206 protein-coding genes and 3 pseudogenes (1 of these 209 cut by a window edge) are annotated in these 230,686 nt (G+C 44.0%); 130 read left to right on the top strand and 79 right to left on the bottom strand.

Annotated elements, in window-relative coordinates; all coding sequences use genetic code 11:
• The 8 genes from FN831_RS23415 to FN831_RS23380 form a co-directional block, all read left to right on the top strand.
• Nucleotides 1-43 carry the 3' portion of a Rossmann-fold NAD(P)-binding domain-containing protein gene (locus tag FN831_RS23415; RefSeq protein WP_142530630.1) on the top strand. Its footprint begins 206 nt before the window's first position, so only the last 43 of its 249 coding nucleotides appear in the window; the start codon falls outside the window, past its left edge; its stop codon occupies nt 41-43.
• A 388-nt stretch (nt 44-431) separates the two neighbouring features.
• Nucleotides 432-842: a hypothetical protein gene (locus FN831_RS23410; RefSeq protein ID WP_142530629.1), complete on the top strand. Its 411-nt coding sequence runs from the start codon at nt 432-434 to the stop codon at nt 840-842.
• Between the two features lie 175 nt (nt 843-1,017).
• Nucleotides 1,018-1,305 (top strand): hypothetical protein, encoded by a 288-nt coding sequence (locus tag FN831_RS23405; protein WP_142530628.1) that lies wholly within the window; start codon nt 1,018-1,020, stop codon nt 1,303-1,305.
• A gap of 166 nt (nt 1,306-1,471) precedes the next feature.
• The gene (locus FN831_RS28500; RefSeq protein WP_142530627.1) at nt 1,472-1,747 is read left to right on the top strand and encodes a helix-turn-helix domain-containing protein; all 276 of its coding nucleotides are present in this window, start codon (nt 1,472-1,474) and stop codon (nt 1,745-1,747) included.
• A 90-nt stretch (nt 1,748-1,837) separates the two neighbouring features.
• Nucleotides 1,838-2,128: a hypothetical protein gene (locus tag FN831_RS23395; protein WP_142530626.1), complete on the top strand. Its 291-nt coding sequence runs from the start codon at nt 1,838-1,840 to the stop codon at nt 2,126-2,128.
• Nucleotides 2,129-2,334: 206 nt separating this feature from the next.
• Nucleotides 2,335-2,616: a hypothetical protein gene (locus FN831_RS23390; protein WP_142530625.1), complete on the top strand. Its 282-nt coding sequence runs from the start codon at nt 2,335-2,337 to the stop codon at nt 2,614-2,616.
• Nucleotides 2,617-2,769: 153 nt separating this feature from the next.
• A complete protein-coding gene (locus FN831_RS23385; RefSeq protein ID WP_142530624.1) occupies nt 2,770-3,336 on the top strand; it encodes an RNA polymerase sigma factor in 567 nt (188 codons plus the stop codon).
• Nucleotides 3,337-3,387: 51 nt separating this feature from the next.
• Nucleotides 3,388-3,594, top strand: coding sequence for a hypothetical protein (locus tag FN831_RS23380; protein ID WP_142530623.1), 207 nt, complete (start codon nt 3,388-3,390; stop codon nt 3,592-3,594).
• Between the two features lie 1,275 nt (nt 3,595-4,869).
• On the opposite strand, the gene FN831_RS23370 is transcribed toward FN831_RS23380, so the two are convergent.
• Complete coding sequence (locus FN831_RS23370; RefSeq protein WP_142530622.1) at nt 4,870-5,244, bottom strand: winged helix-turn-helix transcriptional regulator; 375 nt, start codon at nt 5,242-5,244, stop codon at nt 4,870-4,872.
• An 86-nt stretch (nt 5,245-5,330) separates the two neighbouring features.
• On the opposite strand from FN831_RS23370, the gene FN831_RS23365 reads away from it, so the two are divergent.
• From FN831_RS23365 to FN831_RS23355, 3 genes are all read left to right on the top strand, one after another.
• Complete coding sequence (locus FN831_RS23365) at nt 5,331-5,903, top strand: NAD(P)H-dependent oxidoreductase (RefSeq protein WP_142530621.1); 573 nt, start codon at nt 5,331-5,333, stop codon at nt 5,901-5,903.
• A gap of 148 nt (nt 5,904-6,051) precedes the next feature.
• Nucleotides 6,052-6,270 carry a hypothetical protein gene (locus tag FN831_RS23360; protein WP_142530620.1) on the top strand — a complete coding sequence of 73 codons (219 nt, stop codon included), beginning with the start codon at nt 6,052-6,054 and terminating at the stop codon, nt 6,268-6,270.
• 694 nt (nt 6,271-6,964) lie between these two features.
• Complete coding sequence (locus FN831_RS23355; protein ID WP_262711900.1) at nt 6,965-7,867, top strand: Brp/Blh family beta-carotene 15,15'-dioxygenase; 903 nt, start codon at nt 6,965-6,967, stop codon at nt 7,865-7,867.
• On the opposite strand, the gene FN831_RS23350 is transcribed toward FN831_RS23355, so the two are convergent.
• The 6 genes from FN831_RS23350 to FN831_RS23325 all read right to left on the bottom strand — a co-directional run bounded on the left by FN831_RS23350 (nt 7,849) and on the right by FN831_RS23325 (nt 11,574).
• Entirely contained in the window at nt 7,849-8,073 is a 225-nt protein-coding gene (locus FN831_RS23350) for a hypothetical protein (RefSeq protein WP_142530618.1), read from the bottom strand. The genes FN831_RS23355 and FN831_RS23350 overlap by 19 nt on opposite strands.
• A gap of 212 nt (nt 8,074-8,285) precedes the next feature.
• Nucleotides 8,286-8,816, bottom strand: a complete 531-nt coding sequence (locus FN831_RS23345; RefSeq protein ID WP_142530617.1) for a DUF892 family protein — start codon at nt 8,814-8,816, stop codon at nt 8,286-8,288.
• Nucleotides 8,817-8,892: 76 nt separating this feature from the next.
• Nucleotides 8,893-9,267, bottom strand: coding sequence for a response regulator (locus tag FN831_RS23340; protein WP_142530616.1), 375 nt, complete (start codon nt 9,265-9,267; stop codon nt 8,893-8,895).
• A gap of 5 nt (nt 9,268-9,272) precedes the next feature.
• The gene (locus tag FN831_RS23335; protein WP_142530615.1) at nt 9,273-9,635 is read right to left on the bottom strand and encodes a response regulator; all 363 of its coding nucleotides are present in this window, start codon (nt 9,633-9,635) and stop codon (nt 9,273-9,275) included.
• A 16-nt stretch (nt 9,636-9,651) separates the two neighbouring features.
• The gene (locus tag FN831_RS23330) at nt 9,652-11,178 is read right to left on the bottom strand and encodes a PAS domain-containing protein (RefSeq protein ID WP_246101717.1); all 1,527 of its coding nucleotides are present in this window, start codon (nt 11,176-11,178) and stop codon (nt 9,652-9,654) included.
• A gap of 33 nt (nt 11,179-11,211) precedes the next feature.
• Nucleotides 11,212-11,574 carry a response regulator transcription factor gene (locus tag FN831_RS23325; RefSeq protein ID WP_142530614.1) on the bottom strand — a complete coding sequence of 121 codons (363 nt, stop codon included), beginning with the start codon at nt 11,572-11,574 and terminating at the stop codon, nt 11,212-11,214.
• A gap of 705 nt (nt 11,575-12,279) precedes the next feature.
• Here FN831_RS23325 and FN831_RS23320 point away from each other — a divergent pair.
• Together FN831_RS23320 and FN831_RS23315 are read left to right on the top strand one after the other, a co-directional pair.
• Nucleotides 12,280-13,113 (top strand): carbonic anhydrase family protein, encoded by an 834-nt coding sequence (locus FN831_RS23320; protein WP_142530613.1) that lies wholly within the window; start codon nt 12,280-12,282, stop codon nt 13,111-13,113.
• A gap of 314 nt (nt 13,114-13,427) precedes the next feature.
• On the top strand, nt 13,428-13,649 hold the full coding sequence (locus FN831_RS23315) for a protein kinase family protein (protein ID WP_142530612.1): 222 nt from the start codon (nt 13,428-13,430) through the stop codon (nt 13,647-13,649).
• An 80-nt stretch (nt 13,650-13,729) separates the two neighbouring features.
• Here FN831_RS23315 and FN831_RS23310 read toward each other — a convergent pair whose 3' ends face one another.
• On the bottom strand, nt 13,730-14,575 hold the full coding sequence (locus FN831_RS23310) for a hypothetical protein (RefSeq protein WP_142530611.1): 846 nt from the start codon (nt 14,573-14,575) through the stop codon (nt 13,730-13,732).
• Nucleotides 14,576-14,709: 134 nt separating this feature from the next.
• On the opposite strand from FN831_RS23310, the gene FN831_RS23305 reads away from it, so the two are divergent.
• The 6 genes from FN831_RS23305 (at nt 14,710) to FN831_RS23280 (ending at nt 20,736) form a co-directional block, all read left to right on the top strand.
• Nucleotides 14,710-17,181 carry a mechanosensitive ion channel family protein gene (locus FN831_RS23305; RefSeq protein ID WP_142530610.1) on the top strand — a complete coding sequence of 824 codons (2,472 nt, stop codon included), beginning with the start codon at nt 14,710-14,712 and terminating at the stop codon, nt 17,179-17,181.
• 24 nt (nt 17,182-17,205) lie between these two features.
• A complete protein-coding gene (locus FN831_RS23300; RefSeq protein ID WP_142530609.1) occupies nt 17,206-17,844 on the top strand; it encodes a hypothetical protein in 639 nt (212 codons plus the stop codon).
• Between the two features lie 28 nt (nt 17,845-17,872).
• Entirely contained in the window at nt 17,873-18,916 is a 1,044-nt protein-coding gene (locus tag FN831_RS23295) for a DUF4421 family protein (RefSeq protein WP_142530608.1), read from the top strand.
• A gap of 35 nt (nt 18,917-18,951) precedes the next feature.
• Entirely contained in the window at nt 18,952-19,620 is a 669-nt protein-coding gene (locus tag FN831_RS23290) for a DUF3943 domain-containing protein (protein ID WP_185960584.1), read from the top strand.
• Between the two features lie 134 nt (nt 19,621-19,754).
• A complete protein-coding gene (locus tag FN831_RS23285; protein ID WP_142530606.1) occupies nt 19,755-20,264 on the top strand; it encodes a hypothetical protein in 510 nt (169 codons plus the stop codon).
• A 46-nt stretch (nt 20,265-20,310) separates the two neighbouring features.
• Entirely contained in the window at nt 20,311-20,736 is a 426-nt protein-coding gene (locus FN831_RS23280) for a hypothetical protein (protein WP_142530605.1), read from the top strand.
• Between the two features lie 133 nt (nt 20,737-20,869).
• On the opposite strand, the gene FN831_RS23275 is transcribed toward FN831_RS23280, so the two are convergent.
• Nucleotides 20,870-21,916: an aldo/keto reductase gene (locus FN831_RS23275; RefSeq protein WP_142530604.1), complete on the bottom strand. Its 1,047-nt coding sequence runs from the start codon at nt 21,914-21,916 to the stop codon at nt 20,870-20,872.
• A gap of 26 nt (nt 21,917-21,942) precedes the next feature.
• Nucleotides 21,943-23,058 (bottom strand): L-dopachrome tautomerase-related protein, encoded by a 1,116-nt coding sequence (locus FN831_RS23270; RefSeq protein ID WP_142530603.1) that lies wholly within the window; start codon nt 23,056-23,058, stop codon nt 21,943-21,945.
• 84 nt (nt 23,059-23,142) lie between these two features.
• On the opposite strand from FN831_RS23270, the gene FN831_RS23265 reads away from it, so the two are divergent.
• On the top strand, nt 23,143-23,991 hold the full coding sequence (locus FN831_RS23265) for a helix-turn-helix domain-containing protein (RefSeq protein WP_142530602.1): 849 nt from the start codon (nt 23,143-23,145) through the stop codon (nt 23,989-23,991).
• 18 nt (nt 23,992-24,009) lie between these two features.
• Here the strand turns inward: FN831_RS23265 and FN831_RS23260 are convergent, their stop codons facing one another.
• The 3 genes from FN831_RS23260 to FN831_RS23250 all read right to left on the bottom strand — a co-directional run bounded on the left by FN831_RS23260 (nt 24,010) and on the right by FN831_RS23250 (nt 25,769).
• The gene (locus FN831_RS23260) at nt 24,010-24,978 is read right to left on the bottom strand and encodes a zinc-binding alcohol dehydrogenase family protein (RefSeq protein ID WP_142530601.1); all 969 of its coding nucleotides are present in this window, start codon (nt 24,976-24,978) and stop codon (nt 24,010-24,012) included.
• Nucleotides 24,979-25,124: 146 nt separating this feature from the next.
• Nucleotides 25,125-25,517, bottom strand: coding sequence for a Cif family virulence factor (locus tag FN831_RS23255; RefSeq protein ID WP_142530600.1), 393 nt, complete (start codon nt 25,515-25,517; stop codon nt 25,125-25,127).
• A gap of 30 nt (nt 25,518-25,547) precedes the next feature.
• Nucleotides 25,548-25,769 (bottom strand): tautomerase family protein, encoded by a 222-nt coding sequence (locus FN831_RS23250; protein WP_142530599.1) that lies wholly within the window; start codon nt 25,767-25,769, stop codon nt 25,548-25,550.
• A 164-nt stretch (nt 25,770-25,933) separates the two neighbouring features.
• Between FN831_RS23250 and ygiD the strand changes: the two genes are divergently transcribed.
• Genes ygiD through FN831_RS23235 form a run of 3 tightly spaced genes read left to right on the top strand, consistent with a single transcriptional unit; the run spans nt 25,934 to nt 27,872 of the window.
• Complete coding sequence (gene ygiD / locus FN831_RS23245) at nt 25,934-26,758, top strand: 4,5-DOPA-extradiol-dioxygenase (protein WP_142530598.1); 825 nt, start codon at nt 25,934-25,936, stop codon at nt 26,756-26,758.
• Between the two features lie 12 nt (nt 26,759-26,770).
• A complete protein-coding gene (locus tag FN831_RS23240) occupies nt 26,771-27,454 on the top strand; it encodes an alpha/beta hydrolase (RefSeq protein WP_142530597.1) in 684 nt (227 codons plus the stop codon).
• A 13-nt stretch (nt 27,455-27,467) separates the two neighbouring features.
• Nucleotides 27,468-27,872 carry a Crp/Fnr family transcriptional regulator gene (locus tag FN831_RS23235; protein WP_142530596.1) on the top strand — a complete coding sequence of 135 codons (405 nt, stop codon included), beginning with the start codon at nt 27,468-27,470 and terminating at the stop codon, nt 27,870-27,872.
• A 193-nt stretch (nt 27,873-28,065) separates the two neighbouring features.
• On the opposite strand, the gene FN831_RS23230 is transcribed toward FN831_RS23235, so the two are convergent.
• Both FN831_RS23230 and FN831_RS23225 read right to left on the bottom strand, forming a co-directional pair.
• Complete coding sequence (locus FN831_RS23230; RefSeq protein ID WP_142530595.1) at nt 28,066-28,665, bottom strand: Crp/Fnr family transcriptional regulator; 600 nt, start codon at nt 28,663-28,665, stop codon at nt 28,066-28,068.
• A 159-nt stretch (nt 28,666-28,824) separates the two neighbouring features.
• Complete coding sequence (locus tag FN831_RS23225) at nt 28,825-29,742, bottom strand: alpha/beta fold hydrolase (protein ID WP_142530594.1); 918 nt, start codon at nt 29,740-29,742, stop codon at nt 28,825-28,827.
• A gap of 163 nt (nt 29,743-29,905) precedes the next feature.
• On the opposite strand from FN831_RS23225, the gene FN831_RS23220 reads away from it, so the two are divergent.
• Entirely contained in the window at nt 29,906-30,463 is a 558-nt protein-coding gene (locus FN831_RS23220) for an ester cyclase (protein WP_142530593.1), read from the top strand.
• A 99-nt stretch (nt 30,464-30,562) separates the two neighbouring features.
• On the top strand, nt 30,563-31,450 hold the full coding sequence (locus FN831_RS23215) for a helix-turn-helix domain-containing protein (protein WP_221931392.1): 888 nt from the start codon (nt 30,563-30,565) through the stop codon (nt 31,448-31,450).
• Nucleotides 31,451-31,485: 35 nt separating this feature from the next.
• Here the strand turns inward: FN831_RS23215 and panB are convergent, their stop codons facing one another.
• Nucleotides 31,486-32,301 carry a 3-methyl-2-oxobutanoate hydroxymethyltransferase gene (gene panB / locus FN831_RS23210; RefSeq protein ID WP_142530592.1) on the bottom strand — a complete coding sequence of 272 codons (816 nt, stop codon included), beginning with the start codon at nt 32,299-32,301 and terminating at the stop codon, nt 31,486-31,488.
• Nucleotides 32,302-32,578: 277 nt separating this feature from the next.
• On the opposite strand from panB, the gene FN831_RS23205 reads away from it, so the two are divergent.
• From FN831_RS23205 to FN831_RS23165, 9 genes and pseudogenes are all read left to right on the top strand, one after another.
• Nucleotides 32,579-33,145 (top strand): PPC domain-containing DNA-binding protein, encoded by a 567-nt coding sequence (locus tag FN831_RS23205; protein ID WP_142530591.1) that lies wholly within the window; start codon nt 32,579-32,581, stop codon nt 33,143-33,145.
• Nucleotides 33,146-33,330: 185 nt separating this feature from the next.
• Nucleotides 33,331-33,969, top strand: coding sequence for a TetR/AcrR family transcriptional regulator (locus tag FN831_RS23200; protein ID WP_142530590.1), 639 nt, complete (start codon nt 33,331-33,333; stop codon nt 33,967-33,969).
• Nucleotides 33,969-34,612 (top strand): annotated as a pseudogene (locus FN831_RS23195) (TolC family protein); the annotation flags it as partial. The gene FN831_RS23200 and the pseudogene FN831_RS23195, both read left to right, overlap by 1 nt.
• Complete coding sequence (locus FN831_RS23190) at nt 34,592-35,317, top strand: TolC family protein (protein ID WP_317132112.1); 726 nt, start codon at nt 34,592-34,594, stop codon at nt 35,315-35,317. The pseudogene FN831_RS23195 and the gene FN831_RS23190, both read left to right, overlap by 21 nt.
• A gap of 9 nt (nt 35,318-35,326) precedes the next feature.
• Entirely contained in the window at nt 35,327-36,379 is a 1,053-nt protein-coding gene (locus FN831_RS23185; protein ID WP_142530587.1) for an HlyD family secretion protein, read from the top strand.
• Nucleotides 36,376-37,980 carry an MFS transporter gene (locus FN831_RS23180; protein ID WP_142530586.1) on the top strand — a complete coding sequence of 535 codons (1,605 nt, stop codon included), beginning with the start codon at nt 36,376-36,378 and terminating at the stop codon, nt 37,978-37,980. Before FN831_RS23185 ends, FN831_RS23180 begins: the two co-directional genes overlap by 4 nt.
• A 117-nt stretch (nt 37,981-38,097) precedes the next feature.
• On the top strand, nt 38,098-38,646 hold the full coding sequence (locus FN831_RS23175) for a hypothetical protein (protein WP_142530585.1): 549 nt from the start codon (nt 38,098-38,100) through the stop codon (nt 38,644-38,646).
• 94 nt (nt 38,647-38,740) lie between these two features.
• On the top strand, nt 38,741-39,298 hold the full coding sequence (locus FN831_RS23170) for an NADPH-dependent FMN reductase (RefSeq protein WP_142530584.1): 558 nt from the start codon (nt 38,741-38,743) through the stop codon (nt 39,296-39,298).
• A gap of 75 nt (nt 39,299-39,373) precedes the next feature.
• Entirely contained in the window at nt 39,374-40,486 is a 1,113-nt protein-coding gene (locus tag FN831_RS23165; protein ID WP_142530583.1) for an NAD(P)-dependent alcohol dehydrogenase, read from the top strand.
• 205 nt (nt 40,487-40,691) lie between these two features.
• On the opposite strand, the gene FN831_RS23160 is transcribed toward FN831_RS23165, so the two are convergent.
• Nucleotides 40,692-41,381, bottom strand: coding sequence for an IclR family transcriptional regulator (locus FN831_RS23160; protein ID WP_142530582.1), 690 nt, complete (start codon nt 41,379-41,381; stop codon nt 40,692-40,694).
• A 75-nt stretch (nt 41,382-41,456) separates the two neighbouring features.
• Here FN831_RS23160 and FN831_RS23155 point away from each other — a divergent pair, with 75 nt between their 5' ends.
• The 3 genes from FN831_RS23155 to FN831_RS23145 all read left to right on the top strand — a co-directional run bounded on the left by FN831_RS23155 (nt 41,457) and on the right by FN831_RS23145 (nt 44,313).
• Entirely contained in the window at nt 41,457-42,170 is a 714-nt protein-coding gene (locus tag FN831_RS23155; RefSeq protein WP_142530581.1) for an SDR family NAD(P)-dependent oxidoreductase, read from the top strand.
• A gap of 127 nt (nt 42,171-42,297) precedes the next feature.
• Entirely contained in the window at nt 42,298-43,332 is a 1,035-nt protein-coding gene (locus FN831_RS23150; RefSeq protein WP_142530580.1) for an SDR family NAD(P)-dependent oxidoreductase, read from the top strand.
• Nucleotides 43,333-43,476: 144 nt separating this feature from the next.
• On the top strand, nt 43,477-44,313 hold the full coding sequence (locus FN831_RS23145) for a helix-turn-helix domain-containing protein (protein WP_142530579.1): 837 nt from the start codon (nt 43,477-43,479) through the stop codon (nt 44,311-44,313).
• A 71-nt stretch (nt 44,314-44,384) separates the two neighbouring features.
• On the opposite strand, the gene FN831_RS23140 is transcribed toward FN831_RS23145, so the two are convergent.
• The 3 genes from FN831_RS23140 to FN831_RS23130 form a co-directional block, all read right to left on the bottom strand.
• Nucleotides 44,385-44,720, bottom strand: a complete 336-nt coding sequence (locus tag FN831_RS23140) for an EthD family reductase (protein ID WP_142530578.1) — start codon at nt 44,718-44,720, stop codon at nt 44,385-44,387.
• A 92-nt stretch (nt 44,721-44,812) separates the two neighbouring features.
• Nucleotides 44,813-45,445, bottom strand: a complete 633-nt coding sequence (locus tag FN831_RS23135; protein ID WP_142530577.1) for an NAD(P)H-dependent oxidoreductase — start codon at nt 45,443-45,445, stop codon at nt 44,813-44,815.
• 97 nt (nt 45,446-45,542) lie between these two features.
• A complete protein-coding gene (locus tag FN831_RS23130) occupies nt 45,543-46,487 on the bottom strand; it encodes an AraC family transcriptional regulator (protein ID WP_142530576.1) in 945 nt (314 codons plus the stop codon).
• A gap of 190 nt (nt 46,488-46,677) precedes the next feature.
• On the opposite strand from FN831_RS23130, the gene FN831_RS23125 reads away from it, so the two are divergent.
• Nucleotides 46,678-48,738, top strand: coding sequence for a S9 family peptidase (locus tag FN831_RS23125; protein ID WP_142530575.1), 2,061 nt, complete (start codon nt 46,678-46,680; stop codon nt 48,736-48,738).
• 5 nt (nt 48,739-48,743) lie between these two features.
• Here FN831_RS23125 and FN831_RS23120 read toward each other — a convergent pair whose 3' ends face one another.
• Nucleotides 48,744-50,009 (bottom strand): hypothetical protein, encoded by a 1,266-nt coding sequence (locus FN831_RS23120; protein WP_142530574.1) that lies wholly within the window; start codon nt 50,007-50,009, stop codon nt 48,744-48,746.
• A 155-nt stretch (nt 50,010-50,164) separates the two neighbouring features.
• On the opposite strand from FN831_RS23120, the gene FN831_RS23115 reads away from it, so the two are divergent.
• From FN831_RS23115 to FN831_RS23100, 4 genes are all read left to right on the top strand, one after another.
• Nucleotides 50,165-51,253 (top strand): hypothetical protein, encoded by a 1,089-nt coding sequence (locus FN831_RS23115; RefSeq protein WP_142530573.1) that lies wholly within the window; start codon nt 50,165-50,167, stop codon nt 51,251-51,253.
• Nucleotides 51,254-51,458: 205 nt separating this feature from the next.
• Nucleotides 51,459-52,040 (top strand): TetR/AcrR family transcriptional regulator, encoded by a 582-nt coding sequence (locus FN831_RS23110; protein WP_142530572.1) that lies wholly within the window; start codon nt 51,459-51,461, stop codon nt 52,038-52,040.
• A gap of 6 nt (nt 52,041-52,046) precedes the next feature.
• Nucleotides 52,047-52,841, top strand: coding sequence for an SDR family NAD(P)-dependent oxidoreductase (locus FN831_RS23105; RefSeq protein WP_142530571.1), 795 nt, complete (start codon nt 52,047-52,049; stop codon nt 52,839-52,841).
• A 72-nt stretch (nt 52,842-52,913) separates the two neighbouring features.
• Nucleotides 52,914-53,516 carry a Crp/Fnr family transcriptional regulator gene (locus FN831_RS23100; protein ID WP_142530570.1) on the top strand — a complete coding sequence of 201 codons (603 nt, stop codon included), beginning with the start codon at nt 52,914-52,916 and terminating at the stop codon, nt 53,514-53,516.
• A gap of 200 nt (nt 53,517-53,716) precedes the next feature.
• On the opposite strand, the gene FN831_RS23095 is transcribed toward FN831_RS23100, so the two are convergent.
• The 7 genes from FN831_RS23095 to FN831_RS23065 all read right to left on the bottom strand — a co-directional run bounded on the left by FN831_RS23095 (nt 53,717) and on the right by FN831_RS23065 (nt 66,230).
• Nucleotides 53,717-54,472 (bottom strand): alpha/beta hydrolase, encoded by a 756-nt coding sequence (locus tag FN831_RS23095; RefSeq protein ID WP_142530569.1) that lies wholly within the window; start codon nt 54,470-54,472, stop codon nt 53,717-53,719.
• Nucleotides 54,456-54,692, bottom strand: coding sequence for a hypothetical protein (locus FN831_RS23090; protein WP_142530568.1), 237 nt, complete (start codon nt 54,690-54,692; stop codon nt 54,456-54,458). The genes FN831_RS23095 and FN831_RS23090 overlap by 17 nt, the downstream gene beginning before the upstream one ends.
• Before the next feature lie 199 nt (nt 54,693-54,891).
• Entirely contained in the window at nt 54,892-55,779 is an 888-nt protein-coding gene (locus FN831_RS23085; protein WP_142530567.1) for an NmrA family NAD(P)-binding protein, read from the bottom strand.
• Between the two features lie 52 nt (nt 55,780-55,831).
• Nucleotides 55,832-57,451 carry a glycoside hydrolase family 76 protein gene (locus FN831_RS23080; protein ID WP_142530566.1) on the bottom strand — a complete coding sequence of 540 codons (1,620 nt, stop codon included), beginning with the start codon at nt 57,449-57,451 and terminating at the stop codon, nt 55,832-55,834.
• Nucleotides 57,452-57,814: 363 nt separating this feature from the next.
• Entirely contained in the window at nt 57,815-61,030 is a 3,216-nt protein-coding gene (locus FN831_RS23075) for a glycoside hydrolase family 2 TIM barrel-domain containing protein (RefSeq protein WP_221931391.1), read from the bottom strand.
• A gap of 228 nt (nt 61,031-61,258) precedes the next feature.
• Nucleotides 61,259-63,004 (bottom strand): RagB/SusD family nutrient uptake outer membrane protein, encoded by a 1,746-nt coding sequence (locus FN831_RS23070; RefSeq protein ID WP_142530565.1) that lies wholly within the window; start codon nt 63,002-63,004, stop codon nt 61,259-61,261.
• A gap of 10 nt (nt 63,005-63,014) precedes the next feature.
• Complete coding sequence (locus FN831_RS23065) at nt 63,015-66,230, bottom strand: SusC/RagA family TonB-linked outer membrane protein (RefSeq protein ID WP_221931390.1); 3,216 nt, start codon at nt 66,228-66,230, stop codon at nt 63,015-63,017.
• 473 nt (nt 66,231-66,703) lie between these two features.
• On the opposite strand from FN831_RS23065, the gene FN831_RS23060 reads away from it, so the two are divergent.
• Both FN831_RS23060 and FN831_RS23055 read left to right on the top strand, forming a co-directional pair.
• The gene (locus tag FN831_RS23060; protein ID WP_142530564.1) at nt 66,704-70,879 is read left to right on the top strand and encodes a hybrid sensor histidine kinase/response regulator transcription factor; all 4,176 of its coding nucleotides are present in this window, start codon (nt 66,704-66,706) and stop codon (nt 70,877-70,879) included.
• Nucleotides 70,880-71,097: 218 nt separating this feature from the next.
• Complete coding sequence (locus tag FN831_RS23055) at nt 71,098-73,842, top strand: glycoside hydrolase family 2 protein (RefSeq protein WP_142530563.1); 2,745 nt, start codon at nt 71,098-71,100, stop codon at nt 73,840-73,842.
• Between the two features lie 51 nt (nt 73,843-73,893).
• Here FN831_RS23055 and FN831_RS23050 read toward each other — a convergent pair whose 3' ends face one another.
• From FN831_RS23050 to FN831_RS23040, 3 genes are all read right to left on the bottom strand, one after another.
• Complete coding sequence (locus tag FN831_RS23050; RefSeq protein ID WP_142530562.1) at nt 73,894-74,520, bottom strand: alpha-ketoglutarate-dependent dioxygenase AlkB; 627 nt, start codon at nt 74,518-74,520, stop codon at nt 73,894-73,896.
• 114 nt (nt 74,521-74,634) lie between these two features.
• Nucleotides 74,635-74,862 (bottom strand): hypothetical protein, encoded by a 228-nt coding sequence (locus FN831_RS23045; protein WP_142530561.1) that lies wholly within the window; start codon nt 74,860-74,862, stop codon nt 74,635-74,637.
• Nucleotides 74,863-74,988: 126 nt separating this feature from the next.
• Entirely contained in the window at nt 74,989-75,588 is a 600-nt protein-coding gene (locus FN831_RS23040) for a hypothetical protein (RefSeq protein ID WP_142530560.1), read from the bottom strand.
• Between the two features lie 546 nt (nt 75,589-76,134).
• Here FN831_RS23040 and FN831_RS23035 point away from each other — a divergent pair.
• The 8 genes from FN831_RS23035 (at nt 76,135) to FN831_RS23000 (ending at nt 83,935) form a co-directional block, all read left to right on the top strand.
• Nucleotides 76,135-77,199, top strand: a complete 1,065-nt coding sequence (locus FN831_RS23035; protein ID WP_142530559.1) for a DUF748 domain-containing protein — start codon at nt 76,135-76,137, stop codon at nt 77,197-77,199.
• A gap of 391 nt (nt 77,200-77,590) precedes the next feature.
• Nucleotides 77,591-78,469, top strand: coding sequence for an SDR family NAD(P)-dependent oxidoreductase (locus FN831_RS23030; protein ID WP_142530558.1), 879 nt, complete (start codon nt 77,591-77,593; stop codon nt 78,467-78,469).
• A gap of 61 nt (nt 78,470-78,530) precedes the next feature.
• Nucleotides 78,531-79,334 (top strand): helix-turn-helix domain-containing protein, encoded by an 804-nt coding sequence (locus FN831_RS23025; RefSeq protein WP_142530557.1) that lies wholly within the window; start codon nt 78,531-78,533, stop codon nt 79,332-79,334.
• A 104-nt stretch (nt 79,335-79,438) separates the two neighbouring features.
• Nucleotides 79,439-80,017 (top strand): TetR/AcrR family transcriptional regulator, encoded by a 579-nt coding sequence (locus tag FN831_RS23020; protein ID WP_142530556.1) that lies wholly within the window; start codon nt 79,439-79,441, stop codon nt 80,015-80,017.
• 71 nt (nt 80,018-80,088) lie between these two features.
• Entirely contained in the window at nt 80,089-80,829 is a 741-nt protein-coding gene (locus FN831_RS23015; protein ID WP_142530555.1) for an SDR family NAD(P)-dependent oxidoreductase, read from the top strand.
• Nucleotides 80,830-80,915: 86 nt separating this feature from the next.
• Entirely contained in the window at nt 80,916-82,106 is a 1,191-nt protein-coding gene (locus tag FN831_RS23010; protein ID WP_142530554.1) for an MFS transporter, read from the top strand.
• 312 nt (nt 82,107-82,418) lie between these two features.
• Complete coding sequence (locus FN831_RS23005; RefSeq protein WP_142530553.1) at nt 82,419-83,480, top strand: glycoside hydrolase family 130 protein; 1,062 nt, start codon at nt 82,419-82,421, stop codon at nt 83,478-83,480.
• A 35-nt stretch (nt 83,481-83,515) separates the two neighbouring features.
• Nucleotides 83,516-83,935, top strand: coding sequence for a putative quinol monooxygenase (locus FN831_RS23000; protein ID WP_142530552.1), 420 nt, complete (start codon nt 83,516-83,518; stop codon nt 83,933-83,935).
• Nucleotides 83,936-83,991: 56 nt separating this feature from the next.
• Here FN831_RS23000 and FN831_RS27975 read toward each other — a convergent pair whose 3' ends face one another.
• Nucleotides 83,992-84,213, bottom strand: a complete 222-nt coding sequence (locus tag FN831_RS27975; protein ID WP_221931389.1) for a DUF1569 domain-containing protein — start codon at nt 84,211-84,213, stop codon at nt 83,992-83,994.
• A 438-nt stretch (nt 84,214-84,651) separates the two neighbouring features.
• Between FN831_RS27975 and FN831_RS22990 the strand changes: the two genes are divergently transcribed.
• Complete coding sequence (locus FN831_RS22990; protein ID WP_142530551.1) at nt 84,652-84,828, top strand: DUF3606 domain-containing protein; 177 nt, start codon at nt 84,652-84,654, stop codon at nt 84,826-84,828.
• 87 nt (nt 84,829-84,915) lie between these two features.
• Here the strand turns inward: FN831_RS22990 and FN831_RS22985 are convergent, their stop codons facing one another.
• Nucleotides 84,916-85,761, bottom strand: a complete 846-nt coding sequence (locus tag FN831_RS22985) for an SDR family oxidoreductase (protein ID WP_142530550.1) — start codon at nt 85,759-85,761, stop codon at nt 84,916-84,918.
• A 70-nt stretch (nt 85,762-85,831) separates the two neighbouring features.
• Nucleotides 85,832-88,042, bottom strand: coding sequence for a hypothetical protein (locus FN831_RS22980; protein ID WP_142530549.1), 2,211 nt, complete (start codon nt 88,040-88,042; stop codon nt 85,832-85,834).
• A gap of 835 nt (nt 88,043-88,877) precedes the next feature.
• Between FN831_RS22980 and FN831_RS22975 the strand changes: the two genes are divergently transcribed.
• From FN831_RS22975 to FN831_RS22950, 6 genes are all read left to right on the top strand, one after another.
• The gene (locus FN831_RS22975) at nt 88,878-89,372 is read left to right on the top strand and encodes a BLUF domain-containing protein (RefSeq protein WP_142530548.1); all 495 of its coding nucleotides are present in this window, start codon (nt 88,878-88,880) and stop codon (nt 89,370-89,372) included.
• 116 nt (nt 89,373-89,488) lie between these two features.
• Entirely contained in the window at nt 89,489-89,863 is a 375-nt protein-coding gene (locus tag FN831_RS22970) for a cupin domain-containing protein (protein ID WP_142530547.1), read from the top strand.
• A gap of 1 nt (nt 89,864) precedes the next feature.
• Nucleotides 89,865-90,059 carry a cupin domain-containing protein gene (locus tag FN831_RS22965; protein WP_142530546.1) on the top strand — a complete coding sequence of 65 codons (195 nt, stop codon included), beginning with the start codon at nt 89,865-89,867 and terminating at the stop codon, nt 90,057-90,059.
• A gap of 439 nt (nt 90,060-90,498) precedes the next feature.
• Complete coding sequence (locus FN831_RS22960; RefSeq protein ID WP_142530545.1) at nt 90,499-91,002, top strand: GNAT family N-acetyltransferase; 504 nt, start codon at nt 90,499-90,501, stop codon at nt 91,000-91,002.
• A gap of 36 nt (nt 91,003-91,038) precedes the next feature.
• Nucleotides 91,039-92,823 (top strand): DUF885 domain-containing protein, encoded by a 1,785-nt coding sequence (locus FN831_RS22955; protein WP_142530544.1) that lies wholly within the window; start codon nt 91,039-91,041, stop codon nt 92,821-92,823.
• Nucleotides 92,824-92,835: 12 nt separating this feature from the next.
• Entirely contained in the window at nt 92,836-93,573 is a 738-nt protein-coding gene (locus FN831_RS22950) for an SDR family NAD(P)-dependent oxidoreductase (RefSeq protein WP_142530543.1), read from the top strand.
• Between the two features lie 87 nt (nt 93,574-93,660).
• Here the strand turns inward: FN831_RS22950 and FN831_RS22945 are convergent, their stop codons facing one another.
• Nucleotides 93,661-95,025, bottom strand: coding sequence for an amidase (locus FN831_RS22945; protein ID WP_262711899.1), 1,365 nt, complete (start codon nt 95,023-95,025; stop codon nt 93,661-93,663).
• A gap of 181 nt (nt 95,026-95,206) precedes the next feature.
• Here FN831_RS22945 and FN831_RS28495 point away from each other — a divergent pair, with 181 nt between their 5' ends.
• The 3 genes from FN831_RS28495 to FN831_RS28490 are packed head-to-tail and all read left to right on the top strand — an operon-like array spanning nt 95,207 to nt 96,073.
• On the top strand, nt 95,207-95,482 hold the full coding sequence (locus FN831_RS28495) for an AraC family ligand binding domain-containing protein (protein WP_185960581.1): 276 nt from the start codon (nt 95,207-95,209) through the stop codon (nt 95,480-95,482).
• On the top strand, nt 95,428-95,904 hold the full coding sequence (locus tag FN831_RS22935; RefSeq protein ID WP_142530540.1) for a hypothetical protein: 477 nt from the start codon (nt 95,428-95,430) through the stop codon (nt 95,902-95,904). The genes FN831_RS28495 and FN831_RS22935 overlap by 55 nt, the downstream gene beginning before the upstream one ends.
• Nucleotides 95,864-96,073 carry a helix-turn-helix domain-containing protein gene (locus FN831_RS28490; RefSeq protein ID WP_142530539.1) on the top strand — a complete coding sequence of 70 codons (210 nt, stop codon included), beginning with the start codon at nt 95,864-95,866 and terminating at the stop codon, nt 96,071-96,073. Before FN831_RS22935 ends, FN831_RS28490 begins: the two co-directional genes overlap by 41 nt.
• 12 nt (nt 96,074-96,085) lie before the next feature.
• Here FN831_RS28490 and FN831_RS22925 read toward each other — a convergent pair whose 3' ends face one another.
• A complete protein-coding gene (locus FN831_RS22925; RefSeq protein ID WP_142530538.1) occupies nt 96,086-96,649 on the bottom strand; it encodes a Crp/Fnr family transcriptional regulator in 564 nt (187 codons plus the stop codon).
• A 110-nt stretch (nt 96,650-96,759) separates the two neighbouring features.
• Here FN831_RS22925 and FN831_RS22920 point away from each other — a divergent pair, with 110 nt between their 5' ends.
• The 3 genes from FN831_RS22920 to FN831_RS22910 all read left to right on the top strand — a co-directional run bounded on the left by FN831_RS22920 (nt 96,760) and on the right by FN831_RS22910 (nt 99,555).
• On the top strand, nt 96,760-97,731 hold the full coding sequence (locus tag FN831_RS22920) for a zinc-binding dehydrogenase (RefSeq protein ID WP_142530537.1): 972 nt from the start codon (nt 96,760-96,762) through the stop codon (nt 97,729-97,731).
• Nucleotides 97,732-97,802: 71 nt separating this feature from the next.
• Nucleotides 97,803-98,663: an AraC family transcriptional regulator gene (locus FN831_RS22915; protein WP_142530536.1), complete on the top strand. Its 861-nt coding sequence runs from the start codon at nt 97,803-97,805 to the stop codon at nt 98,661-98,663.
• A gap of 106 nt (nt 98,664-98,769) precedes the next feature.
• Nucleotides 98,770-99,555, top strand: coding sequence for an alpha/beta hydrolase (locus FN831_RS22910; protein WP_246101714.1), 786 nt, complete (start codon nt 98,770-98,772; stop codon nt 99,553-99,555).
• 67 nt (nt 99,556-99,622) lie between these two features.
• Here the strand turns inward: FN831_RS22910 and FN831_RS22905 are convergent, their stop codons facing one another.
• The 4 genes from FN831_RS22905 to FN831_RS22890 form a co-directional block, all read right to left on the bottom strand.
• Complete coding sequence (locus FN831_RS22905) at nt 99,623-99,790, bottom strand: hypothetical protein (protein ID WP_185960579.1); 168 nt, start codon at nt 99,788-99,790, stop codon at nt 99,623-99,625.
• Between the two features lie 49 nt (nt 99,791-99,839).
• Nucleotides 99,840-100,349 (bottom strand): hypothetical protein, encoded by a 510-nt coding sequence (locus FN831_RS22900; protein WP_142530533.1) that lies wholly within the window; start codon nt 100,347-100,349, stop codon nt 99,840-99,842.
• Between the two features lie 50 nt (nt 100,350-100,399).
• Nucleotides 100,400-101,314, bottom strand: a complete 915-nt coding sequence (locus FN831_RS22895) for a helix-turn-helix domain-containing protein (protein WP_142530532.1) — start codon at nt 101,312-101,314, stop codon at nt 100,400-100,402.
• A gap of 72 nt (nt 101,315-101,386) precedes the next feature.
• Nucleotides 101,387-102,157: an SDR family NAD(P)-dependent oxidoreductase gene (locus tag FN831_RS22890; protein WP_142530531.1), complete on the bottom strand. Its 771-nt coding sequence runs from the start codon at nt 102,155-102,157 to the stop codon at nt 101,387-101,389.
• Nucleotides 102,158-102,491: 334 nt separating this feature from the next.
• On the opposite strand from FN831_RS22890, the gene FN831_RS22885 reads away from it, so the two are divergent.
• Both FN831_RS22885 and FN831_RS22880 read left to right on the top strand, forming a co-directional pair.
• Nucleotides 102,492-104,096: a response regulator gene (locus tag FN831_RS22885; RefSeq protein WP_246101712.1), complete on the top strand. Its 1,605-nt coding sequence runs from the start codon at nt 102,492-102,494 to the stop codon at nt 104,094-104,096.
• Nucleotides 104,097-104,244: 148 nt separating this feature from the next.
• Nucleotides 104,245-105,768: a PA14 domain-containing protein gene (locus FN831_RS22880; RefSeq protein WP_185960578.1), complete on the top strand. Its 1,524-nt coding sequence runs from the start codon at nt 104,245-104,247 to the stop codon at nt 105,766-105,768.
• Nucleotides 105,769-105,812: 44 nt separating this feature from the next.
• On the opposite strand, the gene FN831_RS22875 is transcribed toward FN831_RS22880, so the two are convergent.
• The gene (locus tag FN831_RS22875; protein WP_142530528.1) at nt 105,813-106,709 is read right to left on the bottom strand and encodes a beta-1,6-N-acetylglucosaminyltransferase; all 897 of its coding nucleotides are present in this window, start codon (nt 106,707-106,709) and stop codon (nt 105,813-105,815) included.
• Between the two features lie 121 nt (nt 106,710-106,830).
• Here FN831_RS22875 and FN831_RS22870 point away from each other — a divergent pair, with 121 nt between their 5' ends.
• From FN831_RS22870 to FN831_RS22825, 10 genes are all read left to right on the top strand, one after another.
• Nucleotides 106,831-107,943, top strand: a complete 1,113-nt coding sequence (locus tag FN831_RS22870) for an acyltransferase family protein (protein ID WP_142530527.1) — start codon at nt 106,831-106,833, stop codon at nt 107,941-107,943.
• A 375-nt stretch (nt 107,944-108,318) separates the two neighbouring features.
• On the top strand, nt 108,319-109,128 hold the full coding sequence (locus FN831_RS22865; protein ID WP_221931388.1) for a polysaccharide biosynthesis/export family protein: 810 nt from the start codon (nt 108,319-108,321) through the stop codon (nt 109,126-109,128).
• A gap of 15 nt (nt 109,129-109,143) precedes the next feature.
• Complete coding sequence (locus tag FN831_RS22860) at nt 109,144-111,471, top strand: GumC family protein (protein ID WP_142530526.1); 2,328 nt, start codon at nt 109,144-109,146, stop codon at nt 111,469-111,471.
• Nucleotides 111,471-113,015 (top strand): MATE family efflux transporter, encoded by a 1,545-nt coding sequence (locus tag FN831_RS22855; protein WP_142530525.1) that lies wholly within the window; start codon nt 111,471-111,473, stop codon nt 113,013-113,015. The genes FN831_RS22860 and FN831_RS22855 overlap by 1 nt, the downstream gene beginning before the upstream one ends.
• Nucleotides 113,016-113,022: 7 nt before the next feature.
• Nucleotides 113,023-113,784 carry a glycosyltransferase family 2 protein gene (locus FN831_RS22850; protein ID WP_142530524.1) on the top strand — a complete coding sequence of 254 codons (762 nt, stop codon included), beginning with the start codon at nt 113,023-113,025 and terminating at the stop codon, nt 113,782-113,784.
• Nucleotides 113,784-115,163: an O-antigen ligase family protein gene (locus FN831_RS22845; RefSeq protein ID WP_246101710.1), complete on the top strand. Its 1,380-nt coding sequence runs from the start codon at nt 113,784-113,786 to the stop codon at nt 115,161-115,163. Before FN831_RS22850 ends, FN831_RS22845 begins: the two co-directional genes overlap by 1 nt.
• Nucleotides 115,160-116,221, top strand: coding sequence for a hypothetical protein (locus FN831_RS22840; protein ID WP_142530523.1), 1,062 nt, complete (start codon nt 115,160-115,162; stop codon nt 116,219-116,221). The genes FN831_RS22845 and FN831_RS22840 overlap by 4 nt, the downstream gene beginning before the upstream one ends.
• The gene (locus tag FN831_RS22835; protein ID WP_142530522.1) at nt 116,218-117,060 is read left to right on the top strand and encodes a glycosyltransferase family 2 protein; all 843 of its coding nucleotides are present in this window, start codon (nt 116,218-116,220) and stop codon (nt 117,058-117,060) included. Before FN831_RS22840 ends, FN831_RS22835 begins: the two co-directional genes overlap by 4 nt.
• 19 nt (nt 117,061-117,079) lie before the next feature.
• Entirely contained in the window at nt 117,080-118,009 is a 930-nt protein-coding gene (locus FN831_RS22830; RefSeq protein WP_185960577.1) for a glycosyltransferase, read from the top strand.
• On the top strand, nt 118,009-119,163 hold the full coding sequence (locus FN831_RS22825; protein WP_142530520.1) for a glycosyltransferase: 1,155 nt from the start codon (nt 118,009-118,011) through the stop codon (nt 119,161-119,163). Before FN831_RS22830 ends, FN831_RS22825 begins: the two co-directional genes overlap by 1 nt.
• A gap of 19 nt (nt 119,164-119,182) precedes the next feature.
• Here the strand turns inward: FN831_RS22825 and FN831_RS22820 are convergent, their stop codons facing one another.
• The gene (locus FN831_RS22820; protein WP_142530519.1) at nt 119,183-120,571 is read right to left on the bottom strand and encodes an exopolysaccharide biosynthesis polyprenyl glycosylphosphotransferase; all 1,389 of its coding nucleotides are present in this window, start codon (nt 120,569-120,571) and stop codon (nt 119,183-119,185) included.
• Nucleotides 120,568-121,359, bottom strand: coding sequence for a WecB/TagA/CpsF family glycosyltransferase (locus tag FN831_RS22815; RefSeq protein WP_142530518.1), 792 nt, complete (start codon nt 121,357-121,359; stop codon nt 120,568-120,570). The genes FN831_RS22820 and FN831_RS22815 overlap by 4 nt, the downstream gene beginning before the upstream one ends.
• 453 nt (nt 121,360-121,812) lie before the next feature.
• On the opposite strand from FN831_RS22815, the gene FN831_RS22810 reads away from it, so the two are divergent.
• On the top strand, nt 121,813-122,103 hold the full coding sequence (locus tag FN831_RS22810; protein ID WP_142530517.1) for a hypothetical protein: 291 nt from the start codon (nt 121,813-121,815) through the stop codon (nt 122,101-122,103).
• Between the two features lie 12 nt (nt 122,104-122,115).
• Here the strand turns inward: FN831_RS22810 and FN831_RS22805 are convergent, their stop codons facing one another.
• From FN831_RS22805 to FN831_RS22795, 3 genes are all read right to left on the bottom strand, one after another.
• Nucleotides 122,116-123,240 carry an FAD-dependent monooxygenase gene (locus FN831_RS22805; RefSeq protein WP_142530516.1) on the bottom strand — a complete coding sequence of 375 codons (1,125 nt, stop codon included), beginning with the start codon at nt 123,238-123,240 and terminating at the stop codon, nt 122,116-122,118.
• A gap of 75 nt (nt 123,241-123,315) precedes the next feature.
• Nucleotides 123,316-124,173, bottom strand: a complete 858-nt coding sequence (locus FN831_RS22800; protein ID WP_142530515.1) for an AraC family transcriptional regulator — start codon at nt 124,171-124,173, stop codon at nt 123,316-123,318.
• Between the two features lie 27 nt (nt 124,174-124,200).
• The gene (locus tag FN831_RS22795) at nt 124,201-124,800 is read right to left on the bottom strand and encodes a TetR/AcrR family transcriptional regulator (RefSeq protein WP_142530514.1); all 600 of its coding nucleotides are present in this window, start codon (nt 124,798-124,800) and stop codon (nt 124,201-124,203) included.
• 173 nt (nt 124,801-124,973) lie between these two features.
• On the opposite strand from FN831_RS22795, the gene FN831_RS22790 reads away from it, so the two are divergent.
• On the top strand, nt 124,974-125,270 hold the full coding sequence (locus FN831_RS22790; RefSeq protein WP_142530513.1) for a putative quinol monooxygenase: 297 nt from the start codon (nt 124,974-124,976) through the stop codon (nt 125,268-125,270).
• 1 nt (nt 125,271) lies between these two features.
• Here FN831_RS22790 and FN831_RS22785 read toward each other — a convergent pair whose 3' ends face one another.
• Complete coding sequence (locus tag FN831_RS22785; RefSeq protein WP_142530512.1) at nt 125,272-126,180, bottom strand: helix-turn-helix domain-containing protein; 909 nt, start codon at nt 126,178-126,180, stop codon at nt 125,272-125,274.
• A 183-nt stretch (nt 126,181-126,363) separates the two neighbouring features.
• Between FN831_RS22785 and FN831_RS22780 the strand changes: the two genes are divergently transcribed.
• From FN831_RS22780 to FN831_RS22755, 7 genes are all read left to right on the top strand, one after another.
• Nucleotides 126,364-127,737 carry an aldehyde dehydrogenase family protein gene (locus tag FN831_RS22780; RefSeq protein WP_142530511.1) on the top strand — a complete coding sequence of 458 codons (1,374 nt, stop codon included), beginning with the start codon at nt 126,364-126,366 and terminating at the stop codon, nt 127,735-127,737.
• Nucleotides 127,738-127,787: 50 nt separating this feature from the next.
• Nucleotides 127,788-128,636: an SDR family oxidoreductase gene (locus FN831_RS22775; RefSeq protein WP_142530510.1), complete on the top strand. Its 849-nt coding sequence runs from the start codon at nt 127,788-127,790 to the stop codon at nt 128,634-128,636.
• Nucleotides 128,637-128,646: 10 nt separating this feature from the next.
• Nucleotides 128,647-128,781 carry a hypothetical protein gene (locus FN831_RS28300; protein ID WP_262711896.1) on the top strand — a complete coding sequence of 45 codons (135 nt, stop codon included), beginning with the start codon at nt 128,647-128,649 and terminating at the stop codon, nt 128,779-128,781.
• A gap of 47 nt (nt 128,782-128,828) precedes the next feature.
• Nucleotides 128,829-129,728 carry a class A beta-lactamase gene (gene bla / locus FN831_RS22770; RefSeq protein ID WP_185960576.1) on the top strand — a complete coding sequence of 300 codons (900 nt, stop codon included), beginning with the start codon at nt 128,829-128,831 and terminating at the stop codon, nt 129,726-129,728.
• Between the two features lie 15 nt (nt 129,729-129,743).
• The gene (locus FN831_RS22765) at nt 129,744-130,661 is read left to right on the top strand and encodes an AraC family transcriptional regulator (RefSeq protein ID WP_142530508.1); all 918 of its coding nucleotides are present in this window, start codon (nt 129,744-129,746) and stop codon (nt 130,659-130,661) included.
• Nucleotides 130,662-130,733: 72 nt separating this feature from the next.
• Nucleotides 130,734-131,516 carry an SDR family oxidoreductase gene (locus tag FN831_RS22760; protein ID WP_246101708.1) on the top strand — a complete coding sequence of 261 codons (783 nt, stop codon included), beginning with the start codon at nt 130,734-130,736 and terminating at the stop codon, nt 131,514-131,516.
• A 33-nt stretch (nt 131,517-131,549) separates the two neighbouring features.
• On the top strand, nt 131,550-132,305 hold the full coding sequence (locus tag FN831_RS22755) for an SDR family oxidoreductase (protein WP_246101706.1): 756 nt from the start codon (nt 131,550-131,552) through the stop codon (nt 132,303-132,305).
• Nucleotides 132,306-132,339: 34 nt separating this feature from the next.
• Here the strand turns inward: FN831_RS22755 and FN831_RS22750 are convergent, their stop codons facing one another.
• Both FN831_RS22750 and FN831_RS22745 read right to left on the bottom strand, forming a co-directional pair.
• A complete protein-coding gene (locus tag FN831_RS22750) occupies nt 132,340-132,858 on the bottom strand; it encodes a lipocalin-like domain-containing protein (protein WP_142530507.1) in 519 nt (172 codons plus the stop codon).
• A 5-nt stretch (nt 132,859-132,863) separates the two neighbouring features.
• Nucleotides 132,864-133,427: a short chain dehydrogenase gene (locus FN831_RS22745; RefSeq protein WP_142530506.1), complete on the bottom strand. Its 564-nt coding sequence runs from the start codon at nt 133,425-133,427 to the stop codon at nt 132,864-132,866.
• Between the two features lie 87 nt (nt 133,428-133,514).
• On the opposite strand from FN831_RS22745, the gene FN831_RS22740 reads away from it, so the two are divergent.
• On the top strand, nt 133,515-134,354 hold the full coding sequence (locus tag FN831_RS22740; protein ID WP_142530505.1) for an AraC family transcriptional regulator: 840 nt from the start codon (nt 133,515-133,517) through the stop codon (nt 134,352-134,354).
• Nucleotides 134,355-134,374: 20 nt separating this feature from the next.
• On the opposite strand, the gene FN831_RS22735 is transcribed toward FN831_RS22740, so the two are convergent.
• The 5 genes from FN831_RS22735 to kaiC are packed head-to-tail and all read right to left on the bottom strand — an operon-like array spanning nt 134,375 to nt 140,720.
• Nucleotides 134,375-136,594 (bottom strand): ATP-binding protein, encoded by a 2,220-nt coding sequence (locus FN831_RS22735; RefSeq protein ID WP_142530504.1) that lies wholly within the window; start codon nt 136,592-136,594, stop codon nt 134,375-134,377.
• Between the two features lie 40 nt (nt 136,595-136,634).
• Nucleotides 136,635-138,356, bottom strand: a complete 1,722-nt coding sequence (locus FN831_RS22730; protein ID WP_142530503.1) for an ATP-binding protein — start codon at nt 138,354-138,356, stop codon at nt 136,635-136,637.
• A gap of 15 nt (nt 138,357-138,371) precedes the next feature.
• The gene (locus FN831_RS22725) at nt 138,372-138,674 is read right to left on the bottom strand and encodes a circadian clock KaiB family protein (RefSeq protein ID WP_142530502.1); all 303 of its coding nucleotides are present in this window, start codon (nt 138,672-138,674) and stop codon (nt 138,372-138,374) included.
• 12 nt (nt 138,675-138,686) lie between these two features.
• Complete coding sequence (gene kaiB, locus FN831_RS22720) at nt 138,687-138,977, bottom strand: circadian clock protein KaiB (protein WP_142530501.1); 291 nt, start codon at nt 138,975-138,977, stop codon at nt 138,687-138,689.
• Between the two features lie 9 nt (nt 138,978-138,986).
• Nucleotides 138,987-140,720: a circadian clock protein KaiC gene (gene kaiC / locus FN831_RS22715; RefSeq protein WP_142530500.1), complete on the bottom strand. Its 1,734-nt coding sequence runs from the start codon at nt 140,718-140,720 to the stop codon at nt 138,987-138,989.
• Nucleotides 140,721-140,926: 206 nt separating this feature from the next.
• Between kaiC and FN831_RS22710 the strand changes: the two genes are divergently transcribed.
• A complete protein-coding gene (locus FN831_RS22710; RefSeq protein ID WP_142530499.1) occupies nt 140,927-141,823 on the top strand; it encodes an SDR family oxidoreductase in 897 nt (298 codons plus the stop codon).
• Nucleotides 141,824-142,101: 278 nt separating this feature from the next.
• On the opposite strand, the gene FN831_RS22705 is transcribed toward FN831_RS22710, so the two are convergent.
• Nucleotides 142,102-143,208 (bottom strand): acyltransferase family protein, encoded by a 1,107-nt coding sequence (locus FN831_RS22705; protein ID WP_142530498.1) that lies wholly within the window; start codon nt 143,206-143,208, stop codon nt 142,102-142,104.
• Nucleotides 143,209-143,319: 111 nt separating this feature from the next.
• Between FN831_RS22705 and FN831_RS22700 the strand changes: the two genes are divergently transcribed.
• A complete protein-coding gene (locus FN831_RS22700; protein WP_142530497.1) occupies nt 143,320-143,859 on the top strand; it encodes a nuclear transport factor 2 family protein in 540 nt (179 codons plus the stop codon).
• A 24-nt stretch (nt 143,860-143,883) separates the two neighbouring features.
• Here the strand turns inward: FN831_RS22700 and FN831_RS22695 are convergent, their stop codons facing one another.
• Nucleotides 143,884-144,162, bottom strand: a complete 279-nt coding sequence (locus FN831_RS22695; RefSeq protein ID WP_142530496.1) for a hypothetical protein — start codon at nt 144,160-144,162, stop codon at nt 143,884-143,886.
• 255 nt (nt 144,163-144,417) lie between these two features.
• Nucleotides 144,418-144,801 (bottom strand): RNA recognition motif domain-containing protein, encoded by a 384-nt coding sequence (locus FN831_RS22690; protein ID WP_142530495.1) that lies wholly within the window; start codon nt 144,799-144,801, stop codon nt 144,418-144,420.
• Nucleotides 144,802-145,176: 375 nt separating this feature from the next.
• Between FN831_RS22690 and FN831_RS22685 the strand changes: the two genes are divergently transcribed.
• Nucleotides 145,177-145,365, top strand: a complete 189-nt coding sequence (locus FN831_RS22685) for a cold-shock protein (protein ID WP_142530494.1) — start codon at nt 145,177-145,179, stop codon at nt 145,363-145,365.
• Nucleotides 145,366-145,470: 105 nt separating this feature from the next.
• Here the strand turns inward: FN831_RS22685 and FN831_RS22680 are convergent, their stop codons facing one another.
• The 3 genes from FN831_RS22680 to FN831_RS22670 all read right to left on the bottom strand — a co-directional run bounded on the left by FN831_RS22680 (nt 145,471) and on the right by FN831_RS22670 (nt 150,985).
• A complete protein-coding gene (locus tag FN831_RS22680; protein WP_142530493.1) occupies nt 145,471-146,400 on the bottom strand; it encodes a 2-hydroxyacid dehydrogenase in 930 nt (309 codons plus the stop codon).
• A 122-nt stretch (nt 146,401-146,522) separates the two neighbouring features.
• Nucleotides 146,523-147,872: a RagB/SusD family nutrient uptake outer membrane protein gene (locus FN831_RS22675; RefSeq protein WP_142530492.1), complete on the bottom strand. Its 1,350-nt coding sequence runs from the start codon at nt 147,870-147,872 to the stop codon at nt 146,523-146,525.
• An 11-nt stretch (nt 147,873-147,883) separates the two neighbouring features.
• On the bottom strand, nt 147,884-150,985 hold the full coding sequence (locus FN831_RS22670) for a SusC/RagA family TonB-linked outer membrane protein (protein ID WP_142530491.1): 3,102 nt from the start codon (nt 150,983-150,985) through the stop codon (nt 147,884-147,886).
• Nucleotides 150,986-151,649: 664 nt separating this feature from the next.
• Here FN831_RS22670 and FN831_RS22665 point away from each other — a divergent pair.
• From FN831_RS22665 to FN831_RS22640, 6 genes are all read left to right on the top strand, one after another.
• Complete coding sequence (locus tag FN831_RS22665; RefSeq protein ID WP_142530490.1) at nt 151,650-154,250, top strand: PAS domain-containing protein; 2,601 nt, start codon at nt 151,650-151,652, stop codon at nt 154,248-154,250.
• Nucleotides 154,251-154,330: 80 nt separating this feature from the next.
• Complete coding sequence (locus tag FN831_RS22660) at nt 154,331-158,431, top strand: two-component regulator propeller domain-containing protein (protein ID WP_142530489.1); 4,101 nt, start codon at nt 154,331-154,333, stop codon at nt 158,429-158,431.
• Between the two features lie 121 nt (nt 158,432-158,552).
• The gene (locus tag FN831_RS22655; protein ID WP_142530488.1) at nt 158,553-161,417 is read left to right on the top strand and encodes a TIM-barrel domain-containing protein; all 2,865 of its coding nucleotides are present in this window, start codon (nt 158,553-158,555) and stop codon (nt 161,415-161,417) included.
• Between the two features lie 20 nt (nt 161,418-161,437).
• Nucleotides 161,438-164,587 carry a SusC/RagA family TonB-linked outer membrane protein gene (locus FN831_RS22650; protein ID WP_246101704.1) on the top strand — a complete coding sequence of 1,050 codons (3,150 nt, stop codon included), beginning with the start codon at nt 161,438-161,440 and terminating at the stop codon, nt 164,585-164,587.
• Between the two features lie 17 nt (nt 164,588-164,604).
• Nucleotides 164,605-166,197 (top strand): RagB/SusD family nutrient uptake outer membrane protein, encoded by a 1,593-nt coding sequence (locus FN831_RS22645; protein WP_142530487.1) that lies wholly within the window; start codon nt 164,605-164,607, stop codon nt 166,195-166,197.
• Nucleotides 166,198-166,223: 26 nt separating this feature from the next.
• Entirely contained in the window at nt 166,224-167,063 is an 840-nt protein-coding gene (locus FN831_RS22640) for a hypothetical protein (RefSeq protein ID WP_142530486.1), read from the top strand.
• A gap of 125 nt (nt 167,064-167,188) precedes the next feature.
• On the opposite strand, the gene FN831_RS22635 is transcribed toward FN831_RS22640, so the two are convergent.
• From FN831_RS22635 to FN831_RS22625, 3 genes are all read right to left on the bottom strand, one after another.
• Entirely contained in the window at nt 167,189-168,172 is a 984-nt protein-coding gene (locus tag FN831_RS22635) for an SDR family oxidoreductase (protein WP_142530485.1), read from the bottom strand.
• A gap of 4 nt (nt 168,173-168,176) precedes the next feature.
• Entirely contained in the window at nt 168,177-169,454 is a 1,278-nt protein-coding gene (locus tag FN831_RS22630; protein ID WP_142530484.1) for a nucleotide sugar dehydrogenase, read from the bottom strand.
• A gap of 702 nt (nt 169,455-170,156) precedes the next feature.
• Nucleotides 170,157-170,735 carry a YceI family protein gene (locus tag FN831_RS22625; protein ID WP_142530483.1) on the bottom strand — a complete coding sequence of 193 codons (579 nt, stop codon included), beginning with the start codon at nt 170,733-170,735 and terminating at the stop codon, nt 170,157-170,159.
• Between the two features lie 304 nt (nt 170,736-171,039).
• On the opposite strand from FN831_RS22625, the pseudogene FN831_RS28485 reads away from it, so the two are divergent.
• From FN831_RS28485 to FN831_RS22570, 12 genes and pseudogenes are all read left to right on the top strand, one after another.
• Nucleotides 171,040-171,553 (top strand): annotated as a pseudogene (locus FN831_RS28485) (chemotaxis protein CheB); the annotation flags it as partial.
• The gene (locus FN831_RS22620) at nt 171,545-173,944 is read left to right on the top strand and encodes a CheR family methyltransferase (protein ID WP_394348336.1); all 2,400 of its coding nucleotides are present in this window, start codon (nt 171,545-171,547) and stop codon (nt 173,942-173,944) included. The pseudogene FN831_RS28485 and the gene FN831_RS22620, both read left to right, overlap by 9 nt.
• Nucleotides 173,937-175,517, top strand: coding sequence for a PAS domain-containing sensor histidine kinase (locus FN831_RS22615; protein WP_142530482.1), 1,581 nt, complete (start codon nt 173,937-173,939; stop codon nt 175,515-175,517). The genes FN831_RS22620 and FN831_RS22615 overlap by 8 nt, the downstream gene beginning before the upstream one ends.
• A gap of 19 nt (nt 175,518-175,536) precedes the next feature.
• Nucleotides 175,537-176,556 (top strand): chemotaxis protein CheB, encoded by a 1,020-nt coding sequence (locus tag FN831_RS22610; RefSeq protein ID WP_142530481.1) that lies wholly within the window; start codon nt 175,537-175,539, stop codon nt 176,554-176,556.
• Nucleotides 176,557-176,568: 12 nt separating this feature from the next.
• Nucleotides 176,569-177,219 (top strand): response regulator, encoded by a 651-nt coding sequence (locus tag FN831_RS22605; RefSeq protein WP_142530480.1) that lies wholly within the window; start codon nt 176,569-176,571, stop codon nt 177,217-177,219.
• A 475-nt stretch (nt 177,220-177,694) separates the two neighbouring features.
• Nucleotides 177,695-179,809 (top strand): TonB-dependent receptor plug domain-containing protein, encoded by a 2,115-nt coding sequence (locus FN831_RS22600; protein WP_142530479.1) that lies wholly within the window; start codon nt 177,695-177,697, stop codon nt 179,807-179,809.
• Between the two features lie 33 nt (nt 179,810-179,842).
• On the top strand, nt 179,843-180,919 hold the full coding sequence (locus FN831_RS22595; protein ID WP_142530478.1) for an HmuY family protein: 1,077 nt from the start codon (nt 179,843-179,845) through the stop codon (nt 180,917-180,919).
• A gap of 80 nt (nt 180,920-180,999) precedes the next feature.
• Entirely contained in the window at nt 181,000-181,857 is an 858-nt protein-coding gene (locus tag FN831_RS22590) for a heme/hemin ABC transporter substrate-binding protein (RefSeq protein ID WP_246101698.1), read from the top strand.
• Complete coding sequence (locus tag FN831_RS22585; protein WP_246101696.1) at nt 181,854-182,900, top strand: FecCD family ABC transporter permease; 1,047 nt, start codon at nt 181,854-181,856, stop codon at nt 182,898-182,900. Before FN831_RS22590 ends, FN831_RS22585 begins: the two co-directional genes overlap by 4 nt.
• Nucleotides 182,897-183,685, top strand: coding sequence for a heme ABC transporter ATP-binding protein (locus tag FN831_RS22580; protein ID WP_142530477.1), 789 nt, complete (start codon nt 182,897-182,899; stop codon nt 183,683-183,685). Before FN831_RS22585 ends, FN831_RS22580 begins: the two co-directional genes overlap by 4 nt.
• 50 nt (nt 183,686-183,735) lie before the next feature.
• Complete coding sequence (locus tag FN831_RS22575) at nt 183,736-184,764, top strand: hemin-degrading factor (RefSeq protein WP_142530476.1); 1,029 nt, start codon at nt 183,736-183,738, stop codon at nt 184,762-184,764.
• Nucleotides 184,765-185,214: 450 nt separating this feature from the next.
• Nucleotides 185,215-185,709, top strand: coding sequence for a hypothetical protein (locus FN831_RS22570; RefSeq protein ID WP_142530475.1), 495 nt, complete (start codon nt 185,215-185,217; stop codon nt 185,707-185,709).
• A 211-nt stretch (nt 185,710-185,920) separates the two neighbouring features.
• On the opposite strand, the gene FN831_RS22565 is transcribed toward FN831_RS22570, so the two are convergent.
• The 4 genes from FN831_RS22565 to dinB all read right to left on the bottom strand — a co-directional run bounded on the left by FN831_RS22565 (nt 185,921) and on the right by dinB (nt 193,650).
• The gene (locus tag FN831_RS22565; RefSeq protein WP_142530474.1) at nt 185,921-187,114 is read right to left on the bottom strand and encodes a GAF domain-containing sensor histidine kinase; all 1,194 of its coding nucleotides are present in this window, start codon (nt 187,112-187,114) and stop codon (nt 185,921-185,923) included.
• Between the two features lie 54 nt (nt 187,115-187,168).
• On the bottom strand, nt 187,169-189,226 hold the full coding sequence (locus FN831_RS22560; protein ID WP_142530473.1) for a PAS domain S-box protein: 2,058 nt from the start codon (nt 189,224-189,226) through the stop codon (nt 187,169-187,171).
• Between the two features lie 100 nt (nt 189,227-189,326).
• Complete coding sequence (locus tag FN831_RS22555) at nt 189,327-192,491, bottom strand: DNA polymerase III subunit alpha (RefSeq protein ID WP_142530472.1); 3,165 nt, start codon at nt 192,489-192,491, stop codon at nt 189,327-189,329.
• 1 nt (nt 192,492) lies between these two features.
• On the bottom strand, nt 192,493-193,650 hold the full coding sequence (gene dinB, locus FN831_RS22550) for a DNA polymerase IV (RefSeq protein WP_142530471.1): 1,158 nt from the start codon (nt 193,648-193,650) through the stop codon (nt 192,493-192,495).
• Nucleotides 193,651-193,729: 79 nt separating this feature from the next.
• Between dinB and FN831_RS22545 the strand changes: the two genes are divergently transcribed.
• A complete protein-coding gene (locus FN831_RS22545) occupies nt 193,730-194,011 on the top strand; it encodes a helix-turn-helix domain-containing protein (RefSeq protein ID WP_142530470.1) in 282 nt (93 codons plus the stop codon).
• A gap of 74 nt (nt 194,012-194,085) precedes the next feature.
• A complete protein-coding gene (locus tag FN831_RS22540) occupies nt 194,086-194,670 on the top strand; it encodes a porin family protein (protein ID WP_142530469.1) in 585 nt (194 codons plus the stop codon).
• 246 nt (nt 194,671-194,916) lie between these two features.
• On the opposite strand, the gene FN831_RS22535 is transcribed toward FN831_RS22540, so the two are convergent.
• Nucleotides 194,917-195,327: a DoxX family protein gene (locus FN831_RS22535; RefSeq protein WP_142530468.1), complete on the bottom strand. Its 411-nt coding sequence runs from the start codon at nt 195,325-195,327 to the stop codon at nt 194,917-194,919.
• Between the two features lie 368 nt (nt 195,328-195,695).
• Here FN831_RS22535 and FN831_RS22530 point away from each other — a divergent pair, with 368 nt between their 5' ends.
• Nucleotides 195,696-196,382, top strand: a complete 687-nt coding sequence (locus FN831_RS22530) for a YetF domain-containing protein (RefSeq protein WP_221931386.1) — start codon at nt 195,696-195,698, stop codon at nt 196,380-196,382.
• Nucleotides 196,383-196,394: 12 nt separating this feature from the next.
• Here FN831_RS22530 and FN831_RS22525 read toward each other — a convergent pair whose 3' ends face one another.
• Nucleotides 196,395-197,255 carry a hypothetical protein gene (locus FN831_RS22525; protein WP_142530467.1) on the bottom strand — a complete coding sequence of 287 codons (861 nt, stop codon included), beginning with the start codon at nt 197,253-197,255 and terminating at the stop codon, nt 196,395-196,397.
• Between the two features lie 366 nt (nt 197,256-197,621).
• Between FN831_RS22525 and FN831_RS22520 the strand changes: the two genes are divergently transcribed.
• From FN831_RS22520 to FN831_RS22450, 16 genes and pseudogenes are all read left to right on the top strand, one after another.
• The gene (locus FN831_RS22520; protein ID WP_142530466.1) at nt 197,622-199,046 is read left to right on the top strand and encodes an inorganic phosphate transporter; all 1,425 of its coding nucleotides are present in this window, start codon (nt 197,622-197,624) and stop codon (nt 199,044-199,046) included.
• Nucleotides 199,047-199,075: 29 nt separating this feature from the next.
• Nucleotides 199,076-199,897 (top strand): universal stress protein, encoded by an 822-nt coding sequence (locus FN831_RS22515; protein ID WP_142530465.1) that lies wholly within the window; start codon nt 199,076-199,078, stop codon nt 199,895-199,897.
• Nucleotides 199,898-199,922: 25 nt separating this feature from the next.
• Nucleotides 199,923-201,326, top strand: coding sequence for a CehA/McbA family metallohydrolase (locus FN831_RS22510; RefSeq protein WP_142530464.1), 1,404 nt, complete (start codon nt 199,923-199,925; stop codon nt 201,324-201,326).
• Between the two features lie 109 nt (nt 201,327-201,435).
• Nucleotides 201,436-202,632 carry an N-acetylglucosamine-6-phosphate deacetylase gene (nagA, locus tag FN831_RS22505; protein ID WP_142530463.1) on the top strand — a complete coding sequence of 399 codons (1,197 nt, stop codon included), beginning with the start codon at nt 201,436-201,438 and terminating at the stop codon, nt 202,630-202,632.
• Nucleotides 202,632-203,399, top strand: a complete 768-nt coding sequence (locus tag FN831_RS22500) for a glucosamine-6-phosphate deaminase (RefSeq protein ID WP_142530462.1) — start codon at nt 202,632-202,634, stop codon at nt 203,397-203,399. Before nagA ends, FN831_RS22500 begins: the two co-directional genes overlap by 1 nt.
• Before the next feature lie 71 nt (nt 203,400-203,470).
• Nucleotides 203,471-204,538, top strand: coding sequence for a LacI family DNA-binding transcriptional regulator (locus tag FN831_RS22495; protein ID WP_142530461.1), 1,068 nt, complete (start codon nt 203,471-203,473; stop codon nt 204,536-204,538).
• A gap of 102 nt (nt 204,539-204,640) precedes the next feature.
• Nucleotides 204,641-205,933: pseudogene (locus FN831_RS27970) on the top strand (sugar MFS transporter); the annotation flags it as partial.
• A 48-nt stretch (nt 205,934-205,981) separates the two neighbouring features.
• Entirely contained in the window at nt 205,982-206,992 is a 1,011-nt protein-coding gene (locus FN831_RS27965) for an FAD:protein FMN transferase (protein ID WP_246101719.1), read from the top strand.
• Between the two features lie 3 nt (nt 206,993-206,995).
• Complete coding sequence (locus FN831_RS22485; protein ID WP_142530459.1) at nt 206,996-207,682, top strand: carbohydrate-binding family 9-like protein; 687 nt, start codon at nt 206,996-206,998, stop codon at nt 207,680-207,682.
• 155 nt (nt 207,683-207,837) lie between these two features.
• Complete coding sequence (locus tag FN831_RS22480) at nt 207,838-208,629, top strand: glycoside hydrolase family 16 protein (RefSeq protein ID WP_142530458.1); 792 nt, start codon at nt 207,838-207,840, stop codon at nt 208,627-208,629.
• A gap of 109 nt (nt 208,630-208,738) precedes the next feature.
• On the top strand, nt 208,739-211,834 hold the full coding sequence (locus FN831_RS22475; protein ID WP_185960575.1) for a SusC/RagA family TonB-linked outer membrane protein: 3,096 nt from the start codon (nt 208,739-208,741) through the stop codon (nt 211,832-211,834).
• A 4-nt stretch (nt 211,835-211,838) separates the two neighbouring features.
• Nucleotides 211,839-213,296, top strand: coding sequence for a RagB/SusD family nutrient uptake outer membrane protein (locus FN831_RS22470; protein WP_142530456.1), 1,458 nt, complete (start codon nt 211,839-211,841; stop codon nt 213,294-213,296).
• Between the two features lie 11 nt (nt 213,297-213,307).
• Nucleotides 213,308-214,819 (top strand): CBM96 family carbohydrate-binding protein, encoded by a 1,512-nt coding sequence (locus FN831_RS22465; RefSeq protein ID WP_142530455.1) that lies wholly within the window; start codon nt 213,308-213,310, stop codon nt 214,817-214,819.
• Nucleotides 214,820-214,858: 39 nt separating this feature from the next.
• Nucleotides 214,859-216,430, top strand: a complete 1,572-nt coding sequence (locus FN831_RS22460) for a family 20 glycosylhydrolase (RefSeq protein ID WP_246101693.1) — start codon at nt 214,859-214,861, stop codon at nt 216,428-216,430.
• 28 nt (nt 216,431-216,458) lie between these two features.
• Nucleotides 216,459-219,047 (top strand): family 20 glycosylhydrolase, encoded by a 2,589-nt coding sequence (locus FN831_RS22455; RefSeq protein ID WP_185960574.1) that lies wholly within the window; start codon nt 216,459-216,461, stop codon nt 219,045-219,047.
• Between the two features lie 101 nt (nt 219,048-219,148).
• Entirely contained in the window at nt 219,149-220,060 is a 912-nt protein-coding gene (locus FN831_RS22450) for a helix-turn-helix domain-containing protein (protein WP_142530453.1), read from the top strand.
• A gap of 21 nt (nt 220,061-220,081) precedes the next feature.
• Here the strand turns inward: FN831_RS22450 and FN831_RS22445 are convergent, their stop codons facing one another.
• On the bottom strand, nt 220,082-221,917 hold the full coding sequence (locus tag FN831_RS22445) for an alkaline phosphatase (protein WP_142530452.1): 1,836 nt from the start codon (nt 221,915-221,917) through the stop codon (nt 220,082-220,084).
• 303 nt (nt 221,918-222,220) lie between these two features.
• Between FN831_RS22445 and FN831_RS22440 the strand changes: the two genes are divergently transcribed.
• Nucleotides 222,221-222,724 (top strand): hypothetical protein, encoded by a 504-nt coding sequence (locus tag FN831_RS22440; protein ID WP_142530451.1) that lies wholly within the window; start codon nt 222,221-222,223, stop codon nt 222,722-222,724.
• A gap of 14 nt (nt 222,725-222,738) precedes the next feature.
• On the opposite strand, the gene FN831_RS22435 is transcribed toward FN831_RS22440, so the two are convergent.
• Nucleotides 222,739-223,335, bottom strand: a complete 597-nt coding sequence (locus tag FN831_RS22435) for a helix-turn-helix domain-containing protein (protein ID WP_142530450.1) — start codon at nt 223,333-223,335, stop codon at nt 222,739-222,741.
• A gap of 93 nt (nt 223,336-223,428) precedes the next feature.
• Complete coding sequence (locus FN831_RS22430; protein ID WP_142530449.1) at nt 223,429-223,767, bottom strand: hypothetical protein; 339 nt, start codon at nt 223,765-223,767, stop codon at nt 223,429-223,431.
• 192 nt (nt 223,768-223,959) lie between these two features.
• On the opposite strand from FN831_RS22430, the gene FN831_RS22425 reads away from it, so the two are divergent.
• Both FN831_RS22425 and FN831_RS22420 read left to right on the top strand, forming a co-directional pair.
• Nucleotides 223,960-224,979 (top strand): sensor histidine kinase, encoded by a 1,020-nt coding sequence (locus FN831_RS22425; RefSeq protein ID WP_142530448.1) that lies wholly within the window; start codon nt 223,960-223,962, stop codon nt 224,977-224,979.
• A complete protein-coding gene (locus FN831_RS22420) occupies nt 224,976-225,737 on the top strand; it encodes a LytR/AlgR family response regulator transcription factor (protein WP_142530447.1) in 762 nt (253 codons plus the stop codon). Before FN831_RS22425 ends, FN831_RS22420 begins: the two co-directional genes overlap by 4 nt.
• A gap of 17 nt (nt 225,738-225,754) precedes the next feature.
• Here the strand turns inward: FN831_RS22420 and FN831_RS22415 are convergent, their stop codons facing one another.
• From FN831_RS22415 to FN831_RS22385, 7 genes are all read right to left on the bottom strand, one after another.
• A complete protein-coding gene (locus FN831_RS22415; protein WP_262711898.1) occupies nt 225,755-226,276 on the bottom strand; it encodes a DUF6266 family protein in 522 nt (173 codons plus the stop codon).
• Nucleotides 226,277-226,418: 142 nt separating this feature from the next.
• A complete protein-coding gene (locus tag FN831_RS22410) occupies nt 226,419-227,066 on the bottom strand; it encodes a DUF6266 family protein (RefSeq protein ID WP_142530445.1) in 648 nt (215 codons plus the stop codon).
• A gap of 726 nt (nt 227,067-227,792) precedes the next feature.
• Nucleotides 227,793-228,761: an NADP-dependent oxidoreductase gene (locus FN831_RS22405; RefSeq protein ID WP_142530444.1), complete on the bottom strand. Its 969-nt coding sequence runs from the start codon at nt 228,759-228,761 to the stop codon at nt 227,793-227,795.
• A gap of 42 nt (nt 228,762-228,803) precedes the next feature.
• Entirely contained in the window at nt 228,804-229,556 is a 753-nt protein-coding gene (locus FN831_RS22400) for an SDR family oxidoreductase (RefSeq protein WP_142530443.1), read from the bottom strand.
• A 61-nt stretch (nt 229,557-229,617) separates the two neighbouring features.
• Nucleotides 229,618-229,866, bottom strand: coding sequence for a cyclic nucleotide-binding domain-containing protein (locus FN831_RS22395; RefSeq protein WP_142530442.1), 249 nt, complete (start codon nt 229,864-229,866; stop codon nt 229,618-229,620).
• A gap of 60 nt (nt 229,867-229,926) precedes the next feature.
• Entirely contained in the window at nt 229,927-230,217 is a 291-nt protein-coding gene (locus tag FN831_RS22390) for a Crp/Fnr family transcriptional regulator (protein ID WP_142530441.1), read from the bottom strand.
• Nucleotides 230,218-230,334: 117 nt separating this feature from the next.
• Entirely contained in the window at nt 230,335-230,589 is a 255-nt protein-coding gene (locus tag FN831_RS22385) for a winged helix-turn-helix transcriptional regulator (RefSeq protein WP_262711897.1), read from the bottom strand.
• Between the last annotated feature and the right edge of the window lie 97 nt (nt 230,590-230,686).

The raw sequence follows: 230,686 nt of genomic DNA, 5'->3' as shown, positions 1-230,686 counted from the left end.
AGCAGATTTACAAGGGTTGCCGAGATCAGTTTATACAGATTGAATTTATTGGAAAAAGATGCTAAAGTTCGATAGGCACCGTAACCTGCATTGTTTAGCAGAACGTCAACCCTAACGAATTTTTCAATTCCTTCTTTCAAGCTTTTTCAATAGAATCTAAATCTATAACATCCAGTTTCGTATGCAGTAGTTGGTTTGAATTTACTAAGGTATCTCCTTTTCAGGATTAAGCATCGTAACCATTACATTCAAACTGTCTGGATTCCTGGAATCAGAAAGACTTTGCGGCGGGAGGCTTTGAATAAATGTATGTAAAAATAGCCAGTTATAGCTATTGCATAAAGTGACTGTACGAACTAACTTTATGTGACAGCAGAAAAGTATCATTGCTAATCAGCGTATTTAGTATTAAACCTTTAATCTACCTCCCAATGATCAAGACCATTTTACACCAAAAAGCTTTTGCCCTTGTCATAGCAGCCATACTGCTACTTTCTCTCAGCAGTGTTTCCTGGCAGTCGAAGTCTGATGATCAGCTGACAAACACCAAGTGGAAAGGAATAGCTTTTGTTCCGAACCCTCGGGAGGTAGTATTTCATTTTAAAAAAGATACGTTGCTCATTACCATCGACCTGGATATTATTGAAACAGAATACTGCCATGTAAGTGGAGATACGTTGACGATGAAAAAAATTAGTGGTGGAAGCCCCTGTACCGATGAGGTGGGTACCTACAAGTACATAATTAAGAAAGACAGTTTGACAATCACATCTTTGCGGGATGAATGTGGTGCAAGAATGGATTCGTTTTCATCTGAAGGTTATAAACGCGTTAAAAATTAAATTACCATTTGATATCAGGCCTGCCTTGACAACTGCTACTTGATGTTGCTGTTCAAGGGTTGAACAATGGATGTGGTGAATCAGATAAATCGATAAGCGACATCACAGCAAAACTCAAATCCTATTGATCAGAAATAATGGAGCATTATTTGTGATAGCCTACAAAACAATTATTATGAAGTCCCACATTGAGGTCCTGTATGATCCAAGATACTTTAAAGATCGTGAGGAATTTGAAACGATCATTTATGAGATTCAGGAAAGGCACGAAGCCTGGTTTTATGCCCGTATAAATCCGGTATCAGGTTTAGCACCCGATAAGATTTATAATTTTTACCGTTATTTTTATGATGAAAATCATGACATAGCCTTGTTTCTGGATGATGAGTTACACCCCGATATTAGAAAAGAATGTCGGGAAGCATTTGATTCGGTATTCCTTACTGTTGAAAAACATTCATAACTGAGGAAGCATTTACACAATCTCTTTTGCCTGTACCGTAGTCAAAAGGCAAATTGGCAGAGTCTATCTTCTCACTGCCGCATAAGGTATACCGTGTGAGGCTAAATAACAATTTTTTAGTTTTGAACGAGTTGATAATTTCAACTCAATAAAGAGCGGCGGATATATGGACCGTAACATTGAGCTAAAGGTAAAAAATGTAGTCAATAACATCAAAAGGGTACGCAAGTACCGCAATTACACGCAGCAATATGTTGCAGCAAAACTATCTATATCACAAAATACATACAGTAAAATTGAACTTGGTATCACCGGGTTGACATTAGAATGCCTCTTTCAGATTGCTGTCGTTCTAGATGTGAAGGTTGACTGGTTACTAACAATTGAACGCCCTACTGGCAAAGACATGGATTCTCATGCAACATTACATCTAATAATGTAATAATTTCGTTATTAAAAACTTTTCTTATTCAGTTAACGTAGATTGGTCATATTCTATAAAAATTATTAACCAGTTTATCTGCTCTATAAAATGGAAAAGGATCCAAACTTCGAATTTGAGCGCCTGCGTTGCATGATGCTTAAAGCTTACATTGTAAATCATATGACCGCTGAGGTTAAAACAAAGATCTCTGCCCAGGGTTATACGCCCACAGAGGTTGCGACTGCTTATGTATTGAAGACATATAAAAATTTTGATAACATTTCCCTCGTTGAGGACCCCCACCGACAGCTGTTAAATACCGTTCCGCGCTCGATTGCTGAATATCATCAACTCGTTTATAACGAAACAGGAGATCTGATTATTGATATAGTTTTCTGAGGCTCATGAAAATAGTATTATCCTCTGTTCAAAATATATCCAGTACAGGAAGATGTTCTTGCTATCAGGATTGGTTATTAAAAATGACTATGCCGTACAAACACTGTCTGTCAAGATTTATACCCTTTGTTTCAAAAGTGGAAACCAGCGTTTGATTTGGCTGTTTAGCTATTGTAATTACATTATGGAAAAGATAAAACATAGTTATGGAAGAAATTGAAAGACTTGAAGAGGAGGGTTACAAGGTAACTACCGGAGAAGATCAGAATACTAATAACCAAAATCCTGACACGGTTCAGCCACAGGAATCAGGAAACACTGACCTGGACACCCAGGATTCAAATGACCCAGATCCGCTGCCGGACCATGATTCGCTACCTTCCGATGGACCAGTGAGTGAAAGTGAAGGCGATAACAACAGGCCAGATCTGAATAACATTGAAGAGAATACCGATCCAGAACCAGGTGTACCCGAAGATGAAAATTAGAATTAACAGCAACCGCGGTGGGGCTGATGCAGGAGGAAACTTACATCGCCCAAACCAGCGGTATGTGTAACATCAATATGTGACAGCACGGTCATTCTTTTTGTCTAACATTTCTGGAATTGTAGGGTTATTGATGTGATATCTACGTCAAATATGGCCAGTAATATTTACACACACCCGCAGGAATACAATACAGATGAATCCCTATTATTAAAAGGGCTTAAAGAAAACAGTGAACCCGCATTTCGGAACCTGTATTACAACTATAAAAGCGCGCTTTTAGCCATAATTTTAAAAATGATGAAAAACAAAGAAGAGGCTGAGGATATTCTGCAGGAAACCTTTATTAACATATCAAAGAACCTGCATCTGTACGATCCCGATAAGGGAAGACTATTTACATGGATGGCAAGAGTTGCAAGAAACAAAACTCTGGATAACCTGAAAAGCCCTTCCGCAAGGCACAGTATTCATCAATTGGATGTAGAGGAGCTTGATGAAGATATTCTCCGGCCTCTGCAAATTTCATGCTTTAATGTAGAGGCAATCGGTTTAAAAACTCTGACAGATGGTCTGAATGCATCACAAAGAAAAGTGATTGATTTTATTTATTTTAATGGGTACACGCACCTGGAAGTGGCCGAAGCCTTAAATGTGCCTCTTGGGACTGTTAAAACAAGAAACAGAATGGCAATGAACACTTTACGTGCATTCTTTTGAGGCAAAGCGTATTTAGAAAGTCAAGCCTGCTCAATATATATGCCGTATCGAATGACCATAGGGAAGAGGGACCTGGAAATATTAGACGGTGACGACCACGGATACTATAATGTGTTTTGGCAAGATCTGCCGATTGGCTTTGTCTGCCGCTTGGAGCTGGGTATAGATGTGGGCAACACAGTTTGGGCTGGAAGCTCTGCTTTTCTTAACCGTCATGTCCAGGATATTTGTTTGTATATTGAACAATCCAATATTTAACGGCTGATTGAGTTGAATTCTGTTTCGACGCCTTGAAGCATTCTGTTTATATCTTTTTAGAAAAACCAAAACAAAAGTTATGAGAATAAAGTTTTGATTCCATACCTATAACGCTATGAATATAACTTGTAACTCACACAGGAACGAAAGATTGCTTCCATATAATGGCGCAAATATTGAATTTTTAGCAAAAAACATGAGATTGCCCATGAATCGGGTATTCGATGTTTTGAATGTAGTTGATGTCTCCGCAGATGAACTGATAACTTTTCTGATTAAGGAGAGGATCAAGAACCGATCCCGTTCTAGATTGCAGTATACTCATCATTTATATCGTAACTAGTACAACGACAATTATAGTAACCACAAATCAGCTGGAGTAGCTGTTAACTTATGCCGACCGCTTTTACCACAGGCAGTTAATAACCCGTAAAAAGTCAGGGCATTCGGTCCTTTACCGCCTTGAAAACTTACTGGAGGAGTATTTCAACAGTGAGAAACTGACAGGAGATGGAATGCCGACGGTACATCATTTTGTAGTGACTGCTGATACGGTAGAGCTGGCTATGCCAAGAACTGGCTGAGGATGTTTTACAGCAGGCCTGGTGTGCATTCTGATGATCGCAGACGGTGCCTGATCTAAGCGTAAACTTTGCATTAACCGACCTCAAAAAGGTTTGAAGATCTCATAAAAAGCGGACTGACACTCCCAACGAATTTCGGACGGAATTGTCTCGTTTATACAGATCTCAAGGCCATCATTAAAATCTGGAATATAGTCAATGTGACTAAGCAGCAAATTTTGACAACTGCCCACTTTTGGACAGCTTTGTCTGCTGAACCAATAATAATGCTTTTGTTGAATTGCCATTACCCTTTCTTCAAAATGGTGTATTTTATGCCCGTCCTGGCGAACAGATGCAAAGGATGTTAACTTATTCATACGTTTAAAAATTTGGTTTTTTATACATACGTAATTGTAGTTTCACAGTTTCCACTGTAACACCTTTTTTACTACAGACTATATTTTGTTGCTATATTCTTATCTAAAGCGGTAAATTAGCGTTGTTTTTGTTATAATCCCAAGAATTTAAAAGATTGAATTAAGATAGTTCATACGCTCGATTTGAATTTCAGTGGCAATTCTCTTTAAGAAAAAGTGCACTTTCCTGATTAGCATACTGCCACCGGGTTGATGAGTTGTCAATCACTATTTACGTTGCCGGTTTCTTTATTAGATCAAATAATTATGAACGATTTTTAATATACCATGTTCTAAGCCTCTTGCACAAACTCTCCATGTAATTCGGCAGTGTGATTTCCCCAACTTGTTATTGCTTCTAAAAGTGGAAATAGACTTTTACCAAAATCAGTCAGGCTATACACAACTTTTACCGGTGGTTTTTCACCATATACTTTTCGTGAAATTAAACCGTCCTGCTCTAATTGCTTGAGTTGCAAACTTAAAGTCATTTCAGTTATTGCAGGCATTTCCTTCCGGAGTTCATTATATCTTTTTTCATGGTCTTTAAGGTGGTAAAGAATAACCGCTTTCCATTTTCCGCCAATTAAATCCATGGTGAGACTTACCGTACATGGATATTTCTTCCCCTTTAGCTTGATGTAATTACCAAAACATTCAGTTTTCATATTGAAGAATTTCTAACCTATCCTTTTGGATAGTTATTGCAATATAGGATTACCATAGATAGTTTTGCAACTAAAATTATTATAGTATGGCACTTATCATTTTAGCACATCCAAAATTTAAAACTTCTTTGGCTAACAAAACCATTATGGAAGAGGTTCGGAAAAGCAAGCTGCAAATCGAAACCAGGGATATTCATGACCTGTACCCTGATTACAAAATTGACGTAAAAGCAGAGCAGGATGCTTTGCTAAGACATCATACGATTGTTTTTCAATACCCAATTTACTGGTATAATATGCCAGCCATTTTGAAATTATGGTTTGATTCGGTATTTGAATACCAATTCGCCTATGGCTCAAAAGGAGACAAATTAAAGGGCAAAAATTTTTTACCGAGTTTTACTGTTGGTGCCCCTGAAAGCGAATATACCACATTAGGCGATCATCATTTCCGCATACATGAATTTTGTAAAAGTCTTGAGCAAACAGCTTATTATGCACAAATGAAATATGTTGATCCAGTGTATTTTCATGGAACATCTCTGGTAGCCGGATATACAATAAATGATGTGAAGAACAAAGCAAAAGATCAGGCTAAAAGATTACTGAGGCGACTAACTGAACTTGATAATTTTGCAACCCTACATGAAGTACCTTAGTAACTCAGTTAAAAGCGGCTTTACTCAACACTTATTTTAATACTTTAGAAAAGCAACCGCAATGAGGATGATCCCTCCGGCTCCGTAATGTTGTATCAGAACAATTTATTGAAATTATTCGTATGTAGTAATATCAAACATGTTATGTATGCCATATCAATTTACCTTAGGCCAAAGAACCATTGAATTATTGGAATGTGATCCGCAGGGACATTATTATGTTTTCTGGGAAGATCTGCCAGTGGGCTTCGTTTACCGTTTAGACCTGGGTATAGATGTAGGTACCATAGTCTGGGCAGGAAGCTCTCCGTTCCTTAACCGTCATGCCCAGGAGATTGGTATGTACATTCAGAAGCACATTCTCTAACTGCCGTGTTTACTGTCATCTTGAATTGAAAGCATGATCAGAATTGAGATTATATTACTGAGAATAATATATCATGTGGATGATTATTTTTTCCTGGTTACTGGATTCAGATCTGCAAAAATCTCTGCTTTAGGCGATGGTCTCGAAAACGTTTTGCATACCGCTATCCACGGAGGGAGTGACAAGAAATACAAGTTTTGTTCATGTTTTTTCAAAAAAAAATGAATTAAACTACACATATCACTATATTGTTGCTGATTACTCCAAACAAATAATTGTCACGATTACCGAATACAGATGATGCTACATTTAGAGCAATTTATTATAGACAGAATTACACAGTTTAGGCTTCAAATGCGGCTAACCCAAAAGGAACTTGGCAAAATCATCAAAGTGTCGGCTTCCTTTATCAGTAATGTTGAAAATCCGAGGTCTACAGCAAAGTATAATTTGAGGCACATTGCTCTGCTGTCAGAAAACTTTCGCTTAAAGCCGGTATTTTTTTTGCTTACAGCGTCCGAATATGCAAAAATTGATCCTGATTACAACGAATCAGGCATTTTTCCTGTACCTATTTATTAATAGTCTGTAACGCAGGACCGGCAGGGGTATTGCGCAATACCAGAAAAGCCTATCTTTGAAACGTGAATTACAAAATGTTACACCTCTATAAATTTTGTTAAGGTTATTGATTGTGATCTCCGGACTAATTTTATCCGGTTTTAACGCATATATATATCCGGTACCTGAGCAAGCGCAGTTTATTTTCTTTTTATCCGGAGTGATCGTACTTGGAATTCCTCACGGCGGAGCAGATCTGTTGGTGGCCGGTCAGCATTCCAGGAATACGAACCACATCTTTTCAAAAGCAAAGTTCAACCTGCTGTACCTCGGAAATATTTTTTTATTTCTGCTGGTGATGATTTGGTTTCCCTTAACCGGACTGGTTTTATTCTTACTGCTGGCGGCTTACCATTTCGGAGAAACAGATTTGCAGTGTTTGAATATTCAAACACTGCCCGGAGATATTTTCATTTTTGTTTATGGCCTGTTAATCCTCGCAGTAATTCTTCTTCCGGATTTTCATCACGTATGCGAAGGTTTAGCAATGCTTCATCCTGATAGCGGTACCGTGCAGATATTAACCTGGATGACCGATAACAGTACAGCTATTTTGGGGGGAATTTTGGCCATATTTATTTGCAGCGGCACTTTGTTTTTTGCTTACCATCAGCATCTCCTTAAAAGGCATTGGCTTCAGTTGATCCTGCTTGTCATTTTAATTGCCATCGTTTATGAGTTACCCTTAATGTTGAGCTTTAGTTTTTACTTTGTAATTTGGCACTCCCTCATTTCACTGAAGAAAATTACAGTATACCTTTCAGCTGAGGAACCCATCCATCCCATTTTCTTAGTTAAAGAAATCTTTAAAAATAGTATCATCGCCCTGCTGGGAGTTGCAGTTTTGGGTTGGGCAGCTTTCGCCTTTTTAGATCACAACGATTTAGTCCTGTATACAATCCTGGGATTGGCCGTACTTACTGCACCGCATATGAAGGTGATGCACCAAATGTATCGTCAGTTAAACACACCATGAGCATCTATGAAGGTACCGATCTCGTTTACAACAGGTATCAGATCCACAGAATTGGTAAACCACTTCTTTCCCCGCTTTTGAATTGTTCCGACTTCAAATCCATCCCAGTACATGAGATATTCATTAACCGGAGAGCTTTTAGGATAAATTTCGATCTCTTTATATCTGCCCTCTATTTCAGATTTATATAATGTATACTTTTCCATCTCCGGTTGATTAAGGATGCCCATAACCTGGAATACTAGATCTGATCAAATAGTACGAAGCTTGTGAAAATTACGAGATGTGTGCGATCTTACTCAAGTACCAGGATACACTCCCCGTAAGATTTGGAGGTGATCAAATGTTCAATGTTCCTGACGACAGTAAATAAATAAAGAGTGCCATTATATAAATGGCCTGCAGCCGGGGCTCTCGTTTACTTTGCTATCATATATTTTGCTGTAATAAGCAAAAGCAAGGTGCGGTCCGATTTTGCTTCTTTGTAGTTGTCATATATAAGCTGTTTGATCTGGTCGTTTTTCATTTTAACAGCTGCCATCTGCAGGACCTGGAAGGAAGATGCCTCCATACTTTCAATGTTTTGCATATAAAATGCTATAGAAAGGTCTCTGAGCTCAGGATCTGCAGAATAGGTATTGATATCTTCGAAAGCATCATCGACTAAACCAATTAAGCCTGTGCAGCTGCCTGCCGCTATTTCCGAATCCAGGATGCTATAGATGATCTCCATCCTTGCCAGCTGTTTTTCTACATTTTCCAACGTTTCTGTTATCGCTGATCTGAGGTCGGTAAAATATATCTGATTGATCAGGGAAGGTAGGTTTTGTACCAGATGCGCCTTTGCTGCATATATTTTATCAAGGTGAGTTACAAAAAAGATCTTTAATTTATCATGACCCAATTGAATTTTTTTGTCTTTGTTTGAATTTTTGGCGTTATCTTCCATCCGTGCGGTGTAATTATCAAATATATGGAAAGGACGTAAGGCTCAGAAATAATTTTTTAGAAATAGTGAGGCGGAATTAATCAAGAAATCGTTTTACGTGCACCAGCAGCTGGAAAATATCAAAAGGTTTGCTGATAAAAAGATTGGCATCACAGTCTTTTGCCAGTGTTCCCAGATTGGTACCTGAGGATACCAGAATAAGTGGCATATGATTGTGTACATGACGTTTTTTAAGCTTGCTACACATTTCAGTGCCCATCAACGGTAGCTCTGATCGCTGAACATCGAGCAATACAAGGTCAGGGCATAACTTTTCTATTGCTGCAATTGCTCCTGCTTTATTCGTGAAAATTACATCAAAGCCTTCATCCATGAGTGCGATGCGGAGAATTTCCATGACATCCTCATCGTCGTCAATCACGAGTATTCGTTTTGGCGCAGATAGTGTCATGTTGATCAGATTAAAAGACCGGAAACTTTATGCAGGAGGTCTTCCAGGTCAAATGGCTTGGCAATGAAACCATTTGCCCCGTATTTTTCTGCAATAAGTTTACCATCCGTACTGGCAGAATACATCAATACCGGTATATTGGATTTCGTATGATCAGCCCTCAGCTGGCTTAAAATCTGATCGCCTGTGATCACCGGCATCCAGATATCAAGGAGTATCAGATCCGGTGATTCTTCTGCTATTCTATTAAGCGCATTGATACTCTTTGCTTCTACGACCACCTGGTAACCATCTTCTTCCAGGACCATTTCCAGCATTTCCAGAATACCATGATCATCGTCACAAATTAATATTTTTTTTTCTTTCATTGAATACGCCTTTTATTTAACCTTGTATGGGTATCGTAAAATTAAATGTTGATCCCACGTTTCTTTTACTTTCGACCCAGATAGTACCGCCGTGGTTTAAAATGATTTGCTGACAAATGTAAAGGCCAATACCCATACCAGAATAATGCCGCTGAACTTCGGCAACTCGATAAAAACGATCAAAGATTTTAGCATAGTCGGCCTCAGTGATGCCAATACCTTTATCCGTAACTGAAAATTTGATCACATCACTTATTTTTGTAACCTGTACAGTTACGGGAGTATTATCAGGTGAATACTTGATCGCATTTCCAAGCAGGTTTGATACCACCTGGATAATATGTGATTCATCGGCATTACACTGACATTCAACACTACCCTTTAACAGGATTTCCCGCTGTGGAGTGGCAGCCCTGATGCCCTCGATGGTTTCAATCAACATTTTATCAAAGTCGAATGGTTCCTTATGGATCTCAATGTTTCCGGTCTGAATCCTTGATACATCCAGTAAATCTGAAAGCAAATGATTAAGACGGTGCACATATCTCTCAGTCTTATCTGCTATAGACCTGAATTTCTCGCTTGCTTCTGCCGGCATGAGCCTTTTCATTAATTGAAGATAACCTACCACTGTTGTTAGAGGTGTTTTTAGTTCGTGGCTGGCGATTGAAAGAAAATCATCTTTCCGTTGCTGCACTGCTCGACGCTCGGTAATATCTTCTATAGCGAGCAATATCCAGTTTTTATACTGGCCCTCCAATTCAACGCGGTGGGCATTTAACAACATCAGCTTTTTGCCTATATGGGGGAATTCATGTTCTACCTCATAATCAAGTACAGGATTATTGGTAGGCAGGATATCTTCCATCATTCGTTTTAGCTCAGGAATGTTCCATTGTCCGTTACCGAGATCGTACAATAACCTGCCCTTCGTTTCGTTAATACTGACTTTAAAAGTATTGAGGAAGTGGGCATTGGCACTTAAAATAGTAAAGTCATGATCGATAACCAGCAAGCTTTCCCGCAGGGTTTCAACAATACTCGTCATAAAATCCTGACTTTCCTGATACATTTTTGTTCGCTCTATAACGAGTTTTTCGGTTTCAATTTGCACCCTTTCAAGTTCAAGCTGGGACTTCTTTCTGCTGCTGACATCATTCTGAATGCCTATAAAGTGGGTAACAACGCCTTCATCGTTCGTAACGGGAGAGATGTAAAGCTCGTTCCAGAAAAGCTTTCCTTCTTTGGTGTAATTCCTAATTTCAACAACGCAGCTTCGACCATTTGATATTGCTTCGTGCACAATTCCCCGGGCTGCCTGTTTACGGTCTTTTCCTTGCAGAAAGCGACAATTATGGCCTATAATATCAATTCTTTTATAACCAGACATTTGTTCAAATGCAGGATTACAGTATATGATCGGATTGTCTGGGAGCGAGTTATCTGTAATCACTATACCTGTATTTGTAGATTCTACCACTCTGAAAAAGAGTGTCTGATCTATCCCTGTTAAAGCAGCCCTATTGATGATATCTTCTGTCAACGTAAATTCTTATTAGATGAGTTATAAAATCAGTTATTTCCAAAATTTGCCTACTGTTTCAAGTAAGTCATTAATATCAAATGGCTTCCTCATATATGAATTCGAATTGCAGGCCAGGGCTATCTCCGGCAAATTTCTTTCCGCAGATAAGAGCATGACCGGTATCCCATTGGGAGGAATAAAAGCCTTCAATTCTGCGCATATTTCATCTCCTGTCAATTTATATCCTTCAATCCGTACATCCATGACCAGAAGGTCAGGATTTAATTTCATGATCTCATTCACTGACTTTCCGGTTAATGAAGAATCTACAATGTATCCGTCTGATTCAAATATCAGTTCCAGCAATTCCAGTATACCAGGGTCATCTTCAATAATAAGTATGCGCTTCGCCATAAGACTTGGATTAATTGATTCAAACAAATAATGGAAAACGTTAAAAATTGTTTTGAAAATTATATATATCCTGAAGCATTTCAAAACATAACTTCAAATTTCATTTGTACTTACATCGAAACACGAAAACACTGTAAAATCACCCTATGATTTAATACTTTGAGTGATATTATCCCAGGGTGTCGGAAATTCAAATTATAAATGATTGAACCAGGAGAGGAATTCAGAACTTGTGGTGCTGTTAAAATAGTCCGTTTGAATTATAAAAAGGCATTCTCTGCCCCGTTGAAAGCTGATTTAAAATAAGCGCTGTGCGCGCAGATTTCTGGATACAGGCTTAGCTAATTAGTCACTTGGTAAACAGGCAGAAATAATGACTATGCAGGTTTTAGAAAGTGCCTATAGAGAATTGATGCTTCAAATCTTTTATACTGGGCTTTAATCTTAGAGCAAATTTATTCATATACAATAATTCATGATTATGAATGCTTTATTAGATGAGAGGTTACAAATATTACTCCATAAACAATAAAGAAGGACATTGTTCAGATTGTTGAGACATGTAATCATGAATATGAATTATCTCACAAGATAAAGATATTTCAATTGCAAATTTATGCCAGAGTAACTATCTTGTAAGAAGCATGCTATAGCTGTTGCAAAACGGATGCGAAATTCAAGATACCTGATATAAACCTACTGAACATGAAAACACTGACCAACCTTAGCAACCTGATCAGCTTTCCCCGGCGGTCTGGAACCGGCCTGGTGAGGAATTCTTTACTGTCTGCGTTCATTACAATAATTCTCTTTAGCTCCTGCAAACAGGGGGGGGCGACCGTTGAACATACCGCAGATGATCGTGCCGACAGCGTAGAGATTGCAAGAGAGGATATCCTGAACTCTGATATATTAACAAAGGATGAGCAGGCAAGGTTGAAGCCTGCTGATGTGCTTGCAAGGATGAAGAAAGGTAATATCGATTTTATGAAAGATAACCTGACTGTTCGTAATACTACCTCTAGAGTCAGAAAAGCATCCCTGGGACAATATCCTAAAGCGGTTGTTCTGTCCTGTTTGGATTCAAGAGTACCAGTGGAAGATATATTTCATAGTGGGATAGGGAATCTCTTTGTAGTAAGGGTTGCCGGCAATATCATCAATGAAGATATTCTGGGCAGTATGGAATACGCCTGCAAAGTTTCAGGTGCAAAACTTGTGTTCGTGCTAGGGCATGAATACTGTGGTGCAATCAAATCTGCTATTGATGGTTTTCAGCTCGGAAATATCACTGCTCTGCTCCGGAAAATTCAGCCTGCAGTGCTAAGCTCCAAAGCTTCATTCTCTGGTAAAGCCCTTTCATCAAATCCAGCTTTTGTTGAGGAGGTGTGCGATGAAAATGTTAAATTGTCTATCGAGGCGATACGCAGAAGGAGCTCCGTCCTCAAGGAAATGGAATCAAAGGGAGAAATTATGATCGTTGGTGGCGTCTACGATATGAATTCCGGTAAAGTAGAGATTCGTGAATTGGGTCTGTAATGTTCTTGTATCAGCTGGAATATATGCTTAAAAATTTGCGAAATCTGATCCTCACACAACTTTTTATAATCCTGGCAAACATTGGTACATCTGCCCATGAAATATACCATACGGACACACTTCTTACACTTCTGGAAAGCAAATCAGACGATCTGGTCAAACAGAAACAACTAACGAAATTATTTTATAACCGTTTCCTGCTTTCTTCGTGTTATGACTCCCAAATTAAAGACATAGGGAATACACTAAATCAGCATAGGATATCTGGGAGTCAGGAGATTGTCAGGGTGGCTCGAATATATATATTGAGACGCTTGAATAATCTTCCGACAGCCGAAAAGGAGCTGGTTGAAGCTATCGGAGATGCCGAAGTAAGAAAACCACTTGCCAATATCCTGGCTATCTGCGCGCTGCTGAAAGAGAAGGACAATACCGAAGAAGATACAAACAGCTATTATGAGATTCTCGATCAGCAGGTGAGAGAGATGGACCAGAAACTGAAAGAGGTAGAGGTGAAGCTCCATGAATACAATTAGCAGATGATGTAAATCATTAGTTTCCAGCTTTTGTATTTTTAAATGTTATATCATGCTTCGGCCATGTATCCACTGGAAACTTACTTTCTATACAGAGGACACCTTTTGAGCAGGTATTCCAGCGGGCTGCTGTAAGAACCATCAGTATTGGTAAGGAAGGCTTTATGTGTCTGGTTATAGATGCTGGCATTGTTGTCCATGTAAATGTTAAGGGAAACACTAACATCATAGCGTTGTACAGAATTACTGTTGCTGTATTCCGAACCATTTACTTTAACCTTATCCTCACTCTTGCGTTTAACGTCAGTATTCGTATTGCCATATGAACTGCTGGTTGCATATCCTTTATTCTGCGTTATGGTACCGTCAATAATATATTCTGCTCCGAGAATGTCACCAATTTCTTTCATGGTGAAACCCATCATTTTGTCCCTTGTTATACCGGCTTTAATCAGTGCAGCATTTGTTGATCGGACATCAACTATCGTATAGCCTGCGGCATGTTTAGACAAAAATGCATACGTATCTTCCTGTGCCTTAATACCAATTTCTGCAGCCCCGGCCTGCCTGTCCATTAAAAAGGCAAATGGAAGAATGGCAATTTTATTATGATGATCTGCGGGACTCGCTGACATGGCCACCGGATCATTTTTTCGTGTTTCAGCAGGTTGTGCAGCTTGACCAAAGGTTTCTATACGCCCACTGGAGTGTGTAATTTTTAATACGTCAGATTTCTTAATGATGTATTCCGCGGTTTCCCCTGCATAAACGAAATGAATATCAAAATCACTGACCTGGGTAACTTTCCCTCTCATTTCCTCTCCATTGGATTTTAATATTACATCCTGGTTAACCGCTGATTTGGTTTGCGAGTAAGCGTTTAGCATAAACATTACCCCGAAAATAAAAATTAGATGCTTTTTCATGGTTGAGATGGTTTAGTATCAAATATAAGTACATAATTAAAAATTAACAATTCTTTGACAAATTAGTTGCAGACTATTGTTTTAAATAACTATTTCCATTAATTTTATTTCATAACCTGGTTGAGAGTGGAGGCATGGCTATAAAATTATTATTTATCGTTTCAATTTTTACTGGTATTTTGCTTTTCCGCTGCCAGGAACTATGTGCCCAGGGCAAAGTGGATTCGGTTCATGTCAGGAATTCCGCAGACAGTTCATCCGCATTTGTTAAAAAAATGAATGCTTTCGCTCAGCGGATGAAAGACGAAAGTGCCGGGGATTTTGAAAGCGACAGGACCGAGATGGCACAGGACAGGGCACTGGATATCATCAGGAAGTCCCTGCAAAAAGCTACGTTATACCTGAAAGGTGGCATAGATACTCTCGGTTTCGCCCAACAGCTTACAGATCTGGAGAAAGACTTTGGTGTGGCCAGTGATGGCGTGCTTACCCAAAAAGGAACAGCACAAACCAACCGGAATCTTTTTGCAACGGCCAATATCATTAATGAGCTTTTAAATAAAACGCTGGCGATCAGAAATAATCTTGCTATACATCACGAAACCCTAAGTGCCTTTCGTTTTCAACTGGATTCACTCAGTAATAATCCCGTCCTGTTTAAGTTTCCAAAGGATTCTGCCAATACAGTAAAGTACCTGCAGCACCTTGTAGTGATGGCTTATCAGGTGAGTCCCATAGACAGCTCCATTAAAATTGCCGCCGCTAATGTAAGAACCTTGTTAAACAGGACAGATATGATTGCGCTTAAACTGCAGACAGGCCTGGAAGAAGTGCACTTGTATCAAAGAAAAATGGCAATTGGTGTTTTCAACCGGGAATTCGGCAATATATGGGATCCTGCAGGATATGCGAGGCCATTCTCTGAGATATTAACGCAGGCTAAAGCAAAGGGTGAGCTTAACTTAATGTTTTTCGCGGGTAATAACAGCGGTAAACTCATCGCTGTTCTACTATTGATTATCACTTCATATATCTACCTGCGGTCACTAAAAACTATATACATAGAAAAGGGACTGCTCAATGTTAATTTTGACGGACAATTGGTGCTCAGGTACCCGCAGCTTTCAGCGATGATTATTGTCATTAATATTTTTCAGTTTATTTTTATATCACCGCCTTTCATTCTCAGCCTTCTTTTCTGGACAGTGGCGGCTTTTAGTTTAAGTGTTATCTTCCGCAATTACATCAACCGTTACTGGTACCGCGTTTGGATGATCATGTTTGTACTATTTTTGATTTGCGCCTGCGATAACCTGATCCTGCAGGCCTCACGTACCGAACGCTGGCTAATGTTTTTCATATCACTATCAGGATTCTTAGTTGGGGTAACGGTATTATTGAAGGGACGCAGAAGTACACTGCGGGAAAAATGGATGATATATACCATTGGATTGATGACCCTGATTGAGTGTGGAGCTGTGTGGGCAAATGTTTTTGGGCGGTACAACCTGGCTAAAACACTGATGGTCACTGGTTATTTGAATGTGGTGATCGCCATTCTCTTTTTGTGGACTGTAAGGCTGATCAATGAAGGTTTGTATCTCGCCTTTAATGTTTATACCCGGCAGGAAAAAAAATTGTTTTATCTCAATTTTGAAAGGGTGGGTAACCGGGCACCGACCTTTTTTTATGTTGCTCTGGTTATTGGCTGGTTCATTCTGTTCGGGCGCAATTTTGCGGGTTTTAGTTACATTGCCGGCCCTCTGCAGGATTTCTTTACAAGAGAGCATTCTATAGGTGACTATACCTTTACAATCAATAAATTATTATTATTTCTAGTGATTATCGCTATTGCGGTTATGGTTTCCAGGGTAGTATCCTTCTTCGCTTCTGACGGGCATATCGCTACAGATAAAAACAATGTGAACAGCAAGCGTGGGGTGGGCAGCTGGTTGCTGCTCATCAGGATAAGTATTCTGGGAATAGGATCGTTTTTAGCTATTGCAGCAGCAGGCATACCTATGGACCGGCTTACTATTATCCTTGGGGCACTTGGTGTAGGTATTGGCTTTGGCTTGCAGACATTGGTTAATAATCTTGTGAGCGGATTGATCATTGCATTTGAAAAACCGGTGAATGTTGGTGATATAGTAGAAATTGGTGGCCAGGGAGGAACTATGAAATCCATAGGTTTCCGCAGCAGCGTGATTTCTACCTGGGATGGTGCCGATCTGATTATGCCGAATGGTGACCTGCTCAGTTCACATTTAACCAACTGGACACTGGGGGGCAGCCATAAACGGCTTTCTATTCTGATTAGTGTTGCTTATGATTCGGATCTGAACAAAGTCAGGAAGGTCCTGGCAGGGATTTTAGACAAGGAGGAAAGAATCCATCAGCATCCCGCACCAGTAGTGCAATATGAGCAGTTCAGCAACAGTTCCATTGACGTTAGAATATATTTTTGGGCCCGCCAGATGAAGGAGGCAGGCGATACGCGAAGTGACCTCATCATAGCCATCCAGACTGCTTTTGCGGCGCAGGGAATTAATATTCCTATCCCGCAGCAGGATGTTTATGTACATGGACCAAAAGACGAAATTTGACCTTTTCATTTAAAATAACCTCTCATGAAAAAGCTCTATTTATTTCCTGTCATTCTATTCCTCTTTCTGTTCACCAAATGTCAGTCTGGAAGTAATCAGGCAAATGAAACCAACGCTAAAGCACTACCAGTTGAAACTTTGGGCTCTAATAATTCTGCTTATGCTGATGATCAACAACTGAACCAAGATGATGATGATGATGATGATGGGCAGCGCCCGGAAGATGTGATGAAAGTTCAAAAATTTTTGCGCTACTTTTTTAAGAATGACCTGCAAAGAGATCTTATTCAACCAACGAGTCGTCAGTTTAAACTGCAGTGTGCTGATTTAAATGCTGATGGCAAGGATGAAATCTTTGTTGGATTAACAGGGCCATATTTTTGTGGTTCCGGAGGATGTACTTTTCTACTGCTGGATCATACCGGAAAGCTCATTACAAAATTTACAGTATCCAGTTATCCTGTGATTGTGGATTCTACTTTCACTAAAGGCTGGCACGATTTGCTGGTGCAAAGCCAGGGCAAGTTTCACAGGTTGAAATTTACCGGCACTCGTTATCTTTCAAACCCAAGTTTAGCACCAATTACAGATTTCCTGCCCTCGAAAAAACTGTTATCTGTATTCGACAGCTGGGAAGAGAAAAAAGCGTGGCACGTATTCTAAATTCAAGATTCAATTGTAGCCCAGATTTATGCAGTATTTACTCAAAGAAAGTTTCGGTTATTTACTTTTAACGTTGCTCCTGTATATAATAGGTGTTGACAATGCAATTGCGCAAAATAAAGACAGGCCAAAGTACCAACCAGACAGTACGTATATCGAAACCTTTGACGATTGGTTTGTGATTAAACCATCGATTACCAATACAGCTGAAGCGCTTGTAGCGAAAACAGGTGATTACAATATTGTACTGGAACCCAATACCAATGAAGTAGTCAGAACTTACTTCAGTTATCAGTTTATATCTTTCTACTTTGATTACCTGCCTCATTCTGCGATAACCAACAATGACAACGATGAAAAGGGGACGACTAAACTTTTTACGCTCGGAACAACTTTAAATCACAGGCAATGGTTTGGTGACCTTGCCTACAGTAAAACCAAAGGGTATTTTGTGGAGAATACCAGAGCGTTCCGCGAGGATTGGAAAGATGGAGACGCTTATATTCAAATTCCGGATTTACATGTAACCAGTTACAATGCCTCCGTAGGATATAATACAAACAAAAGGCTGTCACTGGCTGCAGCTGTATCGCAAACGGAAAGACAGCTGAAAAGTGCAGGGGCCTTTTTGCCGAAAATATCTTTGAGATACTATATCATCGATGACCGAAGCCCCCAGAGCAACGTCAATGAGAAATCAAACAATTTGCAGGCCCTCCTTGGTGCCGGCTACCAATATACCGCGGTGTTTAACCGGTCCTTATATTTAGTTGGTTCTTTTAGCCCCGCTTTTGGTTTCATTCATACCAGGGTACAACAACGCAGTGAGGGCGATTTAATAAAATTTAGCCAGGAGGGGCCTATCTATCAATGGGAAGGCAAATTCGGATTTGGCTACAACAGTCACCGGTTTTTTGCAGGCAGTTATTTGACCGCTACCTCTGCGAAATATGCCCAGGGATTAACTTCTGCAGAGAACAACAATGCTGATGTATTCCTGCAACTCTTTGTTGGGTTCAGGTTAAAGGCGCCAAAACTTATCAGTAACAGTTATAAAAAGATATTTCGCTAATGGGAAGACAGATTACTCTCACCCTAATCTTACTAATGTTAAGTCTGGGATGTTTTTCACAAGGTTTACGGGATACGCTGTTTGTTCCGAAAAAGAATTTTTTGCGTGCTGCTACAGAACTTTTTGTGGTTCAGTTATTACCCTGGAGTTATGATAAATATATCGCCAAGGGTGAATGGGCAAAGCTGGATATCAACAGTATTCAAAGAAACCTGAATCCGAGGAACTGGGAATGGGACGATAATAGTTTCAAAACCAATCAATTTGGACATCCCTACCACGGAAATTTATATTATAATACGTTCAGAAGCAACGGCTATAGTTTTTGGCAGTCTGTACCTGCCGCCTTTGCCGGCAGCTTTGTCTGGGAGGTAGCTGCCGAGACGAACAAATTCGCACCCAATGATTTTATCAATACAAGTCTGGGCGGTATCGCCTTAGGTGAAATGACTCACAGGATTGCCGGGAAGATTGTGAACAACCGTGCAAGGGGTGCCAAACGTCAGATGCAGGAAGTGTTTGGCTTTCTGGTTAACCCGGTAAATGGCGCAAACCGTTTGATTAGTGGTGAGTGGGGCAGGGTACATGGAAAGGCTGATACAGCGAATCAGTTAAAGGCTGATTTAATATTGGTTCCAGGCATTTTAATGTCAAAACCTATCAGACAAAGCTGCGGGGCAAGGAAGAGCTATATGTACGTTTAGGTCTGCTGTACGGAGATAAGTTTGAGGAATCAAATTCTCCCTTTGACTACTTTTCTGCTGTAATTGAATTAGGAGGCGGAGACTCCACTTACGTCAATAATGTGCAGGTGAGTGGTGCGCTGAAAACATGGCCAATGGAAAACGATGGACATGCTCAGCATATGTATACCATCACTATGAACTATGATTTTATCAAGAACAATGCTTTTCAGTATGGTGGCCAGAGTTTCGCGTTCAAATTAATGTCCAACTGGAATACGGATAGCAAAGTGCAGTTTAGCAGTGAAATTGGCAGTGGTGTTATTGCCCTGGGGGCAGTGCCCGACAAATACCTGTTTTATGGCGAAGGACGAAACTATGATTATTGCGCGGGGATACAAGTAGTAGCAGCAGGGAAGGTCAATTTCAATAAGCGGTTTGAAGCAGCTTTCAACTATCGTGGGAGCAGGTTTCAGACTATAAATGGTAACCCTTCATCCTATATTCTGAATACGCTCTCCGCAGATTTGAGAGGATATCTTAACCAGAAATTTTCGCTGGCTGCTGGTGTTGGTCAGTATTCATTAAATGGCTTTTTCAGGGGATTTGAGTACGTCGCAGAGATTTATCCTTTTGCCCGTTTCTCCCTTGGCTACATATTTTAAAACAATTTTAATCATTTATTTAAATACCTCAAAAAACCGAAAAATTATGAAAACACTTAAATTAATTGCATTATTGGCGTTTGTGTTGACAGGTTCATTTAGCGCCCATTCACAAACAGCTACCGGCAAGGTGTACCTGATCAGATCAACGGGTTATGCTGGGCTTGCCGTCAATTATCATTTTTTTGTTGATGGCAAATTAGTCTGCAAGCAAAAGAACAGGAGTTATTCTATACATGATCTCAATGTTGGAGACCACATGATCAGTATAACTACAGGCGGCTTGCCACCTGCGAAGAAAACGCCTGCAGTGAAGATTACTGTTGTAGAAGGGAAAACAAATTTTATCAGTGTTGTTAGCACAGAGGCCGGTTATTTGAACAAAATCGCCTGTCAGGAAATCACAGAAAATTCTGCCCAGCCACTCCTGGCAAAGGCTAAGGAAAAAACTAACTGCCTGGCTAAAGAGTAACTTTCATTTTGCTTTCAAGCCCAATTCTCTTGCATTCGCTATTTAATGGATGCCTTGAGGATTGGGCTTGTTGAGCGATAGCTATCATTTAAAATAGAAATTCGATGATCTTCTGATAGCTCAATTTCAATTATTATCCGTTGTAGAAATCCGGCGTAGGGTTTAAGGTTTTATTTTGCCACTGGTGCCAATATGGGTATGTTGGCGGGACATTGCTTGCTTCATCCAGCCTCTTCACCTGGTCCACTGTTAAATTCCATCCTACGGCATCCAGATTTTGCTTTAATTGCTCTTCATTGCGTGCACCAATAATGATACTTGACACGGTAGGGCGCTGCAATAACCAATTGAGCGCTACTTGTGCCACGGTTTTGTTTATTTCCGAGGCTATTTCTTCAAGCACATCTACCGTGTTATAGAATACTTCTTCCTTTACTACCATCTCAGGTACCGGGCTGCCACCCTGGGCTACACGCCCTTCTTTTGGTACTGGCTTATTGCGGCCATATTTGCCACCAAGCCTGCCGGCAGATAGGGGCGACCAGATGATAGCACCAACATTTTGATCAAGCCCCAAGGGCATAAGTTCCCATTCGTATTCGCGGTTGGCCAGTGAATAATAAACCTGGTGTGCGATGTACTTGTTCCAGCCATGCGCTTTAGCAACTCCAAGAGATTTCATCAGGTGCCATCCTGAAAAGTTAGATGCAGCGATATAACGAACTTTACCACTTTCAACCAGATCGTCCAGTGTGCGCAGCGTCTCTTCAACAGGCGTTACCCCATCAAATCCATGCATGTGGTAAACATCGATATAATCGGTCCCTAAACGTTGCAGACTGCCTTCAATCTGTTTCAAAATATGGAAGCGTGATGATCCCTGGTTATTTGGTCCCTCGCCAAAAGTAAAAGTGCTCTTCGTTGAAATGAGTAACTTGTCCCTCTGTTTACCGGCTATTGCTTTCCCCAGCACTTCTTCAGCCATTCCATCTGAGTATATATCAGCAGTATCAAAAAAGTTTACTCCTGCCTCAAGGCAAATGTCTATAAGCCTTGTCGCTTCTGCAGCTTCAGTACTTCCCCAGGCTTTAAAAAAATCATTGCCACCACCAAATGTAGCGGTTCCAAAACTAAGTACCGGCACGTGCAGACCTGACGCGCCTAATTGTCTGTATTCCATTTTTCTCTGTTTAAATAGTAAGATTGTTAATTAGTTTTTGTTTTTAACCGCACCACGAGGTACGGCGGTTTTCGTAAGTCCCTGTTGCCATTCAAACTGGGCAGGCGGTTCCATTGCCCCAGGGTCACATAAATATAACCGTTGCGGTATGCGAGGCCATCAGGCCACACAAAGTTTTTTTCATCATGTGCAAGCAGATCAAAATGACCAGCAGCAGATCTCTGAATAATGGACTGCTGTTCAAAAGCTCCAAAAAATATATTTCCATTTTCATCTTCAGCCAGGCCATCACATGCAGGATGTTCGCCCTCATATTTTACTGAGTCCGCCAATTGATGGTTACTGATGCCGGTATCACTCAACAGACGGGTAGGGAGGCTGTACATTTTGCGGCCCGTAATCGCCGTCCAGTACAGGGTTTGGCTGTCCGTGCTAAGTGCGAGCCCGTCAGCTCCACCACTGGGAAAGGTCTGCTTGCTGAAATTATAGACATGGGGCCTACCTTCCAGGAAGCCCATAAATCCAGCTTCGGGCGAAGTGCTATAATGGTTGATCAGTACCTCCCTGGTTTTGCCAGAAGCTATGTCAATGACGATGATGGAGTAGTGCTCGCCAAAGCCGGAATTTGAGATGTAGACAGTTCCCTTTTCACCATGAGTCAAATCGACCCGAAGGTCGTTATAATGTGAGTTGTCAGACAACACAGGTTTTGGGATCTCCAGTGTATGCAGGATCTTTTTGCTCCTGCAATCTATTGCAACAACCTTGGCTGCACCTTCAGGTATCTCTTTTATTCCGGCACGTTTACCGTCGTCAAGAATCCAGAGTACGTCATCTTTATCAATATACAACCCATGAGGCGATACCAGCCAGTCATGATAAGGCTTTTTCGAGGGATATACATACGCTGCTGAAGGAAAGGCAACTGGTTTGCCATTGATCAGTTCTGCGAGCGCAAAGGATTGGTGATTGTCAGCATGTCTTGGAAAGCTCAGGAATATGCGATTGCTGGAGGTAACTGCGATGCCAGACATATCCGGGGCAGGGGCTGCAATACTGGCAATGACCTCAACGTGTTGCTGGGCCCGTACCGGCAGAAATGTGGTGGAGTATAATAGTACAGACGTGAATATGCTTTTCATCTGGCAAAAATCGAGATTGTATAGGTCATGTATCTTGTAATTATATGACGTTTTGTTGTAGATTTACGATATTTAGAAGACCTAATGAAAAGGACACAGTTTGATCAGTTGGTGATACACGATTTTGAGGAAAGCGTTTTTCATTTACCAGCACATAGCCACACCTACTACGAGTTGATTTATATCCGCAAAGGCTCGGGTATGCATCTGTTAAATCATAATAAAATACCCTACAGAACAGGGGATCTGTTTATGATTTGTCAGGACGACCAGCATGATTTCGAGATCGCAAAGAGTACTCATTTCACTTTTATCAAATTTACGGACAGTTATTTCGCCGGACACAAAATGAACCGGCCCGATGCACACATTCTTTGGAGTCCGGAATCTATAATGACCAATAAGCTATTGAAAGAGGTAAAACTAAAAATGGATGAACCCTGTATCAACATCCTTAGAAAAACGGTTGAAAATATTGTCGATTATAGCTGTCGTAATCATATAGAGTCATCGCCGCTGGTATACTATCAGATATTGTCTGTTTTTGGACTGATCCGGGAAGCTGCAGCAAAATTAAGTATCCGTATCGACGATGGTCAGCCAGATAAAGAAGAGCTTATCTCTTATATCCACCAGCATATTTACGAACCGTCACTGATCAGGATTAAAAATATAGCTCCTCATTTTAACATTGCAGCCTCTTACTTTAGCAGTTACTTTAAGAACAAGTTCGGTATCAGTTACCGGAGTTACGTGAATGCATACCGGTTAAAACTGATTGAAAAACGTTTGGAGGATGCTTCGCTCAGTATCAAGCAAATTGCAGATGAGTTTGGATTTACCGACGAAAGTCACTTGTCACATTTCTTTAAAGACATGAAGCAGCTTAACCCTATACAGTTCAGACAGGGGATTCCTAATAGGGAGGCCTGATCGTCTAGTGTCCATTGATTATATTAACACTACAATTTTACCAGCCCCGGTATTATTTTCCATAAAACAATGAGCTTCGCTGATTTCCGCTAGTTTAAAAGTCCGCTTGATGGCAGGGCTGATCATTCCATCTTCGATGTCAAGTAAAAATTGCCTGAAATGTTCATCAGCTACCCTGATCTGCCCGCTGTCATACACTGTGAGATTTACTGCGGCAGGGATATATCCCATAGGATCAAAATTTTCAATAGACCATTTTTCAGAAAGCATTCCGGTCATACATACCCTGCCACCTGCTGCTGCACATTTTAAAGAATCCTTTATAGTCGTTGTACCAATAAGTTCTAGTACATTATCGACTCCAGGTGTATTGTTTGCATTGGCCTGCTCATAAAGTTTACCATTGTCAATCATAACATCATCGGCTCCGTTAGCCAACAGCAAGGTCTTTTTAGCCTCATCCCTTGTAGTAGCAATTACATGTAAACCAGCAGATTTAGCCAGTTGAGCAGCGAGCAGTCCTACAGATGAAGTTCCACCGCGAATGAGGATAGTTTCGCCACGCTGTATTTTTAGGGCGATATGCAGTGAGCCATAGGCTGTCTGGAACATCTCTGGTAAAGCACCAAGTGTTTCCCATGGTAATTTGCTGCTGAACGGGATAAGGATTTCTTTCGGCAACACTGTATACTCGGCATAGCTGCCATCATAATGCCTGCCCATATGCCCCATAAATGCAGCTACTTGCTGGCCATTTTGATATTCACCGGATGGGTCATCCGCAACTTCGCCCACGCATTCTATACCAAGTATACGCGGAAAATGTACATCTGGGGAAAATCCTTTGCGGGTCATGATCTCCGAGCGGTTGAGCCCAAAAGCATGGATCTTTACCAGGACCTGTCCGGGTTCAGCAGCCGGAACAGGCCTGTTCTCTAGTATAAAGTTCCCCGGTCCGCCTGCGGTATACAATACAGCTGCATTCATAAGTTACTACATTGTGTCTTTAAAATAGTGGGGGTAATTGTCTTAAATCATACTAGTGTTATCACCAATACTCATTCAGGACTCATCATATAAACTGCTGATGTTTCTTTGTTTAATTGGTATGCAGTTCAGCTGGTCAGCTTTTATCAGATATTCTTTACCTTATTAAAGAGATACCTGTAAATTTTCCATTGGTCAGCTATCTTCTTGAACACGAAGAAGTCCCGGCTCTGCTTATCAAAAGTTATACCTGTAACAGGATCTTTCTCTGAAGTTTTTGCATCTGCTACAACAAAAGCGAAATGGTTATCGATCACGATATCCTGGATGGAATACTCAATTTTGAAATTATAATCTTTGAGGTAATCTCCACTGGATTTTAACAGTTCGAAACTTCCCAATGTCTTGTATCCCTCGGGCATAAACTTTCCATCACTGGTATAGAAGCCAGGGATAGCTGCTTTATCTGCAGTATTCAGTGTTTTGGCATAGTCCGTAAGTGTATTCCGGATGTCAAGCGTTTGATCGTGGTTGTTCATAGTTGTTTCAGGTTTAGGATCTTAAAGCTGTTAGTATCCAGGTTTTTTGTACAATCGTTCCCGGTTAGGGTTGATTTCCTTATCATAAACCTCTTCCATCCAAAGCTCTTCAGCAACTTCTACTATATCTACAGAAACTGCCATTTCTGGCTTACCAGTAAATTCAGTTACCTGTTGTGTTACTGCCTGGGCCAGTTTCACTTTGTCTTCTTCTGAGGTTCCCGGGTACATTTTAATAACGATGTGTGGCATGTTGAGTATTTAATTTTATACGACAAAGATGCAGCAGTTGCCTGGCTCTTAACAATGAAGAAGTTTAAGAAATACACTTAACATAGTTTAAGCTTAACCTATGTTAAGTGTATTTCTTAACCTGTGGTAGGAAAAGGCCCTCAGCTTTTTAGCAGATTTGTTCTATGGATATGCAGCTTCAGGAATTACATAAAATTGCAGGCCGGTTCAAGTCGCGGGAAACTATTTCACCAGTGTTTTTTATTGGTCATGGAAACCCGATGAATGCAGTGTGGGACAATGATTTTACACGTTCACTTACAGCCTTGGGCAAGAGGATTGACAAACCTAATGCTGTACTGGTGATCTCTGCACACTGGGAGACCGTTGGTACTTATGTTAGCGTTCACCCTCAACCGCGCACAATTCACGATATCGGAGGTTTCCCTGAAGAATTGTACCAGTTCCACTATCCTTCAGCCGGACATCCTGAATTCGCCAGAATGCTCCGGGAAATGGTAACACTTGCTGATGTGAAGGAAGATCATTTGATGGGATTGGATCATGGTGCATGGACGATACTCAAGTATATCTGGCCTGATGCGGATGTCCCGGTTTTTGAAATGAGTATGGATTATACCAGATCACCGCAATATCATTTTCAACTGGCTGCTCAGTTGAAGGAACTGCGCAAAAAAGGCGTTTTGATCTTGTGCAGTGGTAATATTGTGCATAATGTAGCGATGATGGACTGGAAGGCTATCGATGCCAAACCTTATGACTGGACACTTGAATTTGATGCTTTCGTAAAGAAGCAGATTGATGACCGTAACATGGCCGCACTTTTAAACTATTCAAGTACAAGTTCCAGACTTGCCGTACCAACCGACGAACATTATATGCCCCTCGTCTACGCAATGGGCCTGGTGCAGGGTAACGAGGATATACAGCATATTTTTGAAGGCTACCAATATGCCAGCCTGAGTATGCGCTGCTTGCAGATCGGTTAAATAAATAAAATCATGGAAAACAAAATAGAAACTATAAAAGGAGAGGAACTGATGCTGAGTTACAAAAGCTACCAGCCTGCTCAAACAGATACAAAACCAGGATTAATCATACTCCTGCACGGTATAGGAAGCAATGAAGATGATCTATTTCGTTTGAAAGACAACTTTCCTGTGGGGTTCGTGATCGTATCAGCAAGGGCGCCATATACAATTTCCCCGGGAAGATATACCTGGTTTGAACTCGCTCATCAGGGTGGCAAACCTGTGATCAATGAAGAACAGGCAGAAAAAAGCAGGCTGGTGCTGAATACCTTTATCTCACAGCTTACTGAGCGTTACGGCATAGATGACAAGAACATCTATCTTGGTGGATTTAGCCAGGGTGGGATTATGTCTTATAGTGTCGGGCTCACCTTTCCACAAAAACTTAAGGGCATATTTATCCTAAGCAGCCGGCTTTTGCCCGAAGTAAAGCCATTGATCAAAGTGGGTCTGGTGTTGGAGAAATTAAGAGCTTTTATCGCTCATGGTATAGAGGATAACGTGCTGCCTATCCATTATGCAAGGGAAGCGACAAGCTATCTCAGGGATTTGATGCCGCTGATAGAATATCATGAATATGAGATGGAACACCGCACGGGACAGGAAGAAATAGCAGATCTTAATACTTGGATCGAAGCTGGTGTTAGTGAATAAAATTCATTAAATTGTGGCTTTTACAAAAAATATGTATTCGGTCGCACTCTTTAATAACCTGAACAACTATTCCAGTATTTCCGAAGAACAGTTCAGCCTCATCGCTGAAGTATTGAGTAGACGTTTGATCAAAAAAAAGAGGGCGTTAATTGAAGAGGGGGATATCTGCCGTAATCTGTTTTTTGTGGAAAAGGGAGCGCTTCGTTCTTATAGCACGGGTAATGATGGTACTGAACATGTGATGCAACTGGCCATAGAAAACCAAGTTTCATTACCCAGAAGCCCGGCACGCTCACAGTTGAGTCTATTGAGGAGAGTGAAGTTTTGCTTTTGCCTCATTCTCAAATTGACCATCTATGCGCGAGCATACCCCAGCTCGAAACTTATTTCCGCAAGCTGTATCAGCGCGCATATGTAAATATGCAGCTCCGTCATAATCTGGTTCAAAGTAAATCAGCAAAAGAACGGTATGAGATTTTGATCAGGGATAATCCGCAGTTTGCAGCCCGAATACCATTGATACATATTGCTTCATATCTTGGAATTACAGCAGAAAGTCTGAGCCGCATCAGGAAGCAGGTTGTGAGTCTTCCTTAAAAGGAGAGCACTGATTACTTTTTCACCAGCTCCTTTCTGATCTTACTCAGGAACTCCGGAGTGATGCCCAGGTAGGATGCGATCTGCGTATTAGGCAGCCTGCTGGCAAGGCTGGGATGATGTTCAATAAAGTGCCGGTATCTTTCCTCTGCGCTGACACTAATATTCTGTAATGTACGACTTTGCAGCTGGATGTATTTCCTTTCCAGAATGATGCGGAAATTCCGGTCAAATTTATGATATCTGGTATAAAGGGAAAGCAAATCATCATGTTTTACCTGAAGTATTACAGCGGGTTCAATAGCTTCAATATACACATTACTTGGTATCTCCTGGTAAAAGCTCGTTAAGTCTGACACCCAGTCATTTTCTGTAACAAACTGTAAATTATGTTCCTTACCAGCCAGGTCAATAACGTACATTTTCAAACAGCCAGAAACAACAAATGTAAAGTGTTTACAAACATCACCATGCTGCAAAATAAAACCTCTGCGCTTGATTCTGCGTTCATTGAAATGGGTATATACCTCTTGTCTTTCCTCACTGTTTAGAGGAAAAAGATTGTCAAAGAATTTAATTAATTTTTCTTCAGAATCTGTGGTTTCACCTGGCATAAATGTGAAGGTCTGAATTTTTTCTGGCTTATCATTCTACTTTTTTGGAGTGACATGCAGATCTTTGAAAAAACCCTCAGTACCAACATCCATCCATAATCCTACTGCACCGTTAGCATCTGGCCCGAGTTTCAAATCGTCTACGATTAACGCAGGATATTAGTTCGAACTTAAAAATGGAACTATACATGCCCATACCGCCGGGAAATTTACCTGAAAAGCAGGGTGGGGAGCATTGGGAATAATTGCAAGCTGGACGTGCGGCAACATACTGTAGGCGGAGATAACCGTTTTTAGCGTCGCGTTCTGGTCAAGTTCACCCGCCATAAGTAATACCGGGCAATGTACTTTTTCAAATTCAGCTTTTCCAACATTCAGTGTATTGTAGTAAGCACTAACCATAGAAAGCCATGAATTTACCTTTGTAGAATCTGGCATCAGCGCAAGCTGCTGTTTCCAATACAATGGATCCATTCTGGCAATTTCCCCGCTGGTCAACTTGAATGTTCTTGATCCTCGAATCCATTCGCCGGCACCAATCGTTATCAATTTTTTAACCTTTTCGGGATGCATACCGGCAAGATAATAACCCGTATACCCACCATCACTGAAGCCTAAAACTGTGACACTATCTTTTGTGTTTGCATTGATAATTTCATATACATCTTTTGCTTTTCGCGGGTAATCGCTGGTCTTTCCCATTTCCGATTTGCCATGGCCCCTTGTCGATATGGCAATTACCTGAAAGTTTTTTGAGAGACTATCAATCAATCGGGCCATTTCAAATGTTGAGCCCAGAATACCACCATGTAAAACTACAATAGTTTTACCTTTCCCATAAATCTCATAATAAATTTTTGCATCTCCGGTATTTAGATAATGGCCTGCAGCAGCATTGTTGCCGTAGGGTATCTCCTGCATCGAAGCAGGTCCGGATTGCATAAAGCTGCGCAAATGCTTTAAGTCCTGTGCATTCGCAGTTAAGCAAAATAAGATGGAGAGTGTAAGGAGAAAAGCTGTCCTCAATTTATGTTTTACAACACCACTATTCTTTTCGATAATTATTGATGTATTCATTGTTGTCAAAATTTATGTACAAAGATCAGATCATGCAGGCAGCTGACCAATGCACTTTGTTAAGAAAAACCCTTAACATAGTTTAAGGCCTTTTCTTAACCTGTGATAGGAAAAAAGGGATCTTTTGTCCACACATTTGTGTCCATAATAAAAATAATAAAATATGAAAAGTCTATTGAAAATTGCCTCCCTGTTGTTACTCCTAACGATTGGCGGATCTACCCAAGCACAGACTGCAACTGAAGTGGCTGCATTAAAAAGAGAACTTGCAAAGTATAAAGCTGCGGATAAACTGGTACAAGAGCACCTGAAGACATTTGATACCCTTGATTATACCGTATTCAGCAATCAGCAATGGGCACGAATGCATGAAAGTCATGGAAAAGATATTAAAGTCTTCTGGCCGGACGGACATATCACGACTGGTTTGGCTACACATATTGAGGACATGAAAGCACTATTTGTATATGCACCTGACTGCAGGATCAAACATCATCCGATTAGAATGGGCAGCGGCGATTTAACGGCTGTCTCTGGAGTTTTTGAAGGTACATTCACGAAACCTATGCCAATCGGTAACGGAAAGTTTATCCAGCCGACAGGAAAAAAATTCAATTTTCCGATGGCAACTATTGGAGTCTGGAAGGACGGTGTAATGGTTGAAGAGCACCTCTTTTGGGATAACAAGGCTTTTATGGACCAGATTGGACTTGGTAAATAAATTTGACTGGTAAATAAGTAATATTACCGCTGTAGATTCAAACTACAGCGGTATTTTTTATTGTGGTGCACAATCAATTGCTTGTGAAACCGGGTTGTTATGAGTAATTTCACAGTGATGGATAAGATCAAAACTTTTTCTTTAACCGGTCACGGCCATCTTTTTGCAGTCCCGGATACAAGCCGGGATTATCTTTTTGTACAGGCAGTGAATCATCCCTATCTGGAAGAACCTTATCGTGCAGAAAGTTATGCACTTGCTTATGTTAAGGAGGGTAGTATTAATCTTCAGGCAGGACTTTCCCAGTACCTGATCGAAGCTCCTTCGATGATCTCATTGTCACCCTCTATGATCCGGAGTTTTCGGAAATCTGCTGATTTGATGAAGATGGATATCATCTTTTTCAAAGATTCTTTTTTACTGGAAGGAAACAGAAACCTTTTCTTTTTGATGGAATATGATTTCTTTGAAAACAGTGAGTTGACAGTAGTACCCCTGGCTGATGACTTGCATATAAAAGTTAAAGGTATTTTTGAGTTGATGAGAATGAGCCAGGCCTCGCCAGGTTACCATGTTAGCGATATTAGCCGAAGTTATATCATGGTACTCCTTTACGAGATAGATACCTGGCACCGCATCAGTCGATCGAAAAAGAAAATGCTGGATCAGATTTATCCGCTTTTTGCGAAATTCAAAAAGTTGCTGACCAGAAACTATATGAATGAGAGAAAACTGGATTTTTATGCTGACCATCTTCACGTTACACCCAAATACCTTTCAGTAGCAATTAAAAAACATACTGGAAAGTCCGCCGCGCAATGGATTAATGAAAGTGTTACACTGGAAGCTAAAGTGTTGTTACAGGACTTAACGCTTACCGTATCGCAGATCAGTAATCAACTGAATTTTACAGATCAGTCCACCTTTGGGAAGTTTTTTAAAGCCAATACAGGTTTTACTCCTGTAGGATATAGAAAAGGTTTATAAACAGTGTTTACATTTCATTTTCCAATATGTGTTAGCTAGTACTGCTCTTTTTCAGCAGGAAACTTTTGGGCTTTTACATCTGATACGTAAGCCGTAGTAGCGTTGGCAATCTGACTGTACAAATCAAGGTACCTCCTCAAAAACCTCGGTGCAAAGTCTTTTGATATCCCTAACATATCATGCATCACCAATACCTGCCCGTCAACATGTTTCCCAGCACCAATACCGATGATGGGTATATGAAGAGCTTCGGCAACCTTTTTACCCAATACTGCAGGGATTTTTTCAAGCACTATTGAAAAACATCCTGCATCCTGTAAAGCATGCGCATTGCTGATCAGAGCACTTGCTTCCTGCTCTTCTTTCGCACGAACAGTATAACTTCCAAATTTGAAGATAGACTGGGGCGTCAGGCCAAGGTGCCCCATCACTGGTATCCCTGCCTGTATAAGTCTGTATACCGATTCTAAAATTTCTTCACCACCTTCCAGTTTAAGAGCGTGCGCACCCGCTTCTTTCATTAACCTGATCCCCGATGCCAAAGCTTGCTTGCTGTCACCCTGATAAGAGCCAAAGGGAAGATCTGTTACGATCATTGCGCGTTTTACAGCTCTGACAACGCTTTGTGTATGATATATCATGTGGTCTAATGTGATAGGTAGAGTAGTTTCGTAACCAGCCATAACATTTGCAGCAGAATCACCAACCAGCAGCACATCAATACCGGCCTCGTCGAAAATGCGTGCCATTGAAAAATCATATGCGGTTAGCATCGTTATTTTTTCATTGCTGTTTTTCATGTCCTGAAGAACTTTACTTGTGATTTTATGGAATACTGTTTGAGTTGACATCTGAATTTTTGTTAAAGTCCCTTCTGAATATAGTACTGCAATATTACAGCTCCCTCTGCGCAAAATGTTCGTCATAATCGCCCAATTGTTGGTATAAATGGATTACTGCTGTTTCATTCTTAACCTATCTTAAGGGAAGAACTTAAAATAGCTTAAGTGCTCTTGTGACGCGCAAAGCATAACTTTGGCACGTACCCTCAATTGGCAACGGCAGTAAACAAAGTTGAAATGTTAAACGGTTGATCAACCGGGACCAGGATTAATAAAAATCTATATCATGAAAAAAAAGATGAAATTTGTGTTGACTCTGGCTTTATTAGCCTCATTTGGATATCATGCAGAAGCGCAGGAACAGTATTTTTCTGCTGTTAAACCTGTAGAGACAGGGAAAGCACCGGGCATGAAGGTTAAGCTTTTGAGCAGTGCGGGCGAAACCAAAACTTATATGCTCATTTTTAGCAAGGGTGATGAGGTTGTTTCGGGACTAACGGAATTTGCCCAGCAATGTAAAGTGAAAAGTGCGCATTATACGGGTATTGGAGATGTGATGGCAGCTAAAGCAGGCTGGTTCAATTATAGCCGGAAGCAATTCAAGATCATCAACATCGATACCTCCGAAATCGCATCATTGATTGGCGATATTGCCAGCTTTAATGGTAAACTTGTTGCACACACCCATTTCAGTACCGCCACACGTGATGGATTGGTTCATGGTGGTCATATGATTGAATTGGTTAGTGGTCCAACGATAGAGATCATCATGACAACTGAGCCTGTAGCTCTGTATAAAAAATTAGATGAAGAATTTAATGCAGGAATTATTGATCCGGAGTTGAAAAAGTAAAACACAGGATACACAGCAATGAAAAACGGCAATGGGAGGCTCAGCTTCCCATTGCCGTTTTTCATTGCTGGCAGATCATTGTTTAATGCATCATGAATAGGTGATTTCGACGAACATTGTAGCTATTTTTCCTATAATAGCGCTCAGAATTGAGGGAAATTTGCATAAGTAAACACGAACTTAAAATGACATTTCCTGAAGAGGTATTGATAAATGATAAAAAAGCAACGCTGCTGAAAGTTTCTGAGGAACTTTTTGCGACTTATGGTTTTGATGGTACCTCTACCAGAATGATTGCTGAACAATCGGGCATTAACATTGCAATGATCAACTACTACTTTGGTTCTAAAGAGTTACTCTATACCGCCATTTTTGAGAACAGGTTAATATATATCATTGAAGAAATAGACCGCATCGGCCAGCTTGATATTGGGCCGGCCGAAAAGCTGGAGCTTTACCTGAGAGGATATATACGAAGAATCCAAAATAATCAGGGGTTTTACCGAATGGAAAGCAGACAGTTAACTATGGTTGAACAGCCGCCAATTGTGACATTGCTGGAAACCAGCAGAAACAAGGCTTTTCTGTTAATCCATAACATTATTACCAGGGGCATATTGCAAAATGTCTTCCAGCATATTGACATAGAAGTTTTTGCATTGAATATTATCTATTTGCTGCCCACAGTATTTACCAGACCTCCCGCATTATTTGCGCAATTAGGGTTTTCCACGAATGATCATCGGCAAAGTAACTCGCTGGAAAACAGAATTATTCAGTTCCTGATGGCCTCTTTAATTATTAAAAAAATACCTCAATTATAATGTATTCATTTCCACTAAAGGGAATTTGCCTGTCCTTAGCCGTTATACTATTAGTGCTGTATTCTATCTGCGGGGCCAATGCACAGGAAGTTTTAGTAAAATCCTGTCCCATGTCGCTATCAGAAGCTATCAGCATGGCTAAACGCCAGAATAAATGGGTTCAGGTGGCGAGAACTCAGGCCAAGGCCACAAAGGCAGATCTGAAAGATGCATATAGTGCAGCCTTGCCGATGGTAAATGCCAGTACTACTTACCAAAGGTTTAGCGACCTTACCCTTTATACCGATGGCCTTGCCAATTCTACAACAGGGCAGCGCAAACCTACACCGAATGCCGCCAATCTGGGCTTCGATGCTACTTTCAATATTTATTCTGGTGGCAGGCAGAAAGCACTGCAGGAAGAGCAGGAAAGCAGAATGCGCCTGGCAGAAATCAATACAAGTGATCAGTCTGGCTTTTATGGTCTGCAGACGGCTACCCAATATCTCAATCTCGTGCAGCTGGCGGAACTCAGAAAATTCATCCTTGATCAGCTCAAACGTGCAGAAACCAGGTGAAGACTATCAATGCTTTATATAAAAATCAAAAAGTTACCAGAAGTGACGTGTTACGCGCAGAGGTAATGCTATCGAATGTACAGCTTTCATTGGAGCAGGCGGATAATGATATCCGTATTTCCAATCAGCGACTTGCAGTGCTTCTTGATTTGGGAGACAGTGTACAGGTGAAGCCAACTGATTCTGCAGGGATGCCCAAACCTGCTTTGGCAGGGTTATCCTCATTGAAAGGCCAGGCCCAAACATCTTCTTACAGCATACAAAAAGCAAAACAGAATGTTGGTACACTGGAAGCTAGATTAAAGGGTACGAAAAGCGCGTTTATGCCGACATTATCCTTTTATACTGCATATGGCCTTAATTATCCCAATAACCTTTTCTTTCCACCTGTTGATCAGGCCTATTCAATCGGCTTTGTAGGTTTAAAAGCGCAATATAATATCTCCTCCCTGTATCATAATAAACATAAAGTTGAAGCAGGAAAGCTCCATATTTCGGAAGCTGAAATTCAAAGCGAGGCCGTGGCTGACAATGTAAATCAGGAAGTGAAAAGCCTGCTGATCAAATATGGTGAATCGTTAAACAGAATTACTGTCAAAGAAAAAACAATAGATCAATCATTGGTAAATTACCGGATTGTAAGCACCAAATACTTCAACCAGCTGGCACTGCTTACAGATTTACTGGATGCAGATAACCTGCTTACAGCATCCCGTTTTGATTTGATTACTGCCCAAACTGATGCCCTTACGATCTACTACCGTTTGCTTTATGCAACGGGTAAACTATAATTTTCTACCATGAAAACGACTCAATCCTCTACTAAAACACATCCAGGCAATATATTCATTACCGTCGTAGCTATCATAGCCATTATTGCCGGCGCGGTTTATTTTTTCAATTACCTGATGTATTCGCAGTACAATATCGAAACAAATGATGCCCAGGTTGAATCCTATATCAATCCGGTTTCTGCCAGGACTGGTGGTTATATTCAGAAAGTATATTTCAATGAATATCAGGTGGTAGAGGCAGGGGACACGTTATTAATCTTGGATGACAGGGAAAATCAGGCGAAACTGATGGAAGCGCAGGCAGCTGTAGATGATGCCAATGCCCAGCTGGTGTACCTGCAGGCAGGGATTAAAGCCTCGCAAACAGCAACCAGCGTAAATAAAGATCAGATATCCGGTGCCCAGGCCAGATTTGTACAGCAACAGCTTGATATCAAACGCTACCAGAACCTGGTAAAGGAGGAAGCTGCTACAGGATCAGATCTGGAGCGGGCAAGAGCAAAACATGATGTGGCTGAAAGTGATTACAACGCGGCACGAAACAGTTTACAGACAAGTTTATCACGTATTGATGAATTGAAAACCCGTATAGCTATTTTAAAGGCCGACCTGAAAAAGAAGGAGGCCGGTTTAGCTATTGCCAGACTCAACCTTTCTTACACGGTAATAAGGGCACCTTATTCAGGCAGGATGGGCAAGAAAAGTATTCTGGAAGGCCAGCAGATCCAGGCAGGCCAGCCTCTGGTAAACATTGTCAATGAAAGTTCAAAGTGGGTGACCGCCAACTTTAAAGAAACCCAGGTTCAGGGTATGTATATCGGACAGCCGGTTCAAATCAGCGTTGATGCAGCAAGCAACAGAGTCTATAAGGGACGAATTACTGCAATAGCAGGTTCAACAGGTGCCAAGGCATCACTGCTTCCACCTGATAACTCAACGGGTAACTTTGTAAAGATCATTCAGCGCGTGCCGGTAAAAATCAGTCTTGATACTGCAGGGACTAAAGATATCATCGCGGGTATGAACGTTTTAGTAGCTGTGGAGAGGAAAAAATCATGATCTATAGCCCTCAGTATTTTAAACCCTGGATTGCAGGTTGGGAGTGGGGAATAAGGATTGGTCTCTGGTTGGTCCTGCTCTCATCACTTGTGCAGTTCGGTCTGTTTTCACTTACTCAGCCCTATCTCGTGGGGCTGTTCGGCGCCCAACCCGAGGATATTTATTTTGCGATACAGCTAACCTATGTAGGCATACTTTCAATTCTTCCGGTTCAGTTCCGCTTTCTCAGGTACTTTGAAACGAGGAGTTATCTGCTATTCAATATTCTTGCAGGCATAATGCTCAGCATCTTAAGTGTCTGGTGCAACGATATTCATTTGTTCTTTGTCATCAGGTTCCTGCAGGGAGTGCTAGTTGGTAATATAGCGGCATGTATACTTACGCTGATCTTTACAAGATTAAACACTGAGCATATGCAGCTTGTAGGATCCTCGGTTTTTTATGGAACAATATTGAGTAATACAGTTATTATCGGGGTGGTTGCGGGGGTAGTGGTTTTAACCTATGACTGGAAAGTTACCCTTTATTATTTAATCGCCTTCCAGCTCATTAGCCTGCTTATTACTTTATTCATGCTGAACCCTAAGGCGGGTTTCAGGCGTTATCCTTTATATCTTATAGACTGGACAAGCTTTATACTTTTGGCGATTGCGGCGATATCCCTCGCTTATACGATGATTTATGGTTCAAAGTATTATTGGTTTCAGGATTCCCGCATTGTAACAAGTGCTCTGAGCGCAGTTGCAGGTTCAGTTTTATTGCTTCACAGGCAGTTGCTCCTTAAGAGGCCCCTGTTAAACCTGAACGTATTTAAATCAAGAAATTTTGTGACAGGATTGATCCTCCTCGGCATTTATTACGGGATGAAAGACAGCATCACTCTCATTTATGGTTATGCCGGGACCACACTGAAGTGGAGCACAATTCAGGTAATGGATCTTGGCCTGATCAATCTTACTGGATTGGTTGCGCTGCTGATATTTTCAACACAGCTGATGATGCGTTACAGACACTCAACCAGGCTATTTCTAATTTCAGGATTTGGGGTAATGTTGACCTATCACCTTTGGATGTATTTTCTTTTCACACCTGATCTTTCCTTTAATGACTTAATTATTCCGGTTTTTCTGCAGGGCGCTGCATCAGGTTTGCTCTTTGTACCGCTGATGATTTTTGTGTTTTCATCTGCGCCTGCCAATACAGGTACTACAGGATTGGTAATGGCTACGTTTACCCGTTTTATTGCGTTGCTAAACTCATTTTCGGGATTTTATAACCTGCAGCTGTATTTCAACCAGCATTTTAAGGAAAGTTTTTTGTCAGGGATTAGCCTTGATGATTTAGCAACCTCGGCCAGTCTGGCGCGGTATGCGGAGCTTTATCAGTCGAAAGGATTTGCTGCCAATGAGGCTGCGGTTTTAGCCAGTTCTGCGCTGGGTGGCGCGCTTGCGCAGCAAACACAATTGTTAACGTATCGTGCAGTTTTTATGACTATGGTTGTCGTTCTTGCCATTATTATCACACTGGTGATTTGTATTCCTGCCATCAATAAAACCGCTTTACATTGGAATAAAAGGATGTTTACCTGGCTGAGTAAATGAGGCATATCTTAAGATATTTTAAGGGTAAATCTTAATATAGTTCAACAGCAAATACTGGGCGAAGATATAGATTTGTTTGATTGGGTCATTAACTGTTGTCCATTTTTTATGATTTGTATGAAAGAAACGAACTCATATTTATTGCAGGAGGTAAAATCAGAAGTTACAGCGCTTTGTATTGAGTTGAACAAAATCCTTGAGATTGATATCAGGGTAAGTGAAAATATTGAAAAGGCATGTGGATGGTTATTTTTTATGGCAGTGGCTGGCGGCCTGACCGCAATCTTCTCAGAATTCTGGATAGCGATGGTTTCGCTGGCTTTCGCTTTAGCAGCTTGCTTTCTGCTCATCTATAAGTCAAAAACAAAACTGATGAATCGTATAGATGTGAATTTCTGGTTTTTGGAAAGAGCTATGAAATTGTCGGGAAAGTGCGCATCGGTAGAACTAAATGAAGGTATCATTACGGCGACTGATGAAATGTCTGCCGCAGTGATCAACTGCAAACAAGATTTGATTACCCTTAAAGATGATCTTGAAGCAGTACGGAATGATGTATTAACTGCTTCTATAATTAAATTTTACAATGAACAGGAAATGCGCGGAAGGTACACAGCTGCGATTAAGAACAAGTACAACAGACACGGTATAAAAGAGCCTTTGTAATAGCTGTCAGGATAAAGGCGCAGGAACAGCTTTTCTGACTATAGATTAAACCACTTACGTATAAAGTATAAATAACTTCAATATATAACTAACTATGAATAAGATAATAGGAATACTTGCAGGCAGCCTGCGTAAAGAGTCATTTTCAAAAAAAATCGGCAACACATTGATTGCCATGGCACCCCAGGGATTTGAATTTAAGATCATCTCACTAGACGATCTGCCAATTTACAATCAGGACTTTGATGACGATAATCAGGTGCCGGTAACTTACACTACTTTCAGAAAAGAAGTGCAAGCTGTTGATGGAGTGATTTTTATTACACCTGAATATAACAGGTCTGTCCCAGCAGTACTTAAAAATGCATTGGATGTTGGTTCACGGCCATATGGACACAATGTGTGGGATAGTAAGCCAGGGGCTGTTATTAGTAACTCGCCAGGTAATTTATCGGGCTTTGGTGCTAATCACCACTTACGGCAAAGCCTTGTTTTTCTAAATGTGCCGGTTATGCAACAACCTGAAATTTATATCGCCAAATCTAACGAACTCTTCGATGAAAATGGAGAGTTAAAGAGTGAGGGCACAAAAGAATTTCTTCATAAAGCAGTTGATGCTTATATCGCGTGGTTCAATAAAAATGTAAGTTAATCGCCTGTGAATTGCTCTATGGACGGATCCAGAGTAGAATAATCAATTAAAAATTAATATTAAAGTATAAATATTATGGAAATAACAGCAGCAGTTGTAAAGTCAAAAGGTAGTAAATTTGAATTGGAAAAGGTCAACTTAGAAGAACCTGGAACAGAAGAGGTATTAGTAAGAATCGTGGCAACAGGTATTTGTCATACCGATATGGTTGCGCGGGACTTTGTGATGGGTGCACCTGACTTCCCGGTGATTCTTGGTCACGAGGGATCTGGAGTTATTGAAAAAGTTGGGCAGGATGTACATCACCTCAAAGTGGGCGATCATGTGGTTCTTACTTATGGTTTCTGCGGAGAGTGCGAAATCTGCCGTTCTGGGAATCCTGCCTATTGCTACACATTCTTTGAAAGGAATTTCTCGGGTGCAACAGCAGAGGGGCTGCATCACCACCATGACCACGATGGAAAGGCCATCAATGACAATTTCTTCTCGCAGTCTTCATTTGCAACCTATTCAATTGCGCACAAAAACAACGTTATCTCTGTTCCAAAAGATGCCGCGCTGGAAATACTAGGCCCGCTGGGATGCGGAATTCAAACAGGGGCAGGTGCAGTTATAAATACACTTAAAATTAAAGTAGGTAGTTCTATTGTGATATCCGGAACCGGAGCTGTAGGCTTGTCTGCGGTAATGGCAGCTAATGCTTCGTCTGCTACCACAATTATAGCAGTAGATATTAATGACGAACGACTGGAGTTTTCAAAAGAATTAGGAGCAACCCATACGATCAATTCTCTCAGGGAAAATGTACCTCAGCGTATCCGTGAGATTTTACCGAATGGAGTTCAGTATGGAGTAGATACTACTGGTAGAAATGAAGTGATTAATAATACCCTTCAAAGTTTAGCCCCAGTTGGAGAACTGGCTGTTATAGGAGTAGCTACAAAACCTTTGGAACTGCAAACCAATGCGTTCCTCACCAAGGGATACAAAATTAAGTTCGTTAATCAGGGTGATAGTGTATCTGAAGAGTTTATTCCCAAACTTATCAAAATGTACCAAAGGGGACAGTTTCCATTTGATAAGCTTATCAGACAATATGCTTTCGAAGATATCAATCAGGCTGTTGAGGATTCTGAAAAAGGAAAAACTATTAAAGCTGTCTTAATTATTGGGGAATACAGTAAATAATCAAAAGATTATCATTACAGAAGAACTGGCCAGTCACTGGTTTTTCTGTAATGATAGCTTAATGTTACAATTAAGTACCTTACAAACTGGCAGAATACTTTTTTGGCTTCATCCCGGTGTGCTGCTCAGAAGCCGTTTAAGGATTTACTCCATCATCATGGGAACCAAAATCAGCAGAAGCATTGCTTTATCTTCACAGTATGGTCTAAATAATCGTTTTGAAGAGCTGCACCATATGTTGCATTTCTTTTTCCCCAAACCGATGGGCCGGGCCAGACAGCCCGATAACTGATATAATTCTGTTTTTGTAGAAATAGGGGATTGCTACACAATGCAGTTCTTTTTCATATTCTTCTAAATCTAAAGCATAACCTCTCTCAAGTATCTGTTTCATCTCCTTGTTCTGAGCAATGATCTCACTTTCACTGAGGCCCTTAGATACCGTATTTGAAAGATGCGGTGAATATGCCATAAAAACTTTGCCAATCGCCGTATGCCTCATTTCAAATTCTTTACCAAGCTCCAGTGAGATCCGCAGTGACCTGGCAGGTTCACACTTCCACTCGTAACGGAAATAATTGCCCATTTGGATTGCCAGGAAGGACGTTTCGTTGCTTTCCAATGTTAACCGTTCTATAACCGGTTTCAGCTTATTTCGAAGGTCATAATAGGGGATGCCTGAAAAATCGAGCTGATTGATTTTCGCTGTAATCCGGTACCGGGGCGTTACTTCATCCTGTTCCACATAACCTAATTGCTTTAGGCTCACCAGAAAGTTATGAACAGTTGTTTTCTGAAGTCCCAGTGCCTGTGCGATGTCATTTACACGCACGAGATTACCATTGGAGGCAATGTACTCCAGAATATCAAAGGTTCTCTTTAGCGATTGTATCATTTGTTCAACGATGTTGGATTAATTAACATTTTCCGGATATACTTTTTCGGTTCGTTCAAAAATACATCACTTTTGATGTTACAACAAATGGTTTTTCAAATAATTAAAAAAAACATGATGAATAACAGTAAAAAAATATTGGTTACAGGTGCAAGCAATGGAATTGGTTTGGCATTGACAAAAAAATTATTGGTCGAAGGCATGGAGGTTTTTGCAGTAACTAGATCAGGTGAAATTTTAGGTTTAACCGATGCCAGACTTACGGTCATAAAAGGTGATATCAGTAATGAGGCAAGTATAAGAGAGGTTGCCGAAGCTCTCGAAAAACATTCTGTAAAATTGGATTATCTGGTAAATAATGCCGGTGTTGGGGTTGATCTTGGAGATGAAATACCAACAGCAGAGCTGATGAGAATTTCATTTGACACCAACTCTATTGGAACAGTTTTATTCACTGAGGCTATGATACCTCATTTAACTGATGGCTCGCACATTGTATTCCTTTCTACAGCGATGGCTTTACTGCGTAATGTTGGCCCCTCTGCACCAGCCTATCGTATGTCTAAAGCAGCGCTTAATGTCTATGCTGTTATGCTTAGTCACCGTCTTGCAGCTCACAATATCAAGGTTACGCCTCTTCATCCTGGATGGGTACAAACAAGAATGGGCGGAGAAACGGCACCTGTTACTATTGAAGATTCAGTAAACGGGATCTACAAAGCAATTACAGAAAATACTGAAACTGGGAAGTTCTGGAATGTTGATATCGCTGCTACTGAGGAATATTAGTAGGTGTCAGGTAATTATCCCTGTTCTTTAATTAAGTGGCCTTTTGAGTACATAAAAAACGGCCTTTAAAACAAAAGCTGGTATGTAAAGCCTGGTTAACTTTGATTTATTCAAATACTATTATAAAATGAAAGAGAATAATTATCAGGGAGCGCTCCAACAACCGATAGGTTCAGGTTTTAACGCCCAAAGTACTGCAACCGATGTAATAAAAGATATTGACCTTAAAGGGAAAAATGCTATCGTGACCGGCGGCTATGCCGGTATTGGATTGGAAACAGTAAAAGCATTTGTGTCGGCGGGAGCTTCAGTAATTGTGCCTGCGAGAGATGTTGTCAAGGCGAAGGAAAACCTCGCAGGACTGGCCAACGTACAAATCGAACCGATGGATTTAATGGATCCTGCTTCTATTTCAGCATTTGCCGGTAAGTTTCTGGAAGAGGATAAGCCGTTGCATTTGCTCATCAACAATGCGGGAATCATGTGGGTACCGTTACAGCGTGACAGCCGTGGCTATGAGTCGCAACTGTCCACCAATCATTTAGGGCATTTTCAATTGACAGCACTACTTTGGCCCTCGCTGCTTCGCGCAAAAGGGGCAAGGGTTGTAAATGTGTCCTCCTGGGGTCATCATTATTCGCGCTTCAACTTTGATGATCCCAATTTTCAAAACCGCAAATTCGAGACCTTACTTGGTTATGGGCAATCCAAAACGGCAAACATCTTATTCACTGTCGAGCTCGACAAACGTGGACAGGGTTTCGGCGTCCGATCCTACTCTTTACATCCGGGCGCTATTGCAGATACAGATCTCAAGAGACATCTATCTAACCAGGAACTGCAAAAGCTGGGGGTTTATGATGCCGACAATAAGGTGATACATGACGCCTCAAAAGGCTTGAAAACTTTGGCTCAGGGAGCATCCACCACAGTATGGTGCGCTACCAGCCCACAACTGGCTGATCTTGGAGGTGTGTACTGCGAAAATTCGGAGATTGCTTTGAAAGACCCGGCGGATGATGAAAATCATGATTCATTTGGTAAAAGGATGAATGATGCAGTACACTTATCCGGGGTAACTTCTTATGCACTTGACCAGGGAGAGGCCGAAAACCTTTGGCGTCTGACTGAAGAACTAACCGGTACCCCATTCAAAATCTAATTACATACTACAGAACTCAATAGGGTCTAAAAGGCCGTAATTAATTTAGTTGTATAACAGATGGTTGAGTTTAATATTGGATAATAATCATTTACAGAGGTATTCAGCATATCTCTGTAAATGATTTTTTTTAAATTTGAGTCTATGGCAGAGATCCAACAGAATACATTTGCTGAGATAGTTTTGGCTTGCTTTGAAAACGAAACTTTCAGGGGTGAAATCATCTTAGAGAACCACTCCCTGGTACGTATTATCTCCGGAGAGATGAAGGTTGTGCAATCTGATAGTTCATACATTTTTGGTGCGGGTGATACGCTCCTTTTTCCGAGGCATCAACTATCAACGCTGGTCAAATACCCTAAAGATGGGAGGCCGTACAAATCTATCGTAATGACGCTGACAACTTCCCGCCTCAAAGAATTTTATACGCGGAACCAGATGTCGGGCGGAATGGCACACAGCCACAAGATCGTGTCTCTGGAAAGCAATATCTTGCTGGAGAGCCTTTTTGCAGCACTAACGCCCTATCTGGATATGAAGACTGAGCTCCCGGAAAAAATTGCTACTTTGAAAGTGGAAGAGGCCATCGCTGTTCTCCATACAATCAATAAGGATATTGACAGCATTCTATCTGATTTTTCCGAACCCGGTAAGATCGACCTTGCCGAATTCATGGAGAAAAATTACATGTTTAACATGACCATAGATAAATTCGGGTATTTGACCGGTCGGAGCTTAACTACCTTTAAACGGGATTTTAAAAAAGTATTTAAGACTACCCCGCAAAAATGGCTGACCCAAAAAAGGCTTGAGCTGGCACATTATCAGCTGGCCGAGAAAAACAGAAAGCCTGTTGAAGTGTATTATGAAACCGGATTTGAGAATTTATCACATTTCACATTTGCATTCAGAAAGTATTTCGGTTATACACCTAATGAGGTAAGAGGCAACAGGCGGCTAAATTTTCATCCGGAGGTTTAATCGTGTAGCCCGAGGTTTGTTGTTGTTCCGGATTATTCTGGAGTCTTTTCAGCACACAAAACAAAAATAAATCAGCGAAAAAGATCGGTCAGCCCACTGTGTACGGGAATAATATCCGTGTATTTGATGACATCAGCCATTACCTCTTTTCCTTCCGGGGAATCGAAACAAGACCTCACTGCGGCCTCATCTCTAAACGTAGATATTGCGATCGCTCTTGTACCCTGATCATCCCGTTCAGGAAAAAGGGTGACGGTCGACCCCAGCCCGTGGCACTCCCAGGAACGTTTTACCAAAGCGATATGGTCATTTGCAAAATATTCTTTGTTAAAGCGGTCTTTCTCTGAGCCATAATAAATGATAGCCACCTTGATTTCTTTTACCGCTTGCTCATTTTTATTATCCATTAGGATCCTATTAAAATTTACAAATCAATACAAGGGTCAATGCTACGATCCATCATCAATGATATCATAGCATTGACACCTCATACAAAAAATTAATACGCGATGAAGAATTCGTCCGCAGGTCGGCGTACTTTGGCCAGCTGAATATAACCATCATCTTCAGAGCGGTAACCGACCGGTAAGATCACGGTAGCTGTTAGGTTTTTTTCTTTCAGCCCCAAAATCTGATCAAATTCTTCCGGATCGAAACCCTCCATAGGACAAGAATCCAGCCCCAGCTCTGCTGCGACGCTGATCGCTATGCCAAGGCCGATATAAGCTTGTTTTTGTGCCCAGTGAACCAGAACATCACCATTTGAACGTAATTTGATCCCGTCCCCGATCATGTTTTTCCATCCAGCTAAGGTTTCTGTACCGATGTTACGGACCTTAGCGGTCAGTTCGATGTTCGCGTCCACGAATGCAGTATCCAGTTTAGTCTCTGCAGCGAATACCAGTACATGAGATGCTTCCAGCAGCTGAGGCTGGTTCCAGGCAGCGGCGGCTAGTTTTTCCCTAATCGCATGATCGCTGACTACAAGTAAACGGAATTGCTGTAGTCCGTAAGAGCTGGGGGCAAGCCGGATGGCTTCTAATACCTGATTCAGCTGATCTGCAGGGATCTTTTTTGTACTGTCAAATTTTTTGGTGGCGTAGCGCCATTCTAATTTATCTAAGAGTGACATAAATTTTATTAAATGTTTGTCCGACAAAATTCAGAAGAAGCGCAGTGTGGGAAAATAGCTGTATCAAAGGTCTTTATATCAATTTCAAAGACGCCAATCAGTGTATGGCCATGCTGTGGATATTCGCGGAAAAGTTTTTTCGGTAATCACCCGGCGTGGCACCCAGGTTCTTTTTGAAAAACTGGCTGAAGCCCGGCTGTGCTGTAAACCCTAAGGCCAGCGCTATATTTTGCAGTGTCCAGTCCGTCTGGATCAGCAGTACCTTGCTTTCCTCCAGTAAACGTCTTTTGATATGTGTGCTGAGGTTTTCACCGGTATAACGTTTGATAAGGGCGTTAAGATAGTTCGGATGGACAGCAAGCTCATCGGCAAACTCCTGGGCGGTTCTTAACCTGACCGGGCCGTTGTTATTCTTACTAAAACTCCTTTCCAGCGACTGAAAGAAATCATGAACATGGCGGTATTCACTGCTGGCAGGGATGGGCACCAGATCCTGAGCATATTTGGTCGAAGTCAGCATGATGAGTTGCATATAAGCCTGCAAAACATCGCCGGAGCGCGCACTGAAAGCAGCTTCTTCTTCGTGCATTTTCATAAAAAGATCAGCAAGTGCGCCCGTATCCTCATCGCGGATCCGGATCATACTTTTGGTTACATCGGCGAACAGGCCATATTTCTCGGTGACCGTCTTCAGTAAGGGATGTTCTTCAATAAATTGCCTGGTAAATAAACAGATGTGTCCGGCAGAATCGTTTCCGGTATTCTCCCATGAAATGATCTCATTAGGGTGAATAAAAGCTATACTCGGCCCGTTGACCTGGTAGGTATCCAGACCCAGTGTAAATTGTCCGTCACCCTTTTCAAAAAATATGATCTGATAAAACTCGCGCCTGTTCGGTTTTAAGTGTTTGCGACAGGCATTATCTTTCCTGTCGTAGATTTTGATTCCCGTCCTGCCGGGATCCACAACGTTCTTATCGAAAAGATCATTGATCTCCTTAAGATGGTCAAGCTGTCTGGCATATGCTTCTTTCACGAACATAGGGTTGAAGATAAAAATACAAGATGAAATTTTCGTTATCCAAATGTCATACCCGCAACAGACAGCTGTCTCATTGCTAAACCCTTAACCTATGTTAAGAGATGTAAAAATTGTACCGATAATATCATAAAAGGTGATATTTTGCTGTTTTTCCGCACATGTATATAGCGAAGCTTTAAAATTACGTATAATGATAATTAAAAAAAATGTTCTTTTATCTCTTATTTTCTGCGGATCGTGTATCATCGTGCGGGCGCAACGGGCACCTGATCCTAAGGCGAGTGCAATGAACCAGCATGAAATGGAACGGAAATCCCGGATTTTCTCCTGGCAAGACCTTTTCCGCATTCGCCGGACATCTGATCTGCAATTAAGTCCTGATGGAAGGTCCCTGATCTATACACGCCTGCAAACTGACAGTATAACTGACAAGACGATCGCGACCGTTCGTATCATCAATACAGAAACTGGCCTTGATCAGACTTTAATGGGCGGGAAACTATCTTCGCCGCGCTGGTCTCCTGATGGTTCTCAGCTCGCTTTCATCGCAGCATCAAAGGGTATATCCGGGTTGAGAGTTGCAAATGTGAGCAGGCGTGATCAGGACAGTAAACTGTTGGCAGAAGGTGCTGCTGACATCAGCTGGTCTCCGGATGGAAAATATATCGCCTTCACCAGATTTGTCGAAGACGCTCCTGATAAAGCCCTTTCCGTGTTTAAAAGACCAAAAGGAGCGCAATGGGCGGCAATGCCGAAAACTTATGAGCGTAAACATTTTTTCAGTGATGCCGGAGGAGAGACTGTACCGGGCAGTACTCATATTTTCATCGTTTCTGCTGCCGGTGGAGATTCCAGGCAATTAACTTTCGGTCCCTATTCTGAAAGAGGTCAGCAATTATGGAGTAAGGACGGAAAAACGCTCTATTTCATTTCCAGCCGGGATAAAGACAGCGAAACCAGTATCTATAATCAAAGTTTATTTAGCGTAAATATTGAGAACAAGGCTGTCAGGCGAATGATCACGTTTCCTTATCTGATCAGGGATCCGGCCCTTTCGCCAGACGGGCAAACGATCGCCTTCCTCGGTACGCGCGAGCGATCGAAGGATTATGAAAAAAGCGAGCTTTTTTTAATGGGAACCGATGGCAGTAACCTGAGATCAATCAGCGGCGGTTTCGACCGCGAGATTGAGCACCCGCGCTGGTCAGCTGATGGTAAGCATATCACCATCAGGTATGATGACCACGGAATTACCAAACTCAGCAGTATTGATCTGAACGGGCATATTAAAGTGCTTGCAGACCATATCTTTGACCTTTCTGAATTTGCTGCAAACGGGTCGGTCGCTGTCTCAGGAACCGATGGTGCCCAACCTGCAGAAATTATGCTAAGGCTTAAAAATGGGAAAACGAGATCTCTGACCCATCTCAACGACACTTTGTTCAGCTATGTACGGACAGGTAAAGTCCAGGAGCTCAAATTCAAGTCAAAGTTTGAAGGAGTAGAGGCAGGAGCCTGGCTAACCTTGCCCCCGGATTATGTTCCCGGGCGCAAATATCCGCTGATCGTTTCATTGCATGGCGGACCGCATGGAAATGACGGTCCCGTATGGTCAGCAGAGGCCCAGTTGTTTGCCTCAGCAGGATATGTGGTAATGAAAGTCAATTACCGGGGATCAACTTCCTACGGTTTTACATTTGCTGATCAGGCCCATGGCAACTTTACCGGCCCTGCTTATGACGATGTAATCAGTGCAACAGATGCAGTTATCCGTGCCGGCCTTGCTGACAGCAGCAGATTGTATGTGACGGGCGGCTCTGCCGGTGGTATGCTAACTGCCTGGATAGCAGCAAAAAGTGGTCGTTTTAAAGCGGCAGCGGCAGTCAAGCCGCTCATCAGTTACTTGTCGCAAGCATTGGTGAATGACCAATATGTGGTTAATTCAAAATACATCTTCAAAAAAAATATATGGCAGGATCCCCTGGCGTATTGGAAAAACTCTCCGCTTTCGCTTGCCGACCAGATCACAACGCCTACACTCTTAATGGTCGGTGAGAATGACAGGAGGACACCTGTTAGTGAATCGCTTCAGTTTTACCATGCCCTCCAGCTCAGAAATATTCCGGCCAGGCTAGTCATTGTCCCCGGGGCAACGCACAGTTCCTTGAACTCCTCAGCCGGGCAGCTGATCGAAAATACCTATATCATTCTGGACTGGTTCGCAAGGTTCAGTGGCGGCAATCGACCATAAGGCGATCAATACGATGAAAAGACCAGTTTCGGGCCACACCACAAACGGACATTTTTGATCATGCCGCCTCCCTGAAATGTGATCCCTATTCCCAGGATCTTTACTTTCTTTTTTGGCTGTTTTGTCTGGTAGACCAGCTGGTCGTTTATCAGATAATCGATCTTCCCGTTGCTGGTTTTGCAAGATACCCTCGTCCATTTGCCTAACGCTATACCAAATGAGGACAGGTCATTTGATCTGCCTGAAATATCGTCTTCCCCGTTAGAAAGATAGAGGTTCGAGATGCAGCCCGGCATGGACAGCGGTATATTCAAAGGCTGGTTATCCGTGATCAGCTGTACATTAATGACTGCACATTTCGAAGCACCTGCGCTGAATGTATTTTTCAGATCAACAGTAAAGGATAGTGAATTTATGGGGACCGGCACAAAATTCCCGACATTATAAAATTCCGCCACAGGTGCTTCCCACTGGTCCTGCGAAAGTTTTTGCCGAAGAAATTCAGCTGATATCCCTAAATGATCTTGATGTAAAAATTCTTCCTCCCCCAGATATACCGGTGCCGGATCTTTAGCCAGCAGCCCCAGCCATCCTTTGGTAGGTATAAGCAAAGGATGCTCTTTAACGACCTCATTTGCAACGATCAGTTTAGCCTGGTAAAACCCGGGGCGGTAGTAGATAGAAGTAAACTGATGTTTGCCTGCAGGCACACTGTTCCTTCTGGTTTTATCCCATGATTGCTGGATCATGACCGGTCTGGTGCCGGCAGCACGCGCATCATAATTGAAAACCACAGAATTAGGAATGTCGCGGGTGATAGCCTTACTTGTAAAGCTGTAAGCCGAATGGTCTGGCGAAGAGGTGATATTTTGACGGGAGTTGAAGACCTTAAATAAAATCACCAACAGTACAGCCATCAAAATGGTGAAGGCAAAAACATAGCTCTTTTTTCTTTTGCCAGGGAAGGCTGCTTCAGGAATAAAAGGGGGTGCTGACCGGTCGGAGGCTGCCGGCTGACGACAAAATTCCCGCCAGCTTTCGAAACCCGCAAATCGTGACAAAGCATCGAGTGTAGTCAGGCTTGGCTGGTTATTATAATTCACCTTACCCCATATACGCTTGAGTGTACTGGAACTGAGCGATACTTTGGTTCGTTCCAATATCAGGATATTCAATCTTTCGAAGTCTCTGTTATTCCATTCCTTCGCAGGTCCCCAGTTCAATTCTTTTTCGATCGATGCCAGTAACCGCGAAAGCTCATTGTTATTCATTTACATAATTGATATTTAGCGAAGGTACAAGCTTTAAGACAAAAACGATTTGTGGGATGATCTTTTAAAGTATTGCTAAACAGTGTGATATAAAATGATCATAATTGAACCCGCAGTGACTTGGGCTGAAGCCATGCAGGGCCTAATCTTGCGTTATGAAAACAAATAACTTTTTAACATTCGCCAGGTTCTCCTTTCATTCAGCATTGCCCTTGATACTTATGGTCATACTGACCAGCATTAAAGCAAAGGCTCAAACGTACTATGTTGATCCGCTGAGCGGTCAGGAAAATGCCACAGGGTCCAGAGCAAACCCTTTGCTGAGTATTGAAAAAGCCGTCGCTTTAGCGGATCATGCTGAGCGCCGGGACACTATACACATCAGGCTTGCGCCGGGATTATACATACTGAAAAGCAAGCTTGTGATACGAACGGCACAAAAGCCCGACAGGGTACCGTACATCATTGAAGCTGCGGTTATGCCTGACGATCAGGGCTGGGAACCCGGGAAAATGCCGGTAATACAAACGATCGGCGGCGTAAATGATACCATTGGCTTTTCTCACGCTGTCGGGCTATCTGTTGAAAAAGATAATGTGAGCCTGCTCGGCCTGAAATTCCTCGGGAACCCGAATAGCAGCGTAGAAAATTTTTATCCCATCCGGCGTGCCGGCAAGCTGTTAAGCGGCTTGACTGTATCCCAATGTGTCTTTGTTGGCGAAGCCAATTCATCCCCTATACAAAGTGCATTCTGGGTGAGCGGACCTGGCATTCATGTTGATCATTGTATCTTTCATAATTGTAAGATCGCTTTTGTGCTGGGTTCGGAGGTGAATGATTTCTCTCTGACGAACACGATCATTGACGGAGCCTACAATACAGCGATATGGTATGGTTTCGCGGGTAATGTCCCGTCCTTTAATTTTAGCGGCAATGTGATCACTAACAGCAGTTATGTGATGGTCTATCCCCAAGAAAAGGGCCAGCCGAACTTCAGGCTGAAGAATTCTTATCTGGCTGGAAATGATAACCTCTTTGGTGCCTATCCAAAGGAGCAGGACAGATTCTTCTCTGAGAGCAGAACCGCATTGAAGCTGGTTAATACTGATCTGAAAAAAATCATCTCCTTTGTTAAAGTTCAAAATTCGGGAATAACGCATGATAATTTGAACATTTCCAGTCCCTCAGATGCCAGGACAATAAAGGCAGGGTTATTCAAAGCGGATACTAAGAAGGCTTTATGATCAGGGGACAGGATGACCTACATATACCAGGCTGCTAATAAACAGATCCTTAAACTTAAGCAGTATTCCCTTTATGATGCCATGGAATGCTGCTATGATGATCATGTGACAGCAATTTTCTTCCTCTCACTGGCCCGGTTTTGATCCTTAATTATGATATTCTAAAATAATTTCTACTTTTGTAACGATTAACACAAAAATAGAAATGAAGGGTAGGCCACAGAAATTCAATGAAGCTTCGGTTCTCAGCAAAGCTCAGCAGGTATTCTGGAATAAAGGATACGCGGCCACGCCGCTTGATGAGGTACTTGCAGCTATGGACATTGGAAGCGGAAGTTTTTACAATGCTTTTAAGGGCGGTAAGAAAGAACTTTTCCTCGCAGTTATCCGTCAACGGCGCGATGCATTGGAAGAATTCAGGATAATGGTTGAACAGGATGAAAATCCGGTTGAACTGATTAAAAACTATTTCCGGGGTATCGCAGACGCTGACAACAGCATTCACTTGCGAGGCTGCCTGATTGCCAATACGATCACGGAAATGACATTCGGTGATAAAGACATCGAAGCGGAAGCGATGAGTATCGCTATAGATACCGAAGCTTTTTATACGGAAACTTTCAGGAAGGCTCAGCAGAACGGACAATTAAAGAATATGACGGACGCCGGGATTCTTGGCCGTTACCTGATCACCGTCTGGAGCGGATTGAATGTAACGCGCAGAATCTACCCAGACAGGGATAAACTCTCAGAACTTATTGAATTGCAATTAAAATTGATCGAATAAATAACTATGGACCTACAACTGGAAAACAAGACAGCATTTATTACAGGCTCGACCCAGGGGATCGGGTTCGCTATCGCCCGGGCATTATTAAGAGAAGGGGTGCAGGTTATTATCAACGGCCGGACCCAGGAAAAAGTAACTTCAGCTGTTGAACGTCTGCAAAACGGCAACATTAATGCCGCAGTCACCGGTATCGCCGCTGACCTGGCTGATCCGGCTGATACCGAATCACTGGTTGCCCAGTTACCACCAATAGATATTCTGGTGAACAATGTCGGCATATTCGAAATGAAGGAGTTCAGCGAGATCAGCGACAATGACTGGCAGCGTATGTTCGATGTCAATGTGATGAGTGGTGTTCGTTTGTCGAGGGCACTGCTCCCCAAAATGCTGGCCCGTAACTGGGGAAGGATCCTTTTTATCAGCAGTGAATCAGGGATCAATATTCCAGCAAATATGATCCATTATGGTCTGACCAAGACCGCCATGATTTCTCTTAGCCGGGGTCTCGCACAACTAACCAAAAATACCGGGGTCACCGTCAACACCCTGATAATCGGCCCGACCTATTCAGACGGTGTTTCAGAAACTGTAGAAGCTATTGCTGCCGCTCAGACACAGGATTCAGCAGTGCTAAAGCAACATCTGATTGGCAGTGTTTATCCTACATCGATCCTCAACAGGTTCCTGGATCCTGCCGAAGTTGCGGATATCGCTGTATTTCTGACCAGCCCTCTTGCTTTAGCTACCAATGGGGCTGCTGTAAGAGCGGATGGGGGCGTGCTGAATACGATTTTATAAACACTATCAAATTAACGGGAAACGGTCCTTCATGGGCTCGTTCCAAAATGTTCAGATCAATTAATTATTCCAATGGAAAGTTCAGCCGGAAAAGCTTATAAGATAATAGAACAGTTCTTTACAGAGGTGCTGGGATTAAATTCTGCCCACGCAGATACATTCCGCCGCGTTGCCACTTACCGCTCTCTTAAAAGAAAAGAGTTCCTGATCAGAGAAGGTACTGTTTGTGATTTCATAGGCATCGTCATCAATGGAAGCCTTCGTTCTTTTGTAGCGAATGCCGAGGCAGAATTCAACAATGATTTTTATTTTGGGAGCAGCATCGTAAGCGCTTACAGCAGTTATCTCACCGAAGAGAAAACCAATTGCAATATACAGGCCCTGGAGGATGCCGAACTGGTGATGATCACCCGCCGGGATCTGGATGTACTGATCGAAGCGGATCTGTCCTGGCTGAAATTTACCCAGCATGTTTCGGATACTTATTTCAAGCGTAAGTGCCGGCGGGAAACCTCATTCTTAAAATATACGGCAAAAGAGCGTTATGAATGTGTTTTAACAACTTATCCGGGAATTGAGCAATTGGTACCGCAATATCATATTGCTTCTTTTTTAGGTATCAAGCCTGAATCACTGAGCAGGATCAAGCTCCTAGCATACATCAATGGAGGATAAAAAAAGCCTGGACCAAGGCGAATTGCCATGTTCTTTCCCCACCTGCGGCTACCGCCGGTAACATGCGCAATCTTTTTTATTCTGTTCCATCATGCGCTGCTGATGCTATTGATAAAATAGCCTGACTTTTGAAATGCACCGGTGTAGGAGAACTTTAAAAGTCAGGCAGGTAAATTGGGTTATTCAATAATTATATTTAATTAATAATTGCTTGCAGCATCCTCGATCACTCTGGTGACCTCATCGGCCTTTGCGATCATTGCCAGATGGCTTGCAGGAAGCTCGGTAGTTTTTGCCTTGATTTTCTTTGCCAGCAACCGTTCCAGAACAGGGCTCATTGTCCTGTCATTCTGTGCAACGATATACCAGCTCTTTTTAGTTTTCCAGGCGGGTTTTCCGCTTTTGACCATGAAGACACTGGCTGGGGCAGGACCCTGGGTCGCATAGATCAGTTCCTGCTGCGCAGGGCTCAGGTCCTGTGCGAAACCATTCTTTATGCCATCCTTACTAAGCCATAAAAAACCGTCGTATTTAACCAGATATTTATCAAGCTCAGTTGGCGGGGCTTTTTTAAATAGTACATCAATAGATTCTCCGGCATCCGGTGCGGCAGCGGCCACATAAACAAGACCTTTAACTTTAGGGTCATTGCCGGCCTGGGTAATTACGAAACCTCCCCAGGAATGCCCTACGAGAATAACATCACCTTTGGCCTGGCCGATGGCCCGCTTTGTCGCAGCTACGTCGGCAGTGAGGGAGGTCAGCGGATTTTGTACAGAGATCACCGGATAGCCTTTTGTTTGCAATGCAGATAGTTGTGAATTCCAGCAGCTGCCATCAGCAAAAACACCGTGAACAAAAATAATGGTCGGCTTAGGCTTATTTCCCTGGGCCATTGCTGCATGCCCAATGATGAGGGCCGCTAAAACAAGAATTGAATTACAAATTGTTTTCATGAATATATAGATTAAAATGTTGCGATATATACAAGGCATGCAGCTCTGGGGTCGCTGCCGCATTGCCTGACAGGTCTCCAACCGGCTTCCATCCTGAACCGTCAACGCATACGCCCTGCAGCAGGATGATATTTTTTACCGGCTTCTGCTGAGCAAGAACCGACGGTATGCGGACAGGTAAAAAGAAAAGCAGCAACAATGCTGTAACGGTTTTTTTCATAGCCAGACAATTTGAGCATGTAGTCCGGCAAATATCAGCGACAGTAACTAAACTTGTGATTGACCTATGTTAACGGTTCAAAATTAACTCTTAACACAGATCAATTGACCACGCGAATGTCCTGGAATATCTTTTCATTTCAGCCGGCCTGAACATGCCCCGGGTTAACCGCTGCGGTCGGGCGGGGAGCCGAACAGTTTTATGTTTGCTGAAACCGCTCTTTGAACTCCCCGGCAAACTGTTCTATTTTTACCTTCCCGGTAGTTTCCTGACTCGATTCAAAAAAGTCCCGGGTAATTTTTCCGGTCCTGACACCCTGACCCATTTCGACGATCAGACCCACCAGTTCAGGAGGTAAGCCGGCAGCTGTCAGCCCTTGGTGCAAAACATCGTCTGGTATTTGTAACCATTGCAGTTCAGGTCGGCCTATCGCCTGTCCCAGGGTGGAAGCAACCTTACTCCCGGTTAAAATATCGCTGACCACATATTTTACTTCATAACCCTTTCCTTCGCTTTGAAGCTCCTGAACAATGGCGGAGGATATATCTTCAGGATGGGTAAATAATAGCCTGTCATCACTTTTGTAATTATTCCCAAAAGTATTTTGAGATTTGATCAGTGGGATATCCCGAAGAAAATTGGTATAAAAAAAGCCTGAGCGCAAAATTGTAATGTTGGTACCAGTGAGTGCCTTGAACGATTCTTCAATATGGTGGACTCCCTGTATAGGACCGGTTCCTTCAGCCGCGTCTGCACCTACGCTGCTCAGCATAACTACCCGTTCAATATGATCAGTTTGAATGGCTTTAACGTAGGCTTTTCCTGTATCCGCGATATTGCCGATCATGTTTGTTGCTCCCAAAGACGGCGGTACCATCGTGAAAACGGCATCCGCCCCTTTGAACGTTGTCGTTAAAAAAACCGCATCGCTGATTGATCCGACAGCCGCAGTTGCGCCTAATTCTTCGATAGCCGCAGTTCGCTCGGGGCTTGAAGTGATCACAGTGACATCATGCCCCGCGTTGATCAGTTTCTTTACTACTAAATTGGCCACATTGCCTAGTGAGCCGGTTGTTACTATTTTCATGATTTTATGTTTTTATGATTGGTCGAAGTAAAATTATACTGCCCTTTATGTTTTACTGAACCGTCATGGAATATCTCTCGTTATCTCCAAAAGATTCCGGCCATAGGACCAGTTTGGTCAGATTAGCGGGGTTACCTGCGGTCACATTTACGCAGCTGAATGGGGCACATTTTGGCTTAAGCTTATAATATCCATCATAATCATAGATCATTTTGAACATTTGCGCTCCGTTGTTAGCCTGCGTGGTATAGATCTCGATCGGCGTATTGTTGGCGCTGCTGCCCCCGGTCACGTCCACTGAGGTCGCCGTATTGTGTTGCGGGACAAGCCGGTAATACCCGTAACCCAGTGATGTGATGCGAAACTTTTGGTTACCACCATTATTCCAGCCGTAAATCTGTGCCAGGGAACCAGAAGCGGCCCCATTGATATCAATCGCGCTGCCTTCATTGACCTTCGGCGTGAGGCGATAGACCAGGTTGCTGGTAAGACCGGCTGGTTGAGTCACCGGAGTGACTTGCTGCATGACGACACCGCCGAGGCACTCTAAAGCATTAGCTATATTATCTGAGGGCATTGTACTCGCCCAGGTATTCCAGGTCAGGTTCCGGTCTGTGCGCCTGGAATTCCAGGCGGCATCCGCATTTTGTTTCATCCAGGTATAATAGGTGCTCCACAAGTTATTGTCCCGGACAAATTCGCCCAAACCCCGGGAGAACTCTGATTGCCAGGTTCCGTCTCTTTTTGCAACGGTGATGATACCATTGGTAGTTTTGTTGTTTTTCACGTATTCTATGGAACGAATCGCATCATCGTAATACATTGAGTTGCCCGTTAACCGGTGCAAATGATTTGCTGCACCAACAAATGCGCCTACGTTGTAAACATTCGCATCATTAAACAGCACACCATTGGCTGTTATTTTTTCAGAGACTGCACCGGTTGAACCGTTGTAAAGTGTTGACTTAACCCAGGCATAAATAGCAATTGCCTTATTCAAATAAGCGACCTCTTTGGTGGCTTCATAAATATAACAACCGAGCATTACTTCTGGATTATTGCTAAGACCTGACTTTTCGCTACGGACATCATCCCACCAAAGACCGCCTCCGAGGTCTGCAGTCCAGCCACGATCATAAGTGCGGTTGAACGTATATTTAGCCTGATCCAAATACGCAGTATTACCGGTAATCTGATAGCCACGGATAAAAGCAAGACCGGCCCATTGCAGGTCATCGTTAAAATGGTTCCAGTTCCAATCTGTTAGTCCGCCAGTGCCCTGGTTTTGTTGTAAAAAGGTGTTGAGCAGGTTAGTGATGAGTGTTTTATGGGCGGCGCTCTTCGTGCGCAAATAAACATCCTCGGCCATCTGAATATCCAGCGCCTGGCGCCAGAAATAGTCTTTGGTAGCGACGTTTAAAGCTTCTTTGTAGTATTGCGTATTTCCTGAGGTCATCAGGAAACTTGCATTAAAAGCATTGAAAGCCGCATCGGCATTGGTATTTACATCGGCGAGGGCCTTCAGGGCAAGGGTTTTCGTCATTCCTGAAGTCGCCAATGGATCAGTAGAAGCAGGGGCATCAATCTGCTTTTTTTTACAGGCTGCCAGACTCGTAAAGAGTATCACATATAGAAATGGCCTGAATGAGAATTTTGCGTTGATTTTTTTCATTACTGGTTCTTAAAAGGTTTATATTAGGTTAATAGTTCATACTGGTGCTTTGCGAAGGGTCGCAAATTCCGGGTAGAATAAGCGCTAAATAGGGGATGACTAAAATTACAATGGTTGCGGTCCTGCCGTTTGTATTATCGTCCACATTAATGTAAATTATGTCTAAAACCGGATCACCCATCAATTCCTGAACTTTTGAATAACCGGATAACAACCACGCTTTAGCTCATGACTAATTTGACCGGTCAGCACCGGGCTGTGTTTTTCGTCGATCACCATAAATGGATAATAAAAAACCCCGGCCAGGGGCCGGGGTCGAATCAATTATGTGATCCCAGGCGGGATCACAGGGAGGACAAAAGATTAATTCTTTTGCAGTAAATTCATCTTGTAGCTAAAAGAGGTTGGTTTCGCGAACACCTGGAAACGTTCCAGAGGCCGCGGGCCGCAACCATTGGAACCAACTCCAAGAGTTTTATGACTAATGCAGAGCACTGTGCCTTTACTTTTTGGAAGATCGATCTTGTATTCTACCGGATCCATTTCTTCATCACTATAGGGCAATGCGGAAACCTGTAGCACCGAGTCGACCCGTCCGACACGTATGCCGGAAGATTTTGCCGAGCTAAGCGTGGCCCAGCGGACATCCTCATGGTTACCCTGCTCCATAGGTTTTTCGTAGCCGGTCATTTGCTGTAACACACTACTGCTGAATCTGCCCAGATCGAAGCCGCTTTTCCGGTCGGCATAATTTTCCATCGGTCCTCTGCCCAGGTATTCAAACTGATCAAGATCTTTATCAAGCAACATGCGCACCCCAATCCTGGCCAGTACCAGCTTTGGATCACTGAAAACAACGTCATTATCTGCTTTGATCTCACCATTGCCGTCAATTGTGTAAGATGCCTGGTGTTTCACCCAAAAATTTTGCTCGCCTTGTCCGGTCAGCTTCACTTTGATGATAACAAGATCCCCGGCTGTTTGGCTGGCGCTCACTTCGTTAACGGTCCAGCTTAAATTCCTCAAACCATTTTTCACCCACTTTTCATAGGCCCACATGTCATCGATCTGGTGGGGCGCCCTCCATAGGTGCAGGGCGGGCCCGCCATTGTCCCGCAGGATTTCTTTTCCTGCGGTTTCCATTTTGGAGAATGTACCTTTTCCTTTATCAAATACCAGGCTGAAACCTTTGCCCTTAACAGTGATGTACGCTTTGTTTTCGTCAAATGATAGCGCGTTTGTGCTCGCTTTTACAGGAGCAGCAACCGGCATCCCCAATTCAAACTGCTGTGCTGCGATCTCAAACCCTTTGCTTGCCCATAGCGTAGGAGATGGCAGTTGAAAGAATATCCGGATAAAGTATTCTGAACCCGGTTTTGGGTTGATCGCGTAGGGTATGGAAATCGCTTTTTGCTGCCCGGGATTTACGGAGCCTAAATTGATGTTGCCGCTGGAGACCACGGTACCGTCCTCGCTAATTTCCCATTTGCCGGTAAAGCTGCTGAGGTTGGTAAACTGATAACGGTTTTTGATGGTAAAGGCTTTGCTATTCAGGCTATCTTTCTTAACAGTGATCCATTGATAAGCATGTTTGAGCTCCGGAAAATGTGGTTTGGGACTGCGGTCTGAAAAGACCACTCCTTTATGAATAAAATAATGGTCATTTGGAAACTCACCAAATCCCCCGCCATAAGCCGTGATGGGATGCTGCGGGTTCCGGTTATTATAGATCCCCTGATCCTGCCACTCCCAGATCGCTCCGCCCAGGAGTGCCGGATACTTATCGAAAAGCTCATTGTAAATATCAACTGAACCCATGGAATTGAACATGGCGTGGGCATATTCACAAAGATAGAACGGCTTTTTCAATTGGTCATCTTTGGCCGCACTCTCCAGATCAGGTATGCTGGTGTACATCCGGCTGTCAATATCCGCGGGGTTGCGGTCATTTCCCTTGCTATCCCGTCCAGTGCCAAACCCTTCGTAATGGGACGGCCTGTCCGGATCAATTTCTTTGATGGCCCTGAGTGCTGCGCGGAAGTTTGTTCCGCCAGAACCGTTCTCATTGCCCAATGACCAGATCAATACTGATGGGTGGTTCTTAAAATTCTGCACATTGGCAACGTTCCTGTCAATAATTGCCGCTTTGATAGTGGGATCTTCGTTGAACTGGTTCTGTTCAGCATGGCATTCTACATTGGCCTCGGCAACTAAAAAAATACCGTATTCATCGCATAACTCATACCAGCGTGGGTCGTCAGAATAATGACAGGTTCGTACATGGTTGCTGTTCGTTTGTTTGATCAGAACAATATCCCTGATCATCTGGGCTTCGGTGACCGCATGCCCGTCGTCAGGGAAGTTTTCATGGCGGTTCACACCTTTCAATTTAATGGGCACACCGTTGACCAGAAAAACCCGCCCTTTGATCGCAATTTCGCGGAAACCCGTTTTTGAGGAGAGGGTCTCCAAAGTGTTGGATCCTTCATTCAGCGTGATGACAGATGTATAAAGCTTCGGTGTTTCGGCAGTCCATTTTTGAGGCCCGCTCACATGAAAGGCCACATCCACACTTACTTCCTGACCTGGCTTTAGGGCTGGAACTGTCTTTTTGCCCGTCGCGCCGGGTACCGGCACAGTACCATTGTATAGTGTTACGCTTAGCTGACGTTCCGGGGTAGCTGCAGCACCATAGTTTTTAACCTTGGTTGATACGGTTACATCGGCATCTTTATATTTGGCATCCAGATTAGTTTTGATAAAGTAATCGCGGATATGTTCCTGTGGGGCACTCCAAAGGGTAACATTCCGGAATATGCCGCTCAGTCGCCACATATCCTGATTTTCTAAATAACTGCCGGATACAAAGCGGTAAACCTCGACTGCGATCATATTTTTACCAGGTTTCACGTAGCTGGTCAGGTCAAACTCTGCAGCATTGCGGCTGTTTACACTATAACCTACTTTTTTCCCGTTGACCCATAGGAAAAAGCCGGCGTCTACACCTTCAAAATTGATGAATATGCGGCGTCCCTTCCAGTCTTCGGGTACGGTAAAATCCCTGCGGTAGCTTCCTACCGGGTTTCGTTCGGTCACTGTTGTATATTTTTTATTTTTGGGATCGCTCATCACCCTGGGAAAGTCGCTTTGAAAGATCAGCGTAAAGTTGCTGTAATCCGGCGTGCCATAACCCAGTATCTGGAAGTTTGAGGGCACCTTGATATCCTTCCATTGAGATACGTCATAATCCATCTTATAAAAATTGACTGGTCGTTTTTGCGGCCAGTCTACCCAATTAAATTTCCACTGCCCATTCAGACTGCGGCTTAAGGACGATGCGCTTCGTCTGGCAGTGAGTGCCTCTTTTAATGAACCATAAGGCATCAGTGTAGCATGGCTGGCCTCCTTGTTGATGCCTATATTTTCAGGATCTTCAATTTCTTTGGGAACAAAGGCCGTATCGCCTTTTCCGGGCAGGGGAAGCGTTTGCGATTGTGCCGTATTTTGTTGCATTCCGCCTGCAATGGCTGTCAAAATAATAAGTAGTATAAATTTTCTTCTAAGATCGGATCTATTCATTGATGATGTGTTTTGGACTGCATGCTTTAATACCGGACTATACCCCGGTTATACAAAGTAAGTAAATAAACAAAAATGCCGGTTTATACGATTGTATAAAAAACTTGTATTATCATGCGTTTCAGCATTTGTCTTCAGATCCTTCGCTGGTGGTTTTTTGGACATGGCCACTCAAATTCAAACCCCGGAGGCCCCGGGGTTTGGAATTTAGATCTTTAGCACCGGGCGCTAATATCCTGGGTTCTGTTTTAGTTTGGGGTTCTGATTGAGAATGCCCTGCGGTATCGGGAGCCAGTTCATATATTCCGAATAGCGGTTTTGAAAAACTACCACCCGCTCGTAAGTCAGGTTTCCTGAAGCATCGGCTGTGATCTTCATCCCATATTCCGGCGAATTGATCACTGCCGGTCCTTTTACTGTGATGTCCCAGCGCCTGATATCATACCAGCGCTTGTCTTCGAAACTGAATTCCAGGCGCCGTTCCCTGCGAATGAGTGTACGCATATCCGCCTGGCTGGTGTTCGGGGGAACAGGAGGCAATAGTACCCTGGACCGAACCTTATTAACGGCGTCAAATACGCTCTGGTCCGGACCGGCCGCCTCATTCTGTGCTTCTGCATAGCTTAAAAGTACTTCAGCGTAACGATAAAATTGGTAATTCGATGTCCCCGGTGCTGTTCCAAGGCTTGTTTGTCCCAGAATGGACTCATCCAGTGTTTTACGGATACAATAGCCGGTATTCGAAATATCGCTGGTCGATCCAAGGTCAATCTGGTTAGTGCCGCCTATGCGTGATTTGAATACTTCGCCTTGCCAGTATGATCCGTCATAAACGATAGACTGCTCAAAACGCGACTCCCGGTGGAGGTATGGCTGAGCCGGATTATAACCGGACGTTGGATCGGTGATCGCCTTTCCGTTATCCATTTGGTAATCATCGATAAGGCTTTGTGTAGGTGAAGCCCCGCCCCAGGTCTGGGCCCCTCCGCGTACAATAACAGGTCCCATATAACCTTCCCGTTTATGGCCTTTGTTGGGCAAAGCATAAGCCCTGGCGAAGATGGTCTCTGAATTCCAGTTGTTAGCCGCCAGGAACTGGTCGCGGTATGCGGTTGAGGTTGATCCTGATCCGGTTGTAGAAATAATAGGTGTTGACGATGAAGTAGTAAACAAGTTGTAGGTATTGAGTGCGATGATCGATTGGTAGGTCGCCGCCGCTTTGGCCCATTTCGCTGGATCATTACTGGTATTGACCAGCGGGCTGGCAGCGAACAACTGGACATCGCCTTTTAAAGCCAGGGCGGCACCTTTGGTTGCACGACCTAAATTGGCCGTGGTTTGTTTCAAAGGCAGGACACCCGCAGCAGCATCACAGTCAGCTTCTATGAATGCCTGCGTCGCGTCCAGCGAAGCCCTTTCGGTGAAAATGTCAGATCCGTCAGTATTGGTCAGCGGAACAGTCAATACCGGCACACCTCCATAATTTTTGAATAGCAGCATATAGAAGAAAGCCCGTAGAAATTTCACTTCGCCGGCACGTTGTGTATACCAGGCCGCATCGTAAACGGATGAATTTGCAGCAGCATTCTTCAGGAAGGTATTGCATTTACGGATGTTGGTATAAAGTGATGCCCATCCAAAATAGCCGCCGACACCATTCGTGGAGTTACCTGCACTCAGGGCGTTGCTGCGGATCACCGCCTGGCCCTCGTGGTTGGTGGCCCCGGCGTTGCTGTTGTCCGTCCAGGCATCAAGGATGCGGTCAACCTGGTTGCCGTTATTATAATCAGGTAATGCGTTATAAATGTCATTAACAAATAGCTCTGCATTCGATTGTGTGCTGAAGGTCGACGCATCGGTCAATACACCTTTAGGAGGCACGGAAAGAAAGTCATCTTTTTTGCAGGCTCCGATGGTGATCAGCATGAGGGCGAATAACAATGCATTCGCTCTGCCAATATTTTTAAGATTCATAAATCGATTTTTAAAATGTTACGTTTAAACCAAATGAGATCACTCTTTGCTGGTAATAATTCTGATTGCTGCCGCTGTTTTCCGGATCGATAGCCTCTTTCATATGAGGTGTTACAGTAAAGAGGTTCTGTCCGGATGCGAATACCCTGACTGAACTGATGCTTTTTCCCAAAATTCGTCTTGGTATGGTGTAGCCCAGCTCAGCACTCTTTAGCCTGATATAGGAATCATTCCTGATGTACCAGGACGAGGTCTGTGTATTGTTAGCCGATGGGGTTCCAGAGATCCTTGGGTAGGTGGCATTGAGGTTGTCCGGAGTCCAGTGGTCATTGAACACCGCTTCCGTCGCTGAGCCTGATCCCAGGAATGGGAACACATAGTAGTTGTTCAGTTGAATATTGGATCTTGCCGATCCCTGGAATAAAAGATCGAGATCAAAATTTTTGAACGAAATCCGGGGTTCCAGCCCGAATTGGATCTGCGGTGTCTGAGGGTGACCGATGTCGGTAATATCATTAGCATCTACCTTTCCGTCAGGTGTGCCGTCAGGGCTGCTGAGATCTGCATATTTAAGATCACCGACATGCACCTGGCCGAAATTAGGGATGGGTACACCGGGCTTTAAGGTCGGGTTCTGAGCGGTCGGATTGATAAAGTCATCCGGGGTATAATAGCCAAGGGCTTTTAAACCGAACTGCTCGCCCAGCGGGCGGCCTGTCTGACGGCGGTTCGGGTTGTTGAATGTTGCCGGATTTTCATAAACCTGAAGTATCGTGCTCTTCGCATAGGTAAAGGTACCTCTCAGGTCGAGCCGCATACCGTTAGCAAAATTTTTGAAAGAGCTCAATGTGAATTCGACACCCTGGTTCTTCAGAACGCCACCGTTTACCTGGCCTGTACCGACACCATATTCGGCAGGGAGCACGGTGCCTATCGTAACAAGGAAGTTAGAACGTTTTTCATAGAAAAGGTCTGTTTCAAAACTCAGCAAACCGTTAAACAAGGTTCCTTCCAGCGCGATATCTGTCTTTTTCGCACGCTCCCAGGTTATATTGGGATTTCCCTGCAGGTTTTCAGAAATGCTTTGCGTGGCATTGCCACCAATGACAGCGGAATTGTTATTGATTCCAAACTGACTTAGGTATTGGTATTGGCCGCCACTCGGGTAGTTGCCAGACTGTCCATAAGAACCGCGGAGTTTCAGGTTGTCAATCCATTTAATGGATTTCATAAAGCTTTCCTCCGAAATGCGCCAGCCTGCTGAGAAAGAAGGGAAAAACCCAAAACGATTACCAGGCGAAAATATATAGCTGCCGTCATAACGTCCGGCGGTTTCAAATAAATAGCGGTTGTTATAAGCGTAAGTGAAGCGATACACGTAACCCAATTGCTTCTGGCCGCCTGAACTGCCGGATACAATGACGTCTGTTGGAAGCGGACCACCGAAATTCAGCTCATCAATGCTTAAGTTATAATTAATCCTGGAAGCAGTAAAGTTCTGCCAGCGGACTTTGCGGTATTCCGTAACAAGCGTACCGGTCAGCTGACTTTTGCCGAAAGTGTTATTGTAATTCAGCAAGCCCTGCAGGGTCATCATTTTATTCTCATTCGACGTCTGGCTCAGTCTTGGCTGATTGACACCGGCTTTGGAGAGCGGAAAGGTATAGACGGTGCCCGGAGCAAATACGCCGTTTGGTGATACCGGGTTTGTAAACGGCATTGGGGTTTGCCAGGTACGGGTCTGCGAATTATCATTGCCACTGAAGCCAAGCGGGTCCGGGCCTATATCGTAGCTCACAATTCCTTTAAGACTTAGTCCTTTCAGGGGAAGTTTCTGCTCGATAGACAACTGGGTCAGCCATGCTGTATTTTTATTGAGGGTGTAACCGCTGTCGTAGATCTGTGAATAGAGCGATTGTCCGATATATCCTGCTGCAAGCCCGTTTGAATAACGTACAGGGTAGGTGGGGTTCTGTCGCTGGGCCTGACCGATGATAGAACCTGCGCCTATCGCAGGGAAATGCTGATCTTCCTGGTAGCTGTTTACCCTCAGGTTCACCGTAGTGGTTTTAGTGGCATTTGCCGTTACGCCTAAAGATCCGTTGTATTTTTGCAGGTATGTGGTACTCCACATACCATCCTGCCTGTTATAGCCGAGGGAAGCAAAGTATTTCACATCCTCGCTGCCCCCTGACATGGTGATATTGTGATACTGAATAGGGCGGTTTTTCATGATGATATCTTCCAAAGGGCGACCGTCCGCATGTCCGTCCGGATCAAGGTGGTTTTGGTAAAGATCAATATCGGTTTGCGTATAAGGCTTGGCGGTGCCGTCATTTACGGCAGCTTCATTGCGTAAAAGCGCATACTGATAGGAATTAACAAATCTGGGCACGTTGGTTGGATTCTGGAATCCATAATAGCCATTATAGGTTAATGTCGGTTTGCCGCTCTTACCGGATTTAGTGGTGATCAGGATGACACCATTTGCACCTGCCACCCCATAAGGTGCAACTGCCGCGGCGTCTTTTAAGATGGTTATGGTTTCAATCGAGTTCGGATCCAACCTGCTGAAATCACGTGGTACTCCGTCGACGACGGTGAGCGGCTGCGTACGGCCGGTGGTTGCCGGACCCCGGATCAGTAGTCCGGAGCCATCGAAACCAGGCTCGCCGCCCCCTTGCGTAGCGATCAGGCCGGCTGCACGGCCCACGAGTCCATTGGTGATATTGACAATTGGCTTTTGTGTGATCAGCGATGTCTGTATGGAAGATACAGCCGCGGTGGTTGAAGTTTTTTTCTGTGTGCCGTAGCCCACAACAACTAACTCATTTAAACTGTTAGGTTTGGCACGAAGCGTTACATTTAAAAAATTCGTTCCTTTAACGGCCACTTCGCTTGCATCATAACCCACAAACAGGAATACCAGTGTAGCATTTTCCTGTGCGCGGATAGCAAAATTACCGTTGGCATCAGTTACAGTGCGTATGGTGCTGCCTTTGATTTGCACGGTTACATCCGGCAATGACTGACCGGTGGAGCCGTCAGTGACTTTCCCTTTAACGGTTAAGTCCTGTTGAATAGCCGAATGGTAAAGTTTGGGAGCCCCGGATGCAGTTAACTGACCGGCTAAGCTTTCAGAGGAAATAGCAAACATGACGGTGAGGAGCATGAAAAATCCTGCGATACGATTAATGAACCGTTCATCGGGTAAAAATCTTTTCATATTTTTAGATTAATAATTTCGTTGGTTATTTGGTTAGAATTTGCCACAAGGCCAAATCAATTTGCTAGGATTATTGAGGGCTTCTTGTCTTTTTGGGTGATGGGTAGTGATGGTTCAATTTTGCTAATTTTTCATATGCTCCTCCTTTCTGGTTCTGACGTGATGTTACACCATCTTTCCGTGCAAATATTTAGGGGCAGAATTTGGTCCGGGCAGAAGCCCGACCTTATTTCAAGTCAAAAATTCTGGAAAAGCCGGCCCGTATTGCTCAACGTATTATAAATGGTTGGTGCAAATAACCCTTATGGAGGGCTAACCGCGTTTGCACTTTTATCCATAATTATTGCACTATAGTCTATATCCATGTAAACATGATTATAATTGGCTTTTAAGGGTATTTTTGTAATAGAAATAAATGGCCGCCTTAGCGATCAGGTGGAGAGTCGTTGGCAACAAAAAAAATATACGTGTAAATGAGTTCAACTGAGCACAGCCTTTCTGCATATCTGTTTCGCAAGGAACGTCTGTTATATCTTTTGCTTTTATTTGGTCTCAGCTTTCACAGCAGGCGCGCTGATGCACAGCCTTATGCTTATCAGTTCAATCATTTGACTGTAAATGAAGGTTTATCACACACCGACGCAAATTGTATTGCCCAGGATCAGAAAGGCTATGTCTGGATAGGTACTTTATTCGGGATCAACCGGTTTGATGGCTATACGGTAAAAAGATATTATAACAGTAATGAGCCCTTACAAAATGCCTATAAGAATCGCGTGAAATTTCTATTACCGGAAAATAACGGTTTGATCTGGCTAAGCACGGAAGGCGGCTTGCAGCAATTTGACGCGAAGACAGAGAAATATACGGAATACACGGTAGCAGGGGGACGGTCGCAGCCCAACTTTTTCAAGCTGCTAAGGTATGGTGCTGATTTTATCTATAACCTGTCAGACGGTGAACTGGCGCGATACAAAATATACGGCAAACAGTTGCTGCGCCAAGCCCTGAATCTGCCGGCAGGATCAAATTTTTATGATATGGCAGGCACAGCCGACGGAAACATTTTTTTAGTCAGCGCCGCAGGTGTTTCTGTGTTGAATGACAAGGGGACTTTTCATCGCCTGGTGATCGGGGGCTTACCAGCCCTGGGTCCATCACACATTTATCTGAACAGGCAGATGGAGATATTGATCAGCTCCGGCAATAAATTATACGCGGTCAAAAAAGTTGGAAAAGATAAATTCAGTGTGGCCCATACGTATACTGCTCCCCAGGGAATGAACCTGCTCCAGATTGGCGAGGAAGCAAACGGTAATTACTGGGTTAACGGTTTCACTGGCCTTATTAATATCGACCATGAGCTGAATGAACTGCAAGTGATCACCAGTAAAACTCCGGGTGTCGGCCTCCGGAACAAATTCCTTACCAGTCTTTTTATTGATCGTTCACAATGCTTATGGCTAAGCGCGTTTGGTGGAGGTGTGAGTTATCGTGATCTCAATGCTAAAAAGTTCCTTACTTTCCAGCACCATGACAGTAATCCTAATTCCATCACTTCAAGCTATGTACGATGTGTATTGGAGGAGCCGCAAAAAGGCTTATGGATTGGCACCGACATGGGCCTGAATTTTTATGATTACCGGTCGAAGCGGAATGTACATTTTGATACCGGATCGCCCATCGCGCTGCCTGACAATAATATTCTGTCATTGGCTTTTGGCCAGGAAGGGGAACTTTGGATAGGGACAGGTGCCGGAATCAGCATACTCCGGCCCGACAGGCAAGGCTTGCTGCAGCCAGCGGGCTTCAAGGATTTTCCTCAATTTTCCATTGAAACCCTCGCCAGGGATGTATTCGGGAATATGTGGTTTGGTAATCACACCAACAGTTCAGGTGTAATCTGGAAAACTGCAGCAGGTATCCGGAAGGTGCGCTACTATGGTGAAGGCTATTTTATATTAACAGAAGTAAAAAAGCCGGAACTGTTTATTTCAAGTACGCATGGCCTGAGAAGAGTATTCTTTGACCACATGGGAAAGATCTTGAAAACCTACTATTACCGCGCCGCCAAACGAAGTGGTTTAAGCTCGGATTACACCTATCCTGTTGCCAAACAAAATGACAGCATTTACTGGGTAGGCACAATCGGAGGTGGCTTAAACAGGCTGACTTTGCGATCAAACTCATACACAACCAAACGTTACAATACAAAAGATGGCGTATTCAACGATGTCGAATCCATCGAGATCGACCGCCTGGGCCGGGTTTGGATGGGTGGCGATGGATTGTTATGCCTGGAACCGGGAACCGGGAAAGTAACTCATTTTGACAAGTATGACGGATTGCAGGGGAATAGTTTCAAAGTTGGCGCCTCATTTAAAGGAAGTGACGGGCGGCTATATTTCGGTGGGACAAATGGCTTAAACTATTTTGACCCGATGACCATCAATGCCTCTTCCCAGAAGGTGCATCCGGTTCTAACCGATTTGCTGATCAACAATGAAAGACCAGAATATGGCAATTCTCAGGGGAATGGCAATAACTTGCCATGTTTACTCAGTTACAGCAAAGAAATCAAACTGAACCACCTGCAAAACAATTTTGTCCTTTCATTCAGTGCGATGCATTTTGGTAATCCTCTGAAATGCCGGTACAGATACCAGCTTATTGGTTATGATAAGGATTGGAAATATACAAATGGTACAAACCCACATGCTTTTTACAGTAATCTCGACTACAAAGCCTATCGCTTTGTCGTGGAGGCTACAAACCCGGATGGTGTTTGGACAAAAGAACAGGCTAGTGTGGCCATTACTGTTGATCCTCCATGGTTCAAATCCACATTGGCCAAAATTATTTATACTTTACTGTTCCTAAGCGGGCTGGCCTGGATTTACATCTATCAGGCACGTTGGTACCAGCTTAAAAAAGAGCTGGCTATCCGGGCGGTAAACGAGAGCAAAAGGGAAGAGATGCATGCGCAGCGGGAGTTACTGTACCAGCAGCAACTGCAGTTTTTTACAAACATTTCCCATGAATTGCGCACGCCCCTTACACTGATCCTCGGTCCCCTGGAAACAATGCTCAATGATCATCGGGAAGGACCGTTGACCTCATCGTTCCAGCTGATGTTCAGGAATATTAAAAGGTTAGTGAACCTGATCAACGAGTTGATGAATTTCAAAAAGACTGCCGACCAGGCAGTTAAGTTGCAGGTGCGTGAACTGCAAATCTTCGAACTGGCAGAAGGGCTATGTAAAGATTTTTCACAACTGGCCGCCAGCAAGCAGATCAACCTTCAATTCAGCCACGCAACATTACCGGGAGGTCCAGCGGATCTGCCGGGCTTTTTCGACGCGCAGATTTTGGAAAAAATACTGTTCAACCTGCTGAGCAATGCGCTTAAATATACCGATACTGCCGGCAGCGTTACCTTGCGTATATTTTTCAACCGGGCTGAGTTCGAACCGGAATTCAAGACCGCTTATCACCTGGCCAATGAAAGCTACCAGGCAAAGCAATATATATACTTTTTGGTAGCCGATACAGGGATCGGCATCTCGGAGGGCTCTATCGACAAAATATTTGACCGTTACTACCAGATCGGTAACAACCATCTGGGCTCGGGGGTCGGACTTGCATTGGTTAAATCGCTGACCCAGTTACACAAGGGAAACATTTCCGTCCATAGTGAAAGGAACAGGGGAACACAATTTTTAGTCGCCTTACCATGGGGAGCGGAAAACTACCCCCTGGAAGAACGCTGGGTCGATGGAGCAGACCATACCTCACGACTGGAACAAATAGATATCTTACCCCTGACTCCACTTACTACAGATGATGTTACTGAAGGCCATCAGGAAAAAAAGATAGATAAGCATATATTGCTGGTAGATGATAATGCAGAGCTTCGCATATTCCTTAGGCAGTCCCTGGACAAATATTATTTTATTACGGAGGCGGCAGATGGCGAAGAAGCGATTCGTATCGCAACGGAACGGTTGCCGGATGTTATTATCAGCGACGTCATGATGCCGGGAATGAGCGGTATTGAACTTTGCCAGCGCATCAAAGACCGTTTTGAAACCAGCCATATACCCTTTATCATTCTGTCTGCAAAAGATGCCCTTGAAACCAGGATCGAAGGTGTGACCTCGGGCGCAGATCATTACTTTGCAAAACCGTTTAGTATTGATCTGCTGGTGCTTACCGTTCATAATGTGTTTAGTCAAAGCGAGAAGTTAAAACTGCGGTACAGCCGCGATTATCTTACAACCGCAACCGAATTGGTACATAGCGAAAAAGACAAGGAATTCATGACCAGGCTACTCAATTTGATTGAAGCACATATTGAAGATCCTGATCTGGATGTTGACCTGATCTGTGACCACCTTTTCATCAGCAGGAGCAAGCTATACCAAAAGATCAAAAGTATATCTGACCTGTCGATCGGGGACTTTATCAAAACCATACGGTTAAAAAAGGCCATACGCCTGATGACGCATGAGGTCATTCCATTGAACGAGGTCGCTTATCGTTGCGGATTCCAGAGTCAGGGCTATTTTTCCCGAGTATTCAAAAAAGAGTTTGGCAATTCACCGTCAGAATATCTTCGTGATCTGCGTGGGGAAAATAAAAGTGGCTGATCTGATGTTGGCATTTATCCGGCCGCGGGGATCATGCCAGGCGATAGCTGAAATTCCTGATAGACCGGCTGATCTGATGTTTGGCCATTTATCCTGCTACGGGGATCATGTCAGGCAATAGCTGAAATTCCTGATGCAATCGTTTACGCATTTTAGGTTTCGCAGATTGTATTTGTTAGTGTAGTTTAGTTACTTAATATATTAATGCTGTATATTTTATGAAAACAATAAGCCTGTTATTTGTCTTTTTTTTCTTGTTGACGAGCAGTTTTGCACAGCAAAGCATTGTTAAATATTTATCCGGGACCGATAAGGACCATACCGTTTTATGGGACTTCTATTGCAGTGAAGGCCGCAAAAGTGGTGTCTGGACAAAAATACCGGTGCCTTCGCAATGGAAAACACATGGATTCGGTAATTACAACTATGGTCATGATAAGCTGAAAGCTAAAGAGCAGGGCATTTATAAAACCAGCTTTCTGAAGGCGGCGGCATGGAAAGATAAACGTATATTCATTGTATTTGAAGGCGCTATGCGGGACACCAAAGTCATGCTGAATGGCAAACAGGCAGGTGAGGTGCATCAGGGCAGCTTCTACCGGTTCAAATATGATGTGACCGATCTGATCAAAAGCGGTAAAAACCAGCTGGAGGTAATTGTAGATAAAGTATCGGCCAACGCATCTGTAAATAAGGCCGAGAATGGAGATTTCTGGATATTTGGAGGCATCTATCGCCCCGTTTATTTAGAGATCACACCGCAAACCTTCATTGACCGGATAGCGATTAACGCTACTGCCGATGGTGTTTTTAACATGGATGTGTATGCCCAAAACCTGAAGGGAAATGAAATTATTGAAGGCCAGGTGCAGAAATTGAACGGCGAGAAAGTTGGTAAGCTATTCAGCGTTACCGTAAACCCTGTTTCTGGCTTCCAGCAGCTGCGCACCGTTATTGATAAACCACTGAACTGGAGCGCAGAATATCCAAACCTGTATAAGGTCGTGGTCCATGTTAAGCAGAAAGGCCTTGTCTTGCACAGCGTAGGGCAAAATTTCGGATTTCGAACAGTGGAACTTCGTAAAAATGACGGTATTTACGTTAACAACAAAAAGATCGTATTAAAAGGCGTGAACCGTCATAGCTTTTGGCCAGAAACGGGCCGTACTTTGAACCATGCCATTCATATGATGGATGTGAAAGCTATGAAGGATATGAATATGAATGCTGTGCGCATGTCCCATTATCCCCCCGATCAGGATTTTTTAGCGATATGTGACTCTCTGGGTTTATATGTTTTGGATGAACTCACCGGATGGCAGGCGAATTATGATACCGTAGTCGGACGTAAATTAGTCAAAGAGGTAGTGGTCCGCGATGTGAATCACCCGTCTATCCTGTTTTGGGATAATGGGAATGAAGGTGGCTTCAACCGTGACCTGGATAATGACTATAAGCTGTACGATCCGCAGAACCGGGTGGTTCTACATCCCTGGGAGAAATTTAACGGCAGTAATACCAAACATTATCCGGATTATAACTATGTAGCAAACACACTTCCTAAGGACAAAGATGGCGGCGTTTTCTTCCCTACAGAGTTCATGCACGGACTTTACGATGGGGGTGCCGGTGCCGGACTTGAAGATTTTTGGAATGCGATGAATCTTTACCCTGCCAACGCAGGTGGCTTTATATGGGTTTTAGGTGATGAATCGCTGATACGCAGGGATAAAAATAATGCGTATGATTCTGACGGGAACCACGCGCCTGATGGGATCCTTGGTCCGCATCGTGAAAAAGAAGCCAGTTATTTTACAATAAAAGAATTATGGTGGCCGGTATACCTCACGCCGCAAGCTATTGACGCTGGTTTCGACGGCCTGGTACCGGTGGAAAATCGGTACGCCTTCACCAATCTTAATGCCTGCACTTTTAAATGGGAACTGGTAAAATTCCCATCGGCAGCTGCAACAACAACTGCTGCAAAAATCATACGTAGCGGTGTGCCTGCGCCTTTAGACCTGGCTCCCGGAGCTCATGGTTTTCTCGACTTTAAATTACCAGCTGGCTGGGCAGAAAACGATGCGCTGTACTTAACCGCTTACGACCGTAATAAACAAGTTATATTCACATGGAGCTGGCCGATAACCCCGCCGGCGGCGATATCAAAAACTCCGAAATCCTGGGTTAAGATGCCGGTCACTGCGATAGAAAAGGACCGTGCCCTGATCATTCAGGCTAACCGTATTAAATACTATTTTGATAAAACCACAGGCTACATTACAAAGGTAGTGAAACCCAATAGCACGGTCTCACTGAGCGGCGGCCCGGTATTGGCTGGCGACAGTGCTACGCTGAAACAGTTTCGCCATACGGCAGAAAATGGCAGCGAGATCATCGAAGCCGATTATGAAGGCAATTCCACGCTACATGTAAAATGGACTTTTACCTGGGATAAACCGGCAAAGCTGGAGTACAGCTATAAACAAAAGGGCGATGTTGATTTTCATGGCATCAGCTTTAATTATCCGGAAGAAAAAGTGAAAGGAGTGAAATGGCTCGGCCGCGGACCGTACAAGGTCTGGAAAAACAGATTGCGTGGTCAGCAGTTCGGTGTATGGCAGAAAGATTATAATAACAGTATCACCGGGGAAAGCTGGAAATATCCTGAGTTCAAAGGCTATCATGCTGAGGTATACTGGATCACAATTGAAAATCAGGAATCGCCATTTACCGTCTATACTGATGATAAGGATACTTTCGTGCAGCTATATCACCAGGACCGGGCCAACGCCACCTTAAACCGCGTTGAGCCGCCAATGCCCAAAGGCGACATTAGTTTTCTTAAAGGCATCAGCGCGATCGGTACCAAATTCCAGGAAGCAAAAGATATGGGCCCTCAAAGCCAGAAGAACAGCTTAAACGGGGATGCGGTAACTGGCACATTGTGGTTTGATTTTTAAGAGTTTGAAGACTAAGTACGAAGAAGCTTCTTTCTTATTCGGCTTAAGGTTTCAGCTGCTGATATCAAATGTTTCGGACAATAAATGGGCTACTTTTCCATTGGGATCAATCGGCTGCACTTTTGCAGCTTTTACCTTGCGGTAGGTGATAGACACCCGTCGTTCCCTGTGCTGGATGTTTCCATTTATATTGTCTTTTTTTCGGGGCGGTATACCATGGCTCCATTTCTTGCGTGCATCATCCTGCATCAGATACAAAGAACGTCTCGGAATTTCCAGGTCGATCACCTGCATTTCCTTCTCTTGTATAAACCTCATGATACAGCTGCTTCCGAGGTTTACGCCGCAGATCTGGTTTTCGTAATAATTCCTGTCCTTATGAGGCTTGATGCCTTCCCCGGGAACATATTCGTTGATAATCACCTGATCCGGTTGCTCAAGCAGGATTCCCTGCTCCACAATTTCGTATGATAACTGAGAAATTTGCAAAGGCATAGGTACTGGAAATGGTATCAGGCTGTAAGGTTTTTCGAGTTCATTACGAAAGCCATAATACTGGAGTCTCCTTGAGTAATCAACTATCCAGGTCTGACTGTCAATTTCTGATAACAATTCCTGTTCCCGCTTTTCATCAATAAAATCGGGATATATAAATAAGCCTGGTACTGCTGTTTCCATGTTTAGATAACAAGGGACAGGTTTTTTTGTGTTTTCGGACTTACTCTCCCTGTGTTTGGGCGAAACGTTGAATTGTTTTGGATGTTTTTTATTGAAGCTATGTCTGGCTATTGTTCAGTCGGAGTTCATTCCCCTGGCGTCGATCAATGCTCCAATTTCTTTAACAACGGGAATCAGATCTGCAGATTTTGTAACCCATTTACCGTCCTTCTTTTTGATTTTACCAATTTCAAAACCGTCCCAATGAACAAGGAAAACGTTCTTTACATCGGGCAGCGGATAAATTTGTACCTCTTTGTACCTGCCCTGGATTTCTCCCTTATATAAGATAAATTGTTCCATCTCAATTTTTCATACTACAACTGTCAAGAGGGAATTATGTTTTTGTCCGGGTAACATATCGTTGATGTAACTGCACAAGCACTTTCATCCGGCAGTTCTGAAAATCATGATCCCCGTCAGGAAGCTTTAATCAACCCTTTTAAGCTCGGTCAGCAGCATATATCCTGGAATGTCTTTGCCAGAGTTATTGGTAAAGTATACATACACCCAATTTTGTTTAGAAGCAGCTATTCTGTCTATATCAAGCCTTACCTTGTCGCCTTTAATTACATATGCTTTTTGTTTGCTGGTTAAACTGGTGTTTTTGTAAAAATATGCTTTCGGTGAGGTTACCGCATATTCACCAGCCACTGCTTCCGTGATCTTTTGGTAAAGTCCATTAAAATCGGTAGGGAGGTGATCCGTATTGCATTCGCCGAAAGAAGCTTTTAACTGATCTTTTACCAGGCTCAGTCTCACCTTACAATCAGGATCGTTCTCATCGCTCTGCAAAAGGACAGTATTATTTTTGATCTCACCTGCTCCACTGTAGTTGCCATTTTGTGCACTGGGTGTGTTCCACCAGGAAAAAATCTCTGCCTTTACATGGTTTCCTGATTGTTGAAAAGATATTACACAGTAAGCACCATTGTCTTCTTTTTTTTGATAGGTGCCATTCTGTGCACAGACAGCTGCGATCGAACATAAAGCAGTTATTGCAAACATCGTTGCCTTCTTGTACATCATTTTGGTTTAGTCATCATAAAATTAACAAATAGAATTTATATTTCTCGTTTAATATAGCTATTCTCGCAAGTGTGTTTAACGACTGGAAAAACTCAGGGGACATCAATAGTATAACCTGTTAATCTGATATGATCTTTAAGGCAAATCATTGCCTGGGGTAGGGGATCTGCTTCAGTCCTGGAAAAAGCGGATCCTGTTGATCAGGCAGGGCATTATATTGTTTATATTTTTTTAGAAAACCCGAAACAATACCAAAAAACTTAAGTTATGATGATAGACCTCTAATACTATGGATATCAATTGTAACTCGCTTGGACACAAAAGGCTGCTCCCATATAATGGAGCGAATATTGAGTTTTTAACAAAGAATATGAAATTACCTGCTAACAGGGTTTTTGATGTCCTGAGCGTACTTGGTATATCTTCAGATGACCTGATATCTTTTCTGGTGAATGAGCGGATCAAAAACAGATCCCGTTCAAAATCAGAATATACTCACCAGTTATATCGTAGAGTTAATACTGAGATGAATCCTAAGATCTCCGTATGAAAAAGTTTGTTCCGCAGATTAAACGTTCTTATCTGATCATCGCCGTTGTGGTTCTAGCAATAGTCGCTTTCCGTTTAACTCTACCCAATATCGTTAAGAACTACGTCAACAAAAAACTGAATAACCTCTCTGGCTATACCGGGCATGTGGATGATATCGATATCAGACTTTTACAGGGCGCCTACATGATAAAAGGCCTTGTACTCAAGAAAAATACCGATCCTGTAAAATATCCTTTTCTAACTATTCGTAAGACCGACCTTTCTATCGAGTGGAAAGCGATCTTTAAAGGGCGCCTGGTGGGCGAGGTGGTTATGGATCGTCCTGTCATCCATATTTTGTCGACTGAGAATTTGTCAAAAGAACCTTCAAAAGAAAGCTGGACCAAAACTGTTAAGGCGCTGATGCCAATGACCATCAACAAACTTCTGATTACCGAGGGCAAGTTTGCATATGTTGACCATCAAAAGAAACCACATACCAACCTGCATATCGATCATTTGCATTTGACTGCAACGAATCTGGCAAACGTTGAGAAAGCGGCCGATCCTCTTCCATCAAGGGTTAACCTTACAGGGATATCTATCGGTGGCGGTCATTTACAGGCAGACATGAAAGCCAATGTATTAAAAGATATTCCCGATTTTGATATGGGAATGCAGCTGAAGGGGGTTGACCTGATCAGCCTGAACGGGTTTTTGGAAGCTAATGTGAAATTCGATATCGAAAGAGGCAGCATAGATATTTTTAGCAAGCTCAAATTAAAGAATTCACAGCTTGACGGATACATCAAGCCTTTTATCAAGGATTTAAAAGTGCTTAAGGTTAAAAAAGATATTAAGAAAAAAGGGGGGATTCTGCGGGTGGTCAAAAAGGCGGTTGTAGGCCTGTTTGCAAAAGCAGTAACCAATCCGAAAACAAAAAAAATAGCTACAGTGGTGCCCATTAAAGGAAATATCCATGATTTAAAAACCAGTGGCTGGTCAACATTTCTGGGTGTATTAAAGAACGCTTTCATCAAAGCTTTCAAAGAAAGCATTGCAGGGGATGTGCCTGGTTAGGGGAGTCAATTCATATGAATCAATGCCCTGACAAAGGTTATTTTACATACCCATTGGAAAGGAAATAGTTCAAATCCCACGTCAGCTAATTTTTTAAAATGGATTTACGATATTTTATTCCCCAGTCCCCCATTGCTTCTATTACAGTATAATTTCTGTTGAGGACGTTGCAGTAGTCATAGCAGATGAAATTGAAGCTCCCAAATATCATCAAACAATCTGTACTGCTGTTTTGACACGACATCCTGGGAGATCAAATTCGCTTTTCAGCATTCTCCGCTTCTAAAGATGTCCAGGCAAGACGTTTGAACAAACTAAATTCGAACTTTTGAGCAAAGTTTAGGAAAAATAAGTGACCGACCTTTGTGGTCATATCCTAAACAATAAGAAAATGAAAACATTAAGGAATGTATTGCTTACCGGAGCCGCCGGAGGTTTTGGAACAGTTATTATCGACGCTATGCTTACTGAGGGTTATATCCTTACTGCTGCTATGCGTGATGTAGAAGGACGGAACCAACTGGCTGCTGAAACTTTAAAAAACAAAGGCGTATTTGTAGTTGAAATAGATGTTACCAATGACGAAAGCGTAGAACGTGGTGTAAACGAAGCTGCAGTACAGATGGGAAGTATAGATATTCTGATCAACAATGCAGGCTTAGGGGCCGGGGGGATCCAGGAAGGCTTTACCGCTGATGACTGGAAAAAAGTGTTTGATGTAAATGTATTCGGCGTGCAGCGCATGACCCGTACTGTATTACCATTTATGAAAAAACAACAGCACGGACTCTTGATACTGATATCAAGTCTTAGCGCAAGGCTTGCCGTTCCTTTTCAGGGACCTTACAGTCCTTCTAAATGGGCGGCTGAAGCCTTAGCTGAAAGTTACAGAACGGAAGTCTCTAATCTTGGGATTGAAAGCTGTATTATAGAGCCAGGTGCATTCCCTACCCAATTTATTGGTTCTTTGCTACAGCCAAGTGAGAAAGCGCGTGCGTTGGATTATGGAACGATCAAAGATCTGCCAGCGGCACTGTTGTCTTCTGTTGAAAGTGTATTCGAGTCTAATCCTGAACAAGTCCCCGAACTGGTTTCAAAAGCTGTAATTGATCTTATAAAAATACCGCATGGCACACGCCCGATGCGCACTGAAGTAGACCGGATGTTTATGGCTGAGCTCGTTGCTCCTTTGAACCAGCAATTAGCAGATGCTAATGAAAAACTGTATGAAGCATTTCAGATGGAAGGACTTACAGTAGTGAAAAACTAAAAATGGAAAGGAATAATTAATGAAGGTTAGTTATTCCTTTCCATTTTTTTAATTTTAGGCTATGGAAAAAAGAATACCTGCCCCACTGGCAGAAGTAGTGCATTCCTGTTTAGCAGACAAGTTTTCGAGAAATGAAGTAATGCCTGATGATCATTACTTTTTCAGGGTTATTTCTGGTGAGGTAAAAATTGTACTGTCTGATGTTACCCAGGTATTTGGCCCGGGCGATACAATATTGCTGCCGCGGCGTCAGCTTTCTACCGTCATTCAGTACCCAAAAGACAATCAGCCGTACCAGTGTGTTTTAATTATATTCAAGCATGAGCGTTTAAAGGATTATTACTCCCGCAACCGGGCTAAAGAACAGACTGCGCTCTCCACAGCGGTAAGGTCATACGCTAAGCATCCCTTGTTGGAAAGCTACTTTGGATCACTGATTCCTTATTTTGATTTGCCGGACGGGCTTCCTGAAAAGATTCTTGCTTTAAAGATTGATGAGGCACTTACTATTTTAAGAACAATTGACGAATGTGTTGATGCGTTCCTGGCAGATTTTTCTGAACCTGGCAAGATTGATCTGGCAAGTTTTATGGAACAAAATTATATGTTCAATATGCCACTGAAGAAATTCAGCTATTTAACTGGCAGAAGCCTTACCACATTCAAGCGTGATTTTATTAATATTTACGGCAGTACGCCCCAGCGATGGCTCACCAAGAGACGTCTAAAACTAGCCCACGACCTATTATCTGAAAATAAACAAAAACCAGTTGAAGTATATAGGGAGGTGGGGTTTGAGAACCTATCGCATTTTTCTTATGCCTTTAAGAAACAGTTCGGCTATGCACCAAAAGAGATACTGTAAAAGATCCCGGTTTGAGTGTAACACTTCTTACGGCTTGGTTGAAGGGGAATCTGATCTTTTAGAATTAATTTGGAACAATCGGTTTAATATAATACATTTGCCGCATGCCCCGCAGTAAAGAATTTGATTACGACCAAAAGCTCGAAATAGCCAGAAATCTTTTTTGGGAAAAAGGATATCATGCAACTTCTATGAATGATCTCGTAGATACCCTTAAATTAAATCGCAGCAGTATTTACGATACATATGGTAACAAGCACAGTCTTTTTATCAAATGCCTCAGCAGTTACATTCTAAAAAAGGAAAACCAGTATAAGGAAGCAGGTAAAAAAGGTAAGTCACCTCTTGAAGCTGTCCACCTGATTATCAAAAGTGTGGTTAAAAATATGATACTGGAAGCCAAGACTTGCATGTCTGTAAAAACAACCGTTGAACTCGGAAAAACCGATGAAGAAACCCAGGCATTATTAAACCAGCAGGCTAAAGACTCTGTGATTTTATTCTCAGGTCTTTTACAACAAGCCAAAGAGCAAGGTGAACTTGCAGAAAATAAGGATCCTGAAACGATTGCCCATTTCATTGTAGCCTCCTTTAGCTCATTATGGAACGCAGATATCATCTTTAAAGATAAAAAGCTTACCCAGAAACTGACCGATCATTTAATCAGCACCATCAACACCTGATATTTTTTTTCTCATATAAAAGAATGATCGGTTTAAATTAAATTACTAATTATCAATATATAACAATCATAATGATAGGATTAACAAACAAAGTAGTATTTATTACCGGCGCAAGCCGCGGTATCGGCGCAGCAATTGCAAACAGGTTTGCCGCTGAAGGTGCAAATGTGATTTTCACTTACGCAAAATCTACACACCGGGCCAAAGCACAGGAAGAAAAATTAAAAACCGCCGGTGTTAAGGCCCTGGCTATTCAGGTAGACAGCGCTGATACCCTGGCGCTGCAAACTGCTATATCGACCACTGTTGATCAGTTTGGCCCCATAGACATTCTGGTGAATAATGCCGGGATTTTTCCGGCAGGAGATTTTAGCGAAGTTACAATGAGCGAGTTCGATGAGACTATGAATGTACATGTGAAAGCCGTTTTTGTGGCCAGCCAGGCTGTGATCAAAAATATGCCTGAGGGTGGACGTATCATTTCGATAGGCAGTAATGTCGCTGAATATGCTGTAACAGGTAATACCATAATCTATGGCATGAGCAAGTCTGCTTTACTGGGATTTACCAAAGGTTTGGCGAGAGCACTTGGGCCTAAAAGAATTACTGTAAATCTGGTTCAGCCCGGACCAACGGATACAGATATGAACCCGGCTGATGCGCCACTGGCCGACTTCCTAAGAAGCAGGATGGCATTGCCTGAATATGGAACAGGTGACGATATTGCAGGCCTGGTTGCGTTTCTTGCTAGCAGCGAAGGGAGTTATATCACTGGTTCTACGATAACAATTGATGGCGGTATGAATGCCTGACCTTTTTTTTATTTAATAACGGAACGATAGGTTTAATATAGGGTTAATGGGAGGCAATGCTCATTAACTCTTCAAATGGTCAATAGATGAATGCAATAAATAAAAGGAATGCCTATATCGGATGTTTGGGCATGGTAAGTATAATCAGTACCGAATTTGGCGTTATCGGTATTTTGCCCCAGATCGCTAAACATTACAGTATCAATATTGAAACGGCAGGTTACCTGCTCAGTGCTTTTGCGCTCACCATAGCTTTTACGGGACCATTTATGGTATTGTATACGTCCAAATTTGACAGGAAGAAGGTTATGCTAGTTGGCATAGCGATGTTTTTTGTAAGTAACCTGCTCTCGGTATTTGCCCCACCATTCTGGCTACTGATGGTTATCCGTGTGCTCCCTGCCTTTTTGCAACCGGTTTTTATCTCTACTGCCATTGCTGTCGCGATTAAAGACGTGCCCGAAACAACACAACACAGGTTGATGAGCATTGTGATTGGCGGGATCGCTTTGGCACAGGTTACAGTCATCCCATTTGTCACCTTTATGGCTGCACGGTATGGTTTTCAAATCTCATTTGTGATACAGGGTATGATTAGCTTGCTGGCAGTAACTGCCATATATTTCATAATGCCGTCCATGCCTGTAGCAGAACCAAAATCATTCGGCAGCCAGTTGAACATATTGAAACGGAAGACATTTATCATCAGTACAATGATGAATGTATTTCTCATCGCAGCCTGGTTTTCTACATACAGTTATTTTGCAGATTATCTTTCTAAAGTGAAAGGGTTAACCGGAGAACAGATTAGTTACATGCTCCTTTTATTCGGAATAATGGGTGTTATCTCTAATTTCGTAGCAGGAAGGATATTAGGCGAAAATCTGGTAAAAACAACGGTTCTTTTCCTTCTGGGAACGTTGATCTTACCTCTTGTGCTTTCCTGCACTGGCGCTTCCATGCTATCTGTGAGTTTGGTTGTTGCCTTTTGGGGTACAATGTATGGGCCATGTTTCCTTACCGCGGTTGCTTATATGGTTTCGTGTGCTCCTGAAGCCAAAGAATTTGCTAACAGCCTGCAGACTTCGTTTGGCAATCTTGGAGTTTCGGCTGGAACTGCAATAAGCGGTTGGTTTATTGCTAAATACAGTATTGGTATTGCACCTTGGGTAGGTTTCCTATTTGGCGTATTTGCCATACTTTGTATTGTTTGGAGGAGTATGGAAGAACTTAGGCAAAAAAAGAAATTGCAAAAAAAATCACATTTAAGCTTTTGAAATAAACACAACTCACATCATAGCACGATCTCAGATCCAGTTGATCCGCTATTAGTATCAGCTATGCTTTTAGAAGTCGCTTCCAACTGATGAGCTTGTATGATGGGAATTGAATTTTTGGACATATCAAGGTGCTCAGTCTACGTGATTGTGTGCTGATCAATTAATGTGATCATTGTATATTTTCAATTTGTTCTGAAGCTCCTTACTTGGAACTCAGAACCTTCAGCTCCCTTTTTTCTTCTATAAGCTAAATGCCCCAAAACTTTCATCGCCCTGGAACGTTGACATTTAAATACCTAACCTCAGCATATGAAAGATCTGGCTACCCGTTTTCCGCAAAATCCACTGTTATTACCTAAAGATATAGCTGCAAGTGCAGATAATTTACAAGTCATTTGTCTGCTGAATCCCGGAGTTTTCACTTTTGAAGGAAAGACCTGGTTACTGGTCCGGGTAGCTGAAAGTGTGAAACAGATAGAAGGATGGGCTTTTATTCCAACTTTAGATGAAGATGGAAAGCTGGTGGTGATGGAAGTTCCCCTCAATGATCCCGACCTCATTGCAACTGATGCGCGCATATATAATTATAAGGGATTGGATTATCTGACCACTGTTTCTCATTTGCGCTTATTGAGCAGTAATGATGGGATTAATTTTGCGGAGGAGCATGAGTTCCCCGGACTCTTTGGCAAAGGAAAATTGGAGCGGTATGGAATTGAGGATTGCAGAGTAACTTTTATAGATAACAGTTATCATCTGACTTATACCGCAGTTTCCGATAGTGGTGTGGCGGTAGGGTTGAGGACTACCAGTGACTGGAAAAACTTTGATCACAGAGGCTTAATTTTGCCTCCTCATAATAAGGATGTCTGTCTCTTTGAAGAGAAAATCAATGGAAAGTATTATGCGCTTCATCGTCCGAGCAGCAAGGATTTGGGCGGTAATTACATCTGGCTGGCTGAATCACCTGATAAGTTACATTGGGGAAACCACAAGTGTATCCTTAAAACACGAACAGGCTTTTGGGACAGTGCCAGAGTGGGGGCAGGAGCAGCACCAATAAAAACTGAAAAGGGTTGGCTGGAAATCTATCACGGCGCCACCGCCGAACACAGATATTGTCTGGGGGCATTTCTAATGGATTTGGATGATCCGTCAATTGTTAAGGCACGCAGCGTTGATCCGATCATGGTTCCTACAGAACGTTATGAACTCAGCGGATTTTTCGGGTTTGTTGTTTTCACAAACGGACACCTTGTAAATGGGGATCAATTGACTATTTACTATGGGGCAGCTGATGAATTTGTATGTGGGGCCACATTTTCAATTCAGGAGATCATGTCTGTATTGGTAGATGAACCCTATCAATAATAGTAATATTTGCACCAAACAAATAATAACATCACATGAAGAGCTTGACAACCATCAAATTTTTATTGATCTGCCTGGCTATACTTATGGCAAGTCATCAACAATCCAAAGCCCAGCTTAGTGCAAAAAAAGTTCGTATTGCCAGGCTTGAAATCTATCCGGAATATCTTGAAGCTTATAAAGTTGCACTTGCGGAGCATGCCGCAGCTGCTGTAAAGTCTGAACCGGGCGTACTGGCTTTACAAGCCGTTTATGATAAGGCACATCCTGCACAAGTTACCGTGTTTGAAATGTATGCAAGTGAAAATGCTTACCAGGCACATCTTAAAGCACCACATTTTCTGAAGTACAAGAACGGCACATTAAAGATGGTTAAAACACTTGAATTGATTGAAACCGAACCCATCGCCATTGAGATCAAACCGGTGCTTACAGAAATGAGAAGTAATAAGTAAAACTGCTCATCCGTAATTGGATAAGCAGGTAAAGGAACTGGATTATTTATTTGCGGTTAAAGTCCGAATTGTCTTAAATGATGATCAAAATGTTTCCATTGCATAATTGCCCATTCTTCTAGTGTGAGCGGGCCAAAAAATACGTGTGTCTGTGTGGTACATTTTGCTGCTCCTCCTGCTGAAAAACTGTGGATTTGTGAAATTACTTTTTGTTTTTCGGACGCAAAATCAGGATTTCCGGTGATGATATAGGTATCGTCTGTTTGACTGTTTTTCATAAATGGGTTTTTCCCCAAAATATTTGCCTTTCAGCATCTTTCCAATGAATCTGAGAAAAGCATTAAGTTTCTTTGGTGAATTGAGTCCCATAGCTGTTTCTAACGAGGCGTTACAATGTGCCAGCATCTGATTAACATTCATTTTTCCCCATTGCCTTTGTGCATCTGGCTTCAGTTTCTCTAATCTTGTGAGAATCTCATTTGTATCAGATGGATTGAATAAGTTGTTCATATTGTTTTTAGTTTATCCTTCAAAGGTGCAGGTGACTATTGACAACAGTTTGTCAGTAATCTAAAAAATAGTTTAAATCTATATGTTGCACGCACTGGATTTATTCAAAGGCCTGGTCACTTTACTACTCTCCCACAGGATAATCTGAAAAATTTAAAACAGTTACAACCCACTGGTGTTTGACAGATGAACCAAAATTAGAGACTATGTCAGACGATAAAACTAAACAAGGAGCCAGAGACGATAACAATATCGACGCTCATGATGCAAGTGAGGTAGAATATGCAGCTAAACAATTCAGTGTGACACCACAACAAATTCGGGACGCTATTGCTGAAGTTGGTAACTCCCGCGCAGCTGTAGAAAAATATCTGAAAAAATAAACATAGACAGGTTATAGCAAATAAGGCCTTACATACAGTAAGACCTTATTTGTCATAACATGGATCAAATTGTAGCAGGCTTATTTATCAGCCATTAACAACCTCACCACCGTTGATATGAATTACCTGTCCGGTGATAAAAGATGAATCTTCTGAAGCCAGGAACACATACGCCGGGCCTACCTCGGAAGGTTGGCCTGCCCGTTTCATTGCAGTTTCACTCCCAAATTCCCTGATCTTTTTTTCATCGAAGGTAGCAACGATAAGCGGAGTCCATACCGGGCCTGGGGCAACAGCATTTACACGGATCTTTTTTTCCGCCAGGTTAGTAGCAAGTGATCTGGTAAAACTTGTAATAGCTCCTTTGGTTGAAGAGTAATCAATCAGGTTAGGGGAGGAGCGGTAAGCGGTAACTGATGTGGTGTTAATGATAGAATCGCCTTCAGCCATGTATTCCAAAGCCTCATTTGCAAAATGAAAGTAAGCATAAATGTTTGTACGGAATGTGAGATCCAGCTGTTTTTCATCAATGGCTTTAGGGTCTTTCTGCGGAAACTGCATACCTGCATTATTTACGAGGATATTTAATTTTCCCAGTTTTTGAACAGTGATGGTTACTGCCTTTTTACAGAATGCAGCCTTACTGACGTCACCTTTGATCAGGATACATTTTCGTCCTTCAGCTTCTATCAATCGTTTGGTCTCTTTGGCGTCGACATCTTCGTTCAGATAAACAATGGCCAGATCGGCCCCTTCACGTGCAAAGTGAATACTAACGGAGCGGCCAATACCAGAGTCGCCGCCTGTGACCAGGGCCACCTTATTTTTTAATTTTTGAGAACCTGTGTAACTGTCTTTGATATATTCTGGTGCCGGATGCATCTCAGCTTCGATGCCTGGTTGTTTATGTTGTTTTGCCGGAGTTTTTGCCATAATACTTAAGCTTTTATAGGGTTTATGCTATAACCATGATGAGATTAATAATGTTTTTGCGGTTCAAAAATCACTTCCGGTGCGACCAGCTTAATTCAACTTTTTGGTTGCCGTTAACTGCAAATTCTATGTTGCCATTTTTAACCTGTTTTCCAGTAATAACCTGATGGCCTTTTATTGTAAGCGTTATCTCTGGCAACTTTTTGCGGCCGGTTTTCACAACCATCAGACGGCAAGTGCAGCTTTCATCTCCAAGGATGCCGAAATGTATATTTTTACCCTTTTGTGCAGTAAAGCCGGAAGTAGGGTAGTCTACATAGATCATAAATTCTTCACCACTTACTTTCATGAAGTGACGTGGTAAGATCCCGAATGCGTTTCCGGCACCATAAACCTCTTGCCCTACGGTGCCCGACTTCAACCATCCATCCTGCAAATCCTCCAGGGCAATCCAGAGTTTGGGATCAACCTCCCCGATCTTTGGTTTATCCTCCAGCATTTCAGACGGAAGCACAGTTGGATAATAGTACATTGCCCGGTCTACCAGATAACGGATAAACTCTGCAATGAGCAATTTTACTGAAGGCAAAATATCAACTCCTTCTGCGTGCTTCAGGTAGTCGTGGAGGGCACAAAATACCTCCTGCTCTTCGTAAGCAGCTGTATATGGAGCATCGTTTAAAGGATAAAGGGAGAAGAACTTTGGAAAGTTTTTACCATATCCGTAATTACAATCCCATAGCTGTACATTTCTGAATATGCCGGCAAGGCAAGTATAACTGAGGTTCAGGTATAGCTCATTTTTTGTAATCTTATATAGACGCAGGAGTGCCCCTGCAGAAAATGCCGTATTATTGGCCTGATAAAACAATTCGAATCCATAGCCCTCCAATGTTTTTGCTGCCTTTTCAGCTTCTTCCAGATATTTCTTTTGTCCTGTCAACTCATGAGCCTGCAGCATTACATGTGCAAAAATTCCTGCCACGTCCTTTTCACCGCCTTTGCCCTCCGCTGTCTCTGCTTTGATTACTTCCAGGGTGTCCATTTTGTAAAATACCGGCCATCTGTATCTGAAGTGGTGTGCGACCTTTATAGCGAAGTCAATAGAGTCCAGAAACAGCTTCTCCGCCGTTTTATCGCCCTTTAGTGCCAGCCGCGAGAGGTTAAGCAGCGGGTGGTGAAGATACCATGAATCCATAACCCGGGGAACTTTCTGCTCTTCTTCACCTTTGAGTTTATCTTCTGCTGCGGGTAACCAGCGCATAATTGTTTTCAGCTTTTCGTCATAGAAAGCAGGCAGGCCATCTTTGATTACCTTCATGACCGGTTGTTCGGTTTTGCTCCATTCCACATAATCCAGTAAAGGCAATAAAACTGCCAGCTGCACCATGATCTCCGGCGGCGTTTCATAGTCGCTCACATAGGCGTTGACATATTGGTGACCAGCTACCTGCGACCAGCACCCGGGGCTGTCTATCAGATCTTTCAATCCGTGATCAAGTACATCCGGCCAGTTCTGATATTTGGTTTTTGGTTTTGGCAGCATGCAATAGAGTGCAGCCAGCATCTTAAGATAGAGTTGGATAATTTCCGGTTCTTCGGTTACAACATCCGTGGAGAAAGCCACAAAGGCATCAGTGAGCGTAACTTCTTTTCCTGCCTTTAATGGTTTGTTAGCTGGTGGCAGCGAGAACCCCAGTTCCGGCCAGTTGCCACCTACGGTATCACCGGCAGAAGTCTCTGTTTGCTCACAGTACGCTGACAGTGCAGTGAGGTTTTGCAGATATAAAATACTTGCAGATGCAGGCTTAGTCTGAGTAAGATAAATAAATCCCGTACGGGTTCCAAACTGGCTGGCATGAATGGTTCCTTTCGTTTTTTCAGGTTCCTGCTTGTCATTACTGAATAGTATATCTTTGGGCCAGTAAGGGATATGTAAATCTTGCGCTGGTGTGAGCGTGGTCACATATCTTAATACAGGAAAGGCTCCATCCTCATTAATGGTGATTAAAATATCCTGCCTGCCTGAGACCGATACAAATGTTAATTGTATACCGTCTTCAATTGTGCCGGTTTTTTCAATAGCCAAACTTCCGCCAGGGCTATACGCGGCTCTAAACATCGCGTTACCACCATTAGGCATAGTTGTATTCACCCAAATAGAATCATCCGTAGCCTGAACCACGAAAATAAACTGACCTGCTGTTCTGGTATAAAATATTTCACTGGCTTCTACCAGGTCAGCATTAGCAGACAACGCCCAGGGTGATAGTGCATTCACAACAGTTTGGATTAGATGAGTTTTTTCGACAACAACTTTAGGCGCTAAAGGTTCAGCAAACCTTCCTATCGCTTTCGTAATGTACACTGATTGCACCGTACAAGAAGCGAGGCGCTAAGGCGGGCGCAGTAGCAGCCTATGAAGATATTAAACAAGCTATTTGGGCAGTGGTGGTTACTGTACCCTTCTACCGAATGGTTGGGCGCTGCCGAATTTGATAACGATGGTTGACCGTACACTTTATCCGGCAGATAAGTATCCTGACGGGCAATGGGATTACTAACGTTTTTACTTTAGCCACTTTGATCAGGCTGTGAACGATATGGAAGCCGATATCCTGCCGGGCACTGGGTACCTTTAGAAAGCAAACAGGAAATTATCGGGACTATACGTTCGTGGATTAAACTAAAAGGAGTAACACGAGGTTAAACAAAAAAGGCCTCTAAACTAAGTTTGGAAGCCTCTCTGTTTTAATCAAAAATAGGGTAAATATCCCTGTTAATTATACTGCAGGTGTTGCTGCTGCAACTTTTACCATTGCTTTTTTAATCTTTCTAGGTATTCTGGTTTTTGGTGCAGCTGCTGCTGCATTCGTGTCTTTTGCCATTTTGATTTTAGATTATCTTTGTAAAGCTGGCCTTTATATGTGCCAACTGTGGCAAGGTACACTAAATAATACTGTAAAAACCTATAAAGGGATGCTTGCAGGAATTTAAAGGTGTATAAACAAGTATTTAATAACACTAATAAGTGTGATTGTTTTTACGGTAATCTTTATTACCATAGTTATGGTATAGATTTGGCTCACCTCGATAATCAATGTAACAACTCATATATGGAACATCACATCATTTATATCAGTACTGCCAGTTATTTAATGACAGAGGATGAACTGACAAGTCTCCTGGAGCAGTCCAGGGCATGGAACCTGGATCATGGTATAACCGGATTGCTGATTTATATTAAAGGTTTGTTTGTTGACCCTTCCTCGGCAGATTTGGAGGCCAAACTAACGGGCCGCTTTATGCAGGTACTGGAAGGATCAAAAGAGGAGCTGGATTACATTTTCAAGAATATCAGCTCTGATAAAAGACACCAGGACCTGATCCTCATAGAAAATGTGCCAATATCTCAGCGTGATTTTGAATCCTGGCAAATGGGCTTTCATAGTTACACACTCGATGAATTTAAAAATAGCCCGGGATACTTCAACCTTGATGACTTTGGAGGAAAAGATGGACAGAAAGTGTTTAACAATCCTGCTCTGCAATTTATGAAGTCATTTTATCTCCGGAGTTTAAGCGATAATACCCCTTATACCAATCACTAACTTTACCATGCGGCTAAGCTTGCCGGGCTGTCAAATTGATTTGTTAACCGAGGTGCATTAATACCTGTTCCTCACCTGATAATTTTGTTTCATGATTAACAATAAAACAAATGATCATGACAAACAAAACCTCAATGAACAGCATTACAAAAACTGCAGGATATATCAAGCTCATACGTTCAGTTGACAGTAATCACACCAGTGTTATTGAACTGAATATTCTTCCGGGAGAAAAAATGCCCTGGCATTACCATACTTTATTTTCAGAAACATTTACGGTGGTAAAAGGGAACCTGCAGGTATTGTTAACCCCTGATTTATCGTTAAGGAAAAGCTTTGAATTTATAACTCAAAAAACAAAATATTATGGATACCTCAAACAGGCCCCGATTACGGTAGATCCTAAAGGTGGAAAAATATTATCAATAGCAGGCGGTAACCACCGATACTGGTTTCGGGCAGGCAAACAATGGCGCATTTTCAACTATTGAGATGCTTGTGCCTTCACAAAACGGCCCGGGGCCGCATTCCCATGCCAATTTTTACGAATTCTTTTATATCGTTGATGGCGAAGTAGAAGTACATTCTGAGGCAGGGGCCTATACAGCGAAAAGGGGCTCTTTTGTAGTAGTACCAGAAGGTGGAATAAAACATTATTTTAAAAATGTAGGTGATCAGGTAGCCTAGCTGAAATATGGATAGGATGGGGAATGCCATAATCTGTATCTTTTTTTGTTTTCCGTTTGTTATCAACTGTTGTGATACAAGAATAGGTGTTGATTAAATAAAGAATGATTCTGATTTCAAAGTAAAGGACGTAAATTCAAATATAACATGACATGAATATAAGAGACTTATGCTTAATCAGAATTCCAGCATGAATATTATATTTCAGTGAAAAAGTATTATAAAGCAAAGGTTTGAATTAATTTTTTGAACACATATTTTATTTTTTCGTTCATTACTACAAATCAAACAGAACATATGAGTACAGAAATTAAAATGACGCTGTTGACAGGCGGAATCCGGGAACTAAACAAAACATGGCTTTAAATCTGGTGGAAAATGGAATTCGATTTTAAATCTGGTGCCATGAAGATAAAGCCGCGGCAGCATATAAACACATATGAAACAAGAAATAATTACTGACAGGCTGATGCTATCAGCACTACAGATCACTGATGCTGAGTTTATATTTGATTTACTCAACAGCCCGGGATGGCTGCAGTTTGTGGGAGACCGGAATATTAGGGATATAAAAGATGCTGAAGCTTATATCAAAAAAATACAAGACAACCCATTAACGAAGTTCTGGACAGTAAAATTAAAAGACGACGCAAGACCAATGGGGATTGTTAGCTATGTGAAGCGTGAATATTTAACTGAGCATGATCTTGGTTTTGCTTTTTTGCCGGCGTATGTAAAGCAGGGATATGCCTATGAAGCCAGCAGGGCTGTACTACACAGTCTTGCATCGAAGGATGCTCCTGTAAAAATCCTGGCGATCACTGCAATGAATAACCTGAGTTCGGTACGTTTGCTGGATAAGCTGGGTTTTGTGTTTGACAGTCAGATTGAAGTGGAAGAACGCAAACTGAGATTATATAAATTTATTAAGGGCGGTAATTAATCCAATAATTTCATCATTAACTACTATTATACATCTATGAAAAATATGTTTTGGCTTACTATGATCTATGCATCCGCAACGCTGTGTATTTCTCCTTTTGGCGCAAAACTGCAAACCAAAGAAATTTCCGGTAAGTCATGGGTTGTAAAATCTAATCAGTATACGGCTTTGTTGGTTGATCTGGAAAAAAAATATACGCCTGAATATGGCTCTTCACAGGGCTTTGCAGAATACGACACACAGATTAGTGTACCTACAGCAGCAAATCAGCTGGCGCGACGGGAAGAAGGACAGTTGCTGGTAAAAAAGTACACTGCCAGTTTAAATACTGAAAAGGATATGGCTGTGAGACAGGATCTCAAAGTGTTGATCGGCTATCTTAACCTGGGCTTTCGCCGGCAGGATTTTGAAAACAGCAGAAAGGTGCCATTTCTCAATGCCGCCACGGATATCTACGCTGGACTGGAGAGCCTGCTGGATGCGCAAACGGCCGAGTCGAGGCGTAGTGCCGCGGTGCTGAGGATGAGAAAATATGCAGGCATGGAACCAGGTTACCGCCCATTGACCGAGATCCTGCGTGAGCGTACCGCCAAACAGATTGCCGGAAAAAATATGATCTATCCCTCAGCCCGGCAAATGGAAGTAGATCTTTCGAGGAGCAGCGGCATTGTAAGCGGCATCGCCGAACTCTGTAAACAATATCACCTCAAGGGCTGGGAAGAACCTTATCAGAAATTAAAGACAGAAATAGAAGAATATAACATCTGGCTGAAACAACATGTGCTCGGCAAGGCCCGAACGGATAACCGCCTGCCTGCGGAAGAATACGCGCTGGGACTCGAAGAATATGGTGTAGATATACCTCCAGCAGAACTCGCAATAATGGCACACGCCGCATTTACCAGCATTCAGAATGAAATGAAGCCTATCGCAAAACAGATTGCAGAGCAGCGCCACTTTTCGTCTGCAGATTACAGAGATGTGATTGCTGAACTAAAAAAGGAGCAGATTCATGGCGATTCTATTATTCCGCTCTATGAAAGGCACTTAAAGGATATCGAAGGGATTATTCGTAAGCAACATCTGGCTACCCTGCCCGCCAGGCCTGCTATGATCAGGCTTGCTACGGCCGGAGAAACATCCAGAATTCCGGCACCATACATGGTTCCACCGCCATTCCTGAATAATACCGGTCAGCGTGGTGTTTTTGTACTGCCGCTCAACTTGCCCGCAGCACCGGGAGAAAGAGCAATCAATAAATATGATGATTTCACCTTTGATGCTGTTTCCTGGACATTGATTGCGCACGAATCAAGGCCGGGCCACGAAATGCAGTTTGATAAGATGATAGAGGAGGGCGTCTCTCAGGCGCGTGCATTATATGCTTCTAACTCTACAAATTTAGAAGGCTGGGGCTTGTATGCCGAATATATCGTCATGCCTTATATGCCACTTGAAGGCCAACTCCTTTCGCTTAACTACAGATTGCTGAGAGCTGCCCGCGCTTTCATGGATCCTGAGATCCAGGCGGGTAAAATAACGCCCCAGCAGGTACTCGAGGTCCTGACAAAGGATCTGGTATATTCAAAAGCATATGCGCAGCAGGAGGTAGAGCGGTATTCGCTGAGTGCTCCCGGACAGGCCAATAGTTATTTCTATGGTTTTACGAGGATGATTAAATTAAGGAAGGATACAGAAGCTGCTTTAGGTGCTAAATTTAATGCGATGCGTTTTCATGATTTTATCCTTTCACAGGGCTTACTGCCGCCTGCACTCATTCGTGAAGCCGTTATAAACGAGTTTATACCTTCCGAAAATTAAATTAGTGAACATATGAAAAAAGTATTTATTACAGGAGCCAATAAAAGTATTGGACTGGAAACTGCCCGGCAGTTATTAAAACAGGGATATTATGTTTTTTTAGGTACCCGCGACTTAAAAAAAGGTCGGGATGCAATTGAAAAGCTTAATACTGAAGGCCTGACTGAAGTAGAAGCTGTGCAGATTGACGTAACAGATCCGCAATCGGTAAAGGATGCACGCAACGAAATTGGTAACAAAACCAAAGTATTGGATGCATTGGTTAATAATGTAGGAATGAGCGGCGGTATGCCCCAACCACCATTGACGGCCGATGTTGAAATCATGGAGCTGGTATTTAATACAAACTTCTATGGTGCAGTGAGGGTAACCCAGGCTTTCATCGACTTATTGGAGAAATCGGGCCAACCCCGGATTGTAAATGTTTCTTCAGCTTTGGGTTCTCTTACACTAAGGAGCGATCCCAGCTTTAAATATCATGAGTATAAAGTGTCAATCTACGGCCCATCGAAAGCGGCGCTGAATATGTACACGATTGCGCTCGCTGATGAACTTCGCGAAAAGTCATTTAAGGTAAATGCTGTTGATCCTGCTTTTACAGCTACGGATTTTAACAATCACCGTGGCGCCGGAAGTGTTAATGAGGCAGGTGCAAGAATAGTAAAATATGTAACGATTGGCGAAGAAGGGCCAACTGGAAAATTCATTAGTGAAGAAATAAATCCTGAAACAGGAGATATACCCTGGTGATCAGCCATATTAGTTAACTTAAAATCAGGAGGGCAGAATTGATGACCTGCTCTGCAATTTCACAGAGTAGGTCATCAATTTTTCTATTTAAGCTATTGCCTGGCTTAAATTATAAACATGGTTGTCTGGCCTGCGGTTTTTCCAGGGTTGGGCGAGCTCTAATTGTGCTGCTAAAGTAAAAAGGGTAGCTTCGTTGCCGATTTTTGTTGAGAATGTTATGCCAATAGGCATTCCGGATCTGGTCCATCCTAAAGGCAAAGTCATTGCCGGGGCACCTGAAATATTGAACACCTGACCGAATGGCGCAACTTCGCAGGCTTCTTTCACCCAGTTATGCCAGGTCACGTCCTGGGAATGACTATTTTTCTTCTCTGCCAGAGGTGCCTGGATCGCATTTGTAGGTGTAATCATTACATCATAATTTTCAAAAAAGGCACCTACTGTCCGCGATACGGTATTTGAATAATCAACTGCCGTTATAAGGTGCTGCGAAGAATAAGCCATTCCATCATAAAATCCGCTAAGGCTACTTTTTTCCAGGGTGCTTGCAGATATCTCTCTTCCCGTTAGGGCGGCCAAATTGTTTATACCATAAGCGGTATAGCAGGCCCAGATTGTTTCCATGCAGCTCAGTAGCCTTTGTTCATCAAGAGTAAAGCGATCTGAATCTACATGATGGCCCAGTGATTGGCATAAGTGTGCAGCCTGTAAAGTTGCCTCCAAAACTTCAGCGTCTACATTGGCGCTTATCCAGGGCTGCAGGTTTAAAGCAATTTTAAGCATTGCTGGTTTTGCCAGCATTGCTGAACGATAGGATGCCTTACCTTTTGGAGTATGATAAAATTCACCTGGTGCCGGACCTGCTGTTGCGTCCAGTACGGCGGCAGAATCTCTAACTGTTCTCGTTAAAACATGTTCAGTGGCCAGGCCAAGGAAAAACTGGCCGGCACCGGGGCCTACAGGGTTAAGGTTTCTGCTGGGCTTGAGGCCTACAAGACCACTAAATCCTGATGGGATACGTATCGAACCTGCCAGGTCTGTGGCGTGGGCAATGGGAACTATCCCTGCAGCTACAGCAGCCGCAGAGCCTCCGGATGAACCACCGGGAGAAAGGTCTAGATTCCATGGGTTACGCGTTATACCACAGGCCAGCGATTCTGTGACTGTTGATCCCCCAAATTCAGGAGTTGTTGTACGGCCTAAAATATTAAGCCCTGCCTTTTTATACCTCGCTACCAGTTCAGTATCATGATCAAATTTTACTCCACACGCTAGTCTGCTACCCATTTCGGCATTTTTATTTGCCTCATAGGCTCCCAGGTCTTTTAGTAGCATTGGAACACCTTCATATGGCTGTGAGCGTGCTGAGAGTGTATTGTCCGTTACTGCGCGGTCTGCATAGTATTCTACTACAGAATTCAGTTTGGTATCAATGGCTGCAATCGCCTTGATTGCGCATGATGCAACTTCAGACTTGGTTACTTCTTTTTTCTTAATCAGCTCTGCCAGGGCTAAGCCATCCAGAACACTGTATTCACGTAAATTCAGTTTATATGTTTTTGATGTGGCAAATTTATACTGATTAAGTGCTTAGCCATCTGTACTATTTTGCTATAAATGAGTAGATTTGTGCGTGAAACAGAACCTTTATTATCCCTTTGAAATTCTTTATAAAGAAGTTGATCAATGTTCAAAACAGGGCTACAGCCAGAATTTTTTTGAACTGGTATATGTGGTAGAAGGAAGTGGTGTACAGCATATCAATAACAATGTATTTAATTATGCTACGGGACATTTATTGCTGATACACCGGAAGACTTTAATTCTTTTGAAGTCCATACAAAAACCAGCTTTTTGTTTGTTCTTTTCAACAACATCTATATCAAATCTGATCCTGTTGGAGTTGTAGACAGGGAAAGGGCAGAATGGGTAAAGAAGTTAGAATTTATACTTCATCATGCCAGCCATTTGCCAGGATGTGTGCTGAAAACCGAAACTGATAAGACATTGGTGAGATCGCTGGCAAAGAGCATTGTGGACGAACTGCAGTGTAGCCACCTGTATAGCAGGGAATTGACCCAGCAGTTGATGAATAGCCTGATTATACTGGTGGCGAGGTCAATTGCCGCAGATTTACCCGACAAGCTTTCTCCTTTCACTGATCAAAAGTTGCTGAAGGTGTTCCAGTATATTCATGATCATATTCATGATCCGGAGAGGTTGAGGGTGGGCGTTATTGGTAAGAACTTTAACATTGCACACAACTATTTTGGTAAATTTTTTAAAAAACATGCCGGTGAGACGCTGCAGGAGTATATATATAAAGTATAAGGTTAAAATAATCGAGACAAGGCTGCTCAGTAGTGACATGAGGATAAATGAAATGGTTGACGAATTTAAGTTTTCTGACGAAAGTCACTTAAACAGGGTGTTTAAAAAGTACAAAGGAATGAGCCCCTCGTCTTTTCGGAAAAATGAGTTGGCAAAGTTTTTAGTTTAAGCACAGGGCAGGCTACTTTTTTACCCTGCTTAAGGTTTCCCGCGATACCCCGAGATAAGCTGCGATTGTCCGTAAGGACAATCGGGCCGGCAAGCTGGGATAGGTTTTTACAAAATGATCATATTTTTCTACCGCAGTAGAACTGATATTCAAATATATTCTCTGCTGGCTGGCATCATAGCTCCTGGCCAGCAGCTTGTCTATCAGCTGTTGTAAATTTGGTATTTTGAGCAGGAGCAGGTCAAGATTTTCTTTAGATATCAAAATCACCTCTGTGTCTTCAAGCGCATCGATGTTACTTTTTGCAGGTTTGCCCGTATTGTAGCTTTCATTATCGTTTACCCACCAGTTTTCTACAGCAAAACGGAGGATATGTTCGCTGCCGTCATTACTGATGCGATAAGCCCTGAGGCAGCCTTTAACCACAAAACAGCTGTATCTGCAAACTTCACCTTCATGAAGAAGAAACTGCCTTTTCCTGATTCTTCTGTGGACATGGACACTGCGGACCATTTCTATTTCTTCAGCACTGAGCGCTACCTGTTGGGTAATATAGGTGATAAAGGCCTCAAACATTTGCTCAAAATTACGAATAAAAATCGGTGATAAACGTCACCAAAAACTGGTGACAAACCTCCTTGGTTTGGGATGCCCGCATTTGCCACCTTCGTATAAAAAATAAACTCATGATAGCAACGCAAATAAAAGCAATTACCGTAGATGAGAATGATGAGCACCGCCTTGCCATTCGTACTGTTGATCTTGTACCGGCCCTGCAGGCTGAGGTTACAATCCGTATTACAGCAATTTCCCTCAACCGCGGAGAAGTAAGGAGGGCACTAACTACCAGTTTAACCGGCACCCGCCCCGGCTGGGATTTCGCAGGGATCATTGAAGATACCAATGGCGTAACAGATGCGCCCCCTGCAGGCAGCCGTGTGGCTGGTTTGCTGGCAGTAGGGTCATGGTGTGAGCTGGTGCATGTGCCCCTGGGCTCAATTGCAATGATCCCGGATGGAGTTTCCGATGCAGAAGCAGCCTGTATCCCCCTGGCGGGTTTAACCGCGCTGCACGCCATCCGCAAGGGCGGCTTTCTGCTGGGCAAAAAGGTTTTGATCAATGGTGCAAGCGGGGGAGTGGGTCAAATGGCTATTCAGCTGGCTGCCCTGGCCGGAGCTGTGGTGTATTCACATATCAGACAAGAGCATCACAGAATATTGGTAGAGGAGGCAAGCACAGGTGCCGTGATAACCGGGGCTACGCTCGATGAAGCAAAATCACATGGCCCTTTTGACTTTATCCTTGATTCTTTAGGCGGGGCATCGCTGTCGGCCGCAATGGGCATGCTAAAGAAAAATGGGACCTGTATCACGATAGGTGCTTCTGATAGTGCTACGGTAACCTTTGACAGCAATTTACTTTTTTTTGGCTCATCAGGTGCAGCATTAAAGTCGATGAATATATTCCATGAGATTGCTGCTGCCGGATCTTTAGCAGACGACCTTGAAATGTTGCTGGGTTTAGTGGCCAAAGGTAAATTGAAAATAAAAATTGGTACAGAAAAAGAATGGACAGAAATTTCAGCTGTTGCTACGGCATTGATGGAACGCAGGTTTAGCGGAAAAGCGGTTTTGCATCTGCCCGGTGCTTTGTTATAGGCTGGCTAGACGATTAAGAAAGACACTGGGCTGACAATACTTAAACTTAGCCTACTTAACTTTATCGATAGATGAAATTAACAATTACTGATCCTAAAACCGGTGGGGATTTGTTTCTTTTGAGCGAACAGGAAAGTTTTGACAGGTTTTACTATTCGCGTGATAAAGACAAAAAATATTTTACGATTGCCTGGAACAAAGGAGATCAGCAAACGATCACCATTGATGGGACTGCGCATGATTTTATGCCCAATACGATCATACCACTTATGTTTGATCAGTCATTTTCTTTTGAGCGTCCCCTTGATGTCACTGCCTGGCAGTTTAACCGCGAGTTTTATTGCATTATTGACCATGATGCCGAGGTAAGCTGTGTTGGCTTTTTGTTTTGCATGGGCGATGAACTGTTTATTAAGCTTGATGATTCTGCGCAGTACAAACTTGGTTTATTGCTGAATATCTTTATTGAAGAGCTCAATACCAGGGACAGCATTCAGATTGAAATGATTGTGATCCTCTTAAAGAGGCTGATCATATTCTTAACGCAATTGGGAAAAACCAGCTTTGTGCCCGACATAAAATTGCATGACAGCCGTATGGACATATTCCGTAAATTTAATTTACTGGTTGAAGGAAATTTCCGTTCTGAGCATAAGGTGACCTATTACGCCAGGATCATGAACAAGTCGCCAAAAACGCTTTCAAATATCTTTGCCCTCTATTACAACCGCACTCCCCAGCGGGTAATACACGAACGGATCATTACCGAAGCAAAGCGGCTCCTGTATTATACCAGCAAATCTGTAAAACAAATCACCTACGAGCTGGGATTTGAAGATCCTGCCCACTTTGGGAATTTTTTTAAAAAGCATACCCGTGTTGCCCCTTTAGAATTCAGAAACAGTACGGTGACGGAGGAGGTCGGGAAATAATTACAGTCCATCGGGAAATTAAGCCATTTCCCGGCCCTGCATTTCGTGCCATCTTTGTCCTGTTGATTCCTAAATAAAAGATCAGCATCCAAAAAAAATGAAAACCATGATTTTAAAAAACAAATTGAAAAGCGGTATCATCACAGGATTGATCGCTTTAACAGCAACTTTTGGTTTCGCCTCAAAGGTAAGTGCACAAACTGTTAAAAATATCGTAGTGGTTCACGGTGCTTTTGCAGATGGTTCAGGATTTCATAAAGTATACGACATCCTGTCAAAAAAAGGGTACCATGTTTCTATTGTTCAAAATCCATTGACATCACTGAAAGATGATGTGGATGCCACCAACCGTATCCTTGAAAAACAAGATGGCCCGGCAATACTTGTAGGACATTCCTGGGGCGGAGCAGTGATTACCGAGGCAGGTGTTAACCCTAAAGTAGCGGGACTGGTTTATATTGCGGCCTTTGCACCTGATAACGGGCAAACAGCTGGGCAGTTGATTTCTTCACTGCCTGCAGCACCAGAAAATGGCATTTTGCCTCCGGATGCAAAAGGTTTGGTATACTATGACAGGGCAAAGTTCCACGCTGGTTTTGCAGCTGACCTGAGTAAAGCCGATGCCGATTTTATGGCAGCCTCGCAGGGGCCGATCTTTGCCCAGTGTTTTGGTGCCCCGATCACAGAAGCCGCATGGAAAACCAAACCGGGCTATGGCATTGTAGCTACAGAAGATAAAGCCATTAATCCTGAAATAGAACGTAATATGTATAAACATGCCGGTGCAAAAATCACCGAAATAAAAGCCAGCCATGCGGTATTTATTTCGCAACCTGATGCCGTTGCAAAAGTGATCATAGAAGCGGCAGAAAACGCTTCAAAAGGTAGGTAAGCAGATCATATTCTGTACCTTACCTATAAAAACAATGCAAGCATCAGCAATGATGTTCGCATTGTTTTTATAACTCAATTACCACCTTGCCGGTAACGCCGTCTCTTTCAGTATACTGATAGGCTGCTCCAGACTGGCTAAAGGGAAAAACTTTATCGACTTTGATCTCCATTCCCTTGTTTACCGCATTCAGCAGGACGTTTATATTTTTTGCAGCAGGTTGTGACAGGATCACAATATGCTTCTTGTCCGTAACCAGATTTTTAAAAAGTGAAATGGGAATTTCAACAGGTAGTGTAATCAATTACTGTACCTGCGCCCCAGCTTTTTGCAAATTCCAATGCTTTTGTGTTTGCCACAGCCGTCACGTTTGCTCCTTGGTAGTTTAATAGTTGCAGCAGGAACATACCCAGTCCACCGTTTGCGCCATTTACCAGGATTTGGGTGCCTGGATTGATATCGCCCATTTTTTCCAGCATCGTTACTGCCGCGGCCCCGGCTATGGGAATGGCAGCAGCGCATAGGAAATCTAAGGCTGCCGGCTTTTTCCAAACGGAAGCTGCAGGTTTAAGATAACCTACAACCTCGCCGTTGAGCACTGCGAAATAGAACTGCGACAGTTTCGTTGCAAGCTCTGTGCCCAGCTTTTCTTTAGAAAAGCTGCTCTCCAGGTATTGCCGCATATTTTCTTCAGTATTGAGCTCCGCAAAAGCTTCGATAAAAGAATCTCTTCCTATCTTTTGCAGTTGCGCGATATCAGAAGATGATGCACGTACTATATTCAGATTTTCCATAGTGTAAATTTACGGGGCCCTGAATGTAAGAAAATGATATCATTATTTCATCAGCTGAATGTTGTCCTGAATTGTGCCGGAGATATTTTTGTCTTCACTTTAAAGAGCCTGCTAAATGACTGCGGATATTTAAAGCCCAGTTTGTAGGCCACCTCGTTGATCGTAAGGTTAGTGGTAGACAGCAGATCCTTTGATCTTTCTATCAGTCTTTGGTGAATATGCTGCTGGGCGTTCATTCCGGTGAGCGGGCGCAGCATGTCACTTAAATAGTTGGGCGTATAATTGAGCTGACCGGCCAGGTACTGCACCGTTGGCATACCCTCATTAACCGCTTTTTCCTCTTCAAAATATCGGTTTAACAATTCTTCCAGTTGCTGAAGCAGGTCATTGCTGAGCACCCGCCGCGTCAAGAACTGGCGTTTGTAGTACCGTTTGGCGTAGCTCAGGAGCAGTTCCAGCTGTGCTACAATCACCTCGCTGCTGAAATCGTCTATGCGGCCATTCAATTCTTCGCGGATGATATTGAAGATTGACAGCATTGTTGCTTTTTCCTGCTCTGAAAGATGCAGCGCTTCATTGACAGCATAAGAAAAGAAGCCCAGTTGTTTGATCTTTGAGGCCAGCGGATAACCCTGCAGAAAATCAGGATGAATAAACAGCGAGATCCCTTTGGGATCTGCATCAGTTTTGATCTGGCCCAGTACCTGATGTGGCGCGGCGAAGACCATGCTGCCTTCGTCAAAATCATAATAACCCTGGCCATATTTGAATTTCCCGTCCAGGTGGGTAACCAAACTGATTTTATAGAAACTTAAAACATAATTGGATGGCAAAATGCACATATTGAACAATTCTGCAACATCTATCATAGTAATCAGCGGATGAACAGGGCCCGGCAGGCCCGCCATACGATGAATATCCTTGATCGATTCCAGCTTATTCATTTTGGGCAGCTCTTTCTTCATTTTTAAAGATAATCATAACAACCGGTGAAGGATGTCCACCAGTTGTAAATAATTAAAAACCGTGTTAGATCATTACCAGGGCAAGGGGCCGTCAGGACCGGTAAAACTACCGGTAGGGCCTTCTGTATCAAGGGCCGCCAGAACAAGCGCTTTTGCACCTACCTCGATAGTATCGGTTCCCTGAAAGTTATTGATAGCGGTTGCGGTAAAACTTGGGCTGGCCGCACGCACTTTGATCCCGGTATCTTCGAGCTCAATAGCCAGTGCCAGCGTAATGGCGTTGAGCGCTGTTTTTGTTGCAGGATAGGTTGCCCCAAAAAAACTACGGTAAGGGAAAGCGGGATCGGAATTAAGTGTTAATGATCCCGCTGCGCTTGAAACGTTCAGAATGCGCCCCGATGCAGAAAGGCGGATCAGTGGCAACATTGCCTGCGTAACGGCCAGTACGCCCAAAACGTTTGTTTCAAAAAGAATACGTATTTCTTCAAGCGATGCCACGCTCGCTTTGCTTGCCTCTAATATTTCTGGAGTTGAAGCGTAGCGGCCCGACTGGCCTATTGCCGCATTATTGACCAGCAGATCCAGTCGCCCAAATTCGGCATGGATGCGCGTGGCCGCGGCCTGGATACTTTGCGCGTCAGTAACGTCTAACTGGATAGGGTGTGCGCCCTCGCCGATCTCTGCGGCGGCAGTTTTGCCGCTGTCGAAATTCCTGGAGCCCAATAGTACGATGTAGCCATGGCCCCGCAGCTCAATGGCGATCTGTTTACCAAGCCCTTTATTGGCACCTGTAATAAGTGCAATGGGCTGGTTGATTGTTGATGAATCGGTTTGATTTTTCAAGATGATTAAATTAGTGAAATAACAGGACAAAAGTCAGCTTTCACTATCCGGGCATTATAACCAAATCAAGGACATTTATAACCAAAATAAAAACAGCAATAGTAAATGATGTGGTATAACGATTAAGGCTGGCTATAGTAATTCGTATTATGATTTTGGTAGCTAATCCTAATAGTTGAGACACATATTATAACATTGATAGATGTGGTATGATGTTTGCATAATTGAGAATGCCTATTCATTCCAGCATACTTCTGTTATATTGTTTCGTTTGTTTTAAGGGTAACTGTCCGAAATCTCAACCCCCTCAATATCCTCTAAATCGATTATGCATTTGTCTTCCAAACCCATTAACATCATCATCGTAGATGACAGCACCGACAATCTGGAGGTAATTAAACAAGTTCTTGAACGCCCCGGCGTGAACATTCTAACCTCAGATTCGCCCGTTGAAGTACTGGATATCTGCATTACCGCTGAGATCTCTATTGCCTTAATTGATGTGAAGATGCCTGTGATGTCTGGTTATGACCTGCTTAATCAGCTCAAAGCAAATCCACAGACCGAGAATGTGGTGGTGATACTGATGACAGGATTTTCAATGAGCGCCGATGAGGTTTTTTTAGGACTCAACAGCGGCGCAGTGGATTATTTGTTTAAGCCCCTTGATATGCACATCATCAATGCAAAGGTGAATTCACTGCTCACGATGATCCATTACCAGAGGGATATTGAGCAGAAGAACAAGGAACTTGAATATTTTCAAAGCGACCTTTACCAGGCTGTAGAAGAAGCAAAACGAGGCAAGATTATCAAAGAGAATTTCCTGGCCAATATGAGCCATGAAATCCGGACGCCGCTTAATGCAATCGTTGGGATCACCAACCTGCTCAAAACATCGGGCCTAAATCCCATTCAGCATAAGATGATGGAACTGATGGAATTTTCATCAACCGCGCTTTTGGGGATTGTGAATGATATACTGGAAAGTTTTCAGATCGATGCCGGAAAAATCATCCTTAAACCTGAAAGTATGGATATTGCCGGATTGTTTAAAACTGTTGGAGATACAATGCGCCCGCTGGCAGCAGAAAAGGGGCTGCTGTTAGATTATGAAATTGATACTGCTGTTCCTGCTTTTATAAGGGCAGACCCCTTGCGGGTAAAGCAGGTATTGATGAACCTGATCAACAATGCGATAAAGTTTACCCCAAAAGGGCGTATTGATTTGAGTTTGAAAGTAGCCACGGTAAGCAGTACGCATGCCGTACTGGCCTTTAGCGTAAAAGACTCGGGACTGGGAATTCCCCAGAGCGCGATTAACAAAATATTTGAGCGTTTTGAGCAGATCGAAGATAAGACCTGGCAAAAATTTGGTGGTACTGGACTGGGCCTTTCCATTGTGAAAAGACTGGTAGAATTAATGGGAGGCAAGATTGAGGTTGAAAGCGAGCTCAATACAGGCACTACCTTTTCTTTTACAAGTTCGTTTGAACTGGCAGGCCACGGTGTTACTGATGAGGAAGACCAGCTGCGCGCCTCGTTCAATACCCTCAGCGACCTCACCGATATGATGGTTTTGTTGGTAGAAGACAATAAAATCAACCAGTTTGTAGCCGTGAGAATGCTGCAGAACTGGAATGTGAAGGTTGATGTTGCTGAAAACGGTCTGGAAGCCTTGCATATGTTAAAAATCAATAATTATGATTTGGTATTAATGGATACCCATATGCCTGTAATGAACGGTATAGAAGCAACCAGGAAAATCAGGACAGAAATGCCTGAACATAAGCGGAAAATTCCTATTATCTCCTTCTCTGCATCTGTAATTGAGCATGAAAAAAAGGAGGCCATGGATGCCGGTGTGAACGACTTTCTGGAGAAGCCTTTTCAGCCCGGGATTCTTCATGAAAAACTCCGCCGCCTCACCGGAAGCTAGCAGGGCTGCGAAACCCGGCAGATACTCTTAAAAGTTGTATTTTTATAAAACAAAACAATAAACTTAAATCTGTGTCGTACAATTGGTTGGGTGAATAGTTTTGCGTTGTACCTGAGTAATGATAAATTTACTCTCAAATCCCTGTGTTATGAATAGCTCTTTGTTAACCTTTCAAAAATTTCAATATTGTTTTGTCTTTGCTACCCTTGGAATTAGTCCTGTGCTGGTTTCGTGCCACAAAGAGATTGCTACAAATGAGCTGCAAACCGTTGCGGGCGTAATGGCCACCAGCGCTGCCAATACTGCGGCCATACAAAACCTGGCTACCGGCAGTATCGGCAGGGAGGTATGGAACAACAATTACGGTAACGACGTTGCCCAGATTCCTTTGCAGACCAGTCCATCGGTAACTACACAGATCACAGCGCTTGAAATCCCTCTAAATTCCGGCGAAAACTACGGAGAGAGAATTCGCGGGTATATCCAGGCACCTACCACAGGAAGCTATACCTTCTGGATCAGTGCGGATGATGCCGGCGAGATCTGGCTCTCTACTGATGCACAAGCGGTGAATAAAGTAAAAATCGCCTATACCCTAAGCTGGAACAACAGCCGGGAGTGGACTAAATTTGCGTCGCAGAAATCAAAAGCGATTACGCTGCAGGCAGGACAAAAATACTATATCGAGGTACTGCACAAGCAGGGCGGAGGCGGCGGAAACCTTGCTGTTCAATGGATGCTGCCGGGAGGAACAGTAGAATCTCCGGTACCGGGCAGCAGGCTTGCAGCCTATACCGAGGAAACACCTGATCCGGCTTATACATCCTCTGCAGTGATTGATCTTTACGGCCAGCATGATATTACCATTAGCGGCAAGGCAATTGCCGGTGGTTCTGCCCCGCTGATTAAGCTGACCAACTGTTATAATATCCATATCACGGGGAATAGGCTGTCCAATGCAGCTAATGTGGGTATCTATTTATATAACTGTAATAATATCACTATCGATAATAACTTTTTCACCAAAGTGAGCACGGGCGTATATGCAGATCATACGCAGGGTGGCATCATCGTAAACAATAACCAGTTCCTGAACATGCAGGGGCCCTTTCCGCGCGGACAGTTTGTGCAGTTCAATAATGTGAAAGGTGCCAACAGCTCGATCAGCAATAACAGGGGGGAGAATATCATTGGGCAGAGCTACGCGGAAGATGCGATCAGCCTGTACCAGAGCGAAGGAACCGCGGCAAGTCCGATATCGGTAAAAGGAAACTGGATCAGGGGCGGCGGGCCAAGTGCCAGCGGCGGCGGGATTATGCTGGGCGACAATGGCGGTGGCTATCTGTATGCTTCGGATAATATCCTGGTAGACCCGGGACAGTTTGGTATGGCAATTTCTGGCGGCCATCATATCACCATGGTAAACAATGCTGTATATGGAAAACAACAGTCATTTACCAATGTAGGTATCTATGTAAATGACATTGGCGGATGGAAAACATCGGATTGTAAGGTGACCACCAATAAAGTGAGGTATTTCAATAAGGATAACTATCAGAACAATGCCTGGCTGTCGCCAAACAGTATAAAGCCCGAAGGCTGGGATGCCAATTTATGGGGCGCAGCTTTAGATGCTGCCATATTGCCTTCGGTGATCATCACCAAAAAATAAGAAAGCACCTTATTAGTTGCTTAAACTACGGATGAGGAAATCCTTTATCGCTGAACATTGCTCCTGAACAGAATTTGTTCGTCAATCAGGTCAAGGATTTTCTCATCATTTTCTCCGTCAAATTTTCTTGCAAACAGAGAGCCAGACTGGCGCAGGTCTTCCATGTCTTCGGGCTTGAGCACCTCGGGATGGGCATTGTCCAGTTTTGCCCACTTGATGTAGCGCAGGTTATCTTTGCTGATGCTTAGCTGCAGAGCAGGATCTTTTGCATTGAGCAATATGATATGGAAGAAGAGCTCATCGGGTGCAAAGGTAAATTTGTGAAATTCTACATAATCAGGATGCTCTCCGATAAAGCTGAGGATATAGTTGAGTGCATACATATTGATTGTCCACCATTGTGATCCGCAGTATGGGGTTAAATGGGCTGGGAGCTTTCGTGCAAAAACCGGTACATAAGTAGACAATAGGTTCATCAGTTTAGAAAACAGGAGAGAAGTTTTGCCGATCCCAAAAAAATACTTTTGATAACGGTAGGTGCCCCCGGTGTCCCAGCGTTTATAGTTTGGTAATGTAAAGTGATCTAAATACACCCCGTATTTTGATGTTTTAAAGAAATTATCTATCTCTTCATTACTTTTTATCGGGTAATCCTGACCGCTTAGCAGATTGATGGCTTCAAAATGGATTCCGGTAGCCTTGATATCATACATCGCATTCAGGGTTGCCTGGGCCAGGCTAAAACCGCCCCAGGAGGTAGCAATCCGTTTCGTAAGCAGCACCCGCCTGTTCTTTGCCAGCTCGGCATAACTGCAGGGCAATTCAGTTTTGAGGTCTACATGTATAAAAAAATGGGAATTCCCGTCATCCAGCCGCTCCACCATCCGCAGCAGGTGATCCAGGTTTTTGTGTGCAAGGATAATATAAGCTTTCTTCATCATTCCAACAATTATTCAGTACTACAACAGCTAAAACGTAAAAGGTTTTATTTTTCTTTATTTTTTTGACGTATTAAAGCCTTTACAATAGCTATTCTGGCCTGGTTTTTTCTCTTTTTAAGGCATGCAGGGAAATACTGCCGGTATCCGGCATGGGAGCATTATGGCAGGGCCGGATTTGACAGCGCACAAAAGCGCAAGGCCTAATTATGCATTTGTAGACTGGATCCGGATGATTAGTATGCTGGGTATTATCTGGGCACATACCCCGGCTTTCGCCGCAGGCACCAGTTACCTGATGCTTGATAATGTACCGCTGTATTGTTTTGTAATGGACTTTTTTAAATTCGGCGTGATCTGCTTTTTTATGATCTCAGGTTTTCTGCTGGCCGGAAAGATACACACTGAACCACCAATGGCCTATTTCAAAAGGCGCATTTACGCTACACTGATCCCTTACCTGTTTGCTTTTAGCGGCATCGTGCTGCTCTTTATATTTAAAACCTATGTGCTGCATATGGCCGGCGATATGAACGTGGGCCAGTATATAGTGGATATGTTTTTAAATTCTGCCTTATGGTTCCTGCCCAGTTACTGGCTGTCGCTGATCGTGATCATGTGCTGCCGCAGATACCTTGACAGTAAAATCTTTGGGCTTTTCCTCCTGCTGGTTACGCTGGGCCATACCTGGTATTTTGCCTACTCTGCAAATGCGCAATCACATGTCCATGCACTGTTTGCTTTTATCCTGTATTTGTGGCTGGGCTATTATATAGGACGGTTTAACCTTGCGGGCTATTTCAGCAAAATAAAAATCAGCACACTGCTGGCTGCTTTTGTGCTGGTTTATATCCTCAGCTCTGCAGAATCTGTAGCCCTCTGGCAAAAGGGCTTCAGGGAACCGCTGAGCATACTGCGGATCAGTAACCAGATTTATTCTGTACTGGCATTTATTACGATGATGCGGATCTTTGACCAGCCCCTTCACAGCAACTGGATCAAGCCGCGCAGCGAAACTTTCGGCATCTACCTGTACCACATGTTCCCATTGGCTGTGCTCGCTTTCCTGCTCAAATTTTTGTCGAAATTTGGTGTTGATACCTTCAGTCTTCTTACCACTACATTCTTATCCTGGTTTATCATTAAATTTATCTTTGTATACTTCACGACAGTGATCCTGGTGAAGGTACTCCTCAGATTAAATATTGGTTTCTTAGGGACAAATGTGCCCCAATAAGTGACCTGCGTACTATAATTGCTACAGGGTTTTATACGCGCGGCAGCGCAGAAACATTACAGTAACACCCATGTATGTGTAATCCTCATTCTTTTTGGGAATATTTTTTTCAAAAAAAATATTTTTCTCCGGGGCAGGTAGTTTAAGAAATTTCTCAATTTTACTCAATTGGGGGAAATAGTTCCGGGAAATTGATGATGCAAAAAATCACTCTCAGGAATATAGTGCCCTGTATGCGCTCAGAGGCCGTTTTTTGAAATTCAATCCAGCTTTTAAATCGCCGCAACGCCCGTACATGGAGAGTAGCATAATTTTTGAACTGGCAGAAAAAAGGCCTGATTATGGCATAGATGGTCACATAAACTAATACTACTCATGTTCAAAGGAATTCAACTCAGCGCTCGCGGAACGGCGCTTACACTTTTAGTGTTCATCTGCTCAGAAATGTTACTTAGCTCTTGCGCAAGTTCTAAAAAGACAGTTTATTTCAGCGACCAGCAGGATGCAGTACTTAAATCAGCAAATATTCCTTCCAGGAACGTGATACAGGCAAACGACCTGCTTAGTATTGCAGTTACCAGTTTAAACCCTGCAGCTACAGAAATTTTTAATAAACCCAACAACTCTTACGTAAGCAGTACAGGTTTGGGTGGTATCAACCTGACTTCGCCGGGTTATCTGGTAAATGAAGAAGGCAAGATCCAGTTCCCTGTACTGGGCGATCTGCAGATTGCCGGGCTAACTACCAACCAGCTGCGTTTAAAGATTACCAATGAGCTGATCAACAGAAAACTTTTGGTAGACCCTATTGTGATTGTCCGCCAGCTTAACTTTAAAGTATCTGTGCTTGGTGAAGTATCAAGGCCTTCAGTAGTGAATGTGCCAAGTGAAAAAATATCCCTGCTTGAAGCCCTTGGCCTTGCCGGTGACATTACCATCTACGGACGTAAAGACAATGTGATGGTGATCAGGGAAGAAGACGGTGTAAAAAAGATCAAAAGGATCAACCTCAATTCAAGTGAAATATTTGATTCGGAATATTACTATCTGAAATCAAATGATATCGTTTATGTAGAAACCAATAAAGCAAAAGTTGCAGGTTCAACAAGAACATCGCAACTGCTGCCTATCATATTAAGTGCACTCTCATTTGGTGCAATCATTATTGACCGTATTGCCCGTTAAGCAAATTATAGAAGGATGAAATTGATCAGAAAAACGTCAGAGCCGCAACAGGTAGCCACAGAGCAGGGAGGTAATATGCTTTTTAAGTTATTGCCGTACTGGCCATTGTTCGCCATTTTATTTGCCGTTGCCCTGGCCTGCTCATGGGTTTATCTAAAGATGACCCCGCCATTGTATGAAGCTACGGCACGCATCATGATCAATGAGAAAAAGGGTGCCGATGAATTGAAATCGGATGCCCCGATGCAAACCACCGCTCCAAAAAAGACGATTGACAATGAGCGAGAGATGATCATGTCTAATCCCATCCTGTATAAAGTAGTAGAAAACCTGTCGCTCTATGCGCCGGTATATACCAAAACTGCGCTGTCAAAAGATGTGGCCTACCAAAGCTCACCTGTACAGATTGTTGCCAAAGACCCTAAATCGATTAAGGCTTCAGAGCCTGTAGCATTCACATTTGCACAATCGGCAGTAACGATTGAGGGTAAAAAATATCCGCTGAATACCTGGGTGAACACACCCTATGGTATGCTGATGTTTATGATGAACACGCATAATAAGAACCTGCAGCGCAATGGTGATTTCTTTTTCTCACTGATGACGGAAAAGAAAGCTGCTGCAACATTGGGATCGCGGATCAAGGTGGCAGAAGCCAACAAACTGTCTACAATCCTGAGCGTAACGCTGACGGATGAAGATCCGGTAAGGGCAGAAGATATCCTGAACGACGTGCTTAAGGTATATAACAATGCTGCGATTGATGAACAGAACAAACTTGCCGCAAACACCATGGAGTTTATCAGCCAGCGGCTGGCAGGCGTACAAAGTGAACTGCTTGCCATTGAAAGCAACCTGCAGAACTACCGTACCGTAGAAGGTGCCGTGGATGTGGGCACACAGGGAAAACTATACCTTGAAAACGTAAGCAACAACGACCAGAAGGTAGGGGAGATCAACATGCAGTTGTCTGTACTTGACCAGGTAGAGAGTTCTGTACGTTCTAACAACCTTGCAAATGGCGTAGTTCCTTCTACAGTAGGGGTAAATGACCCGGGACTGAGCCAGATGGTAAAAAATATTTATGAGCTGCAGCTGAATGCCGAAAGCCTGAAAAAAACTACCGGTGAAAACAACCCGATGTATGTTTCTTACATAGACCAGATCAATAAAATAAAACCGCAGATTGTTCAGAACCTGCAAAATCAGCGTGCCAGCTTACAGGCCAGCCGCAAAAACCTGTCGTCTACCACCAGCAATTACTCTTCGGCTTTGCAAACCATGCCAGAGAAAGAACGCAAGATGGTTGACATCAGCAGGCAGCAGCAGATCAAAAGCAATATTTATACTTTCCTGCTGCAGAAAAAGGAAGAAACTGCTTTGTCATATATCTCTAACGGTTCCGGAAGTAAAGTGGTGAACAACGCAGAATCTTCTGAATTTCCGGTGAGCCCTAAAAGAAAGATGATTTATCTGGCGGCATTATTTGGTGCTGGGATTATAGGCCTTGGTTTTGTTACTGCCAAAGAAGGCCTGCGTACCAATGTGATGTTCCAGAGCGATATCGAAAAGCTGACCCGCTTACCGGTGATCGCCGAAATTTCTACTGATAAATCTAACCGCGCCATTGTAATGGGCGGACAGCAGCGCACACTGATTGCAGAGCAGTTCAGGAGCCTGCGTACTACCTTAAGGTACCTGGGCGTAAGCAGCACCCATAAAAGGGTGATGGTTACTTCTGCCATATCAGGGGAGGGAAAAAGCTTTGTGGCATCTAATCTGGCAATTACGCTGGCCATGACCGGCAAAAAGGTAGCACTGCTTGATTTTGACCTGAACAACCCTACGCTGCACCGCAAGTTTAACATCAAACAAACGGTAGGCATTACCGAATATCTGCAGGGCGCTATTACTGCAGACAAGGCAATTATCCCGTCAGGACAAAACGAAAATCTTTCCTTACTGCTTACAGGTGCCTTGCCCATGGATCCTTCAGAGCTGATCTTAAGCAACAGGACCGAAGAACTACTCAATTACCTGGATGAAAAGTTTGATTACATCGTATTGGATGTACCGCCTGTAGGGCCGGTTTCTGATGCCTATACACTGGCGCAATTTTGTGATGCTACCCTGTATGTGGTTCGCCATGCTTACACGCCAAAAGCTTTTGTAGAGCGTATCGACGAAAATATTAAACTCAATAACCTTCCCAATCCTGCCATCGTTTTCAATGCCGTAGCCCCGCGTGGCTTTGGTAAGAACTACGGCTATGGTTATGGCTCTGGAATGGTGTATGGGGGCAGTTATGACCAGAAACGTATTAGCATCGACAGCGGTAAGTAATGAACAAAAAAGTATTAAAGTGGAACTTTGTTTTTCAGTATGGATATGTGATTACCAACATCATCAATTCTGTCATATTGCTGCCGCTTTACCTCAAAAGAATTGATTCTTCTACACTGGGCCTCTGGCTGGCCACGGGAAATATCCTGGCCTGGATGACACTGGCAGATCCGGGGGTAGGGGATGTTTTGCAGCAAAAAATTGCACAACTGCGCGGGCAGAATTCTGACCGGGAGATAGGATTGACAATTGGTTCGGGTTTCTCGGCCTCTGCCTGTATCCTTGCCATATCGGTAATTGCGGGTTTTGTCTTTTACTTTCTGATTGGTACCATCATTAACAAGGATGTATCAAAATATGATGGTTTACAGGTGGCATTGCTCGTTTCTATCATTGCAACGGGTATGTCGCTCGTCTCTTTCAGCCTCTCCGGCATGAACCAGGGGATGCACAACTCTGCCCCGGTAGCCATCGGTTCGCTGACAGCTAATGTACTGTTCCTGATTACCAATGTGATTTTACTGTACCTGGGCTTTGGCGTGATCTCCATCGCGGCCTCAAACCTAACCCGGGCCTTATACATCAACGTGTTTAATTTTACTGCATTAAAAAGAGTGCTCAACCGCGAAAAGCTGGAGATCATCTTTGATGGCAGCCACTTTAAACGTTTCATCAAGATCTTTTCCTTCACTTCAGTATCACGTATTATTGGTGGCTTTGCCGCCAGTATGGACATGATTGTACTGGCCAGGTTTGTAAACCCGGCCATGATCACGGTATTTGAGATCAACAAAAGGCCCATCCAGATGACGCAGTCGCTCATCGGCAGGCATTCTGTAGCGCTGATGCCGGTAATTTCCCATGCCAATGGCAAGGGCGAAACCGAAGGCATCCGGAACCTGATTGATACGCAGTTTAAATATTATACCTATGCGGCGATATTTATAGCGCTGTGTTTCTGGCTCAATTACCACAGCCTGATCACGGCATGGACAGGAGAAGGCAAATATGCCGGCAATACGGTGGTTTACCTGCTGATCGGTAATTTCTTTTTTGACCTGCTGGGCTATTTTATGGCCAATATGGGCTATGCACTGGGCGATATCAAAATGAACAGCTTTATCAATATCCTGAAAGGGATTGTTTCTGGTGTGCTGTATTATTTTGTGACCAAAGCTTACGGGCTGATCGGGCTGATGATTACGATGATCACGCTGAACATCCTGATCGACTTTGTCTTCTTTAGTGTAAGGCTGTATAAACTTGGCTTCCTCAATATGACGCTGATGAGGCGCTCGCTGATGTTATGGGCCATAATCATCCCGCTGTCTGCCCTGGGCGGATGGGGATTTAGCCTGCTGTACGCTACCGTGATTCCGGCAGATATGCTGATCATCAAAATCCTGTTGAACGGGGGCAGTTTTGCCGTCTTTTTTGCAGGGCTGATCCTCACCCTGGACGAGTCGCTTAGAAATGATGTTACATCGATGTTGTCATCGGTTTTCAAAATAAATTTTAATAAACAAAGTATCATTAACCAATAGTAGATCTATGGCTAAATTAGTAGTTATGCTCCGTGTAAAGGACGGAATGTTCTTCGTTAAAGAATGGTTAGACTGTTTCGAGAAACTGGCAGATGAAATTGTAGTGCTCGACAATGGATCTACCGACGGTACCTACGAAGCCCTGAAAGCGCACCCGATGGTGGTGGATATCATCAGGACCGAAGGGTATAACGAGGGCAGGGACAAAAACCTGATGTATGAACATGCACGTATGCGCAAGCCCGACTGGTGCCTGTGGCTGGACATTGACGAGATTTTTGAACCCGGGCTTACCCGTGCGCATTTTGATAAGCTGATGAGCAGCAAAATGATCAATAAGTTTGCTTTCCGCAGGTTCCATTTTATAGACCGTGAGCATTTTGCAGGTTCCTGGTACAGGTTAAACTATTCTTCCGGGCACGACCGTATCATGTGGCGCGAGCATCCTGACGGACATTTTCAGAACCTGATCATTGATTCTCCTAATGTGAAAGGCATCAAAGGATTAAAACGCGGTACGAACTTCCGCCTTAAACACCTTGGCTATATCAATAAGGAACTGGTAGACAAAAAAGCAGAAATTTACAGGGCTATTATTCCGGAAAAGGAAGATATCTTCCAGAGTATGTACCTGCAGGGCGAAAAAGCAATTAAATGGGAAGACGACAGGAATAGCCTGAAGGTGATCATGCTCAACAACCTGCTGAGCACGATCCAGCTTACGCATATCGTTCCCAAAGTATTCCGCAGGATTAAAAAAATGATCTGATGAACCGTATTGTTAAAATATTTAACTATCAATTTTATGTGAAGGAAATCCTTGTGGTATTCTTCACGTATTTGCTGATGGAGAATATTTTCTCATGGATGGTGATGCCGGTCTCTGTCATCGTGCTGATGTATGAGAAGCTGCTGAGCCTGGCGATATTTGGTTTTGTGCTGTATAACTTCCGTAACCTGAAAAGGAACGAACAGATCTATATCGGCCTGATGACCTTTATGCTGGTACGGCTGATATTTGATTCCATGATCAATTACGGCTCGGTTTTCCAGCAGCTGACGATGTTTAGCGTGCTGTTCCCGGTATGTTATGTGATTTACATCAAGGCAGTATGCCGTACGCTCGATCTTGACCTGCTGGAGTTTCTGGCGAAGTTTTACATTGTGCTCTACATTGCTTTTATGGTGGTATACGGGCGGGGTTTCTCCTTTAGCCTTGAAACGGTAACGATGGACGATTACGGGCCATTCTCCGGCGACAGCAGGATTATCCATGCTCGCTCCATCTTTATGATGATCCTGCCGCTGCTGTGGTACCTTAACCAGTTCCTGAAGCTGGGCAAAATGAAATACCTGGGACTGTTTATCTTCTGCTTTGTGGTGATCCTGATCCACCAGCACCGCTCGGTATGGGCTTCGGCTTTGTTTTCATTGGGCGTATATCTGCTGATGAGCATGAGGAACAATCTGCTGGGCATGTCTAAACTGGTAAGAACGGGTATCGGCGCTATTTTGCTGCTGGCGCTCGCCGTGTTTGTGGTGTCACAGGTTTTTCCGGGCTTCCTGGCGTTTATGGGCGACAGGTTTAGCGAAATACTTGACCCGGCCCGTGAAGATGGTACAGGTAAATTCCGTGACGACCAGCGCCGTACATATTTTCCAATGGTACTGGAAAGGCCTTTCTTTGGATGGACGTTTGAAGGTTTTGAAATGAAAAACCCATTGGTAGACTGGTGGCCGGAAAAATCCGGGCAGCACTTTCATGAAGGGTATATGGAGATGTTATTTTACCATGGCTTTTTTGGCCTGATCCTCAAATATTTTTATCTGGTTTATCTGTCCTTCAAAGCTTTTAGCAAGCGCCTGAGCCAGGAATCGATCATCCTGATTGCATTTTCACTGGCAGGATTGATCTTCTCTTTCAGTTATGTGCTTCCCTTTGTTTTCTGGGGGCACGTGGGGCTTTGTCTCTATTACCTGGAGCGTGTGCCTGCTGCAGAAACTGTAGCTGCGGAACATGATGGGGAAGATATGACCGATGATATTGAAGAGGTAGAATATGAAGAAGTTCACCCGAGGCATCAGGTAAACAGAAGAAGAACAAGAGATTACGAATTATCAACTGATAAAACCAACACACCAATATGAATTATATATGTACCTGGCTTTGTGCGGATGTAAAAGGAGAAGAAAGTATCTACCCGCAGACCGGTGAGAAATCATCAGGACAGAAACATCAGAATATTTACTGGCGCTGCCTGGTTTTGTTCTATGCTACCAGTAAACGCTTTAACAAAACGCAGAAACACCTGTTGTTTACCAACGTAAATGTACTTCCCGAAGTTGACGGAAAGAGCGTGCAGCAAATGCTTGAAGATATGGGCGTGGAGGTGATTTTTACCGACTTTAAATACAAAACGCCAAAGGGTTATTTTAACCTGTTCCAGAACCAGTTTTATGAATTCTCTATTCTTGAATATATTGTAAAACATAACCAGAACCCGGATGATCAGTACCTGATTGTGGATTCTGATTGTATCTTTACCAGACCTGCGGCGGAGCTCTTTACCGAAGCGACAGCTAACAATGGTTTTATCTCTTTTGAAGACCCATGCAGTACCGAGCTGGTGATACATGGCCTGAGCAGAATAGATATGCAGCAGCTGTACCAGGATCTTTCTGGTAAGGCAGTGCCGGAAATTCCGGGCTACCACCTGGGCGAATTCTTTCTGGCCAGCGTTAAAAACATCAACACGATCTTTAGCGATTTCCTTAAGCTTTGGCCAGAGCTCATGCGCCGTCATGCCAAAGGAATGCCTAAGTTTAACGAAGAAGCACAAACGCTGAGTTATATCTATTATCAGAATAATTTTAAGGCCAGCCCGCGTACCGACTTGCTGAAAAGGATCTGGACCAACCCTGTTTTTTACAGGAATGTGGAGAAAACTGATCCCGGAGTTGCGATCTGGCATTTGCCATCTGAAAAAACTTACGGACTGGCGCGGTTGTACAACACCCTGGTAAACCATTCGCCTGACTATGGTTTGGACCTGCCGGATAAGGTATATCTCGAAACTGTGAAATCCACCCTGGGCATACCATATCTGCCATTGGCCATGCGTCTGGAATATTATGTGCTCAGTTACTACCGCGCAATCAGAAAACGCGCAAAGAAGATTAAATTTTTACCAAAAGCTGCACTATGAACATAGCCGTATTACTGGCCACTTTTAACCGGCGTGAAAAAACCCTGAGCTGCCTGGAGAGCCTATACGAACAGGCACTGCCCGAAGGAACAACGCTGACCGTTTTTTTAACGGACGACAACTCATCCGACGGAACGAGGGATGCACTGCAGGAGAAATATCCGCAGGTGAAAGTATTTAAGGGGAGCGGCAGCCTGTTCTGGGCCGGAGGTATGCGCAACTCCTGGGGTGAAGCACTGAAAACAGATCCGGAATATTACCTGCTCCTGAATGACGATACTTTACTGGAAAAGGATGCCATCAAAAAGCTGCTTAAATATTATGATATACACGGCACAGTGCCTAATGCCATTGCTATAGGCAGCACCATTGACCACAATAACGAGATATCTTATGGCGGCAGGTTATTGTACAACCAAAAGAAAGTGCAGAATTATACGGCCTACAGCGAAACGGAATATGTAGAGTGCGATCTAGCCAATGCCAATATTATGCTTGTGCCCAGGGAAATTGTAGAGCAGGTAGGTATCCTGTCTGACCGCTACACACACAGCATTGCCGATTTTGATTATACGCTGAAAGCAAAAAAAGCCGGTTTTAAGGCCGTAGTGATGCCGGGAGTGCTGGGCAGTTGTATAGATGACCATGGCAATAACTGGAAAACGGGCAAGGCAACATTAAAGGAACGTATCAGCTATCTGAAAAGCCCGAAAGGACTGGCATATAAAGAGTATATGGCCTTTATCAAACACCATTTCCCTACACATGTGCCCGAAGCATTTGTAAAGCTATGGATGAAAACACTGTTTCCGGTGATTTGGGATAAATTTAAAAGATAAGCAATAAGAATATATGAGCATGGAAAGATCGATTATTATAGGGGTATTTTGTTATAACAGGGCTGCCAAGCTAAAGACCTGTATAGAAGCATTGCTGAAAAACCCGGAATGTGCCTCGATGGATATTGTTTTTTTTAGCGATGGCTATAAAAAGGAAGCGGACAAACAGGGGATCATGGAAGTGCGTGCTTATATCGACTCGCTTACAGGTTTCAGGAATGTGATCAAACATTACCGCGACCGCAACTACAGCACCGGGCCGAATTTTCAGACTGGGCTTACCTTTCTCAGCGAAAATTACGATGAGTTTATCATTGTCGAAGACGACCTGGTGGTGTCACCCAACTATATCAAATACCTGATGGACGGGCTCGACTTTTACAGGAAGGACAAATCTGTTTTCTGTATCACCGCCTATGTATTCCCCATTACTAAAGAAAAAACATATCCTTACGATACCATTGTCTATAAGCGTTTTTGTTCATACGGATGGGCCGGATGGGCAGACCGTTTTGATACCGTGATCTGGGACAAAGACCAGCTGCAGCATATGATGGATACTTCTCCCGGTTTCAAAAAACGGATGAATGCCGAAGGTTACGACCTGGTGAGGATGCTTAAAAAGCAAATCTCTGGTGTGATCTCTACCTGGGACGTGCAGCTGCAGGCCCATGTGGCAGAGAACCAGCTCAAAGTGATTTATCCGGTTTTATCCAAGGTAAGCAACATCGGTTTTGATGAGGAATCAACCAATACCTTTGGCATCAATTATCTGGTAACACCGATTGATAAGGGCGTAAAGAAAACTTTCAGTTACTGTAAAGGCGATTATATTGTCCCGGAACTGCAGGCACAAATTAAAAAGCCCTATGGTTTAAAGGCACTGGTTACGCGCAAGCTGATCAATGAATTTATCCGTGTAACCAACAGGGTTAAAAAAGCGGGTTAATGAGGGTACTGGTAGTCCACACGTATTACAAACTGAAGGGCGGTGAAGACAGTGTTGTGGCAAATGAAATAGCATTGCTGCGCGGTGCCGGAGCAGAAGTGGAGCAACTGACCTTTAGCAACAGTGGCTCTACATTGTTAAAGCTGTTACAGGTGCCTTTTAATTATGGCTCCTACCGTAAAACCCTCCGCAAAATCAGGGAATTTAAACCGGATGTAGTGCATATCCATAATTTGCATTTCAGTGGCTCTGCTGCGGTAGTATATGCGATTGATCAAATGAAGGTGCCTGTAGTGATGACGCTGCACAATTACCGGCTATTATGTCCTTCAGGTTCACTGTACCATAACAATGAATTGTTTATGGATTCCCTTGAACCCGGATTTGCCTGGCAGGCAGTAAAGAAAGGCGTATATCAAAATTCTAAAGCCATCACTTTCTGGATTGCAGCATCCATGTATTTACATGAAAAGCTGGGTACCTGGAAGAAGATCAACCGCTTTATTGTACTGGGCAAGCATTCCAAAGACCTCTTTGCGCTTTCTAAATTTGGCCGCTTTGCAGATCATATTGTGGTAAAGCCAAATTTCTGTTTTTCAGGCAGTGTATCCACAGAAACTGGTTCCGGTTATCTGTATATCGGGCGGCTTACTGAGGAAAAGGGCCTGCCCGTGCTGTTAAAAGCATTTGCGGCCTCAGGGCATTCATTAAATATTGTAGGTACCGGGCCGCTGGAGGAGCTGGTAAAAGAGTATAGTTCAGGATATTCTAATATTAGCTTTCTTGGTGCACAGCCGATAGAGAAAGTTTATGAAATGATGGAAAAGACTAGGGCATTGATTTTTCCATCGGTATGGTATGAAACTTTTGGGATGGTGGTGATCGAAGCATTTTCGAGAGGGGTGCCGGTGATTGCCTCAGACCTTGGCAACATCAAAAACCTTGTTGATGATGGTGTAAACGGTTTGCGTTTTACAGCAGGCGACGAGGGGGACCTGATGAAAAAAGTAGCTTATTTTGAGGAGCAGCCGGCGGAGGCGAGAGCAGCATTCAGAGCCAATGCAAGGCAGGCTTATCTGAATCAATACTCACCTGAAGCAAATGCGGTGCAGCTGATCGGGCTTTACCGGGAAATTGCTCCAGGCGCTGATTGATCCACAGGCAGATGGATTTCTAGTATGCGTTTTTATCGCCTTTGATGGTGACATAAACGGTCATCATCACAATTTTTATATCTAACCAGATATTCCAGTTCTCAATATACCAGATATCGTGCTCCAGCCGCTGTCTGAGTTGTCCGGGTTGTTTGATCTCCCCGCGGTGGCCGTTGATCTGTGCCCAGCCCGTTACTCCCGGTTTTGAAAGGTGGCGCACCATATATTCGTTTTCCATACTGGAGAAATCCTCAGTATGTTTAAGCATATGCGGGCGCGAGCCTACGATAGACATCTGGCCCATCAGCACGTTGAGGAACTGCGGCAGCTCATCAAGATTGGATTTTCTGAGGAACCGGCCTACGCGGGTAGTGCGGTTGTCATTCTTTGTTACCTGCGCCACTGCACCATCGGCATTGTTATGTGCCTTAAGACTGCGCAGTTTAAGGCATGAAAATTCCTTATTGTTTTTGCCGCTACGTTTCTGTGTAAAAAATACCGGGCCCGGTGAGTCCAGTTTGATAATGATGGCCAGTATCGGCAGCAGCCAGGACAGGAGCATCACAGAAATAGCAAGGCTCATGATCACATCAAAAACGCGTTTTTTGATCTGTGCAGTTTGGTATTCCATTGGTTCTGAACGGAGGGAAAGCACCGGCATATGATCAATAAAATCTACATGCACTTTACGGTCGATAAACTTCCGCAGGTCGGGCACAAACCTGAACCTGATGAAATGTTTTTCTGCTTCTTCTGCCATTTGGTAAAGCTCTGAGGAACTTTCTGGTGAAAGGGTACAGTAAATTTCTGAAATGTGATTGTTCACCGCAAAATCAAGGCAATCTTTAATGTCGCCCAGAAAAGGATAATCCCCCTGATTAAAATCTGCAGGAGGGTAATCAAAATAACCCTGGATCCTTACGTTACGGTTATTGTTATAAATCATACCGATCAGAGACCTTGAAATATCATTACAGCCTATAATCACCACGTTGGTATAAAAGCGGCTGTTTCGTGAATAGAGCACATAGGAGATCAGCATCAGTCGGCTCACCAGGATAAACGTGCTGAAACCGAATAACAGGCAGGTAATGAAAAACCAGTCGTATTTGAAATTTACCACTGCGGCGAATATGATTACGGAAAGGCAAAATAACAGGAGCGAAGATAATGTGCGGCTGGTAATCAATTTCAGCTTTACATTTTTATAGATGATGTATGTTGCCGTTACATAAGACCATACCAGCCAGATGGCATTGCCGGCCATGTAAAGTATAGTGTAATTCTTCATGTCGGCCGTCGGCAGCGCTTCCAGCCGTGACAGTAAAAAAAGAAATATAACGTTCAGCGCAATAAGGTCTGCCAGAAGAAAAAAGATCCTGTACAGATTGGTATACCGGCTGTTCATGACGCCTTTCTTATCTTAAACTCATTGGTCATCTTCATCTCGGTCATTTCCGGAACAGGATCACCGTTCTTCATCTTGCGTTTTAAGATCAGGTACAGATATACAGGGCCAAAATAGAGATATCTGCGCCACATTCTTTTAGGCTCACTGATCAGTCTGCCAAGCCATTCCAGTTTCATATTGATCATCATATTGCTGGGACGTTTTACAGTACCGGCATAAAAATCAAATACGGCACCAATAGCACAAATCACTTTAGCATTGATCGCTTCTTTATGGTCATGTGACCATTTTTCCTGTTTTGGGGCCGTTAATCCTATAAATAACACATCAGGTGCGAAAGAATTGATGGCATCGATCATATCTTTATTGTCCTGCTCGCTAAACTCGGTTTTAAATGGCGGCGAATAAAACGCAGCCTGTATATCAGGATACTGCTTATCGAGGTTTGCTTTGATTTTAGCAAGGGTGGAAGGAGATGAGCCCAGGTAAAAACATTTGCCTTTTCTTTGGGCAAGGGTGGTTAAAAAATGATCGTGAAGCTGTGCTCCGGAGATCTTCTTGATCTTCTTGCCGGTTAGAATGCGCTCTGCCATTACAATGCCCTCACCGTCTGGCAACAGTATCTCTGACTCCTGCAATGCTTTCTTAAAGTTAGGGTCGTTCTCTGCAATACAGAATGAGTATTGGTTAATCGTATTGATCACCGTTTTACGGGTATATGAGAGGTCATTCAAGATCCCAGTAAACAGGTTATAATCGATTCCTTTGGGGTTGATGTTTTTCATGATGAATAGGTTATGATAAACAGCTATACGCAAAAAGATGACCAATATTTGCGTCAGATGGCCTCAAAAACCCTTGTGAATGAGTGCGTTAATTGACAAAAATGTTTGGCACGCAGGATTCTTACTCTGACCTGGAATGTGCGGGAATTCAATTCCCCATGAACTACAAAATGGGGCTTTCATTAAGTGTAAAAATGTTTCTTTTAGAGAACGGTTTGTGTCAAATGTCCCATAATTGAAGCAACAATGTTATATGATAATAGTTTGGCATAATTATATGGTATTAAATATCACAGACTTGAGAAAACCAAACCACGTATATGTGTGCGAAAAAGAATGAAAATAATGTGTGGAACTTTGTCTACGGTTTTGTATATTTGATTGCATTCATTATAGTTGTGGTTTTTATTTTAAAAAATAGTTTTGAACGCAGATTATTTAACATTTACCGCTATGAATATTATTATGACTACTTCCGGATACATTTTGCGTCTCAGAGACTTGATCAGTAATAAAATCAGTGATCTTGTTAATCCCAATCATGCTGTTCCCGCTATGGCAGCAGCAAGAAACAGCACTTTTACTGAAGTAAATGCATTGCACATGTTATTGGACCAGGGAAAAACCTTTCATGAAGCACAATTGGTGATCACCACGATGAAAGAGTGGGGACTTCCGATTGAACATGTGGCGATACTGGATTTTGAAGTTCATGGCAATTCAGTATGGATTAAGCCAGATTAAGTCCGGCCGTTTTTACAATTCAAAGCCTTCTGTATTTCTTTTTCGTATAGCTTCTTCCGTTCTTGGGAAAAGAATCTCCATCGATTTGGTTGATACCCTTTCCTGAACTTCTGTGAGGAATGGCCGGAACGACTTGTTATATTCCTCAAAGGCATTTTCAAAACTTTCCTCAGATTTTTCAAAAGCATCTGCCAGAGCTGCGGCACCATTAATAGCCAGAGAGCCGCCCATTCCTGCAGCTGGAGAAGCACAATAGCCTGCGTCGCCAACCAGCGCCACCCTACCTTTTGTCCATGAAGGCATTTTGATCTGGCAGAATTTATCAAAGTAAAAGTTTTTGGACTCCATCATTTCGGACAGCAGTTCGGCCGTTCGCCAGTTTACTCCGGCAAACTGATCAAGGATAATTTGTCTCTGCTGCGCTTCATCGCGGTAATCATAAGCGATTTCATTGTCAGAATGGAAGCAAAATATAATATCTGTCTTGCCGTTGTAAGCGTTTAGCATAACAGACTTGTCTGGTATATTGAAGAACTGTGTGGTATTTTCCGGGATGAGCAGTTTGTTAATGATTGTTATGGAAAAATATTGCCCCAGAAAGTGAGAATATTCATGCTCATGGCCAAAACAGATTCTTCTTACAGGGGAATGGATGCCGTCACAGCCCAGCAGCAGGTCAAAATCACGGGTACTGCCGTTGTTAAAAGTAACACTGATCTGGTCGCTGCTTTCTTTAAGCCCGGTAATACTTGTGCTGAAGATAAATTCGGCTGTGTTTTTAACCAGGTCATACAAGAGATTCAGCAATGTGTTACGCTCAATCTCAAAGCCTTCAGCTTTGTGCGGATCTTTGGAAGCGCTGCGGTCCATTGCGCCTTCGCTGATATCATCTGCATTTTTAAATTCCAGCAGTTCCATCGTGATCGTGTTAGACCCCACCTGCTCGTAGATCCCCATCTTTCTGATGATATCTACCGTTATACCTTCAATATTTACGGGGCTGCCGCCCAGTTTTATTCCCTTTGCGATCTCTGCAATGGTTACGTGGTAACCTAGTCTGCTCATCCAAAAGGCGGCCGACAAACCTGCGAAGCTTGCACCGGAAATGAGTACTGTTTTATTTGTTGATGTCTTCATTTTTTCATTATATGATGTAGCAAAAGAAGGCAGAATCACCGCCTTAAAAAATGGCAGATTAGCGTATGTATTGGACTATTCGTGGTTTTTCTTGCGGAAGGCAAGGGCAGAGGTCCCTGCGTGCCTGGTGAACAACCTCGAAAAATACGGATAGTCGTCGTAGCCCAGCCGGGTTGCAATCTCCTTAACCGACTGGTCTGAATGGTAGAGCAGCCGTTTTGCTTCGAGCATCACGCGCTCCCGGATCAGGTAGGATACGGGATGTCCCGTTGTGTTTTTGACACATTCGTTGAGGTAAGGAGCCGAAATGTTCAGTTTCTCTGCATATCCGGCCGGGCTCTTAAGCGTGGTAAAATTGTTTTCCAATACTTCCCTGAAAGCTTTGGCAACGCTTTCGAACCTTGATAGGGTATTTGCAGGTTTTGTTTGTTCAAGATATTGCGAAATGGTAAGGCAAACCAAGGTATTGCAGCTGTCTTTTAACAGCGGCTGGTACAACTTGTCATTCCTGCGAAGCGAAAGTCTGAGGCAAAGCGATACCGCCTCTGATAACAGTGAAAAAGTTTCTTCGTTGAGTGCTAAGGGGCCCACGGGGCTGAGTTCTTCCAGGATCTTCAGGTATCCGGGATTCAGGTTTTCATTGTCGGCCGCCCAGCTGGTTACCGTTACGTCTTCAAAGCTGATCATGCGGTGCACCTGGTTTGGGTGCATGTAGACCATAGCAGGGGCGTGTAGCTGGTAACGCTCGAAATCAATTTCAATCGTAATTGTTCCCTTTTCAACCAGGTGAAAGCTGTGGCGGTCGTGCCGTTCGGATTGATAGGCATAGCCGGGAAGCGGAATGTCATTGAGAGACATCTTTTCGATGGAAATACCACTGTGATATTCGCCCCCAAAATTATTTACCCGTATGGATGTGTTTTTTTTACGCATGGGGTCAGGCTCCGGGTTAAATAAAATCTATGAAAACTCAATCGTACTGATGATCCCTTTTACAGCTTTTTTAAATACTATATTGTTCATTTCGGGGTCTATATCCTTATAATATCTGTTGATCAGTGCAAGCCCGTGTATAAAAGAGACACATACCAGATAATTGGAATAAAATGTGTCTTCTAATAATGTGCCTCCGGTGATCAGCTGCATCTGTTCCCGGTACAGGTTCATAAATGAGGCCAGTGCCGGAAAAGATTTTTCAACATTGGGAACACTGCTGCCTGTAGTATACATCAGCTGGTAAAGCTCATTTTCATTGAGGGCAAACTGGATATAAGCGCTGAGCATTACTTCAAGTCTTTCTTTGGGATCAGAAACCAGGGCCAGCCGGTTCTGCGTGATTTCGATCAGCATAGTATAGCCTTGCCTTGCCAGTTCTATCAATACGGCCTCTTTATTTAAAAAGTAAGCATAAATGATGGTGGGACTGTATTCAATTATATCAGCAATTTTTCTGATACTCAAAGCCTCGGCACCTTCATTTTTTATGATGCTCATTGCTGCAACAAGGATACTCTTGTGTACTTCTGCTTTTAAACGCTCCCGCCGCTGTTTACTGCTCATCAACAATTGTCTTATCAGCAAAACTAATTATAAGATCTGTATTATTGAATGGCTTTTACAAGTATAATTTGTTTGATTCATAAAATTTTTGGTTTGATTTTCACTAACAGCCACGCTGATATCCACGTAATTTTGATATCAGTAAAAATAAATTTATCAAATAACTATATCATATGAAAACTGCCTGGGTTACATTTAATGCCATTAACATGGAAAGTGCGGCATCGCTGGAAAAATTGTTACATGAACTGGCCCAAAACAGTAAGGACGAACAGGGCATGGTACGGTACGAAGTGTTCCGTGCGCAGGACAATGTGCTTAGCTACTATGTAAGAGAAAGCTGGGAAGATGAGGCCGCCATGCAACAGCACCTGGCACAGCCCCATCTTGCCCGCTTCTCAGCAGCAGCAAATAAATTGCTCAAGGCTCCCTTTGCCCTTGAAAAAATTGAGACGCTGCTTTCATTTTAAACTATGTCTTTTGTGCACGGTAAGTTGAAGGGCTGCATTTTTCAATTCTTTTAAATACCGTATTAAAATGTGAGGGCTCGTCAAACCCCAGTGCAAAACTGATTTCAGAAATATTCATATCGCTGTATTTCAGTAAGATCTTTGCCTCGCAAATGATTCGCTCCGCAATGAATTCTGACGTTGTTTTGCCGGTAATCTCTTTTACCGCCCTGTTGAGCGAGTTCACGTGTACGGCAAGCTGATCAGCAAAATCTTTGGGATAGCGCATCGTAAAACGTGCACTCACGGCAGGAACAGGAAACTGGCGTTCCAGCAGCGCAGTAAATACGGTGGTAAGCCTGCTGCGTGCATCAGGATGCTGGTAAAGCGTTTCTGAAGGCTCGGCTTTTAAAGCAAAGTGAGACAATTCTGTAATGTAATTACGGATAAGATCGTTTTTTAGCGCATAGTCTGACTGGACTTCTTCAAACATTCTTTTGAATACATAAGACACATGCTCCTCCTCGTCTGCGCCCAGCTGGTAAGCCAGCTTGCCGCCAATTTCGTACATCGGTAACGAGGTTACCTGCGCACCGCCATTCTGATCGATAAAAGTCTTTGTAAACAAACAGAAATAGCCTGAAACATCCGGTTCCAGGGGTTCCCAGCTGTAAGGTACAAAGGGATTGAAAAAGATGAGGGTGGGGCCATTGAGCTCAATGCTTTTATCGGCATAATGGTAGCGGTTGCGTCCTCTGATCAGACAAAGCTTATAAAAATCTTTCCTGGTGTATTTAAAGGGAGGCATCCCCGGTGCGGCACATTCTTCTATACGAAAAACATTAAAATGACCTGTGATTTCATCCAGGCCGTTGGGCCGGGCGCTGAGTTTATCACTGTAAAATTGTTGAAGGTTTTCTTGTGGTAGCATATGGTGTGGTTGGGTTAGGTTTGCGCGGCGGTGGAACAAATTAATCTGATTTTCTGATCATATACCAGTCTACGTTTGATATATGCTATCATTGGTTTGATTTTAGCTAACTTTTATCTGCTATATCCAATAATTTTGGTTTAACTAATAAAATATTGATCTAAATCATTAATAGTTAAATATATGGAAACAGAATCATTAGTAAACCAGAAAGCAATTAACAGTATTGAAAATCTGCAGCCTGAAATTCAGAGAGTGTTCAAACTGCAGAAAGAATTTCACAGGCACGGTAATCCTATCGGCATTGAAGAACGTAAAGCCCTTCTCAAAAGTTTCAGGGAAACCATGCTCAAATATAACGCAGAAGTAAAGCAGGCCCTGTACGACGACATGGGGAGGCCAACCAATGAAGAGACGTCTTTTGAGGTAATGGTTACTGTGAAGGATATCGACGAGGCTTTGGAAAATATAGAGGAATGGGCAAAGCCTGTTCATATTGAACCTGTTTCCAACAAGCAGGCAAAGGCCTATATCCATTATGATCCCAAAGGTGTTGTTTTGTTGATGGGCGCCTGGAATTTTCCATTCAGCCTGGTTACAACGCCACTGGTGGCAATTATCGCTGCCGGAAATTCTGTAATCATCAAAACCACAGAAACTACACCAGCATCAAGTAAAGTGCTCAAAAAAATTATCTCAGAAGCTTTTGATGAAAAGTATGTTTATGCTTTTGAAGGCAATACTGATGTAACTACCGAGCTGCAAAAACTTGCGGTAGACCATGTGTTTTTTACCGGCAGCCCGCGCATTGGAAAAACGGTGATGGCCGCTGCTTCGGCAAACTTAAGTTCTGTTACACTGGAGCTGGGCGGCAAAAATCCTGCGCTGGTTGATGAAACGGCAGACCTTGACCTTGTAGCAAAACACATCGTAACCAGCCGTTTTTTTAATGGTGGCCAGACCTGTCTGTGTATCGATTATATCTGTGTGCCTAAATCCAAAGCAGAGGAACTTACAGCACAGCTGATCAAACATATCAAAACAGAATATTATGACGGTGACAAATTTGTGAGCGCGCGCACCTCCAGGATGGTAAACAAGAAAAATTTTGACAGGGTTACCAGCTATCTGTACAACGCCCGGGAGCTTGGCGCCACGTTCAGCTTTGGGGGCGGCCAGGATGCCGAAAAGCTGATGATCGAGCCCACTGTTTTGTCTGATGTGCCTGCTGATGCCCTGATCATGAAAGAGGAGATCTTTGGCCCTGTAATCGTGATTTGCCCTTATGACGATATACAGGAAGCCTATAACTATATGGACACTTTAGGTAAACCGCTTGGCATGTACATTTATTCAACTGCGGATGATTTTGTACAGGATGTGCTTAACCATAGCTCCTCGGGCATTGTATGTGTAAATGGCTGGCTTGAAGGCTGGATGGACAGCAGCCTGCCATTTGGTGGCGTGGGTACCAGCGGCATGGGCGCTTATCATGGCATCCGTGGTTTTAAAGAGGTTTCACATCAAAGAGCAGTATATGAAAACCCGGTGGCATAGTATTTAAATTTCAGTACAGTTAAAGATAAATTCATCATAAAAATGATCCTATGAACACAGAAAATGTATGGTTGGTAACAGGTGCCTCCAAAGGCCTGGGACTTACGTTAGTGAAAAAATTATTAGCAGATGGTTACCGTGTAATTGCCACTTCGCGTAACGTAAAATCACTGAAAGACGAAGTAGGCGGCAAATCTGAGAACTTTTTGCCCCTCAGCATGTCGCTCAGTGATGAGGCAGACGTGAAGAGTGTGATTGCTGAGGGCGTTGTTTATTTTGGCCGCATCGATGTTGTGGTGAACAATGCCGGCTTTGGCCAAACCGGTACGCTCGAAGAGCTTACTGCCAGGGAAGTAAATGACAGCTTTGCCATAAACGTTTTTGGTACCTTAAACGTGATCCGCCATGTAACCCCATACCTGCGCAGGCAACAGTCAGGGCATGTGATCAATATTTCTTCGGTTGCCGGGTTTAATGGTGAGTTTCCGGGCTGGGGCATTTACGCTGCCACAAAGTTTGCTATCGCAGGTATGACAGAGAGCTATGCAGAGGAGGTTAAAGAATTTGATATCAAAGCCACGGTTGTGTACCCGGGCTATTTTCGTACAGACTTTCTTTCATCAGGTTCTTTAAAAGTAGCTGTAAATCCTATTGACAGCTATCAGGCAGCACGCCAGTCTGAAAAGGAACACCTGGAGAATATCAATGGGAACCAGTTAAATGACCCTGAAAAGGCAGCGGAAATATTTATTGAGCTTGTTAAGCTCAGCAATCCGCCGGTACATCTTTTCCTGGGCAATGATGCCTATGAACAGGCTGCAAAGAAAATAGCTGCCCTGCAGCAGCAGATGCAGGAATTCAAAGAATTAGCAACCGCAACTGAGATCATCTCAGCTTAATCCAGGCAATATGGCTGAGCTATCAGGACAAGTATTCATCGTAACAGGCGGGGCAAAGGGTAAAAAGACGGGCGTAGCAAAAAAACTGGCTAAAGCGGGCGCAATAGTAATTGAAATCTATGACATGATGTTATGGTCGCTGTAAATATGTTAGACGAAAATTTGTTATTTTTACAAATAAAAATTTTTATCATGACAGTTTATACACGATTTACGATAGCTTGTTTGTTGCTTACTTTGGGTATATACCCGCCTTTAATGGCGCAGGGACATGAGGGGCTGAGAAATAAAATCAGGGCTTATGCCAGTAATGGTAAATGCAAGGTGGGCGTAGCGATACGATTATTGGAAACAGGGGATACCCTTAGCCACGGAGATGCCGTTTTATATCCGATGCAGAGCGTTTTTAAGTTTCCGATCGCCATGAGTTTATTAATAGCTGCCGATAAGGGCGAAATAGATCTGAACCAGCGGGTACATATTAAAAAGGAGGAGCTCAAAAAAACTGTAAGTGCTTTGTATGATAAGTATCCGGATGGAAATATAGATGTTCCGCTGCTGGAAGTACTGTCTGATATGGTCACAAAAAGTGATAATAACGCCTGTGATATCATCATGAAGATACTGGGGGGCGGGGACAGGATCACCAGGGACATTCATCGCCTGGGCGTTCCCGCTTTTACAGTTAAGGTGAACGAAGCGCAGATGAGTTCTGAATGGCCCCTCCAGTACCTGAATGTATGCAGGCCTTCGGCACAAATCCAACTGCTGGACATATTGCTCAATAAACCTGTTCTATCAAACAAAAACCGGGATTTATTGCTGGAAATGATGCACCATACCTTTGTTACTCCTAATCGTATCCGCCGTTTCCTGCCAGCCGGCACACCATTAGCGCACAGGTCTGGTACTTCCTCAACTAAAAACGGGCTGTCGCCGGCAACAAATGATGTAGGCCTGATCACGCTACCGAATGGCAATCATCTTGCTATTGCTGTATTTGTAGCCGAATCTTATGAGGAGATGGATGCCAGGGAACTGATCATTGCGAACATCGCCAAAGCTGCGTATGAAGAATTTTCATCGAAATAGATAAACCTGAAACCTATGGAAAGAATGATCTACCAGACCCTTCAGGATCAGTATGCAGCCCTTAACCTGCCCACCAGCCTCATGGGGCCTGACGAGGATTTTACGATCTTTGACCTTAAAGACCTGAACAGGACTTTTCCTTTTCAAAGCCCCGTAAGCAGGTTAAACTTTTTTGTCTTCGTTTTTGTAAAAGATGCAACGGGACATTATCTTGTAGACGATCAGCACTATCCGATTGGACCTGGCACAGTGTACTTTACTAATCCCGGGCACTGGCGATCTTTCAACTGGCTATCCATTAACAGCGTTTGCCTGGTTACCATGAGCGAAAGTTTCCTGAAGGAAAATGTACATAACAGGATCTTTGAGGAGTTTCCATTTTTGCTTTCGGAAACTTTTCCCGGTAAAATGATAGGCCATGCGCTTTTTGCTGAGTTCGAAGAATTATATGAACAGGTAAAAAAAGCGCACCTTTCTTCATCTGCCTACCGGCGCCGCATCATCGGTAACCTGTTTGTGGTGATCTTATTAAAGATCAAAGAAATATTCTGGAAGGATTACGACCCCCATGCAGAAGGAGACCGCCATTCTGTGATCGTAAGGGATTTCAATATCCTGGTTGAGCAGCATTACAAGGACCTGGCATCCGGGAAGTTAAAACGCGGTTTTCAGGCCCGGGATTTTGCCGCTCAATTACAACTGCATCCCAATTATTTAAACAGCGTGATCAAGAGCAAAACCGGAAGGCCTTTAAGCACCTGGATTGCGGAGAAGACGATTGCGGAAGCCCGTTCGTTGCTGATGAATACTTCACTGTCTGTCAAAGAGATTTCCTGCAGAATAGGCTGCGGGCGCTCGGCTCATTTTGGTGCCTTCTTTAAGCGGCATACCGGACTTAGCCCGGCAAAATTCAGGGCAGGAAATAATTCCTGAGGTTTATTCAGCTGTTTCTTTGATATGAATAGGATAATCTGTGATTTGTGACATTTATATTTAAAGCCAAAGGTGCATCTGGTTGTTGATCATGTAGTTAAACTGAAAACAACCATAAGTAAACTAACAGGAAAAGTAATTATCGTTACAGGAGCTTCCAAAGGAATTGGGGCCGGCGTAGCAAAAAGGCTTGCCGAAGCAGGCGCAACAGTAGTGGTTAACTTCGCACACGGAGCCGGAGATGCGGATAAGACCGTGGCGGAAATACAGGCAGCTGGTGGTACAGCCCTGGCTGTGCAGGCAGACGTGAGTAAATCTGCAGACGTAACACAATTGTTTGATCAAACAATTGCTGAATTTGGCAGGGTTGACGTTCTGGTGAACAACGCCGGTATTATGATTACCAAGCCCATTAAAGACACTACAGACGAAGACTTTGAGCGGCAATTCGGGATCAACGTACGGGGTACTTTTAACACGCTGCGGGAGGCGGCTACCAAACTAAGCGATAATGGCACCATTATCAATTTCTCTTCATCAGTTAACCGGGTGATGCAGCCAACGTATGGTACTTATGTGGCCAGCAAGTCTGCAGTAGAGCAACTGACACGCGTATTTGCCAAAGAGGTGGGTGCCCGGGGCATCAACGTAAACTCTATTTCTCCCGGGCCTACAAACACAGAACTGTTTATCAAAGGAAAGCCGCAGGAGGTCATCGAAAGGCTGGCCGCACAATCGGCATTCAATCGCCTGGGCGAGCCTGATGACATTGCCAAAGTAATTGTTTTTCTGGCCAGCGACGATGCAAAATGGATCAGTGCACAAAATATAGGCATCAATGGCGGCTTTGCCTGATTTATCAACAGAACTAAAAACTTAACATTTGATATGATGAACACATTAAATAATAAAGTAGCCCTGGTTACAGGCTCTTCTGGCGGACTTGGGAAAGCAATTGCAGAGCGGTATGCAGCGCTGGGCGCATCGGTAGTGATCCACTATAATTCTCACAAAGAGAAGGCCGATGAAATCGTGAATAAAATTACATCGGCGGGTGGTAAAGCCATTGCTTTAGGGGGCAATACAACAAAGGTTGCCGAGATAGAAAAGCTGTTTACAGATGCTAAGGCGGCTTTTGGTAAAATAGATATTGTAGTAGCCAACGCCGGCATAGAGCAGGTAGAGCTGCCGGTTACCGAAATTAAGGAGGAAGACTTTGATAAGGTATTTACGATCAACACCAAAGGCTCGTATTTTACGATCCAGCAGGCCGCAAAACATGTGGAAGACAATGGGCGCATCATATATGTGGCCTCCAGCACAACAGTATTTGCAGTGCCCGGCATGGCTGTGTACGGGGGAAGTAAAACTGCCCCAAAATATCTGGTAGAGGTTTTGGCCAAGGAAATCGGGCACCGTGGCGTGACGGTTAATTCACTGATCCCTTTCGCGGTAGACCACTCAGGGATCTTTGCCCAGCCTGACAGCTTCCCCGATCTTCGTAAGTCGCTGCTTGACAGTTGCCCGATGGGGCGTTTGGCAGATATAGAAGATGTAGCTAATGTGGCAGAATTTTTTGCCAGTGATTTATCTTCTTTTGTTAATGGCCAGCATCTGCTGGTTAATGGAGGTGCAACACAGTAATTTCACATTATTACCCGTAAAAGGTTCCGGCTTTTTACGGGTAATAATGTTCCCAGGTAACTTCTGCAGTAACACTTTGGCCGCCTTGTGTTGTGTTGGTCACAACATATTTCAATTGGTTATTCCGGTAGCTGTAAGAACGTTTTTGAATTTGAGAATCCCAGTTTGGAAATGAAGCATAGGCAATCAAAAATGTGATCAATTGATGAGGCCCGTCAATGGCATACTTTCCAAAGTGTGCATTGCTACCTTGTACCAGGGCTATATTTTCTTCGGGCGTGGCTTTGTTTTTATCACCTGAGGCAACGCTGATCCTTTCATCCTTATAAATTTGTAAAGTGTAGTTTCCGGATACATCAAAGATGAGCATGCCTTTCGGATGGGCTCCGTAGGGATAAACTTTGTCCCCGTTGGGATAGCTATTCTCAACGGAAACTAATGTCCAGGTGCCTGTGATCCATTGAGGGACTTTTGCCTGATGCGCATTAACTGAGCTTTGGGCATGGCTGTAAAGTGTACAGCATAACAGCGATAATAGCACTAATCTTTTCATATCTTTTAGTTATAGTTCACTTTGATAATTTCTCCGTTGATTTGTCCCTCAATGCTTTGTAAATAAGCATGAGTGAGGTCTTCAATTGTGATGTCTGATATCTTTCCGGGACTTACTGTATTTAACCTGATCCCCCTGGGCATTTCCATTGCAGCGGCCCTTGTGAAACTGTTGATCCCTCCGTTACTGATCGCCTTGCCCACCGAAAACTTTGAGGGCTGATCTCCCATCTTGCCCGAGATCAGGGTGAAAGAACCATTGTCATTCAAGTAATCCATCCCAATAGATACCAGGTTAATCTGGCCGATAAGTTTGTCCTGAATGCTCAGCTGCATATCCTCCTGGGTCATGGAAGGAAAATCTCCCAGATAACTTTGCCCTGCTACGCAAATACAGGCATCGATGTTTTGAAGTTTGCTAAACATTTCGGTTATTGAAGCAGGAGAGGAGAGGTCTGCCCTGATCTCACCGCTGTTCCTGCCGGCAGTGATAATTTCATACTTTTTACCAAGTTCTCTGCTGATGATCCGGCCGATGTTTCCCGCAGCGCCAATAATTAATACTTTCATTTGATATGTTGTTTATGAAAGTAAAATTATGGAAGTACAGCCTTTGATTACCTGTACAATATTTCACTAAATCAGTATATTTAAAGCATGCGGAAAAATAATTTATACCAGCCATTTGAAATTGAATTAAAAGAGCTGGAGAATTATCAGGCCAGGCCCGCCAGTAACAGTTTCTTTGAACTCATTTACATTGCTGATGGTACCGGGGTGCAATACATCAATCACAACAGGTTTAATTACCGTAAAGGCAACCTGTTTTTATTAACTCCTGAAGACATTCATTCTTTTGATGTCGGCACGGTAACCAGGTTCTTTTTCATCCGTTTTAACAGGTATTATATAGAAAATAAATCTTCCAGAGATCATGAATCTGTGCAGCGGATCGAATATATTCTGCAGAACGCCAGCCACCGGCCGGGCTGTATATTAAAGAACCAGGCAGACAAACCGCTGATTGCCTCGCTGATTGAAAGTATTATCATTGAGCATACCAATCAGCAATTGTACTATTCCAAAATCATTGAGCAAATTGTTAAAACGATCATCACCGTTGTAGCCCGGAATATCGCCCTCAAACTTCCAAAAAATGTACAGGAAAATACCGGAGAGCCTGTGCTGGCTATTCTTCATTATATCCAGGAGCACATCTTTGAACCTAAATTGCTGCGTTCGCAACACCTTAGTGCGCACTTTGGGATTTCAGTTACTTATCTTGGCCGGTATTTCAAAAAGCAGTCGGGCGAAACTTTGCAGCAATATATTTCTAATTATAAACTGCGGTTGATAGAAACCAGGTTGCTGCACAGTGATATGCGTATCAACGAAATTGCCAGCGAGCTTAATTTTACTGATGAAAGCCATTTGAACAGGGCTTTTAAGAAATATAAAGGTTTAAGCCCTTCGGCTTTCAAGAGGCAGTTTGGTTAGTTACTTTCCTTTATGCCCGGCTACTGCAGGAGCGGAAAAACAACATAAAAAGTAGAACCTTTACCCACTTCACTTTCAATCCAGATCCTTGCATTGTGCTTATCCAGTATTCTCTTTACAATAGATAAGCCTACACCTGTACCTTCGATTTCCTGTGCATTATCCATTCGCTGGAAAAGTTCAAATAACCTGTGATGATCTTTGGGGTCGATGCCAATGCCGTTGTCCCTGATGCTGTACTGCACATGGTCTTTACCGATGCTTCCTTCAATATTGACTTCGGGATGCGCGGTATTTTGGCTGTATTTCATCGCATTGCCAATCAGGTTAGAAAATACCTGCAGCAGCATAGTTTTTTCTCCCTGCAGATCAGGTGTTTCACCTACATGTATTTTAAGGTTTTCGGTATGATAAATGACCCGCAAGTCGGAAATAATCTCCGTGATCATGGCACGGGCATCTATGTTCTGATGCTCAACTTCCGCTCTGCCGATTCTGGAATAATCCAATACCTCGGTAATCAGTGAATGCATCTTATCTGCACCATATCCGATCCTCGACAAAAATTTCATACCCTGGTCGCCGATTGTTTTATCCCTGCTGAGCAACTGGGTATAGGATTTAATCACCGCTAAGGGGTTTTTCAGGTCGTGTGAAATCGTATAGCTGAAAGTATCCAGCTCATCATACGCAATCTTTAATTTCTCGTTGAGCAGGCGCAGAGCATTTGCTTTTTGGTTGATCGCATAAATGATCTCATCGCGCAGCTGTCTGACAGACCTGATTTCAAGTTTGCTCCATTTTTCTGACTTTCCGGTAACGGTCTGCATCCATAAGTCAAATGAATGCCTTGGCGAAATCTGTAGTCCTCCGGCAGTGTTAAATTCAAAAGGCTTGCCGGGATCGCCTGCCCATTTAATAGTCTCAATAATCTCTGGTTTGAACCAGATGATATACTCCGACAGATCTTTTGATAATATGCACACCAGCATGCCGCTTGCAACATCTTTATATTCCAGCGCCGCAGGATATACTTCGGGCAGGTTGTTCGTCTGATAAACCGGCTCGGTCACATTTTCTTTGATCCATGTAAGCAAATTTGCAAGCTGCTCCTTACCGGGCGTTTTACCCAGCTCATTAACGGAGTTCTCATGAATAAGAATAGCGCCGCTGGCCTGTACAATATTTAAAAGGTTTACATCCTGCTCCAGCAATGCTTCGCTGATGATTTCTGTTTTATTTAAGTACCGGGAAAGCTTGTCCAGTGATTTGCTAAAGCCATCCACCAGCTGCTGGTCTTCTTCATCCTGTCTGAATTCCAATGCGGACGATAAGATCTGACCGATCAGCTTTGCGGATTCCCTTGATTTGAAATCGATAAATCGTGGGGTATAATTATGACAGGCGATCAATCCCCAAAGCTCTCCTTTATAAAGCAATGAGATGCTGAAACTGGAGGCAACCCCCATGTTTTTGAGGTATTGAATGTGTATAGGAGATACAGCTCTGAGCTGTGAATGTGTTAAATCAAGGTGGTCATGCGCTGAATGTGAACTGAGTATGCGCGATGGTGCTTCATCTACATTTGCGATCAGCCGCGTCAGGTTTTTTTTGTAGAGCTCTCTTGCCTGTTTTGGAATATCTGAGGCTGGGTAATGTAAACCGATCCAGGAGGCAAGATCATCGTTTTTCGCTTCAGAAATCACTTCTCCATGGTCGTCCTCAGCAAATTTATAGATCATGATCCGGTCAAAATGGATGATATTCTTAATCTGCTGCGCGCTGTTGTTCAATAAATTAGTAAGGCTTTTATCACCCAGCATGTTCGCAATGGCGCGGCCCATCTGCTTTTGGATATCCAGGGCAGCATCCTGACCGGCAACTTCAAATTCAAGTAAATAGTAACTGTCAGATTTTGAGATTACCAGATAAAACAGAAAGCCTGATAATGTAAATTCAAAGGGGTTGACCTGCTCAAAATTATCGTTTTTTCCAAATAATAAAAGGTTTGATATAAATGCTGGCTGTATTTGATAATCAATAATACGTTCAACTTCAGTAATGTTTTTGCCTAACAAATCTGTGGCGCTGATCTTTAAAAAGTTTGCAGTGTTTTCACTGACAAATTCAATCTGTGAGGTGGTGCTGATTACGATCAGGAAACCATGAGATTGAATTTTGCCGGGAATATGAATTGGCTCCAGGTCGCAGTTGTCAATATTAACGATAAATTCTGACATGTTTTAAGATAGATGTAGGTTGTAAAGATGCAAAAAATAATTAATCCGCTACCCCGACAGGGATGCTGAACCAGAAAGTACTGCCCTGGCCAGGCTCGCTTTCCACGCCAATTTTGCCACCATGCTTGTAGATAATCTGCGCGCAGATATACAGCCCTAAGCCTAAACCGGAATACTGGCTGCCATCACTGGTAACGCGGTAATAGCGGTCAAAAATATAGGGAAGTTTTGCAGCAGGAATACCCGGTCCATGGTCAATTACGGCCACTTTAGCGATTTGGTCTTCCTGGGTAATGCAGACTTTGATTTCTTTTGAATCGGGGGCATATTTTGCAGCATTGCTGATAAAGTTTACCAGGACCTGCTCCAGTTTGTGTTCGTCGGCATATACTTTGACCTCTTCATCACATACGATCACAATATCAAAAGATCCGCCTGATCTTATATCCTGACAGCAATCCTGAATAAGTTCACTGAGATTGATCCATGATTTCTTAAGCTGCAGATGGCCCTCGGTCATGTTCGTGGCATTTAACAGATCGTCAATGAGGATCTTCATTTTCTCCATGCTTTTATTGGCCTGGGAGATCAGTTTTGGCACAACAGGAGCGTCCAGCCTGTCGCGCAGCTTGTTTAACAGCTGCAATGATCCCTGTAAAGAAGTTACCGGAGTTCTCAGTTCATGACTGGCTACACTGATAAAATCGTCTTTTTGCTGTATGGCCTTTCTTCTGTTGGTTACATCCATAAAGGTACCGATGCCGGCAATAATCTGCCCGTCTGCATCTCTCAGGGGAGCAGCATTCATCGAGATATAAAATTTCTCTGCCCCGGGAGGCTGTACAGCAATTTCGTAATCATAAACCGGATTGGTAGTGGCTATAGCTGAGTAAATAGGGTACTCCTGTGGCGGCAGTGGTTCACCATTGATCCAGAGCATCTGCCAGTCAGAATAGATATATTCGTTAGTAGCGTTGCGCGTGATACCCAGCATTTTCTTGGCCATGGGATTGGCGTAGGTTGTTTTGCCATGCAAATCAGTAATAATTACCCCTTCGGCCATTGTTTCCAATACGCGCGACAGGCGTTCCTGATTGTTCCTCAGTTTTTTCTCAATCACTTCTTTTTCAGTGATGTTGATGGTTAGTTCTTTTGTCCTTTCCTGAACGGTAAGCTCCAGCGTGGCATTCAGGTGGTTGGCTTCGCGCTGTGCATCCAGCAGCTGGTCATTTGTTTCGCGGAGTATACGCTGGTTTTCCTGCTGTGCAGATAAATTGTTAATGATCACACTCATACACAGTCCCTCACTTAATTCTAAGCCTTTGAGGGATAGTAACACAGGTACAGGAACGTTGTTGCTGGTAAAAAGTTTTAGTTCCAGTTTGGTTTGGTTTGACCAGGCAGTGATCATCATCCTGTTCCAGGTGATACGATCGGCATCCAGCATAAAACGCTCAAATGCATTGCCGATAATCTTTTCCAGCGGCAGCCCTATAATCTCAGCAAAACTGGAATTGGCATATAATATAATTCCGTCTGTATTGAGCGTTACTGCTCCTTCAGACATCTGTTCAATAAAAATACGGAAGGAGCGGTCGGCCGTTTGCAGGGTAAAGATAGAATGCCCGTCGCCATCCTTTACAATCAGCGCATCAACATCACCTGAGCGTATAGCCTCAAGCGCATCGTTTGCTTCCTCAAGCCGATATTCTGTTTCTTCTAATAATTTTAACAGTTCTTCTTTTGATTTTTCTGTTTTCAAAGTTGTTGCAAATTACTAAATACCCAGACCACGCAATACCTTAGCAGTATCAGACATATCCCCAATCAATCTTCTGGTTGGAGATGGAAATTTTTTAAGCAGCATCGGTACGGCAGCAACATCGTCCTGCAATGCCATCTCCGGCTGTTGATACACGTCTATGATATCCAGCTCGTATCTCCCATCAAGGTATTTAGAGAGGATCAGTTTTAAATTACTGATTGCCCTGACTGACAATGATGAGGTTCCTGCCACAAATAGTTTAAGCTGATAAACTGGTACATCCTCAATGCCCCAGTCTTTATAATCTTCATCCATTAATCACCCTTATTATGCTTTTTTAGGGCGTATGTTTAATCCCACTAATACTTTTTCCTTGTTGGATAAATCGCCAATGATCTTTCTTACCGGCTCCGGTACCTTTTTTACCAGGGTAGGAACAGCAAAGATCTGGTCGCCCTCAGCAAGCTGCGGGTTTTCCAACAGGTCAATCACCTCGATAACATACTGACCGGCTAAATGTTCTTCACAATATTTTTTTAGGTTATTTAAGGCTGTTACAGATTTTTGTGTTTTACCAGCTACGTAGAGCCGTAGCTCATATTGATCTTGTTCTTCCATGATGATTTATTATTCACTTGCTGATGAAGAACTGTTGCTTCTGTAGCTGGTCATTTTTTCGCGGGTCTGGCTGAGCACATCTTTTCTGATCTCTTCTTCAGTATAAATTTTATTTAATTCATCTTCTGTAGATTCAAATTCTGTTCTCAGGCTGTCGATCTTGCTCTCCAGTACTTTGCGCTTACGCTGCAGTTCCCTGTCTATTCTGTCAAGGGTATGGGTATGCAGAACTTTGCCTGTTTGTTCCTCCAGTCGGTGTGCCTCTCTTGCAGAGCCAGTGAGGATGCCTTCCGGCCCCAGGTAAACATCCATTAAGTCCAGCCCATTTTCGCTGATCACAAATTCACGGATCTGGTTTGAATGTTTCATTCCGCGGGATTTCATCACATACAAGCCTTTATTCCTTTCGCCGTTCATCTCGATATCTTTGATGAGGATCCAGGCATCTACCAGCGAAGAAACACCTTCGTCTGTTTGCTCATTTACAATATTGTTAAGTGTAAGTGCCGTAAACATAACTGTAATCTGCTGTTCCTGTAAGAAGTCGATCAAACGTACCAGCATTGCTTTAACCTCGCTTACTGAACCTATAGTAATGAGATTTGTAATCGGATCAAGTACAACTACTTGTGGCTGGAACTTTTTAATTGCTTTATGGATAGCTACCAGGTGCATTTCAAGGCCGTAAAGCGTTGGTCTTGAGGCATAAAACTTTAGGAGGCCAGCATCTATATGACTTTGTAAATCCATTCCAATAGAATGCATATTACGCATAATCTGTAGCGGGGATTCTTCAAAGGCGAAATACAAACATCTTAAACCGTCTTTGCATGCCTGGTTGATAAAGGAAGCAGACATACTGGTTTTGCCTGTGCCTGCGGTGCCTGAGACCAGCACGCTGCTGCCGCGGAAAAAGCCGCCGGCGCTTAGCATTTCATTGAGGGCAGGGATGCCCGTTGGGATACTTTCTGACGATACTGGTTTATCCAGTTGAAGTGAGGTTACGGGCAATACCGATATACCTTCTTCATCAATCAGAAAGGGATATTCATTGGTTCCGTGCAAAGTGCCACGGTATTTGATAATTCTTAATCTTCTTGTAGAGATTTGATTGATAATTCGGTGGTCCAGCAGGATTACACAATCAGATACATATTCTTCCAGGCCCTGTCTGGTCAGCGTTTTTTCTCCCTGTTCACCTGTGATAATAGCAGTAACGCCTTTTTCCTTTAACCAGCCAAAAAGCCTGCGCAGCTCTGCACGCAGAATACCGAGGTCTGTTAAACCGGCAAATAAATTTTCTATGGTATCCAGCACCACACGCTTTGCGCCGATGGTATCAATGGCATATCCTAAGCGGATAAATAATCCTTCAAGGTCATATTCCCCTGTTTCTTCAATTTCGCTTCTGTCGATATGGACATAGTCTACCTTGATTTTCTTTTCTTCCTGTAACTTATTGAGATCAAAGCCAAGCGATGCAACGTTCATCGCAAGCTCCTGAGGTTTCTCTTCAAAAGCCATGAAAACACCCGCTTCGCCATATTCCTGCGCTCCGCGGATTAAAAATTCTAAAGAAAAGAGTGTTTTTCCACAGCCTGTGCTTCCACAGATCAGGGTAGGGCGGCCGGTAGGCAAACCACCCATTGTGATTTGGTCCAGGCCACTAATTCCGGAAGGCGTTTTTGGTAAGGTATTGAGCAAGGTATTACCATTATCTGGTAATGATTGGGTAGATGACATATAAATAGTGTATAGTAATACCAGCAATATACCAATTCTGTTTAATAACCGGTGAACTTACAACTTCAGTATTTGGTTTAAATTAGATTGTCGTGATAGTAAAACAGCAATACATGGTATCAAATGCTCCATGTCTGCCTTTTGTAAAAGAGAAAACAATGCCATGCTTTCCATGTTGAATAGGTCTACACTTAATGAAAAACAATATGGAGAATACTCAAAAACCGCTCGTAAACCCTGTGACCAGATACCCACAACCACCGTTTGAAAAACAGCCCCAGGAAGCTCCGGGCATTGCCTCTAAAATGTCACCTGTGCCGGATCATGGCGAGGAAAGTTATAAAGGATCAGGAAGGCTGTCTGGCCGCAAAGCACTGATTACTGGTGGCGACTCAGGTATTGGACGCGCTGCTGCAATTGCTTACGCACGTGAAGGTGCAGATGTGGTGATCAACTATTTACCCGAAGAACAGTCTGATGCTGATGAGGTCATTGCTTTGATAGAAGCAGCAGGCCAGAAAGGTTATGCTATCGCCGGAGATATTACCAGTGAGGAATTTTGTAAATCACTGGTTGAGCAGGCGGCTGCGAGACTTGGCGGAATCGATATCCTGGTAAATAATGCAGGCCGTCAGCACGCTGTTGACTCAATTCTGGATATAACCACAGAGGGCTTTGATGCTACTATAAAGACTAACATTTACGCACCGTTCTGGATTACCAAGGCAGCTTTGCCGCTATTGCCTGCAGGTGCGGCGATTATTTCTACAAGCTCTGTACAGGCCTATGAGCCATCAGAAAATCTGTTTGATTATGCGCAAACAAAGGCTGCAAATGTTGCATTTGTGAAATCTCTGGCCAAACAGCTGGGGCCAAAAGGTATCCGTGTAAACGGGGTGGCGCCAGGGCCGGTATGGACGCCTTTGCAAATTAGTGGTGGACAGCCGCAGGATGCTATTGTGAAGTTTGGAGAAGTAACTCCATTGGGCCGTCCCGGACAGCCTGCTGAACTGGCATCCATTTATGTGGAGCTTGCTGATAGCAATTCCAGCTATACTACAGGACAAGTTTATGGTGCTGCCGGAGGCAGTGGAAATCCTTAGAATAATTATTATTTTAATTGACGTTTCTTTTTACGCTCAGTTCGGCAAGGCATATTTTTGTACATCTATAGTAGAGATAGATGTGCAAAAATATGCATAGCTTGCCTCCAGATTGTCTATGAGTCCGACATTATAGCGAGTTGCTAGCAGAACTACTCCAGCGCTATAGGTAAAAATTTGTCGGAGTAATACCGCTCGCATGCCACAGGTACCTTGGACTCATCAGCAAACTCCAATCATCATATATTCAAATCGCCCTGGTATTTCATATTATTTTTTTAAAAAATAATTTTCTGCAGCCATTTACGCACCGGCTCATCATACCATTTCAATGCGGCATAAGCCAATGCGATCCCGCCTGTCAAAATAAGTAAAGCATAAGGCCAGGCCTGCACAATGGTTACGCCTTTATGGTTGCTGATCCAGGCAACATAAAAATAAACCAGCGGGTAGTGTACCAGGTACAGGGGATAGGAAATATCACCCAGGAACTTACATATCCTCTGCTCTTTTGGACTGTGTATCACACCGCTGGCACCAAGATAGACGATCAGCGGGAAAACGATGATGATACACACAGATTCATAAATGCCGTTCATCCAGAGATGCTCGGCGCCACCAATACGCGGCATGTAAAGTACAATAGCTACTAAAATACTGCACCATAAGAGGGCATTTTTTATACGGGTTGGTTTTGCTGTGCGTGAGAGCAGCAGCCCGGCGAAGAAAGGGTACATGGTTCGGGTAAAACCAATGCGTACCTGCTCTGCATTGAGTGTCCATCCACCGCTGACATCACCATTGGTGATTGCCATGTGCGCAAGTGCAATCGCAGCTATGCCTACCAGGATACTCAACGCTGTTTTGGAGAATTTCCTGATCCAGACAGCATAAAGAATGTTGGCAATGTACTCAAAGAACAGGGACCATCCTACGCTGTTCAGGGGGTGCATCTCTTCCCAGCCACGGATATCAAGCGACAATGGCACAGGCAGTATAGTATAACCGATCAGCATCACCATGAGCATCTTCCAGACAGGAACCGTATGAATGAGCGGCCACAGTGTAGAATCCGTAAAGTAGAACCCGATAGCGCCGAGGGTCATCCCCAAAATCACCAGTGGCTGAAGACGTATGATACGGCGTTTGAAAAAACTCCCGGCGGTGATTTTATTCCAGCGGTGGTCATAAGCATAACCGATCACAAAACCTGATAATAAATAGAAAAAGTCGACGGCCAGATAGCCGTGATTGACGAGGATATCTAAATGACCGGTAGCTAATGGCTCGCTGAGGTGGAAGGTGACAACGATGATGGCTGCAACGCCGCGAAGACCGTCTAATATGGGATAGTGTGGCCTTGTTGACTGCTGAATATTGTTCATTAATAAAATCTGAATGATAGACTACAAATTAAACTTGCTGCAAAGTACAAAATCCGGCTGGTTTTAACTTAAGTTAAATAAACGGGCTTAAACTTTTAATTATTTTGAAGAATGAAAGAAAATCAGGTTTTAAGAACACTCGAAGATCGCTTACGGGATATTGAAGACCGTTTGGAAATTTACAGCCTGATTGCAGGCCATCCGCTGAGTGCTGATACCGGAGCCGGCTACTATACGCGGCAGGTGTATGTAGAAGACAGCGTGTTTGACCGCGGCCCGCTTCCCGGAGCGCAGGGGCGGGAAGTTATTGCAGGTTTTATACAGAAACCAGAGCACCATCAGGCCATTGCCGGCGGGCTGGCACATTTTACGGGTCTCCCTTATGTTGAAATAAGGGGAGAAGAAGCTTTCGTTACCTCATATCTGCAGATTCTTACGCCTGATATTACGGGCGAAGAACGTGAGTTGCCGAATCACGGCTTTTCAAAAGGATACCGTATACACCGTGTGCTGGCTAACCGCTGGACACTGCTGCGTACTGAAGATGGATGGAAAATCAAAATACGCAAGCTGATTCCGATTGAGGGATCTACAGATGCTACTGATTTGATTAAGCAAGGGCTGGAAGCTTTTGCAGAAAAGGCGGTATAGTTATCCGGTATGAATGGGAAAATATCAGGCTACAGCACTATTATACTGAAGGATCAGCGATGCTACACTTTTCTCAATATCATAATAGTCGCTGATTGCTTTGCTCAAAGCCATCCGATAATTATAATCACCGCTGCCCGTTCTTTTTGCCTGTAAAACAAGATCGTTGTTATTGATAAATTCGAGTGAGATATTGTAAGCTCCGACAAAATGTGTGAATGGTACTTGTCTGTCGATGCTTGCTTTTAAATTCTGCCTGATTGAAAAACAAAGTTTTTCAACTTCTCTTTCTGAGTTATACATAATCAATTATTATAAACAACTCATTGCAATATCTTTGCCAACTTGGAATTGCCGATAATTTGTGCGAAAATATGTTCCTGCGGACCAAACTGTCTGGAAAATAATACATATGAATGTAGGATTAATACCATTTAGCTGTCTGCAGCATTATTTAACAGGTATTTTTACCAGGATGATCTAAAGATGCGGGGCGTAAGCAATTGGGAACCGAATTGCTCAATACAGGAGAAATAACCCGCCGGGAGCGACAGCTGCTCAGGCCTTTCTGGGACGTTTAGGTTTAACAACGCCAGCTGGCCTGTCAACCTTAACAACACCCGCTGGCCTTTCAACTTTAACATAAGCAGGTTTGGGCGGCGCAGGGCGAAATGGTTTTTTCGCTGCCGGAGCAGGTTCTGTTTCCTCGTTTACTTTTAATGTTAACGTTTGTCCGTTCAGGCTCCTGCCGCTTAAGGCTTCTACTGCATTGTTTGCATCTGCAAGGCTCTTCATTTCTAAAAATGCGTATCCTTTACATATGCCGGTTTTTTTATCCCTTACTATTTTGACGGTATTTACTGTTCCATGTAAGGCAACTAATTGTACCAGTTCCAGTTCTGTATAGTTGAGCGGGAAACCCCCTATGAATAATTTAACCATTATTGATTAATAATATACTTTAATTTTTGTTCTACCAGGTTTGTATTATACTTCAAAACTAAGAATATAATTATAGATTTTAATAGGCATAAAACACTTTATCATGTAATACTTTAAGAATCTGATATCTAGCCGTAAATTTTCCTCTGCAGCCCAACGTTTTTAGATATCTTTGAAAAACAGATTGCCCCGGGACGATCGACGGTCTTATATAACGTTCGTGAAACCTAAAAAATTATTCAATTTACAATAATAAATGCTTTATAGTTGATTGTGAAATTAATGTGCAAGATTTTTACCAGGATCTGTCAAACATAATTTGGTTCCACAAGTTTAATAACTATATTGAGCCATTATTTTAAACAATTTATTACAATGAAAAACGGTACAGTAAAATTTTTTAACACTGAAAAAGGCTTTGGCTTTATTAAAGACGAAAACGGAAAAGAAATCTTTGTTCATGTTTCTGGTCTGATTGACGAGATTCGCGAAAATGATGAAGTAGAATACGAAGAACAAGAAGGCAAAAAAGGCCTGAATGCAGTAAACGTAAAACTTGTTTAATCAAATAGGTTAGCTTTGCTCATGCAGGGCAGTTATTCCAAATAATTGCCCTGCATGATTTTGTCCCCATTTTTGCTGTCTGCAATGGCAAAAACATCTGCTATATCAATAGCCTTTATCTTTTGAAACTGTATTTTTAAGGGCCTTGCCGGCCTGTAAGTTGAGGTAGTTTTCTGCAATCTGCGGAACTACACTGGCTATATTTGTAATCGCGGCAATGTGCGGGGTGATACTGATTTTTTCGTTTTCCCAGAATGCATGGTCCTGCGGTAGGGGTTCCTGTCTGAACACGTCGAGCATTGCCCCGGAAAGATGGCCGCTGTTCAATAAGCTGATCAAATCCTGTTCTTCAAGGTGTTCTCCTCTGCCGGCGTTAATCAGAAAACCGCCGCTGTTGATCTCAGTCAAATTTTTGCTGTTCAGAATGTTTGCTGTTGCAGACGTAAAGGGAAGCAGATTAATCAGCACGTCTGTATGTTTCAGAAACTCTCCGAGTGACTCCAACCCGTGATAACAATATACATCATCCAGGTTTTTTACTGAGGCCGACCAGCCTTTTACCTTAAATCCCAGCTTTGCGAACCTTTCAGCAGCAAATCCACCAATGGTGCCGATGCCTAATATGGAAACAGTAGTTTTCCTTACAGAGCGGTAGGGCAGCTGTTTCCATACTTTTTGCTGTTGTGCGGCTGCATAAGAGCTCGTGTTTTTCAAATATCCAAGCACAGCAGTTAAGAGGTATTCCCACATATCTTCAGACAAGCGGGCGTCTGTAATCCGGGTGATGACTACATCATCCCGCAAATGCGATAATTGTAAAATATGGTCTACCGAAGCACCGGCCGACTGGATCACCCTGACATTTGGAAACTGGCGGAGAATATCCTTGTCCGCTTTCCAGCAAAGGATAAAGTTGACCTCTTCAGGATCAGAAATCCGGGGATATATTTCGGTTTTAACATCCGGGAGCGAATGTTTTAACGCTGCTGCCCATGGCTCCGGGTCTTTATTGCTGAAGATAATAGCGATGCTCATTGGGTACAAACATATTGTATCCGGAGGGTTAAACAAAATTTATGCAGGCTGCCGGCCAATTAAAAACCCTGGCAGGCAAAACTTGCCTGCCAGGGTTTCCGGACTGATATCAATAGCGTTCTCTAATAACCTGGATTGGCGTTTCCGCCGGCCAGGTTAGGGTCTACCACGGTTTCACTGTAAGGGATAGGAAACAGGTAAAGGTGTTTGTCCGGGAGGGACAATACGGTCTGTGCCCGGTCTGTCCGCACAAGGTTAAACCAGCGGTCGGCCTCAAAGGGAAACTCTACCCTGCGTTCGTTTTCCAGTGCCAGCAGCAGGGCATCCAGCGTACTGGCTGTAGCAGCACCGAGGCCGGCACGATCGCGCACCGTGTTCAGATCCGTAACTGCGGTGCTCAGGTTGCCTTGTCTTGCCCTTGCTTCGGAACGGATAAAATACAGTTCGGCAATGCGTATAACATACGCCGGATCGGTACCAAGAGGGGTACGGTAGTATAATTTACCATACCAGAGGTTGCCCGGAGCAGCAGTTTGTGCGATCAGGGTACTTCGGCCTCCGCCAACCAGGGAATTGTTCAGTAAACCTACCAGTATATCTGAGGGTGCCCATTCGCGGCGTCCGCCAAGTGCAGGCGGCAGCCACCAGTTACTGTGATTGTTGGTATTGGAAACAGTGTAGGCCAGTTCAAAAACAGACTCGCTTGTAGCGGCAGCACTGTTAGCGAAGAATGCACTGTAAGGTTTAACCAGTGTATAGTCTGCACTGCTGATCACCTGCGTGGCAAACTGCTCTGCCAGTGCCCATTGCTGGGTATACAGGTACAGCCTGGCTTTTAGTGCCCATACCGTTTTCTGGCTTACGCGGTTACGGTTTACAGCAGTGGGAACCAATGGTTCTGCCGCGTTCAGGTCTTTTAAAACCTGTGCATAGGTATCGGCCTGACTGCTACGGGGGATGTTTTTATTGTCGGCAGACGTTAGGGTCGGATTGAGCACCAGCTGCGCCCCTCCCCATCCGCGGGCCAGGTCAAAATACGCCAGTGCCCGTACAAAATAAGCTTCTCCGACATACTGGTTGCGGAGGGCTGTACTGAAGAGCGGATCATTTACCGACGGCACATTGGCAATTATATAATTGGCAGAAGAAATCGTTTTATAAATTGCCGTCCAGGCTGCGCCTACATTACTGTTGGTAGCCGAAGTAAGGTGCTTGGTGATTTCACTGGGAGCAGCCTGTGAGCCGGTCCAGGTAATATCGCCTGCAGAAAGGTAAGCGAGCGACTGGAAGTTTGATCCATAATAATCATTACTGGCCAGCACATTGAACATGCCGCTGGCAGCTGTTGCCGCCGAACCTGCATTGGTAATGGCTTCTGACTGATCTACCTGCTGCTGAGGGTCCGTTTCAAGGAACTTTTTGCAGGAGCCGAGCAGGATCATAAATGGGATGATATAGAGTAATTTTTTCATGTGTTAACGTATTAAAAAGTGATGTTAGCACCTACCTGTATGGTACGTGGTATAGGCGGTGTACCAAGGTCGTAGCCCAGAACCGTTGATGATGAAGAAACGTTGACCTCCGGATCGGCACCTTTGTATTTTGTGATCAGCCAGAGGTTAGATCCGCTCACATACACCCTTACAGCGCTGAGTTTGATCTTTTCAATCACGCTTTTGGGAATGGTATAGCCCAGGTTTACATTGCTTAATCTTAAGAAAGACCCGTTTTCAATATTGCGGCTGGTAGGGCTGAGCGTGTAATTTGTGCCCAGTGCTGTCAGCCTTGGCATGTCTGTAATATCTCCCGGTTCTTGCCATCTGTCAAGCTGACGCGTATCAATGGCCCTGTTGGCATCGCGGGTTCCGCCTCCTTCAAGGAAATAGGCATTGTTGTTATAAACCTTGTTGCCATATACAAAGTTAAAGAACACAGCAAGATCAAAGCCTTTATACAGGAAAGTGTTGGTGATGCCTCCGGTAAATTTGGGCTGGGCGGTGCCCGCAGGCTGCAGATCACTGGAGGTAATTTTGCCGTCTTTATTATAATCGTCATACACTGCATCGCCGGTTTGCGGGTCTACATACAGTTGCTTGTATACAAAAAAAGTATTCATCGGCAGGCCTTCTACCATTCTTTCAGCTGCATAGGCCGCAACAACAGGAATTGGCAGTTTCTCGATTTTGTTTTTGTTCCTGGAGAAGTTGAAGTTGGTTGTCCACCTGAAATCCTTGCGGTTGATGTTGGTGCTGCTAATGGATATTTCGAAACCCCTGTTGCTCATCTCACCGGCATTTTCCAGGATAGAACTGAAGCCCGTACTGGTAGCCAGCGGCAGGTTCAGCAGCAGGTCGCTCGTGTATTTATCATACACATCGGCACCGATCGTCAGCCTGTCGTTAAACAGACCCAGGTCTAATCCCAGGTTGATCTGGCGTGTACTTTCCCATTTCAGGTCGGGATTCTCCAGCTGAAAGGGAAGGGTGCCCGGGTTGTTCTGGTAGTTTGCACCGGCGCCCCATAATCCTCTTGATGCAAAGTCGTTGATGTTATTCTGGTTTCCGGTCACACCGATACTTCCGCGTAATTTCAGGTCGCTGATTACTGTAACATTCTTCAGGAAATCTTCCTGTTTGATCCTCCAGGCCAAACCTGCAGAAGGGAAATATCCCCACTGGTGATTGGCGCCAAAGCGGGATGATCCGTCTGCCCGCATACTGACTTCCGCGTAATATTTGCCGGCATAGTTGTAGTTTACCCTTGCAAAGAAGGACGACAGCTTGTATTGTGTTTTTGTGGAGGAAGATGTAGTACTTGCTGCCGAGGCTATCTGTTCAAATGAGTCGTTTGGAAAGTTTGTTCCTTCGGCACGGGTGGTAGACAATACTGTTCCCTGTAATGAATTTCCCAGCAGGGCACCAAAATTATGTTTCCCCAGTACTTTATTATAGGAAAGGGTTTGCTCGTTGGTCCATACTGTATTGTCTGAAATGGCAGAGGTGCCCAGATTGTGATTGGCGATGCCGAGGTTGGTAAGGCTGTTCCAGTACTGGTATTCGTTATAGTTATTGTAATCCACACTCCAGCTGCTGCGGAATTTCAGGTCCGGTGTGATTTTCGCCTCTGCGTAGAGGTTGCTGATCAGCCTGTTGCTTGTAGAGTGCATATTGGTATTCTCCAGCAGGATATCCAGGTTGTCGAAACCTGCCCATTTTGCAGGGCTTCCGTCGGCATTTACTTCCGGGAGGTAAGTAGGCGTATGGAGGGCCGACTGCAGGATTCCCCCCTGCGGGCCGTCGCCCACTCGTGCGTTTGTCCTGTAGGTTTGGGTAAGCGTACTGGATGTGCCCATGCTAAAGATGTCGTTGATCTTCTGGTCGATATTGATCTTGAAAGTCCCCCTTCTGAAATCATTTGTTTTTAGATCTGCCTGCTGTTTATTCAGGCCTGCGGCGATGTAGTACGTGGTTTTATCCGTACCGCCTGATATCGAGGCATCGTAGTTTTGCAGAAAGCCTGTCCTGAAAACTTTGTTCAGACGGTCGTATGTTTGCTGGTCCTGCGGAAGCCCGCGCGGTGCCGGGGAACCGGTTGGATTATCGGTCAATGACCTGAAGGGCACATTCCTGTAGGTATTGATCGCAGTGGTGTTGTTGGCAGCAACCGCATCAGCCAGCGAGTTGCGGTACATTTCATTCACCAGCTCTGCATGCTGGGGGCCGGTAACGAGGTCCCATAATTTGGGTGCCCAGGCCGCGCCGAAGTAGGTGTTTAAAGTAACTTTAGGTGCAGAACCCAGTTTTCCGCGTTTGGTGGTGATCAGGATCACCCCATTGGCAGCCCTGGCCCCGTAGATGGCTGTGGCATCTGCATCTTTCAGCACGGTGATGCTCTCAATATCGTTGGGGTTGATGTCAGACAGGGGATTGTTGGCCTGGCCCTGGGTAGTGATGTTTTGCAGGGAATTGCTGTTTACATATACCCCGTCGATCACATACAGGGGATCATTGCTGGCATTGATGGAGGTGGTACCGCGTACACGGATAAACATCCCGTCGCCCGGGATACCGGTAGAGGCACTGATCTGGAGGCCCGCCGCTTTTCCCTGCAGCTGCTGTTCAAAGGTAGCTACAGGTTTATCCTTTATTTCTTCTACGCTGACGGTAGCCACGGAGCCTGTCAGTGATTTGCGCGTTTGCGTGCCGTAACCTACAACAACCACGTCGTTCAGCTGGTTATTATTTTCTGTCAGCTGGATTTCTACCGGACTGCCGCTGGCGGTAACCTCTCTGGGCTGGTAGCCTACAAAAGAGACCAGCAGGATGTAAGGGAACTTCTGGCCGGTTTCAAAAACGAACCTGCCTTTGTTATCTGTTGATACAGCGTGTGTTGTACCTTTGATCCGTACTACAGCGCCCGGTAAAGGCTGTCTGCCGGCCGCATCTGTAACCGTGCCTTTCAGCTCAGAATTGATGGTGGCAGTGGGGACTTGTGCGAGGAGCTGAAAAGAGCTGGCTAACAGCAGAAAAAGAAGAGCCAGCCGAAGGGATGAGACGTATTTATTTCCGAAGGTAAATATTTCCATATATTTAACAATTGTTTGATGTGATGAGTATTCATTGCATAAGCTTGATGAAGGTTCAGTGTGTGATTGGCGTTACAAGGCTGAACTTCATGTTTAATGAACTGGCAAGGCTTCCTTGCCAGTTTTATTTTCTTCTGTATATTGTTATCCGGGCATATTTTTGAGGACTGAATTGTTTTGTAATGATGGAGTAAGGGCAGTAAACATAAATAATATTTGATACTCTACCAAAACAATAGACTTTATTTTTTTAAGATTGTCAATATCTTCTTCTATCTTTTATCAATGTTTTCTGAATACTCTGCTATCTGCTAAGTTTTCGCGATAAGCATTACAAGATTGGCAGGGTTTGTATTTATATTCGATTGTTTGGGCATTACCATACAGGAAGAAGCAAATAGTTACGGTACGCTGCCGGCATTTAAATTAATTGTTAAGGAAGTTTTTACAAATTAAAGCCCCGGCGGCATCTCATCTCTGGTTTTCTCGTATATATATAATATATAGTGTGACTGTAGCTATAGTTATATGTGAAGAATAAATTATTGCTTTGTCATTTTTTTATTACAAATGCTATGGTTTTTTGCAAAACAAGTGTTATACTCGCTTGTAGCTATGATAGTTTTATGATTAACAATGTAAAAGTTTTCTAACCTGCATACAAATGACAAGCAACGTATCTACTAATTTCCTCGATGTGATCAGCAATTCTCCTTATCCTGTGGCGCTTTTGGATACCCAGCTGTGTTATATCACCGTATCGCAGAAGTGGAAGACAGATTTTAAGGTGGGAAATGACTTTGCCGGCAAGTGCCATCCCGAAGTGTTCCGCATAGAAGGGAAAGAATGGATCCTTGACTATCATCAGGTGCTGGGTGGGGCAAACCGTAAAAGTGAATATGATTTGCTGATCTTTCCCAATGGTTTGGTTCATGCTGTGCGCTGGGAGATGCAGCCCTGGAATACGATTTCCGGTGAAATTGGAGGAGTGCTCTTGTATATGGAGCTGGCTGTAAAGAAAGAGGAACGTGAAGCGCATGCCGACAGAATGCTTACCATATACCGCGAGTCTAACGAAGTTGCCCGTGTAGGGGCATGGGAGGTTGATCTGATCAAAAATGAAATCTACTGGTCGCCGGTAGTTAAGCAGCTGCATGGTGTTCCGTCAGATTACGTTCCTAATCTGACCAGCGGCATCAGCTTTTTTAAGGAAGGAGAAAACAGGGATAAAATACTGAATGCTTTTGTTACTGCGGTAGAAAAAGGGGAGAGCTATAGTCTTGATCTGGAACTGGTAACGGTTACAGGTGCTGAGATGTGGGTAAGGGTTAAGGGAAACACCGAGCGTATAAACGGGCGCTGCGTTCGTATATATGGCACCTTTCAGGATATACAGCTGCAGAAACTGGCCCAAATACAATTAGAGAACAGTGAACTGAAATACCGCTCCATCATAGAGAACTCTTTGTATGCCTTTATGCAAACCATACCCGAAAAACAGATTACAGATGCCAATCAGGCCGCTATGGATATGTTTGGTTATACGATTGAAGAACTGCGGGGTATGGGACGTGGAATATTGCTCGATGAAGATGACCCTGCCATGGATGAATTTCTTGAAACAAGAAGAAGGGTAGGCAAAGCATCTGCTGAGTTAACAGGCTTCCGCAAAGGCGGGGAACGCTTCCCCTGCCACATTTCTTCATCCATTTATTCGGATACGCAGGGCAACAAGATCAACAGCATGATCATCATCGATATTACCGAAAGGCAGGAAGCCGAGAAAAAGATCAGGATGAGCGAAGAGCAGTTCAGGGGCGCATTTGAATACTCAGCTATCGGAATGGCTCTGTTTAACATCGATGGCCAGTGCAAACGCGCCAACCAGAGTTTATGTGATATGCTGGGCTACACAAAAGATGAATTGATGGACATCAGGTTTATCGATATCACTTTTCCTGACGATATTCCCCGCAACATGGAACTGCTGGATGAACTGATTGCCGGCAGCCGTGACAGTTATCATATGGAAAAAAGATACCTCCATAAAAGCGGAAGGCCCGTATGGGTTTTGCTGGGTGTTTCTATCCTCAGGGAAACTAACGGGCAGCCGGTACAGCTGATTTCTCAGATTCAGGATATCACGAAGATCAAAGAAGCCGAACAGGCGATGGCCATCAGCGAAGAGAAATACAGAAAGATCTTTGAGAATACACAGGATATCTATTACCGTACAGATCAGAACGGCATCATTACCGAGATCAGCCCTTCAATAGAAAAATACTATGGCGATAAAAGGGAAAATATCATTGGAAACCCTGCGATAGATTTTTACTACTTTAAAGAAGACAGGGACCGCATTGTGGATGCGCTAAGGCAGGACTGTTCTGTCATAGATTTTGAAGTGAAACTTAAAACAAAGAACAGTGAGCTGCGGTATGCCTCTGTGAACGCCCGCCTGATTATAGAAGATGGACAGGTGCTGGGCTCTGAAGGGAGTATCCGTGATATTACCTTCAGAAAAATACAGGAAAATGAGCTCACCTCACTGAATACAGAATTAAAAGCACTGAATACGCACCGTGAAAAGTTGCTGTCTATAGTGGGCCACGATTTGAGAAATCCTGTGGCGGCCAGCCTTAAACTTGCAGAACTGGCAATGATGGATGTAGAACATGCCACCAAAGATGACTTGCTGGAATACATATCCAGGATGCAGGCAGGCCTCCAAAATGCCAATGAGCTGCTTGAGGATTTACTGCGCTGGGCCAAAAATCAGTTTGACTCGCTGGATTTTAATCCTGTAATGATAGAGGATGTGCAAATGCAGGTGCTTACCTGCCTTAAACGGTTAAGGCCTATGGCCGAGGCCAAGCATATTGAGCTGATCGAACAGATTGAGGAGGGATTTAAGATGTGTGCAGACAGGGATATGCTGGATACGATTATCCGCAATCTTGTATCAAATGCCATCAAATTTACTGCAGCGGGAACTGTCATCGTAGCCGCTTCCCGTCGCGGCAACGATATCTTATTTTCCATTAGTGATACGGGTATCGGCATGCCCGAAAGTATTGTCAGCCAGTTGTGGAAGAAAAGTTCCCATTACACAACTTATGGTACGATGGGAGAGAAAGGTACCGGCCTTGGGCTTGAACTATGCCTCGACTTTGTAAAAAAACATCGGGGCAGGATATGGGCAGAAAGTAACCCCGGCCTTGGCAGTAAGTTTAATTTTACTATTCCGATCAATAAGTTAAGTTAATAATTAGAGAAAAAATGTAAATTTATGCGATTTGCTTCTGGTGATAATCACCGGTGGCCAATACCATTTATAAACATTTGATGTACCGGAAAATTTTCCTCACGATAACGGGTTGCATACTGTCCTCTTTGCTTCTTGCTCAGCAGGAGCAGATCCAGTTTTCAAGGCTGGACGTTTCAGCGGGATTATCGCACAATCAGGTAAACACGATGCTGAAAGATGCAGGTGGCTTTATGTGGTTTGCCACGCTGTCCGGACTTAACCGCTATGACGGGTATCAGTTTAAGGTTTTTAAACATGATCCGGGGGATACAACTTCAATAACGGACGACTTTGTTACCGGTATTTTTGAGCTGCCCGGCAATCATTTATATCTCGAAACCAGGAACGGCCCCAGTATTTATGATCCCGCGACGGAAACTTTTATCCGAAAAACAGTTGCCTGGCTCAAAAAGCTCCGCATCTACGCTACAGTGATCAAAGGCGTCATCAGAGATGACAAAGGAGACTTTTGGTTTAACGCCGCTGCAGATGGGGTATATAAATATAGCCCCGCCAGCGGAACAACGCTTCATCTGCCAGCCAGGGGACTGAAAAAAGACGGCCTTGCAGCAACTCCAATTGCAGCCCTGCAAAAAGATCAGCATGGGAACATCTGGCTGATCCACCGCGACAAAACTATTGAAATGCTGAGCAGCGCCACGGGAAAAGTGATGCGGCGGATTGAGGTATTCAGACAGAGAAATCCTGCTGATTTTAATGACTACAGGATTTTTGCAGACCAGTCTGGTGCGCTGTGGGTTTACACCATGAACGTTCCCTCGGGCATCAGCTATTACGATCCCGCTACAGGTGAACTGCGGCTGATTGAAAAAAGAGCCGGCGGATTGAACAATAACCTGGTAAACGGAATTGTGCAGGACGATAAAGGCCTGATCTGGATAGGTACTGACCATGGCGGGGTTAACCTGCTGGATAAAAAAGGGTTTAGAATCAGGTACTTGCTGAACAAGGAAAATGATCCCAAGAGCATCGGACAAAATAGTATCCTGAGCGTTTATAAGGATAACAAAGGGATCATGTGGTTGGGAACATTTAAAAAAGGGATCAGCTTTTACCACCCAAAGATCCTGAAATTCCCCCTGTACAGATATGAAGACGGGAATGTAAATGGTTTGGCTTATGACGACATTAACCGCTTTGCAGAAGACGGCAGCGGAAATATATGGGTGGGCACTAACGGAGGGGGGCTCTTTTACTTTAACCGTAAAACGGGAAAGTTTAGCAGGTACCTGCACCGGCAGGATGACAGCAACAGCCTGAGCAACGATATCATCGTAAGCCTCTGCATAGACAGGCAGAAAAAGTTGTGGATAGGAACCTACTTTGGCGGATTGAGCAGCTTTGACGGGCAGCATTTTAAGCATTTCAGGCATCAGGCTTCGGACAACAACAGTCTGGCAGACGACCGTGTGTGGGACATACTCCAGGACCGTGAAGGCATTTTCTGGATAGCTACACTGGGCGGCGGACTGGATCAGTTTGATCCTGTAAGCGGCATATTTACCCATCACAGGGCTGTACAGCCGAATAGCGTAGGCTCTGATTTCCTGTCCTGCCTGATGGAAGATGCACAGGGAAATCTCTGGATCGGTACCGCTGATGGTATTGATGTGCGTAAAACAGATGGCCGTTTTGTGCATTACAAAAATATACCGGGACAGCCGCATTCACTGATCAATAACATCGTTTATGACCTGATGCAGGACAGCTATGGTTTTATCTGGGTAGCTACACGCGATGGTATCAGCAGGTTTGACCCACATAGCGGACTATTCCGGAACTTTGACAGTGATGACGGGTTAACGGAAAAATCTACCCTCAAGATCCTGGAAGATTCGCAGCGGAACCTGTGGCTGAGTACCGCAAACGGACTGTTCAATATCCTGGTGAAACCGCTGAAAAATGCAGGGTTTTCTTATTCCTTTAGAAAATATGACCAGCAGGACGGATTGCAGGGAATAGCGTTTAATGCGAATGCGGGATACAAAACCCGCGGTGGCGAGCTCTTGTTTGGCGGTGCCAGCGGCTTCAATCTCTTCAGGCCCGGGGAAATTCATAATGACAATACTGCACCCGCGGTGGTGCTTACTGATCTGTGGCTGGCAAACCGCCGGGTACCTTTTGCACAAACCACAAAACTGAACCTGAAATACAACCAGAATGGCTTTACCATAGCTTTTGCGGCGCTGAATTTCTTTAACCCGCAAAAGATCAGGTACAGGTACATGCTGCAGGGATTTGACCACCACTGGCAGGAGCCTCAGAATGACGGCAGAAGAGCAGTGTATACCAATATAGACCCCGGGAGATATGTTTTCAGGTTGATGTCTACAGATGCCGAAGGCAACTGGAGGAACAATGAAAGGCGACTGGAGATAGAGATCAAGCCTCCTTTCTGGCGCAGTACACTGGCGTATATCCTATACCTGGCATTTGCAGGCGGCACCCTGCTGCTGATCAGGCGCCGGGGAATCATGCGGATTAAGAAGGAGTTCCTGATTGTTCAGGAACGAAAGGAAGCCAAAAGGATGCACGAACTGGATTTGCTGAAGATCAGGTTCCTCACTAATATCAGCCATGAGTTTAGGACGCCGCTCTCCCTGATCATCACTCCAATGGAAAAACTGATCAGGGAAGCCCGTCCGGCAGACAGACAGCAGCTGCAGATGATCCAGCGGAATGGTCGCAGGCTGCTGAACCTGGTGAACCAGCTACTGGATTTCAGGAAAATGGAAGAGCATGAATTAAAGCTGCATGCTCAAACGGGCGATATCATCCGGTTTATCCGGGAGCTGTCTTACTCTTTTGGTGATGTTGCCGACAGGAAAAATATCCGCTTACAGTTTGAGTCGGACAAAATAAGCCTGGTCACGGTTTTTGATCATGATAAGCTGGAGCGCATCTTGTTTAACCTGCTGTCCAATGCCTTTAAATTTACACCACAGGGCGGTGAGGTAAAGGTCACGGTAGAACTGAGCAGCCTGGAAGAGGGGATGACAGAGCTCAGGCTCAGGATCAGTGATACCGGGATCGGTATACCCCTTGAACAACAGGAAAAGATCTTTGATCGCTTTTTTCAGCATGAAGTTCCTGATTTTATGCTGAACCAGGGAAGCGGCATCGGCCTCTCGATCACCCAGGAGTTTGTGCGGCTGCATGGTGGCACGATCAGTGTGAAAAGTGCGGTAAATGAAGGCAGCGAGTTTTCCGTGATCCTGATTTTACCGGCACAGCCGGAGCAGGCTACGGTTGCCCTGAAAGCAGATGAAGATGCCGGGCTGCCGCTTACTCTGGCTGCCGCGCCGGAACTGCTGCCGGCGACCGGTTTGCAGCCTGCCACAAAAAAACCGTTGGTCTTGCTGGTAGAAGACAACGAAGATTTCCGCTTTTACCTGAAAGCTAACCTGAAAGACTTTTACGAGCTGGCCGAAGCAGCGGACGGGCGTGAAGGATGGCAGAAAGCACTTGCGCTGCATCCTGATCTGGTAGTAAGCGATGTGAGCATGCCTGAAATGAACGGGATAGACCTCTGTAAAAAGATCAGGGCAGACAAACGCACTGCACACCTGCCTGTGATCCTGCTCACTGCGCTGACCAGCGAAGACCAGCAGCTAACAGGGCTTGAAACGGGCGCAAACGATTACATGACCAAGCCCTTTAATCTTGAAATCCTCCTTTCTAAAATCCGGAACCTGCTACACCAGCAGGCCATTTCCAGAAAAACTTACCGCAAGCAGCTGGATTTTAAACCCGCAGAAACAGAAATTGAATCGCTCGATGATAAGTTTATCCGCCAGATCTCCGGTCATATTGAACGCCATCTGGCGGATGCCGCCTATACGGTAGACCAGCTGAGCACAGATTTGAATATGAGCCGTGTAGGGCTGTACAAGCGGATCCTGTCACTGACTGGCAAATCGCCTGTAGAATATATCCGGGCCTACAGGCTGCAAAAAGCAAAACCTTTACTGCAGAAATCACAGCTCACCATTGCTGAAGTGGCCTACGAGGTTGGCTTTAGTAACCCAAAATATTTCAGTCGTTATTTTAAACAGGAATTTGGGATTCTCCCTTCGGCATTTGCCGCAATTAAAGACGACCTAAATACCCGTATGTAGCAGATTTGCCCTTTTTGTTAACATCGGCATACCTATTTGTTATCATTTGGATACCTTCCTGTTTTTCGTTTACTGATAATTTTAGAAATAAAACAACCAATTATAAACTGTATTTATTTCTATGCGCAAAATCAGGCTAAGCTCAAGGATCATCTTTGCATCTGTTACCTTTGTAGTTTTAACTTTCCGGGCAGAAGCCCAGGAGCCAGGCAATTATATCAAAACTGCCTTGGGAGTTGAAATCGCCGTTCCCGCTTCATTTTCCGGTATTAAAAAAATCCGCCTTGAGCCCGTATCAGCACAGGTGATTCATGTAACGGCAACTGCCGGGACAGCTTTTTTGCCAGAGCGGAGCCTGATGACGGTAAAGCAGAGTGGCACAGCTGTTAAATTTACTGTAAAGGATGGGCAGGGAACAGTGATACTTTATACCGACTCGCTGCAGGTGGAGGTGTCTTCCGCAACGGGCCTGCTGACTTACCGCGACTTGCAGGGCAAATTGCTGCTTGCACAAAGTAAGAGCCCCCTGATTGCCCTGGTACCAAAGGTTTTTAGCGGCGAGCCCTCATACCAGGTTTCTCAGCTCTTTGATGCGCAGGATAATGAAGCATACTATGGCCTGGGGCAGCATCAGCAGGGGATGATGAACTACAGGGGGCGGCGTGTAGACCTGGTGCAGTACAATACTGATATTGCAGTGCCGTTTTTTGTATCCAATAAAGGTTACGGGGTTTTATGGGATAACTACTCGATTACCCGGGCAGGTGACCTGAGGGATTATGAGCCGCTCGGTGCCCTCAAACTGTTCTCCAAAGACAACGTGGAGGGCTGGATTACCGCCAGCTATGCCGATAAAAAAACTCCTGGCGATGTGCTTTTTAGCCAGCCTGTGTCAGAAATATCCATGAACTGGCTAACTGATCAGCACAAATTTCCTGACCGCATCAAACCTGCCGACGCCATTGTGAACTATGAGGGCTGCGTAGCAAGCGGACTGCCCGGCCTTTATCAGCTCCAGCTGAAATACGCGGGATACATTAAGGTCTGGTTTGATGGTAAGCTGGTGGCCGATTACTGGCGCCAGGCCTGGAACCCGGGTGCCGCAGTACTGGACCTGATGCTGGAAAAAGACAGGAAAGTAAAGGTAAGAATAGAATGGGTTCCCGATGGCGGCGAATCTTATCTGGGGCTTACCTGCCTGCCTCCTCTGCCGGAAAGCGTTAAAAACACATTTGGCCTCAGCTCTGAGTCGGGCCGCGAACTAAACTACTACTTTATTAAAGGAAAAACTGCCGATGAGGTGGTCAGCGGCTACCGTTTGGTCACCGGCAAGGCCGTCCTGATGCCCAAATGGGCCATGGGTTTCTGGCAGAGCAGGGAGCGGTATAAAACAGAAGAGGATATCCTGAGCACGGTGAAGGCCTTCCGCGACCGAAAGATCCCGCTGGACAATATCGTGCTGGACTGGTCGTACTGGAAAGAACCGGAATGGGGCAGCCAGGAATTTGATCCCGCCCGCTTTCCTCATCCTGAGCAAATGATCAGGGAGCTGCACCAGCAGCATGTAAACCTGATGATCTCTGTTTGGCCCAAGTTTAACAAAGGCTTTGCAGTATATGACGGCCTGGACCAGGAAAACTTCCTGTACAAGAGGAATATCGCCGATGGCCGGCGCGACTGGATAGGGAAGGGGTATCAGAATACATTTTATGATGCCTTTAACCCGGCGGCACGGACAGCGTTCTGGAACCTGATGAACAGGAGGCTGTACAGCAAGGGTATTGATGCCTGGTGGATGGATGCCACAGAGCCGGATATGCACTCCAATCTGCCTGTTGAGATCAGAAAAGAACTGATGAACCCTACGTACGAGGGTGCTTCTACCACATATTTTAACGCTTTTCCACTGGTAAATGCCAAAGGGGTTTACGAAGGCCAACGCAAGGCAAACCCGGAAAAAAGGGTATTTATCCTCACACGTTCTGCCTATGCCGGTTTGCAGCGCTATGCGGCAGCGGCATGGAGCGGGGACATAGCCTCACGCTGGGAAGACATGAAAACGCAGATCAGCGCAGGGATCAATTTCTCACTTTCGGGCATGCCCTACTGGACAATGGATATCGGCGGTTTTTCTGTAGAGCCACGTTATGAAAAGGCATCGGGGGCCGATCTGGAGGAGTGGAGGGAACTGAACACCAGGTGGTACCAGTTTGGTTCGTTTGTGCCCTTGTTTAGGGTGCACGGCCAGTTTCCATACCGCGAAATCTACAATATAGCACCAGAAACTCACCCTGCATACAAGAGTATGCTGTATTACAGCAGGCTTCGTTACCGGCTGATGCCTTATATCTATTCCCTCGCCGGTAAAAGTTACCATCAGGATTATACCATCATGCGTGGTTTGATGATGGACTTCCCCGCTGATCTGAAAGCAGCTAACCTGAATGATGCCTACCTGTTTGGCCCATCACTGCTGATCAGCCCTGTGCTGGGCTATAAAGACAGGAACAGAAAAGTATACCTGCCAGAGGGCCAGGGCTGGTACGACCTGTACACCGGGAAGTATTTTAAAGGCGGAAGGGAGCTCAATGCAGCAGCGCCTTATGAAAAGATCCCGGTCTTTGTGAAAGAAGGCTCCATTATTCCTGCCGGCCCAGAAATGCAGTATACTTCGGAGAAACCGGCAGATCCGCTGACTCTTTTTGTGTATACCGGCAGGGATGCGTCTTTCAGGCTTTATGAGGACGAAGGCACGAATTACAATTATGAAAAAGGAGCATTCAGCACGATTGAGTTTAGCTACCGGGAAGATACCCATACGCTGGTATGCGGAAAACGGCTTGGCAGCTATAACGGAATGCTGAATGACAGGGTCTTCAATATCGTATTTATTACCCCCAAATCAGCAAAAGGGATCGATTTTAAGCGCAAAGCGGATAAAACATTGCGTTACTCGGGACTGCCTATGGAGGCGAAGATGTATTAACCAAATATAAACCAAAAAGTATGAACGGAATGAAAATCAGGAATAGTTGTGAATGGAACAGGGGCCTTATAGTGCTGTTGCTCATGCTGCTGGCGTTTGGCCAAACGTTGTTGGCGCAGCAAAGGCAGATTTCGGGCAAAGTGCGGACCGCGGACGGGGAGCCGCTGCCGGGAGCAGTAGTGAAGGTAAAGGGGAAAACCGGCGGCGCAGCCACCAGTAATGATGGTGTTTTTGTGATCAGTGCCCAAACCGGCGATGTGCTGGTATTGAGCTCGGTAGGTTTTCAGACGAAAGAAGTGCCTGTGCCTGCAGGTAACAGCATCAATATCACGCTTGCAGAGGATAGTAAAAGCCTCGAAGAACTGGTAGTGGTAGGCTATGGCGTGCAAAGAAAGAAACTGGTTACAGGTGCGTCTGTGCAGCTGAAGGGAGATGCCCTGCAGGCGCAAAGTACGCCTAATCCGCTCCAGGCCATGCAGGGACAAACGCCCGGCGTGCAGATTACCTCAGCTACCGGGCAGCCCGGTGGAGATGTGAAGGTAGTGATCAGGGGTTTGGGAACAACAGGCGATGCCAGTCCACTTTATGTGGTTGACGGGGTACTCACCAGTGATATCTCTTATCTGAATTCTGCAGATATCGAATCTGTGGATGTGCTGAAGGACGCGGCCTCAGCGGCAATTTATGGATCTCAGGCAGCAAACGGAGTGGTGCTGATCACTACCCGTACGGGTAAACGCGGGCAGTCGGGCCAGATCACGCTGGATACTTATGTTGGTCTGCAGAATGTAGCCTCAAAAGTAAACCTGCTGGATTCCCGTGAATATGCAACGATTATGAACGAAGCAAATGTGAACAGCGGGAACCAGCCGTACTTTACAAACAGCCAGATCGCGGCGATGGGGAAAGGTACGGATTGGATTGACCAGCTGCTTGTTCCCGATGCGCTCACACAGAACTATTCACTGGGCGCCTCTGGGGCCTCCGAAGCCTCTGTATATTCTCTCGGCATGTCCTACACGGGGCAGGAGGGGGTTGTGAGCGGCAGAGAGCTTTCCAATTACACACGCTACAGTTTCAGGATCAACTCAGAACATAATTTTTATAAGGATATCATTAAGATCGGCCAGCATTTTACCTACACGGATATCAAAAACAATGGTGTAGCGGTTGGTAACCAGTACAACAATACGCTGAGGGCGGCTTTTAATGCAAGTCCGTTTTTACCGGTATATGATGCCAGCGGAAATTTCTACGATAACAGTAATTCTACCTGGAACAACGGTGAGGCCAATCCCTATGCGCTGGCGGTTTACAATAACCAGAACAGGAACAATACCGACCGGATACTTGGTGATGTATACATCCTGGTGAACCCGGTAAAAGGGCTTACTTTCAGGACCAGCCTGGGCATGGATTACAGCTCCAATGATTACCACTCTTTTCAGCCAATCTACAAATTATCGGCATTTGCCTTTACCACTACTACTAAAGCCAGCCAAAGCATGAGCAGTGGTAAATCGCTGATCTGGGACAACTTATTGACGTATAAATTTAACCTGAAACAAAACCACAGTTTTGAAGTACTGGCCGGAACATCTGCCTACAGGGCGGATGCAAAAAACCTTTTTGGCACCAATACCAACCTTGTTTTTGATGATCTCGACCATGCCTGGCTAAGCAATGCAACGAATAAGAACAGCACCGGGATCATTATCGGCGGCGGACCTATGGACCCCGACCGCAGGCTCTCTTATTTTGGCAGGATCAATTACAATTACAAGGAAACGTACCTGCTGAACGCAACATTCAGGGCCGATGGTTCATCGCGTTTTTCATCGCAAAACCAGTGGGGGTATTTCCCTTCGGTTTCTGCCGGATGGGTAGTTACAAATGAACATTTTCTTGAAAATCAGAGAGATTGGATCGATTTCCTAAAGCTTCGCGCGAGCTGGGGACAGGTAGGAAATCAGAACGTAACAGCCTTTCAGTACCTGGCACCGGTAACCGTGACGAACGTGAATTACATCTTTGGGCCTACGGAAGGATCAAATACTGCGGGTGCCTTTCCAAGCCGGCTGAGCAATGCTTCGCTAAAGTGGGAAACCTCTGAGCAGACTGATTTCGGCTTTGATGCAACGCTGCTCAAAAGCAAGCTGTCTGTGAGTTTCGACTGGTACAATAAGAAAACCAAGGACTGGTTGATTGCTGCACCGATACTGGCTTCGGCGGGTGCTGATGCGCCCTATATCAATGGTGGTGATGTCACCAATAAGGGGGTTGAACTTTCCCTTAGCTACAAAAGTAAAATTGGTGATGTAGGTTATTCTGTAGGGCTGAACGGTGCTTATAACAAAAATGAAGTGGGCAAGATCCCTACTGCCGATGGGATCATCCATGGTTCTTCTGCACAGCTGTATGATAACTCAGGAGAGTTTTACAGGGCACAAAACGGATTCCCGATAGGGTACTTCTGGGGACTGAAAACGGCGGGGATCTTTCAGAATGAAGCGGAGGTAGCAAATTACCGCTCTGCGGCGGGAAAGCTGATCCAGCCAAATGCCCAGCCCGGAGATGCCAGATTTGCAGACCTGAACAATGATGGGGTAATTGATGACAACGACCGCACGCAGATTGGCAAGCCCAACCCTGATTATACTTTTGGGGTTACACTTGGTGCTGATTACAAAGGATTTGACTTGTCAGTAGTTGCATCCGGTGTAGCCGGAAATGACATTGTGCAGTCGTACCGTAACCAGGCAAGCCAGTACGGGAATTATACAACTGCCATTCTTGACCGCTGGCATGGGGAAGGATCTTCGACCACGGTGCCGCGGGTAACCAACGATAACAGGAACTATACTACCTTCTCCGATCTTTTTATCCAGAAAGGCGACTACCTGAGGATCAGCAATGTAACTGTAGGATATGACCTGAGCCGTATGGTAAAAAAAGGCTTTCTGAAAAAGGCGAGGTTATATGCCACAGCACTTAACCTGTACACCTTTACCAAATATGACGGAATGGACCCTGAAATTGGTTATGGAGAGATTCAGGGGACTACCGCAGGCGGACAGAAAGCAAATCAGGACCAGTACGCATCAGGAATTGATTTAGGGTATTATCCAAGGCCAAGGACTTTCCTGCTTGGTGCAAACATTAAATTTTAATCTAGCTCAGATAGAAAATGAAAACGATAAAGATATTGGTATTTATGGCTGTACTGCTTATGGCAGGGGCCTGCAAAAAGAGTTTTCTGGATGTACAGCCCATTACCACAGTAACGGATGAAAACTTTTATAAAACGCCCGGGGATGGTTTTAAAGCACTGGTAGGCTGTTATGACGGTCTGCAGATTATCTGGTCTGCCGGCGTATCCCTGCCGGTAGCTGCCGAAGTGTTGTCTGACGATTGTTTTGGGGGTACAGGTAATTCTGATGGATTTGCCTATCAGATGCTTGACGAGTTTGATAAGGCGCGTTCTCCCTCAGACCAAAATGTGTTTGGCCAGAACTGGGCTTTGTACTATAAGGCCATTTACCGCTGTAACGTGTTCCTCGGTAAAATGGACCAGATTAACTGGGGAAGTGATACTGCCCTGAAAACTACTTACGAAGCAGAAACGCGGTACATCCGTGCTTACCTGTACTTTGATATGATGCGCCTGTGGGGCCATATCCCCCTGCTTACTGCGCCTTCGGCAGAAAACCTGCCGCAGGCAGATCCTGATGCTGTTTACAAAGTAATTGCGGATGACCTGAAATTTGCTGCGGCCAACATCAAAGGGCAGTCTTATGCTGCACAGGACCCGGCTACGCATGGCAGGGTAACCAAATATGCTGCTGAAGCTTTGCTGGCCAGGGTTTATCTGTTTTATACCGGGTATTATGGAAAGCCTGACCTGGTTGGCATTGCCGATAAGGCTATGGTACTGGCCGGTCTGGAAGATGTGATCTCTGCAGGCGGATATGACCTGCTTGACAAGTACGCCAATCTCTGGCCTGCGGCTGCGCCGGATACCTATGCCGGTGAGGACAACAAGGAAACTGTATTTGCCATCAAGTATACTTACACGAGCGACTACAGCGGAAATGTTGATGGCAATTACTGGATGGTGCTGCTGGGCATCCGCGAACAATACATCTTTCCCTACGGAAACGGTTGGGGAGGAGGGACTGTTGATCCTAAACTATACAACGCCTTTGACGGGAAAGATACGCGTAAAGTGGCTTCTGTAATTGCCATCGGCGAAGAGAACTTAAACTTTACCAACAAGGCCAAACAACGCGAGTATACAGGGTATTATATCAAAAAATATAGTCCGCTGGTAGATAAGAACGGCATCCCGCTGCCGCAGGTAAACGGTAACCCGGATTTCCAGATCGGGCAGTACCAGGATTATGTATCCATCCGCTATGCCGATGTGCTGCTGATGGCTGCGGAGCTGGGAAGCCCCAATGCGCAAACCTATTTTGATAAGGTGAGGCGACGTGCTTACCAGGACAGTTTTGTATCACTGCCGGTAACCAGGGAGAATATCATGAATGAGCGCCGGCTGGAATTTGCGTTTGAGGGACTGCGGTTTTATGACCTTCTGCGGCAGGGGGTACAAGTTGCTGCCCAGCAGATTGCCCAAAGCACTACGGTTTTGAACGGAGGTGTAAGCACTGCCAAAACCATATCTGCATCAAAGATTATTGAAACGCAGGGCTTACAACAGATCCCTAATACACAAATTACGCTTTCCAGCGGAACACTAAGACAAAATGCAGGCTGGTAAATCTGTAAACATTAAATAAAAAGGTTATGAAACACGTGATAAAAATACTTTTAATGCTCCTGGTGACCGCTGCTGCAGCCTGCAAAAAGGATGAACATTCAATGGGCGCCCTGCCCGCCAAATCTGATATCAAATTTTCTGTAACACAGGATTTAAAGGCAGACTCCGGAGGGAATACCGTGATCCTGAAGAACCTGACGCCCCAGACGATTTCGATCTGGGATTTTGGGACAGGAACTTCTACGAGAATGACAGATACCGTACATTTTGCGTTTAAAGGTGATTACACGATTAAATTTTCTGCTGCCACCGATGGTGGTATTGTGCGGCTGGATTCTGTAGTGGTAAAAGTAACAAAGGAAAACCTGTCTTATGTTACCGATCAGATGTATTACGACATTTCCGGCGGCCCGGGCAAAGAAAAGCAATGGGTGCTGGATACCGGGGGGAACGTTTTTCTGGGGCCGCTTACCTTTTACGATCCCACCAATTTCAGCACAGTGTGGTGGGATGCCGGGCAGGGGATTTATCCCGATAACATGGCTAAGGGCGATTATGGGGTAATGACATTTGGCCTGGTAGGCGGGCCCGGCTTTAAAGCCGTAAAACCGATGGAAGGGAATATCACACAAACAGGATCCTGGTCACTAAACCTTTTAAAGAAACGGCTGACCATTACCGGCGGCACAATTTTGAGAGGATATAAGCCAGCAAAGAATGGGATCAGCGGAATCAACTGGTCATATTATGAGATCATTTCCCTTACTGCTACTACCATGCGCCTGGGGGTATATCGGGACAAAGATGTGGATGGCGAGGGCAATGCTTTGCTGGTTTACAACTTTATTTCCAAAGAGATCAATTAATTTAACTGATATGAGTTAACTGATTGAAGATTAATTATTGATAATTTATCGACTTTGTTGTGTGGCTCGTATAAAGAGCAGGTTTTTGGCCTGCTGGATGCATACCATTTGCATTTGCAGCTAAACTAAAGTTTGTTTTTTGTCCAGTCTAAAGTGAGCTTGATTCCCTCTCTTACGGAGAAAAGCGGCTGGTAGCCAAGATCGGTTTTGATCCTGCTGATATCGGCAAGCGAGTCGTGAATGTCGCCGGTCCTTGAAGGCCTGAAGGTCTGCCCCGGGTCAGTACCGGCAAGCTCCTTTAAGAGTGCCCATATCCCGTTGAGAGAGATCCGTTCTCCGCAGGCCACATTGTAAATCGTATGTGGCAGCGGTGCGGGATACAGCATCGCTTTCACGTTTGCCTGGATTACGTTTTCGATAAAAGTGAAGTCGCGCGTTTGGCTGCCGTCGCCATTGATCATTGCGGGCTGCCCGCTGAGCACTGCCTGAATGAACAGGGGGATCACCGCTGCATAGGCTCCGCCGGGATCCTGGTTGGGGCCAAAAACGTTGAAATACCTTAAGCCGATACTATCTGTTCCATAAGTTTTCCGGAACACATCTGCATACAGCTCATTCACCAGTTTGGTTACGGCATAGGGCGAGAGCGGGTTTCCGATTTTATCTTCCTGTTTGGGCAGCTCTTTGCTGTCGCCGTAAGTAGATGACGAAGCGGCATAAACCATCCTTTTTACGTTTTCGTCTTTTGCGGCCATCAGCATATTGAGAAAGCCATCAATGTTGACCTGATTTGTGCTCAGGGGATCATGAATAGAACGCGGTACCGAGCCTAATGCCGCAAGATGACTAACGTAGTGGATTCCTCTGCAGGATTGCTTACAAGTCTCCAGATCGCGTATATCACCTTCGGTAAATTCAAAAGCAGGATCAGATATGAATTGTTGCAGATTACTGAGTGAGCCTGTTGACAGGTTATCCAGCACCCGGACTTTTGCAGCGCCATGGGCCAGAAGATATCTGACCAGGTTTGAACCGATAAAACCTGCGCCTCCGGTAATCAGGAAAGCGGTATCGCGGAGATCTGTGGTATGGTAGCTGTTGTTATACATGTGATTAAAGTCGCCCGTGAGTGAATTCCGGGGCGAACATCCCTTTAATATCGTATACCACGGTGTTTTCTTTGGATAGGGCAGCAATATCTACAGCTTCAAACTCCTGATGGGCCACTGCCCCGATCACTGCGTCAAATCTGCGGCCGGTGACCTCCTCATTCTGGCAGGTGATGCCATACTCCTGCAAAACCTGCTCAGGGTCTGCCCAGGGGTCCTGTATACAGATCTTTACATGGTATTCTTTTAAACGGGTTACGATATCGATCACCCTTGTGTTCCTCACATCGGGACAATTCTCTTTAAAAGTGAATCCCAGAATAAGTACCTCGCTATCCGTTACCTGAATCTGTTTGCGTACCATGAGCTTGATCACCTCATCAGCAATATACTGGCCCATGCCGTCATTCAGCCGCCGTCCGGCAAGGATAATTTCAGGGTGATATCCCGCTTCCTGTGCTTTTTGGGCAAGGTAATAAGGGTCTACACCAATGCAGTGTCCTCCCACCAGTCCGGGTTTAAAATTCAGGAAGTTCCATTTGGTGCCTGCTGCCTGTAAAACATCATTTGTATCCAGTCCGATCAGGTTGAAGATCTTGGCCAGTTCATTTACAAAAGCGATGTTGATATCGCGCTGTGCATTTTCAATAACCTTGGCCGCTTCGGCCACGCGGATGCTTGATGCGCGGTACGTGCCGGCGGTTATGATGGAGCGGTATAGTTTGTCTACATTCAGCGCCGCCTGCTCTGTGGAGCCAGCCGTGATTTTGACGATTTGTGTAAGTGTATGTTCTTTATCTCCCGGATTGATCCGTTCCGGGGAATACCCGCAGGTAAAATCCTTATTGAAGATCAGTCCTGATTCTTCTGACAGTACTGGTGCACATTCATCCTCAGTTACTCCCGGATATACGGTAGATTCATAAATCACCAAATCCCCTTTTTTGAGATACTGGCCAACGGTTCTGCTGGCAGCGTATAAATGCTGAAGATCGGGATGGTTGTATTTGTCGATCGGTGTAGGGACGGTAACGATATAGACCCTTGCAAACTGGATATCTACAGGCTCGCTGCTGAAAGAAAGATTGTGTTTTACCTCCTTCAGCTGTTCTTCACTGATCTCCAGTGTGCTGTCAAAGCCTGCGTTCAGCTCTGCGACACGGCCGGGTTTGGTATCAAATCCAGTTACTTTAAAATATTTGGCAAATGCTACTGCCAGCGGCAGACCAACATAGCCAAGTCCGATGATGGCTATATGTGTGTCCTTATTAATCTCAGTCATCTATTTGTTTCTATCAGCAATCGGCTTGCAATTTATCGAAATAAATCAGAATCTTAATTTTTTATCAAGGCCGGATGAAATCATGAGTTGAACGCTAATCCCGAAACAACCGGGTCAAATTGATGGCCGCAGAAATATCTGATATTCCACAACAACTGCGCTGAGAGAGCTGATTGATTTGTGCTTTAGATTATAAGCTGTTTGGCGAGACTCTGGTAAGGTCTTGTAGAGGTATTGATGAGGTTTTTAACCAAACCAACACCAGAGCAATACCACCGGAGAACCAGGGCAACATCAGATCAAGGTAAACTATAAGCTGTCCGAACCCAATTGCTGGCGGAGGGTCCACCCTGTTGTCTTTCTTATACTGGTTCACCCGCGATGCTAAAAGCTTGTTGTCTGGAGCCCACCCGGTCCACACCCGGTGCCCACCCGGTGCACACCCGCCCATGACCCGCTCAGCTGGCGGGTATGCGGCAGATTGATGCCGCATGGATAAGGTGTTTTGAATACGATTGGCCCGAACGCTGTCCGGACCGCTCAAGATTGAAGTTAAAAATAAAAGGCTATATCAAATTCATTTGAATTCCAGGAGTTTTTATTCAGCTTCTGGAATTCAATGAATTTGATATAGCCTTCTCTTTCAGGTCTTGCTGATCTTTGTAATTAAGATCTTAAACTGATTTATTAAACAGACGGGAATTAGTTTTTAACGAATTCTGTATTTGCATTCAATGCAATTTCGTCGCTTAACATTGCATTAGGATATTTCGCGCCCAGAGCGAAATCAGCTCTTTTGATCGTTCCGGTTACTTTAAAACCCGCAACAGTTTTTTTAGCCATGTTTACTGTAGTACCTCTTAACACTGCATCTAAAACAACTGGTTTAGTGACACCATGCAAAGTTAACAAGCCTGCAACTTTGTATTTGTTAGCAGCAACTTTTTTCACTGAAGTACTTTTGAAAGTCAGTTTAGGATATTTTTCAGCATCAAAGAAGTCGGCACTTTTCAGGTGGCCATCTCTTTTATCGTCGTCAGTATTTACTGAATTTACGTCTGCACTCAGGTTAATTACTGCATCTGAAAAATCAGGTTTTGAAGAAACGATAGTAGATTCGAAAGTTTTGAATGCACCTTCAACATCACTTACCATCATGTGGGTAATACTGAATCCTAATTTTGAGTGTGCTTTGTCAGCTGTCCAGTTGTCTTGTGCAGATGCGTTTAAAGAAGATAAAGCCGCAGAAGCAGCAAATAATAGTACAAATAATTTTTTCATGTCTTTGAATTTATAAGCCAAAGGTGTAACAAATATTTGATTGTGCTATTGATGTATGATAAGAAAATGGTGTTGTCACTCATTTTTGTGGAACGGGAATCAATTGGCCCGGCTGCACAGGAATAATTTGTTGAGAAGTGCTATTGCATGCAAGCTTGTTGCCAGTTTAGCCGAAATTAATTGAGTACGCATTTAATTCACACTTATCAGTGTATTTTTAACTCTTTGTTTTTTGTTGTTTAATATATTTTTGTAATTGGAAACATAATGAGTATTTTACTCTTATATGTTCTGACCAAAGAAAATGACGAAACAAATGAAATCAAACGGATCCGGGAAAACAAAATCCTCCTTTCCAATCATAGGAATGGGTGGCTCTGCCGGTTCTTTCCATGCCTTTGAAAAATTTTTTATGCACATGCCGATCAGGAGCGGAATGGCATTTGTAATTATCATGCACCTGGATAAGTCGCATGTGATAGATGTTGCAAGAATTCTTCAGCCCATCACTTCAATGGCGATCAAGGAAGCGCATGATGGTACAGCCCGATCATATCTATATTATCCCGCCCGGAAAAGACATGGGCATTCATAACGGACAGCTTTTACTGATGGAAGCCTCGCGGTATAAAGGCGCACATATGTCTATCGACTATTTCCTGCAGAGCCTGGCCGAGGATCAACAGAACAATGCAGTAGGGATTATCTTCTCAGGAATGGGCGCCGACGGGGAAACGGGCATAAGAATGATCAAGGAAAAACTCGGAATGGTGATGGTACAGGATCCTGCTACGGCAGAATATGACAGTATGCCGGCCACTTCGATCAAAACCAATATGGTAGATTATGTGCTATCTCCGGAGGAAATGCCGGTAAAACTGATCCAGTACCTGAACCACCCTGCAATCAGGGACCCCCAGGCCGAAACGGATTTTACAATGAACCAGAGCAATCACACACATCTGCAGAAGATACTGATGCTGCTAAGGTCCAATACAGGTCATGATTTCACGCTGTATAAAAAGAGTACCATTGTGCGCAGGATCGAACGGAGAATTGCTTTCCATCAGCTGACTGATTATGTTGATTACATTAATTTTCTGCGTGAGAATCCGAGTGAGATCATGCAACTGTTTAATGAGCTGCTGATCGGGGTAACAAAATTTTTCAGGGACCGCGATGCATTTGAAGCGTTAAAAAACAAACTGTACCCCATACTGGCTGCAAAAAAAGAGAATGACCCTATCCGGATCTGGATTGCCGGTTGTTCTACAGGAGAAGAAGCTTATTCCATTGCAATGCTGGTAATTGAATACCTGGATACGGTGAAATTGACCAAAGTTCCCAAGCTGCAAATATTTGCCACAGACCTCGACCCTCAGGCGATAGACCATGCCCGTTCTGCAAGTTACTTTTCTAATATTACCTCAGAGATCTCCCCGGAGCGTCTTGCGCGGTTTTTTATTAAAGTAAATGAAGGTTATGTAGTTAAGAAAGAGGTGCGGGAGATGATTGTTTTTGCACAGCATAACCTCATCAAGGATGCCCCTTTTACACGTTTAGACTTACTCTGCTGCCGGAATGTGCTGATCTACCTGACCTCTGAACTGCAGAAAAAGATTATTCCGGTTTTTCATTATTCTCTGGCTACAAACGGCCTGTTGTTCCTCGGTCCGGCAGAGTCAGTCGGTACATTTGGGGACAGCTTCAGCAGTCTGGACAACAAGTGGAAAATCTTTCAAAAGAAAGAAGGCACAGCTGCTTTGGGGAATATGCTGGATTTTCCTTTTCATGTAGCCAATCAAAATAATAAGAACCTGAAAATCCATTTGCCTGTCAAAAGCCTGAAAAGTCCGATGGCAGAAACTTTTCATAAAATCCTGCTGGAGAGTTTTACGCCGGCCTCTCTGTTGCTAAACGAAAGGGGAGACATCCTTTATATCAACGGTCAGACCTCCAGATTTATGCAGATCAACTCAGGGGAGGCGATCTTTAATATACACAGGCTGGCGAAAGAAGAATTGCGCTATGCACTTGGCAATGCAATACACCAGGCCTGGGATAAAAAGGACAAAGTAGAGGTGCCCGAAATAAAAATAAAGGAGGGAGATCAGATTTATGTGGTGGGCTTTAGGGTAGATTATATCGTGGAAGTACCATTGCAGGATATGCTGCTGGTAACATTCCATGATTATGGCCCTGTAAAGAAAAGACGTGCCGACAAAGGAAAAAACATTGATCCCTCGCGTCAGGGTGCTGTAGAAGAACTGGAAAAAGAACTGATCTATACCAAGCAGCAACTGCACAGTACCATAGAACAAATGGAGACCTCGCTGGAGGAACTGAAATCTACCAATGAGGAGCTGCAGAGCACCAACGAAGAATTACAAAGTACCAATGAGGAGGCGCTGACCACTAAGGAAGAAATGCAGTCCCTGAATGAAGAACTGATGACGATCAATCTGCAGTATCAGAATAAAGCTGAGGAATTGACCCAGTTGAATAATGATATGAAAAACCTGCTCGATAATACCGAGATAGGCACGATCTTTTTGGATAACCATCTGAATATACTCAGGTTCACTCCGCAGGTGACCAGGTTGTTCAATGTAATTCCGGGAGATGTGGGCCGTTCCATCACGCATATTGTCTCTAATTTTGAATATCCTTTCCTGGAAGATGCCATCAAAGAGGTGATAGAAAAGCTGGTAGGCAAAGAAATGGAGGTGAGTACCAAAAAAGATGAGTGGTACAACTTACGGATCATGCCCTATCGCACCATGGATAATTTCATCAGCGGCGCCGTGGTTACTTTTACAAAGATCACACCGGTAAAGGCGATGGAAAACAAACTCACCAGCCTGATCAACTATGCGAAAAATACGGTGAACCTGTCCGCAGATGCCGCACTGATTTTAGATAAGGACAAAAAGGTCCTGGTGAGCAATAAAGCCTTTCTGGAGCTCTTTAAACTAAAGGAAGAAGACATTCTTGAACAGCCCTTATTGGAACTTGTTCACAATAAATGGAAAACCAGTAAACTGGATGATCTTTTAGACTCAGCGGGAACCGAAGAGATTTTTATCCAGCAGGAGATTGCGGGCCTGGGAATGATGGGATTTTTTGTTTCGGCCCAGGAAATCAGTAAGGATGATACAGGCAAAACATTAGTCTCGGTACTCACTTTTAAAACCAAGAACAGTGAATAAGAACTCTCAGCGTCCGGCGGGCGGAAAGCAGGGTTCAGACCCGGCAGCTCCTCATCTGAATTCAGATGAAATCAATATTCTGTTGAATGAGCTGCAGGTTTACCAGCTGGAACTGGAGATGCAGAATGATGAGCTCAAAGCCTCCTATGCTACGCTGGACCAGGAGAGGGCAAAATTTGTAGGATTATATGATCTTGCTCCGGTGGGATATTTTATCCTGGATTACCTGGGCGTAGTAGAAGAAGCAAACCAAAATGGGGTAGACCTGCTCAACATATCCAAGCAGACCATTATCAGGAGAAGATTTCAAAGTTTTATTGCCCCGCATTCGTGGCAGGACTTCTATAATTTTTTGCACCGGATGCAGTATGGTGATGGTAAACAGAGTGCAGAGATCAAATTGATGCTGCCACATGACCAGATCATTTATACCCGGATGGAAGGGATTGCAATATCCAGTATGATGGCTTCGGACATCAAGTACTATATTACGCTGATTGATATTACGGAGAGCAGAAATGCCCAGAAAATACTAACAGAAACCAAAGAGCGCCTGGAAATGACGCTTAAGGCGTCGGCCACAGGAACCTGGACCATAGACTCTGATGCGAATACAGTTTTTCTGGATACACACAGCTGCAATATCCTGGGTGTCAGTGGCCGAAAATTTGAGGGCACAGTGAAAGGACTGATCGAAATTATCCATCCCGAGGATCAGCTGCAGGTCAGACAGCATCTGGTAAGTGCGCTGAACGGACAGAAAGAGATCGATCTGGAATTCAGGATTCTAGCGGGCGCTGATCAGGTCAAATATATCGCTGCCAAGGGTCACGAGATCAGGGTGCAGGACGATAAAACCTGTTTCGCGGGGATCCTGATGGATATAACTGATCGCAAAAAGATGGAGGAGGAAGCCGAAATGCTGAAGAACGGCCAGCAGAAACTGATCTTATCTGCTACGCTTACTGCCCAGGAAAAAGAAAGGAATGCAATCAGCAGGGCTTTGCACGACAGTGTATGCCAGCTCCTTTACGGGATCAGGCTAAACCTGGAAAGCGTACAGCGGACGCATCAGTTAAAAGGGGAATTCAAAAATGTAAATGAACTGCTGGACCAGGCCATCAAAGAAACCCGTCAGCTATCCTATGAGCTCACGCCATCTGTATTGAAAGATTTCGGATTTGTTGCCGGGGTGAAAGAAATGGCGCAGCGGACAAGCAGCCCGGATTTTCAGATCGATGCCTATATTGATATATATGCTGATTCGCTCGATCCCGAGGTACAGCTTTATATTTTCAGGATGATACAGGAGATGATCAGCAATTGTATCAAACATGCGCATGCCAGCCGGGCGGAAATAAAAGTAAGTTTTGCCGCTAAACAAGTAATCATAAAGGTATCTGATAATGGTATTGGGCTTCATACTGATCCTGAAGATGCCAGTAAAAACGGGTCCGGGCTCAGCGGGATCAGGAACAGAGTGTACCTCTTGAATGGAAAAATTAAATTCAATAACACAAAAAAGGGGCTGACGGTAACGATTACGCTGAACTTACCAGAAATTACAGCTTAACATTTTATTTTTTATACCTATGGAAAATGAAACAATAAAGAATATTATCACTATCGGGACTTCTGCCGGGGGAATATCGGCGGTGTCAAGACTGGTCTCTACTTTCCATGAAGACCTGGATGCAGCTGTTTTCATTGTCATCCATGTTTCGCCCGATTCTATGACCGACGTGATTTTAAATACCATTCAGAAAAACACCTTGATGGAATGCCGTGTGCCGGGAGATCAGGACCTGATCCAGAACAGGAAAATTTATCTTGCTCCTTCTGACCACCATATGCTGCTGGAGAGAGGAACGATCAGAATTACGAAAGGAGCCTATGAAAATCATTGGCGGCCATCTATTGATGTGCTTTTCCGATCTGCGGCAGCTACCTATAACAGCTGTGTGACTGGTATCATCCTCACAGGACTGCTGGATGACGGAACTTCGGGAATGTTCGCGATCAAGAGAAGCGGGGGGCGCTGCATGATCCAGCAACCGGAGGAAGCCGATTTTCCTGATATGCCAAATAATGTGCTGAATAACATGGAGGTGGATTACAGCGTTTCTATCAATGAAATGGGGCATATCCTTTCTGATCTGTTCAGCAGGTCTGTCTGTGAAGAAACCCTGGTGCCGGAAGATGTGAGGCTGGAGGCCGAGATTGCAAGGCGCATGAGCAGCAATGTAGAAGACCTGAAAAAGCTCGGAGAGCTGACATCCCTGACCTGCCCGGATTGTGGCGGGGTTCTTGCACAGATAGCTGATGATGTGATCCCCCGGTACCGATGTTATACAGGTCATACCTTTACAGAGAAATCTCTTGAAGAAGAACAGTTAAAAGGAATAGAGGATTCGCTTTGGGTAGCCATCAGAATGCTGGAGGAAAGAAAAAATCTGCTGAAAACTTTAAAAGGTCATCAGCAGAAGCAATACAATGGAAACCAGGAGCAGCAGGTACAACAGCGCAGTGATGAAATCCAGGTCCATATCAACCGGTTAAAAATGATGCTGATGGATGTCGGAGAAGCCAATCAGCAGCCATCATCCAATTAAACACATGCAATTATGATAAATCTAATATTAGCCGAAGACCACAATATTGTCCGCAATGGAATTAGCATGCTGCTTGGGGCCGACAAAGAAATCAGTATCAAAGGAGAAGCCGTAAATGGCCTTGAGGTAATCAATATGCTGGCTGAAGGCATTAAAGCTGATATCATTCTGGCGGATATCAATATGCCTGAGATGGACGGAATTTCCTTGATCAAGGAAATGAAGGTGAGCAGCCCTCAAACCAGGATTGTTATACTTTCAATGCTTGATAATGAGAAGTATGTAGCCCAGGCTTTTGCCGAGGGAGCATCCGGCTATTTGTTAAAAAGTGCGAGCGCAGATGAACTGCTCTTTGCTTTAAAGCATGTCAATTCAGGAGGGAAGTACCTGTGTTCAGAACTTTCTATCCGTCTGCTGGATAAATTACTGCATACAGTGAATACACCGTTCGATAAAGCCAGTCATGAGATCGATTTTTCTATCCGTGAGATTGAGATCCTGCACCTGATTGCTGAGGGGCTGACAAATAATGAAATGTCAGACAAACTTTTTATAAGTAAGCGGACAATTGAAGGCCACCGTCAAAGCCTGATTGAGAAAACCGGATCAAGAAACACAGCCGCACTGATCAGGTTTGCCGTGCTTAGCGGAATCGTTCAATAAATTCTCCCTAACCCTCAATAAAAACACATCTAAAGGGTTGGTTATTATCTATCCGTGTGATATCTTATTACCTTCAGGGTTCTTGGACGCATAAGTAAAATCAATTTTTACTTTTTCCAGGTAATACGGGGCCCCATATCATAGGATCTGGCTCCAGTTTATAAATGTTTTTGCATAATCCAATTTCCTCTACATTCTTTTAGTAAATCGCCTTCGTCATAAAGCGACCCAACCAATCTCAGAAGATTTCAAAAGGCTTGTCTAAGATAAATCTGCGGAATCCCCCATGTCATACCTCAGAAATCATGGTCAATCCAGGGCTTACGATCTTTCAGCAGCCATCCGAGAACCTTGATTTAAGGATATAATAATCTGTCTAACAGGTTCTTAGATTTAATTTATTTTTTATTTGGAATTGTTCTAGATTACTCCCTATACTTGTATCATTATTTAAACTTATTCTAAATAGATACTAATGAGAGTTGTGCCGGTCCTGTTGGTTGTATTCATATTTACCTTAAACTCGTTTGGGCAGGATAAAAAAAACGCGTATGGAAGAGAGAAAAATAAGGTAAGTCAGCTCAGCAACGATTCTCTTGAAAACGCGCTGAAAGAAGTAGTTGTAACCGGACAATATCAGCCGCAATCTCTCAGAAATTCTGTATATCAAACCCGCATCATTACTGCAGAACGTATCCGCCTGCGTGCGGCAACCAACATACAGCAGGTGCTGAATACGGAGCTCGGTTTCAGGTTTTCCAACGACCTTACCCTGGGCACCAGTGATATCCAAATGATGGGGATGACGGGAAGAAACGTAAAGATTTTACTGGACGGCGTACCGATGGTAGACCGTAGCGATACCCGCGAAAGCTTAAACCAGATTGACATCAATACGGTTGACCATATTGAGATTGTAGAAGGCCCGCTTTCTGTTTCTTACGGAACGGATGCACTGGCAGGGGTGATCAATATCATTACAAAATCTGCAGCAAAGAAAACTTTAAATATCAATGCCCGTGTGCAGGAAGAGACCGTAGGTGATACTTATTCGCCATTTACCAAAGATGGGTCGCATTTGCAGCATGTGGGCGCGGGATGGCAAAACAAGGGATGGAATATTCTGGGCGGAGTAACACATAACGACTTTGGTGGCTTTAATGTACCGGGGCCGTTGACTACGGCAGATGAGATTTCTGCAAATACCAACCGCTGGAAACCAAAAGAGCAATGGCTGGCAAACACAAAATTCGGTTATGCCAAAAGCAATTTTAATGTATGGTACAGGCTGGATTATGTGGATGAAACGATTGATAGCAAAGGCGGTTATAACCCAAATAATTTTAAAGCTACAAACCAGCAATACATTACACACAGGTACAGTCAGCAGTTACACGGTGACTACTCAGCTAACGACCGCCTGCAGCTGAGTGGGATTGTAGGATATTCAAATTTGGAACGCGCTACTAAAACGTTTGTTCATGATTATACCAACGGGTCTGAAAGCCTTTCTACCGGTGCAGGGGAACAGGATGTGTCCAAATTTCAGTCGACCAACATACGTACCACTGCCCAGTATAAGCTGACTGATCAGCTTTCTTTCCAGCCCGGCGCCGAAATCAATCTCGACAACGCCAGTGGCGCAAGGATAAAAGGTTCGCCATCTATCAGTGATTATGCATTCTTTATTTCTTCAGAGCTTAACCTGATTAAGGGGGTGACGATCCGGCCAGGCTTGCGTTTTATCAGCAACTCTGTTTATGATGCTCCGCCTGTGATCCCTTCTATCAATACAAAGATCAGGCTTAACAAATTATTTGATTTACGTTTTGGCTATGCCAGCGGCTTCCGTTCGCCTGCTTTACGCGAACTGTACTATGACTTCTTCGATGCCAGCCACTCCATTATGGGTAATGAGCATCTTAAAGCTGAGCAGTCCAATAGCTTTACAGGTTCATTGTCCATGTCTCAAACCGCGGCAGATGAGCTGCGCTTCCGTTCTGTGCTGAGTGCTTTCTATAATAACTTTAGAAACAGGATTGATTACGGGATTTATGCTGCAGACCCGACAATTACTACGCTCATCAATATTGCAAAATATAAAACTACGGGGGGAACTTTTGAAAACACGCTTTACCGCAGAGACTGGCAGTTTTCAGTTGGTTTTTCATACATAGGGACGTACAATCAGTATAGTGAATCCACGGAGCAGTATGGAGAGTCTCCAGAATTTGTATGGTCGCCCGAGGTAAATTCAAATCTTACGTATACCTACCGCAAAACCGGGACAACAGCTAACCTGGCCTTCAAATATACCGGCAGGAAACCTGCGTATGAGCTGGCAACGCTGGACAATCTGGAGCAGCTGCGGTTATCCAGGATTGGTGCTTACACTACGGCCGACCTGATGTTTACACAGAGAATACTGGAATCCCTCAGTTTAAATGCAGGTGTGAAAAATCTGTTTGACACCAAAATGCTCGGCAATACGGCACTTGTCACCACTGCAGCGCATAGTACCGGCGGGAATGTTCCGCTGAACTATGGACGCTCTTATATACTTGGTCTTAGTTTCAACTTTAACAAATAGCTACTAATTATTATATCATATCCCTAACACATTATGAACAAATTTACTAATATCATTGCTTTATTATGTTTGACAGCAGCTTTTGCTGCCTGTAGCAAGGATGAAGATCCGATTGTTACCGTATCGCCTTCAGACGGAAGTACGATGACATTGAACGGCCTTATCGGGGCTGAAGCAGGTGCGAGCGCTGGAAATAGCGTGTTTGTAGACTTCAGCACCGATAAACAAACTAGTGTAGCCAGGGCTTCGTGGGACCTGGGATTTTACTCTGGAACAGATTACAGGGTAATTCTTAACCATAGCGTTGGTGCAACTGCTATTGCGACTACCAAAACCAATCTGAACGATGTGACTGCAGCGGACACAACTTCACTGGTAACCTCAGCAACGCTGGCACTAGGCCAGGGTGCGGGCCTGTTCACAACTATTGATCCTGTGGAAGGTACTGCCACTGCCTATTTATCAGGAACAGTGATCCAGGCAGTTTCTGCTACTGAAGCTGATAACAAGGTTTATATCGTCAACCGTGGTGCTGCAGGTGTTGCAGGAAACAGCGGATGGCAAAAGATTCGCGTCATACGTAATTCAAGTGGTTATACGCTGCAGTATGCAAAAATTACTGAAACAACATTCAAAACCCTCAATATTGCTAAAGACGCAACCCACAATTTCAAATATGCTTCTTTTGTAAATGGTGCGGTTACTGTTGAACCTGAAAAAGCTGCCTGGGATATCGAATGGGGATTAACTACCTACAAAGCCAGTGCAACTACGCCTTACACTTTTTCGGATTTTGTTATCCTCAACTTTGTGGGAGGTGCTACCGCTGCTGAGGTGATCTACTCGGGAACTGCAGCAAACAATACTGTTGCTTATGCAGATTTCAAAGAAGCGAACCTGACAGGAATTGCTTTCGTTGGTACAAGAGATGTGATCGGTTCAAACTGGAGAGCAACTACAGGTACTATTGGAGTTAAAACGGATCGTTTTTACCTCGTTAAAGATGGTGCAGGAAACATCTATAAATTGAAATTTATCAGCTTCCACCCAAGTGACAGTGGGGTGAGGGGTAAACCGGTTATTGAATATAAACTGGTTAAAACGGCCTAAACTTGGTTAGTTTGTTGTGCAAGGCTGGCTTCCGCGTGCTAACGGAGGCCGCCTTTTTTATTTTTAAAAAATTATCGATTATGAAATTTCATCACTTAGCTATGGCATTCCTCGCTTTAAGCCTGGGCGCCTGCAATAACAATACCCAAGAAGCTGCGGCAACGTTACCCGACAGCACAAAGATTGTCTCTCTAAACGGTTCAATATCTGAGGTACTCGCCGGAATTGGGCTGGAGAAAAATATTGCTGGTACGGATATCACCAGTAATTATCCCGAAAGCATGAAGTCCAAACCTAAGGTAGGGCATAACAAAAACATCAATGCCGAAGGTGTAATGGCATTACAGCCAGACCTGATCATTGGTCTTAAGAAAGAAGTAAGTCCTGCACTGGCTGCACAGTTTAAGGCTGCGGGTGTTAAATTGCTGCTGGTAGACCAGGACTATTCCATCGAGGGCACAAAAAAGATGATCCATTTACTGGCCGATAGTCTACATGCTTCGGCTAAAGGCGATTCTGTGATCAAGGTGCTGGAGTCTGATCTTGCAAAAGTGCCTGCTCCGGCAGCAGGTGCTCAAAAGCCCAGGGTCTTATTTATATATGCCCGCGGTACCGGAACCATGATGGTTGGCGGTACAGGGACTGCGGTAGACAAAGCTATTGCGCTTGCCGGCGGTCAGAATGCGGTTACAGAATTTGCGGATTATAAACCCTTAACTGCCGAAGCCCTGGTGAAAGCAAATCCGGATATCATTTTATTATTTGACAGCGGACTGCAAAGCCTCGGCGGCGCTGCTGGGTTAGCAAAAGTACAGGGGATTAAAGAAACAAACGCTGGTAAAAATAACAAGATTATCAGCATGGACGGTGAACTGCTGAGCAGCTTCGGCCCACGTTTGGGAATTGCCATTCAGGAACTGGGAGCAAAACTAAAGTGACCAGGAAAAACGCCTATATACTGACCTCCCTGCTCGTTTTGCTGGTCGGGACCATGATCCTATCTTCCTGTATTGGGGCTGTTAAAATCAGCATTAATGAATTGCTTGCCATATTGGGGAACCAAGCGGGTCTCTCTTATCCGGTGACTTTCAGGCCCCAGCAGGCAGCAATCCTCCTTAATATCAGACTCCCCAGGGTCTTTCTTGGTGTGTTGATCGGGGCGGGGCTGGGTATATCAGGTGCAGCGGTGCAGGGGCTCTTCAGAAATCCACTGGCGGAACCGGGTTTAATCGGGATCTCGTCCGGAGCTACGCTATTTGCCGTTTTAATGATCGTTCTGGAAGTAGGCCTGTTCAGGTCGCTGAGCGGGGCGATGGGCTTTTATGCTTTGTCGTTCGCCGCATTTGCGGGTGCCTGTATTACTACAACTGTCGTATACAGGTTATCGGTGAGGAACGGCAGAACGGTGACTACTACCTTGCTCTTATCGGGTATCGCGATCAATGCGTTAGCAGGCGCATTTACAGGTCTGTTAACTTATATGGCTACCGACGAACAGTTGCGAACCATTACTTTCTGGAGCCTGGGCAGTTTGGGTGGTGCCAGCTGGGCAACCGTTACGGGCCTTTTGCCCTTTATTGTGATCCCAGTGGCCGGATTGCCGCTGATGGCCAAGTCCTTAAACGCACTGGCCCTTGGCGATGCCGAAGCACTGCATATGGGTATTGATGTGCGTCATCTGAAACGCGTGATCATTGTGCTGGCAACGGTGGCTGTAGGTGCTTCCGTAGCAGTAGCCGGAACAATTGGGTTTATCGGGCTGATTGTACCGCATATCCTGAGGATGACTTTTACCGCTGACAACCGGCTGGTGATTCCTGGCTCTGCGATACTGGGAGCTACATTGTTAACTCTGGCAGACCTGCTGGCGAGAACGATTGTTGTGCCTGCAGAACTGCCAATTGGCATATTAACGGCATTGATAGGGACACCGGTATTTTTGTATATTATCATTACCGAGCGCAATAAAAATAAAATATGATAGAGGTAAATGAACTGAGTTACCTGGCAGGAAAAAAGGAACTGCTGCGCCGGCTGAGCTTTGAAGCCAGATCAGGGGAGCTGCTGGCTATCCTGGGAGCCAATGGTGCCGGGAAGAGCACATTGATGAAACTGCTTTGCCGTGAACTTGTGCCCGCTCATGGGCATATCATCTTCAGGGGGAAGAATTTGCAGCAATACAAGCTGCCTGAGCTGGCCAAACAGCGTGCTGTGCTGTCACAGCAGAATACCATATCCGTTTCTTTTATCGTCAATGAACTGGTGATGATGGGAAGATACCCGCATTTTGAGCAGCTGCCTGCTCTGCGTGATATAGAAGTGGTAAAGCTTGTGATGGAAGATACCGGCATCACACACCTCTCCGGCAGGGATTACAACACCCTCTCCGGCGGAGAGCAGCAGCGGGTGCAGCTGGCCCGTGTGCTGGCACAGATATATGACTGTCCCGATGCATGCCTCTTCCTGGATGAGCCTACAAACGGGCTTGATCTGTTGTATCAGCAGCAAATGATGGAACTGGCACGCCGCATGGCTGATAAAGGCTACTGCGTAATTTGTATCTTGCATGATATCAATTTTGCATCGCGCTTTGCGGACAAGATCCTGATGCTGAAAGAGGGGAGAAAAGTGGCCATTGGCAGTCCGCTCGAAGTGATCAGCCATAAAAACATTTTTGAAACCTTCAGCATCAATGTGAAACTGATGGCATGTGAAGGATACAGCTGTCCGCTGGTTATTCCGGCGATGATACAGAACAAGCCTTGACCGGCTAAATGACTAAACCGTGGATTGAACAATAGATAAAGATTAAAAAGATGAGTGAACTAATAGAACTGAAAAGTCAATGGGAGGCTTTCAAAATTGAAAACCCTAAAGTAAGAATCAGAGATGCTGCAAAGCAGCTGGGAACAACTGAAGCAGAATTGCTGACTACGGCAATTGGTACTTCGGTAACCCGTTTAAAAAACGAATTTCAGGACATCCTTAAAGCCGTAGAACCACTGGGTACGGTAATGGCATTGACGCGGAATGATTTTTGCGTACATGAACGTAAAGGTATCTATAGCAATGTTTCTTTCTCTGGTCCGATGGGCCTGGCTGTAAATCCTGATATTGACCTGCGACTATTTATGTATGCATGGTGTTCAGCTTTTGCTGTAGATGAAAACGAGCGTAAAAGCTTACAGTTTTTTTCTAAAGATGGAGAGGCTATCCATAAGATTTATCTGATAGAAATCAGTAATGCTGATGCTTATGAAACTCTGGTTCGAAACTTTGCTTCAGACGAGCAACATGCGTTGCTAAACATTGAAAAAGATCATACGGTAGCAGAAGAAAAACCTGATGCTGATATTGATGTTTCCGCTTTTCAGCAAGGATGGATTACACTGAAAGATACACATGCTTTTCATGGTTTACTTCGAAAGTTTGGTGTTACCAGAACGCAGGGATTGCGGTTAGCTCCTGAAGGTCATGCTGTGCAAATTTCATATGAATCATTAAAAAGGATCTTTTATAAAGCATCTGATACGGATATTGAAATTATGGTCTTCACCGGAAATAAAGGTTGTATACAAATACATACCGGTACGGTTAAGAAGTTGGTGCAGGCAGGGCCATGGTTTAATGTATTAGACCCGGATTTTAATATGCATTTACGCGAAGATGGTATTGCTGCTGTATGGCTGGTAAAGAAACCAACTGAGGATGGAATTGTGACGAGTATTGAGGTTTTTGATACGGAAGGAACAATCATTGTTCAGTTTTTTGGGAAGCGTAAACCAGGAATACCTGAAAATGAAAACTGGAGATTAATGGTAAATGAACTTGCTGAGATGATTTAAATCATTCTGGTTTCAGGTTTGAAAGAACCATCCTCAATACAGTAGGTCTATACGATAAACCTACTGTATTAAGGATGGTTTTTTATTGAATAGGGTAGGGAAGGGATAGTTATACTACTATTAATTTAAGCGGATTCAAACTGTGAATGTAATTTGTATTTATATATAAAACAACTTAAAATAGCTTTTGTCAGATATAAACATAAGCATATTAAGTATTATAACTAACATAAAATCAGTATGTCTACATGTTTTATATAAAATTTGTATTCAGTAAATAGATAACTGATGTAAAACATATTGAAATCAAAATTTTAAAGATGTATAAACTTTAGATTTATATTTTATAAACTTGTAACATTAGAATTGTATGTTTTATATAAAATAAAACGAAGATCAATTTTATATGTTAAATAATATTTGTTATACTTGAAGAATAAATAAGAAAAAATGGAATCAACAAATAAAGTTGCAGAACTGATCAGAGGAGAAATACTAACTTTGCAAAGTACCGTTGCTGTCAAGCAAAGTGAATTGGAGACAGTATATAAAGAAGCTATACAGCAAGCAAACAAAATAAAAAAGGAATCTCAAAGAGATGTTGATAATGATTTAAGAACAATTGAGAATCTTACAGCTGCCCTTGCAGCATTAGGTATAAAGTTAGAAAAAGCTAAACCTGTTGGGAAGCAACATCCATTGTTGGTTGTACCGGTTGAATATCATTCGGCCCTGACAGTAAATGAGAAGATAGCTTTTATACTGGATGAATCCGGGAAGGAACTTTCTAAAGAAGAGATAGCAGAGGTAATGGCGATATATGATGATACCGATGCTGTAAAGATAGCCAAACAAATTGGCGGTGTCCTGTCTTCTTTAAAGAGTAAGGGCCTGCTTAATGCTACTAAAGATGGCAGGAAAGACCTCTTTACTTTAGTGAAGTAAATCTGGTATTATTTATAATAAGAGGTAGTCCTGATTCCTGAAATAAAACAAACAGCAATCATGGTTTTTATAAGCAGTATACATGGAATGATATAAACAATATATGAAATTTTACCAGTCATTTAGATAGAAAATAAGAAGTATACTCATGATAAAATGAGCGATAACCAATTTCAAGAATACAAAATCAGATAGTAGTTGTATGCCGGAATTACTTGAGTAATGGTAATGTAAACCAAAACTCACTGCCCTTTCCTAATGCTGTATTGACGCCTATCTCGCCACCATGTTTTTTAATAATGCCAGCACTGATATAGAGACCCAGTCCAAGACTTGAGAATTGCAAACCACTATGGTCAGCACGAAAATACCGGTCAAATAAATGTGGTACGTTTTTAGGGTCAATACCTTTTCCCTTATCGATAACCGTAACGCGTACGTCGTTCTCTAACGCTGTCAAATGGATTTCGATCTCCATTGATTCCGGAGCATATTTGATTGCGTTGTTGACCATGTTCACTATAACCTGCTCGATGTGGCTTTCATCCGCATACACCTGCAAGGATATATCGCCACGGAGAGAAATCTTATAATCTCCTGTGTTACGAATATCGGCACAGCAGCCATTGATCATATCAGCCAGGGTAAATAAGGTTTGCCGAAGTTCCATCTGTCCGCTGCTCATCCTGTTTACATGCAGCAGATCAGTTACCAGAGTAGTGAGCTTTTTGAGGCTCTTATTGGCTTGTGAAATCAGGACAGGGATCATTGCTGATCCGGGTTGTTCTTTGAGTTTGTCCAGGATCTGCAAAGATCCCTGCAGGGAAGTAAGCGGTGTTTTGAGTTCATGGCTGGCAATGCCAATAAAGTCATCCTTTTCCCTTAATAACTGGAGATTGGAGAGGCGCAGTTCTGTCTGTTCCATCACTACCCGGGCCAGGTCACTTAAAATGGCCTTTTCGTGTTCAGTTAAGCTTCTGGGTTTAAGATCAACAAGGCACATCGTACCGATAATCTGTTTCTCCGGGCTGACGATTGGTGCAGCGGCATAAAACCGGAGCCCAAAATCACCATGAACATAGGGGTTATCTTTCAGGAGAGGCTCAACGAGCGCATCCTCTATCACTTTTACTTCCGGCTGCAGCAGCGCCAGGTTACACAGGCTGACATCCCGGTCTACCAGTTTCAGATCAGGATCAATACCCACCTGCTCTTTTAAAAACTCCTGATGTTCGCCAATGAAAGATATATGGGCAATGGGCACTTTGAAAATGGTAGCAGCGAGCTGGCATATTTGTTTAAAGCCTGGTTCATCAGCAGAATTGAATATCATATATTTATCCAGTGCTGCCAGGCGTTCGGTTTCCTGTTCAGGATTGATGTCGATAATGTGTTGGTAGTTCATAGGGTGTTGCTAAAGGAAATATATTATAAAATACTAATTGTGCAACCCTGCGGACTAAACCTCTGAGAGGGGTAAACTGAAATTGAATACAGATCCTTTTCCAAACTCGCTTTCCGCCCATATATTACCCTGGTGCCGATGGATGATTTCTGCGCAGAGATACAATCCGATCCCAAAGCCGGAGATCGAGTGCATATGTCCACCCTCCACCCGGTAGTACCTGTCAAATATTTTAGTAATATCATCTGGTTTGATGCCCATGCCCAGGTCCTTCACACTGAGATGTGCTGCGCCACCGATGGTGATACATGCGACATTGATGATACTTCCATTGGGGGAATATTTTACCGCATTGCTGATGAGATTATGGATAACCTGCCCGATCTTGTCCCTGTCGGCACTTACTATGGTGGTTTCGACAGGCGCAAATATCAATGTATGCGTTGGGATGGTAGCAAGAAATTCCTCCTCGGATTCTTTGATCAGCAGGGCAAGGTCAAAGACCTGACGGTCGATGTGGATCTTCCCTGATTCCAGTCTTGAAATATTCAAAAAGCCATTGATCATGCTGGTCATTTTGCTGACCTGGCCATTTGCTTTATCCAGCGCAGACAGGGTAAAGTTATCGTTCGTTTTTTTTAGCCTCATCTGCAGCAGTTGGATGTAGCCTTTCATTGAAGTAAGTGGTGTTTTCAATTCGTGGCTCACCATTCCAATGAAGTCGTTCTTGCGCATTTCATCCTGTTTTTTTTCAGTAATCTCATGAAGTACACCCGTAAAATAGTCTTTGCCTTCGCTGTGCTGGATTTCGCCGACACCACGTACCCAACGTGTTTTGCTATCGTGATAACCTATAATCGGATATTCCATGTCAAACCGGGTGCCATTGGCATATGCGGCTGCTACGTGGGCAGAAACTTCATGAATATAATCTGGATGGACCTGTTTCAGTGCAGTCTCATAAGTAATCTCCTCGTCAGGCAGAAAGCCAAAGAACTCCTTGAGTTTTGGTGATGCGATGAACTGCTGCTCAGTTACACTGATGTAGAATGTGCCCAGGCCTGCCGCATCTACGGCTATCTTGAGATTCTCCTGGGCGCGCAGGGTTTCTGCAACAGCCAGATATTGTTCTTTATTGCTTTCTTCAATCTTATGTTGGGCAATTACCAGTTCCTGGTTCACGAGGGCTAGCTCTTCATTAATGGACAGCAGCTCCTCATTGGATGCAGCCAGTTCTTCATTTGTAGCTGCCATTTCCTCGTTGATTACCTGCAGATCCTCTGATGCTTTTTCCAGCGAGTCTTCCCATTGTTTACGTTCAGTGACGTCGCGGGTGGTACCGGCTACGGCCTCTACTTCGCCAGATTCATCCAATACGGGGGTTAGAATATAATCGTATACCCGCTTGCCTAAAATAGCGTGCGGAAAAGACACTTCACCGCGGAGAGGCTGTTTGGTTGCTCTGACCTGATCAATCTCCCTTTCGTGCATCTCTGCATGCCAGGGCTCGTATCCGTTTTCCAGTAAACCTTTGCCAACGGCATTGTCCCAGGTTTTGCCCCACATATTGAGCAGTGCGGTGTTGGCATAAGTGAAGCGGTATTGCAGGTCAAACACGTACATCAGATCGGGTGTTCCCGAAATAATCGTTTCATAAACCCGTTTTTGCTGATCGGAAAGCGCTTTTGCTTCCTTTAAAGCCTCTTCAGCCCTTTTGTGCTCTGTGATGTCAGTGGCAGTGCCGAACCATTCCAGGATATCGCCCTGCTCATCCATTATAGGTACGGCACGTGAAAAAGTCCAGCCGGTGGTACTGTCAGCCCGTATCACCCGGTGTTCAAGCTGGAATATCTTCTTCTCGCGGATTGCTTCAGCGATGGCAGCTTGCACCCTTTCTGTTTCTTCTGGGGGGATATTCAGGGACATCCAGTCGGCCCGGGGTTCAGTGCTGTCCTTCAGAAATCCCCGTCCGTCCAGCTCCTGCATCACCTGCCAGTCTGCACTGACGCTGTAGATGACATCTGAAGTAGCAGTAACTAACGCCCTGAAACGTGCCTCACTTGTCCTGACTTTATTTTCATTTGCTGAATATTCCTTTGAATTGCTGGTCATACTGAAGAAATCAAACTGAAGATGATCTTAAAAACAGGGTAAGATAAGAATTTGTTTTGCCAGCCGCCCCCAATCTGCCTAAGAAAGACCGGATGATAAATTACTTCATCCTCTGCCGCGGCAGGTTGATATCCTGGGCCTGCGGGTAGGGCGCCCTGTTGGTCATGCTTACATCTTCCTTCATGTTCTGCTGTGTCCTGTATTGCCGCTTCTCATCCGAATTATAAAATCTGGGGTCAGGGATAAAAGGCATTTTGGCCATTTTCACAATCGTGACCGTAGGGAAATGATAGTCTACTTCTACAGTCCCCAGCAGTAAATAACAGCCGCCCCCCTGAAAAGGGTACTGCTTTAAGCTGTTTGTGAAATGTGCCGTATCAAAGAGCTCACCTTCGGCATCAATCCAGGTCCCAAAGTACATCGCCCCCATTTTTGTAGGTACATGTTTCCTTGAAATCAGGTAAGCCATCATCTTTACCTGTTTTTTGTGGTGTTTCACCAGGTCCCTGGCCATCACATCGCCACGGAATTTTGTCTGCAGGAGTTCAAAAGGGCTGCAGGATACCGGGAAACTTAGCAATTCAATTTCATCAAAGGCATCTTCGAATACTGATCGTTCCAGCACGGGCAGCTTATAGTCTTTTACAGGCTCCTGGATGAGCATCAATCCCCGGTTTTCAGGTTTAAAGTTCAGCAGGATTAGCCGGGCAACCACCAGCAGCTGGTTTTTCGTTTTGCCGGTAAACCTGAACGCCCCGATAAAAATCAGGATCTGTATGCCTTCAATTCCTATCGGAACACGATTGATAAAATCCTCGAGCGACAGGTAGTGCCCATTTTGCGTACGCTCCTCAATGATTTGCTGGGCCAGTTTTGTCTGCAGGCCATCCAGCAGCATAAAGCCCAGATAAACATCAACTCCGTATAAAGTTGTTTCGTATTCGCTTTTATTTACGCAGGGGTTGAGGATGAGGGCACCGCACATCCTGGCCTCGTGGATGTACACTTCAGTACGGTAAAACCCTCCCTGGTTGTTGATCACTGCAACCATAAATTCAACAGGGAAGTTCACCTTGAGGTATAAACTCTGGTAACTTTCTACCGCGTAGGATGCCGAATGTGCCTTGCAGAAAGAGTATCCGGCGAAAGACTCGATCTGCCGGTAAATTTCTTCGCTCAGCTGCAAGGGATGGCCCTGTTTTTTGCAGGAGGCAAAGAAATTGTCCTTAACCTTCTGCAATGCAGCCTTAGACCTTCCTTTGCCGCTCATCGCCCTGCGCAGGATATCGCCGTCTTCTGCAGGGAGCCCGCCATAATGCAGGGCAATCTTGATCACATCTTCCTGGTAAACCATTATGCCATAGGTTTCGCCCAGCTGCTCTTTAAAAACTGGGTGGAAGTATTCAAACTTGTCGGGGTAGTTGTGTCTGAAGATATACTCCTTCATCATCCCACTCTGGGCAACACCGGGGCGGATGATAGAAGAGGCGGCCACCAGGACTTTGTAGTCATTACACTTTAGCCGCCGCAGCAGTCCCCGCATCGCCGGGCTTTCAATATAAAAACAGCCGATCGTGTGCCCCTTTTCAAGATAGGTGTTGCATCTGGCATCATTGAGGGAGATGGCATTGTTACGGATATCTACCCTTACCCCCTGGTTTTTCTCGATCAGCTTCACGCTGTCGTCAATATGGCCAATGCCGCGCTGGCTCAGGATATCAAACTTCTCAAAGCCAATATCCTCGGCCACGTGCATATCAAACTGAACGATGGGAAAACCTTTTGGCGGCATCTCCAGTGTAGTGTAGTTGGTGATCGGTTCTTCGGAAATAATGATGCCGCAGGAGTGCATACTGCGCTGGTTAGGGTATTTCTCCATCATTTCCCCATATTTATGTACCTGGGCCACAATAGAATTCTGATCGTGCAGGTGCATAGGATTGATGGCCAGCGCATCCAGTTCTTCTTTCGGGAGGCCGAAAACTTTGCCAACTTCTCTTAAGATCGAGCGGTATTTAAACTCCACGTTGGTGCCGCAGAAGGCAACATGGTCTTTTTCATAACGGTTAAATATATACTTCAGGATGATGTCGCGCTCTTTCCAGCTCCAGTCGATATCAAAGTCGGGCGGGCTTTTGCGGTTCAGGTTGAGGAAGCGCTCAAAGTACAAATCAAGTTCCAGCGGACAAATGGCAGTAATACCGAGGCAGTAACTTACGATGCTGTTGGCCCCGCTGCCCCGCCCGATATGCATAAATCCCATACTGTTACTGTACCTCACAATATCCCAGGTAATGAGAAAGTACCCGCTAAACTCCAGTTCGTCGATGATCTTCAGCTCTTTTTCTACCCTTGCTTTTGCTTCAGGATTATTACCATATTTCTTTTCTAATCCGTCGTAGGCCAGGCTGCGCAGCAAGCTCATGTCGCCTTGCTTGGTACGCGTGTAGAATTTCCTGTTTTTTGGGGTTTTGAAATCATACTCAAAATTGCATCCTTCAATTACCTTTTCTGTATTGCTGATAATTTCAGGATAGTCTTTATATTTTGCAAGCAGCTTGTCCTGCGGTTGCATAAACTCAGTTTTTTTACAGCAATCCTCTTCCATTAGCATGGAGAGGATCACGTTCTTATCAATTGCCCGAAGGATCCTGTGCAGGTTAAACTCTTTTTTTGTGGCGTAGGTAACCGGCTGCAGGATTACCATTTTATCGCGCAGCGAAGCCCATTTTTCATTGTACAGCAGCAACAGCTGATCCGGACGGATGCCCACATACTCGTTTTCACGCAGCTCTGCAGGAGCATTTTCCATGGCGTAGATTACTGTTACATTTTCAAACTCCGGTGCGGCAGTGGGGAGGGGGCTGCCATCAAAGTTGTGTTGTGTAAGAAAGCGGTTCATCTCCCCAAGTCCTGCCTGGTTTTTAGCAAGGCCGATATAGCGGAGCTGATGATCATACCGGAATTCAATGCCGACTAAGGGTTTTACTTTGGCTGCGGTCTCCAGGTATTGCATTCTGGCCTTTTCTTCAATGGCTTCGTTTTCCGGAAGAGGGATTTCCGGTACGTCCTTTGCCTCCAGCTTATCTTTCAGTTCTTTCCTTAGATCCTGCAAGGTTTTAATGAAATCATAAATTCCCGTAACCGTATTGATGTCTGTTAAAGCTATTGCGGTAAGTTTATTCGCGATGGCCTGTTCGATCAGTTCTGAGAGGGGGATCGTGCCATAGCGCAGGCTGTGGAAGGAGTGGCAGTTCAGGTGCATGCTATTTCGTTTTAGGTTTGATATCAAGACCGGCGCAGCGCATCACTGCACTGGCTCCAAACCTGTTTTTCATTTTATCCATAGCCTGGTACAAAGCCATCATTTCTACCGTATCTTCAAAGATGTTGATCTGATAAGTGCCCCTGACGAGGCCGCTGAGCTGAATACCGATCAGCCGGAGCCGCATGCGCCGTTTGTACAGGCTATCGAACAGTTCTTTCACCACGCTGATCAGTGAATGATCAGCCGAAGTATAGGGAACCCTGCACTGCTTTGTTTCTGTATCAAAATTGGCATATCTTATTTTTACCGTTACCGTTGAGCTCAGCCACTGCTCTGAGCGCAGCTGGAAAGCCAGTTGTTCTACCATGCCTACCATCATAGATTTTAACATCGGCAAGTCTATCGTATCCTGATCGAAGGTGTGTTCTTTTGATATCGATTTACGTTCACGGTAAGGTTCTACGGGGTTATTGTCAATTCCATTGGCTTTTTTCCATAGCTCCAGTCCGTTTTTGCCGATCATCTGCTGCAGCACTTCCGCGGGCATTTCGGAGAGCGTCTGGATGTTCCTGATCCCGATCCTGGACAAGAGGTTAAAGGTTACTTCGCCCAGCATTGGGATTTTGCGGATGGACAAGGGGTTGAGGAAGGAGCGGACCTTCAGTTCCGGGATCTGCAGGTTTCCCATAGGTTTACCCTCGCCGGTGGCTATTTTTGATACCGTCTTATTCACTGAAAGTGCGAAACTCATGGGCAAGCCTGTTTCTTTTGTTACTGCTGATGACAGTTCCTGTGTCCAGGAATAGGCGCCGTAGAATTTGTCCATCCCTGTGATATCCAGATAAAACTCATCGATACTGGCTTTTTCCATTACAGGAGCTTTTGATTCAATCACTTTGGTAACATCGTGCGACAAATCTGAGTACCGTCCCATGTCTCCCTTGATCACTTTTGCCTGGGGGCAGAGCATCAGGGCCATTTTCATCGGCATTGCCGCCCGCACTCCAAAATGCCGTGCTTCATAGGAACAGGAAGCCACCACACCCCGGTCGCCGCCGCCAATAATCAGCGGTATACCCATTAATTGAGAATTCTTAAGCCGCTCGCAGGATACAAAAAATGTATCTAAGTCCATGTGTACAATCGCCCTCTCCATAATCAGTAAATAAATGTCCCAACAAAAATACTATTGATATTAGTAAAAATACCTACCTTTATTGCTATAAATATTAGCAATGTCTGTACTTTCAGAAAATTTACGGTATTTGAGAGCACAGAAAAACTGCGCTCAGCAGCAGGTAGCCAATGACTTGATCATTAGCCGCGGCCGTTATTCGAAGTATGAAGATGGGAAGTCTGAACCACCGCTGGATATACTGAAACTGATATCGCAGTATTTTGAGGTTAGCATTGATCTGCTCATTTCTGTAGACCTGAGGTTTGTACCTCTGGAGGACAGGAGTTCCGGCTTATTGCAGAAATACCTTCTTCTGATGTACTCAGGCAGCAAAAAATAATAAATGTTAAAACATTCAATAAAAATTCGTGTAGTAAGTACACTAAGCCGGGTTGGCTTAATAAAAATCTACATATGAAAAAAATTACCATTATTGCAGCACTTGCTGCTGTTGCCATGAGCTTTAACGCGAGTGCCCAGATCCAGAAAGGCAATGTATTTGTTGGAGGAAACTTCGCTGATTTAAACCTTGGCCTGGACAATCCCAGTGTATTCAGCCTCAATCTGACACCTAAAGCAGCCTGGTTTATCGAGGATAACATTGCATTGGGTGGTTACGTAAACTTTGGATTGGAGACAACCAAACATGCGCCTACTACAACCTCTTATGGAGTAGGTGCCCTGGGAAGATACTACACAGGCAAAGACATTGAGGTACTGAAACATGGAAGAATCTTTGCAGAAGCTACTGCTGGCTTTGGCGGCGTAAACGTGAGTCAGGGCGGTGGGAAAACAAACGGCCTTAACCTGAGTGTTGGTCCTGGTTTTGCGTATTTTATCACACCTAACATAGGCCTGGAAACGCTCTTGAAATATAATGGCCTTGTAGGATTTGGCAATGCTACTTCACAAAATAATATTGGCCTTTCATTTGGCCTTCAGATCTATCTTCCCGGTCAGAGCACAGGAAGGAAAGTAAAAGGTGATTATAACAACTAATTTATCCCGTGTGAGCAGGATTCAGTTTACTGACTCCTGAAGAAACCGGCGAATGCAAACAAAAAGGGCTTGGATCATATCATCCAAGCCCTTTTTGTTTGCATCCATTCTTTTAAGGGAGCATTTTTACATATTTCGTTCCCAGCGGCTCAATTTCTCAATGTAGCAGAACCCCAAATCTGGACAACCTTTTAAGGTTCAGTTCATCATACCGTTTCCTTTATCTGTATTTACCTGATAACGCAATTATTTGATACGATTTTTGATTTTCACTGGCGACGTACTTTTCAATGCCCAATATACCAGCACTGGCTGAAAGAATAGGCGCAGGAAACGTTTCTTGTCCGTATCCAGCCCAAAGGCATTTCTTCTGTGGCTAAGCTGTGCGATATTTCCGGGGAACACAGCAGTAAAGAAAGCAGCAGCAACCTGGCCTACCTTCTCTGCGTGTTTCTCCGGAGTAAAGATGAGCGCAGCACCCATGGCAATTTCCACAAAGCCGGAATAAACGACTGTATCATCTTTTTTAAGTGGCACAAAATCCGGTACCTGTGCTCTGAATGCTTTTCTCGCGAAGGTAAGGTGACTGATACCGGCAAAAACCAAATTTGCACCCAATGCAATCCTCGCGGCTTTTTTTATATTTTCTTCTTTCATGGTCTTAAATTTAATGGCATGACTGTTCAAACAACTGAGCTGGGAGCAAAAGGTTTGCTTTATGTTCAGGAATGGGCAAATGAGTTGCCAACCTGGTTAGCTGCTTTTAAAAAATGAAAATTGACTACTTCCAAGGGTTGTAGGGGCCTAACAAAACTACAATTTAGCTGTTGTCATTTTACTTAAGGGATTACTTAAGGAATTGTTTAAGGGGTTCCTTATGAGGATTACTCATGGTGGTTCCTTATGGCTTTCATCATGGGCCTGATTGGGTTCCACACACGAGATTTATTGAGTGTTCTGCGATAAGCTCTATTGAGTGTCCACTCCTGAGATTCATTTTGTATTTACTAGATTATAGCGCGCGGATGTTAGAAATTGACTGGAATAATATTTTTTTAAAAGACCTGGATCTGTCCCTTGTGGTAGAGATTAGCATAAGGACATTTATCATGTTCCTGTTTGTGCTCATATTCCTGCGTTCATCGGGGAAGAAGGGGGTAAGGCAGCTCAGTATTTTTGAGGTCGCGATCATTATTGCATTGGGCTCGGCAGCGGGAGATCCAATGCTCAACAGCGAATCTGCAATTTTACCCTCGCTTCTTGTTTTTGTGGTCATTCTTGCAATGTACCGTATCATCACCTATCTGTCGGCTAAAAACGAGAACATCGAAACTTTGCTGGAGGGAGAGCCCATGTATATCATAGAAGATGGTAAGTTTGTGCTTGAGGAAGCGGGCGACTCAAATTTTGCCAAAGACGAGTTTTTTGCAGAAATGAGGGCACAGAGCATTGAACACGTAGGTCAGGTGAAAACGGCATTACTTGAGTCTAACGGGCAGGTAAGCTTTCTTTTTTTTGATGATAAAGACGTGCTGATGGGATTGCCAATTTTTCCTAAAGCCTATCAGAAAAAATCGAGGAACATTAATGATGGAGGGGAGTATGCCTGTGCTTTTTGCGGAAATGTGCTTAGAATTGCAGTGCCTCAGACCTGTCCGCGTTGTGGAAAAGACGAGTGGGTGGGGGCAATTGGTTCATTAAGGATTGTTTGATCTTTGCCGGATTCAACATCCCTCGATGATGGCGTCCGCAATGTTATAGATTGTTTTGATACATCTGTTTGCATAATTAATATGTGCACCATCATTTACATTCTGGATTTTAAGATCGCCTGTTGCTGTCACTTTTTTTGCATAGTCAATTGCTTCGTCAGCTCTTTTTAATATGAAAAGGCACTCGATCCTGTCCAGTACTTCAAATGAGATTAGAGGGCCGGGCAGATTACTGTTTTCCAGTAAATGAAGATATTCTTCGATATTCCCCAGGCTCCGGGCATATTCTTTTGCTCGGGAGGCTTCCAGGATCTTTTTTGTTCCACCTGTTGCCGATCTGTATTCGGGGATAGAGCAGTAAACAGTGTCGAGAAAAGCAGCGGTTTTCTCTTTATCAAAATCTGAGGGAATAAAGGTGTTATTGGTTGCACTGGCATGGCTCATCAGCAGCTGGGCGTAATATGGTCTCTGGCCGATCTCCAGGTCGTAGGTTTTACTGGCATCAAATAAGCCCAGGCCATTGTTAAACGCGCGGAACATTTCCTGTTGCTCTCTTTCGTATTCATTCAGCTGTTTGAAATAAACAGAGCGCAGGATATGAAAGCGGATTTTGTGAGCAGAAAAAGAATTTGCCACGGCACAGGTTTCTTTAGGGTTATCTTCTTTTTTGAGGGACTTGATCAGCTCATAGAAGAAGATGAGATTATCGGGGTACATTTCTGCAGCATTCCTCATCAGCTCAATCAGTTTCCTGTTGTTCAGCTCAAGGGGTATTTGGCCCAGGCTGTTCCGGTAATATTGGTTCCCGGCGGTTGCCCTGCGGATTAAGATATCAGAATCGATTTTTGCTGCGTGTATTTCTTCTCCCTTCATATTTTGATATTTGCGTGTCACAGAGAAACGCGTTGGGTATTCATGTCTTCTGCCGGTAAGCTATATTATTTATATCCGTATCTTTTCAATTTTAGGAAAAATGAAAGGATTATAAAATACTTAAGGTTAGGTATTTTTTAAAGATATATTTTGCCAGTTTCATTCACTTGTGGGTAATGGGGCTTATTATTTTTTTTATCAGTCGGCATCTTTCCTTTTCACCTGTTATTCCCGCTTCCACTTGCATAAATCAGATGTTAACTTAAACACATAGATAACATAACAATTCGTTAACCTGAATTTTACGGCATTTAATTACGATATGTGGTTATTTGATCAATAAATCCTTTTATCGTCATTCGTTATATGCTGTTCCCTATAAATGCAGTGATCTTCCCTTTTTTGGGCGAAGTTAATTTGAGCGGCCCTGTGCTGATCGTGTTCCTTATTTGTGTGCTGGCAGTGATCTGTTTTGAGTTTGTAAACGGCTTTCACGATACCGCAAATGCGGTAGCAACAGTGATTTATACCAAAGCCCTGAAGCCTGTAATTGCAGTTCCATGGTCGGGCTTCTGGAATTTTATGGGTGTGCTCCTTGGTGGTGTTTCCGTAGCTATGGGTATCCTGAAGCTCGTCCCGCTGAACGAGCTCATGATCCTGCCGGTAGAAGTAGGGGCCTGTATGGTGCTCGCTGTGTTGCTGGCTTCCATTGTCTGGAACCTGGGGACCTGGTACCTGGGCATTCCCTGTTCCAGTTCACATACGATGATCGGTGCCATGATTGGTGCAAGTTTAGGCTTTACCTGGTATTACGGCGGGCGCGGTGTAAACTGGCATCAGGCCGAAGAAATAGGCTTGTCGCTCGTACTTTCTCCACTGATCGGTTTCGGCCTTGCCGTACTGCTCATGATGTTTATGAAACATATCATTAAGTCAAAACAGCTTTTCCATATCCCTACCGGGGAAAATGACCGGCCGCCGATCCTGATCAGGATGCTGCTGATCACTACCTGTACTTTGGTCAGCTTTTTCCACGGCAGTAACGACGGACAAAAGGGCGTGGGACTCCTGATGCTGATCATGATCGCTTTCTTACCGGTAAAATTTGCCGTAAACCATGCTGTTCCAGAACAAAAAATACTGGATGCCCTCAGTCAGACAGAGATGGTTATCCACAGAAATCCTACTACCAATACCGCTGCAAACCGTTTATTCTCGAGGCTCGATTCTGCTATCACGGCTACCAGGACAGAATTATCCGGCAAGCCTATTACCGATAACCAGAAAGCCTACAAATTCCGTCAGCTGATCCAGAAGATGAATACTGAAGTTGACGCTATTAAAACAAACAGGAATCTGGAATTGCGCCAGGGTGACGAGGCGATATTATCGGAGGCTTCAAGGGAGCTGAGCAAGGTGACCGACTTTGCGCCGATCTGGGTGATTGCAACGATCTCTGTTTCGCTGGGACTTGGAACCATGGTCGGATGGAAGCGCATTGTAGTGACCATTGGTGAAAAAATAGGAAATGAACATCTAAGCTATGCACAAGGAGCTACAGCCGAAATTGTGGCTGCCACAACGATTGGGCTGAGCACAGGATTTGGATTGCCTGTAAGTACTACGCATGTGCTTTCCAGTGGTATTGCGGGTGCAATGGTAGCCTCGGGCGGCACAAAAAACCTGAACAACGGAACCTTAAAAAATATTGCAATCGCCTGGGTACTGACCTTGCCGGTAGCGATTGTTTTATCGCTGCTTTTATTTATGTTTTTCCATTTATTTATTTAAATTCTATTCTCTATCCAAACCTCTTCAATATGAAACAGATACTATTAGCTACCGATTTTTCGGTCAGCGCGGCCAATGCGATGGAATATGCAATGGAATTAGCCAAAGTATTGAAACTGGAGGTATGCGCGATACATGCCATACATCCTACGGAAGGCATTAACAATAGTACCTACAATGCGATCTTTATTGAGAACTACTACGATAACAAAAGAGAGGCGCTCAGAGAATGGGTAAGCGTATATACAGAAAAGGAAAAATACAAAGATGTAGCAGTAAAAACCTTGTGTGACGTCGGTTTTTTAAAGAACGTAATTACGCGATACATCTCTCATCATCATGTTGAACTGCTGGTGATGGGCATTACGGGTTCTACCGGGATTACCGGAATCGTAGGCAGTAATGCCAGCATGGTAGTTTCCAACCTGAAAATCCCTACACTGATCGTTCCAAAGGAAAGCAAATTTTCTAAAGTACCGATCATCTCACTGGCAACCGACTATGACACCAGGCTGTCGGCCGAGGACGTGAATGCGCTAAACGAGATGGTAAAGGGCTTTGGATCTGACAAACTACAGGTATTATATGTTACCGAAAAATCAGACCCCAAACAACTTGCAATCTTTGAAAGCAAGCTGAAAGCCCTGATCAAACATGCCGAACCGGAATTCAATTATATCACTGAAGGCAGCCCGCTCAGCGGGATACTTGCTTTTGTAGAATCACACGAAACAGATATCCTTTGCCTGGTAAAACACCATCATAATATCGTGTACAGGTTATTTACCAAAAGCACGATTAATCAGGTGATGAATAAAACCGTCAAGGCTATTTTGGTCTTACACGAGTAAGCTGCTCAAGATCATTAAAAAAACAATGAAGAAATATATTGGCCTCTTTACACTCTTCCAGTGTTTAGTATTTTTTGCTGCTGCGCAGGATTCTTCTACAGTTGTGAAGAAAGGATATATTCCAACTGCCCGGATCTTTGAACTGCTCTATGTCCCGTTTGATGTGCCTGCGGGTACTACAGAGATCAGGGTAAAGGAGAGTTACGATCAAATGAATGTCAACGTTCTTAATATGGGGGTATATGATTCGAAGGGTGATCAGGGTATCACCGGGTTCAGAGGCTGGTCTGGCGGAGCGAAGAAAGAATTTTTTATCACCGAAGTTGCTGCCTCAACAGGATATATTGCCGGGAAAATTACTCCCGGAACATGGAATGTGTTGGTTTATCCTTCGGGAATTGCTCCCGCAGGACTGAACTGGATGCTGGAAATTACACTGATTTCGGGCAGGCACCAGAAAACCTTTACTGCCCGTCCGGCAGCCAGACAGATCAATGCAGTTCCGGGATGGTACCGTGGCGATTTACATATGCATTCGCTGCATTCTGATGGCAGGCGTACGGTTGAAGAACTCGTTGCCGAAGCAAAGGAGAAGAAACTGGATTATATCATTTCTACGGAACACAATACCAATGCTGCAAACCTCAACTGGGGAAAATATAATTCCGGAAACCTGCTGATCATCAATGGTGAAGAGGTAACGTCAACCAGATACGGGCACTGGAATGCCATCGGGCTGGATACAAAAACACTGATCGACTGGCGTTACGCTCCGGCAGATCACGTTATTGGAAAACAGATTGAAAAAGTACATCATGACGGGGGCCTCGCAATAATCAATCATCCTTTTTATGATAAAGGTGACAAAACATTCAAATTTGATGAGCAGGAATTTGATGGAATAGAGATCTGGAACGGGGAATGGAACGCTTTAAATGCCATCGCTTTAAAATGGTGGGATGATTTGCTCCGGAAGGGAATCAGGAAAATTGCTATCGGTGCCAGTGATACACATAAATCCAGCGGTTCTCCAAATAACCTGGGAAGCCCGCAAACAGTAATCTATGCTCAGGGATTGGCAAAGGATGCCATCCTGGAAGGGCTTAAAAGGGGCAAGGCCTATATCGCGGCAACGCATAATGTTGCGCTGCAGTTTACCCTTGAGTATGCCGGCAAAACTGTGGGGATGGGTGAGCAACTGCCTGAAAATGGAACGGGAAAAGCTATAGTTCATCTTACCGTTACAGGTTGTAAGAATACAGTGATGACGTTAATAGGGAATAAAGGGACCATGGCTAGCCGTAAAATACCGGCAGATACCGAAACAATTCATCTGACTATAGACAGAGATTCATCTTCCTATATCCGTATTGAAATCCGCAAAGAAGACCAGGCCATGGTTGCGCTGACGAACCCTGTGTGGTTATAGCACCTTAACTCAAATTTTTATAAAATACTTTTTAAGTATCCAAACTATGTGTATCTTCGGGTACGTACACGATTACCGATCTTGGTAATGTGTTAGTGCTAAATTTAATATGCTGAAGATATTTAACGGGAAGATCATTGCCCCCGGCGGGCTGATTGATAATGGCACGGTGCTCATCAAAGATGGTATCATCCAGGACATTTTAGCGGGTAACCCGGAAATAGAGGGGGCAGAGGAAATTGATGCCGGGGGACACTATGTTTCTGCAGGTTTCATAGACCTGCACGTTCACGGAGGTGGCGGCCACGATTTTATGGATAATACGGTGGAAGCTTTTCTTGGTGTTGCAGAAACTCATGTTAAATATGGGACTACGGCAATGTATCCAACAACCCTGAGCAGCACCAAGCAGGATATTTTAGATACGATCGCTACCTATCAGCTGGCCCTTGACCAAAACACAAACGGTTCCCAGTTTCTGGGCCTGCACCTGGAGGGACCATATTTTGCCATGGCCCAGCGCGGTGCCCAGGACCCTAAGTATATTCGTGATCCTGATCCGGAGGAATACAAAGAAATCCTGGCTGATAACAAAGTCGTGAAACGCTGGAGCGCTGCCCCCGAACTGAAGGGAGCAATCGAATTTAGCAGATACCTCTTATCTAAAAACATACTTCCTGCATTGGCGCATACAGATGCCGTTTACGACGAAGTGCTGGAGGGATATCAGAACGGATACACGCTGGCTACCCATCTTTATTCAGGGATGTCTGGCGTTACCAGGCGCAATGCTTATCGTTACGCCGGTGTGATTGAGAGTGCTTTTTTAATCGATGGGATGAGTGTAGAGGTCATTGGCGACGGTATCCATTTGCCGGCCCCGCTCTTGCAGCTGATCTATAAAATAAAAGGTGCAGATAGGATCGCCCTGATCACCGATGCCATGCGGGCTGCCGGTATGCCTCCCGGAGAAAGCATACTGGGAGGATTAAAGAATGGTTTAAAAGTGATTGTAGAAGATGGGGTGGCCAAACTGCCCGATCGTAAATCTTTTGCAGGGAGTGTGACTACCGCGGATTGCCTGGTACGTAACATGGTAAATCTGGCCGGTGTTACCCTTGCAGAGGCCGTAAAAATGATCACTGAAACTCCTGCAGCAATCATGGGCATATCCGACAGGAAAGGAAGCCTGGTTAAAGGAAAGGATGCCGATTTGGTAATCTTCAACAGCAATATCGGGATCCAAAAAACAATTATAAAAGGTAAAGTAGTTTACCAGTCAGTTTATTCATCAGCAAAAGTATAATGGTATCAACAAGTAAAAAATTTTTTAAAGAAAGTCTTGAAGTCAATGTATTCAGTTCAAGACTGGAAATGGGGCAGGATGCCGCAGAACGTGTAGCCGGTAAAATAAATGAACTGCTGCAGACAAAGGAACAGGTCAATATGATCTTTGCTGCTGCCCCTTCACAAAATGAGTTTCTGGAGGCGCTGGTCAAAAAAGATATCGACTGGTCGCGCATCAATGCTTTCCATATGGATGAATATATTGGCCTGGATGCAGCAGCCCCGCAGGGCTTCGGTAATTTCCTGCGCGACAGGCTTTTTAGTAAGGTCTCTTTTGCGATGGCAGCATATCTGAATGGTAATGCAGCAGCGCCTGAACAGGAGTGTGAAAGGTATGCCGGCCTGCTGGAGCGTTTCCCCGCCGATATTTGCTGTATGGGGATAGGAGAGAATACCCATCTTGCCTTTAACGATCCCCACGTAGCAGATTTTAATGATCCGAAGATCGTTAAGGTTGTTGAACTGGACATGGAATGTCGTCAGCAGCAGGTAAACGATGGATGTTTCAATGAAATTACCGCAGTTCCAACGCATGCCTTAACACTAACGATTCCTACCCTGTACAAAGCCGTATATGTTTATTGCATGGTGCCGGGCGATAAAAAAGCTCCTGCCATTCAGCACACACTTACGGCAGCGATTACAGCACAATTCCCATCAACTATTTTGCGTACCCATCCCCGGGCTGTCCTGTTTCTGGATGAGGCCAGCAGCGCGCTCCTATAGGATAATTTGTATATTTACGACCACGATCGTTTGTCGGGCTAACCCATCCCGCTACTATTATCCTATACAAAATGAAAAAAGACAGTGCTGTAGAATTATCCGGAGTAAAAGAAATTGCCCGCAGGGCAAACGTATCCATTGGTACTGTTGACAGGGTAATCCACAACCGTTCCGGTGTATCCGAAAAAACAAAACAGATCATTCAGGATATTATCAAAGAGCTGGACTACCAGCCCAATATCATGGCGCGGAGGCTGGCTTCCAATAAGGTCCTGAACTTCGCTGTCCTGATCCCTGCTGTGTCTGATGAAACTGAATTCTGGGCAGCACCTTTAAATGGGATTGAACAGGCTGAAAATGAGATCAGGCAATATGGTATCAAAGTAGAAAAGTATTATTTTGATCTCAATGATAAGCAATCCTTTGTTAACCTTACAAAACAGATCCTGAAGACCGCTATTGATGGTGTTTTGCTTGCCCCGTCGTTTATTGATGAATCGCTGGCTTTTACCAAGCAGTGTGATCAGCTGAAGATCCCCTACGTGCTGATCAACTCTGATCTTCCAAAACAGGACAGCTTATGCTATATCGGCCCGGAACTCTTTCATAGCGGATATCTGAGCGCGCACCTGGCAAACTATGCGATTAAGGACAATGGAAAAGTGCTGATTATCAATATTTCCAGGGAAATTGACAATCATCACCATCTGCTGCGTAAAGAAGAGGGATTCAGAGCTTATTTTGATGACCATGATAAAAAACTGACGATTGTAAAAGATGATATCCGCCAAACAGATTACGCTTCTGTGGCCTCAAGCCTTAAGGAGCTGCTAAAGGCACATACTGATGCCGAAGCCATCTTTGTGACCAACTCCCGCGTAGTTTCTGTAGCACGTTATTTACAGGAATCTGATCATCAGAAAGTTTTACTGATAGGATATGATTATCTAAAAGATAATCTAGCATATCTTAAGGATGGCCTGATTGATTTTCTGATCTGCCAGAAGCCACAGGAGCAGGGCTACAAAGGTATTATGGCACTTTACCAGAATCTTGTCTTAAAAGTTGATGTAGAAAAGAACTATTTTATGCCAATTGATATCATCACCAAGGAAAACTATCAGTTTTACAGAAATTAATATCTTTCCAGCCCTTTATTAATGCTTAAAAATTATGATTATACCGAATTACTTTCTATCTTCGGGTACGTACACGTGGTTTAACTGATTTTATAATTTGATATGGATGCAGACAAAAGAAAGGGGAGGGAAGTAACGGTCTCTATGGCCATTATTGGTATTTTGTTTTTCATTTTCGGCTTTGTAACCTGGGTAAACTCGATACTGATCCCTTACTTTAAGATCGCCTGTGAGTTATCCAACTTCCAGTCGTACCTCGTGGCATTCGCTTTTTATATTTCCTATTTTGTAATGTCTGTGCCCTCATCGTACCTCCTAAAGACCATTGGTTTCAAAAAAGGGATTATGTTTGGTTTATGGATCATGTCGGCCGGCGCATTATTATTTATTCCAGCAGCACTTTCCCGTACCTACGAAGTGTTTTTGCTGGGCCTGTTTACCATTGGTACAGGGCTTGCCGTCTTACAATCTGCTGCTAATCCTTATGTCACCATTCTGGGCAGCAGGGATACCGCTGCAAAACGGATCAGTATGATGGGAATCTGTAATAAAGGCGCAGGTATCCTCGCACCTTTACTGTTTGCCAGCCTGGTGCTCAAAGCTACGGATGCCGAACTTTTCAGGCAGCTTCCTTTAATGGGCCTTGCAGAGAGGAGCGAAGCCCTCAACGAACTGATCAGAAGGGTAATTGTTCCTTACGCTTTTATTGCTGCTGTTTTGTTTGCCCTGGGCATCTTCATCCGTTTCTCCCCTTTACCGGAGATCGATACTGAAAAAGAAGATGCTGAATCAGCTAAAGCTAATCAGGGCAAGACCAATATCTTCCAGTTTCCGCACCTCATTTTAGGGGCATTTGCGATCTTCCTGCATGTGGGCACACAAGTAATCGCTATTGATACCATCATTGGTTATGCCAATTCTATGCATATTCAACTGATGGAGGCCAAAGTTTTTCCCTCATACACCTTATTTGCTACCATCAGCGGATATGTGCTGGGAGTTTTGCTGATTCCCAGATATATCAGTCAGGTTAACGCTCTCCGGAGCTGCACCCTGCTGGGCATTATCTTTTCCCTGCTGATCATTTTTTCGCATGGCGAGGTAAGGATTCTGGGCCATGTGGCCGATATTTCCATCTGGTTTGTAGTGTTGCTCGGATTTGCAAATTCGATGGTGTGGACAGGGATATGGCCGCTTGCACTGGCCGACCTGGGGAGGTTTACCAAACTGGGCGGCTCTGTTTTGATCATGGGGCTGTGCGGGAGCGCGATACTGCCACTGGCATACGGCTATTTTGCGGATGTTTACAGTTTAAGAATCGCCTACTGGGTGTTGGTGCCCTGCTACATTTACCTGGTATTTTATGCCTTCTATGGGCACAAGATCAGGAACTGGAAATTCAAAAAGCCCGAGAAACCTTTAAAATGGGGTCAACTCTTACTGGTGCTGTTCCTTTCCTGTATTTCAATCTTCCCGACAGGCCGGGCAAATGCTCAAACCAGCGTTAAACCCTACTATATCAGCGGTTATGCTCAGGGCACAACGTATAATATCACGTATTATTCAAAAGATAGCTTAGTTGCGAAACAAGAGATTGAACGTATCCTGGATGGTATCGACAGCTCACTCTCTGTGTACAAGCCCTATTCCCTCATCAACAGGTTCAACGACTTTAACTGTAAACAGGTAGCGATGGACAAACATCTTGGCATCGTCATGCGTAAGTCTTTAGAGATCTATAAACAATCAGGCGGACTGTTTGATATTACAGTTTATCCTTTAACCAGGGCCTGGGGCTTTGGCAATAAGCAGGTAAAAGTATATCCTGATTCTGCAGCCGTTAAAAGAATGCTGGCTTGTGTCGGCTCTGATCAGCTCAGTATCCGCGGTAACCAGCTGATCAAAAAAACACCCTGCGTGCAGATCGATGTTGACGGGATTGCACAGGGATATAGCGTAGATGTAGTTGCAGATTTTTTGGACAGCAGGAACATACAGGATTATCTGGTAGAAATAGGAGGGGAGATCAGGGCGAAAGGACGCAGACAACCAGAAAATGCAAGCTTTGCGATCGGTATTGAGGGTCCTGCAAAAAATGCAGATGATGAGCCAATTTTGCAAAGGATCGTAAGAATAGATCAGGGGGGGCTAACTAGCTCCGGAAATTACCGTAAATACTTTAAAAGCGGAAATAAGATCATGTCTCACCTGATGGATCCCAGAACGGGCTATCCGCTCCAGAACGAATTGATTGCGGTTACAGTAAAGGCAAAGGATGCCATGACAGCCGATGGTTATGATAATTTCCTGATGGCCCTGGGCTTGCAAAAAGCATTGCAATTTTTAAAACAGCATAAAGAACTGGCGGCATATTTTATCTATCATAAGCCGGACGGTACGGTTTCAGACATTTCTTCAGCCGGGTTTTATCCTTTTGAGGCAGCATCACATTAAAATATGTTTAACGAAGAATTGAAGCAGGATAAAGTAACGTGTATCCCATTTTTTAAAGGTAAGCTGCAAAGTGATTTCAATAAATTGGTACTCTTTTTAGATAGTTTGCATCAGCAAAAGCTAAAGGCATCCCACTGGACAGATCTTAAGATTATTCCGAAAGCATCTTTTGTAATGTGTTATACGCCTGATTCGGTTTGCCTGAAGTATGATATTTCAGAACCTTATTTTAAAGCAGATTACAGGCATACAAATGATCCGGTAAGTGAAGATAGCTGTGTGGAGCTTTTTATCAGCTTTGGCGAAGACGTAAATTATTATAACCTGGAATTTAATGCGCTTGGCACCTGCCTGGCGGCATACGGCAGCGGAAGGAACGACCGGCAGAGATTGCCTGAGGAGCTGATAGCAGGTATACAGCACGTACAAGCATGGAAAGTATACATTCCGGAACACAATAATTATCAATGGACGCTCACTTTGAATATCCCCTTACAGGTATTTTGCTATAGTAACCTGAGCAGTCTTGATGGCAGCACTGCCCGGGCGAATGTATATAAGTGCGGGGATCAACTCATCGAGCCACATTACCTGATGTGGAATGATATCAAAACTGATCAGCCTGATTATCATCAGCCTGAATATTTCAGAAAGATTTCCTTTGAACAGCTGCAGGATAAAAAACAGTAACCCTCAGATATCATAAAGCTTCAAAATGCTGAAAAGTAACTTTCTTGAAATAAATTGTGTACGTACCCGTAAATTTAATATATTAGCTAACAGAATGTTGCAGATTCAGGATTTGCAGCAAATCAGAACCAGCAAAACCTAAACCAAACTAACCAATGAGGAAATTTTTACTCTTATTGCCTGTAATCCTGGCATGCAAGCAGGATCCGGTACAACCACCTGATAACCTGCAAAATTCAACAATTTCACCCTCTTCAGGAGGAGAGGCAACTACGGTTTCTGCGGCCGGTACGATCAGCTTCAGCGGATATACCTGGAACGTAAAAAGCGGCAATGGGCTTGGTCCCGGTCCCAATACATGGGATACGAAAAATGTCTGGGTAGATGCCTCCGGCTTTATGCACCTAAAACTATCATATGATAGTATTTCTGCGAAATGGACCTGTGCCGGTATCACCTCTGCGCAGAACTTTGGATATGGAACTTATCAGTGGATGATACAGGGGCCTGTAACTGCACTGGACAAAAATGTGGTAGCAGGATTTTTCCATTACTCCGGGCCGGATGGCTTTAACGAAATGGATGTGGAATTTGCCAGATGGGGAGATGCTGCAAAACCCAATCTGAACTTTAGTGTATATCCTGCATCAGGCAGCACAGGCAAGGAACAGCATGCTACCTATAACTGGGTTCAGTCGGGCGGCACAGCCAGCACCCACAGATATACCTGGACAAGCAGTTCAGTGATATTTAAAAGTATGAACGGGTTTTACAACGACGATACAAATATGTTCTTCACGCATACGTTTGTCCCGCCTGTAACTGTGATTCCTACTGCCGCGATGCCTGTGAAAATGAATCTGTGGTGCTTCCGCGGTATGGCACCAACAGATGGCAAGGAAGTAGAACTGGTAATACGCAGTTTCAAATTTACTCCTGCAAGCTAAGAAGCCTTTTTTTTGACCTCTTTACGTGTACGTAAACGAGAAGATCCAGCGTCATTTTAGCAAGATGACGAAGAAAGAAAAATCAATTAAACCGAATAAAATAACGCTAATGAAGAAGATCTACTTAATGGCCTTTATGGCACTACTGTCTGTGCTGGGCGCTGTTGCGCAGGTGAACTCCAATCAGGGGCCGCCCTTTACCTTCACAGGACATGTTATGGACGAAAAAACGGGAGAGGGCCTTATTGGTGTATCTGTTCACGTCAGGGGTACAAACAAAGGCACGTCGACTGATAAAAACGGAGACTTCAGCCTGCAGTTAAACACAGGTTCTGTCCTTACTATAGGATATGTTGGTTATAAAAACCAGACGATTACAATCGGCAGCCATCGAAGCCTTGAAATCAAACTCGGCATTGATGCCCAGCAACTGGGCGAGGTAACCATTAACGTAGGTTATGGAACCCAGAAGGTAAAAGAAGTGACCGGCGCTGTAGGCTCTATCACTGCGAAACAAATGGATACCCATGCGCTTGGTGATGTAAATACCAGTTTGCAAGGCAAGATCGCCGGTCTGCAGATTACCAGCAACTCCGGTGAACCGGGAGCAGGTGCTACGGTAAGGATCCGTGGCGCATCTTCTGTGAACGGGAGCAGCCAGCCTTTATATATCGTAGACGGTGTACCCATCAATTCAGATTCCTATGGGGGCGGACTGGTAGACGATGCCTCTACCTTTAGTCCGCTGGCAGATATTAATCCGCAGGATATAGAATCGATAGAAGTATTGAAAGATGGTACAGCCTCTATATATGGTTCAAGAGCTTCCAACGGGGTGATTATTATAACCACCAAAAGCGGTAAAAACGTAAAGAAACCTGAAATCGCATTTTCTGCCAATGCCAGCGTTGCCGATATCACCAGAAAAGTGGGGGTACTCAATGCTACGCAGTTCAGAAGTGCCTTCCAGGACGCTGTATTTAACTTTACCGGCGCCCAAACCGCCAAGGTATCTGTGATCGATTCGCTCCATCCTTATTATTCAAAAGATAATAACTGGCAGGACATCATGTACAGGTCGGCCTTACAGTACAAGGCGGATGTTAGTGTAAAGGGAGCCTCGAAAGATAACAACATGAACTACTTTGTGAGCGCAGGTTATAAAGATATCAATCCGATTATCATTGATACCAGGTTTAAACAAACCTATGCTTCTGCAAAAGTGTACTATACGGTCAGTAAAACGATCTCAGGAAATACCAACTTTAACATTTCTACGAACGACTATAACCGGGTGCTTACGGGCCTCAGCAACCAGAGCGCCATCTATCAGGCATTAAGCACGATGCCTGTTTATAGCCCCCGCGACCCGGTTACCGGCGCGCTCATCCCGCTGCTGGAAGGCAGTAAACCTAATCCCGTAGCCATTGCAGATCTGGCAGCCAACAAGATCAACCGCTGGCGGATCTTTGGTAACCAGGACCTGAGGGTAAAACTGGCGAAAGACCTGGAGTTTAAAACTACCCTCGGCCTCGATTATTCGAATACCGAAGAGACCAATTTTACGCCACAGGCGCTTTTGCCCCAGGGCCAGATCAGCTCCTCATATCTTACTACAGGAAAAAGCTATTCTTTTATCAATGAAAATACGCTGAGTTATAAAAAGAATATCGCAGACAATCATCATCTTACCTTCCTGGCGGGCGAGTCTTACCAAAAATTTAATGATAACAATGTAAACATTGTAGGTAAGGGACTCATCGATGCAACCATCACTTCGATCAACGGTACCTCAACAGTCTCCTTATATAATCAGAACATAGAAGAACACAGCCTTCTTTCCTTTTTCGGAAGGGCCAACTATGACTATAAAGGAAGATATCTCTTTTCTGCGATCATGCGTGCAGATGGCTCGTCCCGCTTCGGGGCAGATAACCGATTTGGTTATTTCCCGTCATTCTCCGCAGGATGGAGGATCTCGCAGGAAGACTGGTTCAAAAAGTTAACCTTTGTTTCTAATGCGAAGATCCGTGGAAGCTTTGGGGTAACCGGTAACCAGAGTATCGGTAACTATGCATGGCAGGGATCGTATTACAATGTTGGTACCTACCTGAGCAATGTAGCCATCGTATCTAATGGGGTGCCAAATGAATCACTGAAATGGGAAACCACCAAACAATCCAATATCGGCCTGGATCTTGCTTTTTTACGCGACAGGATCCGTTTTACAGCTGATGCCTACCTTAAGCGTACTACCGGGCTGCTCTTTGATGTGGCTGTTCCCGGAACCACCGGATATGCTACTGTTCCTGCAAATTTTGGCAGCCTCGAGAATAAGGGACTGGAGTTTACGCTGGCCACCACCAATATCGATAAGGCCCTTAAATGGAATTCTACTTTCACTTTTTCATTGAACAGGAATAAGATACTTTCCCTGCCGGGAAATCAGGATTATCGTCCTAATATCTACAATATGGCAAGAGTGGGACAGCCTGCAGGGGTATTCTATGGCCTGAAAGCTTTAGGGATTTACGCTTACGATTCGGACAATGTCTATCAGAAAAATGCCACTACCGGCGCGGTAACTCCTTACCGCCAGGGCTCGGCTAACGGCGCCATTTACAAGGGCGGCGACGTAAAATGGGAAGATGTGAACGGGGATGGGATCATCAATGATGCTGACCTGCAGGTGATTGGTAACCCAAACCCTGACTTTACAGGAGGCCTGCAGAATGAGTTCAGCTACGGCAACTTTACCCTGTCGGCATTGCTGACCTACAGCATCGGCAACGACGTTTTCAACGAAGTGAAAAGAAACCTTGACGCTACTCCATATGACCAGAACCTAAGCACCGATCAGCTGAGAAGATGGCGTAACCAGGGCGACGTGACCGATGTACCGCGACTGGTAAAAACTGATCCAATGCTGAACTATGCAATTTCGAGCAGGTTTGTAGAGGACGGTTCTTACATCAGGCTGCAGAACCTTGCCCTGAATTACAGGATTCCGCGCAAGGTCCTTACCCGCTTAAGAATGAACAATGCAAACGTTGGTTTCTCGGTAGTGAACCTCTTTACCTGGGGATCATACAGCGGCTACGATCCCGAAGTAAGCTCATCTACCAATGCACTGGCAGTAGGGGTAGACCGCGGATCGTTCCCAAGAACCAGAACCTATAATTTGTCCTTAAACATTAGCCTCTAATCAGATGAAACTTAAAGATCACAAAATATACAGCCTCGTCCTGCTGGCACTCTTTGCGATGGCAGGGTGTAAAAAGACATTGCAGCTTGATCCAACCACTTCCTATTCCAGCTCTAACTTCTGGTCAGAAACCCCACAGGCAACGGCAGCTTTGTATGGTGCATACAACCTTTTACAGGGCGCAATGGCACCGGAATCTGTGCTATATGGCGAAGGAAGGGCAGATAATGTGGTGATCAACCCGCTGGCGCTGAGTTCGCAGACACTCAACCTGCTTACGAACAACCTGAACTCCAGTCTGCCGATTACGAGCTGGAATGCCTATTATCAGGTAGTAAACCAGAGCAACCTGATCCTGCAAAATACCTTAACGATGAAGCAGAAAGGGCTGTACCTGGGCAAGGATGCAGATTACAAGTCGGTGCGTGGACAGGCGTACGCTCTCCGCGCCTTCTGCTATTTTTACATGACACGCCTCTGGGGCAAACTGTCTTTGGTTACAGAACCGCTTACAGATGCCAACCAGCAGGTAAATATTGCACGCTCGGATACTGCGGCAGTTTATGCCCGGATACAGGCGGATCTGGATTCTGCTGCTATTGCACCTGTTCCGGCTACCTATACTACGGCTTCGGCTACACGTGCTCAGTTTACAATGGGAGCGCTCAACGCGCTGTATACGGATTTCTATATGTGGAGGCACCAGTACCAGAATGCGCTGGCCTCCTCCCAAAAGATCCTTACAAACAGTACCTATTCGCTTACGGCATTATATAGTGCATCTTCTACGATAGATTACAATGTCACGCCTGCACTGATCGACAATACGGCCTATGCGCAGATGTTTACCAAAGGGTTTTCTTCGGAATCGATCTTTGAGATCGACTATAATTTTGCTGAGCGTGCCACCAGATCGTTTTTGATCACGGTTTACGGTGATCTGGGTTTTCAGCCATTCTTTAAGGCCAGCGGTTACCTGAGCAGTAAGTTTACTTCTACCGATCTGCGCTCAAAGATCAATTTTGATACCAATTCTGGCATTGTGAAGTTCTTTGAGAAGTCTGGTTTTGACCGCAGTACCCAGGATGATAAGAACATTATCATTTACCGTCTTGCTGATATTATCCTGCTCAGGGCCGAAGCGCTGAACAAAACAGGCGATGTTGCCGGTGCAATGACCCTGGTCAACCAGATCCGCGCAAGGGCTGGTGCCACAGTGTATACTGCAGCTTCATACGCTGGTTTGAGTACCGACCAGATAGAAGACCTGATCCTGGATGAGCGCGACCGTGAGCTGTGCTTTGAAGGCAAAAGGTGGTTCGACCTGGTGCGTACCGGCAAGGCGATCAAAGTGATGCAGCCAATCAACGGGCTTAGTCAGACCGCCAATTATCTTTGGCCTATCAGCTTAACCGAAATCAGGTTAAACCCATTACTGGATCAAAATTCATATTACCAATAAAATATATAAAGATGAAACTACAACATAATCTTTACCTGAAGGCACTCCTTGTTTTTTGCTGCACGGCTCTGATGCTCAGCTGCAATAAATTCAAGCTCCTGAAAAATGAAGACAGTACCGGGGCAGATGCAGGTGCGAACCTGAAGTCGCTCTCTATGCGCGACTATCTCCTTGAAGACCACAGTACCGATTATACCCAGCTGGATCTTTTTTCGGCTGCGGTGAAGCGTGCGGGGCTGCTCGATACACTTGCCAAAACTGACGATTACACCGCGGTGTTTCTTACCAATACGGCCGTAACTCAAATGCTTGCAACGATAGGATATGCTACTGTAGCAGATGCCCCGCCGATGATCCTGAAAAACCTGATTGGCGACCTGATCATCAGGGGCAGGATCAAGTCTACCGATCTTGCGCTCAATGAAACGCGAAAAGTACAAACCATCAGTGGTAACTATATTTACTATACAAGAACCGCCAGCACGTCAGACCAGTACATTCTGTATATTAACCAGAATGCGGCTCTCGGTTCATCGGCAGCCCTCGTAAGATCGCAGGACCTGGAGTTTAAAAACGGTGTAGCGCAGGTTACTGCTCAATTTACCTATTACAGTTTACTGAGTGATAAATCAGATGATCCTAACCCGGCAGGCAACACTGTTACACAGAAACTGGCTGTTGCCAAAGATGTATATGTACGGGGCGGAACGGGCAATAACACTGCTAACTTTAATGATGCGGCAACAATAGACCTGAAAGCGGTAAGTGCTGCAGATGCCACAGTAGGCAGGATAGGGGTAATGCAATATCCGCTGACCAAGCCTGCTTTTGGCGACAAGATCGGCTCTGCCAGGATCTATGTTTACATTTATAATACTGGTCTTACCACTGCTACAACCTTTTCTTTTGCTGCCTATCTGGGTGAAAACAAGGATTGGACGGAAACAACTATTACCTGGAACAATGCACCTACCTACAGTGCTGTGGCAATGGCTACTGTACCAGTACCGGGGGCAACAGTAGGATGGGTATCTTTTGATGTCACATCGGCCGTTACCCAGTTGTATGCCAGCAACGGAACGTTTATCAATGTCTTTTTAAAACATAATGTAGATAATTTTATCAAGCTGCGCCCAAGGGAATTTTCTTCGGGACTGTACGCTTCCTATATCATGCTGACTTCCCCACCACTGACGCTGTTGAAACTGGGGCAGGTAACGCCACTTGCAGTTACTGCAGCTAAAGCTTCGGCAGTGCTCTCTACCGACAACCTGAAAATGACTGGTACTGAAGACAGGAATATTATTTACACAGTGAAACAGGCTCCCACAGCTGGTTTCCTGGTAAAGTATGGTATTCCGATGGCCGCCAATGCCACCTTCTCACAATCTGATATTACCAAAGGAGCTATTAAATACCTGTACGGAGGTACCGGAAATACTGATAAAATAGTTTTCCAGGCACGTGATCAAAACGGCGGTTATTATGCAACTGACCTTAACCTTGATATTACGATCAATTAATCCAATTGCTTTGCTTATTTTACTGACACAATATTGAATATGATAAAGAGAACAACACTGCTGATGATACTTCTGGCTGCTGCTATAGTAAGTCTGGATGCCGCTAAGGCTGCAGCTGTATACACACAGCCAACTGCAAAGGTAAAAGCAAGCCCTTTCCCTGTCAGGGGCTTTCACCTGGATCTTCGCATCCAGGCCATGCCTATGCCTGCGCTCAGAAAGCTTGCCCTGCAACTCAGTAAAAGTGGTATCAACACACTGGTAATGGAATGGGAAGGAACTTATCCCTTTAAAGATGAGCCCCTGATCCCTAACCGTTATGCCTATACCAGGACAGAGGTGACCTCCTTTATTGCTTATTGCAGCTCTTTGCATATTGATGTGATCCCACTTCAGCAAAGCTTTGGCCATGTAGAATACATTCTCAGAAATCCAAAATACAAAGAACTGAGAGAGGATCAGAAAGACTACTCTCAGGTTAATCCACTAAAAGAAGCAGAAACAAAAAAATTGTTTACCGCACTTTATAAAGACCTGATTTCAACTCACCAATCCCCATATATTCACATCGGAGGCGATGAAACCTATCTGCTCGGACATTCTGAAGAATCTAAAAAGAAGATCAAGGAAGTAGGTATCGGCCGGTTGTACGGCGACTACATCAAAATGCTTTGCGAAACTGTGGTCAGCCTGGGCAAAAGGCCAGTCCTCTGGGCAGACATCGCGCTCAAATATCCTGAAGCCCTGAAAGGACTGCCTAAAGAAACGATTTTTATCGACTGGAATTATGGCTGGGACATCAATATGTTTGGTGATCACCAGAAACTGATGCAGAGCGGCTTCGAGATCTGGGGCTCGCCAGCGATTCGCAGTCACCCTGACAACTTTTTCCTCACCCAATGGGCAAAACATTTTAAGAACATACATGATTTTGTGCCATTGGCAGAAAACCTGGGGTATAAGGGAATGATCATGACATCCTGGTCTACTTCGGGCCTGTATTCATCTGTTCTGGAAAGCACCAAAGATGTGGTGGACCTTTATGCCATCAGACATGTGTACCCGATCAGCGGTTTCAATATGCTGATCGCCGCATTTCTTGAAAGCATCAGAACAACTAAACCTCTTGACATCAGTGCATTCGTAACAGCTTACAGCAAATCACAATATGGATTAGATGAACAGAGTTCGAAGCTGTTCTGGAAAGCGATTAATACCACGCCTTTCGAGGTTACGCAGGGACAGCCTGTGGGTACTGATCTCAGCATTGCCCAGATGCTGGACAGCACAAAGCAGGCACTGAACATACTGGAAAAACTGCAGCCTGGAAAAAATACCGATGAATTTGAGCATTACAGGCTCATGACCTCAATCAGGCTGCAGTACCTAAGTTATCAGTGGATCGAAGCCAGTGCAAACGCCCCGGAAATGACCGAAACAGGCCTGCCTCCTTTACTGAAAGAACTGGAAGCTTTGCATACTGATGAAATTGACCGGAAATTTACTGCACTCAATACCGGCTTCATGTACCCGGCCGAGATCGCCCAGGAAAATGAGCTCCGCAATGCAAAAATCAAAGTGCTGCGCGCCAGACTGGAGCGTTCAAAATAATTGTATATCTGACCTTAAGCCTAAACCATTGTATAAAATCATATATATCTGCCTCATCACTGTTTTCCTGAAGGGGAGCTCATCTGCCGCTAGCAATCAGCAGCAGCCAGACCCAAAGAAACTGGAACTTACCTGGAAGGTCTATCAAAACAATTATCTCGGTAAAGAGCAAACTTTGAATAGCCTCAGTATCCGCAATACCGGCGCTGAGAATTTTCCCGCTTTGGGCTGGAAGATTTACTTCAATTATGGCAAGAGAACCACTGCCATTGCCGGGAATGATGCGTTTACGATCAGCCATATCAATGGTGGCCTGTACACGCTTACGCCCGGGAAAAGTTTTGCAGGATTGCCTGCAGGGCAACAGATCGAATGGAAATATCTGTCCAATTCATGGGTTGTGAACGAGAGTGAGGCCCCGCAGGGCTTTTATCTGGTATGGGACAACGCACCGTCAGTAGGAATTGCTTTGAATGCACCAGTCATCTCAGCGCCAGACGAACGCAGGATGGAAAGGTATAAAGGGGATAAAGAATTAACGCAGGAACAGCTTTTTGTGCTGAACGAACGCGGAAGAAAAAGTAATCCACTCGCTTCCAGTAATGGAGCAGAACTGTTGTCTGCCGGAAAGATATTTCCCAAACCGCTATATTACAAAGAAACAGCAGGATATTATATCCTGAACCCATCATCTAAAATATATGCTGATCAAAACTTTAGCACTGAAGAAGGGTTGCTCAGTGATGATCTCAAGGTGATATTTGGGAAAAAGCCTGGTGTTTCATCCGGCTCATCAGCGGCTGCGATCATCCTGAAGAAAGATACCGCGCTCAGGAAAGATGAATATAAACTCAGCGTTTCAGCGGCAGGAGTGGTGATATCAGGCAGAGGAGCCAGAGAGATACACTACGGTTTGCAGTCGTTAAAAGTGCTTATAGAACCTGAAGTGTATGCAGCCGCGTTTAAACAAAAGACCGTCAGACTTAAGTGCGTTGAAGTCCAGGATCGTCCCGCATTTGCTTTCAGGGGAGTGATGCTTGATGTAGCAAGAAACTTTCAGCCCAAACAGGAAATCCTGAAACTGATAGATTTATTATCATTGTATAAATTGACAACCCTGCATCTGCACCTTAACGACGATGAGGGCTGGCGGGTACAGATCAAATCCCTTCCGGAACTTACGGATATAGGTTCAAAGCGGGGCCATACTGTTGATGAACAGGACAAGCTGATACCTTCATATGGCTCAGGGCCGATGGCAGGAGTGAACTCCGGCACCGGGTTTTATTCACGTGAGGATTTTATAGACATTTTAAAATATGCTGCCCAAAGGCATATCAGCGTGATCCCTGAAATTGAAACACCCGGTCATGCCCGTGCGGCAATTGTTTCCATGCAGGCACGTTACAGGAAATTCATGAAGTCAGGTGACACTTTGAAAGCCCGCGAATACCTGCTCAGAGATGAAATAGACACTTCTGTTTACCGCTCTGTACAGCAGTGGAATGATCATGTGATAGACGTATCCATGCCTTCGGTATATCATTTCCTCGAAACCGTTAGCAATGAGCTGATTGATATGTATCAGCAGGCTGGTGCGCCACTGGAAACGATTCACTTTGGCGGTGATGAGGTTCCGGCAGGAGTATGGACAGGATCGCCTGCCGTTAATGCTTTTAAGGCGGTTCATCCTGAAATCAGGCAGCCCGCAGATTTATGGAACTACTTCTTTGGCCGTCTGTGTGCAATGCTCGGCAAAAAAGGGCTTTACCTTTCCGGGTGGGAGGAAACAGCACTGCGGAAATCTCCGGAAAATCCCAGGAGATGGCAGCCCAACCCCTTATTTCTGGATCAGAATTTCCATGTGAATGTATGGAATAATATGTCGGGCAATGAAGACCTGGCCTACCGTCTGGCTAATTCAGGGTATAAAGTTATCCTTTCTTTTGTGACCAACTTCTACTTTGATATGGCTTACACCCGCAAGTTTGACGAACCCGGATTCAATTGGGGAGGCCTGATCGATCTGGAGCAATCCTTTAAATTTATTCCTTTTGATTACCTGCGGAACCAGCGTACCGATTATATCAATAAACCATTGCCAAAATCAATGCTCGCCGCCTTTGAACACCTTACCGCTGCGGGACAAAAAAATATAGCCGGTATACAGGGACTGTTATGGACAGAAACTGTGCAAACGCCTGAAAGACTGGAGTATATGTATCTGCCGCGTTTGCTTGCCCTATCAGAACGGGCCTGGTCTGCATCACCGGCATGGGTTGCCGAAAAAGATACAGTAAGAGCAGGTAGTGCCTATGTAAAAGACTGGTCGCGTTTTACATGCTCGGTATCTCGTGAAATGAAACGGCTCGATCATTATTCAGGAGGCTACCAATACAGGGTTCCAACTCCGGCCGTTCGCATCAGGGGTAACAAAGCCGAAGCAAATACAGACCTTCCGGGATTCCAGATCCGCTATACCACTGACGGATCGGTGCCTGATGTACACAGCAGATTATATTTGAAACCTCTCAGCAAATCAGAAAACCTGCGCTTCCGGGCGTTTAACACATTGGGCAGGGGAGGAAAGGTTACAGCGGGAGCTGCAGGGGAATAATCCCTCAGCTGTACAGCACATGTATTTTCGGTTACACTATCAGCGAGATCGGCTACATGCGGTACTGAATATAAATCTACATTTGTATCAAATCATATGATATGGGAAATCTTCAGCCAGTTATCTTTCAGAGTATATCCGCGATGTTAAAAACCCTGGGCCTGCCCAAACCAATGCACCCTTTGGTGGCGCTGGTGAACTATAAGGATATCAAAGTTGATACCACACAGCTGGGACTTGGTTATGTGCTTAACTTTTACAAGGTATCATTCAAGGAACATTTTGCCGGGCAGATCAGATACGGGCAGGGGCATTACGATTTTGAGGAGGGCGGACTGTCGTTCACTGCGCCTAATCAGCTGATCGCTGCCGCTGCGGAAGAAAAAGACTACAGCGGCTATACGCTGCTGTTTCATCCCGACTTTATCCGCAACTACCCGCTGGGAAAGCAGATCGCTAAATATGGTTTTTTCTCCTATTCTGTTGCCGAGGCCCTATATTTATCTGACAAGGAAAAGAAGATTATCTTTTCAGTATTTGATAACATAGCTATGGAACTGGATACCAGTACTGATCATTTTAGCCAGGATGTACTCATCTCGCAGATAGAGGTACTGCTCAATTACAGTAACCGTTTCTACAGCCGGCAGTTCATCACCCGTAAGATCGTGCACAATGACCTGATCGCAGAGATGGAGGCTTACCTCACAGAGATCTTTACGAATGAGAAATCCCTCCTTGAAGGACTGCCTGCAGTGCAGGAAATTGCAGATCATCTCAAAGTATCACCACGTTATCTTAATGATATGCTGCGGTCATTGACCGGACAGACCACGCAGCAGCATATTCACAATAAACTGATCGAAAACGCAAAAGATATCCTCAGCACAAGCAATCTCACTATAGCTGAGATTGCTTACAACCTGGGATTTGAGCACCCGCAGTCCTTTAACCGCTTGTTTAAAACCAGGGTGAAAGTTTCACCGCTGGAATTCAGACAGTCGTTTAGCTGATAGTTGTACCTGTGAAATTCCCTATTTCAGCAGTGCAACCACTTTTTTCGGAATATCAGCATTCTGGATAAATCCCGTAAAATTTTCTGCTCCCGGGCCGTAACTAAACAACGGCACAGGTAAACCTGTATGATCGGTGGTGGTAAAAGTTCCGGTAACCGCACCGGTTTTATAATCCCCGTCGTAAACAATCAGTCCGCCGGTTTCGTGGTCAGAAGTAACCAATACCAGCGTTTCGCCATTGTCATCGGCGAACTTCATGGCTTTGCCAATTACCTTGTCAAAACTCAGGTATTCGTCAATACACTGTTTAATCCGGTTGGAATGGCCTCCGCCATCAATTTTAGCACCTTCCATCACAAGAAAGAAGCCTTTTTTATTATCTGCCGCGAGATATTTTACGCTCTGATCAAAGGCATTCTCAATCATCCTGAAGTTATCCGCCGGGCGGTCGCCATCAAAACAAAGCACTTTTTTATCTTTATTGTAGGAAGGCAGCTTTCCAAGTCCTTCAAATACTTCAAACCCGGAGGCTTTCACTTTATTTAAGATAGCATTCTGATTAGCAGCAAAGGCCGGGTGATACCCGCCGATCACCAGCGAAGCAGGGCTGTGCTGCAGGTCTGCGGCAATGCTGTCGCTCTGGTCGCGCTCCGTCCGGTGTGCAAAGAATGAAGAAGGTGTTGCTCCCGTTATCCGGTCATTGCTTACAATACCCGAGCGTATTCCTATTTTGATCAGCATTTCAGGAAGATCAGGGATCTGGTGCCCTGTTGAGTCCATTCCGATAAAGCGGTTGTTGGTCTTTTCTCCTGTAGCCATTGCTGTTGCTCCGGCTGCTGAGTCCGTAGTGTAATCATTGGCAGGTGCCGTGTTGGAAAAACCGATATGTTTGAAATTTGTAGCGTTCAGATATCCGCCGTTAGCTGTTGCTGCAGCCCAGAATTCAGAAAACCCCGCTCCGTCACTAATCAGAAGGATCACATTTTTGGGTTTGGACTTATTGTTGTCGCTTTTGTAGCTTGGCTGGTAAGTGCTGTATCTGGATGTAGCCAGGTAACTGTTGTTATCATAATTATTCAAAAATTTCGCCATCTCTGCCGGGGAATCCGTGTTCAGGAAATCCACGCCCATTTTGATGAACGCCTGCCAGCAGGTCTTTGTATCTGGATTTCCCCAGAAACGTACCTGCTTCCCCTGACGGTGTACCGAGTCTACAAAATTCTTCGATTTGCGGTAGTCTTCTTCAACCATCCGGCCCAATCCGTTCCATTTTGTAAATTCCTGCAATCCTGCACTAAAGAAAGCTACCCGCTTCAACTGCTCAGCAGTATAGGGAGTGTTGCGCTTTCCATCAAAAAAGAAGATATCATCAAAAGCCTTGAAGCGGCTATGATCTGGAGCATCTCCGGTAACTACCAGCTTTACAGCGTCTGGATTGTTTTTCACATCAAAATACTTACGGATGGGCTTCAGTTTGGCTTCAAGGCATTTCAATGCCGGCCCACCATCAGTTTTCAGATCGATCATCAGCTGGAGCTTACCGCTGTCGCAGTAAATCTTATTGTTACCGTTCAGTTTGATCTGCGCAAGGATTGGCTCAATGTACAGGCGCTCTATTGTTCGCTCTTTATCGATGTCTTCCTTATTGTGGGCTACATATAATTCATTGTTTACAAGAAAAACGTCTACCTCCATCGAAGCAAAATGATTGGCATGTGCCGTGTAAAAGGGTTGCGGCTGCAGATAATCGTTATGTGAATGCGTGTTCTTTGTCACATCGTAATGCTGTCCGTAAATCGCAGGGCTAAAGCCCGCTGTTAAGGCTGCCAGGCAAAGCAGGGTTTTTATGTTCATGTTATTATTAATATCAAATCATATGGTTCTTTCGCCGGCAGCCCGCCCAACCTTCAAGACCATTCAGATAATAACCTGTCCATAGTTATTCTGCCATCTGTCCGAAATGGTCTGCAGAAGATAGTGCTGCACCTGCCTGTGCAAATATGCGGAAAAAGATATCTTTGGAAGGTTAAGCCAAAGTTAAATAAGGATTACGATGAAGTCAATTGATTTGCATTTTTCATGTAGCGTATTGAGATTGTCTTACGTTCTAACAATTAGATACTTACTCTATTATTCAACGCTTTTAAAAACAAAACCATGAAAAAATTTTTAGTTGTCTGCGCGGTCCTTTTTATAGTTAATATGGGATGCAAAAAAATGAATGCTGATGGTGGGGGCCTGTGTGGATGTTCACCGATTGAAGGGCCGGAATTAGACCTGGTGATCAGAAATGCAGCAGGTGACGATTTATTAAGTGATAAGACCAGCGGTGCGTATACAAAAGATAATATCCAGGTGTACAGGAAAGATGAGAACGGAAAAATTATACCCATAATTTTTGCTGTAAGACCTCAGTTTTCTTACGGGGATGAGAAATTTAAATATAATTTCCTGTACATATCGGCTATACGTTATAATCAGGACACCCAGACCGATGTGATTTATCTTAAACTTGCGGATCATCAACCTGTGGAGCTTACTTTGAAGCTGAAGCTGCAGGGACGGTTTTCTGTGCAGCAATTACTGGCTGATCAGAAAGAGGTTGAAAAGGATAATGGGACTGTTGCAAAATTTTCAGCTATCTATTACCTGAACAGATAGCTGCCTGCCTGCGATCATTTCAGAAATTTGATTGCAGGCTTATAAAATACTTCCTGTCCACTATATGACCTCACACCATTAATTAATATGATCACGATATTAATTTGGTATAAAAGCATAAAGATCAGAATAATCCGTTCCGGCAATCCGATACCAGCAATTTTGGGCAGAGGCATGGTGAAGCCCAGCATTATGGAACTGGTGAAAATAGCCCAATAGATAAAAAATACCAGAGACCAGGTCATTTGAAAATTGATCAGGTGCTTACTCACTTTGCCGATGTTCCTGATTTTATCTTTCCTGAGCATCCAGACACACAGCGGTACGATGATCCCCAGCAATGGAAATAGAATAAAACACAGCGCAGAGATATTAAGAAAGGCTAAAAAACCATTATCTTCCTGTTCAGCTGAGCCAATAAGTTCATCAGGATCGATATCCAGTGCGCTAGAAATACGTTTCAACGTATCTCCCCTTGGTTCAGTATCACCTGCCTCAATTCTCTGTACTGTTCTCAGGTTGATCTGAGCGGCACTGGCCAGTTGTTCCTGACTAAATCCTTTACGGTTTCGGAGGGCTTTAATCTTTTGTGCCATCTCTGTATTTTTCATCTTTTTATATTTTTGCCGCCGTAAAGATAGACCAGGAAGGTGTTTTTTCTTACGACTTGTTTACGGCATAATTGCGACAAAGCGCTACAGGCCTTATTTTTTCTTCTTTGCTATGATTGCCTTATAGCCACTTTCCAAAACGGCTCTTGCCAGATCAGTGCTGTAATTGTTGACTTGTAAGCAGATGTAGGGGTAATTCTGGTAGTGTGGAGTGATAAAGCAGCTTTCGGGATATTGCTCAAGAAAGTGATCACGGCTTTCAAAATCTGTGCGGACAACAATCCATTCTCCGTTTTCATTTAACCGGCACAACAGGTGTTTTTTGATTTTTACTGAAGGCGTATCATAGTGGGAGAGGCTGTCGGCAGCGTTGGGAAACTCAAGAGCGATCCTTCTGACAGGTTCAAAATCATTCGGATTGAAATTAATCATTTGCGGGGGTGCTGAAGGTTGATATGTGAATTTACTTAATTGATTATAATTTTACAACTGGCTCAATTTGTAACCCTTGCTGTGCAGATCTGGCAAACCTCTTCATTTCACAATTTGTCCATTTCAAAGCTGATTTTGTTCATATCTGACAGAGTTTGAAACATAAACTGATTAATTAAATACATTTGTATAATGTTTAAAGCATATCAGATCAAGTGGTGCCTGATCCTGGCGGGGATATTTGCGATCAGCACATTATTTCTTCGCCAGAGCAGCCCTGTCAGTGTGCCGTTATGGGAATATCTGGACTACACATTGCGCCTCACCTTTTATATGACTGCATGCTGGGTAATCCACGCTTATTTCCTGCTCCACAAAACAACATATTTAAGTAATTCTGCAAGGCTCATCATCAGCAACCTGATCGCCATCCTGATGGTAGTATCGCTCAACAGGTTTGTATCCTATCTATTGCCGGACAACCACTTTATAGACCCGCCAATTCTTCTTAACAGTCTCCGCAACATACTTCATGCATTCTTTGGTGGTTTTATTGTAAGTGTGATCTGTTACAGCGCTTTTTATAGCATACACACTAATTTAGCATTACAGACATCTAAGCTTGAAAATGAGATACTTGAACAAGCACATCTTCGCGCGCAGCTATTGTCTTTGCAGCAGCAGATCAGTCCCCATTTTTTGTTTAATTCCCTGAGTACGCTAAATGCAATAGCCCCGGATCAGCATACCAGAAGTTATATCGTGCAGCTCGCAGCCGTTTACCGTTATGTCCTCAATTTTAACGAGCATTATCTCACGCCGCTGAAAGATGAACTGATATTTATCAAATCTTATCTTTATATTATGAATGAGCGGTTCGATAAGGCCCTTCAGGTAAAGATAGATATTTCCGAGCATCACCTGAAAATGATGATACCGCCGCTGTCGCTGCAGTTACTGGTGGAAAATGCGATTAAGCATAATATGTTCACGCTCCAGCAGCCGCTTCATATTACGATAAAAACGGATGGTTCCCCGGCCTTGATCGTTGAAAATGACCATCGCCCCAAAAAGGTGCTGGAAGCAAATACGGGTACAGGTACCGGATTGAAAAACATTAGTGAACGCTACAGGTTACTGGGAAATACCACGATCAGTGTTTCTAAGGAAAATAGCAAATTTTGTGTTAGCTTGCCTTTACTGCAAAAATGAGAGTAATTATCATAGAAGACGAATTAAGGACGGCGCAGCAACTGAAAAAGATGCTGGAGTCTCTGGATAATGAAATTATCATTGAGGCTGTTCTGCATTCTGTAGCCTCTGCAATTGAGTGGCTGAAGGGCAACGAAATGCCTGAACTGATCTTCTCTGATATCCAGCTGAGCGACGGCTTAAGCTTTGAAATTTTTAAAGAAGTACAAACCGAAGCTTCTGTGATTTTCTGTACTGCATTTGACGAATATGCCATCAGGGCATTTGAATCCAACAGTATCGATTATTTGCTCAAGCCGATCGAAGAAGATATGCTGCAAAACAGCGTAGAGAAATATTTACGGTTCAAAGAACATCTGCTGAGCAGTGCGCAGCAGGTAAACAACCGGAACAAAGTGATCCAGCAAATGGACACCAGTTATAAGCAGAACCTGCTGGTGCATTACAGGGAAAAGATCATTCCGATCAGGGTCATCGATATCCAGGGGGTGTATGTTTTAAACGGCGCCGTGCATGTATATACCTCCGGAGCTGCCAGTTATCCTGTACAATACACAATTGAACAGCTGGAAGCAATGTTCAACCCCCAGCAGTTCTTCAGGGTAAACAGAAAGTTTATTCTGAACCGTGATTTTATCGTCAATATTGAGCATTATTTTAACCGTAAGCTTTTTATCACTACAAAAAGCGAATTGCCTGAAAAAGTGATTGTCAGTAAAATCAAGGTACAGGCTTTTTTGAAGTGGGTGGAGCAGTAAAAAACCTATACCAAGAATTACGCCCTTACCGTGGCCATTCCAAGGTACTCTGTTTCTGAAATCAGCTTCCCATTATCAGAAACCATGAATATATACCAATACATGTCATGGCCGGCATACCAGCTGATAAAGTCAACAGTATAGCTAAGCGCACTCCTGCAAGCAACTTTCCTGTAAGTAGTGAACTTTCCGGTCTCTGCGTCATAACACGCCAGGATAACCTTGTCATCCATACGTGTGCACTTTTCAGCATCTGGAGTAAGTTCCCATCTTAGGGTTACCTTGTACCCACTTTCAGCAGATACAACCGCGTTCCATGCCTGCTGGGTTTTATGAATTGGTTTGCTGAACCTGACTTCCGTGAGATCCAGCACAGCCTGATCATTAACCGTGGTAACGGCATGTTGAAGATTATGTGAAACTATAGCATTCCAGGCAGTAAAACTGGCTGTCCGTGGTAACTGATGTCCTATCCTGAATGCCCCTTTGGCACTTCTGAGAAAATTGCTCACCGTTCCAAAAACATTGGTGCTCGTGATTTGATCGGGAGGAAATTTTTCTTTTTTAACTTTGAGGGCGCTTTCTTAACTACAAAAATTCCCCTCCATTCACTCAGGATTACATTATCTATTCCGCCGCGGATATTGCCTAACATTGATGGGCTTCGTTGTGTGGCCATAATTACCAGATAAATTGTCCAAGATAAATACTGTTTGATATGCTTGTCTGATCATTTGTAATGAATGAGATAAACATCTCTGCTACGTACCCTTCCTTTTTAACCCCTAAAAGTGAAAGCGAATCCTCACCTCTGTGCCACTTAGCCCCGCCGGTATCAGACTTTACTTCCTGCAGTTTTGGAAAGTAGGCAAGCATCATCACCTGATTGCTGTGATGATTCATTCCATCTTCCGTTTCCGTACTCCATTTGAAAGTAAGCCCGGTTTCTGTCAATTCCGCTGATGAATTTTCTGCAGGGAGCAGGTCACCTTTGCTAACAAGAATTTTGGACAAATCAACTTTGCGGTTGGGAGATTTTCCTGTCAGTGCAAATTTTCTGATTCGACTGACCATCGCATTGTGCGTACTGATATACGTTTTTCTTGCCTCGTTCCTGTAACTTACGCTGATGAAATTTTTAAAAGGTTTAACGAACTGCGTAACAACACCTGTGTCTTCCTGAACCGTCAACTGTTTGGGGCTGGGTGGTATGGAGCTTGGTGTGTTTTGTCGTTTTGAGTACGTTTTGCCATCGGGAAGCTGGCAGTATGCCATCCCATTAACTGTGCCTGAGAATCCTACGAAAGCACCACTTGTAATAATAGTCATGGCTAAATGATTTAATGAAAAAATTAGTTAATTATTTTTTTCAGTGTCAAATCATGCAACAATCAAATCTGCAAGCTGCTAAAACAAGGTGTATCTTATATCGTAAATTATTGCATGACGGATTTGTAGACCCGTTGTAAAAAATTAAGCAAACCTAATACTAATAATTTATATTTGCAAAGAATATGAAATATTATTAATAATATTGAAATTTATATGTTGTAATATATAATTATAGGTTCTTTATACCACAAGAACTGGCGCTACATCTCCAGTGGTTATATATGGTTCTTATACTGTTCTGTCCTGCAACATGTATTAACCGTAGCAGTTTCGTTTCTGTACCGTACCATGTATACTCCTTCCATACGACAACAGTACTGCAACTATACTTAGAGGGTAAAGATGCAGTACGGTTGTCGTATGTTTGTAGTATTGTAGGGGTATGGAAGGTACGGTGCAGGAACGGTAGTAAAACGATGTGTAGTCGTTTTTGAACAAAACGAGTATACAACCGAACCAAAACGGAAACTGATTTATCTATATTTCTTTAATTCGGAGCCGCCTAATTAGGTTTGTATTGTGACCAGTACTACTTAAACCGAGCTTGTTTTCTTACAAAATAAGCATGGATTACTTTTCAGCAGTTTGATGATTTACTAAGTTACGTGTTAGAACTTTATGTTTAATTGATTTTTTACATTCTTCAACTGATTTGTGCTATTATCAAAATAAAATTACTGGCCGGCCATGTAACCCACCAGCTGCAAGTGTCTGTTGTGCATCGAAAACCCGCTCTGGTGGATATTCACCCGCAACCTTAAGTTTAATTTCTCCGGTCTCAACCATTTCCTTCAGTAATTCAAGCCCTTCGGTATTTTCCAATACATCTGGTACCCAGACCATACTGATTTTAATATCCCGCTCATTGCGTATATCACCCAATCGACGTACAGAAATATATATGCCTCCATCACGAACAGCAGGAAAACACTTCTCTACCAATACTGCTGTATCTATAAGCCCATCAACGCCATACGGGAATTGTTGCCGAATTAGATCTGCGAAATCATCTCCACGTTTAATAACAAAGTCAGCGCCATAGCTGCGCACCCGGTCGTAGTCTTCAGGTTTTGCATCTGCAATCACAATAAGGCCAATTCTTTTAGCAACTGCGATTGTATAGTGCGCAAGGACGCCCGCGCCTCCGGTGATGGCTATTGTTTGTCCTGCCCTGAGTTGAGTTAGCTCAAGCGCTCTGAGGGCAGTCAGGCCGTTCATAGGCAATCCTGCTGCCTGAGCAAAAGTGGCATTCTGTGGTTTAAGAACTACTGATGCCGCTGGTACAACTATATATCCAACTTGTGCACCGCCATCCGGTCTAAAGGCTGTGAGCACAGCCATTACTTCGTCATCAATCTTAAACCTTGAGACCCCTGGTCCGACTGATTCAATAACACCTGCTGCATCTGTACCAGGAATGACGGGAAAACGCACCATCGGATTATCCATTTTGCGCAGGAGTGCATCAGTTGGATTGACACCAGCGGCTTTTACACGAATGCGCACTTCGCCCGCTTCCGGTATCCGGACAGTCCGGTCAACTATTTTTATGATTTCTGCTCCGCCTAAACTCTCATATGAAACTGCCTTTGCCGATAATGTGCCCGAATTTGCTTCAATGATTTCTTTCATAATGTCTTATTCCAGATAGATTACATTTTTACAAATTGATTTTTACCACGGATTATTAACTACGTGATTATCTACATGGGTGAAAAAGCAACCAGTAGGACCGTTGTCATCCAGGCAGGATAACCATACAGCTGGTCGTGCACCTTGCTCCACAGTATAAGGTGCATTCGGTCCGCCTGCGTCTGTTTGGGTTAATCCTGGATCTGCGCTATTTACCTTTATTCCCTCTGATCTTAATTCTTTGGCCAATAATACGGTGAACATATTGAATGCAGCTTTTGAAACTGCATATGGAATGCGTGGCGGTTTAGTTCCGTTTTGATGTAAATGTTCGCCAGATATAGTTACTGAGCCAATTGTGGACGACATATTTACAATTCTACCGGCAGTACTTTGCCTGATCAATGGCAGAAAAGATTGGGTTACGCTTATCTGTGCCAATAAGTTGGTCTCTAGAAAATCGAGTAGTAATTGTTTACCTACCTGGCTCGGCGAGCCTGCATCTGTCGCTTTAGGTAAGCAGGCTGCATTGTTAACTAAAATATCCAGGTATCCGAATTTTTCAGTAACAAGCTTTACAGTATTGGATATACTATCAGCTTGGGTGATATCCAATAAAAAGAATATGGCATCAATTCCTTCAGCAATCAGCCTGTTGGTGGCAGCCTCTCCGGCGGTAACGTTTCTGGCACCTATCAAAACTTTGATTTGCTTTTTCCCTAACTGACGAGCAATCTCAAAGCCTAATCCCCTGTTGGCACCTGTAATCAGGGCTATTTTTTTCCGTGTTTCCATCTTGTTTTTTTTGCAAGATAGAACGCTTCAAAGAGCTTTGCGCTTGTCTTTAGACAAGAAATCAGTCAACCAATCGTTGCAGGTTTCGTCTGATACGGCTTAGACTGGTATCAGTTACATTAAGATAGGAGGCAATATATTTTAAGGGAACTCTTTTGATCAGTTCAGGCTCATTGGTAAGAAAATGAAGATAGCGTTCTTGTGCGTTTAGTCTTACCCTGAAAAGATTGCGCTCTTTGTATTCAATAAGAATCTTTTCATATAATAATCTGCCAAACCTTTCAAAATCAGGATAATTTCTATAAAGCATATCCAGGGTTGGTTTATTTACACAAAGTATAAGAGAATCCTCTAATGCCGTCACATTGGTCTAACTAACCGCTGCACCAGAAAAGCTTACTAATTCGCTAGTAAAAGAGCCTTCCCTGAGGAAGGCATTAGTATATTCAACATCATTAGCATCACATGAATATGACCGTAATAGACCCTGGTAAACGAATCCCCACCAATCTCCGTATTGTCCTTCTTTTAGCAGATAATCGCCCTTGAGTACTGTACGGAATTTGAACAACGAAGCAATTTCAGCGCTGTCGTTGTCTTTTATTGGGATAAAAAGACGAAGTTGTTTAGTTAGCCAAACAGTAATTTCCTTTTCAGACATGATGATGCAAAGATAACCAAAAACCATTTGATGACAATGTTGGGGGACGTCATGCAAGTCTTGCGATCAGATATGTAAATCTAGGTAATACATTATGCCGGCTTCCGGATGATCCGGTCATTGTTTTTCATTCAGGGCTGTTTCTAAAACAGCTCTGTTTTTTTCGCCCCAGCTTTCCAGGCTGATGATCAAAGGCAGGAGGCTAACTCCCAAAGCTGTTAAGTGATATTCAACTTTAGGAATTTTTGTATCAAAAGAGATTTTATCTACGAACCCATCTCTCACCAATTCATCTATTTGCCTGGTCATTACCCGCCTGTCTGCATCAATTTTCCTCTGCAATGCACCTGGCCTTTTTACCCCGTCGGAAATGTTGGACTTGCTACATTTGAGTAGACACAGAGTTAAGAGGATTACTTATCTTAACAGAAATTATGTCACAACAGAGAAAAGCATACCCGAAGGAGTT

This window comes from Pedobacter westerhofensis, assembly GCF_900182595.1.
GTDB lineage: Bacteria > Bacteroidota > Bacteroidia > Sphingobacteriales > Sphingobacteriaceae > Pedobacter > Pedobacter westerhofensis.
Note: the sequence above shows the minus strand (reverse complement) of the source record. Positions and strands in the feature narration are given on the sequence as shown.

Excerpts from the sequence above, each read along its gene's own strand:
- FN831_RS23410 (WP_142530629.1), top strand. The coding sequence starts at position 432 with ATGATCAAGACCATTTTACACCAAAAAGCTTTTGCCCTTGTCATAGCA.
- FN831_RS23405 (WP_142530628.1), top strand. The coding sequence starts at position 1,018 with ATGAAGTCCCACATTGAGGTCCTGTATGATCCAAGATACTTTAAAGAT.
- FN831_RS28500 (WP_142530627.1), top strand. The coding sequence starts at position 1,472 with ATGGACCGTAACATTGAGCTAAAGGTAAAAAATGTAGTCAATAACATC.
- FN831_RS23395 (WP_142530626.1), top strand. The coding sequence starts at position 1,838 with ATGGAAAAGGATCCAAACTTCGAATTTGAGCGCCTGCGTTGCATGATG.
- FN831_RS23390 (WP_142530625.1), top strand. The coding sequence starts at position 2,335 with ATGGAAGAAATTGAAAGACTTGAAGAGGAGGGTTACAAGGTAACTACC.
- FN831_RS23385 (WP_142530624.1), top strand. The coding sequence starts at position 2,770 with ATGGCCAGTAATATTTACACACACCCGCAGGAATACAATACAGATGAA.
- FN831_RS23380 (WP_142530623.1), top strand. The coding sequence starts at position 3,388 with ATGACCATAGGGAAGAGGGACCTGGAAATATTAGACGGTGACGACCAC.
- FN831_RS23370 (WP_142530622.1), bottom strand. The coding sequence starts at position 5,244 with ATGAAAACTGAATGTTTTGGTAATTACATCAAGCTAAAGGGGAAGAAA.
- FN831_RS23365 (WP_142530621.1), top strand. The coding sequence starts at position 5,331 with ATGGCACTTATCATTTTAGCACATCCAAAATTTAAAACTTCTTTGGCT.
- FN831_RS23360 (WP_142530620.1), top strand. The coding sequence starts at position 6,052 with ATGCCATATCAATTTACCTTAGGCCAAAGAACCATTGAATTATTGGAA.
- FN831_RS23350 (WP_142530618.1), bottom strand. The coding sequence starts at position 8,073 with ATGGAAAAGTATACATTATATAAATCTGAAATAGAGGGCAGATATAAA.
- FN831_RS23345 (WP_142530617.1), bottom strand. The coding sequence starts at position 8,816 with ATGGAAGATAACGCCAAAAATTCAAACAAAGACAAAAAAATTCAATTG.
- FN831_RS23340 (WP_142530616.1), bottom strand. The coding sequence starts at position 9,267 with ATGACACTATCTGCGCCAAAACGAATACTCGTGATTGACGACGATGAG.
- FN831_RS23335 (WP_142530615.1), bottom strand. The coding sequence starts at position 9,635 with ATGAAAGAAAAAAAAATATTAATTTGTGACGATGATCATGGTATTCTG.
- FN831_RS23325 (WP_142530614.1), bottom strand. The coding sequence starts at position 11,574 with ATGGCGAAGCGCATACTTATTATTGAAGATGACCCTGGTATACTGGAA.
- FN831_RS23320 (WP_142530613.1), top strand. The coding sequence starts at position 12,280 with ATGAAAACACTGACCAACCTTAGCAACCTGATCAGCTTTCCCCGGCGG.
- FN831_RS23310 (WP_142530611.1), bottom strand. The coding sequence starts at position 14,575 with ATGAAAAAGCATCTAATTTTTATTTTCGGGGTAATGTTTATGCTAAAC.
- FN831_RS23305 (WP_142530610.1), top strand. The coding sequence starts at position 14,710 with ATGGCTATAAAATTATTATTTATCGTTTCAATTTTTACTGGTATTTTG.
- FN831_RS23300 (WP_142530609.1), top strand. The coding sequence starts at position 17,206 with ATGAAAAAGCTCTATTTATTTCCTGTCATTCTATTCCTCTTTCTGTTC.
- FN831_RS23295 (WP_142530608.1), top strand. The coding sequence starts at position 17,873 with ATGCAGTATTTACTCAAAGAAAGTTTCGGTTATTTACTTTTAACGTTG.
- FN831_RS23290 (WP_185960584.1), top strand. The coding sequence starts at position 18,952 with ATGTTAAGTCTGGGATGTTTTTCACAAGGTTTACGGGATACGCTGTTT.
- FN831_RS23285 (WP_142530606.1), top strand. The coding sequence starts at position 19,755 with ATGGAAAACGATGGACATGCTCAGCATATGTATACCATCACTATGAAC.
- FN831_RS23280 (WP_142530605.1), top strand. The coding sequence starts at position 20,311 with ATGAAAACACTTAAATTAATTGCATTATTGGCGTTTGTGTTGACAGGT.
- FN831_RS23275 (WP_142530604.1), bottom strand. The coding sequence starts at position 21,916 with ATGGAATACAGACAATTAGGCGCGTCAGGTCTGCACGTGCCGGTACTT.
- FN831_RS23270 (WP_142530603.1), bottom strand. The coding sequence starts at position 23,058 with ATGAAAAGCATATTCACGTCTGTACTATTATACTCCACCACATTTCTG.
- FN831_RS23265 (WP_142530602.1), top strand. The coding sequence starts at position 23,143 with ATGAAAAGGACACAGTTTGATCAGTTGGTGATACACGATTTTGAGGAA.
- FN831_RS23260 (WP_142530601.1), bottom strand. The coding sequence starts at position 24,978 with ATGAATGCAGCTGTATTGTATACCGCAGGCGGACCGGGGAACTTTATA.
- FN831_RS23255 (WP_142530600.1), bottom strand. The coding sequence starts at position 25,517 with ATGAACAACCACGATCAAACGCTTGACATCCGGAATACACTTACGGAC.
- FN831_RS23250 (WP_142530599.1), bottom strand. The coding sequence starts at position 25,769 with ATGCCACACATCGTTATTAAAATGTACCCGGGAACCTCAGAAGAAGAC.
- ygiD (WP_142530598.1), top strand. The coding sequence starts at position 25,934 with ATGGATATGCAGCTTCAGGAATTACATAAAATTGCAGGCCGGTTCAAG.
- FN831_RS23240 (WP_142530597.1), top strand. The coding sequence starts at position 26,771 with ATGGAAAACAAAATAGAAACTATAAAAGGAGAGGAACTGATGCTGAGT.
- FN831_RS23230 (WP_142530595.1), bottom strand. The coding sequence starts at position 28,665 with ATGCCAGGTGAAACCACAGATTCTGAAGAAAAATTAATTAAATTCTTT.
- FN831_RS23225 (WP_142530594.1), bottom strand. The coding sequence starts at position 29,742 with ATGAATACATCAATAATTATCGAAAAGAATAGTGGTGTTGTAAAACAT.
- FN831_RS23220 (WP_142530593.1), top strand. The coding sequence starts at position 29,906 with ATGAAAAGTCTATTGAAAATTGCCTCCCTGTTGTTACTCCTAACGATT.
- FN831_RS23215 (WP_221931392.1), top strand. The coding sequence starts at position 30,563 with ATGAGTAATTTCACAGTGATGGATAAGATCAAAACTTTTTCTTTAACC.
- panB (WP_142530592.1), bottom strand. The coding sequence starts at position 32,301 with ATGTCAACTCAAACAGTATTCCATAAAATCACAAGTAAAGTTCTTCAG.
- FN831_RS23205 (WP_142530591.1), top strand. The coding sequence starts at position 32,579 with ATGAAAAAAAAGATGAAATTTGTGTTGACTCTGGCTTTATTAGCCTCA.
- FN831_RS23200 (WP_142530590.1), top strand. The coding sequence starts at position 33,331 with ATGACATTTCCTGAAGAGGTATTGATAAATGATAAAAAAGCAACGCTG.
- FN831_RS23190 (WP_317132112.1), top strand. The coding sequence starts at position 34,592 with ATGCTATCGAATGTACAGCTTTCATTGGAGCAGGCGGATAATGATATC.
- FN831_RS23185 (WP_142530587.1), top strand. The coding sequence starts at position 35,327 with ATGAAAACGACTCAATCCTCTACTAAAACACATCCAGGCAATATATTC.
- FN831_RS23180 (WP_142530586.1), top strand. The coding sequence starts at position 36,376 with ATGATCTATAGCCCTCAGTATTTTAAACCCTGGATTGCAGGTTGGGAG.
- FN831_RS23175 (WP_142530585.1), top strand. The coding sequence starts at position 38,098 with ATGAAAGAAACGAACTCATATTTATTGCAGGAGGTAAAATCAGAAGTT.
- FN831_RS23170 (WP_142530584.1), top strand. The coding sequence starts at position 38,741 with ATGAATAAGATAATAGGAATACTTGCAGGCAGCCTGCGTAAAGAGTCA.
- FN831_RS23165 (WP_142530583.1), top strand. The coding sequence starts at position 39,374 with ATGGAAATAACAGCAGCAGTTGTAAAGTCAAAAGGTAGTAAATTTGAA.
- FN831_RS23160 (WP_142530582.1), bottom strand. The coding sequence starts at position 41,381 with ATGATACAATCGCTAAAGAGAACCTTTGATATTCTGGAGTACATTGCC.
- FN831_RS23155 (WP_142530581.1), top strand. The coding sequence starts at position 41,457 with ATGTTACAACAAATGGTTTTTCAAATAATTAAAAAAAACATGATGAAT.
- FN831_RS23150 (WP_142530580.1), top strand. The coding sequence starts at position 42,298 with ATGAAAGAGAATAATTATCAGGGAGCGCTCCAACAACCGATAGGTTCA.
- FN831_RS23145 (WP_142530579.1), top strand. The coding sequence starts at position 43,477 with ATGGCAGAGATCCAACAGAATACATTTGCTGAGATAGTTTTGGCTTGC.
- FN831_RS23140 (WP_142530578.1), bottom strand. The coding sequence starts at position 44,720 with ATGGATAATAAAAATGAGCAAGCGGTAAAAGAAATCAAGGTGGCTATC.
- FN831_RS23135 (WP_142530577.1), bottom strand. The coding sequence starts at position 45,445 with ATGTCACTCTTAGATAAATTAGAATGGCGCTACGCCACCAAAAAATTT.
- FN831_RS23130 (WP_142530576.1), bottom strand. The coding sequence starts at position 46,487 with ATGTTCGTGAAAGAAGCATATGCCAGACAGCTTGACCATCTTAAGGAG.
- FN831_RS23125 (WP_142530575.1), top strand. The coding sequence starts at position 46,678 with ATGATAATTAAAAAAAATGTTCTTTTATCTCTTATTTTCTGCGGATCG.
- FN831_RS23120 (WP_142530574.1), bottom strand. The coding sequence starts at position 50,009 with ATGAATAACAATGAGCTTTCGCGGTTACTGGCATCGATCGAAAAAGAA.
- FN831_RS23115 (WP_142530573.1), top strand. The coding sequence starts at position 50,165 with ATGAAAACAAATAACTTTTTAACATTCGCCAGGTTCTCCTTTCATTCA.
- FN831_RS23110 (WP_142530572.1), top strand. The coding sequence starts at position 51,459 with ATGAAGGGTAGGCCACAGAAATTCAATGAAGCTTCGGTTCTCAGCAAA.
- FN831_RS23105 (WP_142530571.1), top strand. The coding sequence starts at position 52,047 with ATGGACCTACAACTGGAAAACAAGACAGCATTTATTACAGGCTCGACC.
- FN831_RS23100 (WP_142530570.1), top strand. The coding sequence starts at position 52,914 with ATGGAAAGTTCAGCCGGAAAAGCTTATAAGATAATAGAACAGTTCTTT.
- FN831_RS23095 (WP_142530569.1), bottom strand. The coding sequence starts at position 54,472 with ATGAAAACAATTTGTAATTCAATTCTTGTTTTAGCGGCCCTCATCATT.
- FN831_RS23090 (WP_142530568.1), bottom strand. The coding sequence starts at position 54,692 with ATGAAAAAAACCGTTACAGCATTGTTGCTGCTTTTCTTTTTACCTGTC.
- FN831_RS23085 (WP_142530567.1), bottom strand. The coding sequence starts at position 55,779 with ATGAAAATAGTAACAACCGGCTCACTAGGCAATGTGGCCAATTTAGTA.
- FN831_RS23080 (WP_142530566.1), bottom strand. The coding sequence starts at position 57,451 with ATGAAAAAAATCAACGCAAAATTCTCATTCAGGCCATTTCTATATGTG.
- FN831_RS23075 (WP_221931391.1), bottom strand. The coding sequence starts at position 61,030 with ATGAATAGATCCGATCTTAGAAGAAAATTTATACTACTTATTATTTTG.
- FN831_RS23070 (WP_142530565.1), bottom strand. The coding sequence starts at position 63,004 with ATGAATCTTAAAAATATTGGCAGAGCGAATGCATTGTTATTCGCCCTC.
- FN831_RS23065 (WP_221931390.1), bottom strand. The coding sequence starts at position 66,230 with ATGAAAAGATTTTTACCCGATGAACGGTTCATTAATCGTATCGCAGGA.
- FN831_RS23060 (WP_142530564.1), top strand. The coding sequence starts at position 66,704 with ATGAGTTCAACTGAGCACAGCCTTTCTGCATATCTGTTTCGCAAGGAA.
- FN831_RS23055 (WP_142530563.1), top strand. The coding sequence starts at position 71,098 with ATGAAAACAATAAGCCTGTTATTTGTCTTTTTTTTCTTGTTGACGAGC.
- FN831_RS23050 (WP_142530562.1), bottom strand. The coding sequence starts at position 74,520 with ATGGAAACAGCAGTACCAGGCTTATTTATATATCCCGATTTTATTGAT.
- FN831_RS23045 (WP_142530561.1), bottom strand. The coding sequence starts at position 74,862 with ATGGAACAATTTATCTTATATAAGGGAGAAATCCAGGGCAGGTACAAA.
- FN831_RS23040 (WP_142530560.1), bottom strand. The coding sequence starts at position 75,588 with ATGATGTACAAGAAGGCAACGATGTTTGCAATAACTGCTTTATGTTCG.
- FN831_RS23035 (WP_142530559.1), top strand. The coding sequence starts at position 76,135 with ATGAAAAAGTTTGTTCCGCAGATTAAACGTTCTTATCTGATCATCGCC.
- FN831_RS23030 (WP_142530558.1), top strand. The coding sequence starts at position 77,591 with ATGAAAACATTAAGGAATGTATTGCTTACCGGAGCCGCCGGAGGTTTT.
- FN831_RS23025 (WP_142530557.1), top strand. The coding sequence starts at position 78,531 with ATGGAAAAAAGAATACCTGCCCCACTGGCAGAAGTAGTGCATTCCTGT.
- FN831_RS23020 (WP_142530556.1), top strand. The coding sequence starts at position 79,439 with ATGCCCCGCAGTAAAGAATTTGATTACGACCAAAAGCTCGAAATAGCC.
- FN831_RS23015 (WP_142530555.1), top strand. The coding sequence starts at position 80,089 with ATGATAGGATTAACAAACAAAGTAGTATTTATTACCGGCGCAAGCCGC.
- FN831_RS23010 (WP_142530554.1), top strand. The coding sequence starts at position 80,916 with ATGAATGCAATAAATAAAAGGAATGCCTATATCGGATGTTTGGGCATG.
- FN831_RS23005 (WP_142530553.1), top strand. The coding sequence starts at position 82,419 with ATGAAAGATCTGGCTACCCGTTTTCCGCAAAATCCACTGTTATTACCT.
- FN831_RS23000 (WP_142530552.1), top strand. The coding sequence starts at position 83,516 with ATGAAGAGCTTGACAACCATCAAATTTTTATTGATCTGCCTGGCTATA.
- FN831_RS27975 (WP_221931389.1), bottom strand. The coding sequence starts at position 84,213 with ATGAAAAACAGTCAAACAGACGATACCTATATCATCACCGGAAATCCT.
- FN831_RS22990 (WP_142530551.1), top strand. The coding sequence starts at position 84,652 with ATGTCAGACGATAAAACTAAACAAGGAGCCAGAGACGATAACAATATC.
- FN831_RS22985 (WP_142530550.1), bottom strand. The coding sequence starts at position 85,761 with ATGGCAAAAACTCCGGCAAAACAACATAAACAACCAGGCATCGAAGCT.
- FN831_RS22975 (WP_142530548.1), top strand. The coding sequence starts at position 88,878 with ATGGAACATCACATCATTTATATCAGTACTGCCAGTTATTTAATGACA.
- FN831_RS22970 (WP_142530547.1), top strand. The coding sequence starts at position 89,489 with ATGACAAACAAAACCTCAATGAACAGCATTACAAAAACTGCAGGATAT.
- FN831_RS22965 (WP_142530546.1), top strand. The coding sequence starts at position 89,865 with ATGCTTGTGCCTTCACAAAACGGCCCGGGGCCGCATTCCCATGCCAAT.
- FN831_RS22960 (WP_142530545.1), top strand. The coding sequence starts at position 90,499 with ATGAAACAAGAAATAATTACTGACAGGCTGATGCTATCAGCACTACAG.
- FN831_RS22955 (WP_142530544.1), top strand. The coding sequence starts at position 91,039 with ATGAAAAATATGTTTTGGCTTACTATGATCTATGCATCCGCAACGCTG.
- FN831_RS22950 (WP_142530543.1), top strand. The coding sequence starts at position 92,836 with ATGAAAAAAGTATTTATTACAGGAGCCAATAAAAGTATTGGACTGGAA.
- FN831_RS28490 (WP_142530539.1), top strand. The coding sequence starts at position 95,864 with ATGCCGGTGAGACGCTGCAGGAGTATATATATAAAGTATAAGGTTAAA.
- FN831_RS22925 (WP_142530538.1), bottom strand. The coding sequence starts at position 96,649 with ATGTTTGAGGCCTTTATCACCTATATTACCCAACAGGTAGCGCTCAGT.
- FN831_RS22920 (WP_142530537.1), top strand. The coding sequence starts at position 96,760 with ATGATAGCAACGCAAATAAAAGCAATTACCGTAGATGAGAATGATGAG.
- FN831_RS22915 (WP_142530536.1), top strand. The coding sequence starts at position 97,803 with ATGAAATTAACAATTACTGATCCTAAAACCGGTGGGGATTTGTTTCTT.
- FN831_RS22910 (WP_246101714.1), top strand. The coding sequence starts at position 98,770 with ATGATTTTAAAAAACAAATTGAAAAGCGGTATCATCACAGGATTGATC.
- FN831_RS22900 (WP_142530533.1), bottom strand. The coding sequence starts at position 100,349 with ATGGAAAATCTGAATATAGTACGTGCATCATCTTCTGATATCGCGCAA.
- FN831_RS22895 (WP_142530532.1), bottom strand. The coding sequence starts at position 101,314 with ATGAAGAAAGAGCTGCCCAAAATGAATAAGCTGGAATCGATCAAGGAT.
- FN831_RS22880 (WP_185960578.1), top strand. The coding sequence starts at position 104,245 with ATGAATAGCTCTTTGTTAACCTTTCAAAAATTTCAATATTGTTTTGTC.
- FN831_RS22875 (WP_142530528.1), bottom strand. The coding sequence starts at position 106,709 with ATGATGAAGAAAGCTTATATTATCCTTGCACACAAAAACCTGGATCAC.
- FN831_RS22870 (WP_142530527.1), top strand. The coding sequence starts at position 106,831 with ATGCAGGGAAATACTGCCGGTATCCGGCATGGGAGCATTATGGCAGGG.
- FN831_RS22865 (WP_221931388.1), top strand. The coding sequence starts at position 108,319 with ATGTTCAAAGGAATTCAACTCAGCGCTCGCGGAACGGCGCTTACACTT.
- FN831_RS22860 (WP_142530526.1), top strand. The coding sequence starts at position 109,144 with ATGAAATTGATCAGAAAAACGTCAGAGCCGCAACAGGTAGCCACAGAG.
- FN831_RS22855 (WP_142530525.1), top strand. The coding sequence starts at position 111,471 with ATGAACAAAAAAGTATTAAAGTGGAACTTTGTTTTTCAGTATGGATAT.
- FN831_RS22850 (WP_142530524.1), top strand. The coding sequence starts at position 113,023 with ATGGCTAAATTAGTAGTTATGCTCCGTGTAAAGGACGGAATGTTCTTC.
- FN831_RS22845 (WP_246101710.1), top strand. The coding sequence starts at position 113,784 with ATGAACCGTATTGTTAAAATATTTAACTATCAATTTTATGTGAAGGAA.
- FN831_RS22840 (WP_142530523.1), top strand. The coding sequence starts at position 115,160 with ATGAATTATATATGTACCTGGCTTTGTGCGGATGTAAAAGGAGAAGAA.
- FN831_RS22835 (WP_142530522.1), top strand. The coding sequence starts at position 116,218 with ATGAACATAGCCGTATTACTGGCCACTTTTAACCGGCGTGAAAAAACC.
- FN831_RS22830 (WP_185960577.1), top strand. The coding sequence starts at position 117,080 with ATGGAAAGATCGATTATTATAGGGGTATTTTGTTATAACAGGGCTGCC.
- FN831_RS22825 (WP_142530520.1), top strand. The coding sequence starts at position 118,009 with ATGAGGGTACTGGTAGTCCACACGTATTACAAACTGAAGGGCGGTGAA.
- FN831_RS22820 (WP_142530519.1), bottom strand. The coding sequence starts at position 120,571 with ATGAACAGCCGGTATACCAATCTGTACAGGATCTTTTTTCTTCTGGCA.
- FN831_RS22815 (WP_142530518.1), bottom strand. The coding sequence starts at position 121,359 with ATGAAAAACATCAACCCCAAAGGAATCGATTATAACCTGTTTACTGGG.
- FN831_RS22810 (WP_142530517.1), top strand. The coding sequence starts at position 121,813 with ATGAATATTATTATGACTACTTCCGGATACATTTTGCGTCTCAGAGAC.
- FN831_RS22805 (WP_142530516.1), bottom strand. The coding sequence starts at position 123,240 with ATGAAGACATCAACAAATAAAACAGTACTCATTTCCGGTGCAAGCTTC.
- FN831_RS22800 (WP_142530515.1), bottom strand. The coding sequence starts at position 124,173 with ATGCGTAAAAAAAACACATCCATACGGGTAAATAATTTTGGGGGCGAA.
- FN831_RS22795 (WP_142530514.1), bottom strand. The coding sequence starts at position 124,800 with ATGAGCAGTAAACAGCGGCGGGAGCGTTTAAAAGCAGAAGTACACAAG.
- FN831_RS22790 (WP_142530513.1), top strand. The coding sequence starts at position 124,974 with ATGAAAACTGCCTGGGTTACATTTAATGCCATTAACATGGAAAGTGCG.
- FN831_RS22785 (WP_142530512.1), bottom strand. The coding sequence starts at position 126,180 with ATGCTACCACAAGAAAACCTTCAACAATTTTACAGTGATAAACTCAGC.
- FN831_RS22780 (WP_142530511.1), top strand. The coding sequence starts at position 126,364 with ATGGAAACAGAATCATTAGTAAACCAGAAAGCAATTAACAGTATTGAA.
- FN831_RS22775 (WP_142530510.1), top strand. The coding sequence starts at position 127,788 with ATGAACACAGAAAATGTATGGTTGGTAACAGGTGCCTCCAAAGGCCTG.
- FN831_RS28300 (WP_262711896.1), top strand. The coding sequence starts at position 128,647 with ATGGCTGAGCTATCAGGACAAGTATTCATCGTAACAGGCGGGGCAAAG.
- bla (WP_185960576.1), top strand. The coding sequence starts at position 128,829 with ATGACAGTTTATACACGATTTACGATAGCTTGTTTGTTGCTTACTTTG.
- FN831_RS22765 (WP_142530508.1), top strand. The coding sequence starts at position 129,744 with ATGGAAAGAATGATCTACCAGACCCTTCAGGATCAGTATGCAGCCCTT.
- FN831_RS22755 (WP_246101706.1), top strand. The coding sequence starts at position 131,550 with ATGATGAACACATTAAATAATAAAGTAGCCCTGGTTACAGGCTCTTCT.
- FN831_RS22750 (WP_142530507.1), bottom strand. The coding sequence starts at position 132,858 with ATGAAAAGATTAGTGCTATTATCGCTGTTATGCTGTACACTTTACAGC.
- FN831_RS22745 (WP_142530506.1), bottom strand. The coding sequence starts at position 133,427 with ATGAAAGTATTAATTATTGGCGCTGCGGGAAACATCGGCCGGATCATC.
- FN831_RS22740 (WP_142530505.1), top strand. The coding sequence starts at position 133,515 with ATGCGGAAAAATAATTTATACCAGCCATTTGAAATTGAATTAAAAGAG.
- FN831_RS22735 (WP_142530504.1), bottom strand. The coding sequence starts at position 136,594 with ATGTCAGAATTTATCGTTAATATTGACAACTGCGACCTGGAGCCAATT.
- FN831_RS22725 (WP_142530502.1), bottom strand. The coding sequence starts at position 138,674 with ATGGATGAAGATTATAAAGACTGGGGCATTGAGGATGTACCAGTTTAT.
- kaiB (WP_142530501.1), bottom strand. The coding sequence starts at position 138,977 with ATGGAAGAACAAGATCAATATGAGCTACGGCTCTACGTAGCTGGTAAA.
- kaiC (WP_142530500.1), bottom strand. The coding sequence starts at position 140,720 with ATGTCATCTACCCAATCATTACCAGATAATGGTAATACCTTGCTCAAT.
- FN831_RS22710 (WP_142530499.1), top strand. The coding sequence starts at position 140,927 with ATGGAGAATACTCAAAAACCGCTCGTAAACCCTGTGACCAGATACCCA.
- FN831_RS22705 (WP_142530498.1), bottom strand. The coding sequence starts at position 143,208 with ATGAACAATATTCAGCAGTCAACAAGGCCACACTATCCCATATTAGAC.
- FN831_RS22700 (WP_142530497.1), top strand. The coding sequence starts at position 143,320 with ATGAAAGAAAATCAGGTTTTAAGAACACTCGAAGATCGCTTACGGGAT.
- FN831_RS22695 (WP_142530496.1), bottom strand. The coding sequence starts at position 144,162 with ATGTATAACTCAGAAAGAGAAGTTGAAAAACTTTGTTTTTCAATCAGG.
- FN831_RS22690 (WP_142530495.1), bottom strand. The coding sequence starts at position 144,801 with ATGGTTAAATTATTCATAGGGGGTTTCCCGCTCAACTATACAGAACTG.
- FN831_RS22685 (WP_142530494.1), top strand. The coding sequence starts at position 145,177 with ATGAAAAACGGTACAGTAAAATTTTTTAACACTGAAAAAGGCTTTGGC.
- FN831_RS22680 (WP_142530493.1), bottom strand. The coding sequence starts at position 146,400 with ATGAGCATCGCTATTATCTTCAGCAATAAAGACCCGGAGCCATGGGCA.
- FN831_RS22675 (WP_142530492.1), bottom strand. The coding sequence starts at position 147,872 with ATGAAAAAATTACTCTATATCATCCCATTTATGATCCTGCTCGGCTCC.
- FN831_RS22670 (WP_142530491.1), bottom strand. The coding sequence starts at position 150,985 with ATGGAAATATTTACCTTCGGAAATAAATACGTCTCATCCCTTCGGCTG.
- FN831_RS22665 (WP_142530490.1), top strand. The coding sequence starts at position 151,650 with ATGACAAGCAACGTATCTACTAATTTCCTCGATGTGATCAGCAATTCT.
- FN831_RS22660 (WP_142530489.1), top strand. The coding sequence starts at position 154,331 with ATGTACCGGAAAATTTTCCTCACGATAACGGGTTGCATACTGTCCTCT.
- FN831_RS22655 (WP_142530488.1), top strand. The coding sequence starts at position 158,553 with ATGCGCAAAATCAGGCTAAGCTCAAGGATCATCTTTGCATCTGTTACC.
- FN831_RS22650 (WP_246101704.1), top strand. The coding sequence starts at position 161,438 with ATGAACGGAATGAAAATCAGGAATAGTTGTGAATGGAACAGGGGCCTT.
- FN831_RS22645 (WP_142530487.1), top strand. The coding sequence starts at position 164,605 with ATGAAAACGATAAAGATATTGGTATTTATGGCTGTACTGCTTATGGCA.
- FN831_RS22640 (WP_142530486.1), top strand. The coding sequence starts at position 166,224 with ATGAAACACGTGATAAAAATACTTTTAATGCTCCTGGTGACCGCTGCT.
- FN831_RS22635 (WP_142530485.1), bottom strand. The coding sequence starts at position 168,172 with ATGTATAACAACAGCTACCATACCACAGATCTCCGCGATACCGCTTTC.
- FN831_RS22630 (WP_142530484.1), bottom strand. The coding sequence starts at position 169,454 with ATGACTGAGATTAATAAGGACACACATATAGCCATCATCGGACTTGGC.
- FN831_RS22625 (WP_142530483.1), bottom strand. The coding sequence starts at position 170,735 with ATGAAAAAATTATTTGTACTATTATTTGCTGCTTCTGCGGCTTTATCT.
- FN831_RS22620 (WP_394348336.1), top strand. The coding sequence starts at position 171,545 with ATGCCGGCCACTTCGATCAAAACCAATATGGTAGATTATGTGCTATCT.
- FN831_RS22610 (WP_142530481.1), top strand. The coding sequence starts at position 175,537 with ATGGAAAATGAAACAATAAAGAATATTATCACTATCGGGACTTCTGCC.
- FN831_RS22605 (WP_142530480.1), top strand. The coding sequence starts at position 176,569 with ATGATAAATCTAATATTAGCCGAAGACCACAATATTGTCCGCAATGGA.
- FN831_RS22600 (WP_142530479.1), top strand. The coding sequence starts at position 177,695 with ATGAGAGTTGTGCCGGTCCTGTTGGTTGTATTCATATTTACCTTAAAC.
- FN831_RS22595 (WP_142530478.1), top strand. The coding sequence starts at position 179,843 with ATGAACAAATTTACTAATATCATTGCTTTATTATGTTTGACAGCAGCT.
- FN831_RS22590 (WP_246101698.1), top strand. The coding sequence starts at position 181,000 with ATGAAATTTCATCACTTAGCTATGGCATTCCTCGCTTTAAGCCTGGGC.
- FN831_RS22580 (WP_142530477.1), top strand. The coding sequence starts at position 182,897 with ATGATAGAGGTAAATGAACTGAGTTACCTGGCAGGAAAAAAGGAACTG.
- FN831_RS22575 (WP_142530476.1), top strand. The coding sequence starts at position 183,736 with ATGAGTGAACTAATAGAACTGAAAAGTCAATGGGAGGCTTTCAAAATT.
- FN831_RS22570 (WP_142530475.1), top strand. The coding sequence starts at position 185,215 with ATGGAATCAACAAATAAAGTTGCAGAACTGATCAGAGGAGAAATACTA.
- FN831_RS22565 (WP_142530474.1), bottom strand. The coding sequence starts at position 187,114 with ATGAACTACCAACACATTATCGACATCAATCCTGAACAGGAAACCGAA.
- FN831_RS22560 (WP_142530473.1), bottom strand. The coding sequence starts at position 189,226 with ATGACCAGCAATTCAAAGGAATATTCAGCAAATGAAAATAAAGTCAGG.
- FN831_RS22555 (WP_142530472.1), bottom strand. The coding sequence starts at position 192,491 with ATGCACCTGAACTGCCACTCCTTCCACAGCCTGCGCTATGGCACGATC.
- dinB (WP_142530471.1), bottom strand. The coding sequence starts at position 193,650 with ATGGAGAGGGCGATTGTACACATGGACTTAGATACATTTTTTGTATCC.
- FN831_RS22545 (WP_142530470.1), top strand. The coding sequence starts at position 193,730 with ATGTCTGTACTTTCAGAAAATTTACGGTATTTGAGAGCACAGAAAAAC.
- FN831_RS22540 (WP_142530469.1), top strand. The coding sequence starts at position 194,086 with ATGAAAAAAATTACCATTATTGCAGCACTTGCTGCTGTTGCCATGAGC.
- FN831_RS22535 (WP_142530468.1), bottom strand. The coding sequence starts at position 195,327 with ATGAAAGAAGAAAATATAAAAAAAGCCGCGAGGATTGCATTGGGTGCA.
- FN831_RS22530 (WP_221931386.1), top strand. The coding sequence starts at position 195,696 with ATGTTAGAAATTGACTGGAATAATATTTTTTTAAAAGACCTGGATCTG.
- FN831_RS22525 (WP_142530467.1), bottom strand. The coding sequence starts at position 197,255 with ATGAAGGGAGAAGAAATACACGCAGCAAAAATCGATTCTGATATCTTA.
- FN831_RS22520 (WP_142530466.1), top strand. The coding sequence starts at position 197,622 with ATGCTGTTCCCTATAAATGCAGTGATCTTCCCTTTTTTGGGCGAAGTT.
- FN831_RS22515 (WP_142530465.1), top strand. The coding sequence starts at position 199,076 with ATGAAACAGATACTATTAGCTACCGATTTTTCGGTCAGCGCGGCCAAT.
- FN831_RS22510 (WP_142530464.1), top strand. The coding sequence starts at position 199,923 with ATGAAGAAATATATTGGCCTCTTTACACTCTTCCAGTGTTTAGTATTT.
- nagA (WP_142530463.1), top strand. The coding sequence starts at position 201,436 with ATGCTGAAGATATTTAACGGGAAGATCATTGCCCCCGGCGGGCTGATT.
- FN831_RS22500 (WP_142530462.1), top strand. The coding sequence starts at position 202,632 with ATGGTATCAACAAGTAAAAAATTTTTTAAAGAAAGTCTTGAAGTCAAT.
- FN831_RS22495 (WP_142530461.1), top strand. The coding sequence starts at position 203,471 with ATGAAAAAAGACAGTGCTGTAGAATTATCCGGAGTAAAAGAAATTGCC.
- FN831_RS22485 (WP_142530459.1), top strand. The coding sequence starts at position 206,996 with ATGTTTAACGAAGAATTGAAGCAGGATAAAGTAACGTGTATCCCATTT.
- FN831_RS22480 (WP_142530458.1), top strand. The coding sequence starts at position 207,838 with ATGAGGAAATTTTTACTCTTATTGCCTGTAATCCTGGCATGCAAGCAG.
- FN831_RS22475 (WP_185960575.1), top strand. The coding sequence starts at position 208,739 with ATGAAGAAGATCTACTTAATGGCCTTTATGGCACTACTGTCTGTGCTG.
- FN831_RS22470 (WP_142530456.1), top strand. The coding sequence starts at position 211,839 with ATGAAACTTAAAGATCACAAAATATACAGCCTCGTCCTGCTGGCACTC.
- FN831_RS22465 (WP_142530455.1), top strand. The coding sequence starts at position 213,308 with ATGAAACTACAACATAATCTTTACCTGAAGGCACTCCTTGTTTTTTGC.
- FN831_RS22460 (WP_246101693.1), top strand. The coding sequence starts at position 214,859 with ATGATAAAGAGAACAACACTGCTGATGATACTTCTGGCTGCTGCTATA.
- FN831_RS22450 (WP_142530453.1), top strand. The coding sequence starts at position 219,149 with ATGGGAAATCTTCAGCCAGTTATCTTTCAGAGTATATCCGCGATGTTA.
- FN831_RS22445 (WP_142530452.1), bottom strand. The coding sequence starts at position 221,917 with ATGAACATAAAAACCCTGCTTTGCCTGGCAGCCTTAACAGCGGGCTTT.
- FN831_RS22440 (WP_142530451.1), top strand. The coding sequence starts at position 222,221 with ATGAAAAAATTTTTAGTTGTCTGCGCGGTCCTTTTTATAGTTAATATG.
- FN831_RS22435 (WP_142530450.1), bottom strand. The coding sequence starts at position 223,335 with ATGAAAAATACAGAGATGGCACAAAAGATTAAAGCCCTCCGAAACCGT.
- FN831_RS22430 (WP_142530449.1), bottom strand. The coding sequence starts at position 223,767 with ATGATTAATTTCAATCCGAATGATTTTGAACCTGTCAGAAGGATCGCT.
- FN831_RS22425 (WP_142530448.1), top strand. The coding sequence starts at position 223,960 with ATGTTTAAAGCATATCAGATCAAGTGGTGCCTGATCCTGGCGGGGATA.
- FN831_RS22420 (WP_142530447.1), top strand. The coding sequence starts at position 224,976 with ATGAGAGTAATTATCATAGAAGACGAATTAAGGACGGCGCAGCAACTG.
- FN831_RS22410 (WP_142530445.1), bottom strand. The coding sequence starts at position 227,066 with ATGACTATTATTACAAGTGGTGCTTTCGTAGGATTCTCAGGCACAGTT.
- FN831_RS22405 (WP_142530444.1), bottom strand. The coding sequence starts at position 228,761 with ATGAAAGAAATCATTGAAGCAAATTCGGGCACATTATCGGCAAAGGCA.
- FN831_RS22400 (WP_142530443.1), bottom strand. The coding sequence starts at position 229,556 with ATGGAAACACGGAAAAAAATAGCCCTGATTACAGGTGCCAACAGGGGA.
- FN831_RS22395 (WP_142530442.1), bottom strand. The coding sequence starts at position 229,866 with ATGCTTTATAGAAATTATCCTGATTTTGAAAGGTTTGGCAGATTATTA.
- FN831_RS22390 (WP_142530441.1), bottom strand. The coding sequence starts at position 230,217 with ATGTCTGAAAAGGAAATTACTGTTTGGCTAACTAAACAACTTCGTCTT.